This is a genomic window from Paenibacillus sp. DMB5 (assembly GCF_001517085.1).
Taxonomy (GTDB): domain Bacteria; phylum Bacillota; class Bacilli; order Paenibacillales; family Paenibacillaceae; genus Paenibacillus_AQ.
Window position 1 is genome coordinate 1 of record NZ_LRAC01000124.1, and the last position, 230,686, is coordinate 230,686.

General features: G+C 51.2%; 198 protein-coding genes, 1 tRNA gene and 8 pseudogenes. 101 read left to right on the forward strand and 106 right to left on the reverse strand.

The window, feature by feature from the left end:
- Positions 1-324 precede the first annotated feature (324 nt).
- Together AWJ19_RS14905 and AWJ19_RS14910 are read right to left on the reverse strand one after the other, a co-directional pair.
- Entirely contained in the window at positions 325-1,230 is a 906-nt protein-coding gene (locus AWJ19_RS14905; protein WP_068724890.1) for a dihydrodipicolinate synthase family protein, read from the reverse strand.
- A gap of 217 nt (positions 1,231-1,447) precedes the next feature.
- Entirely contained in the window at positions 1,448-2,395 is a 948-nt protein-coding gene (locus AWJ19_RS14910; RefSeq protein ID WP_068724891.1) for an aldo/keto reductase, read from the reverse strand.
- Positions 2,396-2,553: 158 nt separating this feature from the next.
- On the opposite strand from AWJ19_RS14910, the gene AWJ19_RS14915 reads away from it, so the two are divergent.
- A complete protein-coding gene (locus AWJ19_RS14915; protein WP_241781761.1) occupies positions 2,554-3,228 on the forward strand; it encodes a TetR/AcrR family transcriptional regulator in 675 nt (224 codons plus the stop codon).
- 61 nt (positions 3,229-3,289) lie between these two features.
- Here AWJ19_RS14915 and AWJ19_RS14920 read toward each other — a convergent pair whose 3' ends face one another.
- From AWJ19_RS14920 to AWJ19_RS14990, 17 genes are all read right to left on the reverse strand, one after another.
- Positions 3,290-4,633, reverse strand: coding sequence for a GH1 family beta-glucosidase (locus AWJ19_RS14920; protein WP_068724895.1), 1,344 nt, complete (start codon positions 4,631-4,633; stop codon positions 3,290-3,292).
- Positions 4,634-4,638: 5 nt separating this feature from the next.
- A complete protein-coding gene (locus AWJ19_RS14925) occupies positions 4,639-6,216 on the reverse strand; it encodes a glycoside hydrolase family 43 protein (RefSeq protein WP_068724896.1) in 1,578 nt (525 codons plus the stop codon).
- 2 nt (positions 6,217-6,218) lie between these two features.
- Positions 6,219-8,897 (reverse strand): glycosylhydrolase-like jelly roll fold domain-containing protein, encoded by a 2,679-nt coding sequence (locus tag AWJ19_RS14930; protein ID WP_068724897.1) that lies wholly within the window; start codon positions 8,895-8,897, stop codon positions 6,219-6,221.
- A gap of 47 nt (positions 8,898-8,944) precedes the next feature.
- Entirely contained in the window at positions 8,945-9,814 is an 870-nt protein-coding gene (locus AWJ19_RS14935) for a carbohydrate ABC transporter permease (protein WP_068724899.1), read from the reverse strand.
- A 1-nt stretch (position 9,815) separates the two neighbouring features.
- Positions 9,816-10,721, reverse strand: a complete 906-nt coding sequence (locus tag AWJ19_RS14940) for an ABC transporter permease subunit (RefSeq protein WP_068724901.1) — start codon at positions 10,719-10,721, stop codon at positions 9,816-9,818.
- A gap of 133 nt (positions 10,722-10,854) precedes the next feature.
- On the reverse strand, positions 10,855-12,531 hold the full coding sequence (locus AWJ19_RS14945) for a family 43 glycosylhydrolase (protein WP_198536576.1): 1,677 nt from the start codon (positions 12,529-12,531) through the stop codon (positions 10,855-10,857).
- Between the two features lie 76 nt (positions 12,532-12,607).
- Positions 12,608-14,209 carry an ABC transporter substrate-binding protein gene (locus tag AWJ19_RS14950; protein ID WP_068724903.1) on the reverse strand — a complete coding sequence of 534 codons (1,602 nt, stop codon included), beginning with the start codon at positions 14,207-14,209 and terminating at the stop codon, positions 12,608-12,610.
- A 150-nt stretch (positions 14,210-14,359) separates the two neighbouring features.
- On the reverse strand, positions 14,360-15,943 hold the full coding sequence (locus AWJ19_RS14955) for a helix-turn-helix domain-containing protein (protein ID WP_068724905.1): 1,584 nt from the start codon (positions 15,941-15,943) through the stop codon (positions 14,360-14,362).
- Entirely contained in the window at positions 15,940-17,772 is a 1,833-nt protein-coding gene (locus AWJ19_RS14960) for a sensor histidine kinase (RefSeq protein WP_068724907.1), read from the reverse strand. The genes AWJ19_RS14955 and AWJ19_RS14960 overlap by 4 nt, the downstream gene beginning before the upstream one ends.
- A gap of 386 nt (positions 17,773-18,158) precedes the next feature.
- Positions 18,159-18,968, reverse strand: a complete 810-nt coding sequence (locus AWJ19_RS14965) for an SDR family NAD(P)-dependent oxidoreductase (RefSeq protein ID WP_068724908.1) — start codon at positions 18,966-18,968, stop codon at positions 18,159-18,161.
- Positions 18,969-18,989: 21 nt separating this feature from the next.
- On the reverse strand, positions 18,990-20,489 hold the full coding sequence (locus tag AWJ19_RS14970) for an MFS transporter (RefSeq protein ID WP_082707907.1): 1,500 nt from the start codon (positions 20,487-20,489) through the stop codon (positions 18,990-18,992).
- Between the two features lie 280 nt (positions 20,490-20,769).
- Positions 20,770-21,315: a hypothetical protein gene (locus AWJ19_RS35865; protein WP_128083611.1), complete on the reverse strand. Its 546-nt coding sequence runs from the start codon at positions 21,313-21,315 to the stop codon at positions 20,770-20,772.
- Positions 21,207-23,441 carry a glycosyl hydrolase gene (locus AWJ19_RS14975; protein ID WP_128083612.1) on the reverse strand — a complete coding sequence of 745 codons (2,235 nt, stop codon included), beginning with the start codon at positions 23,439-23,441 and terminating at the stop codon, positions 21,207-21,209. The genes AWJ19_RS35865 and AWJ19_RS14975 overlap by 109 nt, the downstream gene beginning before the upstream one ends.
- On the reverse strand, positions 23,434-24,894 hold the full coding sequence (locus AWJ19_RS36655; RefSeq protein ID WP_241781762.1) for a glycoside hydrolase family 2 TIM barrel-domain containing protein: 1,461 nt from the start codon (positions 24,892-24,894) through the stop codon (positions 23,434-23,436). Before AWJ19_RS36655 ends, AWJ19_RS14975 begins: the two co-directional genes overlap by 8 nt.
- A complete protein-coding gene (locus tag AWJ19_RS36660) occupies positions 24,819-25,775 on the reverse strand; it encodes a sugar-binding domain-containing protein (protein ID WP_241781763.1) in 957 nt (318 codons plus the stop codon). Before AWJ19_RS36660 ends, AWJ19_RS36655 begins: the two co-directional genes overlap by 76 nt.
- Before the next feature lie 53 nt (positions 25,776-25,828).
- Positions 25,829-26,632 (reverse strand): SDR family oxidoreductase, encoded by an 804-nt coding sequence (locus AWJ19_RS14985; RefSeq protein WP_068724909.1) that lies wholly within the window; start codon positions 26,630-26,632, stop codon positions 25,829-25,831.
- A 48-nt stretch (positions 26,633-26,680) separates the two neighbouring features.
- Complete coding sequence (locus tag AWJ19_RS14990) at positions 26,681-27,964, reverse strand: family 1 glycosylhydrolase (RefSeq protein ID WP_068724913.1); 1,284 nt, start codon at positions 27,962-27,964, stop codon at positions 26,681-26,683.
- 166 nt (positions 27,965-28,130) lie between these two features.
- Between AWJ19_RS14990 and AWJ19_RS14995 the strand changes: the two genes are divergently transcribed.
- Positions 28,131-29,369, forward strand: coding sequence for a helix-turn-helix domain-containing protein (locus tag AWJ19_RS14995; protein WP_068724918.1), 1,239 nt, complete (start codon positions 28,131-28,133; stop codon positions 29,367-29,369).
- Between the two features lie 102 nt (positions 29,370-29,471).
- On the opposite strand, the gene AWJ19_RS36665 is transcribed toward AWJ19_RS14995, so the two are convergent.
- From AWJ19_RS36665 to AWJ19_RS15010, 4 genes are all read right to left on the reverse strand, one after another.
- On the reverse strand, positions 29,472-29,753 hold the full coding sequence (locus AWJ19_RS36665; RefSeq protein WP_347231124.1) for a hypothetical protein: 282 nt from the start codon (positions 29,751-29,753) through the stop codon (positions 29,472-29,474).
- Positions 29,723-29,977: a hypothetical protein gene (locus AWJ19_RS36670; protein WP_241781765.1), complete on the reverse strand. Its 255-nt coding sequence runs from the start codon at positions 29,975-29,977 to the stop codon at positions 29,723-29,725. The genes AWJ19_RS36665 and AWJ19_RS36670 overlap by 31 nt, the downstream gene beginning before the upstream one ends.
- A gap of 84 nt (positions 29,978-30,061) precedes the next feature.
- Complete coding sequence (locus AWJ19_RS15005; RefSeq protein ID WP_068724919.1) at positions 30,062-31,888, reverse strand: APC family permease; 1,827 nt, start codon at positions 31,886-31,888, stop codon at positions 30,062-30,064.
- A gap of 177 nt (positions 31,889-32,065) precedes the next feature.
- The gene (locus tag AWJ19_RS15010) at positions 32,066-33,253 is read right to left on the reverse strand and encodes an MFS transporter (protein WP_068724920.1); all 1,188 of its coding nucleotides are present in this window, start codon (positions 33,251-33,253) and stop codon (positions 32,066-32,068) included.
- A 108-nt stretch (positions 33,254-33,361) separates the two neighbouring features.
- Here AWJ19_RS15010 and AWJ19_RS15015 point away from each other — a divergent pair, with 108 nt between their 5' ends.
- Positions 33,362-34,204 carry a MerR family transcriptional regulator gene (locus AWJ19_RS15015; protein WP_068724921.1) on the forward strand — a complete coding sequence of 281 codons (843 nt, stop codon included), beginning with the start codon at positions 33,362-33,364 and terminating at the stop codon, positions 34,202-34,204.
- A 167-nt stretch (positions 34,205-34,371) separates the two neighbouring features.
- Here AWJ19_RS15015 and AWJ19_RS15020 read toward each other — a convergent pair whose 3' ends face one another.
- The 4 genes from AWJ19_RS15020 to AWJ19_RS15035 all read right to left on the reverse strand — a co-directional run bounded on the left by AWJ19_RS15020 (position 34,372) and on the right by AWJ19_RS15035 (position 38,380).
- Positions 34,372-35,079: a Crp/Fnr family transcriptional regulator gene (locus tag AWJ19_RS15020; protein ID WP_068724923.1), complete on the reverse strand. Its 708-nt coding sequence runs from the start codon at positions 35,077-35,079 to the stop codon at positions 34,372-34,374.
- Between the two features lie 20 nt (positions 35,080-35,099).
- On the reverse strand, positions 35,100-35,279 hold the full coding sequence (gene rd, locus AWJ19_RS15025; protein ID WP_068724925.1) for a rubredoxin: 180 nt from the start codon (positions 35,277-35,279) through the stop codon (positions 35,100-35,102).
- A 630-nt stretch (positions 35,280-35,909) separates the two neighbouring features.
- Positions 35,910-37,127 (reverse strand): FAD-dependent oxidoreductase, encoded by a 1,218-nt coding sequence (locus AWJ19_RS15030; protein WP_068724927.1) that lies wholly within the window; start codon positions 37,125-37,127, stop codon positions 35,910-35,912.
- Between the two features lie 14 nt (positions 37,128-37,141).
- Positions 37,142-38,380, reverse strand: coding sequence for an FprA family A-type flavoprotein (locus tag AWJ19_RS15035; protein ID WP_068724928.1), 1,239 nt, complete (start codon positions 38,378-38,380; stop codon positions 37,142-37,144).
- 257 nt (positions 38,381-38,637) lie between these two features.
- On the opposite strand from AWJ19_RS15035, the gene AWJ19_RS15040 reads away from it, so the two are divergent.
- Positions 38,638-39,528, forward strand: a complete 891-nt coding sequence (locus AWJ19_RS15040) for a DMT family transporter (protein ID WP_068724929.1) — start codon at positions 38,638-38,640, stop codon at positions 39,526-39,528.
- Between the two features lie 76 nt (positions 39,529-39,604).
- Here the strand turns inward: AWJ19_RS15040 and AWJ19_RS15045 are convergent, their stop codons facing one another.
- The 14 genes and pseudogenes from AWJ19_RS15045 to AWJ19_RS15110 form a co-directional block, all read right to left on the reverse strand.
- Positions 39,605-40,741: a DUF4179 domain-containing protein gene (locus AWJ19_RS15045; RefSeq protein ID WP_068724930.1), complete on the reverse strand. Its 1,137-nt coding sequence runs from the start codon at positions 40,739-40,741 to the stop codon at positions 39,605-39,607.
- The gene (locus AWJ19_RS15050; protein ID WP_128083613.1) at positions 40,734-41,267 is read right to left on the reverse strand and encodes a sigma-70 family RNA polymerase sigma factor; all 534 of its coding nucleotides are present in this window, start codon (positions 41,265-41,267) and stop codon (positions 40,734-40,736) included. The genes AWJ19_RS15045 and AWJ19_RS15050 overlap by 8 nt, the downstream gene beginning before the upstream one ends.
- Positions 41,268-41,380: 113 nt before the next feature.
- On the reverse strand, positions 41,381-42,880 hold the full coding sequence (locus tag AWJ19_RS15055; RefSeq protein WP_068724934.1) for a glycoside hydrolase family 30 beta sandwich domain-containing protein: 1,500 nt from the start codon (positions 42,878-42,880) through the stop codon (positions 41,381-41,383).
- A 182-nt stretch (positions 42,881-43,062) separates the two neighbouring features.
- Entirely contained in the window at positions 43,063-45,705 is a 2,643-nt protein-coding gene (locus AWJ19_RS15060) for a glycoside hydrolase family 3 C-terminal domain-containing protein (protein WP_068724935.1), read from the reverse strand.
- A gap of 859 nt (positions 45,706-46,564) precedes the next feature.
- Positions 46,565-47,617 (reverse strand): LacI family DNA-binding transcriptional regulator, encoded by a 1,053-nt coding sequence (locus tag AWJ19_RS15065; protein ID WP_068724940.1) that lies wholly within the window; start codon positions 47,615-47,617, stop codon positions 46,565-46,567.
- 188 nt (positions 47,618-47,805) lie between these two features.
- Positions 47,806-54,993, reverse strand: a complete 7,188-nt coding sequence (locus AWJ19_RS15070) for an S-layer homology domain-containing protein (RefSeq protein ID WP_068724941.1) — start codon at positions 54,991-54,993, stop codon at positions 47,806-47,808.
- Between the two features lie 19 nt (positions 54,994-55,012).
- Positions 55,013-56,296 carry a hypothetical protein gene (locus AWJ19_RS15075; RefSeq protein WP_068724942.1) on the reverse strand — a complete coding sequence of 428 codons (1,284 nt, stop codon included), beginning with the start codon at positions 56,294-56,296 and terminating at the stop codon, positions 55,013-55,015.
- A 334-nt stretch (positions 56,297-56,630) separates the two neighbouring features.
- Positions 56,631-57,959, reverse strand: a complete 1,329-nt coding sequence (locus AWJ19_RS15080; protein ID WP_068724943.1) for an extracellular solute-binding protein — start codon at positions 57,957-57,959, stop codon at positions 56,631-56,633.
- Between the two features lie 179 nt (positions 57,960-58,138).
- A pseudogene (locus tag AWJ19_RS15085) lies at positions 58,139-59,310 on the reverse strand (glycosidase).
- 41 nt (positions 59,311-59,351) lie between these two features.
- Positions 59,352-60,185, reverse strand: coding sequence for a carbohydrate ABC transporter permease (locus tag AWJ19_RS15090; RefSeq protein ID WP_068724944.1), 834 nt, complete (start codon positions 60,183-60,185; stop codon positions 59,352-59,354).
- Positions 60,185-61,069: a sugar ABC transporter permease gene (locus AWJ19_RS15095; RefSeq protein ID WP_068724945.1), complete on the reverse strand. Its 885-nt coding sequence runs from the start codon at positions 61,067-61,069 to the stop codon at positions 60,185-60,187. Before AWJ19_RS15095 ends, AWJ19_RS15090 begins: the two co-directional genes overlap by 1 nt.
- Positions 61,070-61,313: 244 nt before the next feature.
- Positions 61,314-62,555: a hypothetical protein gene (locus tag AWJ19_RS15100; protein WP_068725289.1), complete on the reverse strand. Its 1,242-nt coding sequence runs from the start codon at positions 62,553-62,555 to the stop codon at positions 61,314-61,316.
- A 144-nt stretch (positions 62,556-62,699) separates the two neighbouring features.
- Positions 62,700-63,560 carry an SDR family oxidoreductase gene (locus tag AWJ19_RS15105; protein ID WP_068724947.1) on the reverse strand — a complete coding sequence of 287 codons (861 nt, stop codon included), beginning with the start codon at positions 63,558-63,560 and terminating at the stop codon, positions 62,700-62,702.
- Positions 63,557-63,988 (reverse strand): MarR family transcriptional regulator, encoded by a 432-nt coding sequence (locus AWJ19_RS15110; protein WP_068724949.1) that lies wholly within the window; start codon positions 63,986-63,988, stop codon positions 63,557-63,559. Before AWJ19_RS15110 ends, AWJ19_RS15105 begins: the two co-directional genes overlap by 4 nt.
- A gap of 283 nt (positions 63,989-64,271) precedes the next feature.
- On the opposite strand from AWJ19_RS15110, the gene AWJ19_RS15115 reads away from it, so the two are divergent.
- Entirely contained in the window at positions 64,272-64,778 is a 507-nt protein-coding gene (locus AWJ19_RS15115) for a GNAT family N-acetyltransferase (RefSeq protein ID WP_068724950.1), read from the forward strand.
- A gap of 351 nt (positions 64,779-65,129) precedes the next feature.
- On the opposite strand, the gene AWJ19_RS15120 is transcribed toward AWJ19_RS15115, so the two are convergent.
- From AWJ19_RS15120 to AWJ19_RS15145, 6 genes are all read right to left on the reverse strand, one after another.
- Positions 65,130-65,588: a DinB family protein gene (locus AWJ19_RS15120; protein ID WP_068724952.1), complete on the reverse strand. Its 459-nt coding sequence runs from the start codon at positions 65,586-65,588 to the stop codon at positions 65,130-65,132.
- A gap of 216 nt (positions 65,589-65,804) precedes the next feature.
- Positions 65,805-66,545 (reverse strand): SDR family NAD(P)-dependent oxidoreductase, encoded by a 741-nt coding sequence (locus AWJ19_RS15125; protein ID WP_068724954.1) that lies wholly within the window; start codon positions 66,543-66,545, stop codon positions 65,805-65,807.
- A 35-nt stretch (positions 66,546-66,580) separates the two neighbouring features.
- Entirely contained in the window at positions 66,581-67,591 is a 1,011-nt protein-coding gene (locus AWJ19_RS15130) for a hypothetical protein (protein ID WP_068724955.1), read from the reverse strand.
- Positions 67,592-68,039: 448 nt separating this feature from the next.
- The gene (locus AWJ19_RS15135) at positions 68,040-69,116 is read right to left on the reverse strand and encodes a hypothetical protein (protein WP_082707908.1); all 1,077 of its coding nucleotides are present in this window, start codon (positions 69,114-69,116) and stop codon (positions 68,040-68,042) included.
- A 60-nt stretch (positions 69,117-69,176) separates the two neighbouring features.
- Positions 69,177-70,559 carry a HAMP domain-containing sensor histidine kinase gene (locus tag AWJ19_RS15140; RefSeq protein ID WP_068722729.1) on the reverse strand — a complete coding sequence of 461 codons (1,383 nt, stop codon included), beginning with the start codon at positions 70,557-70,559 and terminating at the stop codon, positions 69,177-69,179.
- A 1-nt stretch (position 70,560) separates the two neighbouring features.
- Entirely contained in the window at positions 70,561-71,220 is a 660-nt protein-coding gene (locus tag AWJ19_RS15145; RefSeq protein ID WP_068722727.1) for a response regulator transcription factor, read from the reverse strand.
- 174 nt (positions 71,221-71,394) lie between these two features.
- Here AWJ19_RS15145 and AWJ19_RS15150 point away from each other — a divergent pair, with 174 nt between their 5' ends.
- Both AWJ19_RS15150 and AWJ19_RS15155 read left to right on the forward strand, forming a co-directional pair.
- Positions 71,395-71,880 carry a MarR family transcriptional regulator gene (locus AWJ19_RS15150; RefSeq protein WP_068722725.1) on the forward strand — a complete coding sequence of 162 codons (486 nt, stop codon included), beginning with the start codon at positions 71,395-71,397 and terminating at the stop codon, positions 71,878-71,880.
- Between the two features lie 156 nt (positions 71,881-72,036).
- Positions 72,037-73,446, forward strand: a complete 1,410-nt coding sequence (locus AWJ19_RS15155) for a DHA2 family efflux MFS transporter permease subunit (protein ID WP_068722723.1) — start codon at positions 72,037-72,039, stop codon at positions 73,444-73,446.
- Positions 73,447-73,478: 32 nt separating this feature from the next.
- On the opposite strand, the gene AWJ19_RS15160 is transcribed toward AWJ19_RS15155, so the two are convergent.
- Complete coding sequence (locus AWJ19_RS15160; protein WP_068722721.1) at positions 73,479-74,279, reverse strand: AraC family transcriptional regulator; 801 nt, start codon at positions 74,277-74,279, stop codon at positions 73,479-73,481.
- A 253-nt stretch (positions 74,280-74,532) separates the two neighbouring features.
- Here AWJ19_RS15160 and AWJ19_RS15165 point away from each other — a divergent pair, with 253 nt between their 5' ends.
- The 3 genes from AWJ19_RS15165 to AWJ19_RS15175 are packed head-to-tail and all read left to right on the forward strand — an operon-like array spanning position 74,533 to position 78,253.
- Complete coding sequence (locus AWJ19_RS15165; RefSeq protein ID WP_068722719.1) at positions 74,533-75,453, forward strand: ABC transporter permease subunit; 921 nt, start codon at positions 74,533-74,535, stop codon at positions 75,451-75,453.
- Positions 75,450-76,409 (forward strand): carbohydrate ABC transporter permease, encoded by a 960-nt coding sequence (locus AWJ19_RS15170; protein ID WP_241781654.1) that lies wholly within the window; start codon positions 75,450-75,452, stop codon positions 76,407-76,409. Before AWJ19_RS15165 ends, AWJ19_RS15170 begins: the two co-directional genes overlap by 4 nt.
- A gap of 53 nt (positions 76,410-76,462) precedes the next feature.
- On the forward strand, positions 76,463-78,253 hold the full coding sequence (locus AWJ19_RS15175; RefSeq protein WP_068722717.1) for a hypothetical protein: 1,791 nt from the start codon (positions 76,463-76,465) through the stop codon (positions 78,251-78,253).
- Between the two features lie 67 nt (positions 78,254-78,320).
- On the opposite strand, the gene AWJ19_RS15180 is transcribed toward AWJ19_RS15175, so the two are convergent.
- The 7 genes from AWJ19_RS15180 to AWJ19_RS15210 all read right to left on the reverse strand — a co-directional run bounded on the left by AWJ19_RS15180 (position 78,321) and on the right by AWJ19_RS15210 (position 87,950).
- Positions 78,321-79,109 (reverse strand): alpha/beta hydrolase-fold protein, encoded by a 789-nt coding sequence (locus tag AWJ19_RS15180; protein WP_068722715.1) that lies wholly within the window; start codon positions 79,107-79,109, stop codon positions 78,321-78,323.
- A gap of 28 nt (positions 79,110-79,137) precedes the next feature.
- Positions 79,138-80,565, reverse strand: a complete 1,428-nt coding sequence (locus AWJ19_RS15185; RefSeq protein ID WP_068722713.1) for a family 43 glycosylhydrolase — start codon at positions 80,563-80,565, stop codon at positions 79,138-79,140.
- Positions 80,566-80,757: 192 nt separating this feature from the next.
- Positions 80,758-81,675 (reverse strand): carbohydrate ABC transporter permease, encoded by a 918-nt coding sequence (locus tag AWJ19_RS15190; RefSeq protein WP_068722711.1) that lies wholly within the window; start codon positions 81,673-81,675, stop codon positions 80,758-80,760.
- Positions 81,676-81,696: 21 nt separating this feature from the next.
- The gene (locus tag AWJ19_RS15195; protein WP_068722745.1) at positions 81,697-82,671 is read right to left on the reverse strand and encodes an ABC transporter permease subunit; all 975 of its coding nucleotides are present in this window, start codon (positions 82,669-82,671) and stop codon (positions 81,697-81,699) included.
- A 95-nt stretch (positions 82,672-82,766) separates the two neighbouring features.
- Positions 82,767-84,476 carry an ABC transporter substrate-binding protein gene (locus AWJ19_RS15200; protein ID WP_068722743.1) on the reverse strand — a complete coding sequence of 570 codons (1,710 nt, stop codon included), beginning with the start codon at positions 84,474-84,476 and terminating at the stop codon, positions 82,767-82,769.
- A 110-nt stretch (positions 84,477-84,586) separates the two neighbouring features.
- The gene (locus AWJ19_RS15205) at positions 84,587-86,353 is read right to left on the reverse strand and encodes a sensor histidine kinase (RefSeq protein WP_128083537.1); all 1,767 of its coding nucleotides are present in this window, start codon (positions 86,351-86,353) and stop codon (positions 84,587-84,589) included.
- 25 nt (positions 86,354-86,378) lie between these two features.
- Positions 86,379-87,950 (reverse strand): response regulator transcription factor, encoded by a 1,572-nt coding sequence (locus AWJ19_RS15210; protein ID WP_082707762.1) that lies wholly within the window; start codon positions 87,948-87,950, stop codon positions 86,379-86,381.
- Positions 87,951-88,187: 237 nt separating this feature from the next.
- Between AWJ19_RS15210 and AWJ19_RS15215 the strand changes: the two genes are divergently transcribed.
- Genes AWJ19_RS15215 through AWJ19_RS15225 form a run of 3 tightly spaced genes read left to right on the forward strand, consistent with a single transcriptional unit; the run spans position 88,188 to position 91,628 of the window.
- Entirely contained in the window at positions 88,188-89,144 is a 957-nt protein-coding gene (locus tag AWJ19_RS15215) for a carbohydrate kinase (RefSeq protein WP_068722709.1), read from the forward strand.
- Positions 89,145-89,155: 11 nt separating this feature from the next.
- The gene (gtfA, locus tag AWJ19_RS15220; RefSeq protein ID WP_068722707.1) at positions 89,156-90,625 is read left to right on the forward strand and encodes a sucrose phosphorylase; all 1,470 of its coding nucleotides are present in this window, start codon (positions 89,156-89,158) and stop codon (positions 90,623-90,625) included.
- Between the two features lie 28 nt (positions 90,626-90,653).
- Positions 90,654-91,628, forward strand: a complete 975-nt coding sequence (locus tag AWJ19_RS15225; RefSeq protein ID WP_068722705.1) for a LacI family DNA-binding transcriptional regulator — start codon at positions 90,654-90,656, stop codon at positions 91,626-91,628.
- 105 nt (positions 91,629-91,733) lie between these two features.
- Here AWJ19_RS15225 and AWJ19_RS15230 read toward each other — a convergent pair whose 3' ends face one another.
- The 18 genes and pseudogenes from AWJ19_RS15230 to AWJ19_RS15300 form a co-directional block, all read right to left on the reverse strand.
- Entirely contained in the window at positions 91,734-92,672 is a 939-nt protein-coding gene (locus AWJ19_RS15230; RefSeq protein ID WP_082707761.1) for a VanZ family protein, read from the reverse strand.
- Between the two features lie 163 nt (positions 92,673-92,835).
- A complete protein-coding gene (locus tag AWJ19_RS15235) occupies positions 92,836-95,106 on the reverse strand; it encodes a glycoside hydrolase family 3 C-terminal domain-containing protein (protein ID WP_068724959.1) in 2,271 nt (756 codons plus the stop codon).
- A gap of 24 nt (positions 95,107-95,130) precedes the next feature.
- Positions 95,131-96,360 (reverse strand): PTS transporter subunit EIIC, encoded by a 1,230-nt coding sequence (locus tag AWJ19_RS15240; RefSeq protein WP_068722703.1) that lies wholly within the window; start codon positions 96,358-96,360, stop codon positions 95,131-95,133.
- Positions 96,361-96,565: 205 nt separating this feature from the next.
- The gene (locus AWJ19_RS37320; RefSeq protein WP_277815810.1) at positions 96,566-97,012 is read right to left on the reverse strand and encodes a hypothetical protein; all 447 of its coding nucleotides are present in this window, start codon (positions 97,010-97,012) and stop codon (positions 96,566-96,568) included.
- A gap of 29 nt (positions 97,013-97,041) precedes the next feature.
- Positions 97,042-99,024: a helix-turn-helix domain-containing protein gene (locus AWJ19_RS15245; RefSeq protein WP_277815811.1), complete on the reverse strand. Its 1,983-nt coding sequence runs from the start codon at positions 99,022-99,024 to the stop codon at positions 97,042-97,044.
- A 96-nt stretch (positions 99,025-99,120) separates the two neighbouring features.
- Positions 99,121-100,071 carry a hypothetical protein gene (locus AWJ19_RS15250; RefSeq protein WP_068722701.1) on the reverse strand — a complete coding sequence of 317 codons (951 nt, stop codon included), beginning with the start codon at positions 100,069-100,071 and terminating at the stop codon, positions 99,121-99,123.
- Between the two features lie 177 nt (positions 100,072-100,248).
- Positions 100,249-105,957, reverse strand: coding sequence for a GH32 C-terminal domain-containing protein (locus tag AWJ19_RS36675; RefSeq protein WP_082707760.1), 5,709 nt, complete (start codon positions 105,955-105,957; stop codon positions 100,249-100,251).
- 117 nt (positions 105,958-106,074) lie between these two features.
- Positions 106,075-108,351: a GH32 C-terminal domain-containing protein gene (locus tag AWJ19_RS15260; RefSeq protein WP_068724961.1), complete on the reverse strand. Its 2,277-nt coding sequence runs from the start codon at positions 108,349-108,351 to the stop codon at positions 106,075-106,077.
- Positions 108,348-110,795 (reverse strand): PfkB family carbohydrate kinase, encoded by a 2,448-nt coding sequence (locus tag AWJ19_RS15265; RefSeq protein ID WP_068722699.1) that lies wholly within the window; start codon positions 110,793-110,795, stop codon positions 108,348-108,350. The genes AWJ19_RS15260 and AWJ19_RS15265 overlap by 4 nt, the downstream gene beginning before the upstream one ends.
- 29 nt (positions 110,796-110,824) lie before the next feature.
- Positions 110,825-112,449, reverse strand: a pseudogene (locus AWJ19_RS15270) (ABC transporter substrate-binding protein).
- Between the two features lie 111 nt (positions 112,450-112,560).
- Entirely contained in the window at positions 112,561-113,457 is an 897-nt protein-coding gene (locus AWJ19_RS15275; protein ID WP_068722695.1) for a carbohydrate ABC transporter permease, read from the reverse strand.
- A 12-nt stretch (positions 113,458-113,469) separates the two neighbouring features.
- Entirely contained in the window at positions 113,470-114,387 is a 918-nt protein-coding gene (locus AWJ19_RS15280; RefSeq protein WP_241781655.1) for an ABC transporter permease subunit, read from the reverse strand.
- A 196-nt stretch (positions 114,388-114,583) separates the two neighbouring features.
- Complete coding sequence (locus tag AWJ19_RS15285; protein ID WP_068722693.1) at positions 114,584-115,552, reverse strand: LacI family DNA-binding transcriptional regulator; 969 nt, start codon at positions 115,550-115,552, stop codon at positions 114,584-114,586.
- A 200-nt stretch (positions 115,553-115,752) separates the two neighbouring features.
- Positions 115,753-115,838: transfer RNA gene (locus AWJ19_RS15290), tRNA-Leu, on the reverse strand.
- A 263-nt stretch (positions 115,839-116,101) separates the two neighbouring features.
- Positions 116,102-116,227, reverse strand: a complete 126-nt coding sequence (locus AWJ19_RS37325; RefSeq protein WP_277815796.1) for a hypothetical protein — start codon at positions 116,225-116,227, stop codon at positions 116,102-116,104.
- Between the two features lie 172 nt (positions 116,228-116,399).
- On the reverse strand, positions 116,400-116,927 hold the full coding sequence (locus AWJ19_RS36680) for a WGxxGxxG family protein (protein WP_068722690.1): 528 nt from the start codon (positions 116,925-116,927) through the stop codon (positions 116,400-116,402).
- A 76-nt stretch (positions 116,928-117,003) separates the two neighbouring features.
- Positions 117,004-117,216, reverse strand: coding sequence for a stalk domain-containing protein (locus tag AWJ19_RS37615; protein WP_082707909.1), 213 nt, complete (start codon positions 117,214-117,216; stop codon positions 117,004-117,006).
- Positions 117,186-117,683: a M15 family metallopeptidase gene (locus AWJ19_RS15300; RefSeq protein WP_082707910.1), complete on the reverse strand. Its 498-nt coding sequence runs from the start codon at positions 117,681-117,683 to the stop codon at positions 117,186-117,188. The genes AWJ19_RS37615 and AWJ19_RS15300 overlap by 31 nt, the downstream gene beginning before the upstream one ends.
- 262 nt (positions 117,684-117,945) lie before the next feature.
- Between AWJ19_RS15300 and AWJ19_RS35880 the strand changes: the two genes are divergently transcribed.
- A complete protein-coding gene (locus tag AWJ19_RS35880) occupies positions 117,946-118,107 on the forward strand; it encodes a hypothetical protein (RefSeq protein ID WP_198536518.1) in 162 nt (53 codons plus the stop codon).
- A gap of 3 nt (positions 118,108-118,110) precedes the next feature.
- On the opposite strand, the gene AWJ19_RS15305 is transcribed toward AWJ19_RS35880, so the two are convergent.
- The 3 genes from AWJ19_RS15305 to AWJ19_RS15315 all read right to left on the reverse strand — a co-directional run bounded on the left by AWJ19_RS15305 (position 118,111) and on the right by AWJ19_RS15315 (position 120,871).
- Positions 118,111-118,413, reverse strand: a complete 303-nt coding sequence (locus tag AWJ19_RS15305) for a YolD-like family protein (RefSeq protein ID WP_068722686.1) — start codon at positions 118,411-118,413, stop codon at positions 118,111-118,113.
- 220 nt (positions 118,414-118,633) lie between these two features.
- Positions 118,634-119,248: a hypothetical protein gene (locus tag AWJ19_RS15310; RefSeq protein ID WP_068722684.1), complete on the reverse strand. Its 615-nt coding sequence runs from the start codon at positions 119,246-119,248 to the stop codon at positions 118,634-118,636.
- A 159-nt stretch (positions 119,249-119,407) separates the two neighbouring features.
- Complete coding sequence (locus tag AWJ19_RS15315; RefSeq protein ID WP_068722683.1) at positions 119,408-120,871, reverse strand: glycosyl hydrolase; 1,464 nt, start codon at positions 120,869-120,871, stop codon at positions 119,408-119,410.
- 324 nt (positions 120,872-121,195) lie between these two features.
- Between AWJ19_RS15315 and AWJ19_RS15320 the strand changes: the two genes are divergently transcribed.
- A complete protein-coding gene (locus AWJ19_RS15320) occupies positions 121,196-121,633 on the forward strand; it encodes a NucA/NucB deoxyribonuclease domain-containing protein (RefSeq protein WP_068722681.1) in 438 nt (145 codons plus the stop codon).
- A 66-nt stretch (positions 121,634-121,699) separates the two neighbouring features.
- Here AWJ19_RS15320 and AWJ19_RS35235 read toward each other — a convergent pair whose 3' ends face one another.
- Positions 121,700-121,858, reverse strand: coding sequence for a hypothetical protein (locus tag AWJ19_RS35235; RefSeq protein ID WP_157889962.1), 159 nt, complete (start codon positions 121,856-121,858; stop codon positions 121,700-121,702).
- Positions 121,859-122,042: 184 nt separating this feature from the next.
- On the opposite strand from AWJ19_RS35235, the gene AWJ19_RS34120 reads away from it, so the two are divergent.
- Positions 122,043-122,219, forward strand: a complete 177-nt coding sequence (locus tag AWJ19_RS34120) for a YjfB family protein (protein ID WP_082707758.1) — start codon at positions 122,043-122,045, stop codon at positions 122,217-122,219.
- Positions 122,220-122,339: 120 nt separating this feature from the next.
- Entirely contained in the window at positions 122,340-122,882 is a 543-nt protein-coding gene (locus AWJ19_RS15325; protein ID WP_068722679.1) for an ImmA/IrrE family metallo-endopeptidase, read from the forward strand.
- Between the two features lie 122 nt (positions 122,883-123,004).
- Here AWJ19_RS15325 and AWJ19_RS37330 read toward each other — a convergent pair whose 3' ends face one another.
- The 9 genes from AWJ19_RS37330 to AWJ19_RS15355 all read right to left on the reverse strand — a co-directional run bounded on the left by AWJ19_RS37330 (position 123,005) and on the right by AWJ19_RS15355 (position 128,648).
- The gene (locus tag AWJ19_RS37330; RefSeq protein WP_277815812.1) at positions 123,005-123,304 is read right to left on the reverse strand and encodes a 2-phosphosulfolactate phosphatase; all 300 of its coding nucleotides are present in this window, start codon (positions 123,302-123,304) and stop codon (positions 123,005-123,007) included.
- A gap of 56 nt (positions 123,305-123,360) precedes the next feature.
- Positions 123,361-123,780, reverse strand: a complete 420-nt coding sequence (locus AWJ19_RS37335; RefSeq protein WP_277815813.1) for a 2-phosphosulfolactate phosphatase — start codon at positions 123,778-123,780, stop codon at positions 123,361-123,363.
- Between the two features lie 193 nt (positions 123,781-123,973).
- On the reverse strand, positions 123,974-124,108 hold the full coding sequence (locus AWJ19_RS37340) for a hypothetical protein (protein ID WP_128083536.1): 135 nt from the start codon (positions 124,106-124,108) through the stop codon (positions 123,974-123,976).
- Positions 124,109-124,206: 98 nt separating this feature from the next.
- Positions 124,207-125,043: a YitT family protein gene (locus AWJ19_RS15335; RefSeq protein ID WP_068722675.1), complete on the reverse strand. Its 837-nt coding sequence runs from the start codon at positions 125,041-125,043 to the stop codon at positions 124,207-124,209.
- Between the two features lie 160 nt (positions 125,044-125,203).
- The gene (locus AWJ19_RS15340; protein WP_068722673.1) at positions 125,204-125,698 is read right to left on the reverse strand and encodes a DedA family protein; all 495 of its coding nucleotides are present in this window, start codon (positions 125,696-125,698) and stop codon (positions 125,204-125,206) included.
- A gap of 4 nt (positions 125,699-125,702) precedes the next feature.
- A complete protein-coding gene (locus AWJ19_RS36685) occupies positions 125,703-125,927 on the reverse strand; it encodes a hypothetical protein (RefSeq protein ID WP_241781766.1) in 225 nt (74 codons plus the stop codon).
- A complete protein-coding gene (locus AWJ19_RS36690; RefSeq protein WP_241781767.1) occupies positions 125,924-126,226 on the reverse strand; it encodes a CDP-alcohol phosphatidyltransferase family protein in 303 nt (100 codons plus the stop codon). Before AWJ19_RS36690 ends, AWJ19_RS36685 begins: the two co-directional genes overlap by 4 nt.
- Before the next feature lie 41 nt (positions 126,227-126,267).
- Entirely contained in the window at positions 126,268-128,019 is a 1,752-nt protein-coding gene (locus tag AWJ19_RS15350) for a HAMP domain-containing sensor histidine kinase (protein WP_068722669.1), read from the reverse strand.
- On the reverse strand, positions 128,016-128,648 hold the full coding sequence (locus tag AWJ19_RS15355; protein WP_068724962.1) for a response regulator transcription factor: 633 nt from the start codon (positions 128,646-128,648) through the stop codon (positions 128,016-128,018). The genes AWJ19_RS15350 and AWJ19_RS15355 overlap by 4 nt, the downstream gene beginning before the upstream one ends.
- Positions 128,649-128,931: 283 nt before the next feature.
- On the opposite strand from AWJ19_RS15355, the pseudogene AWJ19_RS15360 reads away from it, so the two are divergent.
- The 13 genes and pseudogenes from AWJ19_RS15360 to AWJ19_RS15420 form a co-directional block, all read left to right on the forward strand.
- Positions 128,932-129,519, forward strand: a pseudogene (locus AWJ19_RS15360) (DNA mismatch repair protein MutL); the annotation flags it as partial.
- A 37-nt stretch (positions 129,520-129,556) separates the two neighbouring features.
- Complete coding sequence (locus AWJ19_RS15365) at positions 129,557-130,336, forward strand: class I SAM-dependent methyltransferase (protein ID WP_068724964.1); 780 nt, start codon at positions 129,557-129,559, stop codon at positions 130,334-130,336.
- A complete protein-coding gene (gene miaA / locus AWJ19_RS15370; protein WP_068724965.1) occupies positions 130,326-131,276 on the forward strand; it encodes a tRNA (adenosine(37)-N6)-dimethylallyltransferase MiaA in 951 nt (316 codons plus the stop codon). Before AWJ19_RS15365 ends, miaA begins: the two co-directional genes overlap by 11 nt.
- Positions 131,277-131,670: 394 nt before the next feature.
- The gene (gene hfq, locus AWJ19_RS15375; protein WP_068724967.1) at positions 131,671-131,910 is read left to right on the forward strand and encodes an RNA chaperone Hfq; all 240 of its coding nucleotides are present in this window, start codon (positions 131,671-131,673) and stop codon (positions 131,908-131,910) included.
- Positions 131,911-132,048: 138 nt separating this feature from the next.
- Positions 132,049-134,697, forward strand: coding sequence for a penicillin-binding protein 1A (locus AWJ19_RS15380; RefSeq protein WP_068724968.1), 2,649 nt, complete (start codon positions 132,049-132,051; stop codon positions 134,695-134,697).
- Positions 134,698-134,993: 296 nt separating this feature from the next.
- Complete coding sequence (locus AWJ19_RS15385; protein WP_068724970.1) at positions 134,994-135,548, forward strand: DUF402 domain-containing protein; 555 nt, start codon at positions 134,994-134,996, stop codon at positions 135,546-135,548.
- Between the two features lie 2 nt (positions 135,549-135,550).
- Positions 135,551-136,207, forward strand: coding sequence for a YdcF family protein (locus AWJ19_RS15390; RefSeq protein WP_068724972.1), 657 nt, complete (start codon positions 135,551-135,553; stop codon positions 136,205-136,207).
- A 103-nt stretch (positions 136,208-136,310) separates the two neighbouring features.
- Positions 136,311-137,270 carry an AAA family ATPase gene (locus AWJ19_RS15395; protein ID WP_068724973.1) on the forward strand — a complete coding sequence of 320 codons (960 nt, stop codon included), beginning with the start codon at positions 136,311-136,313 and terminating at the stop codon, positions 137,268-137,270.
- Positions 137,271-137,347: 77 nt separating this feature from the next.
- Positions 137,348-138,637, forward strand: coding sequence for a GTPase HflX (hflX, locus tag AWJ19_RS15400; protein WP_068724975.1), 1,290 nt, complete (start codon positions 137,348-137,350; stop codon positions 138,635-138,637).
- Between the two features lie 152 nt (positions 138,638-138,789).
- Positions 138,790-140,043, forward strand: a complete 1,254-nt coding sequence (locus AWJ19_RS15405; RefSeq protein ID WP_068724976.1) for a methionine gamma-lyase family protein — start codon at positions 138,790-138,792, stop codon at positions 140,041-140,043.
- A gap of 436 nt (positions 140,044-140,479) precedes the next feature.
- Positions 140,480-140,890, forward strand: a complete 411-nt coding sequence (locus AWJ19_RS15410) for a MerR family transcriptional regulator (RefSeq protein ID WP_019910684.1) — start codon at positions 140,480-140,482, stop codon at positions 140,888-140,890.
- 32 nt (positions 140,891-140,922) lie between these two features.
- Positions 140,923-142,251, forward strand: a complete 1,329-nt coding sequence (gene glnA, locus AWJ19_RS15415) for a type I glutamate--ammonia ligase (RefSeq protein ID WP_068724978.1) — start codon at positions 140,923-140,925, stop codon at positions 142,249-142,251.
- A 379-nt stretch (positions 142,252-142,630) separates the two neighbouring features.
- Positions 142,631-143,179 (forward strand): DUF3139 domain-containing protein, encoded by a 549-nt coding sequence (locus tag AWJ19_RS15420; RefSeq protein ID WP_068724980.1) that lies wholly within the window; start codon positions 142,631-142,633, stop codon positions 143,177-143,179.
- 49 nt (positions 143,180-143,228) lie between these two features.
- Here AWJ19_RS15420 and AWJ19_RS15425 read toward each other — a convergent pair whose 3' ends face one another.
- Positions 143,229-143,420: a hypothetical protein gene (locus AWJ19_RS15425; RefSeq protein WP_068724981.1), complete on the reverse strand. Its 192-nt coding sequence runs from the start codon at positions 143,418-143,420 to the stop codon at positions 143,229-143,231.
- A gap of 708 nt (positions 143,421-144,128) precedes the next feature.
- Here AWJ19_RS15425 and AWJ19_RS15430 point away from each other — a divergent pair.
- The 9 genes from AWJ19_RS15430 to AWJ19_RS15470 all read left to right on the forward strand — a co-directional run bounded on the left by AWJ19_RS15430 (position 144,129) and on the right by AWJ19_RS15470 (position 149,844).
- Complete coding sequence (locus tag AWJ19_RS15430) at positions 144,129-144,644, forward strand: hypothetical protein (RefSeq protein ID WP_128083615.1); 516 nt, start codon at positions 144,129-144,131, stop codon at positions 144,642-144,644.
- 462 nt (positions 144,645-145,106) lie between these two features.
- Positions 145,107-145,799 carry a hypothetical protein gene (locus AWJ19_RS15435; RefSeq protein ID WP_068724985.1) on the forward strand — a complete coding sequence of 231 codons (693 nt, stop codon included), beginning with the start codon at positions 145,107-145,109 and terminating at the stop codon, positions 145,797-145,799.
- A gap of 238 nt (positions 145,800-146,037) precedes the next feature.
- Positions 146,038-146,235 (forward strand): hypothetical protein, encoded by a 198-nt coding sequence (locus tag AWJ19_RS15440; protein WP_068724987.1) that lies wholly within the window; start codon positions 146,038-146,040, stop codon positions 146,233-146,235.
- Positions 146,228-147,487 (forward strand): DNA polymerase IV, encoded by a 1,260-nt coding sequence (locus tag AWJ19_RS15445; RefSeq protein ID WP_068724988.1) that lies wholly within the window; start codon positions 146,228-146,230, stop codon positions 147,485-147,487. The genes AWJ19_RS15440 and AWJ19_RS15445 overlap by 8 nt, the downstream gene beginning before the upstream one ends.
- Positions 147,484-147,963: a hypothetical protein gene (locus tag AWJ19_RS15450; protein ID WP_068724990.1), complete on the forward strand. Its 480-nt coding sequence runs from the start codon at positions 147,484-147,486 to the stop codon at positions 147,961-147,963. The genes AWJ19_RS15445 and AWJ19_RS15450 overlap by 4 nt, the downstream gene beginning before the upstream one ends.
- Positions 147,964-148,247: 284 nt before the next feature.
- Positions 148,248-148,634, forward strand: coding sequence for a hypothetical protein (locus tag AWJ19_RS15455; protein ID WP_068724992.1), 387 nt, complete (start codon positions 148,248-148,250; stop codon positions 148,632-148,634).
- A 232-nt stretch (positions 148,635-148,866) separates the two neighbouring features.
- On the forward strand, positions 148,867-149,058 hold the full coding sequence (locus tag AWJ19_RS15460) for a sporulation protein Cse60 (protein ID WP_068724993.1): 192 nt from the start codon (positions 148,867-148,869) through the stop codon (positions 149,056-149,058).
- A 270-nt stretch (positions 149,059-149,328) separates the two neighbouring features.
- Positions 149,329-149,550 (forward strand): hypothetical protein, encoded by a 222-nt coding sequence (locus AWJ19_RS15465; RefSeq protein WP_068724995.1) that lies wholly within the window; start codon positions 149,329-149,331, stop codon positions 149,548-149,550.
- A gap of 75 nt (positions 149,551-149,625) precedes the next feature.
- Positions 149,626-149,844 (forward strand): hypothetical protein, encoded by a 219-nt coding sequence (locus AWJ19_RS15470; protein ID WP_068724997.1) that lies wholly within the window; start codon positions 149,626-149,628, stop codon positions 149,842-149,844.
- Between the two features lie 96 nt (positions 149,845-149,940).
- On the opposite strand, the gene AWJ19_RS15475 is transcribed toward AWJ19_RS15470, so the two are convergent.
- Together AWJ19_RS15475 and lexA are read right to left on the reverse strand one after the other, a co-directional pair.
- The gene (locus tag AWJ19_RS15475; protein ID WP_068724999.1) at positions 149,941-150,279 is read right to left on the reverse strand and encodes a L,D-transpeptidase; all 339 of its coding nucleotides are present in this window, start codon (positions 150,277-150,279) and stop codon (positions 149,941-149,943) included.
- Between the two features lie 120 nt (positions 150,280-150,399).
- Positions 150,400-151,026 carry a transcriptional repressor LexA gene (gene lexA, locus AWJ19_RS15480; RefSeq protein WP_039873792.1) on the reverse strand — a complete coding sequence of 209 codons (627 nt, stop codon included), beginning with the start codon at positions 151,024-151,026 and terminating at the stop codon, positions 150,400-150,402.
- A gap of 230 nt (positions 151,027-151,256) precedes the next feature.
- On the opposite strand from lexA, the gene AWJ19_RS15485 reads away from it, so the two are divergent.
- From AWJ19_RS15485 to AWJ19_RS15505, 5 genes are all read left to right on the forward strand, one after another.
- The gene (locus AWJ19_RS15485) at positions 151,257-151,670 is read left to right on the forward strand and encodes a LysM peptidoglycan-binding domain-containing protein (protein WP_068725001.1); all 414 of its coding nucleotides are present in this window, start codon (positions 151,257-151,259) and stop codon (positions 151,668-151,670) included.
- Positions 151,671-151,790: 120 nt separating this feature from the next.
- Complete coding sequence (locus tag AWJ19_RS15490) at positions 151,791-151,994, forward strand: DUF896 domain-containing protein (RefSeq protein WP_068725002.1); 204 nt, start codon at positions 151,791-151,793, stop codon at positions 151,992-151,994.
- Between the two features lie 48 nt (positions 151,995-152,042).
- Positions 152,043-152,570, forward strand: a complete 528-nt coding sequence (locus AWJ19_RS15495) for a hypothetical protein (protein ID WP_068725004.1) — start codon at positions 152,043-152,045, stop codon at positions 152,568-152,570.
- A 39-nt stretch (positions 152,571-152,609) separates the two neighbouring features.
- Entirely contained in the window at positions 152,610-153,395 is a 786-nt protein-coding gene (locus AWJ19_RS15500) for an HAD family hydrolase (protein WP_068725006.1), read from the forward strand.
- A gap of 147 nt (positions 153,396-153,542) precedes the next feature.
- Positions 153,543-153,746 carry a hypothetical protein gene (locus AWJ19_RS15505; protein ID WP_068725008.1) on the forward strand — a complete coding sequence of 68 codons (204 nt, stop codon included), beginning with the start codon at positions 153,543-153,545 and terminating at the stop codon, positions 153,744-153,746.
- 235 nt (positions 153,747-153,981) lie between these two features.
- On the opposite strand, the gene AWJ19_RS15510 is transcribed toward AWJ19_RS15505, so the two are convergent.
- Entirely contained in the window at positions 153,982-154,200 is a 219-nt protein-coding gene (locus tag AWJ19_RS15510; RefSeq protein WP_068725010.1) for a hypothetical protein, read from the reverse strand.
- A gap of 224 nt (positions 154,201-154,424) precedes the next feature.
- On the opposite strand from AWJ19_RS15510, the gene AWJ19_RS15515 reads away from it, so the two are divergent.
- The 15 genes and pseudogenes from AWJ19_RS15515 (at position 154,425) to AWJ19_RS15585 (ending at position 170,484) form a co-directional block, all read left to right on the forward strand.
- Positions 154,425-154,847, forward strand: a complete 423-nt coding sequence (locus AWJ19_RS15515) for a FixH family protein (protein WP_068725011.1) — start codon at positions 154,425-154,427, stop codon at positions 154,845-154,847.
- A 116-nt stretch (positions 154,848-154,963) separates the two neighbouring features.
- Positions 154,964-158,400: pseudogene (metH, locus tag AWJ19_RS15520) on the forward strand (methionine synthase).
- A 206-nt stretch (positions 158,401-158,606) separates the two neighbouring features.
- Positions 158,607-159,536: a ribonuclease Z gene (gene rnz / locus AWJ19_RS15525; protein WP_068725013.1), complete on the forward strand. Its 930-nt coding sequence runs from the start codon at positions 158,607-158,609 to the stop codon at positions 159,534-159,536.
- A 331-nt stretch (positions 159,537-159,867) separates the two neighbouring features.
- Positions 159,868-160,656: an HAD-IIA family hydrolase gene (locus AWJ19_RS15530; protein WP_068725015.1), complete on the forward strand. Its 789-nt coding sequence runs from the start codon at positions 159,868-159,870 to the stop codon at positions 160,654-160,656.
- A gap of 46 nt (positions 160,657-160,702) precedes the next feature.
- Positions 160,703-161,518, forward strand: a complete 816-nt coding sequence (locus AWJ19_RS15535) for a DNA-formamidopyrimidine glycosylase family protein (protein WP_068725017.1) — start codon at positions 160,703-160,705, stop codon at positions 161,516-161,518.
- The gene (locus AWJ19_RS15540) at positions 161,508-162,365 is read left to right on the forward strand and encodes a deoxyribonuclease IV (RefSeq protein WP_068725018.1); all 858 of its coding nucleotides are present in this window, start codon (positions 161,508-161,510) and stop codon (positions 162,363-162,365) included. Before AWJ19_RS15535 ends, AWJ19_RS15540 begins: the two co-directional genes overlap by 11 nt.
- A 2-nt stretch (positions 162,366-162,367) precedes the next feature.
- A complete protein-coding gene (locus AWJ19_RS15545; RefSeq protein ID WP_068725020.1) occupies positions 162,368-162,712 on the forward strand; it encodes a cyclic-phosphate processing receiver domain-containing protein in 345 nt (114 codons plus the stop codon).
- Positions 162,709-163,041, forward strand: a complete 333-nt coding sequence (locus AWJ19_RS15550) for a thioredoxin family protein (RefSeq protein WP_068725022.1) — start codon at positions 162,709-162,711, stop codon at positions 163,039-163,041. Before AWJ19_RS15545 ends, AWJ19_RS15550 begins: the two co-directional genes overlap by 4 nt.
- The gene (locus AWJ19_RS15555; RefSeq protein WP_068725023.1) at positions 163,042-163,818 is read left to right on the forward strand and encodes an ATP-binding cassette domain-containing protein; all 777 of its coding nucleotides are present in this window, start codon (positions 163,042-163,044) and stop codon (positions 163,816-163,818) included.
- A 1-nt stretch (position 163,819) separates the two neighbouring features.
- Entirely contained in the window at positions 163,820-164,887 is a 1,068-nt protein-coding gene (locus AWJ19_RS15560; RefSeq protein WP_128083617.1) for an SAM-dependent methyltransferase, read from the forward strand.
- A 125-nt stretch (positions 164,888-165,012) separates the two neighbouring features.
- Positions 165,013-166,428, forward strand: coding sequence for a serine/threonine-protein kinase (locus tag AWJ19_RS15565; RefSeq protein ID WP_082707913.1), 1,416 nt, complete (start codon positions 165,013-165,015; stop codon positions 166,426-166,428).
- A 199-nt stretch (positions 166,429-166,627) separates the two neighbouring features.
- Positions 166,628-168,181: an ABC-F family ATP-binding cassette domain-containing protein gene (locus AWJ19_RS15570; protein WP_068725026.1), complete on the forward strand. Its 1,554-nt coding sequence runs from the start codon at positions 166,628-166,630 to the stop codon at positions 168,179-168,181.
- A gap of 79 nt (positions 168,182-168,260) precedes the next feature.
- Positions 168,261-169,316: a ThiF family adenylyltransferase gene (locus tag AWJ19_RS15575; protein ID WP_082707914.1), complete on the forward strand. Its 1,056-nt coding sequence runs from the start codon at positions 168,261-168,263 to the stop codon at positions 169,314-169,316.
- Positions 169,317-169,330: 14 nt separating this feature from the next.
- Complete coding sequence (locus AWJ19_RS15580; protein ID WP_347231119.1) at positions 169,331-169,636, forward strand: Dabb family protein; 306 nt, start codon at positions 169,331-169,333, stop codon at positions 169,634-169,636.
- A gap of 260 nt (positions 169,637-169,896) precedes the next feature.
- Positions 169,897-170,484: a response regulator transcription factor gene (locus tag AWJ19_RS15585; RefSeq protein WP_068725030.1), complete on the forward strand. Its 588-nt coding sequence runs from the start codon at positions 169,897-169,899 to the stop codon at positions 170,482-170,484.
- Between the two features lie 38 nt (positions 170,485-170,522).
- Here the strand turns inward: AWJ19_RS15585 and AWJ19_RS15590 are convergent, their stop codons facing one another.
- On the reverse strand, positions 170,523-171,029 hold the full coding sequence (locus AWJ19_RS15590; RefSeq protein WP_068725032.1) for a C40 family peptidase: 507 nt from the start codon (positions 171,027-171,029) through the stop codon (positions 170,523-170,525).
- A gap of 277 nt (positions 171,030-171,306) precedes the next feature.
- Positions 171,307-171,948, reverse strand: coding sequence for a thiamine diphosphokinase (locus AWJ19_RS15595; protein ID WP_128083618.1), 642 nt, complete (start codon positions 171,946-171,948; stop codon positions 171,307-171,309).
- A gap of 179 nt (positions 171,949-172,127) precedes the next feature.
- Here AWJ19_RS15595 and AWJ19_RS15600 point away from each other — a divergent pair, with 179 nt between their 5' ends.
- Positions 172,128-172,592, forward strand: a complete 465-nt coding sequence (locus AWJ19_RS15600; protein WP_068725292.1) for a low molecular weight protein-tyrosine-phosphatase — start codon at positions 172,128-172,130, stop codon at positions 172,590-172,592.
- 177 nt (positions 172,593-172,769) lie between these two features.
- Here the strand turns inward: AWJ19_RS15600 and AWJ19_RS15605 are convergent, their stop codons facing one another.
- The gene (locus AWJ19_RS15605; protein ID WP_068725035.1) at positions 172,770-173,501 is read right to left on the reverse strand and encodes an alpha/beta hydrolase-fold protein; all 732 of its coding nucleotides are present in this window, start codon (positions 173,499-173,501) and stop codon (positions 172,770-172,772) included.
- Positions 173,502-173,766: 265 nt separating this feature from the next.
- Here AWJ19_RS15605 and pdhA point away from each other — a divergent pair, with 265 nt between their 5' ends.
- The 8 genes and pseudogenes from pdhA (at position 173,767) to AWJ19_RS15640 (ending at position 182,540) form a co-directional block, all read left to right on the forward strand.
- Positions 173,767-174,834: a pyruvate dehydrogenase (acetyl-transferring) E1 component subunit alpha gene (pdhA, locus tag AWJ19_RS15610; protein ID WP_068725037.1), complete on the forward strand. Its 1,068-nt coding sequence runs from the start codon at positions 173,767-173,769 to the stop codon at positions 174,832-174,834.
- Positions 174,835-174,849: 15 nt separating this feature from the next.
- The gene (locus AWJ19_RS15615; protein ID WP_068725039.1) at positions 174,850-175,827 is read left to right on the forward strand and encodes an alpha-ketoacid dehydrogenase subunit beta; all 978 of its coding nucleotides are present in this window, start codon (positions 174,850-174,852) and stop codon (positions 175,825-175,827) included.
- A 121-nt stretch (positions 175,828-175,948) separates the two neighbouring features.
- Positions 175,949-177,609: pseudogene (locus AWJ19_RS15620) on the forward strand (2-oxo acid dehydrogenase subunit E2).
- Positions 177,610-177,612: 3 nt separating this feature from the next.
- Positions 177,613-179,025: a dihydrolipoyl dehydrogenase gene (gene lpdA, locus AWJ19_RS15625; RefSeq protein ID WP_068725041.1), complete on the forward strand. Its 1,413-nt coding sequence runs from the start codon at positions 177,613-177,615 to the stop codon at positions 179,023-179,025.
- A gap of 43 nt (positions 179,026-179,068) precedes the next feature.
- Complete coding sequence (locus AWJ19_RS34130; RefSeq protein ID WP_082707915.1) at positions 179,069-179,278, forward strand: hypothetical protein; 210 nt, start codon at positions 179,069-179,071, stop codon at positions 179,276-179,278.
- Complete coding sequence (locus tag AWJ19_RS15630; protein WP_082707916.1) at positions 179,262-179,699, forward strand: hypothetical protein; 438 nt, start codon at positions 179,262-179,264, stop codon at positions 179,697-179,699. Before AWJ19_RS34130 ends, AWJ19_RS15630 begins: the two co-directional genes overlap by 17 nt.
- On the forward strand, positions 179,686-180,660 hold the full coding sequence (locus AWJ19_RS15635) for a S66 peptidase family protein (protein WP_068725043.1): 975 nt from the start codon (positions 179,686-179,688) through the stop codon (positions 180,658-180,660). The genes AWJ19_RS15630 and AWJ19_RS15635 overlap by 14 nt, the downstream gene beginning before the upstream one ends.
- 275 nt (positions 180,661-180,935) lie before the next feature.
- Positions 180,936-182,540 (forward strand): alkaline phosphatase family protein, encoded by a 1,605-nt coding sequence (locus AWJ19_RS15640; protein ID WP_347231120.1) that lies wholly within the window; start codon positions 180,936-180,938, stop codon positions 182,538-182,540.
- On the opposite strand, the gene AWJ19_RS15645 is transcribed toward AWJ19_RS15640, so the two are convergent.
- The gene (locus AWJ19_RS15645; protein WP_068725045.1) at positions 182,503-183,294 is read right to left on the reverse strand and encodes an alpha/beta hydrolase; all 792 of its coding nucleotides are present in this window, start codon (positions 183,292-183,294) and stop codon (positions 182,503-182,505) included. The two genes, AWJ19_RS15640 and AWJ19_RS15645, sit on opposite strands and share 38 nt — an antisense overlap.
- A 431-nt stretch (positions 183,295-183,725) precedes the next feature.
- On the opposite strand from AWJ19_RS15645, the gene thyA reads away from it, so the two are divergent.
- From thyA to AWJ19_RS15660, 3 genes are all read left to right on the forward strand, one after another.
- Positions 183,726-184,520, forward strand: a complete 795-nt coding sequence (gene thyA, locus AWJ19_RS15650; RefSeq protein WP_068725047.1) for a thymidylate synthase — start codon at positions 183,726-183,728, stop codon at positions 184,518-184,520.
- Between the two features lie 43 nt (positions 184,521-184,563).
- On the forward strand, positions 184,564-185,055 hold the full coding sequence (locus tag AWJ19_RS15655) for a dihydrofolate reductase (RefSeq protein ID WP_068725049.1): 492 nt from the start codon (positions 184,564-184,566) through the stop codon (positions 185,053-185,055).
- 233 nt (positions 185,056-185,288) lie between these two features.
- Entirely contained in the window at positions 185,289-186,776 is a 1,488-nt protein-coding gene (locus AWJ19_RS15660; RefSeq protein ID WP_068725051.1) for a glutamate synthase subunit beta, read from the forward strand.
- Between the two features lie 117 nt (positions 186,777-186,893).
- Here the strand turns inward: AWJ19_RS15660 and AWJ19_RS15665 are convergent, their stop codons facing one another.
- Positions 186,894-188,894, reverse strand: coding sequence for a methyl-accepting chemotaxis protein (locus tag AWJ19_RS15665; protein WP_068725053.1), 2,001 nt, complete (start codon positions 188,892-188,894; stop codon positions 186,894-186,896).
- Between the two features lie 540 nt (positions 188,895-189,434).
- Here AWJ19_RS15665 and AWJ19_RS15670 point away from each other — a divergent pair.
- Both AWJ19_RS15670 and AWJ19_RS15675 read left to right on the forward strand, forming a co-directional pair.
- The gene (locus AWJ19_RS15670; protein WP_068725054.1) at positions 189,435-191,150 is read left to right on the forward strand and encodes a proline--tRNA ligase; all 1,716 of its coding nucleotides are present in this window, start codon (positions 189,435-189,437) and stop codon (positions 191,148-191,150) included.
- Positions 191,151-191,432: 282 nt separating this feature from the next.
- Positions 191,433-193,733 carry a type IA DNA topoisomerase gene (locus AWJ19_RS15675; RefSeq protein ID WP_068725056.1) on the forward strand — a complete coding sequence of 767 codons (2,301 nt, stop codon included), beginning with the start codon at positions 191,433-191,435 and terminating at the stop codon, positions 193,731-193,733.
- Between the two features lie 97 nt (positions 193,734-193,830).
- Here AWJ19_RS15675 and AWJ19_RS15680 read toward each other — a convergent pair whose 3' ends face one another.
- The 4 genes from AWJ19_RS15680 to AWJ19_RS37620 form a co-directional block, all read right to left on the reverse strand.
- Positions 193,831-194,592, reverse strand: a complete 762-nt coding sequence (locus AWJ19_RS15680) for a thioredoxin domain-containing protein (protein ID WP_068725058.1) — start codon at positions 194,590-194,592, stop codon at positions 193,831-193,833.
- Positions 194,593-194,691: 99 nt separating this feature from the next.
- Positions 194,692-195,444 carry an HAD family hydrolase gene (locus tag AWJ19_RS15685; RefSeq protein ID WP_068725059.1) on the reverse strand — a complete coding sequence of 251 codons (753 nt, stop codon included), beginning with the start codon at positions 195,442-195,444 and terminating at the stop codon, positions 194,692-194,694.
- A gap of 55 nt (positions 195,445-195,499) precedes the next feature.
- Positions 195,500-196,138 (reverse strand): helix-turn-helix domain-containing protein, encoded by a 639-nt coding sequence (locus AWJ19_RS15690; protein WP_347231121.1) that lies wholly within the window; start codon positions 196,136-196,138, stop codon positions 195,500-195,502.
- Entirely contained in the window at positions 196,044-196,424 is a 381-nt protein-coding gene (locus AWJ19_RS37620; protein WP_347231122.1) for a hypothetical protein, read from the reverse strand. Before AWJ19_RS37620 ends, AWJ19_RS15690 begins: the two co-directional genes overlap by 95 nt.
- Positions 196,425-196,567: 143 nt before the next feature.
- Here AWJ19_RS37620 and AWJ19_RS15695 point away from each other — a divergent pair.
- The 5 genes and pseudogenes from AWJ19_RS15695 (at position 196,568) to AWJ19_RS15715 (ending at position 202,011) form a co-directional block, all read left to right on the forward strand.
- Positions 196,568-197,742: pseudogene (locus AWJ19_RS15695) on the forward strand (MFS transporter).
- A gap of 90 nt (positions 197,743-197,832) precedes the next feature.
- Positions 197,833-198,558 carry an ATP-binding cassette domain-containing protein gene (locus AWJ19_RS15700; protein ID WP_068725061.1) on the forward strand — a complete coding sequence of 242 codons (726 nt, stop codon included), beginning with the start codon at positions 197,833-197,835 and terminating at the stop codon, positions 198,556-198,558.
- A 30-nt stretch (positions 198,559-198,588) separates the two neighbouring features.
- On the forward strand, positions 198,589-199,878 hold the full coding sequence (locus tag AWJ19_RS15705) for a hypothetical protein (protein WP_068725063.1): 1,290 nt from the start codon (positions 198,589-198,591) through the stop codon (positions 199,876-199,878).
- Complete coding sequence (locus tag AWJ19_RS15710) at positions 199,871-200,569, forward strand: response regulator transcription factor (RefSeq protein ID WP_068725065.1); 699 nt, start codon at positions 199,871-199,873, stop codon at positions 200,567-200,569. The genes AWJ19_RS15705 and AWJ19_RS15710 overlap by 8 nt, the downstream gene beginning before the upstream one ends.
- Positions 200,566-202,011, forward strand: coding sequence for a HAMP domain-containing sensor histidine kinase (locus tag AWJ19_RS15715; RefSeq protein ID WP_068725067.1), 1,446 nt, complete (start codon positions 200,566-200,568; stop codon positions 202,009-202,011). Before AWJ19_RS15710 ends, AWJ19_RS15715 begins: the two co-directional genes overlap by 4 nt.
- A 102-nt stretch (positions 202,012-202,113) precedes the next feature.
- Here the strand turns inward: AWJ19_RS15715 and AWJ19_RS15720 are convergent, their stop codons facing one another.
- A complete protein-coding gene (locus AWJ19_RS15720; protein WP_068725068.1) occupies positions 202,114-203,337 on the reverse strand; it encodes a glucose-1-phosphate adenylyltransferase in 1,224 nt (407 codons plus the stop codon).
- Positions 203,338-203,555: 218 nt separating this feature from the next.
- Here AWJ19_RS15720 and glgB point away from each other — a divergent pair, with 218 nt between their 5' ends.
- From glgB to AWJ19_RS15735, 3 genes are all read left to right on the forward strand, one after another.
- A complete protein-coding gene (gene glgB, locus AWJ19_RS15725) occupies positions 203,556-205,484 on the forward strand; it encodes a 1,4-alpha-glucan branching protein GlgB (protein WP_068725070.1) in 1,929 nt (642 codons plus the stop codon).
- 30 nt (positions 205,485-205,514) lie between these two features.
- On the forward strand, positions 205,515-206,939 hold the full coding sequence (gene glgA, locus AWJ19_RS15730) for a glycogen synthase GlgA (RefSeq protein ID WP_068725072.1): 1,425 nt from the start codon (positions 205,515-205,517) through the stop codon (positions 206,937-206,939).
- A gap of 219 nt (positions 206,940-207,158) precedes the next feature.
- Entirely contained in the window at positions 207,159-207,488 is a 330-nt protein-coding gene (locus AWJ19_RS15735) for a hypothetical protein (protein WP_068725073.1), read from the forward strand.
- A 278-nt stretch (positions 207,489-207,766) separates the two neighbouring features.
- On the opposite strand, the gene AWJ19_RS15740 is transcribed toward AWJ19_RS15735, so the two are convergent.
- Together AWJ19_RS15740 and AWJ19_RS15745 are read right to left on the reverse strand one after the other, a co-directional pair.
- Entirely contained in the window at positions 207,767-208,225 is a 459-nt protein-coding gene (locus AWJ19_RS15740; protein ID WP_198536578.1) for a GXWXG domain-containing protein, read from the reverse strand.
- A gap of 48 nt (positions 208,226-208,273) precedes the next feature.
- On the reverse strand, positions 208,274-210,031 hold the full coding sequence (locus AWJ19_RS15745; RefSeq protein ID WP_068725075.1) for an alpha-glycosidase: 1,758 nt from the start codon (positions 210,029-210,031) through the stop codon (positions 208,274-208,276).
- A 584-nt stretch (positions 210,032-210,615) separates the two neighbouring features.
- On the opposite strand from AWJ19_RS15745, the gene AWJ19_RS15750 reads away from it, so the two are divergent.
- The 5 genes and pseudogenes from AWJ19_RS15750 to AWJ19_RS34135 all read left to right on the forward strand — a co-directional run bounded on the left by AWJ19_RS15750 (position 210,616) and on the right by AWJ19_RS34135 (position 214,615).
- Positions 210,616-211,434 carry a transporter substrate-binding domain-containing protein gene (locus AWJ19_RS15750; protein WP_068725077.1) on the forward strand — a complete coding sequence of 273 codons (819 nt, stop codon included), beginning with the start codon at positions 210,616-210,618 and terminating at the stop codon, positions 211,432-211,434.
- 148 nt (positions 211,435-211,582) lie between these two features.
- Positions 211,583-212,248, forward strand: a pseudogene (locus AWJ19_RS15755) (amino acid ABC transporter permease); the annotation flags it as partial.
- On the forward strand, positions 212,235-212,957 hold the full coding sequence (locus AWJ19_RS15760) for an amino acid ABC transporter ATP-binding protein (protein WP_068725080.1): 723 nt from the start codon (positions 212,235-212,237) through the stop codon (positions 212,955-212,957). The pseudogene AWJ19_RS15755 and the gene AWJ19_RS15760, both read left to right, overlap by 14 nt.
- A 129-nt stretch (positions 212,958-213,086) precedes the next feature.
- The gene (locus AWJ19_RS15765) at positions 213,087-214,391 is read left to right on the forward strand and encodes a Ppx/GppA phosphatase family protein (protein WP_157890020.1); all 1,305 of its coding nucleotides are present in this window, start codon (positions 213,087-213,089) and stop codon (positions 214,389-214,391) included.
- Positions 214,367-214,615 carry a hypothetical protein gene (locus tag AWJ19_RS34135; protein WP_082707918.1) on the forward strand — a complete coding sequence of 83 codons (249 nt, stop codon included), beginning with the start codon at positions 214,367-214,369 and terminating at the stop codon, positions 214,613-214,615. Before AWJ19_RS15765 ends, AWJ19_RS34135 begins: the two co-directional genes overlap by 25 nt.
- On the opposite strand, the gene ppk1 is transcribed toward AWJ19_RS34135, so the two are convergent.
- The gene (gene ppk1, locus AWJ19_RS15770; protein WP_068725082.1) at positions 214,563-216,677 is read right to left on the reverse strand and encodes a polyphosphate kinase 1; all 2,115 of its coding nucleotides are present in this window, start codon (positions 216,675-216,677) and stop codon (positions 214,563-214,565) included. The genes AWJ19_RS34135 and ppk1 overlap by 53 nt on opposite strands.
- 337 nt (positions 216,678-217,014) lie before the next feature.
- Between ppk1 and AWJ19_RS15775 the strand changes: the two genes are divergently transcribed.
- Positions 217,015-217,689: a 3D domain-containing protein gene (locus tag AWJ19_RS15775; RefSeq protein WP_068725084.1), complete on the forward strand. Its 675-nt coding sequence runs from the start codon at positions 217,015-217,017 to the stop codon at positions 217,687-217,689.
- Between the two features lie 65 nt (positions 217,690-217,754).
- Here the strand turns inward: AWJ19_RS15775 and AWJ19_RS15780 are convergent, their stop codons facing one another.
- On the reverse strand, positions 217,755-218,639 hold the full coding sequence (locus tag AWJ19_RS15780; RefSeq protein WP_068725086.1) for a polysaccharide deacetylase family protein: 885 nt from the start codon (positions 218,637-218,639) through the stop codon (positions 217,755-217,757).
- A 194-nt stretch (positions 218,640-218,833) separates the two neighbouring features.
- On the opposite strand from AWJ19_RS15780, the gene AWJ19_RS15785 reads away from it, so the two are divergent.
- The 11 genes and pseudogenes from AWJ19_RS15785 (at position 218,834) to AWJ19_RS15835 (ending at position 226,706) form a co-directional block, all read left to right on the forward strand.
- Positions 218,834-219,874, forward strand: coding sequence for an NADH:flavin oxidoreductase/NADH oxidase (locus AWJ19_RS15785; protein WP_068725088.1), 1,041 nt, complete (start codon positions 218,834-218,836; stop codon positions 219,872-219,874).
- 86 nt (positions 219,875-219,960) lie between these two features.
- Complete coding sequence (locus AWJ19_RS15790; RefSeq protein ID WP_068725090.1) at positions 219,961-220,665, forward strand: dihydroorotate dehydrogenase electron transfer subunit; 705 nt, start codon at positions 219,961-219,963, stop codon at positions 220,663-220,665.
- Positions 220,666-220,669: 4 nt separating this feature from the next.
- A complete protein-coding gene (locus AWJ19_RS15795; protein WP_068725296.1) occupies positions 220,670-221,602 on the forward strand; it encodes a dihydroorotate dehydrogenase in 933 nt (310 codons plus the stop codon).
- 63 nt (positions 221,603-221,665) lie between these two features.
- Positions 221,666-222,004: a hypothetical protein gene (locus AWJ19_RS15800; RefSeq protein ID WP_068725091.1), complete on the forward strand. Its 339-nt coding sequence runs from the start codon at positions 221,666-221,668 to the stop codon at positions 222,002-222,004.
- 70 nt (positions 222,005-222,074) lie between these two features.
- Positions 222,075-222,743, forward strand: coding sequence for a PspA/IM30 family protein (locus tag AWJ19_RS15805; RefSeq protein WP_068725093.1), 669 nt, complete (start codon positions 222,075-222,077; stop codon positions 222,741-222,743).
- 126 nt (positions 222,744-222,869) lie between these two features.
- Positions 222,870-223,280: a DUF350 domain-containing protein gene (locus AWJ19_RS15810; RefSeq protein WP_068725298.1), complete on the forward strand. Its 411-nt coding sequence runs from the start codon at positions 222,870-222,872 to the stop codon at positions 223,278-223,280.
- A 56-nt stretch (positions 223,281-223,336) separates the two neighbouring features.
- Positions 223,337-223,843, forward strand: a complete 507-nt coding sequence (locus AWJ19_RS15815; RefSeq protein WP_068725095.1) for a DUF4178 domain-containing protein — start codon at positions 223,337-223,339, stop codon at positions 223,841-223,843.
- 34 nt (positions 223,844-223,877) lie between these two features.
- Entirely contained in the window at positions 223,878-224,099 is a 222-nt protein-coding gene (locus tag AWJ19_RS15820) for a hypothetical protein (protein WP_068725097.1), read from the forward strand.
- A gap of 141 nt (positions 224,100-224,240) precedes the next feature.
- Positions 224,241-225,526, forward strand: a pseudogene (gene glp / locus AWJ19_RS15825) (gephyrin-like molybdotransferase Glp).
- Positions 225,527-225,675: 149 nt separating this feature from the next.
- On the forward strand, positions 225,676-226,206 hold the full coding sequence (gene mobB / locus AWJ19_RS15830; RefSeq protein ID WP_068725300.1) for a molybdopterin-guanine dinucleotide biosynthesis protein B: 531 nt from the start codon (positions 225,676-225,678) through the stop codon (positions 226,204-226,206).
- Positions 226,207-226,358: 152 nt separating this feature from the next.
- The gene (locus AWJ19_RS15835; protein ID WP_068725099.1) at positions 226,359-226,706 is read left to right on the forward strand and encodes a cupin domain-containing protein; all 348 of its coding nucleotides are present in this window, start codon (positions 226,359-226,361) and stop codon (positions 226,704-226,706) included.
- Positions 226,707-226,740: 34 nt separating this feature from the next.
- On the opposite strand, the gene AWJ19_RS15840 is transcribed toward AWJ19_RS15835, so the two are convergent.
- Complete coding sequence (locus tag AWJ19_RS15840; RefSeq protein ID WP_068725101.1) at positions 226,741-227,610, reverse strand: pentapeptide repeat-containing protein; 870 nt, start codon at positions 227,608-227,610, stop codon at positions 226,741-226,743.
- 59 nt (positions 227,611-227,669) lie between these two features.
- Positions 227,670-228,752 (reverse strand): tyrosine recombinase XerS, encoded by a 1,083-nt coding sequence (gene xerS / locus AWJ19_RS15845; RefSeq protein WP_068725103.1) that lies wholly within the window; start codon positions 228,750-228,752, stop codon positions 227,670-227,672.
- 124 nt (positions 228,753-228,876) lie between these two features.
- Here xerS and AWJ19_RS15850 point away from each other — a divergent pair, with 124 nt between their 5' ends.
- From AWJ19_RS15850 to AWJ19_RS37355, 3 genes are read left to right on the forward strand one after another with little or no spacing between them, the layout of a single operon-like run.
- Complete coding sequence (locus AWJ19_RS15850; RefSeq protein WP_068725105.1) at positions 228,877-229,386, forward strand: GNAT family N-acetyltransferase; 510 nt, start codon at positions 228,877-228,879, stop codon at positions 229,384-229,386.
- A 22-nt stretch (positions 229,387-229,408) separates the two neighbouring features.
- The gene (locus tag AWJ19_RS37350) at positions 229,409-230,056 is read left to right on the forward strand and encodes an AbrB family transcriptional regulator (protein WP_277815816.1); all 648 of its coding nucleotides are present in this window, start codon (positions 229,409-229,411) and stop codon (positions 230,054-230,056) included.
- A complete protein-coding gene (locus tag AWJ19_RS37355; protein ID WP_277815817.1) occupies positions 229,981-230,511 on the forward strand; it encodes an AbrB family transcriptional regulator in 531 nt (176 codons plus the stop codon). The genes AWJ19_RS37350 and AWJ19_RS37355 overlap by 76 nt, the downstream gene beginning before the upstream one ends.
- Positions 230,512-230,686: the final 175 nt, after the last annotated feature.

The following is a 230,686-nucleotide window of genomic DNA, read 5'->3' on the forward strand; positions in this document are numbered from 1 at the left end:
CTCTCTGTTCGGACATTTTTCCCATAGTGCTCATCCTCCTCATGTATTAAGTCTATATTTTTGTGGGGGAGGACTCCAACTGTATTAGGGGGCTGTGGAGATTCAAGGGGATTTTTCCCCTTGGTGAGGCTCGTTTGCGGATGGATGGGCCGATTCAAGGGGATTTTTCCCCTTAACGAGGCTCGTTTGCAGGCAGGTGCGCCGGATAGTGACTTCTCGCCTTAGTACGGACAGGTACGCATACGTCCACACAAAAAAACAGTCACCTCCCCAAGGAAGCGGCTGTTTGTGTGCGAACAGTGAACTGTGACCGGCTAGTTTTTTCTAATCCTGTAAACCTTCTAACACTGCAATCTCCCCTAACACTGCCGCCAGCTGCTCATTCACAGATGAATTTAACGGCAGCAGCGGAAGCGGAAGGGCCGGCTCTGAAATGAAGCCTAATTGCTGTGCCATAGCCGAGGCAACACGCAGACTGCCATGTTGGCGGAATAAGGCCCATAGCGGTTCGAGCAACATTGAGATTTGCTCCGCCTCCTCCTCCCGTCCGGCCTGGGCTAAACGGGCCATATGCAGGCAAGTTTTTGGTAGCAGGCCGCCCAGCACAGAGAACCATACCTCACAGCCTGCCCTTAAACCGGCTGCTGCCGAAGGATCTCCGCTTATGCCAAGCACAACACGGGATGGAACGAGTTCACGCAGATTCCTTATACGCAATCCGGCTGCCTCTGCCCCGGCAGGAACTCCGGGAATCTTGATGGCTGCGACATTGGGAAGCCGAGCAATCCGGCCGTGCAGCTCATCGCTGAACCGAAAATGTGTCGTATTCGGATTATCATACACACAGAGCGGCACGGACAGGTTGCTTGTCACTTGCTCATACAGATAAAAAACCTCTTCATCCGTTAAAGGCTGATACGATACCGGAGATAACAGGACAGCACTGGCTCCTGCTTGCTGCGCATCCTCTGCCAAATGCAGTACATCAAGCATCCGGAGCGCACTTATACTGGTCATTACAGGTACTCCACCTGCTGTCTGAACAGCAAGCTGTAAAACCCGTTCACGCTTAGGCCGGGTAAGATAAGCGTAATTTCCGGTTGAACCCAGAACTCCGACCGAGTCTACTCCTGCTGATACTAAACGTTCGATCAAAGGGATGAACTCTTTTTCGTTTATATCTGTTTCATTTAAGGGGGTAAGCGGAAACGCGGATAAACCTTGAAACATCTGTCTACACTCCTTCAGAAATAGGCTGGTAATATTGAGTCATTATATGAATAAACTGGCCTCATTTTAAGTTCCAATTCATAAATATATTATTGGTCCACTCCTGCTATCATACAAATTACACAGGCCACGCTTCAAGCCGCTTGTGTAATCCCCTTATAATAAAAAAAGCCGCGAACCCGAAAGGGAACCGGCCGTATTCCATATTCAATAATGGTTACTCCGCACCCGGATAACGCCCGCCGAATGCATTAGGGCTGACCGCGTCAATCCGCGCCAGGTCGTCAGCAGTAAGCTGAATATCAATCGCTCCGGCATTTTCCTCCAGATATTTCCGGCGTTTGGTTCCGGGAATCGGTACCGCACCTTTGGCAATCGTCCAGGCAATGGCGAGCTGGGCAACCGAGCAGTTCTTTTCTCCGGCAATTTCTCCGAGCTTGTCTACTATGTCCACATTCTTCTTGAAGTTGTCTCCCTGGAAGCGCGGCAGGATTCTGCGCATATCATCCGGTTTGAAGTCCTCATAAGTCCGGAGCTCTCCGGTGATGAACCCTCTGCTTAAAGGGCTGTACGCGACAAAGGTAATCCCCAGCTCATTGACAAGCGGTATGATTTCTTCCTCCACACCACGGCTCCACAGGGAATATTCGGTTTGCAGCGCAGAGATCGGATGCACGGCATGCGCACGGCGGATGTTAGCAGCATCTGCTTCGGAAAGGCCCAGATAGCGGACCTTACCTGCTTTTACGAGATCAGCCATTGCTCCTACAGTCTCCTCAATCGGCACATTGGGATCCACCCGGTGCTGGTAATACAGGTCGATATAATCTAGACCGAGACGGCGCAGGCTCTCATCGATAGCTTTTTTCACATAATCCGGATGCCCTCCGATAAATTCCCAGTTCGGCCCGAACGTAAACTTGGTAGCCACTACGGCCTGATCTCTCCGGCCCTTCAAGGCTTTGCCCAGCAGCTCCTCATTATGGCCATTCCCGTAGGTATCGGCGGTATCCAGCAGCGTAACTCCCAGCTCCAGCGCGCGGTGCACCGTTTTGACCGATTCTTCATCATCTACAGTTCCGTATATGCCCGGAGACATCCCCATCATGCCCAATCCCATAGATGAAATGACCAGCTCACTATTTCCGAGTTTCTGCGTTTTCATATCCCGTTTCCCTCTCTTTCATGGATTAGCTTCGAGAGATAGCTTAGCACATACATAATACAAAGTAAACACTTTTCGTGTTTTTTGTCTATTTTGTATACAGAGAATCTATTTGATGAAAAATCAGGTTATAATACAGCATGAGGGGGGTTTTGATTTTGAACAATTCTGTAAGCAACTCGGATAAAATAAAAGAAACACGCTCCAGGCTAATCTCTAAGCTGCTGCCCTATCTACGGAAAAACGGGCTGCAATCCGTGCGGATGGATGAAATCGCCAGAGTAACAGAGGTCAGCCGGGCTACTTTATATAAGTATTTTTCAACGAAAGAGGAGATTATCGGCTATATAGTCGAAGGCTTTGTTACATACATGACTGAACAGCTGGCTTCATCGCCGCCGGAGTCCGAGGAGAGCTTCGGAATCCGGTTTCAGCAAATGTTTGAGCAGTCTGTCTCGCTGACCGTTTATTTTACAGAGATCTTCCTGAAGGACCTCGAAACCAGCTATCCCGAGTGGTACAGCCGGTTTAACGAAGGCATGCAGCAGCGGGAGGAGCAGATTCTGGCCTACTATCAAGAGGGGATCCGGCGGGGCCTTTTTCATGATCTGAACGGTAAAATCCTCATTATGCAGGATGAGCTTCTGCGCGGAATGTTGAATGTTAAATATCTGATGACCAATCAGCTGACGGTGGAGCAGGTATTAACGGACTATTATCAGCTCAAAAAAATCCAGCTGTTCAAGCCGGACAAGCTGTCCGCCATTGACGATGCCCAGATGAAGCCGAGAATTGAGCATCTGACGCATAAGGTTACGAGCAGTCTATTTTAAACAGCAAAAACACGCAGCTAAGCGCTGCGTGTTTTTGTGTGGACAGGAAATTTGAAGGGGATCAGACCTCCAGCCATCCGTTCCCGATCACTTTTTTATACCAGTAAAAGCTGTCCTTCGGCGTCCGCTTCAATGTGTTGAAATCCACATGAATCAGCCCGAAGCGCCGGCTGTAGCCGTCAGCCCACTCGAAGTTGTCCAGCAGCGACCAGGCCATATAGCCCTTGACAGGTACTCCGTCATCCATCGCCCGCTTTAGCTGAAGCAGATGCTTTCTCAGATATTCGGTACGATTATCGTCCTGAAGCCTACCGCCGGCCGGATCGCCGTCGTAGCAGGCCCCGTTTTCGGTAATGTATATGGGCACTGGACCATAACGCTCCTTGATGTGAAGCAATACGTTGTATAACCCCTGCGGATAAATCGGCCAGTTGAAATCCGTCCGCTCATAGCCCTCGTCGATATCCTCCAGCTCAAACAGGCCGTTCCCCTGCTTATAGCGTCCCAGCGAACCTGTATAATAATTGATTCCGAGAAAATCAATCGGCTGCGTAATATCCTCCATATCGCCCGGCTGAATCTGCACCTTCGCCCCCTGGACCTCGAAAGCCTGGATCATGGAATCCGGATATTCGCCTTTGAAAAGAGGGTCCAAAAACCACTCCACCATCCAGCCTGTTCTGCGGCGGCAGGCAGCGATGTCCTCCTGCGCGGAGCTGAACGGCTCGCGCCAGCTGACATTCGGGGCGTAACCGATCTGCCCGGAGACGCCGGAGCGACGGAATGCCTGCACCGCCCTGCCATGGGCGATCATCAGATGATGAGCCACATCCAGCGCACTCTGCAGATTCTGCTCGCCGGGAGCCAGATCGCCGATATAGTGGGCTTTAAAGGAGACGCACCACGGCTCGTTGAAGGTGGTCCAGTATTTTATTTTGCCGGCAAAGGCCTTGAACAGCGTTTCGGCGTACCGGACAAAAGCCCCGATCGTATCGCGTTTCTTCCATCCGCCCGTGTCCTGAAGCGCCTGCGGAAGATCCCAGTGGTACAGGGTACAGAACGGTTCAATCCCATTCTCCAGCAGCTTGTCCACTAGCCGGTGATAATAATCCAGCCCCTCCCGGTTCACTTCACCTGTTCCGTCCGGAAAAATCCGCGGCCAGGATATGGAGAACCGGTAAGTGCGGAGGCCAAGCTCCTTCATATATGCGATATCTTCCTCATAACGGTGGTAGCTGTCGCAAGCGGTATCCCCGTTGTCACCATTCCGGACCTTGCCGGGCGTATGCGCGTAGGTATCCCAGATTGAAGGGGCGCGCCCGCCTTCATTCCAGGCTCCTTCAATCTGATAGGCAGCCGTAGCCGCCCCCCAGCAGAAATCCTCAGGAAACTGTATAATCGACACCCCGCTCACTCCATTTCCCTGTATATAAAATAATCAAAGTCAGCAGCCTTGCGTGTTCCCGCCAAGTCCTGCACACATACACCCGCAAAGGTTCCGGTAAACCGCAGCGGCTCCTTGGCCTCATCCGAGAGATGAGCGATGTTGATCTCCCCGCCTGCAGGTGACCAGGTACCGGCTTCAACCGCATAATAGAATTGCAGAGTCTCCCGGTTCACTGCAGCTTTCAGATACACCGGACCTGAATCCGGCAGCGGAAGATCAACCTCAAGCAGCTCGTCGTACACTCCCCGGTCGGACCGGATAATCCCGATTACTCTGCCGTGCTGCTCCAGATGTGTGATCCGCAGGTATACATAGTCCTCTGTGTTGTAGTAGAGAATGAGGCCCGCCATCTGCTGGAAGCTGTCCGGTGCGAACTCAACCACCGTCTCTATATCTATGTTAAATGCCTGCTGCCGGCGGGCCACCAGGCTCTGCCGGTGGCAGGAGCTCAAGGACTCCATTCCCTTCAGCCTCAGGAAGCCCGGCCGCTCGCTGAGCGAGAGCCAGTCGGGACCCGGCGGAATCCGCAGAGTGTTCCATTGGTCTCCAAGCTGGTGTGCGTCAAAGTCATCCCGCTCCGCTTCCCGCTCAAACGGGTACAGTGGCAAAGCCGGCGCTGCAATCTGAGACGACGGGCTGTTCCCGCCCCCTTCCAGGCGCAGCCAGCCCTCGTCATCCCAGTAACACTTCTGCAGAGCGGTCTCCCGGCCCAGGATGCAGTGAAATCCGTCCACAGGTCTGGCGCATAGATGAGCCATATACCAATCACCGGACTGCGTTTCCACAAGTGACCCGTGACCGGCCTTCTGGAGCAGCAGCTCCGGTTGGCCGCTGCTGGTCAGCATCGGGTTATGCGGGTCAACCTCGTATGGTCCGAACAGGGAAACCGAACGGGCCACAGTAACAGCATGCCGGTATCTCGTTCCGCCTTCTGCGGTAAGCAGGTAGTAATAACCGTCCTTCTTATACACATGCGGGCCTTCCGTAAAGCCGATCTCCGTACCTTCAAAAATCGTCGTAACCGGGCCAATCAAGCGTCCCTCTGCCTCTGCATATTCCTGGATAACGATGCCCCCGAATTTGTTCTTTCCCTTGCGGAAATCCCAGCGCATGTTAAGCAGCCATTTCCGGCCGTCCTCATCATGGAACAGGGACGGGTCGAATCCGCTGCTGTTCAGATAGACCGGCTCGGACCACGGCCCTTCTATGCTGGCAGCGGTCACCAGATAATTATGGGTATCCTTGAAAGCACCCTTGTGCGACTTCACATCGGTATAAATTAAATAGAACAGACCGTTGTCATAGGTCAGACAGGGTGCCCATACGCCGTCGGAGTCCCCGTTGCCCGCCATGTTCAGCTGGGATATCCGGTCCAGCGGCCGTTTCAGCAGCCTCCAGTTCACGAGATCCCTGGAGTGGTGAATCTGCACACCCGGAAACCATTCAAAAGTGGACGTGGCAATATAATAATCATCCTCTACCCGGACAATCGACGGATCAGGGTTAAATCCGCACAGTACAGGATTTGTAATGACGTTCATCCCTAAGCCTCCTTTACCGGACGCCGCAGCGGCGTTACTGTCACCGGGCCGATCAGCCCGCTCGGGTCCTGCTGGGCAAAGGCGGACAGGAAATCCTGCTGATCCTTGGACAGCGTATTGGTAACCTCAACTACGAGCGTATTGGTTCCTTGGCGGATGGCCCCTGTTACCTCCATCCGGTACGGAGGGCAGATACACAGACCTGCACGCTGGCCGTTAATCCAAGCTTCCGCCGTTTCGTAGACCTCCCCCAGCTCAAGCAATACACTGTCAGCGGAATCATCCCACTCGAACTCCGTCTCATAACGGAAAGTACCCGAGAAGTCCGGCAGCATATCCGGTGCGCTCATATTTTGCAACGTTTTTAACGTGACCGGCGCGTTAAACGCAGGATAGGACTCCGAAACGGCTGTGGAAACCGTCCATTCGCCCTGCAGTGTAAGCCGCTGCCCGTCCGCAGTCCATGCCCGTTCAGCAGAACAACCGGCAAGCGCAGCGCCATGCAGCAGCACGATGGATTCATACGGATGCAGCACAAGCTCCACGGTTTTTGCTCCTGATTCGCCTCCTGCCTCCATAAGCGTCAGCTGGTTGCGGAAAGCGTCATAACCATATACCTCGCCCTCTCCCGTAAGCGGCAGGGTAACTTTCGTGGAGATGACTTTATGCGGGCTTTCATTAAAGAACATAAAGACATCCGCATCCTCATGTACATAATGGTAATTCCGCAGATACGGCTCGTACCCGTATGCCTTAATTTCGTAATAGCCAGCGGCTGTAAGCCCGTCCGCAAGCCTGCTTAATCCGCTAATCTTCACATTCGGGCAAGCAGAAAGGAATGATAGCGCAGCGGACACATCTGCACCTTCACTGGAACGTACTGGAAGCCCATTTATAAAGTACACAGGCAGGCCAAGCCCGGCATAATCCGCCAGCTGCCGGAGCAGCTCCGCCGGGAGCGCCTCCGCATACGGGATAATCAGGCACTGATAATCCTCAAGGTTAACATGCAGCCTACTGTCATTAATCTTCGCCTCATCCAGCAGAACATCAGCCGGAAGCACCTCACAGTCGATCTGATGCTGCAGCAGGACCTTTAACGGCTTATGAAAATACATCGCTTCCCCTGACCACTCCGCTTCCGCATGGTACAGGACGGCTGCGGTTGCCACATGTCTTCCGCCTGAGATTAGGTGGCTGATCCGGTTAATGTACCGGTTCAGATAACCGTAATAGCGGTATTGCGGATTCTTCCCTCCGGCATACATATGCGGACCGCAATCCGGGTCCGGGAATGGCTTCTGAGTAAAGGCATGGGGAACAAACCGGTTCACGCCGCGGACCAGCATATGATCGGTAAGCCACTTCATTAGCTTCAGACCTTCCGTCCATCCGTAAGCCCCGTATACCTCACACATCGTCCGGCCTTGCTTCTTCGGATCGATATGTCCGAGCGATACCCCCAGCTTGGCAAGTCCATAGTGGAAAAATTCGCTGTCCGTCACCCCGGAAGCCGAGCGGAACGACACTTCATCAAAGCCGGGAACGATCTGCCACAGCACTACATCCAGGCCCGACATATCCTGTCCCCACATGGACCGGAAGAAATGTCCGGCGCCGGGACCGAGTCTGGCGTGAACATTGTTGTCTTCAAGCACATGCCCGATATACTCCACCCCGCGCGCCCTGCACCACTCCCCGATCTGGTTGCAGAAGTTCTCCGCATACAGCCTGCTGACAATATTCATGTAGCTGTACCGGACCCTATCAGCCTGCTCACCCTCATCATGCCATAGCAGATGCAGCTGCTTGCGGTAATCCCCGCCCAAAGCCTGCTCCAGCAGGGCCGGCATATCACTGCTCCAGGGAAGCGATACGCCGGCTTTGCCCGGACGGGATTCGAAATCAAATGTTGTCTTGTCATTGTAAAAGCCCGGTTCATCCGAGAAAAAGCCGGCAAAGGTCTGCCCGAAATCTTCCTTATACCGCTCATAGACAGCCTCATAAACGGTATCCAGTAGGATACGGACGGAATCCCGGTCCAGCGGGTTCAAGTAATCCGCCTGCTTCTCGCTTCCGCCCTGCTTATCCTCTGAAATGACAAAGACCCGCCAGTACCCTTCAGGAATATCCCAGTATAGAACACCTTCCCGCACGCGTTCGGTGAGGTCTATGGCTTCCTCAAGCAATGCTCCGCTTGCCGAATCGCGGCGGACAGCGGCAACGGAGATCAACTTATTCCGGCCGCCAGCGTTCTGCCGCAGAGAGATCGTCGGCCGCAGTCCGGTCAGCAGCAGAGTATCGACCAGCACGGATGCTCCCGGGGCAGGGCCGGCCGTATCAATATAACGTTCGCCCAGGAATCTGCGATGCAGCTCCTCCGGCGCCTCCTTCACCTTTCCTGCCGCATGTCCGGTCGGAAAATGGTCATCATCCAGCAGCCAGACCTTCATTCCGCGCTTGCGTGCTTCATCCATAATAATGTCCATATCCAGCCACCACTTCGGTCCGAGAAAATCCGGATGCGGCCGGGCCTCGATGCAGACCGCCCCGATTCCCGATTCGTGGACCCGGGCCATTTCCTCCCGGATCACGCCTTCTTCTTCCCCGTGCTGCCAGAGAAACGGAAGAATATAATTCTCTTCCCTGCCCTGGAGCACTTCCGTTATACGTCTGTTCATAATGACCTCCTGCAGACTAGATTCGCAGACTGATACTTTTCACCTAATTATCCTTTTACCGAACCGATCATTGCACCTTTAACGAAATACTTCTGTAGGAACGGATACACCACAATAATCGGAACAATCGCAAAAATTACGGTTGCCGCTCTTAACGTGCGCTCGTTGTAATTCAGATTGGCTGTTGAAGCGGCACCTGCCATAATCACGCTGTCGTCGGTAATGAACTGGCGGATCTTGATCTGCAGCGGGAACCAGCTGGTGTCCTGCAGGAAGAACAGCGGATGCTGGAACTGATTCCACAGCACCACGCCGTAGAACAAGGCAAGCGTAGCAAGCACTGCCTTGGACAGCGGAAGCACGAACTGGAACAGCATCCGGAAATATCCGCAGCCCTCCAGGAAGGCCGCTTCCTCCAGCTCCTTGGAGAACTGCTTGAAGAAGGTCCGCATAATGATCAGATTGAACGGATTCAGGATATGCGGGATAATCAGCACCAGCGGATTATCATACAGGCCGATGCCGCGTACCGTCAGGAAGTAAGGCAAAATCGGGGCTTTAAAGATCATGGCGATAACAACGGCCATCATAATGACCGAGCCCCAGCGGAATTCCGGCTTGGACAGCGGATAAGCGAACAAGGCGGTCATCAGCAGGGCCAGCACCGTACCGATGAGCGTTGTGGTAAGAGTTAAAAAGAATGATTTCCACAGGTCGGGACGGTCGATAATATAACTCCAGGAGTCAAACGTAAATTGCTTCGGCCACAGTGTGACCAGGTTCATGTCCACAGCACTTTTCGAGCTTAACGAAGTTGAAATAACGGACACCAGCGGAATCAGGGCCACAACCGAGAAAAGAATGAGCAGCCCGGTGATTACTCCTACAAATAATTTTTCGCTTCTTGATGTAAGCATCTTACCAGAGCCCCCCGTCTGAAACCTTTTTAGACAGCTTGTTGAAGGTGTAGACCATTATAAATCCGATAACGGACTGGAACAGGCCTACTGCCGTTGCGAAGCTGTATTGCCCTTGCTGAATACCTGTGCGGAATACATAGGTATCAAGAATATCCCCGACATTGTAGGTCATCGGCGTCAGCAGGTTGTAGACCTGATCGAAGCCGAGATCCAGGAAGTTCCCGATATCCAGCAGGAACAGGACAAGCACCGTAGGCAGAAGAATCGGGAAGGTGATATGCCGGATCTGCCGGAATCGTGAGGCCCCGTCGATCATCGCTGATTCGTAGAGCTGCGGATCAATCGCACTGATGGCCGCCATATAGACGACGGTGCCCCAGCCTGCATCCTTCCAGATGGAGGCGAGTACATAAATCGGCCGGAAGTATGCGCTTTCCTGCATAGCCAGGACAGGCTCGCTGCCGAACCATCCGAGGACAATATTAAACATTCCGCTTAAGGAAAAGAAATCGAAGAGAATACCGCCTACGATAACCCAGGAGAGAAAATGCGGAATGTACAGCGCAGTCTGAATTCCTTTTTTAAGCGCCGATTTCCGGATCTCATTGATCATCATCGCCAGCAGGACAGGAATCGGAAATACAATGGTAAGCTTGAACAGGCCCAGCAGCAGCGTGTTGCTGAATACCCGCAGGAAATCCGGATGCTTCAGCAGGGTTTCGAAGTGTTTAAACCCTGCCCAGGGGCTGTCTATAAACCCCTGAAATACGGAATAGTCTTTGAAGGCGATTACAGCACCAGCCAGCGGAATGAATTTGAAGACGATCAGAAAGATCATTCCCGGGATCGCCATGACATACAGCGGCCAGTACACCTTCAGTTGATGAGATGCAATAAATTTCAATGTGTTCCCCCCAATATCCAGTAGTTGAATTCGTTTACAATCTAACTATATGCCCGGTCCGAAAACGTCTCAATTGGGTGTTTTTAAGTTCATTCAGGGTCATTTTCAACAGAATGAAGACAGCCGCCTTCGGCTAGACCGCCCGGTGTATCCGGCCCTCTGTGATCCCCATTTCATTAAACGCGTCTACTCGCACATATACCGGCTGGTCAGTGATCAGTGCACCGATCATTACATCATTGCCCCCAAATACCATGTGGCTGTGATAGAGCTTGTCCGCAGCATAACCCCAGAGCACGTTGTAGCCTGTAGCCTTGTTCCCGTTCCAGCGTACGTGAAGATCAAGCTTATTCTCCAGCACGGTCACTACTCCGTCAGTCTGTTCAGGCAGCTCTCCCGTCCCCTTCCCGAACACTCTGAACCCGGATATGCAGGCCTGCTGGCCGAACGGCAGCTCCAACACGGTGCACCGGATAAACCGGGCTGTGATTCCTTCTTCCCGCACAATCAGATCATGCGGCAGATCTGTAGCAGCCTCTGTCTTGTCCTCTATTACAAAATACTCCTCGCCGTCCCGCGAGCCTTCCAGTAGCCAGCGGGTGAAGAACCGCTCCCGGACAATATAGCGGTTCTTCTGCAGCACTGCTCCTGCCGGAAGGTCAACCTGCAGCCGGTCATCCGCAAAATTGATCTGCACCGCATGTACGCTGCATTCCTGCTTCAGATCCAGCTCCAGCCACTCCCCCGGCTGGCTGGAGCCGGCTCTCCACCAGGTCTGTACATTTTCATCTGCCGCCTTGGATGGCTCATATCCCTGCTCTGAGGAAGAAGCTGCGGCCGGCTTGTTGTAAGAGAGCAGCATCCATTCGGGACTGCTCCACGGGTCCATCCGCCTCTGTTCCAGCCTGTATGGCCAATCGCCGAAGCGCTGGTTGCAGAACAGCTCTCCGTCACGGTCGAACCCCGCCGGCCACAAGCCTATCCTTCTCTCAAACAAGTGGCTCATGCTGATCCGCATTGTGGAGATGTGCCACAGATTGCCGTAATGGTCTCCCTGTGTAGAGCCATGCCCGGCTCCCGGCATAAAGCCGCCCGGCTTATAGGAGAAAGGATTATTGTCTGCCAGCCTGAACGGGCCAAGCGGTTTATCCGAAATATAGACCGCATCCGAGTAAATATTATGCTCCGTACCCGGACTGGCATATTGCAGATAGTAGGTCCCGTTATGCTTATCCATCCATGCTCCTTCAATATAAGGAGCGGTTCCATCCTCAATATGATTTTCGCCCTTTCTTTCATAACCCAGCTGACCGGGGTTTCCATGAATAAGGGCAATGGGGTCTGATAACGGCTGCATGTCCACGGGATTAAGCTCTACGCCGTAAATAGGCGTAACGTTGGAGCATCCCCAGTAGAAATACAGTCTTCCGTCCTCATCCTGGAACAGGTTAGGATCCCAGAACGGAAAGCTCCCTGTTATTTCTTCAAATTCACCGTTTACCGGATCTTTGGTTCTGTAGAATGAGCAGTTTTTGGACTTGTCCGAGGCGGAGAAATACAGATAGTCCCCAACAACCAACACATCAGGAGCGTAGTCGTATACAGGCACACCCTCCAGCGGATGGAAGGTCCATTCGACCAAATTAGGGCTTGTCAGAAATCCCGCAGTCATGGACGGAAACAGATAGTACTCCCCGTGAAAAATAATCAGGGTAGGATCAGCTGCTTCCCTGAATGCCCCTCTCTTGCCCATAAACTCAACTATCTGATATTTGTATTCGATGTTTAGCGGATTGCATAGATAAGCCACGTAGCTCCACTCTCCTTGATCATAAAATAAGTCCGCCCGGCAGCAGACGCCGGGCGGACTTTTGCAGCAATAGCGCCTATTTCTTGATCTTCGCGTACCATTCTCTGGCCCGCTTGGTTACCTCTTCGCCGCCGGACTGGTTCCACTTTTCGACAAACTCGTCAAATTTGCTGATTGGATACTGTCCAAGGATAATTTTGCTTGCATACTCTACATAGAGTGTACGGTTGTTAATATCCGGATAGCCGTCGTATACGCTGGCCGGCATACCGTCACCGGCGATCACCTTGGCATATTTCTGAGCTTCCTGCATATTGCGGTTCACCTGGTCAATTGCCCACATCCGGTCTTCGGAGGCTGTGCTCTTGTTGAGATCCATCATGAAATCAAGCGTAGATATTTTGGCATACGGATCAAGAATCAGATTCTCCTGTGTACTCTTGTCATCCGGCAGCCTGGTTGCTTGGCCATCCTTCATCGTATAGTGCATGCCTTCTACTCCGAGATACAAGTCCTTCCAGACCTTCGGATCATACATATTGTTCAGCAGCTTCAGGGTAGCCATCAGCTTCTTCTCGTCTTTGTTGTTCTTCACTACCCAGGCAGGAGGCGTGAAACGTTTCCATGTATAGAAGCCTTCATAGCCCTCAACCTTTGGAACCGGCAGTACTGTAAATTCAGCCTTTACCCCTGTGTTCTTGAACAGATTTTCCAGAGGCAGATAGCCGGATTCAACCCAGTGGAAGTAATTTCCGACTTTATTGGCATGGATTTTGCCGTCCCACTTATCCTTGGAATTCAGCAGCGATTCCTTGTCCATGAGGCCTTCCTGATACAGCTTGGCCATATACTCCAGCGCAGCCTTCATGTTCGGGGTTACGGCAGAGTAGGTCAACTCACCGTCATAGATATCCCAGTCCGGATAGCCCTCAAACATCGCTACACCATACATTGCGAACAGATGGTCCATCCAGCGTGCCTGCTCCCGTCCGCCTGTAGGCAGCTCATCCTGCTGTCCGTTACCGTTCGGATCCTGATCCCGGAATGCAATCAGAACTTTTTCGTATTCCTCCTGGGTTGTCGGCATCTGCAGGCCCAGCTTGTCGAGCCAATCCTGGCGGATCATACCGGCATATCTTCCGTAGTCCACCATCCCCGGGATGTAATAGATCTTGCCCTGGCCGGTAGGGTCATTGGCTTTGACGATATCCCACATGTCCTGCGGGATGGCATTCCACAGGTTCGGTGCGTATTCCGGCAGCAGATCTGTCAGATCGGCAAGTGCACCATTTTTCGCCAGGCTGTCTTCCAGGCCCTGCTGCGGCAGGAACAGATCCGGCATTTCGTTGGCGGCAATCTTCAGGTTCAGCTGGTTCAGGTAATTCGTCCCCCCGTTCCACTCCACATATGGATGAAGGACGCCGACGCCAAGCTTCTCCTTATAAAATTCATACAACTTGCTGCCCTTTTCAATCGGCTTGTAGCCGATGTTGGTGCCCCAGACCTCGATGTCTACAATCTCGTCTCCGGCAGCACTCTGGTTCTGATCTCCGCTCTGATTCTGGTTCTGGTTGCCAGATGCAGAATTCCCGGCATTGTTGTTACCGCCACAAGCGGTTACAGTGGTAATGGCCAGGGCACCGGTTGCCAGCATTAACCCGATCTTTTTAAATTTCATGTTTCTCCCCCTTAACAGGCTGTTTATTGAATCCGCTTACAATAGCAATATTATAATTTGCACCACTGCTCTACAATCAGACATTTTTAAGTTAAAACATGCTATTTTTAAGATAAAACCACTCCCGCAGGAAGTGGTTTTCCCCCTTGATCAGCCGCCCGGCAAATTCCGCCGGAACTCTCTCGGCTTGCAGCCGGTCAGCTTCTCGAACATTCTGGCAAAATGCTGGGTATCCGTATAGCCAACCATCTGACAGATCTCATAGACCTTCAGATCGGTATTTTCCAGCAGCTCCTTTGCCTTGCCGATCCGGATTTGCGTCAGGAAATTCAGATAGTTTCCGCCCGTCTTCCGCTTAAACAGCTGGCTCAAATAATACGGGCTGATGAAGAACCTCGCGGCCAGATCAGCCAGGCTGATCTGCTCATTGTAATGCTTGGTTACATACGCCTTTATCTCCGAAATGACGTCTTTTTTGCGGGATAGATCATGCTCCGCCTTAAAGGCAATCACTCCGCGGATGACCTGGATCATCCATTCCTCCAGATATTCCAGTGTCTGAAACCGGGATATGCCCTCCAGGGAGAGAATATGCCGGCCCACCAGCTCATTCTGCTGCAGCTGCTGGAAGGACAGCTTCCGGATGCTGGACAGCAGAATATTCAGGCACGACTGCTGCAGCTCCGCCGGATTCATTCCGGGCCCTTCAGCCATCACTCGGAATATCTCTTTGATAATGGCTATGCATTCCTCCTCGTTCATGTTATCCAGAGCTTCTTCCAGCCTGATAATCAGCTCTTCAGGGACCGGCTGGCTGCAGCCGGTAAGCTTCATAATCTCATTGTAGGAGATCACCGGCTCCCCTCCCTTAATCACCTTGTAGCTCAGAGCGCTACGTGCTTCCTCGAAGGACTGGCTGATTCCTGAAGCCCGCTTGTAGACTGTTCCGATGCCGATGCTCGCCTGCAAACTCAGTTCTGAGGCCAAGGCCTGCTTCAAGCCCTGCACCGCATGCAGCAGACGGACGTACGGAATCGTACTATTGTGGGCTATGACCACCGCTATCTGCGGCCCCATGTAACGGAAGCGGTACACTTTATGATAGTGCCGGAGCGTCAGGTCAATCAGCTGTAATACCGTTTGGAAGCCTGTCTCTTTGAGCTGCCCGGCGCTGCCGCTGAAATCCAGAAGAACGGAGGTGAACCAGATTCCTGCTGTAGGAATCTGCGCTTCGTGCAGCAGCTCTGCCTCCAGCTCTGTATGCTCAGGGCCTGTATCGATAATGTCGCGCAGTGTTTCCTCCTGCATCCGGGTGCTGACCTCATGCTTCAGCTCATCCAGCTTTTGCGTTCGAAGCCTGTCAGCTTGGATCGCCTCTATCACCTGGTTCACGCTGCTGCGCAGCTCCTCTTCCTCAACAGGCTTGTTGATATAAAACTGTACACCCAGCTTCATTCCTCTTCGTGCATACTCAAAATCGGCATAGCCGCTCAGCAGGATAAACTTCGTTTTTATACCGGCGTCCACTGCCATTTTGATCATATCCAGCCCGTCTGCTTTGGGCATGCGGATGTCTGTAATGGCAATGTCCGGCTGCAGCCGCCGGATCAGCTCATAGCCTTCAAGCCCATTGTATGCCGTGCCGGCTACCCTGCAATCGGGAAGATAGCGCCCGATAAGCTTTTTAATGCCCTCCACAATGCCCTTCTCATCATCGATCACAACAATTTTCATCCCAGGTCCCTCCCGCTTCCCGGAATCAGGATTTCAATGGAAGTCCCATCCTGTATTCCGGTAACAATTGTCAGATAATATTTCTCGCCATAATGCAGCTTGATGCGTTCTGCGATATTTTGCAGACCAAGTCCCTTCTCGGGCTGATCATGATCCTCCTCAAGCTTGTACTTATGAGAATCTGCCCCCTCCAGAGCAGCAAGCAGCTGTGCCAGTTTGTCCGAGCTCATACCGGCACCGTCATCCGTTATCCGCAGCAGCATTTCCCCCTCCTCCGTCCAATGGCCAGCTATGGTAATGGTCATAATCCGGCTGTAGTCTTCAAATCCGTGATTAATGCTGTTTTCCACAATCGGCTGGAATACAAGAGGAATGATGCTGCAATCCAGCATTTCATCAGGAATGTCCAGCTCAAGTCTGAAAGAGTGATCAAACCGGATATTCTGCAGCTGCAGATAATTCGCAGTATATTCCAGCTCATGCCTGATGGAATGCTGCCTGCCCTCTTTATTCAGGGTCAGCCGGAACATGCGGGCCAATATTTTTATCATGTCTGCCGTTTCGTCGTCATCCTTAACCAAGGCCTTCATCCGGATCGATTCCAGCGTATTGTAGAGCATATGGGGATTGATCTGATTCTGCAGTGCGATCAATTTTGCCTGGCGCTGCTTGATTTCCCCGATGTATACATCCTCGATCAGCGTGCGGATCGTTATAATCATTTTGTTGTAGCTGTGCACAAGACTGCCGATCTCATCGCCGCCCTGTTCTTTTTCGATCGCCAGATATTGTCCCACTTCAGCCTGCTTCATGCTTCTGCGCAGCGCCTTAATCGGCCTCGTTATCGTATAGCTCAGACCGAAGGAGAACAGCATGATGACCAGACAGCTTGTCAGAATGACAACGACGGTCATGCCTTTGATCTGATTAATCCGCTGCAGCAGCATGGAGCGGGGAATTTCTGTCCGGATAAGCAGCTCCTCCCGGTCAGTACTGCTGAGCAGTACAATATGATCCTTGTCTCCCTTGTCCTGCAGATAATCGCCGCTTGAATCAAGCAGCTGCTTCCAGGACAGCCTTCCGCTGGCCGCATCCGAGTGGTAGACAATCTGCTGCTGCAGGTTCGTTATGACTACACTGATCCCATATTTGTCCCGGGCAAGAATGAACTCATGATCGAGCTGCAGCAGGGTGAACGGATCGAGATCAATCAGCAGCATACCCGCATAGGCTCCGTCCGAGCTGAACAGCACCCTTCCCGCAGTCACTACCGCACCCTCCTCTTTATCCTCATAATAGGAACGGTCATGCAGGCCGGTTATAAAGAAGGTCTCGCCGGAGTCCCGGAGCCTCGTATACCACTCCTGGACGAGCAGCTCCTTTTCATCAACCTTGTTGGTTGAATTACTAAACTGATATACACTGTCATCCCTGCTGACCAGCATCACACTGCTCATTTCAGATTTAAGCAAAGCTAACCTCATCAAAAGCCGCTGCACCGCCAGACGCTGGTCAATGACCTTCTCAAAAGGCAGCTTACCGGTCTCGCCGAGACTGTAAATAATATCGTTATCGACCAGCACCGATTTCGTAACCTCTTCGTATTCTTTGAGAAATTCATTTAAGGTTGTCCGGATCTGCGACGTATACAGTGAAGCGAACTCTTCGGAGGAGTCCTCCAGGCCTCTGGCTGACTGCTGAAAGATGAACGCGCTTACAAATGAAAGTGGAATAACACACACCAGTACATATCCCAGCATCAGCTTATTTTGCAGCTTCATGTTTCGTACTCTGACAACCCATTTGTGCATCCAGTGATTTCGTTTCATAGGTGACCTGCCTTTGTTAGTGATCCGTTTATAATACAGGATGTGACCAGCCTTGCGTCCTTCTACTTGAAATATACTATTATGAGTCAATAAAAACACAGGTGTTTTTAAGTGTTTTTGGGGGTAAATTCATGATCTTTCTTTCGTTAAAAAAATGCCGGAAGCCGGACCCTGATGGGCCCGGCTGTATATTTGATCTGCATAGCTTTTAATGCTGATTATCAAATTATGCACGTAATGCACGGCATCCTGCGGTGTGATTGTATTTCGTACAACAGATTCCATACTTTACTGCTGAAAATTCCATTCTAAGTGCAATAGAACTCCTCTTAAAACTCCTCTACTATATTGACTGGCCTCTGCCCCTCCGCAGACTTCCTCTCCGCCTATTCCAGAATCTCCGGCCGCTCCCACTTCGCCGGGGTCAGCTTGCCCGCACTGGCACCGGCATCTATAGGAATGGCGGCACCGCTTATATATCTTGCCAGATCAGATGCCAGGAACAGGGCCAGATGGCCGATTTCGCGCGGATCGCCGAGCTTTGCGTTCGGGGAGATGATCGCGGCAAAATCCTGAATGACTGCTTCAGTCGCCTGCCCCCAGATCGCCGTCCGGAAGGTGCCTGGGCAGATGGTGTTTACAGTAATATTGTACGGTGCATAGTCGAGAGCTGCACTCTTTGTCAGGCCTACAACCCCGTGCTTGGAAGAGGTATACAGCCCCATTGAACTGTTGCCCAATATGCCGGCCAGGGAAGCAATATTGACGATAAAGCCGCCGGGCGATTTGGACTTCAGGATCGCTTCTACGCCATGCTTCATGCCCAGGAACACCCCTTTTAAATCTACAGAGGTTACCCGGTCAAATTCCTCTGCCGAGTATTCATGCAGCGGCCGGTTGGGGGCGGCAATCCCAGCGTTGTTTACCAGACCGTCCAGCCGGCCGTAGGCGTTAACTGTAAACTCGATCATATCCACAACTTCCTGCTCGCTGCTGACATCAGCCTGGAAAAAGGAGGCATCCCCGCCCTGCTTCCTCATCTGCTTCACCGTTTGTCTGCCCTTTTCAGCATTGATATCGGTTACAACCACCTTCATTCCGTTCTCCGCATAACACTTTGCAATCGCCTCACCCAATCCGTCGGCAGCGCCTGTTACAATTACAACTTTATCTTTTACACTTGAGAAATTTGCCATGTTCCATTCTCCCTTCCAACTCTAGATTTGTGCGGCTTTACGCCGTGCCTCCAGCTCTTCCTGTATTTCGGCCATACGCTCCTTATCCAGCTCGTAGAACCGCATAGCAATCAGGGAAATGATCCATGCTGCTAGCATCACGCCGCTCGCCAGGAACATCGTCATCCAGAAGATTTTGCCGGAGTACGGGGTATCCACATCAGGAAATGCGGTCTTAAATCCGATAAAAGCGAGCATAATTCCGACAAAGGTCTGCTGCAGCGAGGATACCGCTTTATCAATGAATGCGTATACAGAAGAGATTAGGCCTGGGGCATAATGATTGGATTTATAAGCGCTGTAGTCAATAACATCCGCCAGCATCGGCATCATCAGGCCAGAACCTACATACCGCACAGCTCCGCCGACCAGATACAGCACCATAAAGCTGATCGTCATAAAGCCCATGTTGTCCGTCCGGATCTGATTAGGATCACCCAGCCACAGCAGCAGCAATAACAGACTATAGCTGACGATGCAGGCCCAGGTGGCAATGACAAAGCCTTTTTTCGAGCCGAATTTCATCGAATAACGGATTCCGAACATCAGCACCAGAATATTCGGAATCATGCCGATGGCGTTTGTCGTTCCCAGCAGGCTGTAATTACCGATGACGATGCCGAACAGCATAACGTTTACAATCTGGTTTCCGGCAATCTGCAGGCTGAGCTTATCGATTGAGGCGGCAATGACATACATCTGCAGCGGCCGGTTGCTCTTCAGGAGCGGCCAGATCTCTTTTACTTTAATGGCTTTGTGGTTGTTGCCTGTGGTGTAATGTTCTGTGCGGTCTTTGGAGGCGATTCCGATTATGGCAAGCATATAGGCGATACCTGCAATGATTACGGTAGAGATCGTCATTTCCTGAAACAGCCCGACATGCGTATATCCGCCATATTTACCGGTTAAATATAAAGACAGGTAGACGGAGGCGCCTGTGTAAAAGACCATCGTATAAATCATCGTAAGACCGCCGAACAGCGGGCGCTGCTCCGGATCATTTGTAATAACGGCATTTCCGATATTCAGCGCAATCTGCGACATGGCGTACCCGATAATAAACACAGAGTACAGCAGGATAAAATAGATGATCTTAAAGCCGTCAGGAACAAGGTGATTGGTAAAAAACAGCAGCAGCGTTGAAGAGGCCATAAGAAGGTAGGCAACTGCCAGTGCAGGTCTGACCTTGCCGAATCTTCCGTTGGTTTTATCCAGCAGAATGCCCATGACCGGATCTGTAATGGCATCCATAACCCGCGAGCCGGTAATAATTAATGAAGCGACCACTGTGCCCAGCCCGACTATGCCGGCAGCATAATAGGATACCAGGCCCATAAGGAACATAAAGGCATTATGGCCGAAGCCGCCAATCGGATAGACCGCGATCTGCCAGGCTTTTGCGCGGCGGTACTTTTTCTCTCTCTCCGCTTTACTGACAGCCTTTTGCTCTTTGATCATATTTCTGTTTGCAATCTGCCCCACAATATACACTTCCTTTCAAGATTCCGAATCAGATGAACGGTAATCCAAGCCAGTAAGCACTCCCGGGTATTTCACGTCTTGGTTACAGCATTATGATAACGCTTTCTTTTTGGGGTTTATGGTACTTTAGTCGTTTTTTTGGTGCTGAAAGTCATTATTTTTTTCAAATTTAATAGTACTTTTTTTCACTAATCCGGTACGGCCGTGACTTTAGGTGTACAGCAAAAAAACCGGCTCCCCTGTCGCAGGAGAGGCCGGTTCATGTGGAACACAGATGATTTTATAAGTATTGTCCTACTATTTTAACTTCCCCGGTAATACCTGTCGGCTGAAAGACCGGGGCCTTGATAAAAGCGGCAAAGATGCTCCCCTGATTCTGCGGCGAGAAGTGCTGCTCACGCTCCAGGGTGGTTGCCACCTCGATCCGCACCTTATTGGTTCCCTGATTTAACAGCCGGCTTATATCAAACCTGAACGGCGGGGCTACCTGAATCCCTGCGGACCGGTCATTAATAAACACCTCTACGCCTTCAAAAGCATCCTCAATCACCAGCGCCGCCCGGCTCCATGCCGGAACCGTCAACTCGCTCTCATAACGGATAAAGCCCGAAAACTCAGGATACTGCAGTCCTACGCTGGTGAATCCGGAAATGTCCTGCTCATCATGAAAATGCGGATATTCAATCGAAGAAGCCAGGCTCATCTTCCAGCCGTCCTTCAGGACCAGCTCCTCTTCATAGACAGGCGGTGGGCTAACGCGGACATCTTCGGCGGCATCAAACACAATGACAACACTTTGGTACGGCGGCACCTCCAGTTGCAGCACCGTCCCCTCTTCTCCCTGCTCGGCCTGCACTTCATACAGTGTATTGTTCCAGACATCGTACCCGTACACAGCGCCTGCAGACGGCACAGTAACCGTTCCGCGGAAAGTCTCCGCCATATTCTCGTTGGTAAAAAGATAGAGATCGCTCTGCTCCCGGTAATGCAGACAGCGCAGCATCGGAAAGGCCGGCCGGCAGCCAGCTCAGCGATACCACGGTCCTGCAGCTCAGCTGCAAGGGTATCCAGCGTGACTACACTGCATGCCGACAGCCCGGCAAGCAGAGCCTGCTCCCCATCAAGGATGCCGCTTGGCAGCGCATCAACGAACAGAACGAGGCAGCCTGCCTGCTGCAGCTCAACAAGTGCCTCGGCTGTGTCCGCTGTAATATATTCCGCATACGGGATAATAACCGCCTTGTATGCCTGGTTATTAATCTGCAAGGCATTCCCGAGCCGGGTGCGGAACCGGTCCCGTTCGGTAAATACATCTGACGGGATAATATCAAAGTCAATCTGCCGGTCCAGCAGGACATGCGCAGGCTTCTGGGTCAGCATGTACTTTCCCGCCCACTCTGCTTCGGCATGATACAGAATGGCGGCCGGGGTTACACGTATACCGCCGCTGATCAGCGCGCACATCCGGTTCAGGTATGACATCAAGGTCCCGAAATGGCGGAACTGCGGATCATGGCCGTTTGCATAGAAATGCGGCGGGCAGTCCGGGTCAGGATATGGCTTGGCGGAAAAGGCATGCGGCACATAATGGTTCACCCCTCTGATCAGAAAATGATCCACCAGATATTTCATTGTCCGCACGCCTTCCCCCCAGCCGTAAGCACCGAAGATCTCACACATCGTCCGGCCCTGTTTAACCGGATCAATGGCTGCGAAGGAGCTGCCCAGCTTCCCGAGCAGATAATGAAAGAACTCACCGTCCCGTTCACCGATAACGGTTCTCTGCGGATAGATTTCGCCGCCCGGCATCACCTGTCCGCCGATATCATCAATGCCGGACATATGCTGGCCGGACAGCCCGCGGAAGAAATGCCCCAGACTGGCGCCAGGCCGGGCATGCATATTATTATCTTCAATCAGGTGGCCGATGTACTCCACATTGCGCGCTTCACACCAGTCCCCGACCTGTCGGGAGAAATTGGCCTCCACCAGCCGGGTGACAATATCCATGTATACATACCGGACCTCTGCCGTCAGGTGCGGGTCATTCCCCTTTTCCCACAGCAGAGGCAGTTTGGCCCCCCAGCCTTCGCCCAGCCGGGCAAGCAATTGTTCTTCCAGCTCATCGCTCCAGGGCAGATCCTGTTCCGCCCCGATCGGCTTATTGTCGTTCATCCTGCCATTGCCCAGCTCCGGCTCATCGGAGAAGAAGCCGGCAATGGTGACGCCGAACTCTTCCTTATAGCGGGCATAATGCGGCTCATATACCGCTTCAATCAGTTTAGCTGCACTGTCTTTCTTTAGCATATTAATGTAGCCGTCACGGCTGCCAGCATTGCGGGTCAAATAATTCACATAGATCGTCCACTTGCCCTCCGGAACATCCCACACCAGCTCCCCGTCCTTGACCAGCTCTGTAAGGTCAACAAGGGTAGCCGTATCAAACCCCTGGTCCACACGTGCGGCACAGACGCTGAGCAGGGTATCATCGTCGAACTTCCGTTTTTCTTTTTTGGCGCGCATGGAGAACATGCTGCTCTCGAACGGATTCTTAGTGAATTTCGCGTGCCTGGATACATTCAGCTGGGCTGACTTCACCGGTCCGGACACTTCTACTGAAGAATAATAGAGATACTGCCGGCATAATTCAGCCGGGGCCTGCTCCAGAGCGCCGTTGGCATAGCCGGTCGGAAAATGGCTGTCATCCAGAATCCAGACCTTCATGCCCCGCTGTTTTGCTTCCTCTATAATGATGTCCAGGTCATGCCACCACTGCGGTCCGCAAAAGTCAGGGTGAGGCCTGCTCTCCACACACACCGCCCCTATGCCGGCCGAGTGGATCGCTCCCATATATTCTCTGAGCACTCCCTCCTCTTCCCCGTGCAGCCACAGAAAAGGAAAGATGTAGTTGTCACCGTCCGCCTGAAGCAGGCGCTCAATTTTGTTATTCATAAGACACCCCCTCTGCTTCAGGCAGCTTTTTGATCTTCACCAGCAGCTGATTCAGTTTGTTTATCGCTCTTTTATTGAACAATAAACTATCATTATCCATCGAGGCCAGGGCATCGACCTTGAAGTTCTCCATCATGCCGTACATCGGAATTTGAGTCAGATCACCGAGAACACTAATGACGATCTGTTTCGTTTCTTCATTCCCCATCAGATCCTGCAGGGTATCTCCTGAGGAATAGACACCTTCCGGAATCTCCACCTCAACCAACGGCTCGTTGTCATCCTGCTCCGGCAGCGTGAACCAGTTGGCCACCAGCTCCCCTTTATCCTCAACCGGTGCGGAGTAAGAAGAATTGGCAGCCGCGACCTTTTTAAAAAAAGCCCGGTCTGTGAAAGCTTCCTCCCCGTTATCCGCTACGACCTCAATCATGGTGTATCCTTCGTCCAAACGCACATCCTTGAACAGCAGAATTTTATCTGCCCCGGATAACGTTTCCGTCTTTACTCCGTTTATAATCAGCGACACCGCCCCGCAGTTCGTGTATACCTTCAAATCAGTGCTGTCCCCGGCACGCTCCAGATGGCGCTTGCCGGCAATATGGACGAAGGGCTCCCTAGACCAGTGTGCTTTGTACATATAGAAAGCATCCTTTTTCACCTTGCGGTCATAGGTCACAAGCCCTTTATTGTTGCGCCCCTTCACACCGCCCTCATCCCGGACATTGGCCCCGAAGTCGAACATGTTCCATACATACGTTGCCCACAGGAAAGGGCGCTCGGCAAAAATCCGCCAGACCTTTTCGTGATACAGCGCATGGTATTCCTCTGTGTAATCCTTAACTACAGGCTCATCGCTGTGATATTCGATAATGCCTTCAGCGCCATATTCGGAAATGCTGAGGCATGTGTCCGGATTGGTCTGATGAAACTGGTCGATCCATGGGGCAAAATCCTCCGCCGTCCCGTTATACCAGCCATAGTATTTGTTGTAGCCGATTACATCGGTAAGATAGTTGTACTCATCTTGATCATCGACAATAAACATGTTCGCCATTGTCGTCAGCCGCGTCGGGTCTTCATGTTTGGTCAGCTCGTTCAGCTCACGGACAACCTGGCGGACCTGCCCGGTATTTTTGCTGCCGATCTGGATTTCATTCTGGATGCCCCAGAAGAGTATAGACGGGTGATTGTAGTTCTGGCGGATCAGCTCGGTCATTTGTAATTTGGCGTTGGCCCCGGTCAGATCAGTCTCCGACATGCGGGTGATGAACGGAATTTCTGCCCAGACCACCATTCCTGCACGGTCACACAGATCATAAAAATACTGGTCATGCTGGTAATGGGCCAGACGGATGGAGTTCGCCCCCATTTCCCGGATCAGCGCCATATCTTCATCATGCTGCTGCGCGGTGATTGCCCAGCCCATATCCTTGCGGTCCTGATGCCTCGCCACACCCTGCAGCCGGACGGCCGGCCGTTCAAGTATAAGCCTTCAGCCGGATCAACGCGGAAATAGCGCAGGCCAAAAGAAATGACTACCTCATCTACTGTATCGTTATAGCGCTGCAAAGACACTTTTGCCGTATACATATGTGCATCCGGAACGGCATCCCAGAGCAGCGGTTTCGGAATCATGATACTCAGGTCAACAGCGACAGTATCTCCGGCTGGAAGATGAACCTCGGCACCGGATACTCCGGCAACAGCCCCGGCCCCATCCAGCAGCTCAACCCATAGTCTGGCTTTGCTGTCCTCTGCATATGTGCTGACAATCCGGGTGCGCACCTTCACTTTTGCCAGTGCTTCGCTTACTTCCTCCTGAATCACATAAACGCCGGATGCACCGTGATCCATTAGGTCGATATGCACCGGATTCACGATGACGAGCTTAACATCCCGGTAGATCCCGCCAAAAAAAGTAAAGTCAGCCCTTAGCGGATATACATCCTCTACAGCTGAATTATCCACCTTTACTGCCAGCAGATTAGCTCCGCCAAACCGGATATGCTCTGTCAAATCAAACCGGAAGGTGGAATAGCCGCCCCGGTGCTGCCCGATATGCCGGCCGTCCAGATAGACATCCGCCACACTGTTCGCGCCTTGAAATTCTATAAATACCCGGTTATGCTGCTCAGCAGCCGGTACATTCAGCGTGTTACGGTACCAGCAGGCTCTCCGGTCATATTCATTGCCGTTAGCTCCGTCAACCGCATTCCAGGTATGCGGCACGGAGACAATCTCCCAGTCCTGGTCGCTGCAGGCCGGATCAGCACCCTCTAGCTCACTTTGTTTCGAGAATTTCCAGGCGGCATTCAAATTCATTACTTTACGCATTCCAAAATCCCCTCCGTCCCATTTCCCTTTACTCTCTATCCGTTTCAGCCCATTTAGAGCAGCTCTTTCATCTTGTCGGCAATCAGCTCCGCGGCCCGCCGCGGGTTCAGGCGGTACAGCTTATCCATCATCCGGGAATCCTTGCCTGCCAGCACACGGTACCGATCCTTTTCGATTCCTTCTATAATAATTGCTGCGGCCTGCACGGGGGTCAGTAACTGGGCGACTTGATCCTTGCTCATCGCTTTGTTGCCTGCATCGGCAAGGCCGGAGTTCTGCATAATGTTGGTGCTTACACCGCCGGGAAAAACCACAGTCACCTTTACCTTGGTGTCTTTCAGCTCGGAGCGCAGCCCTTCAGTCAGCAGCTTCACCGCTGCCTTTGATGCCCCGTAAATGGTCTGCCCGGGAACGGGCAGGAACCCGCCCATGCTGGACACATTCGTAATATGGGCTACGGGTCTGGCCAGCAGATGCGGCAGAAAGGTTTTGACCATGTAGAGCGTTCCGTAAAAGTTGATATCCATTACCTGTCTGATTTTGTCATAGCCTAGTTCATTTACCGGCACGAACGGGTGGATGATTCCGGCATTGTTGATGATCCCGTCCACAGCCCCGTGCTGCTTCAGCACCTGCTCTGGCAGTCCTTCTACTGCAGCAGGATCGGTCAGATTAACGACGTGTATGGACAACCTTTCGCTTGCGGCTCCGGACTGCTTAACGGTCTCCTCCAAAGCATCCAGGCTTATATCAACAGCGGCTACACGCGCCCCTTTGGACAACAAATTGCGTACTAACTCCCGGCCGATTCCGCCTCCGGCTCCGGTAACAACAATAACCTTGCCTGATACCTTCATGTCTGCAGTCACCTTCTTCTTTCATAGTTGCTTTACTGATTAAGGCTGTTATAAGCCGGCTTTACTAATCCCGCCCAGCACGGACAGGCTCTCTTTGGGATGTCTTGTCTGGGTGGAGCGGTCCACCGCAATCAGCCCGAAGGTCTGGTCATAGCCCAGCTGCCATTCAAAATTATCGAGCAGCGACCAGTAGGTGTAGCCGATAACCGGAAGTCCCCGGGCGATGCGCTCCTGAACGCCTTTCAGCGCCTCTTTGATAAATGTTACCCGGTCTTTATCGTTGTCGCCGGACAAGCCGTTTTCGGTAATGAAGATGGGCTTGTTCCAATGCTCCGACACGAAATCCAGTACGTTACCCAAGGCTTGCGGATAATTCTCATAGCCCATCTTTGTCAGTTTGGCTGATGCATCCGGGGGAACAACACCGTCCGGCCCGTGGATTTTGCGCGAATAATTCTGTACCCCGAGGAAGTCATCCCCCTGCAGGTAAGGCAGATATACTAGGAAGTCCTCCTGCTGCTCCAGCTGCACAAACGCCTCCCCGCCCGGCAGGGCCTGATGATCATATAGAGAAAAGGTAATACCTACCTGAATCTCCGGATGCAGCTCCTTGATAATGCTGCGCGCTGTCTCATGGCATTTCATAATTATCCGTTCACCCTGCTCCGTTCTTGGAGAGAGGAACGGCTGTACCTGACCCGGATGGATGCCGAAGATTTCCCCGAGCTCGCGGTAATAATGCTCCATCCGGGCGCCCAGATCCGTATTCAGGCCTACCTGGACTTCTGCATTATTCTTCTGTTTGGCAACGCCGCCCATCATCCGTTTCATAATCTTGGTGATCTGCTTGCCCATATTGGCTTCATTGATCGTACAGATATAAGGAATCAGTCCGCCCAGCTCTGAGACAACATGTCTGCAGTAACGGCCAAAGGCTTCAATAGTCGCCTCATTCTCCCATCCTCCTGCGCTAATAAGCCATTTAGGCGAGGAAAAATGATGCAGAGTCACCACTGGCGTAATCCCCTGCTGATGGCAGAAATTAAGCACGTCCCGGTAATGCGCTATTTCCTGTACGCTGAAATCACCTTCCTGCGGCTCGATTCTCGCCCATTCAACAGAGAACCGGTAAGCGTTGCAGCCGGCCTCCTTCAGCAGCAGAATATCTTCTTCATACCGGTTATAATGATCCACTGCATCCAACGAAGGTTCCTTATATACGGAATGAGGTGCATGCTCCATCGCCCAAAAATCACTATAGATATTATGTCCTTCCACCTGATGGGCAGCTGTAGCCGCCCCAATCATAAAATGTTCCGGAAACTTTCCCATTGTTCTGTCCACCCTTTCCAAGGTACATGATCAAATGTAACCGCTATCAAATATACAAGTCACCTTACAACTAAAATAATATCATTGGCGCAAAAATCCTTATGGTAATTTGGTACTCTTTTTTGTAATATTGAACCAAGAAGTAGGAAAGGGGAATGGCCCGGCCATGAACACTGAGGAGCATTTCAAGCTATGTGACCTTATTGCTGCTACATTTGATCTGCATGTCTTCTATATTGATCCCTCCGGAAAAATCACCTATGAATCCTCCAACAACAAGCTGCTGAATCCGCTGTATGATAATCAGAAGGACAGCCTGTTTGCACGTTTGAACTTCTATGCCGGCAAGCCGTACGATTTTCCGCTGCTGCAAAAGTCCGCCTTCTCCGAGAAATTCCTGCTCATCAGCGTGTTCAGCAAGCAGGTGTTCGAAGGTACCGTGCTCATCGGCCCGTCTGTTTCATATCCGCTATCCGCTGACCGGGTGAACGGAATCATCAATGATTCCCTTGCTTTCTTTTACCGCGATAAAATCATCCAGTACTACAACTCCATTCCTGTCGTTCCCTTGGAAAAGCTGCTGAATATCGGTACGCTTGTATTTCAGCTGTTCAATCAAATCTATGTTGCGCCGGAGACGGTATGGTCGCGGAACGGCGAGCTGCGTGAATCCCATGAAAAAATAGAGAAAAACGAGCTTGCGGTCTCCCGGAATCTCCAGGAAAGCATCTACCATGAGCGGCTGTTTGAAAAGAAAATGCTGGAGGTTATCCGAGAGGGTCGGGTCGAGGAGCTGCCCCAGCTGCCTCATCTGAAGGAAGAGGAAATCGCCAGCGTGCTGTCAAAGACAAGCTATTTCCGGTCCAATAAAAATCACATCATTACACTCATCACCCTGGTTTCCAGAGCCGCGATTGAGGGGGGATTGCATGAGGAGGTCGCTTTCAGCCTGCATGACCGCTTTATCCAGCAGCTGGAGGAGGCGAACACGCTGGAGGGCATCCGCGAGCTGGCCAAGGAAGTGCTCTATACGTATGCCGAGCAGGTCCGGCAGGTCAAAAACGAACGCTTTTCCAAGACGGTCACAACCTGCAAAGATTACATATACAAGCATATTTATGAGAATATCAGCCATGACGATATCGCCCGCAAGGCCGACCTCAGCCCCAAATATCTGTCCGTCCTGTTCAAGCGGGAGGTCGGCATCACCGTCAGCGAATACATCCAGAACACCCGTATTAATGAAGCAAAAAAACTGCTCGCCCACAGCCAGACGCCCATTTCTGAAATCTGCACGTTGCTGAACTTTAACGACCAGAGCTATTTCACCAAGGTGTTCAAAAAGGTGGCCGGCGTTACGCCGATGGTTTACAGGGAGCGGCATCATCTGCTGGAGCGGAAATAGGCTGCGCCGGATAAATATTTTCAGCAAAAAGAAACCCGCGCGATAGCGCGGGCTCCGTTTCTATATCATTCTGATCCAGTTGCTTTCTTGGTATTATCGAGCTCATAATCTCTTAACAAGGAACAAATTCAGATCGTCATCTACAATTACCTGCTGACTATATTGCAGGTACTCCCCGTCTTTAAATATTCCATTGCCATCCGGAACATACCCACGATTGACGTATAAGGCTTGTGCAGCCCCATAATCACTGAACAGGCCTACACCCAGGCCTGAGACTTCTGATCGTTCTCTAACTATAGTTTCTGCTTTACCCATCAACAATGTGCCTACTCCAAAACGTCGATACTTAATCAATACATTGAATTCCTGGATTTCCGGTATAAGCTGCTTTTTAAAATAGGGATAATCTGTTTGCCAAAGTACATTGACATAACCCGCAAATCACCTTCAATTTCAGCCACCAAGGTGACTCGCTGTTCTTTTTCTTGTTCTATCAAATATTTTTGAAAAAGAGTTACAGGCTTCTCCCACCCTTGATTATGAAACGCCTCGGAGATCACTTTGGGATCACTTTCATTCAAGATACGGATAGTTACTTCAGTCATCAAGTCACCTATATCCCACTATCCCACGCAAAAAAAGCCGCCCCAAGCCACTTACATGACTTTGGGACAGCCTCTCAAAAATGATTACTTCTTCAAATGATAAGGCACCGTAGTTACAATTACATCGCTGCGGAACAGCAGACGGGCGCGGATCAGCAGGCTCGACTGGTTGTGCAGGATGTTGTGCCAGCCTTTTTTCGGAATAAACTGCGGAATAATGACTGTGACTCGATGATTTAGCTCTGCCGCTTTCCAGTTGATCGTATCAATGAACTTGGTTAACGGCTGAACAATGCTTCTGTAAGGCGTGTAGAGGGTCACCAGGCGAACGTCAGGCTGCCACTTTTTCCATTTCTCCTCAAATGCCGCTTCATCTTCCCGTTCAAAAGGCACATATACGGCGATAATCTGCTGCGGTGACAGTGATTTGGCGTATTCCAGCGAGTTCTCCACGACATGGGTGATTCCAGCCACAGGCACAATAATGACATTACCTTCGATTTTGACTGTTGGCTCACAGGTTGTGATTCTAAGCTGGTCGGCAACAGCCTCGTAATGCTTATGAATTCTATGAAAGACGAACAGGAGAATCGGCAGGAAGACAAATACTGGCCATACCTGAGTGAACTTGGTCAGGAAGAACATCATCGTTACAATGAAGCTTATCAGCGCTCCGACGGTGTTGATGACGAACTTCGGCATCCAGCCTGCCGGCTTTTCGCGGAGCCATTTTACCATCATCCCGGTCTGGGATAACGTAAAGGGAATGAACACCCCCACCGCATACAGAGGAATTAACTGCTCCGTCTCCCCTTCAAATACATAAATCAGCAGCATCGAGAGCACGCCCAGGATAATAATCCCGTTGGAATACCCCAGTCTGTCTCCACGCATCGTAAACATCCGCGGAATGAATTTGTCCTTGGCCAGATTCACTGCCAGCAGCGGGAACGCCGAATATCCGGTATTAGCGGCCAGAATCAGAATTAACGCAGTTGTACCCTGAACAAAGAAGTACATCGCATTCCGCCCGAAGGTCTGCTCCGCAATCTGCGACACTACAGTGACATCAGCACGGGGAGCAATCCCGTAGTAATAGGCCAGCACGACAATCCCGGAGAACAGGACAGCTAATAAAATCCCCATCGCCGCCAGCGTTTTGGCCGCATTGGAAGCCTCCGGGCTTTTGAAATTCGGAATCGCATTGGAAATCGCTTCTACCCCGGTTAACGCCGAGCTCCCCGATGAAAAGGCGCGCAGCAGCAGGAATAAACTGATCCCCGCCACCGGCGTACCCAGCGAGGTATGCAGCTCTGCCGGCACTTGGCCTGTTAAGATGTTATAAAGACCCGTTCCGATCAGAATGAATAGAGCCAGCACGAACAGATAAACCGGATAGGCCAGAACGGATGCGGATTCCGTCACGCCTCTTAAATTCAATAATGTAATGAGCAGCACGAAGATAATGGCAATCAGCACCTTATGCTCATGCAGGCTTGGAAAAGCCGAAGTAATCGCATCTGTCCCCGCCGATACACTTACCGCCACTGTTAGAATATAATCCACCAGAAGCGAGCCGCCGGCGACCAGCCCGGGGTAGCGGCCCAGATTTTCTTTGGAAACGACATAGGCTCCCCCGCCGTGCGAATAGGCAAAAATAATCTGCCGGTAGGACAGGATCAGTGCAGTCAGCAGCACCAATACCCCGATCGCGATCGGAATGGAATACCAGAATGCCATTGTACCAACCGTAACCAATACAATTAAGATTTGCTCGGGACCATAGGCAACCGAGGATAAAGCATCTGAAGAAAGAATCGCCAGCGCTTTCTTTTTATTTAACTTCTGCTCCCCGAGCTCAGTGGACTTCAGGGGTCTGCCAATCAAAAACCTTTTTAAAAAGGAAATCACGGGTTTCACACTCGCTTTGTACGTTAGTCTTATTGTCCTGAAAGCATATCACCTGCCGGATTAAGCTGGTATTAGGATTTCGCATTCAGTATTAAGATTGCATTAAGATCGGTCCGTTTTCTGCATTAAAAAAGCCTCTTACTGGGCTTAATTCGCTGGAGAGTTATGCACAGGCTTTCAGCTAAATTTCAACCGCGCTGTAAAAACAACACAGCCAAGCGTAAGGGCGGCCGCTATAAAATAGGCTCCCATCAGATCGAGCTGAGCGACAATGAATCCGGAGGAGGCGCTGCCCAGCAGCATGCCTCCCATCATCAGCGGAATGATAATCCCGTTGGTTCTGCCGATATACTCCTCTCTGATCTCCTGAATCATCATGGCACTGAATGAGACCTGGAAGAAGGCTGTAGCTATGCCGGACAGCACTCTCGCACTTCCTGTAAGTACAGGCCAGACTGACAGCACCTCAATAGCGGTGATAACCGCCCATATAATCATGATCACCGTAATGACCCCGCGTCTGTAGCGGGTTATTTGCGCTGTAAGCACGGCGGCCAAGAGGCCGCCCGCAAGCATCCCCGCGCCCTCGGCGGCAGCGAACCACTGTACGCTTTCTTTGGGCAGGCCCAGACGGTTCATCGTAACAAAGACATCCAGCGGCTGGGTCACTCCCATCGCTAGACCCGAGATGAGAAACATAACCGCAATCAGCTTCAGGTTGGCATGCCCCAGCACATAGCTAAAGCCTTCCTTAATATCTTTAAGCGGTGAAGTCTTCTCTGTCCGCTGCTCTCTGCCCGATGACGGCAGGAACAGCTGGAGTCCGGCGGCCAGGGTGAAGATCACGAACAAGGCAATTATTGATGACTGTATGCCGAGCTGAGTATAGACAAGGGTTCCGAGCATCGGGCCGAAGATTGTGAACAAGGCCATCAGACTCTGGTTAATGCCGACGGCTGTTCCGACCTCCTCCGCAGGAATATGCCTTTTGAACAGCACCGCAGAAGACGGCTGGGAAAACTGGCTGACAATCGCCGAGATCACAGTGGCCGCAAACACTGCTTGCCATACCCCTCCGGCAACCAGCCCAAGAATCAGCAGCATCGATAACGCGCTTAAAGCATCACCCAGAATGACTGTTTTCTTGGGATTCCAGCGGTCGGCAAAGGTTCCTCCAATTAAAGAGAATACAAAGATGGGCAAATATTCTAATGCAGTAAGCATGGATACAGCGGTCGGATTATTCCCGGTCTGATCCATAATATAGAACAGCAAAGCCATGTTCCGGATCCATATTCCTATCTGCTGAAGCAGATCGGCTGTGGCGACAATAAGAAATACTCTGTTTCTGATCAGTTTGTTCATGAGGCACCCCTGGCTGGTTTTTGACATTTGCATTTGTCAGTATAACGAATTTAAACTATAGGGTAACCCGATAGTCAAGACCATTAGACCAGCGAAAGGAGATAGGCCATGTCCGTCATGCCGTCCAAATACTTTACAACGAGCGAAATCGCCAGGACCTGCGGGGTGACCAAGCATACGCTTTTTCACTATGATGAAATCGGGCTGTTAAAGCCGGAATTTGTGAACGCGAAGGGGTACCGCTACTACTCGCTCCAGCAGTGCTACACACTCGAAATCATCAGCGTGCTCAAGAAGGCCGGCAGTTCGCTGAAGGAGATTAAGGATTTTCTGGATAACCAGAACACAGACAGGTTCGTCAGCCTGATCCGCCAGAAGCAGCGCGAGCTTGAGCTTGAGCTGAACCGGATGCAGCGGATTCAGAGCTTCCTGGACGGTGCCCTGCAAATGACCGAAAATGCACAGAAAGCACCAAGGCATATGCCGGCTGTTGAAGAGCAGCAGGCGGCGTATTTTATCACAACACCCGTCGGCCCGGACATCAGTGACCACGAATACGCCCGCAAATTCAGCGAACACCGGATCTACTGTGAAGAACAGCTGATTATGCATGAGCTGCCGTTCTGGTCCATCGTGAATCAGGAGCAGCTCCAGTCGGCCGAATATTATCCAAGCCACATTGCCAGCAAGCTGCTTACTCCTGCCAAGGGAGACAATATCATCGTAAAGCCACCGGGCCTTTATGCGGTCATGGACCATAAGGGGTCTTACGAGACATTAGAACACACTTATGTGCAGCTAAAAGAGTTCATCCAAGTTAACGGGCTGGCTGTATGCGGCGCCGCGTACGAGATGGATCTCTACAATTATTTCACCGAAGATAATCCGGAGCATTTCGTGATCCGGATCTCGGTTAACGTGTGTCCGATAAAAACAAAGCGGACAGGTTGAGTTGATCTATGTCAGTTACGACTAAGATAGACGACGCGGACGAAGGTGCCAAAAAATCAGCAAAGCAAAAAACCTTGATTTCTCAAGGTTTTTTGCTGTACGGGCTGCTCCGCCGTTTCCGGCTTGCGCTCCGGATGATCACCTGGCCGGTAACAAAGCCAGCGAAGCTACACTGTATACTTCTCCAGGGACACCCGGTCCTTCACGATCAGCTGCTTGTTGCCAACCAGCTCGATCAGGCCGAGGTCCTCGAACCGGGCGAATTTGCGGCTGATCGTCTCGCGGGTGACACCCACATAACTCGCCAGCTCCTCGCGGGAGAGCGGCAGCTTGATCGCAAGGCCGCCGCCGCGCGGCTTGCCGTACTTGTCGCCCAGCTCCAGAATCATATGGGCGATCCGGATTTCCGGGTCCTTGGTCGCCAGACTCTGCGCCAGATTCTCGGTATGGGCCAGCCGCTTGGCTACAGTCTTCAGCAGCTTGATCGTAATATCCGGGTTCTCCGCCATCAGCTGCTCCATATCCGTGCGGGTCAGCATACAGATCGCCGTCTCGGTCAGGGCGTAGGCGCTGAAGTTGCTTAGCTCCTCGCTGCTCAGGATATTCAGCTCGCCGAAAAATTCCCCGCTGCTCAGCACATGCAGAATCTGCTCCTTGCCCTGCGGCGTCATTTTGGACAGCTTCACCTGCCCCTGCTGGATAATAAACAGCGTGTCTGTCGGCTGCTCCTCCAGAATCAGCGCCTGGCCTTTGGCGTATTTGCGGTGTCTGATCATCGCGCTGATCCGCGAGAGCTCACTGCCGCTGAGCGAGGCGAAAATCGGCACCTTGCGGGTACACGGCTCCGCAGCATTCTTGCAGGAATGTTCCGGCATTCTGTAACCCTCCTTGGTTTCTAGGATACGATTCGTTTCTGTGCGACCGGTTCAAAGTGAGTGGTGTCTTCCCCGCACACCGGGCAGACCCAATCCTCCGGCAGATCCTCAAACGCCGTGCCCGGCGCAACATCCTCATCGGGATCTCCGAGCGCCGGATCATAAATATAGCCGCAAGGCTTGCAAATGTATTTAGTCATTGTTAATTCCTCCTGTAAAATAAATTAGTTGGATATTCGCTACTTAATTTCATCATTCCTCAGCTTTTATAAGGATTAGTTGGAAAAACAGCACCTATTATAGGCCGAAACCCGTGGATAGAACGAAAACCGCCTGATTAGATGCCTTTTTTCCACCTAGATTCATCAAACCGGCGGTTATCCGCAAATTAGGTGCCGATTTTCCACTTAGTTTGGTCAACCGCCGCTTGTAGTGGCATTCCCAGACACTGGATAATCAAATAGCTGCAGTTTGTACATCTAAATCGCCTGATTTTAGCCTAAGCGCACACTTAGTTGCACTCGGTACACTTAAATATCCCGAAAAAGTCCGATCCAGGCAATCCGGTCCAATGTACTTGCACGAAATGCACTTAAAGTGTGCAAAAGTGCTGTAGCGCTGGATATAGTTGTATGGAGTACACTTATAGTGTGCCTAGGTACGGTTTCGCAGGGTTAGTTGTACAAACAGTATCTAATCCTGCTTCACTACTCAGTAACTCCGGTACGCCTCAACATCACTACTTCTTTACTCCGTACCACGACTACGCCGCAGCTCCACACAGCTTCGAAATCCCGTGCCACAGAGCATCCGTTTAGTCCGCTTTTCCGCTACTCCACGAGCGCCGCAATCCCGGCAACAACCGCCTCAAGACTGCCGCCCGCCACATCCAGCCCCTCCAGGCTCACGCTCTGCTCGACAGCTGATTTATACAGCAGCGACGCTGCTGCTCCGTCCCAGGCGAGTGCCCCGGCCAGCCGGTTGTCCTTGACGTAGATCCGCGTGTACACGCCGCTTACTTCGCCCGCCGCCGACAGGTCACACTGCCGCTCATCCGTGTTCCCGATGGAGAACAGCGAGCTGCCAAAAGCGTTAAACAGTGTCACCGGAACCGGCCGGCGGTAATCGGCCGGGTCTGCTGCAGCCATATTCATTCCGGCTACTTTGCCCTGCTCCATCGCTCCGCCCCACAGCCCCTCAACCAAGCCATCCAGCTCGGCAATGTCCCCGGCGGCATAGATATGGGGAGCACTCGTCTCCAGATGACGGTTCACCAGTACGCCTGAGCGGATCTGTATCCCGGTCTCACGCACAAGCTCCGTATTCGGCACGATGCCGATAGAGTACACAACATGTTCGCAGGAAACTACCGTTCCATCGTCCAGCGTTACGCCGGAGACTGCTGCATCTCCGTTAATTGCAGTGACTCCGGCATGAAGCCTCACCTCCACACCAGCCTGCTCCAGAATCCGGCGCAGCCGTTCCGACGAAGCTTCATCCAGCTGCCGGGCCATCAGGCGCGGGGCTGCCTCGACAATCGTCACGGGATAACCGGCTTCATGCAGCGCCCAGGCTGTCTCCAGCCCCTGCACCCCGCCGCCGATGACTACGGTTCGCTGCCCGGCGGTCAGCTCTGCCTTTAACCGGTCGGCATCACCCAGATCCCGGATGGTATGCACGTTCTGCAGTCCGGCACCGCCTACAGCCAGCGCCCGGTTGCGGGCACCCATGCAGAGCAGCAGCTTATGGTACGTTACCCGGCGTCCGTCTGCCGTCTCTACCTCCTGTGCCTCCGGATGGATCGAAGCAATCCTGCTGGCAGTGTGCAGGGTGATCCGGTTATCGCGGTACCACTTTTCTTTCTTGATCAGCACCTTATCGCTGTGCAGGTCGCTGAACAAGCCCTTGGTCAGCTTAATCCGGTTATAAGGCAGGTGATCCTCCTCACCAAAAATCGTTATTTCCGACTCCACATCCTGATCGCGGATCGCCTTAGCAGCATGAACTGCCGCTACACCGCTGCCGACAATGACATAATGTTTATTCATCTCCGTCCGCCCCCTTAAATTGCGCTGAGCAGCAGGTCAGAGACGAATTCGGCGGCGTTCTTGATCTTCTGTGTCTTCTCGGCCTCTTTCGGAGAGAAGCGGACGCGGATCGGGAATTCCACATGGGTCATGCCAGTGGACTTGATTACGTCTGAAGTGCTCTGGACGGTCATGTTAGTTCCGTTCAGGTAATCCTGAATGACCTCGATTGCTTCACCGCTCCATCCGTAGGAGCCGAAGGCCGCTGCCAGCTTGCCTTCCAGATTCATCAGCTGCAGCTCCTTGAGCAGCGGCTCCAGATTGCCGATCATATCGGCGTAACGGGTCGAGCTGCCGATGAAGACGGCGTCGGCCGCGTCGATGCTGTCCAGAATAGCGGCCATATCGCTTTTATCCGCATCCCATACCGTTGCTTCGATCCCGTTCTCCTGCAGCGTAGCCTGCAGAATGCCGGCCATTTTCTTCGTATTGTTCTTGATGGTGGTGTAGACGATGGCCGCTTTCTTTCCCTGTGTCGTTTCCCGGCTCAGCTCGGCATACAGGTCAATATACTTACGAACATTCTCGCGGATCAGGAACCCGTGCGAAGGGGCGATCATGTCAATCTCAAGATCCTTGACGGCTTCCATCAGCGTTCTTACATATCTTCTGTGCGGATGGATAATAGCGCTGTAGTAACCTTTGAAATCCTCTGTGATATCAAAACCGGCCTCATCAGCAAACAGCTTCTCCACAGCAACATGGGTGCTGAAGATATCGCACGGGTACAATATTTTATCTTCTATACAATAAGTGATCATGGTTTCTGCGGTATGCAGGTAAGGGGTCTCCTTGAACAGCAGTGTTTTGCCGCCGATATCTAGCGTATCCCCGTCCCGTACCACCAGGTAATTACGGCTGTGCAGCTTGTACATTTCCTGGATTTCCGGCACCGCAATCTCTGTACATACAATAGTAGCGTTAGTCGCCCGCATAGCCAGCGCAGCCAGCCCGCCGGAGTGATCCGGCTCGGTGTGGTTGATTACGATGTACGCAATATCCAGCGGATCAATCAGCTCTGCCATCCGGTCGGCATATTCACGGCCAAACTCCATATCCACGGTATCAATAACGGTCGGCTTGCCGGTTTTGAGCAAATAGGAATTGTATGTCGTGCCCTTCGCCAGAATCAGCCGGTGGAACGGCACCTCACGGTCATCGATTTTTCCTACCCAGTACGTATCCTTGGCAATCTTAATATCTGAAATGTTCATCTCTCTTCGCCCTCCAAATGGTCTTGTTTGTCTATCAGCACCCTCATTCTATAACGGGCACCGGGGTCAAAAGGAGGACTCTAATCAAATTTTGAAAAGTTTAAAAAAGCGAAGATTACAAATTTGAATATACACGGTTTTCGGGGGAGCGTTGTGTCTTGAGTCACGCTAGAGTATACTGATTGAGGAAAATTGGTCATGCACGTCTCTGCACGCTGATAATCCGCACTACTACATACAAAAGGAAGCGTGTCGAGTTGAACAAGTATAAGGCCAATCTTCTGGTGCTGCTCATTACCCTGGGATGGGGATCTTCCTATCTGTTTATGAAAATGGGCCTGGATTCCATGGAAGAATTCAATCTGCTTGCACTGCGCTTTGGGATCGCTTTTCTGGTGACCGGACTGGTGTTCTGGAAGCGTCTGCGCAGGATTAGTAAGACTACAATCGGGTATGGTGCACTGCTTGGAGCCATATTGCTCTGGGTGTGCGTATCCATTCTGTTTGGCCTCAAAACGACCACCACCTCTAACGCCGGCTTTCTCGTCGGGCTTACGGTTGTTTTTGTACCTATATTAAGCGTCTTTCTCTTCCGTAAAAAGCTGGAGCGGAGCCACATCATCGGTGCGCTGATCGCCATGACCGGCATCGGGATGCTGACCCTGAACAGCAAGCTGCATATGCATCCGGGCGATATTCTTTGTATTTCGAGCGGGATCAGCAATGCCTTGTTTATCCTCATCTCCGGCGCAGCTGTCAAAAGAACGGATTCCATAAACGTCGGCATTGTGTCCTTGGGCTTCACCGCTGTGTTTGCCCTGATCTTTTCCTTTATCTTCGAGTCTCCGGTTCTTCCCGGAACCTTCAGCGGATGGACTTCGATACTGGCGCTTAGCCTGGTCTGCAGTGCCTTCTGCTTTATCGCCCAGTCGGTGTCCCTGAAATATATTCCGCCTGTACAGCTGGGACTTATGTATGCGCTAGAGCCGATTTTTGCCGCGGTAATCGCGTTTGTGTTTGCCGGTGAGCGTCTGACTATGCAGGGATATATCGGGGCAATGCTGGTTGTAGGCGGCATTCTGGTATCCCAGTGGCTGGAGCAGCGGAAAAAGCTTCTTACCGGCGCAGCGCAGCCTGTTTCACATTAGACATTTTCGTTAAAAGCATGCAAAGGGACATACCCGGTCAAGCCATTTCATGGCTATGGGCATGCCCCTTTTTTTGTTATTTTGCCGCAGGGAGTTCGATCTTCAGCTCCAGTCCCTTGATGAACTGCTTCTCCTTCACCGTCTCTGCGAAATCATCCTCTACTATAAAAGGTTTTAACAGCAGATAGGAGGTAGTTCCGGAAGTTGTTGCATATCTAGCGTCGAAGCTGAGTGCGTTGGCAGAATACTGCCCGTCCCCGTTCAGAGCCGGAAGCTGGCGTCCCTGATCGTCATAAACGGCAAGCCGGATCTTGTTCAACCGTTTTTCTTCCTTTTCTGTTAAAGTATCTGCTTTGAACAAGGCTATGGAATAGTTAATACGGGTCGTTAAAGGAGTACTCTGCACTTCTGCCACTGTAACGGACAGCTCGTCATTAGCGGACAGAGCATCAGGCTGCACATTGATGATGTCTTTGGTTGTTTTTTTGAAGGGAATATCCAGCTTGTATTCGTGGTCGATCCCTTCCAGAGTAAGGAAGGCTTCAGCTGTAATGGTATCAGGAACAGTACTGCTGCCGGACGCTTCAAACACCTCTTCAAAGATCAGCATATCCGGATGGGCTTCACCGGCGCCTGTATAATAACCGCCCTGCAGGATAGAGCCGGGGTCACCCTGCTGTTTGCCGTCTACCGTGAGCGTCAGATTGCTAATGGCATCGCTGAGCTTCACCTTCTTTTTACCGGTATCAAACTCGCCGTTCTTCAGATTCGGAGCCTCTACCTTCAGCAGAAAAGCTGCCCGGCTGCCGTCAAAGACGGTTTCGGTGACCTCAAGCTTCACGTCCCTGTATGACACTTCGCTGTTCACGCTGGAGGCCAGCCCGAGGTCACCGGCGTTCCGCAGGCCAATGTCTCCTTCAATCGAGCTGAACAGGCTTCCGATGAGCGGTATGCTTTTGATCGAATCCGCCATAGCCGGGGATACGAACCCGGAAGCAAACAGGCCTGCCCCCAGAACAAAAGCTGCTGCTGTAGCAGAGCTTAACCGCCGGAGCTTCGACTGCGGTTTCCTTCTGCGTCCGGCCGGCTGCTCCGGCAGTGAGGCATAAGTCTCATCAAGACGGGCACGGACAAGCGGAGAGATAGGCATACCCGCAGCTGCATTCCCCTCCTTCAATCCTTTGAATTCCTGATCCAGGTTAAACTTATCCATAGTTTATCGTCCCCTCTTGGTTAATTGTAAAAACCTTCAGCAATGCTTCTCTCGCTCTCGCAAGCCGCATTTTTACCGCGCTCTCTGAAATTTCGAGCACACTGGCGATCTGCCGCAGCGGCAGGTCTTCAAAATAATGCAGGATGACCACTATCCTCATCTTCTCTTCAAGGCGTTCAACAGCCTCTCTCAGATCAACCTTGTCATATTCATTGGAGAGAGAAGCCGACTCCGGGACCTCTGCGTACACAACTGTTTGGGAACGGCGCGACAGGATGGAGTTGCATTCGTTCATCAGAATCCGGAACATCCAGGTTTTGACGAACTGGGGCTCACGCAGGGAATGTATTGATTTGTAAGCCTTCAGAATCGTTTCCTGCAGCGCATCCGCTACATCTTCTTCCTTGCCCAGCATCGATTTGGCCATATAATACAAGGAATTCTCCAGCTGCTTAACCAGACTGATAAAAGCTTCACGGTCGCCCGCTTTGGCCTGAACCGTAAGATTGGCTAAATCCAATGTCATACACTCCTTTCTTCTTGTTGGTGTTTATACTAGTTAGACCGGCACAAGGGTCATATGGTCACAAATAAATAAAATCTCATGTAAATAATCGTACGCCTGGCTGTTGTTCCGTCTTATGGCTGCCACTTGAAGGTCACCGCGGAACGCGCCTTTAAAGTAAAGGAAAACGTACGCTCCGACCATTGCACGTTAAACGTCCGGTCCTCATCCGAAGGATTAAGCGCAATCAGCACAATGGAGCCGTCCGGATTGCGGTAGGCGACATTTTCGATCCCGCCGGCCTGCGGCGAGCCGATGCGGACCGCTCCGGGATCAATGAACCGGCTGGCATGTCCCAGGGCATAATACTCCACATTGCGCGAATAGCCTGCCTTTCCCTGCCCGTCTACGGTTACAACTCCGCGGCAATTCGAGCAGCCTCCATTCGCTGGTCCGCCTTCAGGATCGAGAGCCAGATTCCACAGCAGCACGGCCTGCGCCCAGTTGCGCGGCCCGCCGATGATCAGCTTGGACATCAGCCAGGCCAGGTTATCGCCGAAATCCTCACTCCACGCGCCTCCGCTGCACTCCGTTACATAGATCTCTTTTCCGGGATGGGCATCGTGCACCTTGCTCATCACTTCCGGCGAGCCCGCATAACAGTGATAGGCTGTGCCGTCGGTGTAGGCGTTCGCTTTTGCATCACCCAGTACGGTTTGCACATAGCTCTCGGCGATGTCCCAGTTATGATCGAACGCGACAATTTTGGACGTAATTCCTTGCCTCTGAAACTCCGGTCCCAGATAATTTCCGATAAAATAAGCCTGCTCCTCCGCTCCCATACTCATGCTGGGATAATCCGCAGTCGTAAACTCAGGCTCGTTCTGCACAGTCAGTGCATAGACAGGGATACCCAGCTTCTCATAATCCTTAATATATCGTGCCAAATACTGCGCGTAAGCAGAATATACACGCGGCTCGGCGTAGTTTAAATACCATCCGTTATGAATCTGTTCCCCGTATTTCATCCAGGGCGGAGCCGTCCAGGGTGTCCCCATAACCTTCACCGTTTCGTTTGCGTCAACAATACGCCGCAGCAGCTCCGTCACATCCTTATCTTTGGCGGTGGAGAACTGCTCCAGCGCGTAATCCTCTCCGGATTCTGTGTCATCATAGGTATAGCTTGCCGGATTGCCGTCTGCATCAACCGAGAAGTCGGAAGCGCCGACGGAGTGGCGGACAAAGCTCAGGCGTATCCCCTCGGGCGAGAACAAATCCTTCATCAGTGCATTGCGCTGATCACCAGCCATCCGTTGATTAATCAAAAAAGCGGAGGAGCCGGTAACAGAAGCACCGAAGCCGTCCATTGTCTGATACTCCTGGTCCGGATTCACCGTAATAACAGGCAGCCCGGACTGTGCCGTTTCACCCTCCGTGTCTGCCGAGTCCCGGAACAAGAACGGCTCCTGCGGAGCAAGCAGACTGGACTGATCTCCCGTTGTCACCCAGGCATTCACTTCTAACGGAGACGGCCGGGCCTGTTCCTGCTTGTAATTGTACAGTATCACTGCGGTCAAGGCCGTTAGTGCGGCGGCGGCTGCAGCCACCCCTAATAACAGTTTGCGTCTGCGCATATCGAGACCTCCTTAATATGATAAAAAAAAGAAGCCGGAGGCTTCACCCCCGGCCCGATCCATGAATCTGCATCATTATCCGCTACACAGCTGTGCTACCCGTCACACACTTGGCAAGCTATGCATTACTTTCCGGAAAAATCGTGCTTCATCGTTTGATCTTTTATTACATTGCATTGCTCTTATTTGATCGTCAAACTGGTCTTCAAACGGATATCGTCCGAGGCGCTGCCGACATAAACCGGCACATTGCCGGAAGGCATGACCCACTTATCCGTTTTCTCATCCCAATAAGACAGTGCTTTGGCATCCAGCTCGATCTGGACGCGCTGCTGCTTGCCGGGCTTCAGTTCAACCTTGGCCCAGCCGGCCAATTGCTTCGGTGCGGTCTCAACCTGGGTCGGCAGCTGGCCGACATACACCTGAACGACTTCGGATCCGGTGACATCACCGGTATTCCGCAGGTTGAGGGACACCGTCATCTTGCGGTTAGTGTCTTTGCCGCTTACATTCGCATGAACATTACGGTAGTCGAAGGTTGTATAGGACAACCCGTGGCCAAAAGCAAATGCAGGCTTGATTCCGGAATTTTCATATCCGCGGTAACCCACCATAACACCTTCACTGTACTCGCCCTTGCCATTCACTCCCGGGAATTGTGCAACAGACGATACCGGCGTACTGTCTTCGTTGACCGGGAACGTAACCGGCAGCTTGCCGGAAGGATTCACATCTCCGAACAGTACCCGCGCAATGGCGCCACCCTGCTCCTGCCCGGTAAACCAGGCCTGGACGATGGACTTGGCCTTATTCTGCCATCCGTCCATCTCAACCGCTCTTCCGCTCATGGATACCACAATCGTATTCGGGTTGGCCGCAGCCACCTCGGAGATCAGACGGTCCTGGTTATTGGGCAGATCCAGATCCGAACGGTCATAGTAGCCTTCACTTTCATAGGTGCGGACAACAACTACGGCAACATCGGATTTTTGGGCCAGATTAACGGCTTCCTGCATTTTGCTGTCTACAGCACCAGCCGGTGGCTCCCAGCCGAGCCGGACGGTACCGCCGAAGTCAGTGGAGGCGCCTTCCTTGTAGTACGTTTTGTATTCAATTTTGATCTCATGGCGTTCGCCCTTGGTCAGGGTTACAGCTGCCTTTTCTGTCTTCAGCGTAGTGCCTTCGCTGTCGATCAGCAGCTTGCCGTCCAGATACAGCTTGCCGGTGCCGACACTGGTCAGGCTTAGATTGTACTCACCTGTCATAGGAGCAGTCAAGTAACCGTTCCAGCGTGCGGACATCATGCTGTTCAGATTGCCCGGTGTCTGCGGCAGCTTGGAGGACTGTCCGTTCAATCCGTCAAAGTTATAAAAACCAAGATTCAGGTTGACCTGGCCGTCTGTCCGGGTAAGCGTAGGCTCGCCTTCCATTTTGTTGTTAGGCCAGTATTCCCCGCTAAGGCCGCTACCTTTCCCGTCTCCCGCAGGCGTCAGGACCGAGGATGGAATTGCGGAAGGACCGTTGACAATATCACCGGTGCCTACCGGATCCGTACCCGGTGCATAGCTGACTTTGACGCCGCTTCCGGCACGGTCGCGGATGGCATCCAGCGGAGTGACGGTATACGTCGGATTCACCAGGGAGCTTCCCCCGACCGTAGTGTAGTTATCAGCATCCGGGCCGATGACGGCAATTGACTTCAGCTTGTCCTCATTCAGCGGCAGTGCCTTGTCTTTATTCTGGAGCAGCACCAGGCTGTCCTCGGCAATGTCAAGCGCCGCCTTGCCGTGCTCCTCTGCCGGAATCTGGACATTGACCGGCTTGCTGTCAAACAGGCCTTTGTCGAACATCTGGGTCAGAATTCTTCCGGCCATAACGTCCAGATGGTCTTCACTGACCTCTCCGTTCTGAACGGCTGTCAGCAGCTGGTTCCCCCACTTGCCGTACGGCTCACCCGGTGTTTCAAGATCAAGTCCGGCCAGTGCCGATTTGGCTGTGCTGAGATTGGCGCCGTAGTCACTCATGACAAAGCCATCGAAGTTCAGCTTGTCTCTCAGGACATCGGTCAGCGCATATTCGCTTTCACAAGCGGGAGTGCCGTTAATTTTATTGAACGAGCACATTACTGAGGCAAGGCCTGCATCCTTGATCGCAGCTGCGAACGGTCTGGAGTAGATCTCCATAATCGCCCGTTCGCTGGCTGCCGAATCCACTGTGAAACGGTCTGTCTCCTGATTGTTAAGCAGGTAATGCTTGGCAGTTGCCATTACCGGATGACTCTGTACAGCATTGGTATAAGCTACGCCCATCTTGGACTGCAGCAGCGGGTCCTCTCCGAGAGACTCGAAGTTACGCGAGCCCCATGGCAGCCGGGCAATATCAAGCCCCGGTCCGAGCAGCACGTTATGCGTTGTATTGAACGCTTCTTCTCCGACCAGATCGCCGTAAAGAGCTGCTGCTTCAGTATCCCAGGTTGCAGCAAGCGCGATTGGCGCCGGGAAAGCGGTAGATTTCTTATTCTGTATATCAGGGTTGGCAATACGTACACCTGTCGGCCCGTCGGCCATCGTCAATGCGGGAATGCCAAGCCGCTCCAGCGAATCGTTATAAAAGCCGTAATAATTATTCACATTACCTGTGACAAAATTAACCTTTTCTTCCGTAGTCATTTCCTTCAGCAGCAGCTCCGTACGTTCTTCCGGAGAATGCGCAGCGTCCAGCCATGGTCTGGCAGAATCCGCTCCGGCCATCTGCAGAGGCGCAAGTACGGATATACTGATTGCAGCGGCGGCAACCACCGCGTGTAGTTTAAGCGATACTTTCATATTCTGTGTTCCCTCCTGGATGTCTCTGTCTAATGACCCGTCCTCACATTCCAGTCTGTCCAGCTGCCGGACAGTCCTTGTTGATCGGCAATCCGAGTTATGCATTCCCCTCCTTCGTCCTGTATTTCTGGAATATGTATAGGCTTCATGCTGGGATGTGCCTATGTCTTTCGTGAGCACAGGCAGCTTTTGAATTGCCGGGTATAACAGTAGCGCAGTTTTTCGTGCCTTGCATCCGTTATTTTCTGGTAACGGGAAACCGACTGCACCCTGTTTTACTGAAAATTACCTGAAATTTTCCTGAAAGTTAGCTGAATACCGCCGAAAACCGGGACTATATTCCCTTGCAGTATCGTAACTTTATTGTAACCTTTTTGTAACTTTTAAGACTGAAGGATCATAAAAATAGGACCATATTAAATATCCAATAGAGGGTAAAATAGGGTATTAAACATGGAATTACCTCATCCTCATCCAAGTATTTACAGGGTTGCTATAGATGCCGCTAATCTAACTAAGTGGAAAAATGCCACCTAATTCTCCGTAAAACTGTGCTGCTGGGAATCTAATTGGAAAAACGACACTTAATTTCAGCGAAAATAGCTCCAGAACGATAAATCGTCCGCAATAGATGCTGTTTTTCCACCTAATAGCCGTAAAAGCCCGGGAATACCGAAATTAAGTGGCGAAAATCCAACTAACCTCCTGGGCCTCCTCCCTCAATCATTGAGATCCCTGTAAAAGACCACACGTGATCCTGCCTGCCGGATAAAACAACGCAAAAAAACGGCGTTCCATTTCGGAACAGCCGTTTCTTACATTCTTTTCTTACATTAAAATGTATTCAAGCTGATTTCGTTTACTCCTGGAGAGATGCCTTCACCACGGAAGCACGCTGGATCAGCTGCGTCGACAGCAGAACATGCTCCGGTGTAATCTCAGGATTCTCGATTCTGCGCAATAGTACTTGGACTGCCCGGATGCCGATATCCGCCTTAGGGACACGGACGGTGGTCAGCTTGGGCTGCATCATTTCACACAGCGTCAAATCATCAAAGCCCACCACTGATACATCATCAGGACAGCGCAGGCCGAGGCGGTCCATCACACTCAGCACCTCAAAGGCGGTCAGATCATTGGCACAGAACAGAGAAGTGAGCGGCTGGCTGCCGGTAAGCTCTTTTTCCAGACTTTCGGGCAGCTCGGAGGATACGTACATTCCCGTTCCGCTGACGCCGATTCCCGGAATAACCGCCCCCTCAGCAGGCTCTGCCTGTTTTCGTGCAAAGTCTTCGATTGCCTCCTGAAATCCCCGGTGTCTCTCCCGGAAGCTCCATGAGGTATTCTTGTCACCGACAAATCCCAGCCGCCGGTGCCCGTTCTCCAATAGATGTGTGGTAGCACGATAAGCACCCAGATAGTTGTTGGCCAGAATATGGTCGATCGTCGGGTCCATCAGATTGGCGTCCAGCATGACGAACGGAAAATGATTATCCTTCAGCAACTCTATGTAGCTCTCCGGCAGATGCCCCATGACAATGGCCCCGTCCACCTTTTTCTCCAGGATGCTCGTCGGCAATGCTTCCTTGGAGGTGAGGGTCAGGTCAATACTGGAGAGGATCATGCTGAACTTATGCTGATTAAGCTCCGATTCGATCCCCTGGAGCACCTTGCCCCAGTATTCAATATCATCCAGATAAGCGCGGGGCATCAGCACAGCAATATTCCCGGTCTGGGCCGCTGAAAATTTCATCCGGGCCAGCTTGACCCGGTAGCCCATCTCCTCGGCCTTTTTCCAGATATTCTCCTTAGTCAAATCGTTAACGCTGGGATCATTGGATAACGCTTTGGAGACCAGCGCTTTGGAGACATTTAGTTCGTCGGCAATTACCTGCAACGTAACCTTTTTCATATGAAGCATATCCCACTTTCCGGAGAGTAGTTATTAGTTCGTTAGCTTAAAGTTATTCTGTTATATATAGCATAGCGCTTTATTAAACAAATTTCAACATTTATTGAACCAAATATTAATTTTTAATAAAAATATAAAAACAGAGCAGACGCCGGCAGGCATCCGCTCTGAAAATCACTTCTTCTTAATTATTGCTTCATTAAAAGGTAGATAAGCTGCACACTTTCTGCACGAGTTGCCTTCTCCTTAGGCAGGAAGAAACCGCCATTACTTCCGCTTACGATTCCATCAGCTGTCAGCCTGGCAACGGCTTCTGCAGCCCATCCAGAAATGGCTGCACTGTCTTCGTATGAAGCGGCTGAAGGGATGCTTGTTACAACAGCCAAACCGCTCTGCCGCACGGCCCGTTCCGCCATCACAGCCATTTCCTCTCTGGAAATCAAAGCATCCGGGTCAAAATGGCCGCTGCTTCGGCCCTGCACAATTCCGCGTTCAACGGCTGCCGCTATATAAGAGGCATACCATGAATCAGCGGAGACATCCGCGAAGCCGGAAGACGATTGTCCCGTCCAGCCATAGGCTCTGGCCAGCATCGCTACAAATTCAGCCCGGGTCACAGCACGCTGAGGGCTAAACAGCAAATCCCCAGTCCCTTTTACTACATGCTTGGCGCTTAGGGCTGTTATGGCCTGGTAAGCCCAATGCGCAGCTGGTACATCGCTGTAGGATTTACGGTACTCGAGCACCGCATATCTGCTGAAATGCTGCAAATCTGCAGTAATGTCTGCCGCTCCGGCACGACCGCCGGTGTACTCCGCAACTCCTTCCTCATTGATGTAGTAAATGCCCAGCAACTCACGGTTCACATTATTCCCTATTGGAAGCTCTACTTGAACCGGCTGATTAAACTGGCTTAGACTGTGTCCGCTGCCATCCGCCGCTTGAACTGTCAGACTGAAGTCATACATCAGTCCCGTGGCGTTCAGCTGAACGCCATTCACCGGTACGAGTGCCTGAAGTACCGAACTGTCTATGGACAATGTAATGGCCGCGCCAGCCCGCGCCTTTTGTTCCAGCATTTGTGTAAGCTGGCTGATTACCGCCTGAGGTAGCGTAAGCTTCACGTCCGGCGTAACAATCTGCACCGCCCTGCCGTCAAGCAGATCCGCAAGCTCTGCCGGCAATACTGCTCCCTGATCGCTGCCCTCAATAACAATCGGTGTTGTCCCGTTCCCGGCCGCAGCTATTCTGCGGGTTAATTCCTCCAGGCTATGGGACAGTGGCCCTGTAGTTGGCGCCGCACTGGCAGAAGGCGATGCTGTTGGAGCTGTGCCGGTTCCTCCCGGCAGTGCAGGCGGTTCCGGCGACGGCGAAGCGGCCGCCGTTGGCCCTGGCACTGGCGTCCCCTCCGGTGTTGCCGTCGCATCCGGCGCAGGTGTTGCCGTAGGTGTCGCTGTCGGCTCCGGTGTTGCCGTAGGCGTTGCTGTTGCCGTAGGCGTTGCTGTCGGCTCCGGCGTCGGCGCCACTGTTGGTGTCGGCGTAGGCTCCGATCCGCCCGGCAGATCGCCGGTGCGGACCAGCTCGGTATCCTCAACAGCGAGCCAGTTGCCGCCGAGATCCTTGGAGTGGAAGCCGGCCACTACCTTACCGTCCTTCACTTCAATGCCCGGAATTCTTACATAGGACCAGGTACCGGTGCCTGTCGGAATCGCTGCCTTCAGCGTTTCACCGCCTGCTGCAGCCGTCATTTCCACAACCTGCTGCCCGCCCTTGGATTTGGTCCAGGCCCGCAGCTCATAAATACCGGCCGGAAGATCCTCCGCCTGCTGTGAAGTGGTTACCTCATAGTCACCGGCGTTCCAGTGCACAAGCCGGTAAGCGCCGGTCCGGACATCTGTTGCTTCCAACTTGACTGTACCGTCCGTAACGTCCGCACCCGCCGCATCCTTGTGCGTCCATTGCTGCGGCAGAAGCGGCCAGGCAGCAGCATCAATCACTTCATCAAAGCTTGGATTCAGCAGATAATTATACAGCGCAGGCTGCGTACCGTCTTCGGTATACGGATTGTTTGCTACATTCACCTCAACTGTGTGGCTGTCAGTCTTCACAGCTGTTCCATTGTACAGCTCGATTGAGGCTGTAATCTCACGCGTCCCGTTCGCCAGCCTCGAAGTCGAGTAAGACCATGTGCCGTCGCTTTTTACAGGGGCATAAAATACCTGCTTTCCGGCATGAATGGAAATATACTCTGCTCCTGCTGCACTACCATGGATCGTATACGGCAGGCTAGTAATTTCCTTGTCCGTTTTATCTATCGTTACACTACCGCTCTGCAGCCGGCTGGTGAAATCCGCACCATTAATATCATCAATGTACATCGTACCCGATGAGGCAACAGATTCAGCAGATGCTCCAAGATAGAAGGACACCGTCGAAATATTATGTCTGGTATCTGGACGGGCAGTCTGGTCACTGCTGTACCAGCTTGGGAATCGGAAGTCATCAAAAGGAACATACATGATCCGCGGCTCCGTCCCTTTCACAATCGCCTTGGTCTCCCAGAACTTTCCGCCGGCGTCGGAGAACTGGATTGCCAGTTCATTATTCGAGCCGTCCGGCTGGAGCCAGAAGCTGAAGCCGTCATAGCCTTCAAGGTTCAGGAAGTCGGGGCTGAAGCTGCCACCCGCATAACCCGGACCGGAGAAATTATAATCAATTTTCAGACCATAGCTGCCTTCCGATTTATGTCCTGCATCAAGCGAAACCTCGAAGGCGCCTCCTCCGGTATTGCGGGCAAAAGCTTTTTGCAGCAAGGCGTTGTAACCGCCATAGCCTTCGAAATTGTCCAGCTTGGCCGCATTGGCAAACCGGATGTCGTCCACAGTTACCGAACCGGCCGCAGGGGAACCGTCTGCCCGCTCAATAATCATCGAGAACTGAACAATGTCACTCCAGTCCGCTTCACCCTGTCCCGCACTGCGTCTGATTTCTACTGTTCTGCCCTCCGTACCGCTAACCGGCACTTCGGCATCCCATACCTTGCCGTCCTGTGCAGTCAGCCGGAAAATAAGCTTGGCCGCTGAGCCGTCGCCCTTCACCCAGGCATGCAGGGCATCAAACGCTGACAGATTAGCATGCTCCAGTACTCTTCCTGTCCCAGCAGCGCCATACTGCCCGAAGTCATAGGACAATTTAACGCCATAGCTTCCGTCATTTTTATTGGCTGTATCCAGCGACACCAAAAGTGCACCTGCCCCCGGCAGAGCCGTGTAGCGGGCGGCAATATTGCTGTTCAGACCGTAATCATATTCCCCGTCCTCCATAACATTTACCGGAGGCTTATCGGTCAGCGGGATACTGTTCGTACCGTAGCCGATTTCCGCCAGCGCGATGCCCGGCGTCTCTGCGACACTGGAGGCCGGATAGACAGCCTTGATATAACGTGTTGAAGCCGGAACAGCGAAGTCGGTGTAGATCACTTTTTTCCAGTTATCTGAAACCGGACTTTCACTGACTGCAGGCGATACTGCAGCATAATTCTCACCATCTATAGAAGCACAGAAGCTTAGACGGTCTCCCGTATTTGCATAGGTAGTGAACCGATAAGCATTCACATCACCGCTCACTCCATATACAACCGAGCCTTCACCGCTGCCGTTGTTGACCAGCACAGCCTTATTCTCCGTATCAGCCGAGCCTTCCTTCAGCGTCAGGCTGCCTGACTTCACCGGAGCACTGTCAAACGTGCTGTCCACGACAAAGCCGTTCTTTTGCAGCACCGGCAGTGCTTTATACCCGCTTCCGTCATAATGATACATCAGCTGCACCTTATCGAGCTGGACCGTATTGCTGCCGGGAATACGGAATTTAATAAACCGGATACCGGCCGGCAGCTGATCAGCTGTGTAGTTACCACCGGACAGCGAAGGCTGAATTTCCTTATAGGTAACGCCATCCTCCGAAATAAACCAGCCGATGCTTCCGCTGCCTGCGGCCGAAATACTGATGCTGCTCAGCGGCACAGGTGAGCCGTACACCAGAAAGCCCGGAGCTGCCGTTGAGACATAGGCTTTGTAGCCGATTCCAAGCTCATTACCGTCCGGCGAGCTGGTCAATACATTGGAGGAGCTGTCATACATGTATACCTTGCGCTTCTCCGTATCGTTATAGAGCAGACTCAGCTCATCCGTGATCACATGCTGCGCAGAGGTGGTCACAATATTGGACCATTCCGATACCCCCGACTCATTTACGCCGCGGACCCGGTACGAATAACTAACTCCGCTTAGCGCCCGCTCATCGTGGAAGGCTGGCGTACCCGCCCGGCCGCCGTCCGAGAAATCACTGGTTACGGTTGTCCAGTTCTGGCCGTCCTCAGAGCGCTGCACCTCATATCCCGAAGCCCCGACTGAGCCCTGCCAGCGGATGTCCGCGACCGAAGTAACCGGGAACAGGACCGGCGGATTGGCCGGAGCCGGAATGGCCGGCACAGCCGAAGTCTTGCCTTTATCGTTTTTCTTCATATAATAGGCGTATTTATATACTGTATGGATAATGGCAGTTTCACTGTAGTAATCACCGGAGGAAAAGCCCGGCCAGTGATAGGAGGCCCAGTTGCCCGGGTTCTCATCATGCCAGAAAAACCCGCCATCCTCCTTGTGCGGACGCAGCGACCAGATCATAATGCCGCTGCTGCCATTTTGCAGCGCCGCATTAAACAGCGCCTCTACCGGAGCCTGTGTAGTATACAGGCCGAATTCACCAAGAATGTATGGCTTCTTGCCCTTGGCCATTTCCCGGTCGGCGTTGATTTTATCAATAAAGTTGCCGGTATAGAAATGGTTGCCGACGATGTCGATATTGGCATCACTCAGCGAATCCGCATGCACGGCGAACCGTCCATCCAGCAGCAGCTGTGACGGCTGCTCCTCTTCCTTAATGTAACGGGCGATTTCGGTGGTCCAGGATTGCGGGAATTTTTCCTGGTTGTAGCCCCCCAGCTCATTGCCCGTTTCCCAGGCGAGAATTGCCTTATCTTCTTTATAAGGTACCCCCGTGATGGTATTGACCCGGTTCATCATATAATGAATAACCTGCTTGAAATCCGAAATGACCAGCGGATCGGTGTAGAACTTCCAGGCATCCTCGTCACTGGCCGCTTCGCCGCTGATCGTGCCCGGATAACGGAAATTGACATAGCTTTCGATGCCGCCTTCCCACTGCCACTGGTCCACAAACGGAATGATCAGCCGCACGCCGTACTGGTTAGCCAGTGCCAGCAGATTATCCAGCTTGCGGAACCCGGCTTCATTGAACTGCATTACGCCGTTCTCATCCGGCCCCAGCACCAGCGCATAGCCGGCATTCGTATTATCATAACGTTTGACCGGAGGAATATAGGTACGGGTTACCTGACCGCCCATCTCAGAGAGCGTCCGGATAGCATCCTCCTGGGAGAAGTCCGGATCACGCATACCGCCCGGATAGTTCATCGAAGCGAACCGGAAGACCTGATTACCGTCCATAAGCTGGTCTCCGTTTACCGTGACAAAATGCTCAAATACTGAATCCTGCATACCGGCCGCGTCAACCCTGACCGGCTCACTCTGCACCGGACTGCCGAATTTACCCGAAGCATCGACCGGCGTCACTTCGAATTTGATATAGGCCTTGCTATGCGAACGCTGCAGCACCAGCTCTTTGGCTTCTGCACCGTCAATCGGCAGATATGGACCGTCTTCCGTGCTGCTCAGCAGCCAGCGGTAAACCGAACTTCCCTCCGGGGAACCGGAGGCACTGCTGTATTGATAGCTGCCGGTCAGCGTTCTGCCGATCTCCGGCGTTCCATCAATCACAGCCTGGCCCGCCGTGATGCCTTCATCTTTTCCGAGAATGGCAGCGAGCTTATCCGCCAGCTTCACATGGGCGCTCTCATTCGGATGGGTGCCGTCGATATAATCTGCATCCGAGAGCCAGCCTGTTGTATCAATATAATGCACCTTGCTGTCGCCGGCTGCCTGGCGGACAGTTACAGCAGCCTGGGTTTCTGCTGCATATACTCCGTTGAACAGGCGCTGCGCGTAAAGCTCAGCATTCGGGTACTTGGTGCGGATTCCGGCCAGAAACTCCGTGTAAGCCGACTGATACATATCTGAGGGCACATTGAAGTTTTTATCATTTGTCCCCACATTGATTACGACCATGTCCGGCTCAGGACCGGAGAAGTCATACGCTGTATCGTCGCCGGAATCGGCATTTTTCAGCTTGAAAAACTGCTTGCTGAGTCCCGCCTTATTGGCAATATAGCTGCCGCCGGACCACTGGTCCACCAGCCCCATGCCGGACTGGGCAATCTGTGTATGCTCGTATCCTAGCTTTTCTGCCGCCAGCCAGCCATAGTCGGACAGAGCCTGCTTGGGCAGCAGGTAGCCAGCAATGATAGAAGCGCCCGTGAATTCAATCGTCTTGGCTCCCACCGGCGGAGCCCCTACGGAAGCGCCTTCATCTATGATCAGCCCTTTGAAGGTCAGAGACTGATCCGTATAGGGAGTTGCTACCATAAGCGTATGTGTCCCCGGAGACAACGGAACCGGTGTGAGATCAACCGTACCGTTCACACTGGTATAGTGACGCTCCACCCCGTCAATGATCGCATAGAAGCTCACACTGGACCCGACGTTCAGCTTAACCGTTGTTCCGGTAAAATTAACCTTGAAATAAGTACCTCCCCAGGAGGTTGAATAAGCAGAGGCATCACGGGTATCCCACCGCCCGAAGTAACGGATGTCCGGATGATCCGGCAATATATTGGCCATTTCAGACTCTCCAGTCTTTACTTTCTCCAATGCTACTTCATCAAAGTATACCGTACCCGTAGCTTTCAGCACAACCCGGACGGACGTATGATTACCACTGTTAAAAGAAGTCTGGTACAGCTTCCAATCTCCGCTGGCGTCCGTCGCCGTCAGATCCTGGATGGCCGTGTTGGAGCTGTCGGCCGAGGCAACCCGGTATTGCAGGATAGCTGCTGCATTCTCCGTTTTGGCATAAAAGCTTAAACGGTAGTCCGTACCCGCCTCCACTGCAAGCGGGAGCTGCCGCACATAAGGGTAGCTGCTGTCACCCTGAATCTTCAGCGAATAGCTTCCGCTTTTGTACACATCGCCCGTTACGGTTGTTCTGGTTTCACTTCCCGACTCCCACGGGGCAAGCTTGCCGCTCTCGAAGTCTCCGTTTACAATCAGATTGCTGACATCAGCCCCCGCAGCCTGCACACGGTTATCCTGCAATGGCACTACCAGACTGGCCAGCATAGAGACAATCATCAGCATGGTTAACCCACGCTGAATGAAGGTTCTGCCCGAACGATGATTCATAATCCGCCTCCTCCTTCTATTAAAAAGCCTCCGACTCTATTACATTCGAATATGGCCCTTCTGCCCCGCTCACGCTCAGTGCTTTCATGCGGTAATAGGCTTTCGCTGTTTTGACCCTTACCGGGTCCAGCCAGCCCCCGCCGTCATTGGACGGACTCCGCTCAATCAGTGTTGTCCACGGTCCCTCCGGACCCTCTGTTGCTTTTTCCAGCGTATAATAGGCTCCTCCGGCCACACCCCGGAAACAGATTCTGCCTTCCGTTGCATCCAGCAGCACAGGTGCATCTCTAACCTCCGTCTCCGGAGCCTCTTCTCCCCTCATCCGGTACGCATGATTGCGCAGCGACTGAATCCGCTCCAGATGCTCGGCATTGTAGCCGCTGCCCGGATAGTGTAGCGTAAAGCCATCATAATGCTGGACATAACCGCCGTGATCATCATGGCCGAACAGTGACCAGAAGCAGGTACCGGATACAGCTGTATTGCGCTCGCCCTCGTCCAGAAAAGCCTTCGGCTCCCCGTAGGACCAGCCATATTCGCCTGCGATGAACACTTTGTCCGCGTTGCTTACCTGCGCTGCATCCGCCGCCAGCTCCCCGACATCCGCCGGATAATAATGCACATCCATAATATCCAGCTCCGGAATGTCCAGCTTGTCAACATCCACCTCGAACTGCTTGCCGTGGCTGACAAGATGGTTAGAGTCAAGCTCCTTGATATAACGGCAGATATCCCTCACCCAGTCCGCAGGCGCATGATTCAGCTCATTCCCGAGCTCCCAGGCCATTATGGCCGGGTCATCCTTGTACACCACACCGCTAATCGTATTGGTCCGGTTCAGTACCTGCCCGATATACCATTTGTAATCCGAGATCACATCACCATCAGTGTAAAAAGCGTTCTCGTCGTCAATGCCCCGCCACCGGGTAAACGTGGACCTGCCGCCGTGGTAATAACTCCAGTTGCAGACAAACGGGATAATCACCCGGAGCCCGCGCTTAGCGATCTCATTGAGCGCAAAGTCTACTTTGACAAAAGCCTCCTCATTCAGCTCCCGCAGCCGCGGCATCAATGATTTCGGATGGCCTGCAGACACGCCGAGCGTGTGCGACCTCAGAGCATTCGCCCCCATCATTACCGCCGTATCCAAGGCATTGGTCACCCTGAACGGGGTAGGCCAGTCAATGCCGCCGACATTCTCATCCAGCCCCAGCCAATAAATGTTGGGTCCGGCGAACCGGTACAGCTCCTCTCCAATAAAAAGCCTACTTCCCTTCCTTCTGACAAAATTAGTTTCTCCCATCGCTGCTCATTCCTTATCTCTGTAAATTAGTTGTGTTCTGGCTGCCTTGATAGACCTGCGGCGGATTAGCCTGATGGTCAATCCGCCGCAGCAATCTATATAGATTGAACTAATATTGCTGTTTTGGGATTGCATGTGACTCCAGAGAATGTTTGGACTTCCAGCCGCTGTTGTCTGCAGATTTCTTGATTTATACCGTTTTTAACGGTTGAAATCCGCAGACAAAGGCGGTCGCTACCGCTCCTTCAGTTCCAAAATTCTCCTCCGCCACCCTTCCACTAATATAAATTTCAAGTTCAATCTTTATAGTTATTTTATTTCCCGGCCAGCCTGATTACTTCGCTACATCCTTCTTGGCCTTGGCCCAGGCTTTGTTGTATTTGTCCAGGATGCTCTGCGGATCTTTGGCGAGCACGAATTCCTGTACCATAGCTTCCTTAGTGATCTGGGCTTTGTTTACAACATCGGTAACCTGAGGATCATCCGCTACGGCTTCCAGGGTAACAGGGTTGAAGCTGTTGAATTCCTGAAGCTGCGGTACGGCTGGTTCCTTATCCTTGATCACAGGAATGAAGCCGCCGAACTCATCGAACCCGGACTCTTCAAGCATCCATTTTACAAAGGCCTTGGCTGTTTCCAGATGCTTGCTGTCCTTGTTGACCCCGTAAGCCCAGTCAGGCGCCAGCGTTACGTTAACTTTGCCGGAGTTGTCATACGGAAGCGGGAAGAAGCCGACATTGTCAGAGGTTGTTCCGCTGGAAGCAACCTGCGGGATGGCCCAGTTCCCGATCATAAACATGGCGAATTTGCCGCTGGCTACATCCTTTTTGGACTGCTCCCAGTTGGTAGAGTTCACATCGGGCTCCAGGTAGCCCTTCTCATACATGGTGCGGAGAATGCTCATACCCTGGCCGTAGGCGTTGTCCATCTGGAACGGCTCGTCGCTGTTGATGCGTTCGTTGTTCAAATTGGCGTTCCCCGCAATGCTTGTCGGGATTTCAGAGGCCCACGGATACAGCGGCCACTGATCCTTGAAGTTGGAGGCCAGCGGCACAACCCCGTTTGCCTTCAGCTTTTCGCTGGCAGCGTAGAATTCATCCAGTGTCTTTGGCAGCTCGGTGATTCCGGCATCGGCGAAGGCTTTTTTATTATAGACAATGCCCGTTGTTGTTGCGCCGACAGAAATGCCGTATAGCTTACCTTCATAGGACTTGAAATCCTTGAAGTAGATGTTGTCGGTCAATCCCAGATCATCCAGCGGGGCAAAATAATTCGGCAGATCGGAGTTTGGAATCGTTGGAATCAACACCACATCGGGAAAATCACCGGAGGACATGCGGATCTTGGTCGTTTTGTCCAGATCGGTAATCGCTTCGAACTGAATCTCGGCATTCGGATATTTCTCTTTGAACCGTTTCGCGTAATCATCGTATTCCTTGCCGATCATGTCCGTACGGTTAGTCAGGAACGTAATGGTTCCGCTGATATCCTGGTTAGCGGCTTCGTCCCCGGAAGCATTAGAGGCCGCCGGTGCCTCACTTGCTGGCGTCGTATTGCCGCCGGTATCGCCTGACGTATTGCCGGCATTGTTATTATTGCCGCAAGCAGCAAGCAGAACAGAGGCCATAATCATACTTACAAGAGCGGTAGAGCTTTTTTTCATTTTAAATCCCCCTTGAATGATGTTATCGCTTACAAACCGAATATTAACATTATTTAATTTTATATTCAACAGTTTATTTTAAATATATTAAACAATTATAAATTAATTATAATTTTGTTTCAAAAACAATCACAACATCAACTCCCAACGGCCACAGCTCCCCCTCGAACAAGCAGTTTTTAGCGCAAATTGCGCTCAATCAGCGCAGAGCGCTGCTGCACACAAGCATAGGAACGCATGGCGTCCTCAGGGGTGTTTTTGACGTAATCCACCAGTCTGTCTACAGTGGTCGTTGCCACATGGCAGCGCGTATCCGAGGAAGCATAATACAGAAACAATTCCCCGCTCTCCGTAGCGATCATCCCGTTGCTGAACACGACGTTAGATACATCTCCGATACGCTCCTCTCCTTCAGGAGCCAGCAGATGCCCGCCGGGGCGGTACGTCTGAACCCATGGCTTATCCAGATCTGTCATAAAGGCGTACAGGACATAACGCAGTCCGGCAGCCGTATTGCGTACGCCGTGGGCAACATGCAGCCAGCCGTCCGCTGTTTTGATCGGAGCCGGTCCCTGCCCGTTCTTCACTTCCTTAATCGTGTGGTAGGCCCGCTCATCCACAATAATCTCCTCCTCCACCACCGCAGGATTCATCGATTCCGCCAGTCCCCAGCCGATTCCGCCGCCGGAGCCTGTATCAATGAAGCCGTCCTGCGGACGGGTATAGAAGGCATATTTTCCGTCTACGAATTCCGGATGCAGCACAACATTGCGCTGCTGCGCCGATTTGGTCAGCAGATCCGGCAGCCGTTCCCAGGTCTTCAGATCCGTGGTGCGCACAATTCCGCACTGTGCAACCGCACTCGACAGATCGCCTGCAGGTGCGGCCGGGTCCTTGCGTTCCGTGCAGAACAGCCCGTAGATGAACCCGTCCTCATGCTGGACCAGCCGCATATCATAGACATTCACATCCGGATCAGACGTTTCCGGCAGCTGGACCGGGTAATCCCAGAAAGTAAAGCCGTCTACGCCGTGTCACTCTCAGCCACCGCAAAAAACGATTTCCGGTCAGCCCCCTCCACCCGGGCAACAAGATAAAACTTTCCGTCCAGCCGGATCGCACCCGGATTGAACACACAATTCACGCCCAGACGCTCCATAAAATATGGATTAGTCTCCGGATTCAGGTCATAACGCCAGGACAGCGGGATATGGCGGCTGGTCAGCACCGGCTGCTCATACCGTTCATAAATACCGTTTTCCGAGAAAAGCGGCTCATTTTTCCGTGTAATAACCTCCTCATAACGTGCTTTTACCTGTTCATACCGCTTTTCAAAAATCGAAGAATTCATCTGCTTAATCCCCTTTCCATTTGTTTCAAAATGTTTATCCCTTAACCCTTAACCGCCCCGTTGGTTACACCGGCAAAGATGTAGCGCTGCAGGAACAAATACAGCAGAACCGTCGGGATCATGATGATCAGAATTGTGGCACAAATATAGCTCCACTGGGCCTGATTGTTGCTGGCAAACCGCATAATGGAGGTCGAGACCATCACCAGCTTTTGCTTGGGCATATAAAGGAAAGGAATATAGAGCTCGTTGTAAATATTGATCGTCTTCAGAATAACCAGCGTTACAGTAGCCGGGCTGAGCAGCGGGAAAATAATCGACAGATAAATCCGGAACAGGCTTGCCCCGTCAATCATCGCGCTCTCATCAAGCTCCTCGGGAATATTGCGGATAAACTGCAGGTAAATCGTAATCTGCAGCACATCGGCTCCGACAAACAGCAGAATCGGTGCAAACAGCGTGTTGAACACTCCAAGCGACTGGATCAGCGAGAAGATAACCACCTGGGTTGTGATCGTCGGAATGATGCTGGCAAACAGGAACAGCCCGAGAATCAAGCCTTTCCCTTTAAAAGCAATCCGGGCCAGCGCGTAAGAGACCATGGTGCCGAAGATGATATTTCCCAGCAGGGCAACCGCAATAACCAGAAACGTGTTGCCGAACGCCTGCAGAATATTGGCCTGGTCCATGACAATCCGGAAATTTTCGAAGTTCAGAAAGCTGTCGGGCAGCGCAAACGGGCTGGAGCTCTCATCCGGTCCCTTGAAGGCGTTCAGCACGACCACATACGGCGGAAACAGCACAACCAGGCTGGCGATGCCCAGCAGCACGTATTTGAGCCACTGCACGGGATCGGTTTTTCTGTTCGTTATCATCAGGCATCCCCCTTGCGTTTCAGCGCGAAATTCTGTGCCAGCAGAATCACTACGGTCAGAATCAGCAGCACAATGCTCATGGCTGAGGCCAGACCATAATTATTGAAGGTAAACGCCGTCTCCGTCGTCTTCAGCAGGAAGGTCTCACTGGAGCCGACAGGCCCGCCTTTTGTCAGCACAAACGGCAGATCGAATACAGCCAGGGCACCGCTTAAGGTCAGGAACATATTCAGCTGAATTACCTGGGTCAGGCTCGGAAGCGTCAGATACCACAGCGACTGGAACCGGTTCGCACCATCGATGGTAGCCGCTTCGTACATATCACCGGGAATCGACTGCAGGGCGCCGAGATAAATGATCATCGTATAGCCCATATACCTCCAAAAGCTCACCGAAGCCAGTGAAAAGTTAACGAGCGAGGTGTCCCCGAGCCAGCTGTGCTGCAGGGAGGACAGGCCGGCCATGCCGAGCAGCGCATTCAGGGAGCCGTTATTGGTGTCAAAAACATACTGGAACATAAAAGCGACCGCCACACCGTTCATAATATAAGGAACGAACAGCAGCACCCGGAACAAATTGCGTCCCTTAATCCGCGAATTCAGAATAACGGCGAACAGGATCGCCACGATATTCTGCAGCACCCCGCCAAGCACATAAGGAATCTGGTGAATAAACACCCCGAATAAATCCGGATTGGTGAAAACCTCCCTGTAGTTGTCCAGCCCCAGGAAGTTAACCGTCTTGCTGATCCCATCCCAATCCGTAAAGCTGAGGTATAGCAGCCTGACCGCCGGATAATAAGTAAACAGCCCCAGCAATCCAAGCGGAACAAACAGGAAAGTGATCAATATAAGAATCCGTTGTCTGTTATAAGAGCTCCCCATCCGCCGCACCATCCTTCCCGTTGTTCAATATCCAAAAGCCCATGTCCAATCCCCCTGGTTCACTTGTTATCGCTTACAGTAGGATTTTATCATGTTGAATTTATTTCTTCAACTATTAATTAAACTTTATTCAAAAAATATTAAAAATGTTTAAGTGGTATTTGTTTCAACATCCTTTAATTTCCTGCAGGAACACAAAAAAGCATCTGCTCCACAGTTGGAACAGATGCTTTTAGTCTGTAATTTAGTTTGCGGGCTGTCCCTGAATTAGCTTGCCCTCCTGGTCATATCTGCGGATGTGGGTTACCAATTCCTCAAGGTTCACCCAGGCTATCCCGGCTTTTTGATCGGCGGCACCGTACGACATGATTAATTCGCCGTCCATCACAATTCCCCCTGTTGTGAACAGGCACGGCGTCGGGTAATCGGCAGGCATCTCCCATTCTCTTTCCGCATACATGAGCCTGTCCGGACAACGGTGCCGCAGCGCGGGAAAATCATTCTCCTGCTCTTCCACGATCATGAAGGATTGCGTATAGCCGAACTCCACATTCTTTTTCCCGTGATAAGGCACCAGCCATTCCCGCTTCCCAATCTTGACAGGCGGCCAGCTCGCCCCTACCCGGTGTTCTTCCCAATCAAAGATAGGAGAAGCAAGCAGACGGTGCTCCGCTTCAGGCGAAGCAAAACCGTAAATGTCATCAGCCGCAGCTAGGTAAATCGAAGGCTTCTGCACCCGCTCCCCTTCCGGGAACGGCAGAACATTCATCGGCCTGTGCAGCATTACATATTTGGGTTCGCCGCCGATGCTCATTTTGTCCGGAAACAGAAACACATCGCGGTTATCGCTGACCTGCCCCTCCGTTAACGGACCGATATAATGAAAGGCCTCCTCGTAGCTTCCGCTTTTCAGTTTGTCCAAGTCCAGTTTATACAGCACAGTTACTGTATCATTGGAACGGGCTGTCTGGATAAAGGGGTCCTCATCGTCTGCCCCGGCAATCCAGTCCGGCACATACTCATAACGCGTCTCCACCGGCGGGTCCTGGTCACTAAGCCAATACGGCCCCGGAGGGAAAATCCGGCAGGCAACGGTTACATAAAGCTTCCCTTCAACCGGAAAAATTCGCGGGTCCTCAATGCAGCCGTTCGCATAATTCCGGACCCTGTTTCCTTTAATATCAGTAGTGTACAGCTCATGCTCCTCATAGCCTAACGCCGGCGCGAGAGCCGGTCTGCTAAAGTCGGCATCCCAGGTCTCGCCGCGGTCGCTGCTTTTGGCATAACCCAGAAAAATCGGATACGGATCATGACAGCCTGCTCTCTTCTTCTGCGGCCACGGGCCTGTCGCCCGGAACAGCATATGGATATCATCGGATCCGGGGTCTTTGACGATCGCCGGATTCAGCACCATTTTGTCCGCCCAGGCACAGCCGGGAACCGGCTCCAGGACAGGATGATCGAGATAACGGAATTGTGGATTCATAAGTTCCTCCTTAATAAAGCTGAGAATCGCCTTCATGCTGAGCACTTCACTTTTCATGCTTCGCACTCACGACCTCACTTTATCACAGAGTTAACAACCTTTCAATTATTTTCAACATTTAATATAAACATTTTTCTAATATAATTAAACTTCACTGAAACATTCCAGATTTTCCTTTACAAATTCCCGGAATGTCCTCGGTGCCCGCCCGGTCAGCTGCTGAAACTCCCCGCTCACCCGCTGAGCCGTCCCCATTCTGGTCATAAAATACAGCGCAACCGTCACATTCACATAGGCTTTATCGAGTCCCCGCTCTTTGATGTAATACCTTCTATATTTTAGAAACCCGGGCTTGGCGTACGTGATCTGCCGTCCTGTAGCCTCACTCAGGATCTGCGCCACCTGATAATAGTGAAGCGACTCTGGTCCGGTTAGCGTGTGGGCGGTATTAGCATATTTCACGGAATCGCCAAGCAGCACAGCGGCAGCAAGCCCGATATCTGCTGCATCAATGAAACTCGTCCTGCTGTTGCCCGCTGGTATGTAGATCTGATTCTGTTCGCGAATCTCGGCAGCGTGAATGCCCGAAACATTCTGCATAAAAAATCCAGGACGGATGTGCGCATAGGGAATTCCTGCAGCTTCAATGTATTTTTCAATTTTATAGTGAGGCGGAATAGTGTTCTTCTCGATCCCCATCAGCGACAGAAAGGCGACCAGCCGGATGCCGTGAGCCTTCAAGGCGTCAATAAAAGGATACAAATCCTCCGGTTTCCCCAGATGCGGCGGACGCATCAGAAATACCCGGTCCACCCCTTCAAGCGCCGTAGCAAACGTAGACGGTTCTGTAAAATCCAGCCTCACACATACTGCCCGGCCGTGAAACGTTTGCTCCAGCCTGTTCACATCTGTCCCCGCGGCCACCACCTGCTCTCCCCTCTTCAAAAGCTCCTCCGCCACATAGCTGCCCACATTGCCCGAAGCGCCTGTAACTAATATTTTCATGACCGTCCCGTCTCCCTGCTGATGATTTCCGTTGCCTGCTGCATTAATCCGATAAATTTGGCGAATTCGGCACTGCCCATCTGTTCTTCCAGCAGCTCCATGCTGCGGTAATACTCCGCTGCGGTGGACTCAACGAGCTTCCGACCCTCTGCTGTCAGAGATACGGTATAGCTTCTCCCGTCTGTCGCTGATGCGGCTTTATGCAGATACTGCTGGCGGATCAGGGAGTTGATCATAACCGTAACGGACGGCTTGGATATCCTGAAAAAGCTGCTGATCATCAGCGGCGTAACCGGCTCCTCCTGCTTCTCCACAAAGATAAGCACCCCCATCTCACTGGACCTGACGGGAATATCCTTTTTCACATTCATCTGCTGCCGGCAAAATAAACCGATGATCTCCGCACTCCTCACCGTACTCTCTTTCATATGCACACCTCATTTAGTTAGTCTGGTTAACTATATTATTGTACTTCTGCTTTCCTTCTGTCAAATGAATTAAATACCATTCTTGCTGATGTAAAAATAAAGCAGCGGCAGACTATGACTTATAAATAGAGTCTTAGTCTGCCGCTCGTTTAGACTGAGTAAATAAAGTACCAGACAGTCGAGGCATTAGCTAACGGGCAGATTTTTCGAATATAATCGTTTTATCCCATTATAAAATCAGCTTTTAATTTAAAATAAAAGAAAAATAAAGAAGAGGTGCTTTATGACTGAAATAACTATCCGTATGTTAAATGAGAGTGATCCCGAAGTTATTTCCGAGGCATTCCATAATCAAGGTTGGGAAAAGCCTATCGATCTTTTCCTAAAATATTTAGAAGAACAAAAAAAAGAGCAGCGAGTCACGTTGGTAGCTGAGCTTAAAGGTGGTTTTGCGGGTTATGTCAATGTAAAATGGCAATCAGATTACCCCTATTTTAAAGAGCATCGTATACCAGAAATCCAGGATTTTAACGTACTGATTAAGTATCGACGAAGTGGAATAGGTACCTTGTTAATGGATAAATCAGAAGAAATAATTAGAGAACAATCAGAAATCTCCGGTCTTGGTGTAGGCTTATTCAGTGATTATGGGGCTGCACAATCCTTATACGTCAATCGCGGATATGTTCCGGATGGCAAAGGAATTTTTAAAAACGGCGAGTACCTACAATATGGTCAGCAGGTGCTTATAGATGACGATCTTAATTTATTTTTTGTTAAAACATTATGATGTGAAGATAGACTTTTAAGCAAAACTCAACTAGATATTCAAGTAAACGGAAAACGTTAGTATAATAAACCAACAGTAGTCTAGGACTTTTTTCCAGTTCACGACAGCAGCTGGTTTTTTATATTGAAGCCTCAAAACGAGCTCTTTTGGAATTAACTAGTGAACAATATGCGTCAAATGCGACATAAAACCTCCACTTATCTTTTTCAACTAAATATCCTGCCCTTTAACACAATATTCCGCACAATGCATCGTAATCGGACTGCCCCGTTTGTTCAATTAGGACTTCTACAAAAAAACGTTAATTTTCCTGTATCAAAGCACCTGTTAGTTAAAGAAGCAGTATCAATATTAGGCATTATTTTTAATAAGGATTTGGTTGTTAATATGATGTTCCATATGTTCAAGATAATCTTTTACGAGCCACCCTAATGTTTTCTGTTGATTATTTCCTATATCACAAAGATTTGATAATCTCTCTTTTGGGATATTCGATATAGTATTTATGATTTGCTTATTTAAGGCTAAAAAAAGGTTTAATATCTCATCAAGTGGTCTTTCTTGATAATGCTGAAGTATTACCCATTGGTTTTGATTATATGATTGGAGGACAAATGGTTGTTCTTCGTACTGAATCATTATAAACCTATTAATATTATTTATTGCAGAGTCGCATAGATGTCCTAAAATCTCTTTTTTGGACCATTTATTTGGTAATGGGCGATTTGATATTTCTGTTCCTGACATTGAGTTATATACCTTCGGTAATGTTTGTATCCAGTGGTTTATTCCATTAATTATATCTTCCACACGCCTTCACTCCTTCAATATGTATCTAAAAAACAATATTCCACTGAAGACATTAATATCCCTTCTTAAACTAACCTGCCCGTTACCTCAACAAAGACAACCGATCGATAAGACCGGCTGCCTACTTGTTTTTATTTTCAGCTAACGTTGTCTATTGAAGTCTTAGTCTTGTCTGATTCCGATTCTGGAAAGGCTTAAATTATGAAATCGGCTCCTTTACCAAGGCAGCGTCTCCCCGGCGTAATCAATCAGAGCCAGTCCTTCCCCGGCATAGCCGGAATCAAGCCGCTGCTCCACAAGCTTCAAGATACTCTCGGCGGACTCGTCCGGTGTCAGCTTTCCCGCTGTATCCAGCTTGCCCTGCATATAGGTCTGGACATGACCGGGATGAATGACCATCACCTTGCCGCCCTTGGGGGCAATCTGGTTGTGAATCAGATGGGACTGCATATTGAGCGCCGCCTTGGACATGCAATAGGCATACCAGGCGTTCCGCCAGCAGCTGCCGATGCTGCCTGCCTCGGAGGAGATGTTGACGATGAGCTTATGTTCACTCCGCAAAAGAGGCTGAATTAGCCCGTTCGACATCCTCAATGCTCCCAGCGCATTCACGCGGAACACCTGATCTATCTCCTCAAAATCCAGCTCGTCCTCAATCGTCGCCTGCATATCCCCTAATATAGCCCCGTTATTGATCAGAATATCCAGCCGGTCGGTGACCGCCGCCACAGTTTTCAGCGCTCTGCTGACACTGTCAGCATCGCTGATATCAAGCGGAACACGCTTCAGACGTCCCTCACTTAACTCCTCCAGCCGCTCCAATTCACTCCCTGCTCCGGTGTTTCCGGCTCCGGCATATTGTCCGGCAAATACATGATATCCTTGTCCCAGCAGTCCCTTAACCAGGCTGAGCCCGACTCCCCGGTCTGCTCCTGTAACGAATGCCCATTGTAGCAACTTTATCTCCTCCTTTTGACTAATCACAATTCCTGTCAGATAAAAGGACGCCGGTCCAGCACTTTGTTCAGTACCCGGTCCGCCTGTACCTGCTCCGGCAGCACGGACTGCACGATGGCTAGGGCGCACACGCTGCCGCACAAGGTATGCAGGTCTTCATACACCTCGTCAGCCGGTTCTTCCGCGCACATAGCAATAAACTCCAGCAAATGTTCGCCGATAGCCTGAACCATTTCCTTAAGCTCCTCCGCCCTGTGGCTGGTCTGCTCTATTACACTCACTACGAGGTACAGCACGTCCAGCTCCACAAAAGAGAAATTACCCTTAGAGAGCTGAATCTGCCCGGATTGGAACAAGCTTAGGCAGGTATCTGCCAGCTGCTCCGGATAACGGAGCCGGCGCTTGCGGTAATCCTGGTTGAACAGGTAATGGAAGGAGCCGGCCAGATGATGGAACAGCGGCGCTCCGTCGTCAGCAGCGCAATCCCCGCTGCCCGTTATTGCTCCTTGCCGCCACAGGCCTGTCTCTGGATCAGCCTCATTCCAGAGCCAGTCAAAATACCAGTCCTCCCACGCTTTGTCCGCTTCTTCGGCCAGCACCAGCGCAGCGTAGACTCCTGCACCTTTGGTTGACTCGCCCCATGGCTGATGCTTCCAGTCCAGACCGTCCAGAAAAGCAGTCAGCCCGGAACGCTCCTTAAGAGGATGTAGCGCTTTCAACGGATACAGCGGCTTGGCATCCAGCAGCTCCAGCGCCGAGATGGCAAATGCCGTGCTGTGGATGGCATGATGCCCCGCCCCTGGGAACATTCCGTCTTCTTCCCGCTGGAAGCCCTGCAGTGTCCGGCTCAGCCCGCCATACTCCGCGCTTCCCGGAGCAGGCAGCTCCCCGAGCGTGTACAGCAGAATCGCCGCATCGGCCGTTCCATACAGCTCTGCGTCATGCGGCGGGTCGGCCAGCATCCGACGGTATCCGCCCGGCTGGCCGGTACTATGGGCAGCAAGGGTGCAGAGCACCTTTTGTATAAACGGCTCTATATTAACCATGTTTGGCAATGCCTCCTTAATTGAGCTTCATCTATTACATTGTAGAGGATTGACCCTGAGGCAGATATAATCTAATGGCCGTTGTTTATGGCATAATGACAGATCATGCTCATTTAAAAAGAACATGCATTGGTTTTGGCTGTATGGTTGTTGTGATGGTTGGTTGTATGATGGTTGGTTGTACTTTGTACAACAGATTTATCTTTTGGATGCCGAAAAAGTGATTCTATTGCATTTTGTACAATTGATTTCCGGAAAATAGAGATAAAGCTCCAAAAATTAAAGAATCTGCTGTACAAAATACAGCAGATTCTGTCCTCAGACCGATTTAACCATGATCTGTTGTACAAAGTGCAACAGAATGTCTCCTCACCTCATACTTGATATGGCCGCAGCGCCATCTGCCCTCATGCTTGCCATAACCTCAGCAATGAGCGCCTGAGACTGCTCACTTCCCTGCCGCATCATAAATCAGGCAGCGCAAGGCCTGATTCGGATAACGGAGCTCTGCCGTATAGCTGCTCCCGTCTTCCAGCAGCAGCTTCACGGCGACCATCCCGCGCTTGTTGTTAACCGCGGTATCAGTCAGGCTTGCCTTGACGATTGCCCGCTTTTCCCCCTGCTTGTTCATCACGATCTGGGTAGCCTTGTGAATCCAGCTGGCATCCTTCGCAATGCGGTTTGCAGCTGCGTCATCAATGGGTGTTCTGTTCAGCACCCCATTGATGACCGTCGTATCCAGCACATCGCCGTTCTTGGCGTCAATAATCACGTGGTACTCCTGAAATTCCTTCCCCTGCCCGTGCAGGGTGCCGGCTTTGTATGGAGCCGAATGCACAGTCCAGGTTAGCTGCTTGTCCGCTCCTAGCTCAGCCAGAAGGGTCTTTGTCTCCAGCTTGGAAACATCGGCATCGAACAGTTTGTTTACACTTTCTGCAGCCAGCCGCTTCGCTTCAGTCTCGCTGATGTCCTGCGCCACGGGCGGGGCAGTCACATTGTGCCGGGCAGCGATATAATTCAGCCGGTAGGACCAGTCAATCAGCTGCAGCAGCTCTTCGTCAGTCATTGTCCGTTCCGGGTAGGTGTACGTGTGCGTCTCTAAATCCACATACACCTCTGCCTGTCCGGCCTTAAGCGGCAGCGGCTGCTCCGGGCGGAGCCCTTCATACACATATTTATCTTCCAGCACCAGTCTGCGTTTTATTTCTGCTTCGGTTATCTCCCTGCCCGAGATGCCGGGTTCAAGCCCGGGCTTATTGATGTAATCGTAAATCTGCTCAATCTGCGCTTCGCTCATATCTTTAAGCAGATCAGCTGTTACCGTAGATACCGGAGCCGGTGCTTCCACCTTCAATACAGGAATTGCACTTCCTGACGCTGCGGGCTGAACCTTGGCCTGAACGGCCGGACCGTTCCCTGCAATGACCTGCGAATTCACAATGCCGGGGACGAGAAAAGCACTTAAGGCAAGCACGCCTCCTGAGAATAGAACAACGGCTCCGGCATACATTTTCTTTTTGTTCAATTGAATGACCTCCATCGGGATCTGGGATGTTTAATCTGTCTATACCTTAATCCCGGGATGTTATAGAGTAGGAGGCCAGTTGTTATGGAGTTGTAAAATAAGCCGGATGCTTGTCCCTTGCCCGGGCACAGACTCCAGCTCAATCCGGGCCTGATGCGCCTCGGCAATCTGCCGGCATAAGGACAGACCAAGCCCGGCGTTACCGTACAGGCGCGAACGCGCCGGGTCTGCCCGGTAGAATGGCTCGAAGGCGCGTTTACTCTGCTCCGCCGTCATTCCGCTGCCGCTATCGCGCACCTCCAGCACAGCTTCTCCATTCTGCTCATAGGCGAGCAGGCGTATCGGACTGCCCGGCTGGGAGGCGTGAACCGCATTCTCGATCAGGTTCACCAGAAAGGATGCCAGCAGATCGGCATCTCCACGCACGGCTTGAATGGAGCTTTCTATCTCCAGCGGAATGCCGCGCTCTTTTAATCTATGCTCCTCTGTCTGCCTCACCGCCTCGAACAGACCGGATACCTCCACTTCGGAAAGTTCCAGAGGCTGGTGCCGGAGAACGGACAAATCCAGCAGCTTAAAGGCCAGATTCTTCAGCCGGACTGTTTCGCTCCAGATGTAACGGCCGGCCTTGATCTGTTCTTCCTGTCCGATGTTGGCCGAGGTAAGAAACTCCGCAAAGCCCTGCATGCTCGTCAGCGGTGTGCGCAGCTCATGGGCCAGATTATCGACCATCCGCTGCTTCTCCTCCGCCATATCGGAGAGCTCGGTCATGCGCTGCTCCACTGCAGCAGCCATCCGGTTGAAGTGAACCGCGAGCTCCCCGAATTCATCCCTGCTGCGCAGCTCCACCCGGTTCGAATAGTCGCCTTCGGCGATCGTGCGGGCGGTCTCTGACAGCTGCTTCAGAGGCTTCGTCAGCCGTCGGATCAGCAGGTAGAGCAGCAGCGCCAGCACCGGTCCGGCAATCCAGTTGATCAGCACGAAGAAACGGTTCAGCTCCTGCTGCTGGGCATATAGCCCGCTGATATCGCGGTTATAGGTCAGCTCCAGATCCTGGTACGGAGCAGGCAGCGGCATCGATAACCGGATTGCCTGTTCACCCACCTCATCCATGCCGCCAGCCTGGCCGCCTCGGGGGCTGGGATAAACCAATCTCCCATTCTCCCGCAGTTCAAGGCCGATTCCCTGGCCGCGGTAATAATCCCCGTACGACTGCGCCACGCTGGCCAGCAGGACAGGAGTAAGGGTATTGCCACGTGCACGGATCGAATCGAGATTTTCAAATATGTTGTTTGCGATTAACGTCTGCTCGCTCGCCGCCCGTCTGGTTTCGCTGTCCATATTCAGCTGCCAGCTTTTTTTCATCACCATAATGACACTTACATCAAGGGCAACAATAAAAAGAACAAGTACGGCGAGCAGAATCTTATGCCAGAACCGCATGCTAGACCTGAACCTCCAGGCGGTAGCCCAGCTTGAATACGGTTTTGATCCGCTCTTCCCAGCCCAGTTTTTTGCGCAGCTGACGGATATGGACATCTACAGTGCGGGTATCACCGGCAAAATCATAGCCCCAGGCCAGCTCCAGCAGCTTTTCCCTGGAAAGGGCAATATTACGGTTGCGGATCAGCACTTCGAGCAGCTCAAATTCCCTGGCAGTCAGATCGACCGATTGCTGGTCCACACGGACCTGCCGCTCCGCGAACCGCACCTCCACACCATCGCAGACAAACGCCGGCACTGCCTGTTCATTCCTGCGCAGCACGACATTAATGCGGGCCAGCAGCTCCAGCATTTCAAACGGCTTGATAATATAATCCTCCGCACCCAGCTCGAACCCCTTAATCCGGTCAGCCAGCGCATGTTTGGCCGTAATCAGAATTACCGGGATCTGCAAATGGGCAATCCGCTGCATCACTGCAAACCCGTCCAGTCCCGGAAGCATCACATCGAGCAGAATCAGATCCGCCCGCTCCTGCTCCAGCATGTCCGCCGCCTCCAGACCGTTATAAGCCTTGGCATACGTATGCCCGACCAGCTTAAGGTTCATCGTAATCAGGTCACTGATCGGCTGTTCATCCTCAACCACTAATATATGAGCCATCTGGTAGATATCCTCCTGAGCAAATCGTTAAGAAAATAATGTCTTGTTGAGTCTAGCATAACAGTCAATTTTTTGTAAAAAGATATTGTATGAACTAAAATCAAGTTATACTAATGTAATGCATTCTCTTTTAAAAACTCAATAATCTTATAACGCATACGGGGGCGACTAGCCATTAATAAACAGGATCAGGTCATGCTGCAGTTCCGGGACTTATTTAACAAGATGGCCTGGATTAATAAATCGAAGATGGAAGAGAGTCTCAGAGGCTGTAAGCCGTCCGAGGTTCACTGCATTGAATGTATCGAAAAAAATGCGGATTCCAATGTGACCAAGCTCGCGGAGTCCCTGTATATGACCAAAGGTGCCATCAGCAAATTAACCAAAAAGCTTACCGATAAAGGCCTTATCGAAAGCTACCGGAAGCAGGATAACAAGAAAGAGGTTTATTTCAAGCTGACTGAGCAGGGCAGAACCATATTTAATATACACGAGAAGCTGCACAACGAGTTCCGCGAGCGGGATCAAGCCGTATTTGAGCAGGTAACCGGGGAGCAATATGACAGTATGCTCAGCTTCATCGACAAGTACAGCCGGCATCTGGATGCCGAAATCAGGAAACAGGGTCTGGATATCAATAAGTCAGACAGCTTGGACTGATAACTATCTAAACCAACAGCAGCTCATATCTATAAAAGCAGCCCCCTTCTAATAAGAACGGGCTGTTTTTTATTGATCTTTTTTTGTTGACAAGGAAACTAAATCAGGTTATTGTTTTGTTGACAAGGAAACTAAATTACTTTTTAGGAGATTAACATGGCAAATGAAAATGTACAGACGGCAGCATTACCCAAAGAAATCCTCATTGCAGCCTGGGCCATAGCCCTTGGAGCAATCGCCCCGATGCTTGACTCTACAATGGTGAACATCGCTATAGATCAGCTAACCAGGGATTTTAACACAACCCTCCATATCATCCAGTGGGCGATTACAGGCTATGTTCTGGCCCTCGCGGTTGCGGTCCCCGTATCCGGCTGGTTGATGAATCAATTTAACGGTAAAAAAGTGTTCGTCGGCGCCGTTATCGCCTTTGGCGTCATTTCCGCTCTGGTGGGATTCAGCTGGGACATATCCAGCTTCATCTGCTTCCGTCTGCTGCAGGGCTTTAGCGCCGGAGTCATTACCACCCTGATGTTCACCCTTCTGGTCAAAACCGCAGGTCCGGACAATCTCGGCCGGGTCATGGCTATCGTCAGCACCCCGATGATCTTCGGCCCCATCCTGGGACCGGTAATCGGCGGCTTCATCGTGCAAGGGGCATCCTGGCACTGGATTTTCTTCATCAACGTGTTCGTTGTTATGATTGCAGCACCGCTGATGATGAAAAAGATCCCTGACTTCGAGCCCTTCAACAAAGAAAGTAAGCTCGATCTGTTCGGGATCCTTGTTCTGTCTTCTATGAGTGCAGCCCTGATCTACGGCATTACCACAGCAGCCGATCACGCCTCCTTCAATAACCGCGAAACCATGCTTTGGACCGGCATCGGTCTTGCCTTGGCTATTATCTATCTGGCATATAACCGGATCAGAAAAAATCAGACGGTACTTCCGCTGAATTTATTTGCCCATACAAGCTTCACAGCCTCCAGCATCGGCCTGTTCCTGGCCAACATTGCGATCATGGGCCCGATGCTGATTCTGCCCCTCTTCTTTCAGAACTTCCGTCATTTCACGGCAATCGAAACTGCCATCGCTCTGATCCCCCAGGGAGTCGGGATGCTTATTACCCGGCCTTTCCTTGGCAAAATGATCGATCAGATCGGTGCCAAATACGTGGTGCTCGTCAGCCTCGTCCTTTCCCTGATCGGATCAATCCCGCTAATCTTCATTACCGATACAACCAGCATGATCTGGATCTCCATCGTCCTGTTCGTCCGCGGGGCCAGCATCGGGGGCATCAGCCTCCCGTTAACGAGCGAGGCCTATACAGGACTAGACAGCAAGCAGCTTGCGGAAGCAGGCGTCGGGATTAACATTATTGAGAATCTTGGAGCAAGCTTCGGCTCTGCTGTCATCGCAACTGTTGTGGCAACAGTCATCCAAGGCCTGCAGCCAACGGTTGCTGACGGGTTAAAGGGTTATCATGCCGGGTTCCTGGTATCCACCGTTGTGCTGGCGTTTATTTTGATTCCGGGATTATTTTTGACAGATAAGAGAAGGGCTTAAAGGATGCCCTTTTTCGCCCCCTCTCTCCCCTTTTAATTGGAATCCGCCGGAAGATCCCGATTGGTAATGCCATCATTACCGCTTTGAAATTTTCCGGGAGATGATCCTGTAAATTGCTTGAACTGCCGGCAGAAATGCTCCACATTATGATACCCGCAATGAAAAGCGACTTCAGCGATGCTCAGGGTGTTGTGGAGCAGATATTCTTTTGCCAAACGGATTCTGCTGTTAATAACATCTTCTATACATGAGATGCCAAAGGTCTTTTTATATATACTCTGTAAATAACCTGCGCTTAGCTGCAGGGATTGAGCCATTTTTGAAACCGTCCAATGATCGCCCGGATTAGTCTGAATAGCAGTGCGGAGCTTCAACAGGTTATAGTATTGGGCCCGGAAGCCTTCATGATGATAAGACTCCAGCAGTTTATTGAAAAGCGTGCGCAACAAGCAATCAACGGAGGATTCCTTGTAGTCCCTGTTAAAGTTATGTTCAATGATCAAGAGTTCAAAAAGCTTGCTGCAGTACTCCGGATCATCGAGTGCAAACGGGACTCCGAACGGCAGTGTCGCTTTTGAAATGTAAGTCTCATCGGAAGAAAAACGAAGCCAGTCGTTAACGTATTGCCCCCCGCAGGCCCGGTAATAAATTTTCTGGTGAGCCTCATACAGGATGGCACAGTGTGCCGGGTATTCCTTCATATGCCCGTCAACCCAGAATTGGGCAGGGGTTTTGGTGATAACCAGCAGCCAGCACGGATGGCCCTGGGGAATATCGAATACGAAACTGCTCTCATGCGTTGCATCTGTCTCAATATAGTAAATCTGGTTCATCCGGCCCTCTCCTCCCGTTCCTGCCTTCTATTCAGCCCCCCGGTATTCTATATAATAGATTCCGCCTCCGGCAAAAACAACCGCTAACGAAGCAAATCAGGCCCCATCTAACAATAGATCAATAACCAGTGAGGATAGGTCATTGTTCGCAGGAAAATGAACCTTTATCATAAACCCATAGTTGTGTAAGCGTTAACAAAAAAAGAAAGACGGTTTTGTTGAACGCGCAAAATAGACACAAGGGGTGGATTGGATGACTGGTCCCAAATACAGTACGGGAAGCAGATCAGTAAGCAAATTTCTTTATATCCTGCCATTTATGATTTTACTGGCCGTCTTTGCCTATTATCCGCTATACGGATGGGTCTATGCCTTTTTCGACTATATGCCGCCCATCCCTTTGTCCAAGTCGCCTTTTGTCGGCTTTAAATGGTTTCACTCTCTGGTAGAAAATCAAGTCAAGATAGATCAGCTGCTGCAGGTGGTCAAAAACACGTTTGGTATAAGCGGACTGGGCATCCTGTTCTCCTGGCTTCCCATGATCTTTGCCATTTTCCTGACTGAAATAAAGGCGGTACGGTTCCGGAAATTTATTCAGACCGTTACCACTCTTCCCAACTTCATCAGCTGGGTATTGGTCTACTCTTTAGCCTTTACCATGTTTTCGAGTGAAGGCATCGTCAACGGCTTTTTGCATCAGATCGGGCTTATAGATTCGCCTGTGCTCTTCCTTCAGAGCTCGGAGCATGTCTGGATCACCCAATGGGTCTGGGTCACCTGGAAAACACTGGGCTGGTCAGCCATCCTGTACATTGCCGCCATTATGGGGATTGATGAATCTCTCTATGAGGCCGCTTATGTAGACGGGGCAACGAGAATGCAGGTTATACGGCATGTAGTGCTGCCTAGCATGCTGCCAACCTACTTCGTGCTTCTGATGCTCCAGATTGCAAGCTTCCTTAATAATGGCCTGGAGCAATATTTTGTGTTTCAAAATGCATTTAACAAGGAGAGTATTCAGGTCCTGGATCTCTATGTGTACAACCTGGCCATGGGTGGCGGAAGCTACTCCGTTTCGGTTGCCATCAGCATGCTCAAGAGCCTGATCAGTGTGGTGCTTCTCTTTTCCGTAAACGGACTTTCAAAATTACTGAGGGGAGAGGGCATCGTATGAGCAGCGTGGGAACGGAACCGGGAGCAAAGAGCAGCCGCCGCTTTTCCAGGAAAAGCAGAATGCAGGTCAGCACAGCCGACAAGCTGATCTCCATTACCATTTATGTGCTGTTCTCTCTGTTCACCTTCGTATGTATTTATCCCTTTTATTCCATCATCATCAATACGATCAGTGCAAACGATCTTAGCGCCAAAGGTGAGATAATCTTCCTTCCGAAGCAAGTTCATTTTCAGAATTATATTGATGTGTTCAAGATTCCCGGCTTATGGAATGCCTTTGTCATTTCATTAGGAAGAACGGTCATAGGCACCCTGCTGACAGTGGGAGCTTCTGCATTTCTGGGCTTCATGTTCTCCCAGGACGACATGTGGGGCAGAAAATTCTGGTACCGCTTCACGATCATCACCATGTTCTTCAATGCCGGTATTATTCCGTGGTATCTGACCATGCGGTCGCTGCATCTTACCAACAATTTTCTGGCATACATTCTGCCTTCCATCGTCGCCCCCTTCTTCATCATTCTGGTAAAAACCTTTGTGGAATCCACGCCGAAGGAATTGCAGCAGGCAGCCAGTATTGACGGAGCCGGAACGATGACAATCTTTTTCAAAATTATTCTGCCTATCAGCAAGCCTATTCTGGCGACCGTTGCGATCTTCTCGGCAGTGAACCAGTGGAACTCCTTTCAGGATACGCTGCTGCTGGTTACGGACAACAAGCTGTACAGCCTGCAGTTTATCCTCTACAACTACATCAATCAGGCCAGTTCACTGTCCACCATGGTTAACCTGCAGAATGCCGGATCAACGGCAATGGCAAGCCTCGCAACCAAGCAGACCACTACATCGATCCGCATGACAGTTACGATCATCGTTGTAGCGCCCATTCTTCTGGTCTATCCGTTTTTCCAGCGGTTTTTTGTGAAGGGAATTATAATCGGGGCTGTGAAAGGCTAAGGCCAAGCAGGGCGCCGTTATAATACAAGCTTACTACTTCAGGGGGGTTGTATATGAGTAAAAAGAATAAACTGCGCAGAAAGACCGTATTTGCACTCGCAGCCTGTATGCTTCTGGGAACAACAGCTTTGAGCGGATGCGGCGGGAATTCAGGCAATTCTGGGGCAGCAAACGCAACCGATTCTGCGAATCCGGCAAACCAGTCGGCAGACCCGGGGAACGGCCCCGATCATAGCAAACCGCTTACCATCACCGTGTTTAACAATGCGGCCAATTATCAGGGAGAGCAGACGGGCTGGTACGGAAAGCTGATCAAGGACAAATTTAATATCACACTGAATATTCTCTCCCCCCAGGTTGCAGGGGATCAGCTCTACAAAACAAGATCGGCAGCCGGGGATCTCGGTGATCTGCTGATTATTGACAACAGTCAGCTGGAGGAGCTGATACCTGCCGGACTTATCATGGATATTACCGACAAGGTCAAGAATACGCAGCACCTGTCCAAATATGTAGACCAGCATTTCCAGCCTTTTAATGCGGCCTTTGACAAAGTGAATCCGGACGGTAAAATTTACGGCTTGCCGACCTTTGTAGCCGATACCTCGCCGACCACCTTCTCGGAGGAAATCCCATATTCCAGCCCGCTCATGCCCTGGGATTATTATAAGGGGATCGGGTCGCCCAAGCTGAATAATCTGACTGACCTTTTGGATGCGCTGCAGCTTATGCACGAGAAATATCCGGCTACGGCTGACGGAAAACCTATCTCTCCTATTACACTATGGAAGGATTGGGATAACGGGAGCATGGAAAACGTCCGCTGGCTGAGCAACTGGTACGGCTATGAGCAGCCGGACGGAACCTCAACCATACAGCTGAATGCCAAGGGCGACATCGTTCCGCTCATTGATGATAACAGCATGTATAAGAAAATCCTCCAGTTTTATTTTGATGCCAACCAGAGAGGGCTTGTCGATCCGGATTCACCAACCCAGGACTGGAACAAGGTGTCCGAAAAATTGACCAATAAACAGGTGCTCCTGTTATGGTATTCATGGCAGAGAGGGTTCTATAACACGCCGCAAAGAGGCGCGCAGGGTGACGGAAATGTGGCTATTCCGATCGGCGACACCCATATTATTCAGAACAGTGATGCTTATTTCGGCAACGGACGCGTCTTTGCCATCGGCTCCAAAGCCAAAGATCCGGACCGTATTATGGAATTCATGGACTGGATGTCTTCCCCGGAAGGGCTGCGCTACTACACCAATGGTATGGAAGGCTTCAATTATGAAAAAACCGCGGACGGTAAATTTAAGCTGACTGAAGTCGGCCAGACCGCCTTCCAGGATAATACCCCTGTTCCCGACGAGTATGGCGGCGGCGGCTATCAGGATGGACAAAGCAAAATCAACAGCATGATTATCGGTGATTTTGCAGTGGATCCCGATACCGGCGAATTCTACAACAAGGACTACTGGAACGCAACAATAGAGGCTAATAAAACTACACTTACAACCGAATGGCAGAGTATGTTCAATGCCGTCAACCCGACTGATTATTATCAGAAAAATAATATGATTGATATTGTCCCTAATATCAATACGAGCCTCGGTACCGACTCTTCCGACATCAAGAATAAACGGAGCCAGATTTCCGATTATGTAAAGGATACCTCCTGGAAAATGATTTTCGCCAAAAATCAGACGGAATTCGACCAGCTGTGGACCAAGCTGAAATCGGATGTGAACGGTCTCGGCTGGACGGATGTGTTTGCTGCAGATACAGTGAAGGCCGAAAAAATCGTGAAATTGCGCGCAGAGGCAATGGCCAATAAATAAGCAGTAAACAAAGCAGGGCAGTGACTCTCCCGTTAACGGGAAATCACTGCCCTGTCTTCTTGCTTCATTAAAAGAGACGTTTAGCCAGCTGGTACAATCCGCTTTTCCAGACAGGCCAATCGTGATCGCCCTGCTCCTCCACCCAGATATGCGGTACAGCATGCTGCGACAGGTATTCGTGTGTCCTGTTGCTGACATGCTTCAGCGAATCCAGGTTCCCGCACGATATCCATAGCAGGTGCAGCAGCTCCGCAGTCCGCTTAGGCTCCGGAACCAGTATTTCAGGCTGTCTGGTGTTCGGCGCAGGAGAGAATGCCCCGATCCAGGCGAACTTGTCCAGATTGCCAAGCCCGATATTCAGGGCCTGCCCGCCGCCCATGGATAATCCGGCAATGGCCCGGTGCTGACGGTCCGTCAGGACCGGATAATTTGCTTCTATAAAAGGGATAAGATCCCCGAACAATTCCGCCTCAAACGTTTCGAACGCCCGGATCTTCTCTTCATCAAAAATATCCCCCTCCGCCCGGTCATCCCACATTGCTCTTCCATTGGGAAAAACGACGATCATCGGCCTAAGCATCCCGTCAGCATACAGATTATCAAGAATGATCTGAGGCATGCCATACGTGTACCACTCATTCTGATCTCCGCCGATTCCGTGCAGCAGATAAAGCACACTGTATTCCTGATCAGCTGAGTATCCGGGCGGTGTATATATCCTGGCTTGCCGGTTACGGCCTACCGTTCCAGAAGGGTATTCAATCACCTGAATCATTCCCCGGGCAATAGCTTCCCGTTCAGTGTCAAATCCAGCCGGAGCCTCTGACACTTCAAAATCCTGGATATTTCTGTTCATTGCTGCTCTCTCCTTCATTCAGCATAAGTTAATCCAGGGCAATTGAGGCAAGGCTGGCGCTTCCATTACCGGAAAAGGTGAAATACAGGGCCTGCTGCCCGTCAGGAATGCTGATTTCCGAGGCATATTCTGTCCAGACGTTGGTGAAGCCTACGGCAATATGCCCAAGGGCCGGTCCATCCCACGCTGTTTTCACTTCAAACACGCCCTGGCAATAGCCCCGCACCTTGATCCGCACCTTTTGAACGCCCTGGCAATCAAAATATTTAAACCCGGCGGTAGCCGAATCCGTCATGTTGGCAATATAACCGGTTTCCTCATCGCCGTCCCGCCCATCCTGCGTGATTTTCGGGAAGCGGCTGTCCATCCATGCCCCGGAACGGCCAAAGCCGCCGGTATACATTTCTTCTGCATTACAGAACAAGTGGCATGCCAAATATGCCGGATATTCCCCTCTACCTTCAAGCGGCCCCCGGTTAGGACCACAGGATGTCATTTCAACCTGGGGAATTGTTCCGTCTTCGAGGAAATGGATGGGCTCAAGACAGCCCTGCCGGGAAAACGCAGTTCCATTGGTGTGCCGGTGGTAAAAAATATACCAGGCTCCATCGACCTCTACGATGCTGCCGTGGTTATTACCTCCGTAATACATCGGTTTGGCAGCCGGCTTGTATGTACCAATATGAAGATCGCAGTTGCTTACGATGACTCCCTGGTACTCGAAGTTCTTCGTAGGATGTTTGCTGGTCGCATAACACAGCTCATGCATGGCAACCGAGGAATAGATGAGGTAATAGGTGTCTCCTCTCTTACGGATGGAAGGCGCTTCAAAGAACGCATGTCCTTCAAAAGCGGTTCCGGCAGCGTAGGGCTCACTCGGCGCGACAAATACAGGCTCCTCCCGGATGGTAAGCATATCGGGGCCTAATACCGTAGCCATGGCGCCGCTTCTCGACTTATCTCCCGGTGCGCAAAACCCGGTATATAAATAGGTAAGTTCACCTTCTGTAAGGACACCGGGATCGAACTGGGGCTCATCGCCTTCCCGTTCTCCGAGCCGTGTCCCGTCGGCATATTTCACATGGCCGTAGAAGCTGAATGCGCCGCAGGGCGTATCGCATACAGCCACCGATACGATGGGAAGCTTATCAAGCACGTAGTACAGATAATACCGCCCGTCTGGCCCGACAGTAACATCAGGGGCATACAGGCACATGCTTCCTTCCGGATTGAGGGGATCATCCGTGGAATGGTAAATGACCCCCTCATACCTCCAGTCAGCCAGGTTCTCCGCCGGGGCAGACCAGCTGACATAATCATTCAAGCAAAACACGTGTCCGTTAAACCGGTCATGCGAGCCGTAAATATACACCCGGCCTTCAAATACATAAGGCTCACCGTCAGGGATGTATTCCCATGAAGGAAGGTATGGATTTATTCCTTGCTTTTTTGCCACGTCATCCCGCCCTTTTTAATAGAAGATATCAATAGTCAATTCGATTATAGGTACACGGGAGGATTGAAGTCCATGACCTAAACTAACCGATCGTTGACCTATCCTCATATTCTTATAGTCTAAAAAAACAAAGAAAAAGCTGCCGAAAATTCCGGCAGCTTGAACAGTAAAGATAACGTGGCTTCCCTATCGTCAGCCCTTTACACCGCCGACCATCATGCCTTTGACGAAATATTTCTGCAGGAACGGATAGACCATAATGATAGGCACCGAAGCGACGATCGTCATCGTCGCCCGGACCGATAACGGCGTAACTGCACCCTGCTGCGATCCGTTCGCTCCGTTGATCATGCCGTCCATGCTTGAGGTACCTGCGCTGGCTGTGGAATTTTGCAGGATCTTCTGCAGCTCGTATTGCAGGGTGCTAAGGTTAATCTTCGAAGAATTGTACAGGAATACGTCAAACCATGAGTTCCACTGATAAACCCCTGAGAATAAGGCTACGGTAGCCAATACAGGCAGGGTTAGCGGAAGCACGATACTGATAAAGGTTTTGAAATCGCCGGCTCCGTCGATTTTCCCGGATTCGAGAATGCTCTCCGGCAAATTTTCTATAAAGGACCGGATAATGATCAGATTAAATACACCGATAAGGCCCGGCAGGATGTAGACCCAGAAGCTGCCGACGAGATTCATATCGCGCATCAGAAGGTAGTTTGGAATCAATCCTCCGTTAAAGTACATTGTCAGAATAAAGGCAATTGTAATGAATTTGCGCAGCACATAATCCTCCCGGCTGATTGTGTACGCCACCATGGCTGAACCCAGTACCGTAACAACTGTACCAATCACCGTGCGCAGAATGGAAATGAGAGTCGCATGGAAAATGGTTGCTTCTTTAAATACATACTGATAATTATCCAGGGTTAAAGCACGCGGGAACAGGTATATCCCGCCCTTGATCGAATCCTGCGCATCATTTAAAGAAACAGCAAGTATATTAATGAACGGATAGAGTGTAACGATCATCAGCAGAATCATAAAGATAAAGTTGCAAATCTCGAATACTCTATCGCCCCTGGATGTCCGGATCCGGTTTCTTTTCTCCACTTCAAATCCCTCCTTCTTCGTCTAGAACAGCCTGGACTCGCCAGCGCGTTTGGCAACGGAATTCGCCACGAACAGCAGAATAAAGCTGACGATCGTCTTAAACATGCCGGCTGCGATGGAAAGAGAGAAATTGCTCTGGGCAATCCCGTATTTCAGCACGAAAATATCGATATTCTCCGAATAGTCTACATTCATGCCGTTCCCCAGCAAATATTGCGGTTCGAATCCCGATTCCAGCAGATAGCCGATGTTCATTATAAGCAGTACGACAACAACACTTTTAATGCCCGGCAGCGTGATGTAGAACATCCGCTTGAACCGTCCTGCACCATCCATTTCTGCGGCTTCATACTGCGACGGATCGATGGTTGTCATAGCCGCCAGATACACAATCGTATTCCAGCCGATATCCTTCCAGACCGAGCTTGCCCCGAAGATTCCCCAGAAAAAATGCGGAATTCCGAGAAACAGGAACTCCTGCCCCTTGTCAATGAACCCTGCCCAGATCAGCAGCTGATTAATAATACCGTCCGGGGACAAGGTGGTTTGAATAATGCTTGCCGCCACCACCCAGGAAATAAAGTGGGGTAAATAGCTGACCGTCTGTACGATGCGCTTAAAGGCAACCTGACGGATTTCATTGAGTAGCAAGGCCAGTACGATGGCGGTTAAAAAACCCAGTATAAGATTAATCGAACTCATAGCAAGCGTATTGCGAAGCACCCGGAGGAACCGTTCGTCACCGAACAAAAATTTGAAGTGCGAAAAGCCGATCCATTTCTGATCCCAGAAGCCAAGCGCCGGGCGGTAATCCTGGAAAGCGATTGTCCAGCCCCATAGCGGCAGGTATTTAAATATAAACAGCCAGATCAAAAACGGAACCGACATAAACACGAGCACCCGCTGCTTCACCAGCTTGCTCAGAAACAGCCGAAGGCCTGCAGGCTTCTGGTCAGTCTTTGTTTGAGGCGTTGCCAGTATTGTTTTTGTATTCATCTCATTATCTCCTCCAGCCCCTGTACGGATTACCGAGGAAAAAGGGCAGCCGGCAGCCATAGCCGCGCCAATGCTCCGGCCGCCCTTCATCTCCTTTACTTGCTTGCTTTGCCCATATCTACTTTCTTCTTCACTTGCTCAGTAGTCCATTTTTCATAGCCGGCTGTATCCAGCTTGCCCCATTCCTTCTGGAAATCGCTCCAGATGGAATCAAATTTGTCCGGGGAGGAGAGAACCAGCTTCGGATAATATTTTTTGGTCAGCTCATCTTTATTAGTCTCCCACATCAATTCCGGTGAATTCTGCTCCTTTACGAAGCCCCATGCCGGATACCACGGACGGTCGATCGGTTTGGCGAACATTTGGGTATAGGTCTGGGCGTCATATTTGGCCAGGATTTCTTTATCCTTTTCGGTGAGGCTCATCTGGAATACTTCCGGCTGATAACCTACGCCTTTGGCATTGCCGTCAGACAGCGTTGAGTTGCCGCCATAGCTTGGCCAGTTCCAGCTGTAATACTTAAAGCCGAATTTCTCGTTAAAGGCCTCGTCGATTTTGTTGATCTGTTCCTGGGTCCGGTAATAGCGGCCTTCTTCATTGACTTCATAGGTTTCGCCTTTGATGCCCCAGGAGATAAGAATCTGATTTTCTTCCTTCAGCATATTGTCAAAATACTGGATGATCCGCTCCGGATTCTTAGCGCTGACAGTAATTCCGACCCCGCGGTTGGTAACCAGGCCGCCAGGACCATCAACATAAGCATCGGATATACTTTCGTCAAAGGTAACCGGCAGAGGGAAGTAATTGTAGCCGTCGAGCGACGGGTCCTTCCGGGCTGCATCCTTCAGCACATTCAGCGCGGTCTGTACCTGCCAGCGGTAATCGAAGAACCCGAGCACCTTATGGGAAGTCAGCTTGGCAATGTATTGATCGTAGTTATCGACGAAGGAGGCTTTGTCAAACATCCCCTTCGAATTGAGCGTATTCAGAGCCTGCAGCCATTGTTTGGCTCCGTCTGATCCGGAATAGGTTGTGGCCTCGAGTGTAGCCGGGTCGACCATCACGTTACCGTCATTCGGATATCCCAGCAGATGCATCGGCGGGTTGGCGGTGGCAAAAAATCTCCAGTCATGGGTAAGCGACACCATGCCGGTCAGTCCTTCATCCTTATGCTTCGCCGCATAATTCTCAATCAGTTCCATATATTGATCCAGCGTCTTGATCTTTGGATATCCTGCTTCATCCAGCACCCGGCGCTGTACCCAGAAGGCTGCTGTCGGTTCGGGGTCCGGCACAAACTCGCCGACCTGGGCGGACAATGGCAGGAAATACAATTTGCCGTCTGCGGAACGCATCTGGTCAAGGTCGTCGCCGTAAACGCGCTTGATGTTCGGTCCGTACTTCTCGATCAGATCGTCGAGCGGAATAAACGCGCCGGCGTTCAATACCTCTTCTATAGCCGCGTCGGGAATCAGCACATCCGGATATTCGTTAGCGGCAATCATGGTTCCTATCTTGGTGTTCAGGTCGCCGACGAGAAACTCCAGCTTGAAGTTGGTGCCTGTCTGATCCTCCAGCATTTTGCCGATCGTCGTCTCATTGGTATTTCCATCCTTAGAGCCGGCAACACCGTTAAAGATCGTATACGTAACCTTGTCCTTTTTGACTTCCTCAGTGCCGGTATTGGCACTGTTCGTTGAATCGGGCTTGCTGGTTGTTTCTGCACCGGCGTTGTTCCCGTTATTCCCGGAACAGGCTGTTGCCAAAGATGACAATAGAAGCATTGCAAGACTTAGACGAAGCATTTTTGTTGTTTTCAAAGCCTTTCCCCCTCGTTATCAATTCCTTGCTTCTCCATTATAAAAGCGATTACATTTCCTGATTACCCTCAAGAATATAGGCCGTACTGTAGAAATTATTGTTCCTTTTCACCTGAATCGGGTAATCTTGGAATCCGCAGCTCGATCTCTGTTCCCTGCCCGGGAGCACTGTTCACCGAAAAATGGAATCCTGCACCGTATATCAATTTGGCGCGGTAGATTACATTTTGAATGCCGATCCGTTCGCCCATAATTTCATTGGTTTCAAGGTAGCTGTACAGCTTGCCGATTTGCCTCTCGTTCATCCCTGTCCCGTTATCCCTGATTGTAAAAATCAGATTCCGGTCCTTCATTGTAATGGTAATTTGAATTCGTCCGCCCTGTTTTAACGGCTCGATGCCGTGAATGCTGGCATTCTCCACAAAAGGCAGAAACAGCATCTTGGGCAGCTTGCAGGCATAGGCCTCCGGCTGCACATCAAGCGAATAGTCAATGCGGTCCTCGAAGCGGTATTTCTGGATATCGAGGAAGCAGATGATAAATTCCAGCTCTTCCCGGACTGTAATCATATCTTTATTCCAGGTGAGCGAGCTGCGGAAAATCTTCGCCATGCTGTGAATCATGACCGCTGTTTCGTTCTCGTCCTTCAGAAGACTGCGCATCCGGATCGTCTCCAGGGCATTGAACAGAAAATGGGGATTGATCTGGCTTTGCAGCGCATTAAGCTGCGCTTTGCTGCGCTCCAGCTCCAGGGATTTCTTTTGGATCTCGGCTATGTACACATCATCGATCAAGGATTTGATCTGCAGAATCATCCGGTTGAAGCCCAGACTGAGTTGGCCGATCTCATCCCGGAAGTCGGTAACCGGAATCACTTCGAAATTTTGGCTGCGCACCTTCTTCATATGTTTCAGGATTTTAACAATGCGGACATTGAAGGACCGGGTGATGATGACAATAACGAGGGTAGGGAGAATCATCATGAGACAGGCCGATATCAGAATGAAGTCTCGGGATTTCCTTACCTCCCGGATTACTTCGTTCTCGTCCACCGTTCCAATGATACTCCAGCCTTCCAGGTAACTGACCCCGCTGTACCGGCTTGAGAATTTGATCCGGTCGCTCGACCGGATCGTACTGAAGGCTGTCTCATCCGAGGTCTTCCAGTCGATGGAGGAATCGGTGGTATACTCGATGTCGCCCGAGGGATTCAGCAGATAGACCGCGCCCTGCATGTTCAGATTATTAAAGATTTCGCCGATGTCGATAGTCTTGAAATCGATCTTGACGACCTTCTCCTTGTTTAGCCTTCCAGAGTAATAATCCATTTTCCGGATGAGCGAAAATCCTTGGAACCGGCCGTTTTCGCTTACGGTCCTGGTAAAGATCGGATGGGAGGTGTCGTTGGCCAATGCCTGCCTGTACCATGCTTCCTCTCTTAATTCATCTGACAGGTAGCCGATATTTCCCGAGTGTAACAAGGTATCGTTATCGACATAAATCGTCACGTTCTGTAATGAGAAGGATAGCGGGGTATAGTTGTTGAGCATACGCCGTAAGTACGAGTCGTAAACCTCCAGATAATCAGCCGCATTCGCAAAATTCCGGTCCAGAATTTCATTCGTGCTTAAATCGGCATAAAAAAAGGAAGACAGCCCAACCGCATTATCAACCTGCTCGCGGAAATCGTTGCTGATCTGCTCGATGGTCCGGTCGATGTCACGGATCCGCTGATTTCGCACATTCTCTGTTATGGCATTGTAGAACAGAAGATTCGTAAGCACGATTGGAATAAACACGCACAGAAAATAGATCAACAGCATTTTGTTGCGCATCCTTATATGATTGAGCAGCCTGTCCACTTTCTTCCTCTCCTCCTTATGCAGCTTACCGGCTAATGATGCGGTTGCGGTACTCGGTCGGTGTCATTTGCTCCAGCTTTTCAAACTGGGTAACAAAATAATCAGCATTGCTGAATCCAACCTTCTGGGCTATTTCATAGATCCGCATATCGCTTTGCCGGAGCAGGCGTTTGGCTTCCGTAATACGGAGCTGCTGCAGATATTCATTGAAATAGCTTCCGTAGGTTTTCTTGAATAATTGGCCCAGATAGGCAGAATTCATATAAAACCGGGCAGCTATCTCCTTTAGCGTAATGGATTCATGATAATGCTCGTCGACGTAGCATTTGATCTTCTGGATACCGCCCTTGCACTGGTTCTGACTCAGCTGTCCCAGGAGTCCGGCCGCTTCACGGGCAAACAGCGTAAAAATCCGCGTGATTTCCCCCAGTGTGATATTCCGGTCGTACCAGCCGACCGCAGCCTCCAGATAAGCCAGTTCCTTTTCATCGCCTTCCAGAGTCTGGATCGATTTCAGTATGCCCAGCACACATTGGGTGACTGCCGCCTTCATCGCCTCCGGGGAGAAGCTTTTTTCCTGCATAAAATGAAACAGATGGTTTATTTGTTCAACCAGCATCTTCTCATCGTTCTCTTCTACCGCATCAATCAGCTTACGGTACAGTTCATCCTCCAAATGCCGGTAGTTCAGCACCCGGCCCGAAATATCCTCATATGCAATGACGGACTGCGCCGGTATGAGGTATTTGTGCTGCTGGACTTCCTTGGCTCCGAGATAGGAATGTTTGATATCCTTTAATGAAGGAACACCGGGCCCGGCATAGATACGGAACGGACAGGAAAAGGCGGTGCCGATCCGTCCGGCAAGCTCCGCCAGGAACGCGCCGGTATCCCCGCCGAAGGAGCGGGCATACAGATCAGGTACAACCAGTCCATATGTCTGGTGATGCTCATACAGTACAGGCTCGAACACCGTTCCCGAGGCTGCGTGGACAGCTTCACGGATCCCCTTGCGCAGCATATCCTTGGCCGGCAGTATATACCCGTTCCAGGGAAGGATATCATTCCACTCAAGCAGGGCGTAGGTAAACGTCTGCACGGCTTCACCTTCCCATGGAGCCTTCCAGGCAGCATCGCTCAAGACGTTCTCCTCTCCCCGGATCAACGCTTCTATCCAGCTCTGGTCCAGACCAACCTGGGTACGGGCCTTGTGCCGTTCCTTTTCCTCCAGCCGCTCCTTTAGCTTGCCTAGCGTTTTTTCGAAGTCCTCCTGATCAATCGGCTTGAGTACATAATCGAAGGCACCGTAGCGCACAGCCTGCCGGGCATACTCGAACTCATTGTATCCGCTGACAATGATAAATTCCGTATCCAGCTTTTCAAGCACAGCGGCACGAATCAGGCCAATCCCGTCGATAACCGGCATCCGGATATCCGTAACCACCAGATCAGGTTTGTGCTCGCGGATCATAGCCAGCGCATCCTCTCCGTTATCGGCCTCTCCGCTCACCACATATCCGCTGCGCTCCCAGTCAATCATTTTGATCAATCCTTTGCGCACAAACAATTCATCGTCAACAATAAGCGCAGTAAACATCGCCAGCACCTCTCTTTCGGGTATAGTGGGTTGCCTTTCTTTTATGCTAACCTCCAGAATGCTTCTATGACCAGAGTCATTATCAAAAAAAGGGCAACATCTATACTTTTCAGGGAAAGCACTATAATTTGTATGGGTTGACTAAATGCCCTGAACAATATGTCAAACGATTGACATGTCAAACCTTTAACATATACAATTAGGCTAATCTTTAATCTTGCTTCAGGGAGGAGCTATATGCTCAATTTAGATGAAAAAGTCAATTTCCAGCCGAAAAGCTATGACCTGTTAGCCGTCGGAGAAATCCTTGTTGATCTGATATCAACTACGTATGATGAGGATTCTTCAGGCGGCACTTATCAACGATTTTTTGGGGGGTCCCCCTCTAACATCGCAATGAATGCAACAAAACTCGGAATCCGTTCGGCAGTAGCATCAACGGTCGGAGAAGACAGCCTGGGAGCTTTTCTTAAGTCGCAGCTGCAAAAGGCAGGAATGAATACAGACTCCATTCAAACCGTACAAGAGGCTACAAGTGTGGTAATGCTGACAAAAAGCAAATCGACACCCGTACCCATTTTTTACAGGGGGGCGGATTATAAGCTGGCCTATACCACAGAACTCGAACAGCGGCTTGTAAATTCCAAGATCCTGCATTTTTCCTGCTGGCCAATCTCCAGAGCTCCTGCCCGCCAGACCCTTGAAAAAGCAATAAGCATTGCACAGGACAATGGGATGCTTATTTGCTTTGACCCTAATTATCATGAAAAGCTATGGGAAGCAGGAGAAGACGGGATCCGCCATGTAAAATCATTTATAGCAAAAAGCGATATTATTAAACCCTCTGAAGATGATGCTGAGCGCCTGTTCGGCAAAGGTTCACCCGAAAAGTATATTGAGCAATTTCTTGAGCTGGGAGCCAAACTGGTGATTTTGACCTTGGGCAAGGACGGTGCGGTGGTGTCCGACGGCAAAACCAGCGAAGCTTTCCCTTCCTTGGCAACAGAAGTGGTGGATACCACCGGAGCTGGGGATGCTTTTTGGTCAGGATTATATGCAGGCATTATAAAGGGATTAACCATTCGTGAATCTGTTCGCACAGGACTCGGTGTAAGTGCTTTTAAATTACAATTCGCAGGAGCTGTAGTAGATTTGCCCAAGCTTGAGGTCATCGGCTCTTTATACGGAATTTAGGAGGAGTAATCATGTCATTAAAAAACCAGGTTCAACTGATAACTTATCCCGACTCGCTGGGCGGAGATTTAAAGGCTCTGAAGGAGGTACTCTATTCCCGGTTCGCTGAACTTTTTAAAGGCGGCGTGCATATTCTCCCTCCGTTCCCTTCTTCAGGCGACAGAGGTTTTGCCCCGCTTACTTACCTTGAAATTGACCAGAGGTTCGGAACATGGGAGGATATCCGTGAAATCGGAGAGCAATTTGATGTCCTCGTTGATCTAATGGTCAATCATATTTCGCAGAAATCGGAATATTTCCAGGACTTCCTGAAGTCTGGCCGCAGCTCACAATATTCCGACCTGTTCCTCACCCTGGATAAGCTCTGGGAAGACGGGCAGCCCGTGCAGGAGGATATTGACAAGATGTTTTTGCGCAGACCCCTGCCCTACTCCACCTTCCAGATTGGGGATAACGATACACAGGAAAGCGTATGGACTACTTTTGGAAAAACAGACCCTTCAGAACAGATTGACCTGGACATCCGATCGGAAATGACAAAGCAGCTTTTGGCCTCATTCTTCCGGAATTTCAAAAAATATAATATCAAGATTGTCCGGCTGGATGCGGTCGGCTACGTTATCAAGAAGCTGGGAACAAGCTGCTTCTTTGTTGAACCGGATATTTATGATTTTCTTGATTGGATCATGGAGCTTGCCGAATCCTTAGATATTGAGCTGCTTCCAGAAGTGCACTCCCATCACTCTATCCAGTATAAATTGGCAGAGCACGGTTATTGGATTTATGATTTTATATTACCGTACCGCATTCTCGAAGCGATAACTAACCAGTCCAGCACAGCACTGTGCGATTATTTGCAGACCCGGCCTGCCAAACAGTTCACAATGCTCGATTGTCATGACGGTATACCTGTCAAACCGGATTTGGATGGTCTGCTTGATACGAAGGAGGCAAAAAAGCTCGTAGATACCTGTATAGAGAGAGGCTCTAATCTGAGCCTGATTCTGTCGGAGGAGCATAAGGGTGAAGATGGCTTCGATGTCCATCAGATCCGCTGTACCTATTATTCCGTTCTTGATCGCGATGATGATGCTTACCTTGCTGCAAGAGCCATTCAATTTTTCGCTCCAGGTATTCCGCAGGTATATTATGTCGGACTGCTTGCCGGTGAAAATGATTATGAACGGGCAAAAGCAACCGGAGACGGCCGTGAGATAAACCGTCACAACTATACCCTTGAAGAAATCGACCAATCCTTGCAAAAACCTGTCGTACAGCGGCTTCTAAAGCTTATCCGGTTCCGTAACAGCTATGCGGCATTTGACGGTAAGTTTGAAGTTAAGGTATCATCAACGGAAGAAGTCAGGCTGCGCTGGGATTATAATGACCAATACTGCGAACTGCTCGTTGACCTTAATACCAAGCGAACTACTATTCAATACATTGATGATACTAACAGCGTGATTGAATATACTGTCTGATTAACAATAGAAATGTAGAGGACAATATATGGCAACCATACACGATGTGGCGAAGAGAGCGGGAGTGTCCGTCACTACCGTCTCCCGGGTACTGAACAACCGGGGATACATCAGTCAGAAAACCCGGCAGATTGTTTATGATACGATGGAAGAGCTTAACTATCAGCCCAACGATCTTGCCCGCTCCCTGCTGAGCAAGCAATCAAACGTCATCGGCTTAATCATTCCCAATGTTTCTCATCCTTTTTTTGGAGAGTTTGCCTATGCGGTAGAGCAATATGCATACGAACAAGGCTGCAAGCTGCTATTGTGCAACTCACAGCTGGATCCGGTCAAGGAGCGGGAATACCTGAAAATGATGAAGGGCAACCAGGTAAACGGGATCATAATGGGAAGCCATACATTGGATACTGAAAGCTACCTTAATCTTAATTATCCGATTGTGACCGTTGACCGCCTGATCACAGGATTTCCGTATGTTGCATCGGATAATGAGCTGGGAGGCCGCCTGGCAGCTGAATTGCTGATCAGCAAAGGCTGCCGGAAGCTTGTCCATATTTGCGGGAACCAGTCTCTGGATATGCTATCCAATCTCAGAACGAAAGGATTCATGTCGGTTGTAAAAAAGGCAGGAATCGAAACAGTCATTCTTGAAACGAAAATGAATGTATTTGACCGTGAGGAGTACGAATATCTAATAACTAATATGTTTGCGGACCACCCTGATCTGGATGGTGTATTCGCCACCAGTGACATTATTGCCGGACATGTAATCAGAAAATGCAGACAGCTGGGCAAAACCGTTCCCGGCCAAATAAAAATTGTCGGCTACGACGACGTCAGCCTTGCGTCCTGGTCCTCCCCTGGCATCACTACGGTCAAACAGCCTATTGAGGATATGGGACGTATGGCAGTAAATCTAATTCAGCAGCAGATGAGTTCCGAGCCGATTGTTTACGAGAATATTCTTCCGGTCGAGCTGATTGAGCGGGAGACGACTTAGCTTTATCTGAAAAGTACGCTAGCAGCGTACTTTTTTTATGTACGGCGGCGATAGCTGTACGCTGGACTTACACTTCCTGTATTTAATTGAACCAAATCTATGAAATCAGTTCCACAAATATTGCATTTTCCTGTACCCGACATCCCATATTTTCAGGTTTCCCTCAATGGTTATCGTGAGCTCGCCTCCCGACTCAACAGGAATTTCAAACAGCGAAGGGAAAAGCTCCGGGTTACTGCGTTGAACTTCTCCAGAGCTGGTTAATATTTCACGTCCATCGACGGAAAGGCTGATGCTTCCGGAATAATCGGAAGGTTCTGGTATTCCGTAATAAAAGGAGAAGGTCATCTTCTCTTTATACTTATAAGTAAACGTTTCTGAGTGTCCGTCTTCGGCGCCATACATATTAAACTGCGGTTCTACGTTTTGCGCACCTATTTTAAAGCTGCTTATCCGGTTACCTGTCACTACATTTCCGGAGCTGTCTGACAATTCGTTTACCGCCACAAAGGGGCCTTCCACCTTGGTAAATGCTTTATCCATAATCCCGGATAATCCCCATACAATTAAAAATAAAACAACGGAGGAAATAACCGTCTTTACAATATTCAGCCCGCCATTGTTTGAACGTACACCAAGCTTGTACGCACCAAAACCGATTGCTGCGCCTAATGTGTTCAGAAGGGCATCGTTAATATCGAAGCTCCCGAGAAGCGTAAGCGCCTGTATGGTTTCGGCCACGATGATTAACAGAAAGAACAATGTAATGAAGCGGGCAAAGGTCAGCCGATATAGCCATGGAAATAATATACCGAAAGGGATAAAGGCTACGAGGTTTCCGAATCCCACCAGATCCATGAGGGTAGGATGCAGGAGATCAGACATGCCTGGCAGCCTGAAGGGATGGTCGGGTGTAAAAATAAAAACGTATTCTGTGATACGCTCAGAGGCACCCATTCTGCCGAAGGCGAAAAACATAAAATATAGAACTACAAGTGTATAGAGTATGGTTGCGGTTAAGATCATTTTACGTTGTTTTGTCATGATTGACTCCTTTGGGTGTTCGTCTTGATCCATTATCTACTCTCTTCTAATGTTAATGTAAAGATAGCAGTAAACCTAGAACCGATCCTCATTATTATACTTTTTTACAAATAGTATTCAAAACAAAAAACCTTGATTTCTCAAGGTTTTCTGAATTTATAATTTAATTAGTCCGCAACCGTTCAACCCGTGCAATAAGCTCCTGAATCACCTGATCCGGTGAGCGCTCGTTCATCCAGGTCTGGCCGAACATCTGGAAGACCTTTATCATCGGGAAGTCCTCCCAGAAGCCGACGAACTCCTCGTTAAGATATACCTTGTCTATGACGTGCTCGTTCATTTCATTCAGGCACTCTTCCAATACGGCTTTTGCGGCGGGGTCACTGATCCATTCGCTGAGAAGGCTGAATTTGTGGAACGTGATTTCTTCCTTACCGAAGTCACAGTGCAATCTGCCCGTGATCCGGATGTCCTTGGACGAGCTGCCCAGCAGAATCTGAAAATATCCTGTGTCTGCGAGCCAGCGGTTGTACTTGGTATTGAAGTATGAAAAATCTCTCTCCTCCAGCTCAAAGACAATCGTCTGTTGTTCGCCCGGATCAAGCTCCACCTTGGCAAAGGCCTTCAGCTCCTTCTCCGGCCGGGTCCACTTGCATTCTTCATCGTGTACGTACAGCTGAACGGCTTCTTTCCCTCTGCGCTTGCCTGTGTTGGTGAGCTGAAAAGATACTTTGACGCCTGTCACGTGCTGCACCACTTCCAGGTCCGTATAGGCAAAGGTAGTGTAGGACAGGCCGTGTCCGAACGGAAATTGCGGCGCCAGCTCCTTACGGTCGTAGTAGCGATACCCCACGAACAGCCCCTCGCGGTAATACAGCTTGCCGTTCTCTCCGCGGATCCGCATATGCGAAGGATTATCCGACAGCTTCACAGGGAAGGTCTCCGACAGTTTGCCTGAAGGATTGGTGTAACCGAACAATACCTCCGCTATGGATCTGCCCATGCCTTGTCCCGACAGCCAGGAATGAATGACGGCTGGAACATGCTGCACCCATGGACGCATGACCAGCGCCGAGCCGCTGCTGGTTATTACGATACATTTTGGCTGAACGGCGGCAACCGCCTGAATCAGCTTGACCTGGTGCTCCGGAAGCTCAATGCCCTTCAAATCATGCATTTCCGATTCGGCATATTCCGGCTGGCCTACGAACAGCACCGCCACCTCGGCGTTCTTGGCCAGCGTTACACTTTCCTTAATAAGCTCTTCATTCACAGAATCATCTTCGGGGTATCCGGCTGTATAGCTCACCGTAGCCAGACTACCTGCCAGCTCTTTGATCTCATCCAAAGGGATATCGACTCTTGTAGGGGTTACCTTGGCACTGCCGGCTCCCTGAATTCTCGGCTTCACCGCAAAACGTCCGATCACCGCAATTGACGAAGCCGTTTCCGGCCGCAGCGGGAGAATCGCGTTATCGTTCTTCAGCAGCACGATGCTTTCGGCCGCCGCTTTACGGGCCAGCGTATGATAATCTTCATCCTTTTTTTCCGCAGCTTGGTTTCCGGTAACCCGCTCAACCAGCTTCAGGATACGGCCCACGCTCTTGTCCAGCTGCTCTTCGGAAAGCTTCCCTTCCTGAACGGCCTCGACTATCGCTTTGGCATTGTAATGGGCGGGGCCCGGCATTTCAAGGTCAAGTCCGGCCTTTAATCCGCGTATCCGGTCATTAACGGCTGTCCAGTCGGACAATACCACGCCGTCATAGCCCCACTCTTCTCTGAGAATATCATTTAACAAATGCTCATTCTCGCTGGTATAGGTTCCATTGAGCAGGTTATAGGAGCACATGACCGTCCAGGGATCGGATTTCTTAATGATCCGTTCAAAGGCGCTCAGGTAAATTTCACGCAGCGTCCGCTCATCGATTTCCGAGCTGGTCACCATTTTCTCGAACTCCTGGTTGTTGCCTGCAAAGTGCTTGACCGAGGCTCCGACACCTTCGCTTTGGATACCGTTAATGAAGGCTGCGCCAAGCTCGCCCGTCAGGCAGGGATCCTCTGAATAGTATTCGAAGTTTCTTCCGCCAAGCGGTGTTCTTTTCATATTGACGCCCGGACCAAGCAGCAGCTCTACCTCCATCGTCTTGGACTCCCGTCCAAGCGCCACGCCTACCTCATGCAGCAGCGCTGTATTCCAGGAAGAGCCGATCGCAGACCCTGTGGGGTAACAGGTCGCCGGTACATTTTCCGTAGTAATTCCCATCTCTTCATTACTGTTCGTCTTGCGGATACCGTTAGTGCCGTCATACATATGAACGGGCGGGATATTTAACCGCTCGATTCCTTTGGTCATCCACATATTCAATCCCGCAACAAGCGAGGCTTTTTCGGTAAGGGTCAATTCCTTCAACAATTCATCAGGTGATTTATTCATGCTGCTCCATCCTTTATTATCAGATTAATTTTCCTGTTCCTTTTTCAGCTCCTGGGCATCGTACAGCTTGAAGAACGGAAACCAGACAGCAAACACAATCACCAGAACCACCGCCAGCAGAATAACTCCGTTAAATCCGCTCATCAGGTAGGTAGACAGCCCGATCGGGGTATACCACAGCTGGAAGATCTGGCTCGGAATCCGCACCAGCCCCATATCGAGAACGATATACACGAGAATCGGCGTGATCAGTCCGTTAATCCACATCGGAACCATCAGCAGCGGATTGAACGCAATCGGCGCCCCGTACACCACCGGCTCATTGATATTGAACAAGGACGGAAGGATCGTCGCTTTGCCGACAGACTTCAGCTTTTTGGACCGGGCCAGCAGGAACCATACCACTAAAGGCAGCGTAGCACCCATCCCGCCGATACCCAGCCAGCCGGAGAAAAAGGTTTCGAACGTATTGATGTTGACCGGATCCTGACCGGCTGCGACGAGGGCTGCATTCTGCTCAATGGCAGGGATCCAGATGGCGTACCAGATCGGAGTCATCACCCATGGGCTTACACCGAAGGAATACAGCACCACGCCGATAAAGTTGAACAATACAAAGCCAATCAGACTTTGACCCATGGCATTGATGGGCTCGAACACATTTACAATCAGGGCAAAAATATCGAAATGAAGCTGATATACCAAAACCCAGCCTGTAGTTAAGATCAGGGCAATCGGCACGAGAAAATCGAACCAGTCCATAATGAACTCCGGAAGGGAAGAGCCCTTTTTGAAAAATGAGAATTTCTGGCAAATATTCATAACGAGAGCAACAAACACGCCAACCAGCAGTGCCGTAATCATACCCGAAGGTCCAAACCGTTCCAGAATGAACTGAATGGTTCCGTCATCATTTAGGGTCGGGTTAAGAAGCATCACGAACAGGGATACCCCGCTCATTCCCGCCAGCAGCTTGATTTTGTGACGTTCTCTTTTTTCCATGACGGTATACGGCGTTAAAAAAGCAATAAACAACCCCAATAGCCCGAAGCTAAAGGTCGTGATGGGTGTAAGATCCGGCATCCCCGGAATGAAATCCTTCAAGATTGAAATGAGTGTGATAATCGAGCCGATAAAAATCATCGGGATCGCCACCATAATGGCTTCCTGAATGGATGCCACCCAGAGATTATTTGTAAACGCCTCCAATCTAGGTGCAAACGATTCTGTCATCCACTTCATGAAACGCTTCATCTAAATTCCCCCTGTCTTTCTCTTAACTGCTACAACCTTAGTATAGAGATTAATGATACCGTTTTCTTGTTGTAACTTGCCGCATCCGGGTTCGTATTTTGCCTACTTTCCGTCTCTTGTACTAGCTTGTCTGCTTCTATTCAAAATAAACAACAAAAAACACCCCTTCAGCAAAAAGGGATGTTTGATTGATGTATTTTCTTGATTAAAACTGCCTTTCGAGCTGGAGCAGCAGCACCCCATGGGGCGGGAGTACAATTTCTTTGCGCCAGCTATCCTGCTCTACAAGCTCTGTCCGGATAACCGGACCGCCTCTGCTGTTTAAATACTGAATTTCCTCCTGCGTTAAAAAATCGGGCGCTCCCATAGTCATCCACTCATCGAATACCGACCCGTGCTCCCGGTCCAGCTGATAGCTGGTGCATTTATAGGGTCCTGCCAGCTGGTTTAGCGTGATTTCAAAGGCTTTGCTGCCCTTTTCCTCAAATACATCATAACGGGTGGAGCCGGACAGCTCTGACCAGTCTCCGCTCGCAAACAGCTGATCCACATGGACATAGTGATAGAACAGAAGCTGCAGGCTTCCGTCGCTTTTCCGGGTAAAGGCATAACCATCCCCCTGCATCAGCAGCTCGTCACCCAGCTTCTGCATCAGCTCAAACGCGTAATATCCGGGCTTCTTCAGCCGTCGCGGTTGATCAGGCCAAAGCCTCCATAGAACGGGGATGCGGGAACAACGCTTTCTTCAAAAACATCGGTAAAGGACCAGTAGGCCATCGCATTCACGTCCCCGAGCGTGTTCATCGTCTGGTAGATGATAAACGGGGCCATAAACATCGTATCGTGCAGCAGATTCCGGTCATACAGCGAGAAATTCCATTCGGTAATATGAAGCTCAACGTCACCGTATGAGGCTGCCTTCATTTTTTGCCGCACACGGTCAATGCTTTCTTTGAAGAATGCCGGGGGCATGATCCGGGTCAAACGGCCTTCTTCCGTTTTTAGCTTGGGATACTCCGAATAAATGTGGAACGAAAAGAAATCGAGCGGCACCTCCCTCGAGCGGCAGTAAGCTAAAAAGTCCTCCGCCCAGGTATCGTTCCAGATGGAACCGTACCCCATAGCGGGCCCGCCTGTCCTCAGCTCCGGCAGCACCGATTTAATCGCATGAACGGTGGATTCGTAAAAAGCAAAGTATTCTTCTTTGCTGCCTGCCCAGCAAACCCCTGCCAGATCCGGCTCGTTCCACACTTCAAAATACCATTGCTTCACCTCATCCGCCCCGTAACGGTTCAGACAATGACGGATGAAGGCCTGGACCAGCGCTTCCCACTTGGCGGGATCTGCAGGCGGACTGATATTGCCTCTCCACCAGAACAGCGTTTCTCTGGACCTCGCCAGCTGTCCCGGCATAAAGCTCAATTCAACGAACGGCCGGACTCCCTGCTCCAGAAGAAAATCGTACAGCTTGTCCACATAAGACCAGTTATAGACCGGTGTGCCGTCATCATTTTCACTGTACACCATCATCTCATCGTTAAAAATCCCGTGAAACCGGATATATTGGAACGGGATAGCCCCCTTCAAGGCAGACAGCTGCTTCCGCCAATCCTCGCGCAGTCCTTCTACGGCTCTTCCGGCCGTCGTGGTGATGTTCCAGTGCTTTTTATAAAATGCCGGTGTCTGGTCTGCACGAACCTCAATCCGTTCGGGGGCAGCCGCAAGAGCCGCTGACAGGGGAACGCCGGACTGACCGGTATCCGTTTTGACGTCCAGATAGCGGTACAGTGACCCAATCGCGTTCATTGTGTCCATCTCATAATAATCCCCGCTCGAGGATTCCTCATACGTTTTGGGCTTGCGGTTCAGGTTCAGCCGGTGCGGCTCCGGTGCGAGCGAAGCTTCCCGGTAGGAACCCGGCGTGCAGCCGTATTTTTCCTTGAAATATTTGTTGAACAGCTTCACGTTGGCAAATCCGCAATCCAGGGCAATTTCGGAAATCGTCTTATCGCTTTCTGCCAGCTGAACCTGGGCCTTTTCCAGGCGGATAAGCGTCAAATACTTTTGAAAGGGGATGCCGATCTTGTCGGTGAAGAAGTGGGAAAAATAATGCAGGCTTAAATGCTCGGAGTCCGCCATATCCTGCAGCGTAATCTTTTCATTATAGTGTCGGTCGATATAGGTGAGGACACTGTTCAGTCTTTTATAATCGTTGTCCTTGCTTCCTTCTGCCACCGCCGGATTTGTCCCGTCCGAGAAATATCGCAGCAGGCATCCGCATAACATCTGTAATCTGCCTATTGTGTAGCTTTGATAACCCGGCGATTTCTTGTTAATCTCCCAGACCATTTGCGCAAGATTATGCTTGATGCTGTGCAGCCGCGAGGGGGCCTGCCCGGAATGACCGGCAGAGTTGCAGGAGATGAACGCATTATTATGCAGCAGCTCGGGTCCGAACTGCAGGGTTAACAGCACATTATCCTGATGGGTCCGCTCGATCTTATGGACCGACATGCTGTTGATTACGAGAATATCATCTTCCTGGAGCGTATATTGCTTCTGGTCCAGGTACATGTTAATCGAGCCATGGAGAACATACAGGATCTCAACTTCCTTATGCCAATGAAAATCAATATGCTGCACGGAATTCACGAAGAGCTTCATCGGCAGATCGTCCTGATGCTGAATAAATTCGTATAGATAGCGAATCGTCTGCTCCCCCCTCATACCGCTTATTATAGACATATCGTTTTTAAGTAATCAATATGAAGACCACCACTTTAGCACCCGCAAGGCGCGAAGCGTATTCCAGCGGCTATCCCCGCCTGACGGGTCCTCCATATGAAAGGGAATGTGGTCCGGCCGCGGACTGTCTAGCGGCCAGCGGCCATTTGCAGCCTGCTTCGCAAGGATTAATCCGACGGCCTCCGACATCCGCTTATCGGGCCGTGTACCGGACAAACGAAAATATTCCAGACCGCGCAGGATATCATAGTGATAGGACGGCGGATAAAACATGCACGTAAAGCGGGAATCGATCACACCGCCAGATGAAAGCGACCGGAATAGTCCCCGTTCCAATATATATTCTTCTCCCCGCTTGCGGGCAGCGGTCACTGCCGGATCGGCGCCAGCCGCCTTTTCATATTCCAGCAGTCCCTCCAGTACACAGATCGTACTGTGAAAAGAGGACCGCGTGCTGGGAGGGGCTTCACAATTCCACCCTCCATCTGCAAGCTGCCCATCCAGCAAATATTGAACCAGCCGTTCACTTACTTCTCCGTAATATGCACCTGCCGCCAGGATTCTCCCGTTGATGCAAGCCTCGACCTCTCCTTCAAAAAAAGATCTGCCCTCATGATACTCCCAGATTAATCGGTCCCGAACCAGCGCAACGGCCCTGCCGGCTTCCGCACTTTTGGGCTCCAATCCCATATCCTTTAATAATACCAACGCAAATAGTGTATTCTGCAGCGGCCAGGCATCCTCATCTGCCCACCAATGGCCCTCTTCCGACTGCCTCGAGAGGACCTGCTGCCCCCATCCCTCCACTGCAACCTGCGAGCGTACCGCAGCAACCTTATCCTCCGGTTCATGCAGCAAATCGCGCATCACCTGCCAGCGGACCGCAGGATCTGAATCCAGTAGCCATTCTAGTACCGGGCCTGTAAGCAGATTCTGCTTCCATTCGTGTTTCTTGAAGTCGGACATGAGAATTCCTCCAATCGGATGTGGGATTCTATTGGAAAAAGTATTATATATTTTAGTATAAATTATTTGGAACAATATGTAATGCTGCCTGTCCTCCAGTGGCCGTAGACAAACGGAAAAGCCGGGGTTATGAACAAGACTGACATTGTCTCGCCTTCCCGGCTTTCCTCTAAACGGTTATTGATTTAATACATCCAGCAGCAGCGAGATGATTTGCGCACTCTCTGCACGGTTCACCGTTTCATGCGGTGCGAATAAATGGTTGCCGCGTCCGTTAATTAATCCGAGCTCCTGTGCAGCAGCGACTGCATCTGCAGCCCAGCTGCTGATGTGATCCGCATCCTTAAAGCTGCTCAACCGGTTGGCGGCAGCATTCTGTCCTGTATGAAACAGATATGCTTTATAAATCATGGACGCCATTTCTTCACGACTTATGGTGTCCTCCGGTGCAAAGGTATCTTTGCTTCTACCGGTTATAATTCCCTTCTCGTAGGCGGCGGCAATGGAAGATGCGTACCATTTTGCTGGGTCTACATCCTTAAAAATTGCTGAGCCGGATGCTTTAATGCCCAAGGCCCGGGTAATCAGGGCAGCAAATTCTGCACGGCTTACGTTTTGCTTTGGTGCGAACGCTGTTTCACTGACACCCGAGACCATTTGTCTGGCCGCCATCTTTTTAATTACATCATGAGCCCAATAAGATACATTCACATCTTCGAACGTTTTGTCGTAGGTAAGAACAGCAAATGTACTGAAATGACTCACCTTTGCTGTCCATTTACCGTCCGAACGGTTTCCTCCCATGTATTCCAGGCTGCCGTCATCAGCGATGTAGTAGATTCCAGTCAGGTCCTTGGGGGAATTTTCATTGGCACTCAGTCTGATTGTGACAGGCTGGGAGAACTTCTCCAGCTCAAGCACTGTTCCATCAGCCTTCACGATAGATAATTTGAAGTCATAAACTCCTCCGGCTGCGGAGATGTCCGCATGATTCTTGCTTCCGGCTTGTGTGAGCAGCTTTGTGCTTTGTTCGGCGGATAATGCCCCGATTTCGAAAGAGATCTGCGACTGTTCTAACCCGCTACCTGTAACCAGCGCCTGCAATTCCTTTAAAACTTCTGCAGGAACTTCAATTTCCACATCTGCATTCTTAACCTTCAAGGCATTCTTCCCGTCATTTGCCGCCAGCTTCACCGGAAACAATACCTGCTGCTCACCTTTGGCCAGTTCGAAAGTCAAGCTATTTTGACTTCTCTGACTGCTCTGGCTATCCGGCGTGCTTCCCGGGATTACAGGATTACCTGGCGGACTGGTTGGAACGGGAGGAGTTGGTTCGGTCGGATCTGTTGGGTCAACCCCGTTCTGCACCTTAACCGGTACATTGAAATCATCGACGTTAATATGTCCGAAACCGCCGGTAGATTGGTCAACTACCTTAATGTACAGTTCCTCGCCGATATACGCTGATGCATCCCAGATCTTCCGCTGGTATTCCTCATAATTCGTTGCTGTCTCCTTGAACAGCTCCTTGCCGTCCGATGCCCGGACCAGTGCAACGTAAAGCTTGTCGATATCACGTCCGCCGCTGACCAGGAAGTTGAGCTTGCCGTTGTCGCCAAGGACGAAATTCTGTGATCGCAGCGTCCCCGTCAAGCTGTCACCGCCGGCTGCCTCGTTGAAGCCCCATAAATGATAGCCGCCCGGAATTTTATGCGAAGGATTAAAGTAGATCGTGTCCCAGAAGAACTTGGCATCGGTCACATGGACATCCTGGAAGGCATCTCCTTCAGTAATCCAGCCTGTTAAATCTCCTGTAGCAAAATCATGGTTAGGCAGATCCGTAATATCGGTATATACTGAATTATCCCAGTTATCTGGCACATCGACCGGAGCAGCCGGTTCACCGGTCAAGGCATTCATATTCCATACTTCCATGGACTTGACTGTAATATCGTTGTCGGCCCAGACCTTGAGGCCCAAGGAGTCGTATCGGCCTACATAGACGCGGGTTGTCAGCTTTTTCTTGTAATTGGCAAAGGCTTCAACAACTGAGCGATCGAGGAAGATATGCAGCTTTAGATTCTCTCCGTCAAGATCTACGTATCCGCCCTGAATACCATCCACGCGGACATCGGGGTCAATACTGCTCTTGGTCCGGTCCACATTGAATGTCTGATCGGTCTTATCGTAGTAAATCAGCGTTTCCTCCTGGCCGTTATCGGAGCGCCTTACTTTAAGGCCGAATTTCTGGGCTTCGCCCGGATCGATCTCCATCACGATCTCAAGCATGTCGCCTTTGACACTCTGGATCAATTGATTGGCAGCAGCCAAATTTTTGTCCGAGAAATCAACAACCTTATCTCCTCGCAGACTCTGCAATTCCTCAATGGGCTCAATGCGCAATTCATCATGCTCATCCAGGCTCAGGGAAACCGGCAGTGCCAGATTATGAGCCCATCCAGCCTGATATTCAGCCTGCGGCGTTCTCACATTTTGCACCATGGAGTATACAACCGTTCTTCCGTCAGGAGTAACCATCCCGCTCTCTGCGGTCAAATAACCATCCCCCACATCCATTTTGGAGGGAGCGTCCTGATCAGGTATAAACTTGAAGTTATCTCTATCCCAAGTCCCAATCCAGTAAAAGACTTCAACATCCCGTTGCACATCATTCGCCGGCGGAACCTGCTCCGGTTTCTCATGCGGATTGATCATGAAAATATACTTCTGTTTGCCCGTGCTATCCTTACCTACCGGGAGCAGCACCGGCAGTTCCCATACTGTGCCAAGCTCCGGATACTGGCTTCTGTCACTGACGTAAAGCGGCCCTTTATACTCCCAGTTGTACATATCATCGGACACGTACACCAAAGCTGTACCGCTGCTGAAGTCTTGAAGACCGGAGGTCACCAGCTGATACCACTTATCCGTCTCTTGGTCATACCATACAAAAGGATCACGGAACTCATTATGGATACCATTACCGTTCTGCTCCGTTACTGGCTCAGGATATTTCACCCACTCTTCCAAATTAGGGTCCGACAGATCAGCTGGAGTCGCCAGGCCCGTTCTTTGATTTGGTGACAAAGAATCATTTCCGGCCGTATAGAACAGGACGGGATTGCCGTCACGGTCATACGCTGCGCTGCCTGACCAAGCACCGTCCGGATCAAGAGTTCCCGCATCAGGGGCAAGCGCAGGCCTCACATTTTCCCAGTGCACCATATCGTCACTCACCCAATGTCCCCAGTGGATTTGATGCCAGAACGGACCTTGCGGGTTATGCTGATAGAATAAATGATATTTTCCGTTATAATAGATTGGTGCATGCGCTTCATTCATCCAGTTTTGCGGAGGCATCGCATGGTACTGCGGACGGTGCTGATCACCGTCAAACACGCTTGGATCCTCGTCAATATCACCATTTGGAATTTCCGGAACCGCGCCGCCGTGAAGCGCCTTCACATTCTCATACTCAGCAAGAATTTCTTGACCCGTGAGAGCTTTGTTCTGCAGCTTCAATTCATCAATAAGTCCGCTGAACATGTTGTAAGAGAACAGGCCCGCGAACTCTGTTGGCTTATTATTTTTGCCGATCATCAGGCTTGCTGTGGATGATGTAATCGGAACATTGATGGGGGTTGCCTGGGAGGCAACCTGCTCTCCATTGAGGTACAGCTTAATTTCTCCGGTTCCCTTATCGAAAGTGGCGGCAATATAGTTCCACTTGTATTTCTCAAGCGGATGATTGTTAACCCAAACCTGAATCCATTGTCCGCCGATTCCGGCCTGAAACGACCATGTGCCATGCCGGTACATGCCAAGCGCGAAGCCTTCCGCCTTGTCCTGATTGGACTGATTCACAATGGCCGACAGCTTGTTCCCGTCTCCCCATTCGTAGCTGCGCGGAGCCACCCAGGCTTCAATCGTCAGCGCGTCGCTTACGGGGATGGTTGCCTCCGAGTTAACCTCAATATCATTCGAATAACCGTCAAACAGGAGGGCACCGCCCTTTACTCCGCGCGGAGTCCATCTCGGATCTTTGGAATCCATATATCTGGCGCTATTAAACACGTAGTTTACATCATGCTCAAGATTACTCACTTGCTCAAGCGCCTTTTTGCCCGTGCCTTCATCGAAATTCATATAAAAGATGTTGCCCTTATTGTTAGCCTGAAAAGCATCGACGGAGATTCGGGACTGCTCCGACTGATCGACTACCTTGATATAAAGCCTCTTATTGTAATATTCGTATACATTCCAGACAATCTTCTCATTTGTGCTGACATTGCCGGTTTGCTTAAGCAATTCATTTGTGCTTGCATCATATAGTGCGACATAGGCATCTGCAGGCTGAACAATATCCACAATGGAAAAGCTAATCGTCCCGTTCCCCTGAAGGGTAAAGGCACTGGAAGTAATGGAGCCTTCTCCTTCCACGGCAGATGTGGCATAAAAGTTCCCCTCCATACCAGAAGCTGCTTGACCGGTCACCTGAAAGGCATCTCCAGCGGCCGTCCAGCCCTCAAGGGTGCCCGTCTCAAAACCGCGGTTTGCGATTTCGGTTGGAATGATGTTCTCAGCCATAATCCCCTCGTCGGGAACCTGTTCATTGAAGGTGTGGAAGGCATCCGCAAACATCACCCCCCAATCCGAGAAAGCATGATCGACGATCTCGATATACAGTCTTTTGCCGATATATTTGGACAGGTCGGCTTTGTATTCTTGCATATTGGCCAGCCTCATGCCCTGCCCCGGGTCCGGGAAGCCCGAATCGTTAAACGCACTGTTGCCGTATCGGGCAATCAGGTTTCCCGTATCCGCATCACTGAGGCTAATGTAGGCCTGGTCCGTATGCTTGCCACCGCCTAATCTGAAAGTGATCCAGCCTGTTCCGCCTAGCTCAAAAGTGCTGGAGCGAAGCACTCCCGTTGCAGCTTCATTGTATTTCCAGCCGTTTAGATGATAAGTGCCCTCCTGGTTATACGGAATTTGTTCTGCCCACCAGACAGTTTCGTCAGATACGCTGTCAGGCCCAAATGCCTCACCTTCAACAACGGTCCACCCGGTCAAATCACCCGTTTCAAAGCCCGGATTCATGATTTGGTAGCGCTGGAAATCCGGCTTAATATCCACGGCAACGGTGCCTTCGCTCGGCTCTGATTGATGATACATAAAGAAGGCATCTGCAAAAATCAAACCCCAGTCCGAGGTTGCATGATCTACAATCTCAACATACAGCTTCTTGCCCAAATATCCGGAAAGATCGGCCTTATACTGCTCCATATTCGCAAGCCGCATGCCCTGAGCGGGATTCGGGAAGCCGACGTCTGCAAATTTGCTGTTGCCGTATCTGGCGATCACTTGACCTGTATCTGCTTCTACGATGTTCACATATACCTTGTCAGCATTTTTGGCACCGCCGAGCTTAAAGCTAATCCAGCCGCTGCCGCCCAGCTCGAAGCTGCTGGAACGCAGCACGCCTGTAGCAGCCTCGTCATATTTCCAGCCGTTTAAATGATAAGTACCCTCCTGGTTATACGGGATTTGTTCCGCCCACCAGGTGGACTCCCCGGATACACTGTCCGGGCCAAACGCGTTACCTTTGGTAACAGTCCATCCCGTCAAGTCTCCGGTTTCAAAGCCCGGATTCACAATTTCATAGACCGCAGCCGCAACGGACGGGCTCCCGTCCGGCGGGGGTACCTGATAGACTGCATTAGTAACGGACATTTCCTGACCCGGGCTTGATGCAGCAGCCTCCCCGCCTTCCTTCTCAACCCCTGCTGCGGCAGTGTCCTGAATTCCCGGGACAGCCAGCTGAAGAAGCATGACCCCTGCTACCATTTTGGAGATCCATGATGTGTTTCTGCTATTTTTCCTCATGAACAAGCCTCCTTCATTATTATTCCGTTCCGATTTAATGAAGCGCTTACAATGAGCCATTTACTTGCATGCGGCATTCTGGAACCCGGCAGGAAAGGAGCGCCTGGGCGCTCCGCGTTACCATATTGACTTCATCTCCCAAATGTCCATAGACTTCACCAACGCTTCCCCATCTCCCCAGAGTTCAAGGCCCAAGGCATCCTTACGGCCCGGGTATACCCGGGTTGTCAGGCTCTTAAGTCCGTTGGCATAGGCTTCGACCATGGAGCGGTCCAGATAGAGATGCAGCTTCAGATTCTCGCCGCACAGCTCCAGCTTGCCGCCCTGAATCCCGCTGCATTTTTCTTCCGAATGCTGCGATGTTTTCGTCCGGTCGGCCAAAAGCATGGATTCCTTCCAGTCATAATACAGCAGCGTTTCTTCCTCTCCATCCGGTGTACACCGGACCTTGATTCCAAGCTGTGCAGCACTGCCCCGCTCCATTTCCAGCTGAATCTCCAGCATATCGCCTTGAATAGCCTTAAGCTGTTCATTTGCTTCTATTAATGACTTGTCATGAAGCGATAATCGCTTCTCGCCCCGCAGTGACCGCAGCTCCTGAATCGGCTCGATTCCAAGCCGGCCATCTTCCCTTAAATACACGCTTACAGGCAAACCGCCGTTATGAGCCCAGCCTGACTGATATTCCAGCACGGATGTACGGTCACCCTGCGCGATCGTAAAGACGATATTTCTGCCTGTCACAGGATCGACCATTCCGCTTGGGCCGGTAAAATGGAAATCACCGACATCCATCAATTGCGGCTCCTCCTGATCCGGGAGGAATGACAGGCTGTGCTTATCCAGCTGCCCGATCCAATAGAACACTTCGACATCGGCGCCGGCTCCCACAGGGCTGACCAGCAAGAGATGCTTACTTACACCTTGCTTGTCACTACCCAGAGGAAGAAATACAGGGAGCTCCCAGATCGGTCCAAGATAAGGGAACTTCTGAATGTCCGCTTCAAAGAACGAACCTTTGTAAGTCCAATTCAGCATGTCCTTTGACGTAAATGCGAGCGCTGCTCCGGCTCCGCCTTCCGTCCCCGATCCGACCAGGGCATACCAGCCATCCTCATCCTTCCACACGAACGGGTCCCGGAAATCGCCGAAGGCCCCCATTCCCTGCTGCTGTACAATAAGCGGCTCCGGATGTTTGATCCACCTCACCAGATCAGGGTCCTTATCTTCGGAATAAGTGCTTCTGGCCAGCGCCACGCTCTGATTCGGTGAAGCACTGTCATTGCCGGCTGTAAAGAACAGGACAGGCAAGCCGTCGGCATCATAAGTGGCGCTTCCTGACCAGATACCGTCGGGTGCGAGCTGATCCTTCTCAGGTGCCAGGGCTATAGGAAGATCGCGCCAATGCACCAGATCTTCACTTACCCAATGCCCCCAATGAATATGGTGGAAGTAAGGCCCTTGCGGATTATGCTGATAGAACAGATGATATTGCCCGTCAAAATAGATTGGTGCATGAGGCTCGTTCATCCAGTGGGCCGGCGGGCTGACATGATATTGCGGTCTGTGCCGGTCCGCAAGCAGGGGTGTACGATCCAGCCTGATGTCGTCATATTCCACTTGCGGCCGGACGCCTCCATGTAAAGCGAGCACCGCCTGATAAGAAGCAGCCACTTCCTCGCTGCTCAGGGCACGGCTATAAATTTTCAGCTCATCCATAAGTCCGCTGAACATGTGCAGGCTGAATACCTCTGCTAGCTTGCTGCTGTGATTGTTCCTGCCGATGAGCAGATCTGTATCCGCCGCTTGCGCCAGCCGGGAACCGGCAGGCGCGGCTGCAGAAGCAATTTCGCTGCCGTTCAAATACAGTTTAAGCTTACCTTTATCCCCATTGAATACGGCATTTACGTAAGACCACTCATTCTTGGGCAGCTCATAGCCGTCCGGCGACCAGATTTCGATCCATTCCCCTCCCTCCAGCCCGATTTGGAAGGACCAGGAGCCGTGACGGAACATGCCAAGCAGATAACCCTGCTTAGCATCCTTATTGTGCCGGTTCACAATGGCGGCCAGCTTGCCCTCGTGCCCCCACTCATAGGTTCGCGGGGCAACCCATGCCCCGATACTGAGAGCCGGCAGAAATTCCGGCTCCCCATTACGCTCTTCCTCATGTGCAGAATGGGCAATATAGGTCGAGTAACCATCAAAGAGGAGACTGCTTCCTGCCACCCCCTGCCTCCATGGCGGAGTACAAGGGGTCGTAAACTCCGCATTATTAAACACGTAATGGACATCATTCACCGTCTTAGTGACGCTCTCCATAGTACTAGCTCCAGTTCCTTCATCAAAAGCCCAATGCATCGTTAATCCGCGGTCTCCCGCTGAGCTGCTCATGCCTCATTCCTCCCGTCCGGTATCCCGATAGACTCCAGTGTATGGAGCTTAAGCGAATTCAGAACAATCTGGCCTGACTGCGTCCTTACCTCGATATGCTCAATCGGAGATTCAGGGAAAATCTGATCGGTCAGCACTACCAAACCATGATCCGCGTACACCTCAACCGCATTGCGGTCCAGCCAGATCTGCAGTCTGAGCTGTCCATTCACCGCAGCCAGACTGGCACCATGCCGGCTGGCAAAAGCCGGATGAAATTCAGTCACTCCCGAATGGGAACGGTCGGTGAACAGCTGCTTGTCAGCCGGGTTATAGCCGATAATGATCTCGTCCTGTCCGGAGGATTTCAGATGGATATATACCTCGTCCCCGGAACGTACATCCAGTTCTGCCTCTATCTCCAGCAGATTATGATCCGTCCGCTGTACAAACGGAGTCTCAGGTGTAACGGCGACAGCCTTCCAGCTCACAGTTTCTTTGCGCAGCCGCTCTATTTCCCGCACAGGCATTTGCGTTAACACGACATTTCCGTTCTGGCTTGTCAGTGACAGGACGCGGGGCAGAGTCATGGCACCTCTCCAGGAACCCGTAGGCGTCTCGTTGGCATATTTCCAGTTGCTCATCCATCCGATGAGGACACGGCGGCCGTCTTGCTCCGGAAGATCCGACCAGGTAACCCCTGCATAGTTGTCTCTGCCATGATCTAGCCACAGGATATGATCAGCGGGATTGTCATTGATGAATGTTTTTCCGTCAAACTCGCCAATGAAATACTGCGTGCGCGAACCTTCGGGACAATCGGGATTGTCGCCGATGCTGATAATAAGCACCCATTTGGAAACACCGGTGTCATCCACAGGCAGCTGGAACAGATCGGGGCATTCCCATACGCCGTCGTGTGAGCCTTCTCCTTGGCCGAACACACCAGACAGCGACCATTCACGCAGATTATCAGAGGCATAGAACCGGGCGTGGTCTCCCGCGACAATCGCCATAACCCACCGCCCGCTTTGCGGATGCCAGAACACCTTCGGGTCACGGAAATCGATTAATTCATCCTCGGCAAGCACCGGATTTCCGGCATACTTGTGCCAAGTCCGGCCTTTATCGCTGCTGTAAGCCAGACTCTGCCGCTGGCGCGGCTGCCCCGACTCCGGATGGGTATCGGCATGCGTAAAGATTGCCACAAGCCCATGGGAATCTTCGAATAAACCGCTGCTATTATTCCAGTCCACAACACAGCAGCCCGAAAAAATCGCCCCATGCTCATCCGGGAATAGAGCAACAGGCGCGTGCTCCCAGTGAACCAGGTCTTCACTTACTGCATGACCCCAGTGCATCGGCCCCCATTTATTACTGTAAGGATGATATTGATAGAATAGATGATAGCTTCCCTCATAATAGACTAATCCGTTCGGATCATTCGCCCAGTTGGAAGGAGGTGAGAAATGAAAGCCCGGTCTAAACTTCTCATCATTGTATGTTTTATTCGACTCTATCATTTCATTAATCTCCTCTGTCGTAGGCATGGACCCAAGAGCCCCCTTTCGTGTTGTCACCAGCGCTCCGCCGGCATTGGCAAAAGTCAGCATGCCGGTCATTTGCCGGCTGCTCAGATCCTGCAAGGAACTTCCGCTTTCAAGAATCTTATATAACAGGCAGCCCAGAAAAGCATCCCCGGCGCCAGTCGTATCAATGGCCTTAACTTTAAACCCCGGCACATATCCGTCCTGCCCAGCCAGACGGTAATAGCAGCCTTTTTCCGCTAAAGTGACGACAATGAGTGTAATATCGTATTGCTGCTGAAGCTCCAGTGAACCTTTTTCAATATCATGTGTACCTGTTATAAAAGAAAGCTCATCCTCCGAGATCTTCAGGATATCGGCATAATTCAGGCCCCACAATATATGCTGTCTTGCTTCCTCCTTGCTCTCCCATAACGCAAACCGGATATTCGGATCAAACGACAGCAGTACACCTGCTTCCTTAGCCTTAAGAACTGCCGTCCTAGTTGCCGTCCGTGCAGGTTCATGGGTCATAGACAATGAGCCGTAATGCAGCGCCTTGCAGCTGTCAATCCGGTCCAGCGGGAGGTCCTTTGCATGTAAAAAGGTATCCGCTCCCGGCTTCCGGAAGAAGCTGAAGGATCTGTCTCCCTGCTCATCCAGATGAACAAAGGCCAATGTTGTACTGGCTTCGTTCGTAACCGAAACGCCTGCTACATCTACACCGCTGCGCAGCAGAGTATTGTGCAGTAAAGATCCAAATTGATCCTCGCCAACCTTGCTGACGAGTGCCGATCTTGCGCCCAGACGGGACAATGCAGCGGCCACATTGGCCGGCGCCCCACCCGGATTGCATTCAAACTGCCCGTTCCCCGCGGCTGAATGGCCTGCCGGAGTAAAATCTATCAATACTTCACCGATTGCGATAATATCTAGCACAGCTTCTCCCCACCTAATCCTCTATTTATTTATTGTTTTAGATTTGCATTGTAACGGTCCAGTCCGGTCTGATAGATTTCCATCAGTTCATTCAGACCCATCTTTTCCAGCGTCTTGATATAGCTGTCCCATGCCTCATCTGCGCCGCCGTCTACAATGAATCTTCCTCTTTGTGTATTTACATATTTGATCAGTTCCGGCTCAATTCTGTTGATAGTGTCCAGTTCCTCAGGCTCAAAGAAGATGCTTGGGTAGTTTTCTTTTTCCATATACGGATTGTAGTATTTCTCAAGGTCAGCAGCGCGCTGCTGGGCCCGGGGCTCCATATCTACCACTTTGCCGAAGTCGTCGAAAGTAATGATGCCGGGCGCACCTGATCCCGGAGCAACCTTTTGACGGAATTCACCTGCAGAGGCTCCTTCAGGAAGCGGCAGATTTACCAGCTTGCCGTTCTCGTCCTTCTTGTACACGACATCGAGCGGGCCCCAGTGAATTTGAGCGGCCATATAAGGCTCATACTGCTGGTCGATCCAGCGCATAGTGATTTCCGGATTGCTGTTCGCTTTGGTAATGACAAAAGAACCGCGTCCCGGCCCGCCGCCATTGGCGCGTCCAATAGTCTGCTCTCCATCCGCGCCTTTAAGCGGAGACAGCAGCACATAATCCTTGGCACGTTCGGTACCGACAACCTCTTCTACTTCCCACCATACGTAGGAGCCCAGCGTCTCATCTGTCGTTTTGCCTTTGGCCAGATACTGCGCCGCATCTTGGGTGAAGGATTCCGGATCGATCAGACCCTGCTTATACCATTTTTCATGAAAATAATTCAGGCTTCCTTATATTCAGGCTGAGTCGCCGTAAAAATAACCTTGCCGTCACGGACGACACGGTGCTCCAGATTATCCGGAAGCCCAAAGGCGCCGAATAGTCCGGCTATATCCATACACCACTGCATGTGCATGAAGCTAAGCGGGATTTCATCCTGCTTGCCGTTGCCGTTCGGGTCCTGTGTTTTGAAGGCCAGCAGCGCTTCCGTATATTCATCCAGCGTTTCCGGTACCTTCAGGCCCAGCTTATCCAGCCAGCTTTTATTGATAACGTGAAAGAAAGGGTTCGTTCCCAGGTTATTCTCTTCCCAGGACGGCAGTCCGTAGATGTGTCCATCCGGTGCTGTAATCGAGGATTTGATATCGGGACGGCGTTCAAGAAGCGCTTTCAAGTTAGGCGCATACTGGTCAATCAGATCCTCCAGCGGAATGAGGGTTCCGTCCTCACCGTAATTGATCAGCTCATAATCGGTAAATCCGGCCGCATAAAAGGCATCCGGCAAATCGCCGCTCGCCAGCAGCAGGTTTTTCTTCTCTGTATAGTCGGTATCGGGAATGTTCTCCCAGTTAATCTTTACATTAGTATCCTTCTCCAGCCGTTTGAAGATTTCCATCTCCGTGAACTCCGGCGCCAGGGCCGCCTTCGGGGCTACCATTCTTAAGGACACCGCTTCGTTTACAATCGGAAGACCGGTTGCATTAAAGTTCGCTTCCTGATCCGGATTCTCCGCCTGATTCTTGGACCCGTTCCCGTTACCCGAGCATCCGCTCAGCGCAAACGCTCCGGCAAGCATCACAATCCCCGCATTTTTGAATAAAGACTTCATTATCCATAACCTCCCTTTAGTTCATGCCACCCGTTAAGCGCTTGTATTGCTCTGCTATTTTTCGCCTGAATACGGCGGTGCATCCCCCCTCTCAAGTAGCGGATATGGATATCAGCCCTTGATCGAGCCGATCATTACACCTTTGACAAAATACTTCTGCAGGAACGGATACAAAATCAGCAGCGGCAGGCTGGACACCATGATGACCCCGTATTTGATCAGCTCGGTCACGCGCATCTTGGCTGCATAGGATTCCACATCAATCATCATCCCGGAATTGACCTGATTCTGGACCAGAATATTGCGGAGCACCAGCTGCAGCGGATACTTGCTCTCATCATTCAGATAGATCAAAGCGTCGAAGAATCCGTTCCAGAAGCCGACCACGTGGTACAGCACCATGACTGCCAGAATGGACTTGGACAAGGGAAGGACAATGCTCCAGAAAAATCTGGTGTTCGAGCATCCGTCGATCGAAGCCGCCTCCCACATTTCATCCGGTATGGACGACTGGAAAAAGGTTCTGACAATGATGACGTTGAACACACCGCCTGCCCCGGGAATGACCAGTGCCCACATCGTGTTCAGCATGTGCAAATCTTTTATCAGCAGATAGGTTGGAATCAGCCCGCCGCTGAAGAACATGGTAACCAGTAAAAACCACATAATCACCGACTTTCCGGCCAGATCCTTACGGGCCAGCGGATAAGCTGCAAATACCGTAACGGCAACTCCTATGAGGGTCCCCAGTGTCGCATATAGAATAGAATTCCCATATCCGATCCAGATGGAGGAGTCACTGAATATCCGCTCATAGCCGTCCAGCGTGAAGCCTTTCGGAAACAGCCAGACCTCGCCGGAGTAGATATAATTGGGATCGCTAAATGAGGCAGTCAGCACAAAGTACAGCGGGTATAACACAAGCAGCATGATGATGGTCAGCAAAATATAGTTGATGATGTCAAACCATACATCCCCTCTGCTCTTTCGCTTCAATAATTGGTTCATGATTGTTTCCTCCTACCACAGGCTGGTTTCTGTCATCTTTTTGGCGATCCGGTTGACGGTGAATATCAGAATAATATTGATCAGGGAATTGAACAGGCCGACTGCCGTTGAAAAGCTGTATTGGGCCTTCTGAATCCCCATTTCATAGACATAGGTCGGGATGATATTGGAGGTGGCGTAGTTCAGATCACTTTGCATCAGAAATGCTTTTTCAAAACCGATGCTCATAATATTGCCCAGTGCAAGAATCAGCAGAATCACAATCGTCGGCAGAATACTTGGAATATCCACGTACCATACACGCTTCCATTTGCTCGCCCCGTCCATGATAGCCGCTTCATGCAGCTCGGGATTGACTCCCGCCAGTGCAGCAAGGTAGATAATCGTAGCGAAGCCTGTCTCCTGCCAAATTCCTGAGAGGATATAGAGTGGACGGAACCAGCCCTCATCAGCCATAAAGAGGATGGGCTGCCCGCCAAACGCGGTAATCAGGTGGTTAACAAGACCGCTGTTAGGCGATAAAAACACATTAAGCATCCCGACAAGCACGACGGTCGAAATAAAGTGCGGCGCATAAATCACGGTCTGGACAAATTTCTTATAGGACTTGCCCAGCATCTGATTGAGCATAATGGCGATGATGATCGGTGCCGGGAAGCCGAACAGCAGTGAAAGAAAACTGAGAGAAAGCGTATTTGAGATGATAGTCCAGAAATTATAAGCATTGAAAAAATCTTTAAAGTGCTGGAAGCCTACCCACTCGCTCCCCCAGATTCCCTGGCTAGGCGAGAAATCCTTAAAGGCAATTTGCACCCCGTACATCGGATAGTATTTGAATACGAGATACAGAATAATAATCGGCAGCAAAAACAGATACAACTCATAGTCTCGCTTGAACCGGCTCCATCTTTTGCGGCTTGGTTTGATCATGGAGGGATCTGCCGTACTGGTTCTTGAATTCACGCTTATACTCCCTTTCAATTTAAAATTAACAGACGTTTTGAAACGTTTCCAATTTAGGCTAAAAAATATATTTTCTAACTTGAAACGTTTCCAATTTATAAAAGAAAAACGCCAGTCGGTGCATCCATACGGATAAGCTGATGTTTCTCTGATCTGCAGGAGATCATGTAGTCTCGCCTTGCCTGAACACAACAGGTATACGGTACACCTGCTTCTCCAGCGGAGTGCCTTCGATCTTGTCATACAGCAGTTTGATCGTCATGCGCGCCATTTCTTCCACTGGCTGCCTGATGGTAGACAGAATAGGATGAAAATACGGACTGTCCTGGATGCCGTCATAACCGATGACCTTCACATCCTCCGGAACCCGGATCCCCTGCTTGCTGGCCTGATCAATATAACAGGCGGCAAGCATATCGGTAATGGCAAAAATGCCGTCTGCATCGCCGTGGTTATGCAGGAATTCGTTAATAAAAGCCTGGTTGTCTACAATAGGATCGGGCTTCTCGTAGATTACATAATCGACGCCCAAAGCTTGCGCCTCATGGATGAAGCCCTCTCTGCGGTTCATCGTCTCACTGAACACCGAGGTGACACTTCCCATAAAAGCCGGCTTCCTGGCTCCCGCTTTCACAAGCTCTCTTAAGGCAAGACGCCCTCCCTCATAATTATCCGAAGTTACGCAGGTAATCTTCTTATTAAAGTGCCGGTCAATACTTACGATTGGAATATCATTACTCACATTATTCTCGATATCGTTGTAAGTAATGCCCACAATCCCGGCCACCTTGTTCTGGCGCAGCATATCGAGATAATACAGCTCCTTTTCGGGCTTGCCGCCGCTGTTGCACAGCATCAGCTTATAGCCTTCCCGGTCCAGCTCATCCTCAATGTAATAGGCCAGCTCCGAAAAGAAAGGATTCCAGATACTCGGCAGCAATAAGGCGACCATCCTGGACCTCTGCATTTTAAAATTCCGGGCCACTTCATTCGGAAAATAGTTCAGCTCCTGTATGGCTGCTTCTACCTTTTGGCGTGTCTTGGGTTTGACGGCGCCAGAGTTGTTAATGACTCTGGACACGGTACCTACAGCAACGCCGGCTAAGTTGGCTACATCTTTAATGCTTGTCATTTAACACCTCCGACCTCTCTTCTGAAAATTATAATAGCACCAAAGTGGAAACGTTTCAATAGTTAATTTGGAAACGTTTCAAATTTGATGCTGATAATCTTGCAATGCGCTGTTTTTGGAGCAAATCCACGGGAAAGTAAACATAATCTTAAAAATCCGCACAACAAAAAAACCTTGATTTCTCAAGGTTTTCACTGTAGTGCCGAGGACGGGGGTCGAACCCGTACGGTACTCACGTACCGCAGGATTTTAAGTCCTGTGCGTCTGCCTATTCCGCCACCCCGGCATATTATGTGCGCTCTTGCGCGACAAGAAATATCATATCACGTATCCGGTGATCACGCAATCCATATTACCATTATTTTTTATTTCACACTAGATTGGGGATACTTAGGCTCAACTGACGGGTCTCGTCCTATAAAACCATTAATTATCACACAGTGAAGTTGTTACTTACCGTAAGAGTAAAGTTACCTATAATTCCTCGCCAATAGCATCAATCGAGATAAATCAAAGGCATTTTTGACTTTGATTTCCGCTTCCAAGCGCTCAATTGACCAATTCAAAGGCATTTTTGCCTTTAATTCCTGCCTTTAGCGCAAAATTGCCTAATTCAAAGGCATTTTTGCCTTTGATTCTCGCCCACAGCGCATAGTCGCCCAATTTCAAAGGCATTTTTGCCTCTGATTCCCGCCCACAGCGCCCAAAGCCGCCTTAAACGCCTAAGCAAGCTAAAATCAGGGGCATCCCTGCCCCTGATCCCTGCTCATTACCGCCCAACAAAGGGCGGAACATTCAGCGGGCCATCCGCCAGCAACCTGCAGCCTCTACAGCAGCAGGTTACCTGCTAGTGACGTTCCCGCTCTCCGCTCCGGTTACGCATGCCGGCCAGACCCAGCAGGCCGATCAGACCGAGCCAGCCCCAGTTGGAGCCTCTGTCGTTGTCTGTATTAGCGGTTGTGCTGGTGGCGCGGTATCTGCCGGTCTGGGTGTTGTTGGCCAGCGGGGAAACGGTGCTGTTGTCATTGCCCCGTACCGCGTTGTTCACCATGTTCCCGCCTCTGCGCATTGTGCCGGTGGCGTTGTTCATCAGCTTGTCGCCGCTATGCTCGACTCTGTTCATCAGAGTATCGCCGTTGCGGTTCATCGTATTGCCAGTCTGATTCATCATCCGGTGGTCCGTTCCGTTCAGCATATGAGTACCCGTTCCATTCGTTTCACGGATGCGCTCGGTTCTCATACCGTTTGCCCCGGTATCCGGAATGGCTGTACCCATCCCCCCACCGGTGCCAGCAGCATTAGCTGCATAACCAGATCCCATCAGACTCATGGATAACAGTGTAGTGCAGGCAAGGCTTGTGACCAGCTTGTTCAAGAGAAGTGCCCCCTTTGAGGAAATTGTATTTCGCTGATAATTTCCCCATGTGGCTCATCATCTATACAGGTGGTCCTTATTCCCTGACGAGGTTCACAGTCCGGCTGGCAGCATCGTAGGTGACCTGTGCGCCCAGTGCTTCAGCAACCGCCCGTACGGGTGCGTAGGTTATGCCGTTATCCAGAATACCGCTGGTAATTTTAACTCCATTCAGTGTAACTGTAATGGCGTGATCCGTTTCGCCGGTTGTCCCGTTAATCAGGGCCAGTGCATCCTTGACCTGCTGCACCGTCGGCTGCCTGCGGCCCGCAGCTGCTCTGTAGTCAGCCCAAAGGTCATCTCGAGATGGGAATAATCCTTGAAGGAGGTCCAGTCCCCGCCCCAGGCAAAACCCAGCTTCTTGGCTTCCTGAGCCACCTGCTGCCAGTCAGCCATCTTGTCATTGTTGCCGTCACGGGATGTATCCCATGAGACCGTTTTACCGTCCGGCAGGAGCAGGGCAAAATCAATGGCCAGACCATAGTTGTGATAACTGGAGCCGCCTCTGGCATTCGTTACAATGTTTCCCGGCTTGGTGCGGCCTTGCGCATACAGGGCATTTTGTTCGGCTATAGTCCGCATGCCCTGGGTGATGACGATCGGGATGCCTTTGGCGTAGCTGCGCTGGATCAGAGCACTGGCACCTGCCAGCAGAACCGGATGAAGCTTGCCCAGCCAGCCTGCCGATTTACTTTTCACCTGATCTAAAGTCAGCATTTTCCTCACCCCCTAGTATAGTAGATGCCCTCTCTGCCTGCTTTGCTTGTACGGTTTGCCTAAAGTGTGTGCACCTATTCCGTAAGAAACTGCTCAACAAATGACAAAAAGACCCCGGCCAGCAGGGTCATCTCATCCAATAGTTATAAGCTACATCAGAACCGCACAGCGGCATTCCCGGACCAAAAGCTTTTGGATGTTTTCCCGCCTAAACGGCCACACTATCCGAAATGAACTCCATTCCCGAAAGGCGGATTAGCCCATGGACATTCACAGTGACAGCTATAAGATTGCCGCGCTTAGTGACCGGAAGGACGCTGTTGAAGTAATCCGGCAGGCCGAGGAGGCTATTGCCCGGATAACAGGCAACAAAGAGGTTACACTGATCGCCTATGAGAAAACAGACAGCCCAGCCATAAATTAGGTATCAGGCGATGTAAGCCTCAGCGATGTCATCTACACGAATCCATTTCCATTCCTCTGCCCACTGCAGCTTGATCTCACGCGAGTGGGTATGAATGGAGGTGACAAAACCGCTCAGCTGCCTGCCCTCACCCTCACCATGCAATACCAGTGTTATACGGATATGACTCCGGAGTGATTGTGCAAGAGTACTCTCAATCCCTTCCAGTCTCCGCAGATTTGCAGCGGGTTCATCCGGGTGCAGTGCATCCTCTTCGTTCCTGTGAACAAGACCTCCCTGCAGGCCTTCCTCCAGCTGTTTACCCATCGCCGTTCCTCCTTATGTTGTTGGTAATCACTCGCGTTTCATCAATACGAACATACGTTTGTATTATTATAGCTGCAGATCCGGTTTTTAATCAAGCATCAAAAAATAACAACAGACGAGTTTCCATTTCATAGGTGCATGCTGCAGGCCGCAAGCAAAAGGCGCGCACAGCCAGGCTGTACAGCGCCTCTAATGAAATTCGTAACCCGCAAAAATTTGCTTATTCTGTGCTTGTATTCGTTGGTGCTCCGGTATCCACTGTATCTGCTTCTGTACCCACCACGGTTCCGGGAACAGTCCCCAGCTCCGTCTCAGCCGCGCTGTCCTCATCCAGCAATCCTACGGCTACTCTGGCTTGATTCACTTTGGAGATCCCGTACAGCATTGCTACATCCGCCTGCTGGTTCATGGCGTTGAACTCGTCTGCTGTAACCTCAGGGGAAGCCGCACTCTGCGAAGCCTGTTCTTTGATGGAATAGGCGCTCTGGAACGCAATGGCTGCATCTCTCAGCAGAGTCTCAATATTTTCCGGCAGACTCTTGGAAATTTCCACATCATTGACCTGATCAGCAATATCAGAGGCTGTGTCCTGGAAAGAATCAAGCGCCTCTTCAAGCTCCTTGTCCGTGGCAGCTCCAGTCGAATATGAGGTCAGTGTTGTATTGAAATGTTCCAGCGACGTTTTGCCCATTTCGTCAAACTTCGTCATTTCATTGTAAAAGTTCTGTACAGTCTCCTGAACCTCCTCCTCTGAAGCTGGCGCAGAGCTGTTATTGCTGCAGGCACTAAGGATCATTACCATTAAAAGTACGGTTATCAATAAGGCTTTTTTCATCGTCTCAAATCCCTCCACTTAACAGAATAATGGCGGGTTTTGTAAAGCGCAAATGAAATAAATGTAAAAAAAGCTCAAAAGCTCCAAATTTCAAATTTAAAGCGCCTTCATCGCAAAAAGATCTCCAAAAATCTGGAGATCTTCTGCAAACATACCTGATTAAGCAAGCACATAAGCAGTGGCGGGAATAACGGCCCGGGGCTGGCTGTGGCTCTCCCACATCAGAATAGCCTTGGCATCCCCCTGGTTCTCATAATACTCTACCTTCAGCTCATGCAGCTTGCCTTGAATCAGCTGTACAGTTCCTGTACGCTCTGTGCCGCTCTGCTTAATCCAGCTGTCGATGATAAGAACCCCGTCAACCCACACCCGTATGCCGTCATCCGAGTAGGTGTAGAGATTATAAGTCTCGCTGAAATCGGGCTTCAGTTTACCGGTCCAGCGTACCGCGAAGAAGTCGGCATTGATCAACGGATCAGGGCTCGTTTGTCTCCAAGTAAAGTTAATGGTCGAATCTGTCCGGACCAGTGCAGGAGCTCCGCTCAGCGTGATGTTATTGAAATACTCGCCTCTGATTCCAGGAGGATAGGTTTGCTCCCCTTCAGCGGCCAAGGCTTTATACTCGTCCCTGGTAATCACAAAGCTGTCATTCATAAAGGATTTGATCACAGCCTCCGTATTCTGCTCATACAGCAGCTTGGCCCAGGTCAGCTGGTAGGACCATTTGTTCTGCGATTTCGCCATTTCTGCCGGTAAAGGCAGTTTCCCGTTCTCACCAATGGCAATCAGCTTGCCGCGTCCAAGGTCCCACAAGCCGTCATGATGACTGGCTTTGAAATCCCCGTCATAAATGTCCAGGGCCAGCACATCTACCCTGCCGGCGCCGGGATAGTATTTGGCCGGCTCCTCGCTCCACTGGTTTTTGGCATTGGGGCTCCACACCCACAGCAGATTGTGCAGGCCGTGATAGACCGTATAACGCTCGAACATCAGATTCCACAGCTCCACGAAGCGGGTCTTCTGTCCCCACCAGAACCAGCCGCCATTCATCTCATGGTAAGGTCTCCAGAGAACGGGAACCCCTGCATCGTTCAGTTTTTTCAGGTAGACGGCTGTCTTGTCAAGGTCTGCCAGGAGCGCTTTATATTGAGGGGTACCAGGTGTAATATATTTTGCAAAATTCGCCTCGCTAAGATTCATCGAGACATTTGACCAGGCCGGGGCTGTTCCCGGCAGACTGGCATGGTAGGTCATAGTGACAATGCCGCCTGCCTTATGCCAGCGGATGGCACTATCTGTCACCCACTGACGCTGATTGGCAATCAGCGCTTCGGTCTGGTTGCCGATCGCTCCCAGCTCGTAGCCGTGAAGCCCGGCATATTGGCCGCTCGTAACCTTAAGCTTGTTGCTGAACTCATCCGCACTTTCCAGATAATCGTGTATTCCGCTGATGATTCCTTTGCCTTGAAGGGTATACAGCCTGTTCAGCAGATTCAGCGCCGGTGCTGTCAGCTTCTCATCGGCAGGAGCCCGCAGCAGGGCTCGGAAGGCTGACTGCCACGCTGCATCGTTAACCAGCCGGGATGCCGAATCGAGCAGATCCCGGAGTATGCGCTGTTCCATTTGTCCCACCATCCTTTTTTGTACCATTGTATGGGGACAACCGGTGCATGGAAGCGGCGGATGGCGGGGAAGCCGATAATCATTTTAATTTTTAAATATAGTGTCTTCAATTTTCATGCTACTACTGTATGTATACTAATAACTAGCTTGCTGCTTACTTGCGGGAATAACGAAGGGGCAGCAGATCAAGAATATCCTGATCATTCCGGACATCATCCGGCTTACCGATCTATTTTTCTTAATTTAGTATACTAAAATCTGCTAATTATAAGCTATACTGAGTAGACCCCAGCAACAAGATTTCAGCATAATCAGGAGGAGCACGTGAACAAACAGAAATTTATTCCAAGTCTTATTATCGTTGTGCTGCTGGCTCTGGCAGCTTACTGGTTCGAGGAGAACGGCCAGTCCGTCACGACGCCTTCCACCGGAGGTTCCGAGGTTGTACAGCTTGTTTTCCCCTCAGACCGTTACCCTGAAACCGCGGAGCATATCCAGGAGGCGATCAGAAACGGTGAGTCAGCGATATGTACGATCAACCGCGGGGATGCCGAGGAGAACCGCAAGGAATCCCTCAAGGGGGTACCGACCAAAAAAGGCTATGACCGCGATGAGTGGCCGATGGCAATGTGCGCAGAGGGCGGTGCCGGAGCAGACATCGAATACATAACTCCCGCCGACAACCGCGGTGCAGGCAGCTGGGTAGGCAATCAGCTGGAAGGCTATGCCGACGGAACCCGGGTAGAGTTTATGTTCAAATAAGCAGCAACAGCAGCAGCTCCGCACGCGCTTTCGCCTGGCGCGGAGCTGCATACGCCGGAACTATTTTCAGAATATACAGGCTTTTGTAATAATAACCAGCAAAATGAACAGAACCAGAATCGCATTGGTCGAGGTCATCCAAGGATTTACTACCGGTACTACCGGAGGCCCCTGATTTACTCCGCCAACATTGTTGTCACAGCCGCAACCGTATTCTGCACCCATTTTTTATTCCTCCCCTGAAATGTTTAATGCCTACAGCACAGAGTATGTAACAGGCATACCTGCAGTCTGGGCCAATCGGCAAACAGTTCTTCGCCTAATCAAAGCTAATGAATCCTAGCTATGCAGTCGATATACATTAGGAGTGTCGGCCATACCCCAATTCTAATGAAACAGGAGGTGCGAAATGGACATTGCCGCCTTATCCACTGCCATGAGCCAGGTGTCCCTGCAGCAGGCTGCCGGACTTCAGGTCCTGAGCATGGCCAAGAATTCAGCTGAAATCATGGCGCAGAATATGACCCAGATGCTACAGCAGAGCCCGCATCCGAATCTTGGAAAAACACTTGATATTCAGGTTTAATTGATTTATTCTTAAATACATAAGAACGTCAGTTCCGGTCTGATGCCGTTAAACCTTAGCCCTCCGGGCTTTTCTTTTACCCATAAATACGAACATACGATCCTATTTAGAGGTGATATTATGAAATCCTACTACCAAATGACCGCCCTTGAGAGCTGGACTGAAGATTTGTATCAGCGTCTGCAGGTGCGTAAGCCGGCCGATATTTCCATCCCGTACATAGCTGAACGGCTGAACATCTGGGTCCATTACCTGGATGTGCGCAGCAAGAGTGTTGAGGCCTCAGCGGGCATGTACACGATGTTCCTGGACAACCGGCTTCCGCCGGAGCTGCAGCGCCTCGAATTTCTTCATGAGCTCTGTCATCTGCTCCGCCATGCCGGCAACCGTATTCTGATGCCAGGGCATTTCACACAGGCGCAGCAGGATGAATCCGAGCGTTTTATTCTCTATGCGGCCATGCCCTATTCCATGATCTCTGCCGGACCGTTGCCCGAGCAGCGCGAGGATGCCGTCTATTACTTAGCTTCTACGTTCCAGGTGCCTGAGGAGATGGCTCTGCAGCGGATCGACCAGATTCAGCGGCGGATATTTCAGGGGCAGCTGATGGCGGTGATGGAACGGAGCGAGGAGAGAAAATTTATCCAGCGTAATATTCGTTAACAAAAAAAATGACCCCGCCGGCGTCCGGCAGGGTCCAAATCTATGAATAAGGGGGGTATGTCATTACTATACAACCCTTAACTTAATTCCATATGAAATTCTGCTGAAGCCAGGCTGAAATTTTATTTTTTCTGTGCAAGAGAGGGTACATTAACAAAACGGTTATGCTGCAGTACCGGCACGGCATAGCTGATATCCACCTGGCAGCAGTAAGTCACATCTGCCTCGTATCCCCGTTCCCGCAGTTCACGGCTGCTGGCAGACTCCCAGATCAGCTCCCTGATCCGTTGTCCGGAAGATCTCAGAGCACCGATGCAAACCTCCGCTTCCGGAGACTTGCTTCCGGATAACTTGGAGAGAATCAGACCAGCCCCCAGATAATCTTCGATGCCGGGACGCAAATTGTTTTCAGAACCGATCACATCCAGCCATTTCTCACCGCAGGGCACTACGGTAACCGGTATCCCCAGCTCAAGCCTCAGCCTGTTTCAGTCTCAGCAACTGCTGAAGCATTCAAGAGGCAGCCGACCAGCAATGCAGGCACCTGAGCCGCAAGCCATATGCAGGCCGCACCGTTCGTGGAGCACAGAACAAAGTCACGCTCGTAATCAGCCGAGCTGAACGACAGCGGCGACAAGGAATGCCCTCCTGCTCTGAGCGCTTCGGCTCTGCCGCGGATAATTTCTGCTCCGAGCCCCTTGGCATAAGCTTTGGCCTGCTCATTGACCGGCGATGGATACGGATAAATGGTAGCCTTGTGCTGAACTGCCGTTACTACGGTAGAGGAGAAGCTTAATACATCGACCATAACGACGATGTCCCCACGTTCTGCTGCAGCCCTCGCCCCTCTTTGACCCCATTCCAGTTTAATGTCATAGGGCGATTGATCATAAAACACAGGTTTCCCTCCTCTCTGCAGGATTCATCTCATATGAACCTTCAAAGAGGGAGTTACCCATAGAAGGCAGTCTGCGAACCGCCAAATTACCGTTTCACTTCATTTTTTTTTGGAAATATCCTGCAGATCCTGTTTCAGCTTCCAAAGAAATAGCCCTGCCGGAAGTCCGGCAGAGCATATTTATCAAGTCAAATTATACCCAAAAAGCCTTAGTGATGATAACCAGCAGGATGAACAATACCAGAATTGCAGCAGTAGAAGTAAAAGGACTGCCGTATCCGCAGTTTGCTCCGCCAACCGGACTTACATTTTCACCATAACAACCCATTTCCAATTCCTCCTTCATGATTGAGAGTACACCATAGCATATGTGATTTGCCCGCTGCTGACTGGGTGAAACGGCAATGACTTTTCGCCCGGCTGCATTTATTTGGAGATATCAATAAACCCTTCACCGAACACATCGCGCACATCATGGATCGTAACAAAGGCATTTTTGTCCTCGGCCCGCACGATTTTTTTGAGCATGGAGACTTCCTGCTTGCTGATGGCGATGTAGAGCACGTTTTTATCCTCGCCGGTGTAGTAGCCGTAGCCCCTCAGCACCGTCACTCCGCGGTCCATAAGCTCGGTAACCTTTGCAGCAATTCGGTCGTGCTCAGCCGATATGATCGTTACAGCCTTTTTGGGGTTTACCCCCTCAATGATGAACTCCATGGCCTTGGTTCCAATAAAGAGAATAACGAACGTGAACATAACCTTCTCAAGCCCGATGACAAAAACAGACAGTCCGGCAACGATCAGATCAAAGAACAGCAGCGCGTAGCTGATATTCCAGTCCCAGTATTTATTGGCCAGCCGGGCCAGAATCGTCGTCCCTGCCGTTGTACCGCCAACCCGGATAATGAGTCCGATCCCGCCCCCGGCAAGCAGACCGGCAAAGACCGCATTAATCACCGGCTCACTGGAATCAATCCGCCAGTTCTCGGTCAGATACAGGAACAGGGAGTTGAAGGCCACAGCAATAATGGTATAGATGATTGTTTTATTATCCAGCAGCTTATAGCCGATAATCAGCAATATTCCGTTGAGCGTAAAGCCAACCAGCGCCGGCGACCATTTCAGCAGATAAAAGAGAATGATCGATACCCCGGTTACTCCCCCTTCACCAAAATCATTGGGGATAATAAATACATTAACTGCCAACGCAAACAAAAACGCTCCAACCAGCAGCATGAACAGCTCGTAACCTCTTTTTTTCATACAAAACGCCTCCAATACAATACAAAGTCTAATAACCCGGCAAATAACCCACAAAAAAAGCGACTAAAGGAGGTCATTCATCCTTTAATCGCTTCGGGTAAGCTCTTTTGATACTTCTGATCATAACAAGCAATCTATGGAATGTAAATACATCCTTCTGCTATGCAAAGGACAACCTGGCCCCGATAAAGTAGCCGATAGAAACAAACAAAATGGACCAGATCAAGGCACCGGCCGTGGTGATCAGCAGATACTTACGGAATGACATGGCGCTGATGCCGGAAATGTAGCTGCAGACATGTCTTAACCCGGGAATGAAGTAGGCAATAAACACAGTCCAGTGGCCGAACTTATGAAACCATCTTTTAACGCTGGCAAAACGTCTGGGAGTAAGGCCCACCCATTTGCCGAATTTCTCGACAACCGGCTGACCCACTCTACGCCCGATGGTATAGCTGATCAGCGTGCCTGTTATGGCTCCCATGAAACAAACCACTACGGCAACAGAAAAATTGAGCACCATCACCGAGCACAGATAGCCTACGAACAGCATCAGCAGCTCGTCCGGCACAGGAATGCCGAGAATCCCCAGTGCCATGAGCAGGAAGACTGCCAAATATCCGTATTGGGTAATCATCTCTATGATCCAGGGCATGGACTCACTTCCTGTTAACGTATTTTTTAAGCGACGGAAACGGAATATGACTGATCATCATTACGGATAACAGACCCATCATCATGATGACCCATCCCGGTTTCATATATTCAACAACTAATGAGAGCATGGACAAAATCACGCCGGCGGCTGTAATCGGCATACCGGTGAAGCCCGTGGACGGGGCTGATATATTGAATCTGGCCAGACGCAGCGCACCGCAGATCAAAAAGCCAACCGCGGCCGCGGCCCCAGCCAGTGTACATTTTCCAGCTTGTATAACAGGATCAAAAAAGTCGGTGCCAGTCCGAATGAGATAATATCCGCCAGCGAATCCAACTGTTTACCGAACTCGCTGGTACAGCCCAGCATTCTGGCCAGCATCCCGTCCATCACATCGCAAAATGCCGCAAGCAAAATCATTACTAACGCCAGCTCATAGCGCTCCTGTATCGTATACAGCAGGGACAAGGATCCCAGTCCCAGGTTACCCAGCGTGCACATTGAAGGCAGCCAATTCCATTTCAAAACGGTTCACTCCTTTTCCGGCCTCAATGCCGCATGTCTGCTCAGCCTTCAAAGTACACACTGAAACAGACGCCATTTCCGATGTTTTTCACTGCATACCGGCAGCCGTGCATATCCAGAATCCGTTTGGCAATGGACAGCCCCAGCCCGGTTCCGCCTGTCAGCCGGCTGCGGGAGGGCTCAGCCCGGTAGAACCGTTCCCAGATCTGCTGCAGCTGATCCTGCGGTACAGGCTCACCCTGATTATGAATGCTGAACACACAGGCCTGCCCCTGGCCATCTATCCTGACGGTCACCGTGCTTCCTTCGTCTGCATGCCGGATGGCATTGGTCATGAAATTAAGCACCACCTGTTCGATCCAGCTGCTGTCGGCATACACCGGCGGCTCGTTCACCGGAATAACAACCACCTTCAGCCCCTTGCCCTCCAGCAGATGGATCAGCTTGTCAGCTACCTTTTCTGTCAGCTCACTCAGCATAAAAGAGCTCTTCTGCAGCTTAATGGTGCCAGACTCCAGCCTGGCCAGATCCAGCATATCCTTTACCAGAAACTCCATTTTGTCGGCTTCCTCAATAATGACCTTAATGTAGTGATCCTGCTTGCCAGCACTCACACCATCCTCCAGTCCCTCAGCGAAGCCCTTAATAATACTTAGCGGAGTCTTCAGCTCATGCGAGGCATTGGCAAAAAAGTCCTGCTGCATAATCTCCATCCGCTGTTTATGCTCCATCTCTTCCACCAGCTGGCGGTTAGCCTCACGCAGCTCGCGCAGCGCCGAATCCAGGCTTACCGACAAGGTAAACATGCTGTTTGACAGGCTGCCCAGCTCGTCCTTTTGCCGGATCGAGTTATCGCCTGTAAAGTCCAGTGAGACCATCCGTTTGGCGATATTGTTCAGCTTGATCAGCGGCCTGGTGACCATCTTGGAGAAGAACAGCGAGAGTACCAGAATCAGCGCTAGCCCGCCCAGCCCCAGATATAAAAAGAACCAGCGCAGCGCTTCATTCGAATCCTTGACATCCTGCAGAGAGGTAACCGTGAACAGCAGCTCTATCTCTCCGCCGGGCCGCTGAACAGGCAGAATAATGACAGAATTGCGGATCCCGCTCCAAGGGGCGGTCCACTCCTGCTTTTGCATTTCCAGCTGCTCCAGATCCGCCTTTTGCTCAGACGTCAGAGGGAACCACTCTTCCAGCGCCTCCAGCAGAATCCCCTGACGCGGATTCCATAGCTTGAGATCCGGCAATACAATTTCTGTGACGGTTCCGGACAGCCGTGTCATACCCTCTTCATGCATTCCTATCGTTCTGCTGCCGGCGGTTATGCTTACAGGATAGATCAGGTCCTGAGTGCTGCTGCTGTCCTCTTCAAAAAGCTCGCCCTCAAGCGTCAGCGTATCCTCTTCCTTGATATCCGCTGCCCTCAGCTCGTCCCCGTATTCGCTCATGAACATCGACAGGGAAACAACCAGCTCCCTGCCATCCTTCATCCGCAGCTTCATATGATACGGGTCGTCCGAATTCATTTTGCCGTCCAGCTTCACAATCGCCAGCTGTGTCTTGTTGCGCAGCATAAAACGGACCAGCTCCTGAGACAGCCGGCTGCCGGTCCATTGCTCACTGGTGTAGCTGGCACCAAAGGTTTTGAGATGCTTTTCGACCTTGCCCTCCTTCTGATGCTGGTAGAAGCCGTCAAAGAATAGCAGCTGGCCCAGAATGACCATTCCGTAAAAGCAGAGAAAAAAGATCACGGTCATCACAAACAGCTTAAAGGTAATTCCCTGCCTTCTCATGCTTCTTCCTCGAACATATAGCCGGTGCCGACCACCGTACGGATACAGCGTGACTCTGCGCCCAGCTTGCTGCGCAGCTTCTTGATATGGCTGTCAACGACCCGGGAATCCCCGTCAAATTCAATGCCCCAGACCCGGCTGAGAATGGTATCGCGGGAGACAGCAATGCCTTTATTGCGGATCAGCAGCCATAACAGCTCATATTCCTTGGGGGCAAGCTCCACCTCTGCACCTCCGATTTCCAGCCGGTGGGCAGAGGTATTAAAGACAGCAGCGCCAAATTTGAGGCTGCCGGAATCCGGCAGGTGACCGCCCTCCACCCGCTTCATCAGCGCATTGGCCCGCGCTACCAGCACCTTTGGGCTGAACGGCTTTGTCACATAATCGTCTGCTCCCGCTTCAAAGCCGTATATTTTATCGTCATCTGCAGACTTTGCCGTCAGCAGAATAATCGGAACCGCTGATTGCCGGCGGATCTCCCGGCACACCTCGAACCCGTTCAGCCTGGGCATCATAATATCCAGGATGATCAGATCCGGCAGCTGGGAGCTGAACCAGAGCAGGGCATCCTGCCCGTTGTCCGCTTCGTATACTTCCCAGCCATTTTGTATGAAATAATCTGACACCAGCCCGGACGGACCAGCCGTCGGCGGCGCAGAGAGCCGTCAGCCTGATTCCGGCGGCAGCGCTGATCCGCTTGCCGCGCGGTCCGGCCAGCTTCAGCCTCCGGCTTACCAGCCGCAGGCCAGGGAGAGTGCCGCTGTCTACAGCGGCAGCTTCCCGCAGGCGCCGGCGCGGCCCCGGAGTGACGGAGGCGGCAGCTACCGCCAGCCGCCGTCAGCGGTGCCGGCACGCGGCAGCCTGCCTGGTGCCGGGGAACTGTATGCCCCGAGCATTAATGCTGATCCGGGTCTCCCGCAGTTTCCCGAGCTGAATTACATCGGTCAGCATCACGGCACTTATATTATTGCCCAGAACGACAGCGGGCTCTATCTGATTGACCAGCACGCTGCGCATGAGCGGATTAACTACGAATATTATTATGAGAAGTTCGGGCGTCCGGAGGATGCCTCGCAGGAGCTGCTTCTGCCGATTACACTGGAGTTCACGCCGTCTGAGAGCCGCCAGCTCAGCGAGCGGCTGCACTGGTTCGAGAAGGCAGGGGTATACCTCGAGCATTTCGGGGGCCAGACGTTTCTGGTCCGCTCCCTGCCTTACTGGTTCCCGGAAGGCGAGGAGAAGGCGCTGGTAGAGGAAATGGCCGAGTGGGTGCTCAGCGAGCGGTCCATTGATCTGGCCAAGCTGCGCGAGAAATCCTCGATCCTCTGCTCCTGCAAGGCCTCGATCAAGGCCAACCAGAAGCTGACGGAACCGGAGGTAGATGCGCTGCTGTCACGGCTGGCGGCCTGCAAGCAGCCTTATACCTGCCCGCACGGCCGGCCGATTGTCGTGTCCTTCTCCGCTTATGACCTGGAGAAGCTGTTCAAGCGGGTAATGTAACTTAACGATAGAAGCGAGTACCGGAAATGGAGGCAACATGATTATAACGACGGGCTTTGACCCGATACCGGAAATTGTTCAGCGGGCCAGGGCGCTGGCGGAGCATACCGGAACGAAATTTATACCCCGCGGAAAATTATCTGTTAGGCGGCTGGTTGAGCGCTACGGGGACGAAGATATCCTGGTCATCCTGCAGGAGGCGGTCCGGCTGATTACGCCGGGCACGCCGCCGATGGAATTCCATCCGAGCATGGGCTTTGTCCGGGCCAAGCGGATTCTCAAGGGTGAACCGGATGCCATGCTGGAAGCGGCCCGGATGGAGCCGGGAGATAGCGTGCTGGACTGTACGGCCGGCCTGGGCAGCGATTCCCTTCTGTTTGCCGTGCTTGGCGGAGAAGGCTCCACTGTTACAGCGCTGGAGAGCTCGCTGCCGCTGTATGCGCTGCTCTCTGAGGGCATGAAGCACTATACTTCAGGGCAGGCGAAGGTGAATGAAGCGCTGCGCCGCATCCGGGTGGTTCACAGCGAGCATCTGGAATATCTGCGCGGGCTGCCGGACAAGAGCGTGGACATCGTTTATTTTGACCCGATGTTCCGGGTGCCGCTGATGGATTCGTCAGCCATCTCGCCGCTGCGCCAGTTCGCCAACACCGCAGCGCTTTCAGAGGAGACGGTCGACGAGGCGCTGCGCGTTGCCCGCAAAACCGTCCTGCTCAAGGAAAAGGCGCTGAGCGGCGAATTTAACCGGCTCGGCTTCACGGAGCTGCTGCGCGGGAGCGCCAAAATATCGTACGGGGTGATTCACATTGACAACTGAGACGAAACATAAGGTGCTCGTGCTGCTGGGCCCGACAGCCGTCGGCAAAACACGGCTGAGCCTGGAGCTGGCTGAGGCCTACAATGCCGAGATCATCTCCGGCGACTCCATGCAGGTGTACCGCGGCATGGATATCGGCACAGCCAAGATCAGCACGGCCGAAATGAACGGAATCCCCCATCATCTGATTGATATTCATGATCCGGAGGAGGCGTATTCGGTTGCCGAATTCCAGGAGCAGGGCAAGCGGCTGATTGCAGAGATCAGCGGCAGGGGCATGCTGCCGTTTATAGTGGGCGGCACAGGGCTGTACATTGAGTCGCTGTGCTACGGTTTCCGCTTCTCCGAGGCGGTGGCCGACGAAGCGTTCCGCGCCGAACAGGATGCCTACGCGGAAACGCACGGGGCCGAGGCGCTGCATGCCCGGCTTGCCGCCGTGGACCCCGCCAGTGCGGAGCGGCTCCATCCGAACGACCGCCGCCGGATTATCCGGGCGCTGGAAATCCATCATCAGATGGGTACCACCCTGTCCGCCAACAAAGCGGAGCAGACCAGGGAATCCCCCTATGAGCTGTGTCTGATCGGCCTGACCATGGACCGTAAGATCCTCTACAAGCGGATTGAGGACCGGATCGACCAGATGCTGGAGCAGGGGCTGATTGCCGAGGTGCAGGGGCTGCTGGATAAGGGCTACCACCGCAGCATGGTAGCCATGCAGGGGCTCGGCTACAAGGAGATCGCCGCTTATCTGGAGGGGGAACTGACCTATGAAGAAGCAGTGACCCTGCTGAAGCGGGATACCCGGCGGTTTGCCAAGCGCCAGCTGTCCTGGTTCCGACACATGAAGGAAATCGAATGGATTGAAGATTTTAACGAGCAGAACTATCCTGCCAATCTTGCAAAGATACGTGAGATTATCTCCCGCAAGCTTGACAGATAAGCTGGACACAGTGCCCGCATCAACCCCTTTTGGCAGCGTGAACAGTCCCGGGGAGTATGTTTCATACATGCTCCGGGGCTTTTTTTATTTTGGCAGGCTGATTCAACCCCCGCTGATTTGCGGTAGAAAAATGGAGGGCCTTCAGCACTAACCGGGGCGTAAGGAATTGACGGGAAGGGGGCGTAAGATTTAACATGTATTCTAGAGAGAACGGACGCTGTGTGCTACCGGATGCCGCCCCGGCTGTGTCAACGTTCATGTTATATACCTTCACCTCACTCCAATTCAGCGAATTGCTGTAACTGCAGATTGCGTGGTATAATAGCAGGAAAGTTTCTCTCAGGTGTTGAATATACTTACGAACAATCTAATTGAACCATTGGGGGTACGTCATATGAACAAGTCCATTAACATCCAAGATACGTTCTTGAACCAGCTGCGTAAAGAGAATATCCCTGCCACAGTATATTTGACCAACGGCTTTCAGATCCGGGGAATCATCAAGGCATTTGATAATTTCACGATTGTGATCGACAGTGACGGGCGCCAGCAGATGGTGTACAAGCATGCGATCTCGACCTTCACGCCGCAGCGCAGTGTCTCACTGATGCAGGACAGCGGAAGCGACGAGTAACATTTTACTGCCTTAAAGCGAAACTTTTTTGTTTATAAACCGTTTGAATAGAGTGCGCGAGAGCAACCTGCGAAGGTTGTTCTTTTCATTCGTGCCCACAAATTTGAGGATATTTCCGAAAGGGAGTCAGGAGGCAGCATGTCCAGAGACGAAATATCAAGGACAAACAACAGACACAGACAGTCGGGCTCTGCGAAATCCACAGGTAAGCCCAAGCCGAAGAAAAAGAAAAAGTTTTTAACCAAAAAGCGCGTATTATGGAGTTTGTTTTTTGCGATGGCCTTGGCGATTTTTTGTGCGCTCGGCGGTTACCTGTTTATTATGCTGAACGGGCAGAAGCTGCTTAATGAGAACCAGGATAAGCTGACGGTCAATCCGCCGACACAGATTTTTGACCGGAATGCGAACCTGATCGGCGAGCTGTCACTGGAAAAAAGCGATCCGGTAGAGCATGACGATATCCCGGAGCAGCTGATCAACGCTTTTGTGGCAACCGAGGACAAACGTTTCTTTGAACACAAAGGGGTAGACTTCTGGTCGATCGGCCGCGCAGCGGTCAAGGATATTGCGGCACGCAGCATGGTGGAAGGCGGCAGTACCATCACCCAGCAGCTGGCCAAAAATATCTTTTTGACCCGTGACAAGACGTTCTTCCGCAAGGCGACAGAGGTATCTATTGCGGTTGCGCTGGAGAACTCCAAGACCAAAGATGATATTATCACGATGTATCTTAACCGGATTCCGTTCGGGGGCACGATCTATGGAATCAAGGCGGCTTCCATCCGTTATTTCGGCAAGAGCAACCTCGCGGATCTGGAACTGTGGGAAATGGCTACACTGGCCGCAATGCCGAAAGGGCCTTCCCGTTACAATCCGCTCCGTAACCCCGAGCTCTCCAAAGAACGGCGCGGCGTAGTGCTTCAGCTCATGTATGAGCAGGGCTACATCACCAAGGAAGAGATGGATCAGGCCAAAGTGGTGGAATACAGCTACAAGCCGCCGGAGAGCAAGCAGCGTTATCAGGCCTTTATTGATTTTGCGATTGATGAAGCGGAAGAGAGATTCGGGCTGACCGAAGACGATCTGAACATCGGGGGCTACAAAATCTACACCACCATGGATAAACACGCCCAGGAGACGGTGGAGGATGCTTTTGCCGATAGCGACAATTTCGAAAAAAGCGTCGACGATGAGCTGGTTCAGGGTTCGATGACAATCATCAATCAGGAGAACGGCAGCATCGTTGCCCTGATGGGCGGACGTAATTATGAGAAAAAGGGCTTCAGCCGCGTGAACGGCAGCCGCCGTTCTCCGGGCTCGTCGATTAAGCCGATTGTTGCTTATGCACCGGCTCTGGAATCGGGCAAGTTCACAAGCTCTTCCATGCTGAGCAACGAAAAGCAGTGCTTCGGCAGCTATTGTCCAAACAATCTGCATGGTTACTCGTCTACCATCAGCATGAGCACAGCCATTACGAAGTCGGAAAATATCCCGGCAGTCTGGCTGCTGAATGAAATCGGTGTGAATACCGGATTCCAGTTCGCGAAGAAGCTCGGCATTAATCTCAGCGATGACGACAAAAACCTGGCGCTGGCGCTCGGCGGCGTGTCGCAAGGCACGAATACGCTGGAGATGGCCCAGGCCTACAGTGCCTTTGCAAACGGCGGGGAGCTCCGGGAGGCCTACTCGATCAAGTCGATTGAGAACAGTGACGGGGATACGGTCTACAGAGCCAATACCACGCCTGAGCGGGTAATGAGCGAGCAGACGGCCTATCAGATGACCGAGATGATGCAGGAGGTTGTAACGGACGGGACCGGTAAAAAAGCGAAGATCAACCGTCCGGTTGCCGGTAAGACAGGCACCACTCAGAGCGGATACTCCGGAATCAGCTCCAACCGTGACGTCTGGTTCGTCGGCTACACGCCGGAATGGACAGCAGCGGTCTGGATGGGCTATGACAAGCCGAGCAAGACCCATCTGCTGAAGAACAGCAGTCCGCTTGCAGCGGCATTCTGGGGCAAGGTGATGGAAGAGGCTTTGGAAGATGTTCCGGCCAAATCCTTCCCGTCACCGTCAGGCTCCAATGAAGTAGAGCCAACCGCTACACCGGAGACTGTGCAGCCGGTAAGCGGACTGTCAGCTGCTTATGACCCGTCAACTATGACCGTAAATCTGAGCTGGGCACCAGCGCAGGCTGAAGGCGTGGAATACCGGATTTACCGGCGGGAGACTTCTGAGAGCGAGTTTACGGCGCTTCTGAACACGGTGTCGCCGACTGTGGGCGATATCAGCGCCATGCCGGGCCTTACCTACGAATACTATGTGACGGCCTATTATCCTGCGCTGGATCAGGAAAGCGAACCTTCCGACACGGTTACTGTAGCCGTGCAGGATGAGATGCCGACCATGGAGCCTGAACCGACACCGGATCCGAATCTGCCGACTGACGATCCCGGAAACGGCAATAACGGCAACGGCAACGGGAATGGTGAAGGGAACGGTAACAACAGCGGTAATAACGGCAACGGGAATGGTAACGGCAATGGCAACGGCAATGGCAACGGCCAGGGCAACAACGGTAACGGAAACGGCAATGGCGGCGGCAACGGCGGACTGCCGGTGAATACGCCTGAAGCCCTGCCGACACCGCCTCCGGCCACGCCGGCGCCAACCTCTCCGCCTGAAACGGCGCCGGGCAGCGGCAATGCCGGCCCGGATAGCGGAGCCGGGGCTGTAACCGATCCGGCGGCTGGAATGGCAGAAGGAGACGGCAGTACGCAATAAGATTTTTAGCAGGGTATATGGTTCCAGAGAATATACAGGGCAGGCAGGCTTCCTCTAATGAGCGGATGTCTGCCTGTCTTTTTTTGCGTGGGGATTATAACGGACAGGACATTGTCGTGTTTAGAAAGAATAAGTAGGTATATGTTTCACATTATCCATTATCCGTATCTTTCCCGCAGAAACGGGTACCGTCCTGATTAGGACGGCGTAGCCGTTTCTACTTGGTAAGTCTTGTTTTGAGTGTATCTGCCAAATGTGTTAAGCTGGATACACCATTATTCGAGAGGGTTATTCATATGAAACGTAAATTCGGAGACCGGGCCAACTGGCGCCGGATTACGCGCCGCCATTTTGCCTGCCGCTATGTGGAGACCCGGGAATTCAGCGGTTATATTACACTTTATACGATTTACGGGCTGAAGGAACCGCTCTGGAAAAGCTATGGCAGGCATACATACCGCATCGCGGACAAGGGATATTCCTGGCTGCAGTATTTTCCCAAGGACAGCCATTATATTGTAACGGCCATGTTTGACGAACGGCAGAATATCATACAATGGTACATAGACACCTGCAAGGTACAGGGTGTTACGGATCAGGGAGTCCCCTGGTTTGATGATTTGTATCTGGATGTTGTGGTGCTGTGGAACGGGGAAGTGTTTTTGCTTGATGAGGATGAGCTTGAAGAAGCGCGTGAACGTAATGATATTACAGACAGCGATTACAAGCTGGCCTGGACAACAGCCAAGGGTATTCTGCGCAGCATTGATGCACACTCCTTTCCTTATTTTGCTCTTTCTCTGAAGCATCGTGCCGAATTGTTCCATCACGGAGAATTCAGGAGGAAATAGAAATGGAATGGTATGTTTACCAAAGAGGCTCGTCTCCCATCCGTAAGGTATCGCGGAAACGGCGCTCGCGCTTCAGACGCAGGCTGCTGCTTGTTTGTACCGTCACAGCGGCAGCAGGTTTGCTGTGGTGTGCGGTTGCGTTCAACAAGATCAATAGTGCAGCTTCTGCATCACCGATGATCAAGGCTGATGCCGGTATTATTCTGGGGATGTCCATGTGGGGGGACGAGCCCAGCCCCGGCCTCAAGGAACGTCTGGATTACGGGCTGCAGCTTTATGAGGAAGGAAAGTTCAGCCGCTTTATCGTCTCAGGCGGGCTCGATCATCCCGACTACCGGTACACAGAGGGCCAGGGGATGCGCAACTATCTGGTAGAGCATGGCGTGCCGGACCAGGCCATCCTGATGGAGAATGAATCTACCAGCACCTACGAGAATCTGAAGTTCAGCCAGGAGATTATGCAGCGTGAAGGCATGACAACCGCCGTTATTATTACCCACACCTTTCACGGGCAGCGGGCACTCGAGATTGCGGAGGAATTCGGCTATATTTCCCCGCAGCTTGGTGTAACGGAGTCCGAAACGATGTCCATGCTCAAATATAAATCGCGGGAAATCCTTGCATACAGCAAGTGGAAATTGCAGCAGCTGTTTATGTAGTCAACAAGAAAGCTATAAAGTTCCCGAATCTGCTAATAACACCCCGCCGGCCGGAATAGACTTGAGTTAGAGTAAGTCAGCCCTGGATAATGAGGTGAACAAGGTGAACGGACGCGTAGCAGCGGCAAGTGGCCGGGATGATGGCCGGCCGTCACGGCAGATCAATATTGTGCTGCGGAATCAGGAGCCGCCTGCGGCGGGTATGGCCGCAGGCGAACCTGTGCCTGTCAAAAATCAAGGCCGCAGCGGGTTATTCCAGGAATTAAGCCGGGAGCTTGATGCCCTTGTGGGCCTGGACAATATCAAGGAGCTTGTATTCGAGATTTATGCCCTTCTGCAGGTTGCCCAGATGCGCAGCGAGGCGGGGCTGGCCAGCGGCGGCCAGGCCTACCATATGGTATTCAAGGGGAATCCCGGAACCGGGAAAACCACCGTTGCCAGAATCGTCGCCAAGCTGTTTCAGCGGATGGGGGTGCTCAGTAAAGGGCATCTGATAGAGGTGGAGCGTGCAGACCTGGTCGGCGAATATATTGGACATACCGCCCAGAAGACGCGTGATCTGGTCAAAAAGGCGCTGGGCGGCATCCTTTTTATTGATGAAGCCTACAGCCTCGCCCGCGGTGGGGACAAAGATTTCGGCAAGGAAGCGATAGATACGCTTGTAAAAAGCATGGAGGACCAGCGCAGCCAGTTTGTGCTCATCCTGGCAGGTTACTCGGAAGAGATTGACTATTTTCTGATGAGCAATCCGGGCCTGCCTTCAAGATTTCCGATCCAGGTCGAATTTCCCGACTATACGATCGATCAGCTGCTGCAGATTGCCGAGCTGATGGCCAAGGAGCGCGATTATATTTTGATGCCCCAGGCCATACTCAAGCTTAAGCAGCATCTGCTGATCGAGAAGACCGAGAGTCTTCACGCCTTCAGCAACGCCCGCTATGTCCGTAATTCTATTGAAAAGGCAGTGCGGGCACAGGCAGTTCGGCTGCTCAACCAGTATGAGAGCACCAGCCCCGGCAAGCAGGAGCTGATGACGCTGCGGACTGAAGATTTCAAGCTTTAGTCCCTGCACCTGCTGCAAAGCGCTACCGGACAAACACAGACATTTCAACAGGTATAAGAAGAAGGAGCATTCAATTCATGTCACTGACCCATGATACACAGACAGATGTGCAAGACCGGGCGATTCTCGTCAGTCTCGTCACAGACAAAATCAAGCGCACGGGCATCGACCCCGAGCTGTCTTTGCAGGAGCTGGTTCAGCTCGCCGAGACAGCCGGAGTTGAGGTGGTGGACGTTCTCCGCCAGAACAAGGAAACCCCCGATTCCAAATGGTTCATCGGCAAAGGCAAGGTGGAGGAGCTGCGGATGGCGGCAGACGGGCTGGGCGCCAACACGGCGATCTTTGACCAGGAGCTGTCCGGAGCCCAGGTGCGAAATCTGGAGGAAGCACTTGACCTGAAGATTATTGACCGCACCCAGCTGATCCTGGATATATTCGCCGGCCGGGCCAAGACAAGAGAAGGCATCATACAGGTAGAGCTGGCACAGCTCTCCTATCTGCTGCCCCGCCTGTCCGGACACGGCAAAAATTTGTCCAGGCTCGGCGGCGGCATCGGTACCAGAGGTCCCGGCGAGAGCAAGCTGGAGACCGACCGCCGGCATATCCGCGGCCGGATCACCGAGCTGAAGCGCCAGCTTGATGATGTCGTCAAGACACGCGAGCTGCACCGTGAACGCCGCCGCAAGAGCGGGGCGGTACAGGTAGCGCTGGTCGGTTATACAAATGCCGGCAAATCGACGCTCTTGAAGCAGCTGACTGACGCCGACGTCTATATCGAAAACCAGCTGTTCGCTACACTCGACCCCACTTCACGTGTGCTGCAGCTGCCAGCGGGCAAAGAGGTTGTGCTGACCGATACGGTCGGATTCATTCAGAACCTGCCGCATGATCTGGTGGCTTCCTTCAGGGCGACTCTGGAGGAGGTCAATGAGGCCAATCTGGTGCTGCATGTTGTGGATGCCTCCTCTCCGATGCGGGAGGAGCAGATGGAGGTAGTCGATTCCATTCTCCAGGAGCTTGGTGCTGCCGGCAAGCCGCGAGTAGTCCTGTTCAACAAAAGCGATCTCTGCCAGCCGGAGCAGCTGGAGATGCTGCCTTCAGGCCGGGGCTATCTGAAGATCAGCGCCTTTAATCCTGACGATCTGGCCCGTGTCACCGGGCTGATAGCCGATGAGCTGGCCGGAGATACGCTGGTGTTCCGCATTCCCGGCGACCGGGGGGATCTGTCCTCGCTGCTGTACCGGGTGGGAGAAGTGCAGGATACCCAGTATGAAGAAAACGATGTGCTCTACAGCGTCCGCCTGAACAAAGAGGATTATGAAAAATGGGGCTATAAGCTGACGGAGTTCGTGGTGCAGCAGGACTAAGCTATAGTTAAACAGCTGTCCTGTTAAGTATAATAGGAATAGGTCTTCCTAGCCCGGCGGCCCTGTCTTCAACGTTAGCGGAGACAGGGCTATGCTGTGCGTGGTGACTGCTTATGTTAAGTAAATGTAATGTTAGGAGCGAATAAGGGGAAATGGCTGTTTTTGCAGAGGATATTTTACAGGCGGCAGAGGCCGCAGAGCTTGAAATTGAAAGTGCGGTAAAAGAGTTAGACAGAATTGTGGATCACAACCAGTGGAAGGTCATTGAGGCGTTCCAGCGCCAGCAGGTCAGTGATTTCCACTTTGCCGGTTCAACCGGATATGCCTACAATGACCGGGGCCGCGAGGTACTGGATCTGGTGTATGCCGAGGTATTCGGTGCGGAGAGCGCCCTGGTGCGCCCTCATTTCGCTTCGGGAACGCATACCATCTCTACTGCGCTCTTTGGTGTGCTGCGGCCCGGAGACGAGCTGCTGTATATTACCGGCCGCCCATATGACACCCTTCATAAAGTAGTGGGCAAGCCGGGGGACGGGACGGGCTCCCTGGCGGACTTTGGGATTGGCTATAAGGAGACTGCGCTCACGGCAGACGGGAAGATCGACTGGCACGAGGTGGAGCTGTCCATTAATGAGCGGACGAAAGTTATAGGTATACAAAGATCACGCGGCTATGACTGGCGCTCCTCCTTTACCGTTGCCGAAATCGGGGAGATGGTGACCAGAGTCAAGGCGCTGAAGCCGGAGCTGATCGTATTTGTAGATAACTGCTATGGCGAGTTTACCGAAAAGCTGGAGCCGCCGCAGGTTGGCGCTGACCTTGTGGCCGGCTCGCTGATCAAGAACCCCGGCGGCGGCATTGCCGAGACCGGCGGCTACATCTGCGGCCGCAGCGACCTCGTGGAGCTGGCTGCCTATCGTCTCACTGCACCGGGCATCGGCGGTGAAGTGGGCGCGATGCTCGGGACGACCCGCGGCCTCTATCAGGGGCTGTTCATGGCGCCGCATACGGTCGGACAAGCCGTTAAGGGCAGCATCTTTGCCGCTGCGGTATTCCAGCGCTCCGGCTTCACCACCAAGCCGGCCTGGAATGAGCCGCGTACGGATCTGATCCAGGCGGTCTCTTTTGACAGTGCCGAGCACCTTATCGCCTTCGTTCAAGGGATCCAGCGCGCAGCTGCCGTTGACAGCCACGTCGTTCCCGAGCCTTGGGATATGCCGGGCTACGAGCATCCGGTCATTATGGCGGCCGGCACATTCATTCAGGGCGGAAGCCTGGAGCTGTCTGCAGATGCCCCGATCCGCGCGCCTTATATCGGCTATATGCAGGGCGGACTGACCTACTCCCATGTGAAATTCGGCGTCCTGATGGCGCTGCAGAGCATGCGGGAGCGGAAGCTTTTGTAGAGTGGAAGAGTGTGAAATTTGACGGACAGTCCGTTTAACAGAATGAGATTTTATGTTATGACCCTGCCTATTTAAGCGGGGTTACTTTTTTGTCTGCAGATGCTACCGCTGAACGGAAAAAATACTCTATAGCGTGAATGTTTGATTTCGTTAACGCCGGAAGTCAGAGTATTGTGCATGCATGGGATATTTACCGGGGAAATGGGGAAAATATTGCCGGAGGCTGCCGGGCTGGTTATGTAACCGCTTTTTGCTTCCGGATTGTCCGATGTGATATACTGCGGTAGACTTCATCCTTTTGTAGCTTACATCCAGGTAACCTTCTGTTTCGCAGTAGTCTACTAATGTTGTAAAGAAAACTTACATACCATTGACACGCCAAATTAAGAAATGTACAATGAGATGAGAAAAAGATCATTGGAAGGTTGGATGAGTCATGGGTGATGAAATCCGCAGAAATATGGCATTATTTCCTATAGGAATCGTAATGAAGCTAACCGATTTATCTGCTAGACAAATTCGTTATTATGAGCAGCACAGCCTGATCGTACCTGCGCGTACCTCCGGCAACCAGCGTTTGTTCTCATTTAATGATGTTGAGCGCCTATTGGAGATCAAGGCACTGATCGAGAAAGGGGTTAACATTGCCGGCATTAAGCAGGTGATGAATCCGGTCTCGAAGGAATCCGAAGAAGCTACGGTTATTACCCCTGACACAGAGGTTAGACGTAGAGAGTTGTCTGATTCACAGCTTCACCGTTTGCTTAAGCAGGAACTGGTTTCCGGTAAAAGACCGGGACAAGTATCTCTTATTCAAGGCGAGCTATCCCGGTTTTTTAATAAATAAACTAATTAGAGTGTTGAAAGGGAGAGGGTATCGTGAGCTTTTCTAAAGAGGATATTATGCGCATTGCCAAAGAAGAAAACGTCCGTTTTATTCGTCTGCAGTTTACAGACTTGCTGGGAACGATCAAAAACGTTGAAATTCCCGTGAGTCAGCTTGAAAAAGCGCTTGACAATAAAATGATGTTTGACGGATCTTCCATCGAAGGTTATGTGCGTATTGAGGAATCTGATATGTACCTGTATCCGGACCTCAGCACCTGGGTTATCTTCCCGTGGGTGACTGACAGCCGGGTGGCACGTCTGATTTGTGATGTGTACATGCCTGACGGAACACCGTTTGCCGGCGATCCGCGCGGTATTCTGAAGCGTTGTCTCGAGGAAGCCGAAGAGATGGGCTTTACAGCCATGAACGTTGGACCGGAGCCGGAATTCTTCCTGTTCAGAACTGACGAGAAGGGCAATCCGACACAGGAACTGAATGACCAGGGCGGATATTTCGATTTGGCGCCGATGGATCTTGGGGAGAACTGCCGCCGCGAAATCGTATTGACCCTTGAGGAAATGGGCTTTGAGATCGAAGCCTCCCACCATGAGGTAGCTTCCGGCCAGCATGAAATTGACTTCAAATATGCGGATGCGATCAAAGCCGCTGACCAGATTCAAACCTTCAAGCTAGTCGTGAAGACGGTAGCCCGTCAGCACGGCCTGCATGCAACTTTTATGCCTAAGCCTCTTTTTGGCATGAACGGATCCGGTATGCACGCACACCAGTCCTTGTTCAAAGGCAATGAGAATGTGTTCTACGATGAGAGCGATACACTGGGCCTGAGCAAAACGGCACGTTATTACATGGCGGGTATCCTGAAGCATGCGCGTGCTTTTGCCGCTATTACTAACCCAACTGTTAACTCTTACAAACGTCTGGTTCCAGGCTACGAAGCTCCTTGTTATGTAGCATGGTCTGCGAGCAACCGCAGCCCGATGATCCGTATCCCGGCTTCCAGAGGCCTCAGCACACGCATCGAGGTCCGCAATCCGGACCCTGCTGCTAACCCGTACCTTGCACTGGCTGTAATGCTTAAGGCAGGTCTGGACGGAATCAAACGCCAGCTGGATCTTCCTGCACCAATCGACCGCAACATCTATGTGATGTCTGAGGAAGAGCGGATTGAAGAAGGCATCCCGAGCCTGCCGGCTGACCTGAAGGAAGCACTCAACGAAATGATCCGCAGCCATGTCATCACCGAAGCCCTCGGCGAACATGCGCTGGCTCACTTCTACGAGCTGAAGGAAATCGAGTGGGATATCTATCGCACCCAGGTTCACGAGTGGGAAAGAGATCAGTACATGACACTTTACTAGGATGAAGTAACCCTTGACGCCGTTGGCGTTGAGGGTTTTTTGTTGTGTGGGCGTGGAAGTATAAGGAGGCGCTGAGATTCATGTTGCCCACAAAATGTATATGTCACGATAAAAATTTCTATCCCCCAGGTGGGCCAAAAGCAGATCGAAAAGGGAGTGGGTGTATCTCTTCTCCTAATGGTTCGATAAATTACTTCTTCTTTTTAAAGAAGCCAAACACAAACAAGAGAATTAAAACAACGATTATAAATTTCATCGGGTTCACCTCTTTTTTTCGGATTATAGCATGATCGTTTGATATAGGGAATAGATAGCTGCGGTGGATCAAGCAGATGCAGCAGAGGGCCGGAACAGAGGCAGAGCCTGGGAGGGAACAGATATGCGGCGATTATTGAGTGGCAATAATGTGTGGACCTCAGCCGGAAAGTACTTAACAGTCCGCCAGGAGACAGGGCGCATTACTAGCTGGAACGTACGTTCATTTATTGATAATGATGATAGCCCTCGTTTAAACAGATTGCGATTTTGCCATCCAGGCGTATATGCTATCGTCGTCATACCCTTTGTCTATATCAATTATAATGAAAAGATACTATATTACGTTAAAAGGAGGTGTTTTCATATCAGAAAAATTATGATCTTTTCAGCTTTGACTATCATCGTGCTCATTATGGGGGCTAATGCGGCGCTGCAGTTTAAATATAATTCACTTGAAAAAGGTCTCAAAACCTATTTAATTACTGTCGAGGGGTACTCTGAAGCTGACATAGTGAGTGTTAGGGCTAAACTTGGTTCCATGCCGAAATTCCCTGTATATGTAACCTTTTCTGATGATCCCGATACTACATACATTTTTACGGACAGAGATGCATCTGACTGGACACAGCTGGACCCCAAGCAACCGCAACGGTTGAAAAAAGATAATTAGACTTCAGCCTACCGCGCATTATGGATAATGCTTTGCCTGACAGGTTATCTCAATCGAAAACATATGAAATAATTTTTATTGACTCCTTCGCGATAGTGAGCGTACTAAAGCCGGTATCTAAATTTATATAATTGTAGTTAAAACCATATACCAGCCAGCCTGCATATATATCGCCATTCACTAACTGGATTTTTACCGGTTCTTGTTTCGTAATGGCTTCTTCAATGAGCTTCATGTCCATATGATTTCACCACCCGTTGGAATGTTGTATATATATTATTAAACAAGATGCAAGAAGATAATTTAAGAAAAAATATATATTATGGAATAAATTTCAATTCCAATAAAAAAAGAACCTTTAAACAAAAAAAAGGTTCTCCGGTGAATCTCAAACCCTACTCTTTGCATGTGCCTCTAACAACTCAATAACAATCGTTTGCCCCGTGACGCCGAAATTCCTCAAGCAAAGCAATTCAGTCAATGAAGCCTTCATCAAATCACCAATTGTGACGTAGTTGCTGTCATGTAACGAATTAAGAATACGGGAAATGCTTTTGGGGTTTCTGGACGTTCTCAGTCTTAAAGTGTGAATGGATTCTGGGTATAAGCTGCGGTCGATGTCAATGTAAGACATGAGGGGAAGTGTATCTCTAGTAGACAAGCTCACATGATGTCTCCCTTCATTCATCTGGTAAATATTATAAATAATTGAAATGAATTTGCAATATATTTCACATTTTGTTTACAGAAATTTTTGAACATGATTATTAAAGCGATTGAGTCCTTCGTTCGTGTTAAAGCCTGGTGCCCCCTCCGAAGATTTGGGATTTACACATTGTCCCAGAGCCGATAAAATATCTTGGAGAATGCCTTTATTTGCTGAGCGGACAGATCCGGGGGAGAGAAGATTTTGGAGAAGGGTTTAACGGAAAAGAACGGGCTGTACGCCTTGCCGCTGCAGCAAAAGCCTGAATTAAAGCGGTCATTACATATTCTGTACGGATTTGTTGTAACTATATTTCTTTGCTTCGCTATAATGGCTGGCGTATTGCCCAATATCGGGAACGAAAAATTCTTTCTGATCGCTATTTTAGCGGGGATGTCCGGACTTGCGGGGTATATCTGGGTAGGTGCAGGGGTTCTTCATAAGCCTTATCTGACCGTTACTGAGGAGGAACTCAAATTCACAACACTGTTCGGGCAGAAGGTTGTTCCCTTAGACAGCATCTATAAAGCTGAATTTTATGTAGATCATAGTATTGTTGGACTCGGAATTTGGGCGGAGCAGCAAGGCAAGCGGTCATTTATTGAAGCTACAGACCGTTTCTTTGGCAGGGATTATTCTGTTGGAATTCCCGTTCCGCTGTTCCGAAATGTCGACTTTGAAAAATTAAGGCTGACGATACTTTCGCGGGCTATGCCTGCCACTGATTTAACAGAACGTGCTGAAGGGCGGGAATCCTGATATGAAAAAAGACAATCTCCACAAAACATTCCGCGCACTGCTTCCCCTTATTTTTATTCTCATACTGACATTTGCACTTCAACTGACAACCTTTCTGATAGGCGTTCTGGAGAATTTGGCTAAGGAATCGTATAGGATCGGCTATATGTTCGGAAGTTTCCTGGAATGGATGATTTGAATCCGTTGTCCTGCTTAAAGTTTTCCGGTGCACATCGGATTGCTCTCTTCGCTGGATGATGCTGTCGGCCGGAATATATTTTTATGAATTGTGCTTTTTATGCTGCTAAAATACTGTGTATAACAAAAATCATCGTCAGGCGTAACCTTCTGGCGATTTTTTGCGTTTAGTTAGAGTGTGGTATTTATCCCGCCGCAATACTGTGCACCGGCACCTTTAATCCTGGATAGATAAAAATGTCAGCTATTCGGGTAATGAGTGTTATCCAGACGAGGAGGTATAACATGAAAAAATCAATGCTAGCAACAGCAGCAAGTGTTCTTCTCTTGTCCGCCTTAACTCTGGGCGCATGCAGCAATAATGAGACAGGAAGTGAGGCGGAGCCGACAGCCTCCAGTGCAGCGGCAACGCCTGTAAGCGAAGCTACAGCCAGTCCTGAGCCTTCTGCATCCCCTGAAGCTACTGCGGAGGCGCAGGCGTCTGCCAGTCCGGAGGCAAGTGCCCAGCCGTCATCCGGGCGGCCGCAGACGCAAAGCTTCGGCGAGCAGGAGGGGGGTGTCCCGGGCCAGGAGGGTACGCTTGAGCAGGGGGACGGGTACTCCCTGTATATATTTGACGGCTATACCTTTGATGCAAAGAACGGCCGTTTAGCGTTAACAGCGGATCCCGATTATTATGCAGAGATTGAACCTCTGCCGTCTGGTTATGACATTGCCGCTCTGAAGCAGCAAGGCCAGACTGAGCTGTCTGCTGCCGGCAAGCCTAATGATTACAGCGGGGAATTGATTGAACATCCGCTGCGTTATGCAGAGCTGTATTTACAGGTGAGCGGCGAGAAGGCTACAGAAGATTATATAGTATGGAAGAACGAGGCCGGAGAGGCTTATCTGCTCCGGATGCACAACCCGAATGGAGAGCTGGCAGATCAGTTTGCTCCCTGGATGACAGTATCGCTGTCCACCATAGAAGGTAATTAAAAATTAAGCCAGCTGTAGTGATTCGTCCGCAAGAAGGCTCCTGTGCACAAACAGGCGGCGCTTGCGGATTTTTTTATGCAAATTTTCCGGATAAATAGTGCAAAATATAGAATCTGCAGCCCCTGTTCAATCAATATACATAATAATGACAGTTGAGGAATATACTCATGATTGATTAGGGAACACCTGTTTGGTTATAATACAAACAAATGTTCTTATTTGTTGGAGGCGATCGGTCATGAGAATGGCTATTGGTCAGACCATTGAAATCGTATATCTGGACAGATCCGGCAAGATCTCCCAGCGGAAGATCGAAGTACTTGCCATCCGGGACGGGCGAATCCGGGCGACCTGTTTAACGGCGGGGGCTCCGCGGGTATTTCTGCTCTCGAATATTCTGGCCTGGCACCCGGCACGGGGGAAGAGGTATGCCTAAGGAGCGGATTATTCTGCTGTCGGACTGCCAGTCCTTTTACGCAAGCGTCGAAAAGGCCGCTCATCCGGAATACAAGGATATGCCTGTTGCGGTGGGCGACCCGGCGCGGATGAACGGGATTGTACTGGCTGCCTGCCCCCTTGCCAAAGCCCAGGGTGTTACCACCGCCTCGCGTGTAGGCGAAGCAATGACCAAATGCCCGGGGCTGGTCGTGATCCGGCCGCGGATGCGGACGTATATTACGGTTTCCCTGCTGATTTCGCAGATTTACCAGGGGTACACGGATATGGTCGAGCCGTTCAGTATCGATGAGCAGTTTCTGGATGTGACGGGCTCGCTGAATTTTTTTGGAGGAGAATTACAATGTGTCATTTCTGCGATACAGCAGCATGTGAAGTTGTCCACCGGCGTCTGGACCCGGGTAGGGGTCGGACCTACCAAGATCCTGGCCAAAATGGCCAATAATCTGGCTAAAAAGCAGACAGATGGCATTTTCCGGCTGGGCTACGACAATCTGGATGAGGTGCTCTGGCCGCTTCCTGTCCATGATATGTTTATGGTAGGCGGAAGGATGACCAAAAACTTTTTTCGGATGGGGATAACCACCATTGGCGACATTGCCCGGATGGAGCTGGGTGAGTTCAAACGGAGAATGCGGATGACAATGGGCAAGCAGAGTGATATCCAGGCGGAGTATTACTGGCAGACGGCCCGCGGCATCGACCCCAGTCCGGTCGTTACGGGAATCCGGCACCAGATCAAATCCGTGGGCCACGGCAAGGCGCTGCGCTGGAATCTGTATACGAGACTGGCTGACATCGAGGTGGTGCTGCTGGAGCTTGTAATTGAGGTCTGCCAGCGGGCGCGGCGGTACCGGTATATGGGCTCGGTGGTATCCATCGCGGTATCGGAGACGGACGGCAACACCTCACATTCGTACAGCCGGCAGATGACACTCCCTGAGCCGTCGTTCCTGACTCATGAAGTGGCAGCGGCAGCCTACCGCCTGTTTGTGGACCACTGGACCGGGATGCCCCTAAGCCGTCTGGCCATATCCATCTCCGGGCTGACCGATGACAGTGTCATGCAGCTCACCCTGTTTGATGACCGTATCCGTACCTACAACAAAGAGCGGGCTATTGACCAGATCAAAACCAGATACGGCAGCCGGGCACTCATTCGGGCCTCCTCCTTGCTTGAGTCCGGGGTTGCTCTGGAACGGGCCGAACAGATTGGGGGTCACTATAAATGAGCAAGTTAGACGGAAATGAGCGATGGAAGACCAAAATGCTGATGAGTGAGCATGTCGACCAGTACGAAGAGCAGGGTAAGGGTGAAAATGACAGCAGAACCATGCTCACGAATGCGGAACGCACGATGGTCCGTGACCTTATTCTGCTGCCCTACATAGATACTATGGTGAGCAAGAGCATCGAGGAGATCGAGCGGTCGGGCAACATGCTTACCCGGATGTACTTAATGGCCGGACGTTATATCCAAAATAGGGTAATGCAGGACACCTACCGGCTGCAAAAAGAGCTCAAGCAGCGCAATATCAAGGTGCTGGCTGATGAGCAGGAGGATTTCCTGATGTATTATAAAATCTTTTTCCGCGGCTACCAGGAACGATTCGGACTTACGCGTGACATCATGCGGACGGAGATCAGCCTGCGGCTTACCCGGTATACGTCTGAACTGGGAACTGTACTGAAGGAGCACCTGAAATAAACAGTTCCCGTCAACAGCCAGCGCTCAGGCGGGCGGTAGATAACGTGCTGAGCAGCCCTTCAGGCTTTCCTGTAAGGTATTCTGCTGTAAATGGAGCTATGAGGTTATGCCTGGCAAGCAAATTCATTGTTTTATGTAAAAAGTAGTAAATAAGGTATACATTAAGCCTGAAATGGGTTATGGTTATGTTAACTTATTTGTGTAATTCTCATCCGGAGGGTCTTTCACTGCCTAAGCGACAGAAAGGCCCTTCTTGCATAGTTTAGGTTAGAAGGGAGTGTTAAATGTATTATGACCCGGAAATGATTTTACGTTATGAGGCGATTGAAGAGAGGGTTGTCAGGTTTATTACCAATCATTCAGGTGTTGAGTATATGAAGGGTTCGGAGCAGGTTGTTGAGGGCGGAGTCTTTGCCTGGGCGAAATTAAAATCCGCGGATACGAGCATTCAGACACAGCTGAGGCTTGATTATGTGGAGATTGTTGAACGGGCCAGACAGAGCATAGAGCATGCCGAGAGCAAGCATTTGATTGATTTTGACCGCAGCAGTGAAGCGGTGCTTAATTATATAAGGCAGGATTCGATCCTGTGGATTCCGTCCCTGGAGGCAGCCGCTGAGGCGGTCACGACCGAGCTTGCGCTTCAGAAGTTCCTTCTTACTCAAACTTAACTATATAATATTTGTATAATTGTGTAAAAAGTATTTGACCATTCGCATGCCCGGTGTTAAGCTAGGCAAATAGTAAGGCATTTCGCAGACCGCTGCGGAATGCCTTACTGTTCATTTAGGGATATTTTACATTAAATGTTAGTCAAGGGGTGATGCGCCATGTGCATTTCGCTGCTATCTAATACATGTGTTCCAATATAACCGAGAATGCGAAGCATAAAAGGAGAATACTATGATACAGGTAAAAGAGTTTGTAGACGGGGATAATTTCTATGCCGAGAATAAGGCAAATGAATTCCTCAAGGGACTTACGGAGGAGCAGGTCGTAAATATCTGTTACGGATCTGTAGTGAAGTCCTCACGTGACGGCGCGGAGCATCAGCGGAGCACGATTTTGGTGGTATACAAAACAGATGAAAAATAAATTCTGGGAGCGGCTGTTCACCTGGCTGTCTTTTGCTTCAACGTTAACTATTGTAATTTTGGCACTTTTTTATACTCTGGGCTGAAATTGAGAGAGGGAAGGGCATTATCTGCGGCTTTCGATAAAAGGAGAGCTTAAGGGTAATGCCTTTTCCTTTTGCCGGTCTAAGGGAATTATCACATACATAGATTACCATTTGTGTTATATTTGAAAAGGGAATGTTTATGATATCCGTACCAAGTATGAATTAGACTACAAGGGGGAAGCGGATTGAACACGACTTACAAGGTGCTGTTATGTGATGCTGATTTATTTGCAGCAGCGCTTGCGGAGGCAGATATATATGTATTGCAGCTGCAGGAGGGCAAACCGCCGGTCTTTGCTGACTGTGCAGGTCCGCTGCAAAAATGGACACCGGAATACATAGAGCTGGGCGGGATGACTTACAGGCGCAAAGATTTTGAATTCCGTGTGCGTATACCCGAAAAATAACAACTGCCTGATCACACAGGCAGGAAGAGCCGTTTCGGCATCTCTTATACTATAAAACGTAAAAGAGGTGTTAATATGGCAGAAAGAGATCGGTTAAGAATCCGCAGAGCGATTCGTGCCCTGCTGGCACAGCGGGCTGTTCTTCTGGAGCGACTTGAAGAAATTAATGAGAACCTGCGCAGAGTGCCGAATCCAAGCCGGGCCAGACGTGAATTGCTGGCAGCACGGGCGTCTATCCGGGAAGCCCTGCGCTTGAACCGGATCGCAATCAGACTTTTGCGCAGTGTACTGTAGAGAATCGCAGGTACAAAAGAATAAGGAATACAGAAAGGACACCCCGCCCTGCGGAGGTGTCCTTTCTGTATATAAGGGGGCAGAAGTCTGGGGCTGCTACTTCCTGATGGTGACCCGTGTGCCGACAGGAACGATGCGTGACAAGGCAAGAACATCCGCGTTATACATCCGGATGCAGCCGTGTGAAACCATATGGCCGATCGAAGCCGGGTCATTGGTTCCGTGGATGCCGTAATGGGGTTTGGACAGGCCCATCCAAAAGGCGCCGAATGGACCGCCGGGATTGGGCTGCTTGTTAATAATGGTATATTCGCCTTCGGGTGAGGCCGTCAGCACTGTACCGATTCCTACAGGGAAGCCGCGGGTCACAATGTTGTTATCCAGCAGATACAGCATACGCTGCGACAGGTCAACAATAATCCGGTAATTGGGCATGGTCATCAGCACTCCTTCTGCTATCAGAATATGTGCGTAATGCCGGGCCCGTGAACTTGAATTTCAGGATAGAAAAAAGGCTGTTGCACAATGGATGCGCAACAGCCCCGGGGGGATTAATTAGTGGATATCACGGAAAAGTCCAATGACTCTGCCTAAGATGGTAACCCGGTTCAAGCGGAGAGGTTCGTAGGCCGGGTTCTCCGGCTGCAGGCGGATATGGTCACGTTCTTTATAGAAGGTCTTGACAGTAGCTTCGTCTTCTTCAGTCATTGCTACAACGATATCGCCGTTATCTGCTGTCTGCTGCTGGCGGACAATAACATAGTCGCCATCCATAATTCCGGCCTCAACCATACTGTCTCCGAGCACGGAGAGCATGAAGACCTTGTTGTCGCCGACATAATGTGTAGGCAGCGGGAAGTAATCCTCAATATTCTCGGTAGCGGTAATCGGCACCCCGGCGGTGACTTTACCTACAACAGGAATACGGGTGACCGTCTGTACGAACTGATGTACATTCTCTGAATCTTCCTGGCCAAGCAGTTCTATAGCGCGGGGCTTCGTAGGGTCACGGCGGATCAGACCCTTCTTCTCTAGACGGTCCAGATGACCATGCACGGTGGAGCTGGAGGCAAGACCGACAGCTTCCCCGATTTCCCGGACAGACGGAGGATAACCCTTGCTGCGGACTTCGTTACGTATGAATTCCAGGATCGCCAGCTGACGACTCGAAATCTTTGACATTGGAATCAACCCCATATAGTATGTTTGGGAAAATTATAACATAGAACTTCCGTTCGTACAAACATAAGTTCTAACTATTTCATAATAACATTTGGATGATGCTGTCAGGAGAGGTAGAATAGAGCCGAAAACTAAGGGGAACAATTGTTCGAAAAAATCTATTGATCAAAACACATGTTCGTGTTATATTAATCTCAAATTTAAGAACACGTGTTTGGAGGTCGATGATTTTGTTAAAATACAGTACTTACCGCAGCATCTACGATGAGACCCGTGAGGTTCAATCTGCCGGAGATGATTCTGTTTTAGAATATGTGATCCGTATGAAGAAATCTGCAGAAACCCTGTTCGGTACATTAATGAGCCTGTTCCGCAGAGGCCAGCTGGTGAAGCTTGCCATGATCCTGATGCTGGCGGTTTCCGGCTTCACGGTGGTAGGTAATGTATTTGCAGGATCAGTATCCTCAGTACTGCCGGCTGAACGTGTGGTAGTGGAACGCGGCGACTCCCTTTGGAGCATTGCACTTGCACATAAACCGTCTGACATGAGGACGGTTGTATATATAGAAGGAATCAAGAAAGCGAGCGGGCTCAAGGGCAGTGACATACAGGCCGGGGATGTGCTGACACTGCCGGCATATTAATCCGAATTGCTATAAATATCAACTATAGTTCACGCCATAAAGAGCTTGCAGGGAGGAGACCTTGACAAGCTCTTTTTCTCATGGCAAAGTTAGAATGAATTTATAGGGGAGGGGAAAGCATTGAATATAGACGAATTGGTCGCACGCATCAATGAATTGGCACGCAAGCAGAAGAGCAGCGGCCTGACAGAAGAGGAACTGGCGGAACGCGCCAAGCTCCGCGAAATCTACCTGGGCAATATCCGCAGAAATTTCCGTGCACAGCTGGATACCATTGAGATTGTGGACAACGATGATCAGGGCAACAAGGGGCTCACGCATTAGCCCGGCGGCTTTGTCATAGATATTTTAGGACGACTAGGGGGAACTCACATGGCCCGTTCTTGGGAAAGAATGGTTCAACGCAATACCAAGCAAGTCAATAAGCAACGAAAGAAGCAAGGCAAGGAAACGATTTATGCTTCCAAATCATCTTCGGCTGCCGGAAGCAGTGATGTTTTTAAAGGCCGCAACATTGTATTTCCGGTTGTGCTGCTCTTGCTCGGAATTATGTTCTGGGTAGTGGGCTCCATTGATGAAGCCCGGGGGCAGGGTATACTGGCCAACTGGCTGGGCGTTGTGCTGTACTTTTTACTGGCAGCCCTGATCTTCTTCCGCCGTCCTTTCCTGAAGGTTGAGCGGGCCAGAGTTTCTACCATTAAATATAACCGTGAGCGCTGGCTGCAGGCATCCGAGATTGAGAAGATTATCCTGTCCCGCAGCATGGTTGCCCTGAAATATAAAGGCAAACGCAAGCAGTGGGTGTTCTCCAGATTTCTGAACCGTTATGATACCGCGGCAATGGGAGCGCGCCTCGAGCAGTTTGCCAAAGCTAATAACATTGAAGTAGTGCACGAGTAGAAAGATAGATAGACCAGCATAGGGAGAGGGAGCGTTATTATGCCGATTACCGCCGTACTATTTGATCTTGACGATACACTGCTCTGGGATGAACGGAGCGTCGAGGAAGCCTTCCGTGCCGCCTGCGAAGCAGCAGGTGACACTGTTGATCCTCATGAGCTGGAGGCTGCAGTCCGCAGGGAGGCCAGAAGCCTCTATGAATCTTATGAGACATTTCCGTTTACGAAAATGATCGGGATTAATCCGTTCGAGGCACTTTGGGCGAACTTTACTGCCGGGGAGCAACCGGAATTCCGCCAGCTGGAGCAGCTTGCTCCGGCATACCGCAAGGAATCCTGGCGCCGCGGCCTGGAAGCGCTGGGTATTAAGGATGAAGCGCTTGCTGAGCGCCTGGCTGCGAAGTTTGGTGAAGAACGGCGGAGCCGTCCGTATATGTATGAAGAGACACTGCAGGTTCTGGATGAGCTGCGCGGCAAAGTGAAACTTCTGCTGCTGACCAATGGCTGCCCGGCCCTGCAGCAGGAGAAGCTGAACGGTGTTCCGGAGCTTATTCCATACTTTGATCATGTAGTGATCTCCGGGAGCTTCGGCAGAGGCAAACCGGACAAGGCTATTTTCCAGCATGCGCTTCAATTGCTCGATATCGCACCTGAGCAGGGGATCATGGTGGGCGATAAGCTCACGACGGATATTATCGGCGGCTTGTCCGCAGGCCTGACGACGGTCTGGATCAACCGGACAGAGAAAGAACCGGATCCCGACATTCAGCCGGATTACAGAATCGGCCATCTCTCCGAGCTGCTTCCGCTGGTGCAATCACTATAAGTTTTTTTAGCCGGTTTCCTGTAGAGGGGGCCGGTTTTTTCATGTATATAAGTTTATTCGACATAAGAATTTCCTATTCTTCACATACATATTGTTCCAAATGAAGTATACTCGGTAAATACTTTCTATAAGGAGCTGATTTATCTGATGGTGAGCCAACCCGGATTTTTTGTTAGCGGTGCATTTAGTATCTTTTTCTATTTGATGTGGCTGGCATGTATAGGGGCAGGGATTGTTGCGTTTGTTCTTTTTGTAAAGCTTGCGCTTAGAGCTATTACAGCTCTGGATTTATATAACCATTCCAAAAACCTGGAAATCCGCGAGCGTTACGAAACGGTTCGGAAAGACTGAAATGAGGGGAACGGATAAACAGTATCAGCGCCAATTAAACCAGCCCAACCTGTATCCGGCGATGAAAAATAAAACAATCCATGCCCATAACATCAGCTTGCGGAAAGACCTGGGTATAACCAGATATTCTGAGTATAGCTTATTCAGTAATTTCAGTTAACTCATCCCCTTTACGTCTATCTTAACATGAAATACCCGTAATCCATGATTACGGGTATTTATGCTGCTATAAAGCTTAGTTCCGGCTGTCATTGGTTCTTCGTTCATAACCGGTGATGTAGTCGAGCCCGGCCTGACTGAGTCCGTTTCCGGTTCTGTCCGTATAGCCGGCCTCCTGGATGTGCTGCAGCGCCACAATAAAGTCTCTTTCATCAATGCCTATTTGTCTGAAGTGAGGCTCTCCCTGTTCTTGCAGCAGCTTTAAAATGTGATACACAGGATCTTTGTTAATCAATGTACTCAACAACCCCTCTGAAGTCATTATGGCAACAGTTTATGCTGAGAACGGCCTCATGGTTACAGGGAGAACGTTGGGCGGGAAATGAATATCCCGCTTTTAATCCTGTTAACGATTAATACCGGGGCAATATTTAAAATTATATGTATAATAGAAGCAGAATGGATTACTCGCGCTGTAAGCTTCGAATGGAATTCACTATCCAATCGGGAGGATGCCGGATGATCAAACCTAAGCAGCTGGCTGCTGCACTATTTATTGTTGCTGCGATTTCACTGGGAGGCTGTTCAGCAAGCAGTGCAGAGCATGAACACATGCATGCTGCGGCAAATGTCTCTATGGAACCTATCAAGGTGGAGCTGGGCTGGAGTCCGGAGCAGGGCAGGGTAAATGAGCCGGTCCTTTTTCAGGCGGTGGTTACCCAGGCCGGTGAACCGGTGGATGATGCCCGCGAAGTGCTGTTTGAAATTGTCAGCAAAAATGATGAGACGGTAAAGCTTGAGCTTAAGGGAACAGCTGCCGGAAATGGGGTATATGAGGCGGAGACGGTGTTTGAACAGGAGGGCGGGTACAGCGTAACTTCGCATGTAACAGCCCGTACGCAGCACTCCATGCCAAGCAAGGAGCTTACAATAGTACCTTAACGGTGCCGCCCCCTGAACCGCCAAAAAATAACAATTATGCAGAGTGGAAAGCAATGCTTTCCGATTTCGCTTTATTCTGCTAAACTAACTCTAATGTTTTTCGGGGGGGATATGAAGTGGCTAAACATACACTTGCTGAGAGCTTGCAGCAGCGCATACTGATTCTGGACGGAGCAATGGGTACGATGATTCAACAGGTTCCCCTTACCGGAGAGGATTTTGGCGGTGAAGAGCTCGACGGCTGTAATGAAATGCTGGTGCTAACGCGCCCTGAGGTCATCCAGAGTATACATGAGAAGTATCTGGAGGCGGGCGCAGATCTGATTGAGACCAATACCTTTGGCGCGACTTCGGTCGTGCTTGCGGAATATGATATCCCGCAGAAGGCGCGGGAGATTAATCTGGAAGCGGCCAGGCTGGCCCGGAATGCCGCAGACAAATATGATACGCCGGAGCATCCGCGTTATGTGGTGGGAGCGATGGGACCGACGACCAAGACGCTGTCCGTTACCGGCGGCGTGACCTTCCAGGAGCTGGTGAGCAGCTATCAGGAGCAGGCGGTTGCCCTGATCGACGGCAAGGTCGATGCCCTGCTGCTGGAAACCTCGCAGGATACGCTGAATGTAAAAGCCGGCAGCATCGGAATCCGCAATGCTTTTGAAGAGACCGGCATTACGCTGCCTGTTATGATCTCCGGTACGATTGAGCCGATGGGCACAACGCTGGCCGGCCAGAATATTGAAGCCTTCTACATTTCACTTGAGCATCTGAAGCCGATCTCGATCGGGCTGAACTGTGCGACCGGGCCGGAGTTCATGCGTGACCACATCCGTTCGCTGTCGGAAATTTCTTCAGCGGCGGTGAGCTGTTATCCGAATGCCGGGCTGCCGGATGAGAACGGGAACTACCATGAATCGCCCGAGTCGCTGGCCCGCAAGCTGGCTGGCTTTGCCGAGAAGGGCTGGCTGAACATTGCCGGCGGATGCTGCGGAACGACACCGGATCATATCCGGGCTATGGCCGAAATGATCACGGCGTATCCGCCGCGCCAGCTGAACGGGACTCACCCGCCGGCCTTGTCGGGGATTGAGCCTGTATATGTGGAGGATGCCAACCGCCCGTACATGGTCGGGGAACGTACAAACGTGCTGGGCTCGCGGAAATTCAAACGGCTGATTGTCGAAGGCAAATACGAGGAGGCCTCGGAGATTGCCAGGGCACAGGTCAAGAGCGGGGCGCAGGTGATTGATGTCTGTGTGCAGGATCCGGACCGCGATGAAAGCGAAGATATCAAGAAATTCCTGGAGCTGGTGGTCAAAAAGGTCAAAGTTCCGCTGATGATTGATACAACAGACCCTAAGGTTATTGACCTGGCGCTGCAATACTGCCAGGGTAAGGCGATAATTAACTCCATTAACCTTGAAGACGGCGAGGAGAAGTTCGAGCATGTTACCCCGCTAATTCACAAGTACGGGGGAGCAATTGTAGTCGGTACCATTGACGAAACCGGACAGGCCATCAAGGCGGATGACAAGCTTGCCGTTGCCAAGCGCTCCTATGATCTGCTGGTCAACAAATACGGCCTGCAGCCGGAGGACCTGATCTTTGATACTCTGGTATTCCCTGTCGGTACAGGGGATGAGCAGTATATCGGGTCAGCCAAGGAAACGATAGATGGAATCCGGCTGATCAAGGAAGCCCTTCCCGGAGTTCACACCATCCTGGGCATCAGTAACGTCTCCTTCGGACTGCCGGAAGCCGGCCGTGAAGTATTGAACTCGGTGTTCCTCTACGAATGCACCAAGGCAGGACTGGACTATGCGATTGTGAACACCGAGAAGGTAGAACGTTATGCCTCCATTCCGGAAGAGGAGCGCAAGCTTGCCGAAGAGCTGATCTACAATACAAATGATGAGACACTGGCTGCCTTTGTCGCTGCCTTCCGTGAGAAGAAGGTGGAGAAGAAAGAAAAGATCTCCAATCTGTCGCTGGAGGAGCGGCTGGCCTCTTATGTTGTTGAAGGGACCAAGGAAGGGCTGATTCCCGACCTGAATGAAGCTCTGACCAAGGACAGTCCGCTGGAAATCATCAACGGGCCGCTGATGGCAGGCATGTCCGAAGTGGGGCGGCTGTTTAACAACAATGAGCTGATTGTCGCTGAAGTACTGCAAAGTGCTGAAGTGATGAAGGCGTCGGTTGCCCATCTGGAGCAGTTCATGGAGAAGGATGAGACCGCCGTGAAAGGCAAGATTATGCTGGCAACTGTCAAAGGTGATGTTCATGACATCGGTAAAAACCTGGTGGAGATCATCCTGTCCAACAACGGCTATCAGATCATCAATCTGGGGATCAAGGTGCCGCCGGAGAATATTATCGAAGCCTTCCGCCGTGAAAAGGCGGATGCCATCGGCCTGTCCGGCCTGCTGGTCAAATCGGCGCAGCAGATGGTCACCACTGCACAGGACCTGCGTTCCGCCGGCATTGATGTGCCGATTATGGTAGGAGGCGCGGCGTGACCCGCAAATTCACCAAAACCCGGATCCGGCCGGAATATGACGGCCTGGTTCTGTACGCCAAGGACGCAATGGACGGCCTTGATCTTGCCAACAGGCTGATGAATCCGCTGGAGCGGGTCAAGCTGGAGGAAGAGGTGCGCCAGGAAGCCGAGGCTGCAGTGGCGGTAGCTCCGAAGCAGGAGCTTCCGGAACTGACCCGGGCTGTCCGCTCGAAGATTTCAGCGGATGCGCCGGTATTCACGCCGCCGGATCTCGAGCGTCATGTGCTGCGTAATTATCCGCTCGGCCACATTGTCCCTTATGTGAACATGCAGATGCTGCTCGGCCATCATCTCGGCCTGCGCGGCTCGGTGGAAGCCCAGCTTGCTGCCGGAGACAAGCGTACGGTTGAGCTCAAGGAGACGGTCGATGATATTCTGCATCAGGCGATGGTAGAGGGGACAATTGCCCCTCATGCGATGTATCAGTTCTTCCCGGCGCAGTCGCGCGGCAACGATATTCTGATCTACGATCCGCAGGACCCGTCGAGCGTGCTGCATACCTTTACTTTCCCGAGGCAGAATGTAGAGCCTTATCTGTGCCTTGCCGACTTCCTGAAGCCGGTGGACAGCGGGGTTATGGATTATGTCGGCTTCCTGGTCGTAACGGCGGGACACGGAGTCCGTGAAATGTCGACCGAACTGAAGGATAAAGGAGACTACCTCCGTTCCCATGCCCTGCAGGCAGTCGCGCTGGAAGTAGCCGAAGGGCTGGCCGAGCGTGTCCATCACATGATGCGGGATACGTGGGGGTTCCCTGATCCGGCGGATATGACAATGAAGCAGCGGCACGGCGCCCGCTACCAGGGGATCCGCGTATCCTTCGGATATCCGGCCTGCCCGGATTTGGAGGATCAAGGGCCGCTGTTCAAGCTGATGAAGCCGGAGGACATCGGTGTCCAGCTTACAGACGGCTTCATGATGGAGCCGGAAGCCTCTGTCTCGGCGATGGTCTTTGCCCATCCGGAAGCACAGTATTTCAATGTGGAGAAGCAATAGTCTCCCGTACTGAACCTCAACTTAGCGAAGGAGGAGCGATCCTTCTTCGGCAGCGGACCTCCCGTAACCGGGAGGTTTTTTGCTGGTAACGGGAAGCTCCAGAAAGAAAATGTGCTTTCAGCGCCCAAAAAGGGTAAAATTCAGTTCAGAGACTAAGCAGCTGCGGCTGCTGTGCATATTAAAGAGTGAAGAAGGGAGGATCTGGAATGGAAATCTATTTTCTTGGCACCAATGCCGGAGTGCCTACAATACAGCGCAATGTAACCTCAGTGGCCCTCAGGCTGATGGAGGAACGGCGCAGCTTCTGGATGTTCGATTGCGGGGAAGGGACACAGCATCAGGTGCTGCGCTCGCCGCTGCGGCTCGGCAAGCTGGAAAAGCTGTTCATTACCCATCTGCACGGTGACCACCTGTTCGGCCTGCCCGGCCTGCTGTCCAGCCGCGGCTATCAGGGAGGCACGGCCCCGCTGACGGTGTACGGGCCGCCGGGGCTGAAGGCTTTTCTGGATGTGTCCCTGTCAGTCAGCCAGTCCCGGGTTCCCTACAAGCTGGAGATTGTAGAGCATACGGGCGGACTGATCTTCGAGGATGACACCTTCAAGGTAGAAGCGGGTCTGCTGGAGCACCGGATTGACAGCTACGGATACCGGGTAACGGAGAAGGACAGTCCCGGCAGCCTGAATACAGAGCTGCTTCAGAGGTACGGGCTGAAGCCCGGCCCATTGTACGGAAGACTGAAGAAGGGTGAAGATATCACGACTGATGACGGAACGGTTATCCGGGCGGCTGAAGTGATCTGTGAGCCGAAGAAGGGGCGGATTGTTACTATATTAGGCGATACCCGTCCATGCCCTGGCAGCCTGCCGCTGGCCCGGGGGGCGGATATGATTATCCATGAGGCAACCTTCGCCCATGATCTGGCGGATATGGCCTATCAGTATCATCACAGTACGGCTGCCCAGGCGGCGGAGCTGGCCAGTCAGGCGGGCGGCCGTGAGCTGCTGCTGACCCACTTCAGCTCACGCTATGTAACCCAGGAGGAGCTGGCTCCGCTGCTGGCCGAGGCGCAGGCGATTTTCCCGCAGACTCTGCTGGCCGAGGAGTTCTGCACATTCCCGGTATACCGGAGAAAGTAAGCGGGCGTAGGAACGGAAAATAACCGGGGAAATCAAAATTATTTTCCGGGAAAGCGCAGGAAATGACAGGGAGCTGTCAAAAAAGCACCGTCACTGCAGCCGTTCGCTAACGTTCGACTGGGAACGTTAAATTTTAAGTAAAGAGGTGCCGTTTACTCTACGAAGCAGTGGAGATTATGACGAAACCGGGACGGCGCTGAGGGGCTAGTGGTACATTGTGACTAGTATTAATCATCGCGCAAAAGCAGCGGCTTTGAGCTGTCTAATCTAATTTAATTGTGTTAATAGTTAATTATGTTAATAGAATAATCAAGAAGAAGGAGGCTGCTGTATGAATAATATCGGAGGCTTGCTGATAGATCTGGACGGAACGCTGTTTCATGGCGGGCGGATGATACCCGGAGCGGATAAGCTGATCGAAGGGCTGCGGTCGGCAGGAATTCCTTTTTTATTCGTAACGAATAATTCCTCACGGACAGCGGCCGGCGTGGCTGCGCATTTGCGGGGAATGGGGATTGCAGCAATGCCGGAGGAAGTGTGTACCTCCTCACTTGCGGCTGCGCGTTATATCGCCGGGGAATTACCGGAGGCACGGGTGGCGATACTTGGGGAAGAGGGACTGATTGATGCCTGTGCGGCGGCAGGCCTGAAGATTGTTGAAGATGCTCCGCAGTATGTCGTTCAGGGTATTTATAGAGCTTTTACATATGATTCACTTGCAAGGGCTTCCCGCTGGATTATGGGCGGGGCAAAGTTCGTGCTGACCAATCCGGATTTAATGCTCCCGTCTGATGACGGGGTTATGCCCGGAGCAGGAACGATTGGCGCTGCAATTGAGGCGGCTAGCGGTGTTGCGCCGGTGGTGATCGGCAAGCCGGAAGCGCACCTGATTACCTTTGCGGCGTCTATACTTGGTATCAAACCGGAAGAAGCGGTTGTTGTCGGAGATAATATGCGGACAGATATTTCGGCAGGAGTGAATGCCGGCTGCAGGACTGTGCTTGTGCTGACAGGCCTGACTACAGCGGAGAATCTGGAGCATTATAAAACCGTTACAGGTGTAACTCCTGACGAAATTTGCAGTGATTTAGCTGAACTTATGGCAATGCTCGGTGTATAATGGCAAAGGTGTGAGTTTTTTACCAACCTCGAAGGGACGATGATCAATGCCGGAATTGCCGGAAATGGAGAACTACAGAAGGCTGCTTAGCCAGCATCTTATAAATGTACCGATTACGGGTGTGACCGTAAACCGGGAGAAGACGATCAACATGGAGGCTGAAGCCTTCAAAAATGCCCTGCTTGGTGCCCGTATTGTATTTGTGGAGCGCCGGGCCAAGCATATTCTGTTCCATCTGCATGACGGGCGCAGGCTGCTGCTGCATCTGATGCTGGGCGGGCTGCTGTATTACGGGACAGAGGCGGAGCGTCCGGACCGGACTACCCAGGTGGAGCTGGCCTTCGGTGACCAGATCCTGTATTTCATGGGACTGCGTCTGGGGTATCTGCATCTGCTGTCGGTGAAGGAGAGCGAAGCGGCGATGGGCAAGCTGGGACCGGAGCTCTTGGACCGCCGGATGACGGCGGAGCGGTTTGCGGCGCTGCTGAAAGGACGCAGAGGTGCGCTTAAGACCCTGCTTGTGAACCAGCAGGTGATGGCCGGCATCGGCAATTGCTACGCGGATGAAATTGCTTTTGAAGCAAGGCTGCTGCCGTCTGCCCTGGTGCAGAATCTGTCCCCGGAGGCCGTTACGCGCCTGTATGACAGTGTTCGCAAGGTACTGACGGAAGCGACCGAAATCGGCGGATACATGGAAATGCCGTTTATGGCCGGAGATACTGTAACCGGCTCGTATAATGACCAGTGCAAAGTGTATGACCGTGAAGGCGAACCGTGCCTGCGCGGCGGGGGAAACATTGTTAAAGTTGAGCTGTCCGGCCGCAAGGTGTTCTACTGCCCGGACTGCCAGCATGAAGGATAGCCCCAAAATCGGGGCACATGTCAGCATCCGCGGCGGATACGGCCGTGCGGCCCGGTTCGCCTGGGAGAGCGGTGCGGCATGCTTTCAGTATTTTCCGAAGAACCCGCGCAGCCTGAAGCTGAAGCCGCTTGATGTGCGGGATGCAGAGGATTGTGCGGACTTTTGCCGTAAGCATCAGATGGTGTCCATTGCCCACACCCCTTATCCAACCAATATGGCCGCCGGGGCAGCCGGTGCTTCTCCAAGAAAGGTTATGGTGGAGTCACTGCGCAACGATCTGGAGATCGCCGAAGCCTGCGGCTCGCTGGGCATTGTTGTGCATTTCGGAACCTTCGGCACGCTTGAGCCGTTACAAGGCTATCAAAATATTATACAATGTATGAATGAAACGCTCGATTCATGGGAGGGCCGGGCCAAGCTGCTGATTGAGAACCAGGCCGGCAATCACGGACGTGAAGGTATGACTCTGGAAGAGCTTGTCAAGGTCCGCGAGCTTAGCAGATATCCCGGGAAGATCGGCTTCTGCTTTGATACCTGCCATGCTTATGCTGCTGGTATCTGGAACCCTGAACAGACAGATGAGCTGCTGGGGCGGGGAACAAAGCTTGGTTACTGGCCTCATCTTGTGGCGGTTCACCTGAATGATTCCGTGTTTCCTTGCGGGCTGCGCAGGGACAGGCATGCTGGTATCGGGCAGGGGCATATCGGTGAAAAGAAGCTTCGGGAGCTGATGCTCACAGCCCCTTTTCGCCGGGCGGCTGTCGCCATGGAGACCGCCAAAGGTTCTGATGGCACCCACCGCGGTGAGATTGCCGCTGTAAGGAAATGGTATGAAGCGGAGGGTTAGCCGTGATTAACATATTTATGGATGATTGCCGCAAGCGGCCTGCGGGCTTTGCGCTGGCAAGAACGACGGAGGAATGCCTGCTGCTCCTGCGGGAGTGTGCGGTCAATATCCTGTCTCTGGATTATGATATGGGACCGGAGGATTACAGCGGGGATGAAGTGGCAAGGCGGATCGTGCTGGAAGGGCTATATCCGCGCGAAATCTATCTGCACACCTCAAGTTCCGCGGGCCGCAAAGCTATGTATGAACTGCTCTATTCCGCTGTCCCTGCAGGGACTGTGCTTCATAATGGCCCGCCAGGCCATGAGCTGCTGGCAGAAATTGCTGCAGGAGTGACTGCGATATGAAGACATTTAAGCAGATGAATGAACAGGAGCTGGCGTTAGCGCTGGAGCAGCCAGGCGAACCGCTGGTCGTCTTTTTGCATACGCCGCTGTGCGGGACCTGCAAGGCCGCCCGCCGCATGCTGGAGGTGGCAGCGCATCTGCTGCCTCCCGGCCTCCTAATTGCGGAAGCCAATGTGAACATGCTTCCGGGGATCGTCAGCCGCTACCGTATATCAAGTGTGCCGGCGCTGATGGTCTGCAGGGCTGACCAGACCGGCGGGCCGGAAATTTTGTATTCGATGGGCTCTGTAGAGCAGATGCTGGATTACATAAGGAGAGTGGCCTCATAAATGATATCATTACAACATCTTACCCTGCGGAGAGAGCAAAGCCTGATTCTTGATGATGTATCCCTGGATATGAAGCCGGGTGAAAACTGGGTCATCCTGGGACGGAACGGCTCCGGCAAAACAACGATTCTCGAAATGATGACGGGCTATCTGTTCCCGAGCAGCGGGTCGGTCGAAGTGCTCGGATACAAGTTCGGACAGTGCGATGTCCGTGAAGTACGCAAGGAAATCGGTTATATCGGACCATCCCTGATGGAAAAGCTGTCACTAAGTGATCCCGTCTGGGAAGTGGTAGCTACCGGTGCCTATGCTTACCTCCGCTTCTATCAGGCGATTCCGCAGCAGGTGAAGGAGCAGGCAATCAAATTGCTTGAAGATATGAATCTGGGCGGGCTGGCCTATCATCCGTTCGGCACCCTGTCCCAGGGTGAGCGCAAGAAGGCGATGCTGGCCAGATGCCTGATGGCTGAACCGAAGCTGCTCATCATGGACGAGCCCTGCGCCGGTCTTGACCTGTATGAACGGGAAAAAATGCTTGCGGAGGTCGACAAGCTGAAGCAGCGCAATGTTTCGGTCGTCTATGTTACCCATCATGTTGAAGAGATCGTACCGCTCTTTACACATGTGGCGCTGATCCGCGACGGCAAGCTGGCCGGCTCCGGACCCAAAGAAGAAGTACTAACGAAGGAAATGATCATGGCTACATTTGATATTCCTGTGGATGTTGAATGGGATGGCGGTCGTCCCTGGATAAAAATCAGACCTGGAGGCAATTGATTTGAACGATTTAAAACAAGAAACCGGAGAGCAGGCTGCTGCTCCTGAAGATACAATCCTGTCCCGCTATATATGCACCGCCAATCACGGCTTTGCCCCTTATGCCCAGGAGGAGCTGCGCCGTCTGTTCGGAGCAGTGAAGAGCACGCTGCTGCTGCCGGGTGAGATTTTTCTGGCTACGCTGGAGGGCGAACCTGCTGATATAGCTGAGGCGCTGAGTAGTAATCCGCCCATCTTCCTTCGGCATATCCAGCCGGTCCAGTTTCAGGACCAGGGTGATATGTCCGCTATGGAGCGGCTGGCGGTTTATCTGAGCCGGCGCAGTGAGCTGGAGGGGCAAAAGGTGTCCCTGCATGTCCGCAAGGGTACCAATTCCTTCTGGCCGGACAGTCCCGGTGAACTGCGCGAGTGGCTGCAGGAGCGGCTCTCGGACCTGGAAGCGGACTTTACTGTGCAGGACCCTTCCTGGATCATATCCGTCTATGCAGACGGGGATGCGCTGTATGCCGGGGTCTCCCGGCCGGAAGATAACCTGTCCAGCTGGAACGGCGGGATGATCCGCTTCCGCAAGGAGGATGGACAGATCTCACGGGCCAAGTTCAAGCTGATGGAAGCCGAAAAGGAATTTGCCATTCCGTTCTCAAGCTTCCGTAATGCTGTGGATATCGGCGCTTCACCCGGCGGCTGGACTTCGTTCCTGCTGGAACGCGGCCTGAAGGTTACAGCAATCGATCCGGCGCTGATGCATGAATCGCTGCGTAATCAGCCGAACCTGAAGATTCTGCGCAAGAATGCCGGCGAAGTCAAATTCAGCGAGAATGAATTTGATCTGCTCGTATGTGACATGAGCTGGAGTCCCAAGCTGATGGCTAAGCTCGTCACCGGTCTGCTGCACAGCCTCGCACCGGGCGGAACAGCCGTAGTTACCGTGAAGCTGATGCACAAGAAGCCTATGGCAGTGATCAAAGAGATCATCGCCATGTTCGAAGGGGAACGGATGCAGCTCCAGCGGGCAAAGCAGCTGTTCCATAACCGGGATGAAATAACACTTTATATGATTAAATATTAATCAGAATAAATATAAGGAAGATCCGGGAAAGCCTCCCGTTGTCTGCGCCTCCGGCCTTGAGCCGGTCCGGCTGCAGCACGGGAGGCTTTCTTTTTTTTATAATCCAATCGAAGGGGAGACGGCTAATGATTTTTGAATCGAAGCTTGCAGAAGGGGTTCTTCTGGGCGGGAGGTACCGGATTATACGGAAGCTTGCCACGGGGGGGATGAGTCATGTATATCTTGCTGAGGATATGCGCCTGCCGGGCCAGTGCTGGGCCGTGAAGGAGAGCTACAGCCGGAAGGAGAGTTACGTTGCAACAGAAGCGGAGGCGGGGCTGCTTATTTCCCTGAACCACCGGCTGCTTCCGCGGGTTACGGATTTCTTTCCGCCGGATGAACAGGGCTGCAGCTATCTGGTAATGGATTATATAGAAGGCGTCACACTGTCGGATTATATTATGGAGCAAGCTGCACCGCTGAATGGAGCACAGATCATCTCCTATGCCCGCCAGCTGCTGGGGGTACTCCATTACTTGCATAGCCATCATCCCCCGATTATCTACCGTGACCTGAAGCCTGCAAATATTATGCTGACTAAGACCGGTGAACTGAGGCTCATCGACTTCGGAATTGCCCGCAGCTACAGACAGGGAGCTGAGGAAGATACCGAAAAGCTCGGCACTGCCGGTTTTGCTGCGCCCGAGCAATACGGCAGCGGGCAGAGCAGTCCGGTCTCCGATCTGTACGGTCTGGGAGCACTCATGCTGTATATGGCTTCCGGCGGGCTGTACAGCCGCTGGGAGACGGGAATGGAGGTCAGGCTGAACGGCAGAAGCACTGAGGCGCTGATCCCGGTCATTCGCCGGCTGCTGCGTTACCATCCGGAAGAGAGATATCAAAGTGCGCAGCAAGTGCTGCTGGAGCTTGAGCCGGCAGCGGAGTCCGGCAGCAAGCCTGATCCATGGGATATCAGAGGTAGACTGGAGCCAACTCCAGATTTCTCCGCCAATTCGCAGGGCATGGTCATCGCCCTGCTTGGTGTAGCCGAAGGCCTCGGTACAACGCATACTTCACTGGCAGCCGGTAGCTGTCTTGCGCGGAAGGGAAAGACGGCGTGGGTTGGCCTCAGTCCCGATTCTACCGTCTATGAGCGGATATGCAGCCTGCTGGATCATCCGGTAGAAGAAGCAGATGTTCCTGTCAGCTGGAAAGGAATAGATTACTGGCGGCGTCCTGCGGCCGGTAATCTGAGAGGACTCCTTGATAAACCCTACAGTTACATTGTCGTAGACCTTGGTACAGGCGGTTATGATGGGGCTCTTGAAGTATTTGGTAACAGCGGCATTCCGCTGCTGCTGTCTTCCGGGGCGGACTGGCGGCTGGAGGATACCCTGCACTGGCTGCGGCGCAGCGGCTTATGCCCACTGAGGATTGGCGCATTTGCCTGCCGCTGGCCGGCCCTTCAGCTGCTGACCTGCTGGCAGCTGCGCTGCATGGCCGGGTTAAGGTGTGCAGCCTGCCGCTGCAGCAAAATCCTTTTCAGCATAACGGCAAGCTGACCCATATGCTGGATCGCCTTCTGACGGAGACGGGAAAGCTCCATTTACCTGTAAAACGCAGTGGAATATTTCAGAAAAAGGCGAAAATCCGCTAATCCCTGTTTCAGTGAAGTAGACACCTGTGCTAAAATGTTCGTTATATGCACACAGACAGATTATTGCCTCATGCTAAAACTAGATAGGAGCTTAACGAGAATTTATGAGTTTACTTACTGTAGAAAATGTTTCACATAATTTTGGTGACCGGCAATTGTTCAAGAATGTATCCTTCCGCCTGCTGGACGGTGAGCATGTCGGATTTGTAGGGGCGAACGGCGCGGGTAAATCGACGCTGATGAATATTTTAACCGGAACATTGCTCAAGGACAGCGGAAGAGTGGAATGGACGCCGCGGGTCCGGTTCGGTTATCTGGATCAGCATACAAATCTTACACCGGGTAAAACCGTGCGTGACGTGCTCAAAGACGCCTTTCTGCCACTGCTGGAGCTGGAGAAGGAAATGATGGTAATTACCGACAGAATGGGCGAAGCATCACCGGAGGAGCTTGAACTGCTGCTGGAGCAGATGGGTGAAATCCAAGAACAGCTCGATATCGGTGATTTCTATCTGATAGATGTTAAAGTTGAGGAAATGGGCAATGGCCTCGGACTCTCGGCGATCGGGCTGGACCGTGATGTGGCTTCACTGAGCGGGGGACAGCGGACTAAGGTGCTGCTGGCGAAGCTGCTTCTGGAGAAACCAAATGTACTGCTGCTCGATGAGCCTACGAACTACCTGGACGTTGAGCATATCGACTGGCTGACGAACTACCTGAAGCAATATCCGTATGCTTTTATGCTGATTTCCCATGATACCGAATTTATGAATAAGGTCGTTAATGTCGTGTATCATCTGGAATTTGGTAAGCTTACGCGTTACACGGCTAATTATGAGAAATTCCTGGATATGGCTGAAATGAACAAGAACCAGCATATTGAAGCCTATGAGAAACAGCGTGAATTCATCAAGAAGCAAGAGGAGTTTATCCAGAAAAATAAAGCGCGCGCCTCCACCTCAGGCCGGGCGAAGAGCCGTGAAAAGCAGCTTGACCGCATCGAGCGAATTGATCGTCCAGAGGAAGCAGCCAAGCCGAGCTTCTCGTTCAAAGAGAGCCGGTCCAGCGGTAAAACCGTGTTTGAAGGGATTGACTTCGAAATTGGCTATGACCGTCCGCTGCTGCCGAAGCTGAACATGCTGATTGAACGTGGTGACAAAATTGCGATCGTCGGCAGCAACGGAGTGGGGAAATCTACACTGCTGAAAACCATTCTGGGAGTGATACCGCCTTTCAGCGGAAAAACCTACCTGGGGGATTACTTGTATTCCGCTTACTTCCAGCAGGAAGTGAAGGCTGCTAATGTTACGCCCATTGATGATGTCTGGAATGAATTCTCCAGCCTTACTCAGAATGAGGTGCGCGGCTATCTGGCCCGCTGCGGGCTGAAAAACGAGCATATCAGCCGCCCGCTGAGCATGCTCAGCGGGGGCGAACAGGCTAAAGTACGCCTGTGCAAGCTGATGATGCGTGAGAGTAACTGGATTCTGTTTGATGAACCGACCAATCACCTTGATATTATTGCCAAGGCTGAGCTGAAGCGGGCATTACAGGAGTATACAGGTACCGTGCTGCTCGTCTCCCATGAACCCGAGTTTTACGAGGATTGGGTAACGAAAACCTGGAATGTTGAGCAATGGTCTGCGCAGAAGGTATAGAATAATTGCAGGGATCCGGGCAAAACGGCCTTGAAAAGCTGCTTTTTCCCGGATCTTCAATATAGGGGGCTGTACAGGAATGAACGACAGTAATAATATCCAAATCACCGGCCGGAACGGACGTTATTCCCGTCAGGTCCGCTTTGCACCATTTGGTGCAGGAGGTCAGGCAGGGCTTGCACAGGCCAATGTATTAATTGTAGGTACAGGTGCGCTGGGAACCGGAATTGCAGAGACTCTGGCCCGCTGCGGTGTCGGAAGGCTGATTCTGGCTGACCGGGATTATGTGGAGTGGAGTAATCTTCAGCGCCAACAGCTCTATACGGAAGAGGATGCCCGTCTGCGCACCCCCAAAGCCGAGGCGGCTAAAGTCAGGCTGCAGCAGATTAATTCGGAGATTCAGATAGAAGCCCACGTGATGGATGTACGTGCGGAAGAACTGGAGAGCCTGTTGTCCCGGGTAGATCTGATCATGGATGGCACTGATAATTTTGACACCCGTCTGATCATCAACGATATGGCTCAAAAACACGGCATTCCCTGGATTTACGGGGCTTGTGTCGGCAGCTACGGCATTACATACACCATTCTTCCAGGCGAGACACCATGCCTGAACTGCCTGCTTGGAACCGTTCCCCTGGGAGGAGATACCTGTGATACGGCGGGCATTCTGCCGCAGGCGGCGCAGCTTGTAACTGCCAATGCAACCGCAGAGGCGCTCAAGCTGCTGGGCGGCCGGCGCGAACAGCTGCGCGGAAGACTGCTGAGCTTTGACGTGTGGCGTAATGAACACCAGGAAATAGGAGTGAAGGCTGCCAAAAAAGCAGACTGTCCGTCATGCGGCAGCCATGCGGTCTATCCTTATCTGACCGCAGCGAACACCGAGCGCAGCGATGTGCTCTGCGGCAGGGATACCGTGCAGATCCGGCCGGCGCAACGCCGGCAGCTTAATCTGCAGGAGACGGCTGCCAGGCTCGCAAATCTGGGCACCGGCAAGGTGGACAGCAATCCGTATTTAGTCTCGTTTACAGAGGAACCGTACCGTCTGGTTATCTTTGCTGACGGGCGGGCCTTGATTCATGGAACCAGTGATATTGCCGCAGCGCGCAGCGTATATCACCGGTATTTTGGCTGACGAAGGGAGAACAAATGATGGAGACAGGAACGATCCGGCACATGGCGCTGTTTACGCTGAAGGTTCCGGCAGATTCCAGGGAGGCACAGGCCTTCCTTAAAGACGGCGAAGAGATTCTTAGCGGCATTCCGGTTGTACGCCAGTTTGAGGCACTGCGCCAGGTAAGTGCCAAGTGTGAATATGACTTCTGCTTTTCGATGGAGTTTGCGAATCAGGAGGACTACGACAGCTATAATAATCATCCGGACCATCAAGCTTTTGTAAGTGAGAGATGGGAAACGGAGGTTGCGAAATTTCAGGAAGTTGATCTTTTGAAATAATCCTTTGCAGCAGACTGCAGACACATATAGAGCAGGAAAGACCCTTCCTTCCGGAATGGTCTTTTTGCTTTGTGGGGACTCTAAGCATTATCTGCGGCGGGATTACCGCTCTGCAAGGCTGATGGATGCGGGGTAAAAACGATGAATGAAACAATCGTTTGGTTCAGGGCTGGGGGAAGAGATGGCGGGCAGAGGGAAGCGCAGCTGAGTGAGCTGGGGCTTCAGACGGCAATAAGCGAGATCCTGAGGATCTTCGCTTATTGTTAACCAGGATGCAGCCTGTCCTGCTGCTTGCGGAAATTAGTGATGCCGGGGCATGGCCGGGGTGGGAGATCATCTCGGAGTACCGGTCGCAGGGGACCTTTATGCCGGTAATGGTAATAGCAGGCGGGGGGAGCAGCGAGGAGGCAGTTGCTGTATTTGAAGCAGGCGGAAATGAATATATGCTAAGCCCGCTCCATGATGAAGAATTCAGATGCAGGGTGAAGAATCTGCTCTGGCTCACCGGACGCCGGCGCGGCCTTGAATCATTGATCAAAATCGACGGCCTGATGCTGGATGCAAGCCGCAGGCTGGTCAGCCGGGACGGGATCAGGCTCAGCCTGACCCCCAAAGAATTTGACCTGCTGTATTATCTCGCTGTTAATCAGGGGGAAATCTGCCCCCGGGACGAGATTCTACGGCATGTCTGGGGATACCATTTTCATGCGGATACCAATGTGGTCGATGTGTACATCAGACATATCCGGATCAAAGTGGATAAAGGTCACCGGAACAAGCTGATTCATACGGTGCGCGGCACCGGTTATGTACTGAGGGCGCCTAGCGGCAGTCCCTCAGGTGTATAACTGTATTTTCAATACACGGAGCAGATATATACAGCTTCCTACAGTACCCGGCGTGCTTTCAGATACGTTCTTTTCCAGTTGCCGGAATTCAGGTCTGAAACGGTTACGCCCGGGGAACCGTAAGTGTGCAGGATTTTGCCGTTGCCGGCGTATACAGCCACGTGTGTAACGTTCTTGCCGTTAGCCCGGCTGCCGCTGGAGAAGAACACAAGGTCGCCGACACGGAGATTCGATTTGGAGACCGCTTTTCCGACCTTGGATTGGGCTACAGAGGTACGCGGCAGGTTTACACCGTATTTTGCAAAGATATATTTAGTAAAAGAGGAGCAGTCAAAATATCTAGTAGTCGACGTGGAAGCGCCGAATTGATAGCGGGTGCCCAAATATTTTTTACCGAAGTTTACGATGCTTTGTCCGGTAGAGGCTGTCACAGATGCGGCAGCAACGGGTGCTGTGCCGGCTCCTGTAGCCATCAGAGTACTCAGTCCGATTGTAGTGCACATTCCCACGACAACCGCTTGCTTGAACCATTGGTGCTTCTTCATGTTGTAAAAACCTCCCAGGTTTATATCTTTCTTGAATGTTTCTTTCTCTGTTTCGTAGTATAGCAGTTTATAACCAGCCTATATTTTTCCATAAATGTCTCGAATCCAAGCCGGGCCTGGGTTGGAAGCGTTTTATTAAAAAAACATTAAAAGTTACAAAAAATTAATAATTATAAGAAAATGCATAACAAAAAAACCGGAAAACCCTTATGTATCAAGGGGAATCCCGGTTTTACACTTTTGAAACAAAGGTTACAACGATGTCTCCGGATATGTATTAATCCTTGCTCTGGATGATAAGCAGCAGGCCGCTTTCGATGGTAACCGTTCCTGTCTCTTCCAGCAGCCGGTTGCTGACAGCGAGGGACTGGCCCAGCTTGAGCGTTGCATTGTCCAGCGGATACTGGAAGCCCTGCAGGGTAATCCCGGTTACTTCAGGAGTCAGCGGGAGCAGGGAGACATAGGTGAAGCCCTGTTCATGAACATGCACCTGTGATCCGGTAAGCGTGATAAAATTGTTGGCATCCATTACAGAACAGCTTATCTGGCGCTGCAGCGCCCTCGTCATCATCTGAATGCTGGCCAGCGTATGGTCCATTCTTGTGCCTGTTACGCCCATCATTAGGATCGATTCAGGCTGGGTGTTCAGCGCCAGATCAAGCGCCAGCTCACTGTCAGTCAGGTCCTTGTCAACAGGATCGCAGGTAATCGTCTCTTTACTGCCTGCTCTGATCTCCTCCAGCGCTTCAGGGCTTACCGAATCAAAATCCCCGACGGAGATATCCGGCGTAATCCCGCGGCTGACAAGAAATAATGCGCCGCTGTCCGCCCCGATAATAAAATCCTCTTCATCTATATGGTGCAAAAAGTCCTCGGACAGCACACCTCCGGCAAAAATAACAACGCGTTTGGATGGCAAATTAATCTCCCTCCTTCTATTGGTGTTATAGTTTGTCATCCTTCACAAAGTATAATGCAGGATCCAAAAGTTGTACAATTACAGCTGATAAGGCTAAAATAAAGATAGCGGATTTTTTCTACTATAGAATAAAACCTTCAATTTTCAGAACAGAATCAGAGCTGCGGGAGGTGAGAGAAATCGTAAACGTATTATTCGTATGCCTGGGCAATATTTGCCGTTCGCCAATGGCGGAAGCGGTTCTCCGCAGCAAAATTGCAAAGCGCCGCCTGACGGATTCCATCATGGTGGATTCAGCGGGAACAGGAGACTGGCATATTGGAAAAGTGCCGCATGAGGGAACCCGGCGCATTCTCGATCAAAAGGGGATCAGCTATGCCGATATGACTGCACGCCTGGTGGGCAGCAGCGATTTTGACAGCTTTCAGTACATAGTCTGCATGGATAACTCTAACGGCGAGAATGTCCGAAAGCTTCCCGGAGGGGATAAGGCGGAGCTGCTGTTCTTCATGGATCTGCTTCCGGACGAGGAGCTGCGCGAGGTGCCTGATCCTTATTTCACCGGCAATTTCGAACAAGTCTATGACCTTATTGATGCGGGCTGTGATGTGCTGCTGGACAAGATTATTCAGGAGAAGCTATAGCAGCCTACAGGCAGAAGCAATAGGTTAGAATTAGTGTTCAAAATTAGCCTGCCCGGTAACCGTCCTAAAAAAGAGGACGGGCACCGTGTGCCCGTCTCGGATTGAAAGCGTAATCAAACTGCCTGCATCTATACATAAGTTGACTGATTGTTCACTGTTTCGTCATTTTAAGCTGTTTCATGGGGTTAAGAAATAGAGTAATGATTCTGGGAGCTCTTTTTGCCAAAATCCCCAAAGATGCTTGCCGTCCTTCTCGCGGTAGGAGACGGTGGCTCCACGGGCTTCAAGCAGTGCCTTTGTATCGCGGTTCATCTGGACGAAATCGTATACGCCGGTATCTGTCTGATAATCGGTCTCCTGCAGGCCTACCACCATATTGATATTCAGCCAGGATAAGTCATCCTCCCGGGCAATCAGGTCGCGGGATTCGGGATAATAAGCTCCCGACAGGCTTAACACACGGCTGAACAGGCCGGGATAGGCAAGGGCAAGATGCAGGGAGACGCTGCCGCCCAGCGAGTCTCCGGCGATAATCCGCTGATCGGGAGTGCGGCGGACCGGATAATTGTGTTCAATGAAGGGAATAATTTCTTCGGCAAAGCAGGCAAGGTATTGCTTGAAGCGGCTGCCGAAGGGGGCATACTCCTGTGTCCGGACCGCCACGTTCACCTCGACGCCTACAATAATGAACGGCTCGATGTCTTCTTCTATAATGAGCTGTCCGGCAAGGGTGGCGATCCGACCGAAATTGAAAAATTCTTCGCCGTCCTGACAATAAATTACGGGATAGCTGAGTACTTCGTTGTAGCCCGGGGGAAGATAAATGCGGAGCTTGCGTTCCTCCTGCAGCTGTTCACTCCAAAGGGTTTGCTTAACGATTGTTCGTTTCAGAAAAACAGGTTCACTCATGACTGAATCGTCGCCTTTCTTGTCGAATTTTGCATTACACATGCGGTTACGTTAAAATTACCCAAGCGGTAAATGTGTGAAAAATCATTTACTAGCTTGAAAAAAACAAATCTGTTATAGGATATTCTAAATCCTGTTATACATACAAAATTTATGAGAACATAAATTTTATGCGTATTTCTTTGACGAAACAGATAAAACAGGTGTATAATAATTCTATAACAGATACCACTGATGTTCAAATTTTTTTATTGAGGTGAAAATGATGACTAGAGTTCCTTATGAAGTTTATACAGAGGACGTGGAGGCCCTTTCGGTGCTTTCTCCGGATGGAGAGGTTATCAACAAAGAGAAGATGCCTGCACTTACCGATGATCAGCTGAAAGAAATTATGTACCGTATGGTCTTTACCCGCACTTGGGATGACCGTGCAGTTAATCTTGGCCGTCAGGGCCGCCTCGGCTTCTATGCTCCGGTATCCGGACAGGAAGCAACCATGATCGGCAGTGAGTTTGCACTGCAGAAAGAAGATTTCGTATGCCCGGGCTACCGCGATATTCCTCAGCTGGTATGGCACGGACTTCCATTATATCAGGCTTTCCTGTATTCCCGCGGTCACCAGCACGGCGGACAGATTCCGGATGGCGTTAATGTTCTGATGCCGCAGATCATCATCGGCGCGCAGATTCTGCATGCTACCGGGATTGCAATGGGCTTCAAACTGAAGAAACAGCAGAATGTTGCAATCACCTATACAGGTGACGGCGGTTCTTCCGAAGGTGACTTCTATGAAGGCCTGAACTTTGCCGGACGCTTCAAGCTGCCGGTTATCTTCTTCGTACAAAACAACGGTTATGCGATTACGACTCCGTTCGCTAAGCAGACGGCTTCCAAATCCATTGCCCATAAAGCAGTAGCAGTTGGTATTCCGGGAATCAAAGTAGACGGCATGGATGTCTTTGCTGTAATCGCTGCAGTTCAGGAAGCTGCAGAACGTGCACGCAGAGGCGAAGGTGCTACGCTGATTGAAGCTGTAACTTACCGTTTCCGTCCGCACTCCCTCTCCGATGACGCCAGCAAATACCGTTCCAAGGATGAAGAAGGCCAGTGGAACGAGAAGGATCCTATCGCCCGTCTTGCCAAGTACTTGGAGAAGAAAGGCCTGTGGACCGAAGAAGATACAGCTCGCGTAAGAGAAGAAGCGAAAGCGACTGTAAACGAGCAGATCAAAAAAGCAGAGCAAACCGAAAAAATGACCGTTCCAGGCTTGATCGACAGCATGTTCGAGGTAACTCCGAAACATCTGGAAGAGCAAAAAGCCGATTTTGAATAAGGGGGATATCAGGCAATGGCACAAATGAATATGAAAGAAGCAATTCGTGACGCACTGCGCGTTGAACTGAATCGCGACCCTAATGTTATGATTTTTGGAGAAGACGTTGGTAATGTAGGCGGCGTTTTCCGTGTAACTGAAGGACTGCAGAAAGAATTTGGCGAAGACCGTGTATTCGATACACCGCTTGCCGAATCTGCCATCGGCGGTCTGGCTTTTGGCCTCGGGGTACAAGGCTTCCGTCCAATCGCTGAAATCCAGTTTATCGGCTTCATCTATGAAGCTCTTGACCAGATCGTTATCCAGGCTGCACGCCTGCGCTACCGTTCCGGCGGTAAATATAATGCACCAATCGTATTCCGTACTCCATTTGGCGGCGGCGTTAAGGCAGCTGAGCTTCACACGGATTCCCTTGAGGGTCTGATCGCTCAAAGCCCGGGGATCAAAGTGGTTATTCCTTCCAACCCTTATGATGCCAAAGGTCTGATGATCGCATCGATCCGCGACAATGACCCTGTATTCTTCATGGAGCACCTTAACCTGTATCATGCATTCCGTGATGAAGTGCCTGAAGGAGAATACACTGTTGAGCTGGGCAAGGCTAATGTTGTACGCGAAGGTTCTGATGTAACCATCATTGCTTACGGTCTGATGGTACATACTGCAACCAAAGCGGCTGACCAGCTGGAGAAGGAAGGCATCAAGGCTGAAATTATCGATCTGCGTACTGTTAGCCCGATTGATATTGATACCATTGTAGCTTCCGTGAAGAAGACTAACCGTGCAATTGTAGTTCAAGAAGCACAGAAGAGCTCCGGTGTTGCAGCCGAAGTTATTGCTCAAATCAACGAAAAAGCGATTCTGCACCTTGAAGCGCCTGTACTTCGTGTGGCAGGTCCGGATACCATTTATCCGTTCGCACAAATCGAAGATAGCTGGATTCCTACACCAGCACGCGTAGTGGCGGCTGTTAAGAAAGTTCTGGAATTCTAATAGAGATTTTATCTGCCGTCCTTGCACAGAGGGCGGCACCACTTTCTGCATTATACTTAAACATTGAGCAAATGCTTTCGCTATCCAAAATGAAGCAAAAAACTTTTAGGAGGTTATCAAGGTGGCAAAATTTGAGTACCGGTTCCCTGAGCTGGGCGAAGGTTTGCATGAAGGCGAAATTATCAAAATGCACATCAAAGCCGGCGATAAAGTAACCGATGACGATATCGTAATGGAAGTACAGAACGACAAGGCGGTAGTAGAGGTTCCTTGTCCGGTTAACGGCACAGTGCTTGAAGTATTCACCAAAGACGGCCAGGTATGCCGCGTTGGTGAAGTTGTAGCAATCATTGATGCAGAAGGCGATGTTCCTGAACAGGAAGGCGGCCATCCGGCAGAAGTAGCTTCCCAGGAAGCAGACGCAGCTAAAGGCGGAGCAGACACTACTTCTTCCCCGGCAACCAGTGCTCCTTCAGCCGGAGGCGCTGTAAACTTCGAATACCGTTTCCCTGAGCTGGGCGAAGGCCTGCATGAAGGTGAAATCATCAAGATGCACATCAAAGTCGGCGACAAGGTAACCGACGATGATATCATCATGGAAGTACAGAACGACAAGGCGGTAGTAGAAGTACCTTGCCCGGTTAACGGAACTGTAACTGAAGTTCGTGTTAAAGACGGACAGGTATGCCGCGTAGGCGAAGTTGTGGCGATTATCGCTGCAGAAGGTGAAGTTCCACAGCAGGAAGGCGGTCACGCTGAAGCTCCGGCTGCACAGGAAGCTGCAGCAGCACCAGCAGCTGCACAAGCTGCTGCTCCGGCACCTAACCGTGATATTCTTGCTACTCCAAGCGTCCGTAAAGCGGCACGTGAGCAAGGTGTTGATCTTGCGAAGGTGAACGGCAGCGGCAAGAACGGCAAGATCACTCATGACGATGTTGCAGCCTTCCTGAAGGGCGGCTCCGCAGCTCCGGCTGCAGCAGCAGCGCCTGCAGCGGCGGCATCCGCGCCTGCAGCAGCTCCGGCAGCTGAAGCCAAAGCACCTGCAGCGGCACCGGCTGCGGCAGCATCCGGCAATGTGAGCCTGGAGGAAGAACGCGTACCATTCAAGGGTATCCGCAAAGCGATCTCCAATGCTATGGTTAAATCGGCCTACACAGCGCCGCATGTTACCATCATGGACGAAGTGGATGTTACCGAGCTGGTAGCTTTCCGTACCCGTATGAAGCCTGTTGCCGAGAAGAAGGGCGTGAAGGTTACTTACCTGCCATTCATCGTTAAGGCTCTGGTTGCAGCATCCCGTCAGTTCCCTGCGCTTAACGCAATGATTGACGAAACCACTAACGAAATTGTGTACAAAAAGTACTACAACATCGGTATCGCTACAGATACAGACAACGGTCTGATCGTACCGGTAATCAAGGATGCTGACCGTAAGAGCATCTGGATGATCGCAAGTGCGATCACTGATCTGGCTGTGCGCGGACGCGACGGCAAGCTGACTGCTAACGAAATGAAGGGCAGCACGATCTCCATCTCCAACATCGGCTCCGCCGGCGGTATGTTCTTTACTCCGATCATCAACTTCCCTGAAGTTGCGATTCTGGGTACAGGCCGCATCACTGAGAAGCCTGTTGTGAAGAACGGTGAATCGTAGCAGCTCCGGTAATGGCGCTGTCCCTGAGCTTTGACCACCGCATCATTGACGGTGCGACTGCACAGAACTTCATGAATTACATTAAGACCCTGCTTGCAAATCCTGATATGTTAGTTATGGAGGTGTAATAAATGGTAGTCGGAGACGCTTCAATCGAAATCGACACATTGGTTATTGGTGCAGGTCCCGGCGGGTATGTGGCGGCAATTCGTGCCGCCCAGCTCGGCCAAAAAGTCCTTATTGTAGATAAATCGGAACTAGGCGGTGTCTGCCTGAACCGCGGCTGTATTCCTTCCAAAGCGCTGATCTCTGCAGCACACAGCTATGAAGCTGCACAGCACGGCGATGTTTTCGGTGTTACTGCCGAGAACGTAAAGGTAGACTGGGCCAAAACCCAGGAATTCAAAAACGGTGTAGTCAAGAGAATGACAACCGGCGTAACCAGCCTGATGAAGGGTAACAAGATTGAAGTATTCAGCGGCGAAGCGATGTTCATCAGCACAAACGAAGCCCGTTTGTTTAATGACCATGAATCCCCGCGTTACAAATTCAATAACTGCATCATCGCGACTGGCTCCCGTCCGATTGAACTGAAGCCTTTCCCGTTCGGCGGACGCATCCTGTCCTCTACAGAAGCTCTGGATCTGCCAGAGATTCCTAAGAGCATGATCGTAATCGGCGGCGGCTATATCGGTGCTGAGCTTGGCCAGATGTACTCCAAATTCGGCACAAAAGTAACGATCATTGAAGGTCTGGATACTGTACTGCCAGGCTTCGATAAAGATATGACCCGTCTGGTTGCCAAGAACATGGCGAAGACAGGCATCGAGATCGTAACCAATGCTAAAGCGGAAAGTGCTGTTCAGAACGATAAGGAAGTAACCGTTAAGTACTCTGTCGGTGGCGAAACCAAAGAAATTACTGCAGATTACCTGCTTGTAACTGTAGGCCGCCGTCCAAATACTGACGGTGAGCTGGGTCTTGATCTGATCGGCGTTGAGCTTGACGAACGCGGCCTGATCAAAGTTGACCACCAGGGCCGTACCAACATCCCTAACATCTACGCTATCGGGGATATTGTTCCTGGTCTTGCACTGGCACACAAAGCATCCTACGAAGGTAAAATTGCTGCTGAAGCGATCTCCGGCCACAAATCCGTGGTTGACTATAAAGTCATTCCGGCCGTTGTGTTCACAGATCCTGAATGCTCCAGCGTAGGCTTGACCGAGAAAGAAGCAAAAGACAAGGGCTACAAGGTAAAAGCTGGCAAGTTCCCGTTCGCGGGCAACGGCCGTGCAGTTTCCCTGAATGCTCCGGAAGGCTTCATCAAGATTGTGGCTAACAGTGAGAACAACCTCGTACTGGGCGCACAAATCGTTGGTCTGGAAGCATCCAACCTGATTGCCGAGCTGGGCCTGGCAATTGAAATGGGTGCAACGCTCGAAGATATCGCTCTGACCATCCATGCGCATCCAACCCTTGGCGAAATCGTCATGGAAGCGGCTGAGCTGGTAGAAGGCCACCCGATCCACGTTGTAAAATAATAAATTACTGTCTGCTTACGAGACATCATAGAAGGGACTTCCAATGTCATGGTTATGGCTGAGGGAGTCCCTTTTTTCAGTGCCTGCCGCTGCTATAGCTGAAGCCTCTAAGCCCTGTGTAATTGCCGTTGCGGCCGTTTCGGGCGGTGGTAAGACTAGTGCCGCAAATGCGTTGAGAGAGCGTCTGACAGACGCTGTAGCGCTGTATTTTGATGACTATGACTTTGAAGGGCCGGATGGTTTTTCAGAGTAGGTGGAGCGCGGCCGATTATAATAAGTGGAACCTGCAGCCGCCTGCGGAGGACCTGAAGGGGCTGTTTAGCGGAGCGGAATGCCCGGAATTTATTTTACTGGATTATCCGTTTGCCTACGTACATAACGAGTTAAAAAGCCATATTGATTACGCAATATTTATTGATACGCCTCTGGATGTGGCGATGGCCCGGAGAATGCTCAGAGATTACAGGGAATCGGCTCTGCTAAATCTGGCAAGTGAAATGAAAGGGTATCAGGAAGGAGGACGCAGGGCTTATCTCGAAATGCTTAGAGTGGTTCTGCCATCCTCCGATTGCTCCATCGACGGCACATCGAGCGTAAATGAAATAACTGAGGAAATATTGGAGCGAGTACATACGTTGAGAAGCGAAAGGAGTAATAGCTATGAAAGCAGCTAAACTGCAGGCCGGAGACGAAATCCGCATCATCTCACCATCCAATAGTCTGGGGATCATAGCCCCTGAACAAATTGAGGCATCCAAAGGGCTGCTGGAGGGACTCGGGTTCACCGTTTCTTTTGCAGCACACGCTTATGAAATGGATCAGTTCTCCTCGTCCTCTGTCCGCTCCAGGGTGGAGGACATTCATGAGGCTTTCCGCGATCCTGATGTCAAAGGTATTCTGACCACTCTGGGAGGCCATAACTGCAACCAGCTGCTACGGGAGCTCGACTACAGGCTGATTGCAGACAATCCCAAACGTCTCTGCGGATACTCCGACATTACAGCGCTAGGAAGTGCGATATACACTCAAACCGGACTGATTACGTATTCAGGTCCTCATTTTTCGACATTAGCCATGCGGTACGGGAATGAGTATACGATCCAGCACTTTATCCAAATGATGATGGAGGATGAGGAGATCCTTGTGCGGCCTTCTGACCAGTGGAGTGACGATGAATGGTTTCGGAATCAGGACAATCGTATCTTTGAGCCTAACGCCGGCCCATATACGATCCACTCAGGAGAAGCGGAAGGCGTTATTATCGGGGGCAATCTGTGTACACTGAATTTGCTGCAGGGTACGGAGTTTATGCCGAGCCTTAGGGATGCGATCCTGTTTCTGGAGGATGACTTTGAATCGGGTCCGGAGACCTTTGACAGGGATCTGCAATCCCTGATTCATCAGCCGGGTTTTGAGCAGGTTAAAGGACTGGTAATCGGCAGATTTCAAAGGGCATCGCGGATAACGCCCGAATTACTGTGTACGATCATTAGGAGTAAAAAGGAGCTGCAGCAGCTGCCGGTCATCGCCGACGTGAATTTCGGACATACCTCGCCGCTGATCACTTTTCCGATAGGTGGAAGGGCTATGCTTGATGCAGCGAAGGAAACAGCAGAACTGAGGATCAGTGAATAAAGGTTGGGGGAATTGCGGTGAAATACAGCATAACCATACCGGATCATGACTGTCCTGTTCGCCTTTCTAGCTGAAATGATTGTCCCGTCAGTAACTTATGGCGGGATTTTTTTTACCTAATTATTCATCTCCGATAGGCTTCTCCCTTCCTCTGACCTTCTAAAAATCCAAGTATGATTAAAAATCCAATTTATGTATAAGCTATACAGGTGTTGAATGGGAAGAAGGAGTAAGCGATATCCGTAAGAAAATGTATATAAAGTAGGTGAGCTGTTGTGCGAAAAAAGTGGAATCGGATTTTGCCGGCGATGCTTATAGTTAGCCTGATTATCGGATGCCAAAACACGAAACCCAAAGAACAGGATTTAATGCGGATTAAATCGGCTGGTGAACTTAAACCGAAGAAAGTCATATTACTGGTGGCAGACTCTTTAATGTCTCAGTCAATCGACAAAGGAATAAGAGAACATGAGCTTCCTGCGCTTAAATTCCTGACTGATCACGGTCAATATTATAAAGATCTGGTCAGTTCTTTCCCCACGATGTCCGTCACCATTGACAGTTCGCTGCTTACAGGAAAATATCCGGATGTTCACCATGTGCCGGGCCTGACTTGGTACTCAGCGGACAGCAAGAAAATAATCAATTACGGGACCGGACCGATGGAAATGCTCGGACATGGAATTCATCCGGTTTTGACCGATGCGCTGATTCATTTGAACGGAAGTCATTTGAACAGAAATTTGCCCACGATCTATGAAGAATTAGCTCGGCAAGGATTGAAATCGGGTTCGATAAACGGCCTGGTTTACCGGGGAACGACAGACCATAAGCTATCGATTCCGGCCTGGATTCAAGGCCCTGCTTCTTTGCCGAACGAAATTCAGGTGAAAGGACCGGATTTGTTATCCCTGGGTTCGTTGTCCAATCCGTTTGAAGATATAAAAAGTTTGCCCGATGGGCTGACGAACCGGCTGGGATTAAATAATGATTTTGCTATAGAAGCCGTGAAGCATTTGATTCAAGACGATAAATTGCCTGATTTTTTATTAGTCTATTTGCCCGATTTGGATCAGAAGCTGCACAAGAAAGGCCCCGCGGATTTAGATGGGGTCAAAAAGCTGGATCAGCAGCTTGATTCTTTACTGAAATCGTTTGGTTCTCCGGAAAAAGCTTTGCAGGAAGCGGTTATTATCATCGTAGGGGACAGCGGTATGACTCCAATTCTGCCTGCTGAACAAAATCCGGTAATCGACCTGCCTTCTTTGTTTGGTGCTGACCAAGTTTTACGTCCGGGTGAACCTGTAACTAAGGAGACAGAAATCATCCTCGCCGTTAATGAAACTATGGCCTATGTGTATTCCTTAAAAGCAGACCGTTCCCTTAGAGATCATGCAAATGAACTAAAAAAGGACCCGCGTATCGATTTTATTGCATGGAAAGAAAAGGAATGGGTTTACGCAATCCAAGGATCAACGGCCAAGCAAATCAAGTTCAAAGCTAAAGGCAATCTCATTGATTCTTACAAACAAACATGGACGGTTGAACAGGACATGGAAGTGCTGGATTTAAAGGTGAACGATTCTGCTCATTCCTTGGAATACGATCAGTATCCCGATGTCCTGAAGCGATTATCGGCTGCGCTTGATTCGCACCCGGGCGAATTTTTGGTTGTTACGGCCAAACCCGGATATGAATTAGCAGACAGAAGTTCGCCGACACATAAAGGCGGAGGCGGTCATGGATCCATTCGTAAAATGGAATCGCTTGTTCCTTTGATCATCGGCGGAACGGATCAGAAGCCCGAATATTTACGAATTGTTGACTTAAAAGGATATTTGCTTAACCTTTTAACAAAGAAGACTCACAACGATAAATGAACTGCCTGATTAAATCGTTCACTTTACCTGCTGCTTTTGTGGGAATCTGGTGTTTGGCTTTTTGGATAAAAACAAGCTCACTCTTGGGGAGCCGTTCTTGCAGCAGCTTGGCGTATGGATGGAATGGTGTGTCCTTTTCTCCGTAAACCAACAAGACGGGATGATGGATCTTTTCCAATTGAGCCGTACAGTTATAATTCAGGCTGTAATGATAATTCTGTTCAGCGTTTTTAGCGTTTGTTTTTTTCGCGTCGGTAAATAATGACCGCATCAGTGACAGCTTTGTTTTTGCTTGATTCCACGAAATTGAAAGGGCAATGGCACTGATCGCGCCGATACGGGACAAGAAGAGTCCTCGTGCAATTTTGTTTCTTAACTTACTGTCGTTCACTTCTGACATCCCACTAATCACAATTCCGCCCAATGCACGCTCGGGACAGCTTAAGAGAAAATCGAGGACAACCGAGCCGCCAGTGGAGTAACCGCATAAAAATGCTTTTTCGATCTTCAGCTGATCCATCAACTGACGGATATCCTTGACAATTAACGGATAAGTAATCTCTTCTCTTGAAGGCTCGCTGCTGCCGTGACCCCGGATATCAAAAGAAACTGTTCGGAAATCCGCTGACAATTTCTTCATCTGATATTGAAAATTCAAGCTTGTCAATACTGGAGGATGGATGAATACAATCGGTGTTCCTTGACCGCAATCTTCGTAATACATGCTATATCCTTTGATGCAAGTGAGGGGCATTGGATATCACCTTCTTTACTTAAATGATTGCTTTTCCACTATATACAAGCATTCAACCCTGAAAATACAAACAGCCGGCCGATCAGCTGCCCGGCTGTTTAATTGTGCTGGTGTAAATGGTATTTAGAATACTCTTCGAACCGGCTGAATCATCTGACGCCAGGCATTTCCCCGTAATCTGCGCCGTCTTACCGCCCCAAAACCAATAACTCCGACCCCTAATGCCAATAAAGACATAATCGTTCTGTTTTAGATATGATGTTTATATTGTGGATGATCAGATCTCCTCATTCATGGAAATAATGTTTATCCAATCCCAGGAAAACCCCTACTGTACCAGGAAGATTGTATTTTCTGCGCGTTAACAAGTTACAAGGACCGTTAGCTCATGGTAAAATGATTAAAGAAAAAGAGAGAGGGGTGTTAGACTGTTGCGTAAATATTTGGATTTACTTCAGGATGTGCTTGATCATGGCACGACAAAAAGCGACCGCACAGGGACCGGCACAATTTCCGTATTTGGGCGTCAGCTTCGCTTTGATCTGTCCGAAGGGTTCCCGCTGGTTACAACCAAGCGCATTCATCTGAAATCTGTTGTTCATGAACTCCTGTGGTTTTTAAAGGGAGATACCAATATCTCTTATCTTAAAGAAAACGGTGTTTCGATCTGGGATGAATGGGCCGATGAGAATGGTGAACTGGGACCGGTATACGGCTCACAGTGGCGTGCCTGGGAGAGCAGTGACGGCCGGCATATTGACCAGATCGCTGCGGTCATTGATTCCATCAGGAACAATCCGGACTCCCGCCGTCATATTGTAAGCGCGTGGAATGTCGGAGAGATTGAGCAGATGAAGCTTCCGCCGTGCCATTTTGTGTTTCAGTTTTATGTAGCTGACGGCAAGCTGAGCTGTATGCTGACCATGCGTTCTGTGGATACGTTCCTCGGCCTGCCTTTTAATATTGCAAGCTATGCCCTGCTCACCCATATGGTCGCCCAGCAGACAGGTTACGAGGTGGGGGACTTCATTTGGTCCGGAGGCGATGTGCACATTTATACAAATCATCTGGAGCAGGTGGCCACCCAGCTGTCTAGAGAGCCGCATCCGCTGCCGAAGCTGAATATCCTCAGAAAGCCCGATAGCATTTTTGATTATACATTTGATGATTTTGAGTTTGAAGGGTATGTCTATCACCCTGGGATCAAAGCACCGGTTGCTATTTAATCTTTCCGGGACATGAGGATTCTTGGTAAAGGAGGGCATAGATATGAGTATCAGCATGATTTGGGCCATGGCGGAGAACGGTGTAATTGGTAAGGATAACGATATGCCGTGGCATCTGCCGCTGGATTTTGCCTATTTTAAAGAACAGACGCTGGGCAAAAGAATGCTTATGGGCCGCAAAACCTGGGAATCGCTAGGCGGGAAGCCGCTCAAGGGCAGAACGAGCATCGTTATTACGAGAGATGCCGGATTTCAGGCGGAGGGGGCACAGGTTATCCATACGCTTGAGGAAGCGCTGGCTGAAGGACGTAAGGACGATGAGCTTATGATTATCGGCGGAGCTGAAATCTACCGGATGATGCTTCCGTATGCGGATAAGCTGCTTGTAACCCGGATCTATGAGGAGTTTGAAGGAGAGACAAAGTTTCCGGAAGTGTGCTGGGAAGAATGGAAAGAGATCTCCAGCGTTCAAGGGATCCGCAATGAGCAGAACCCGTATGATTACCGTTTTTACGTTTATGAACGTACGGTTTAAGGAAAAAACGTTTTCTCTGACACAACATGTGAAATAGTACAAATAATCAGCAGATTAATCCATTACAGTGCGAAAGTATAGAATGCTACTATAGTTAAAATTACAATTGCTAAACTTAAAAATAGTATAGAATGTGCAGGTACTTCATTGCGCTGAATCGACACGAATCTGCCGCAGTATGCTACAATGTACTATACATCAACACGAAGAGAACGGATGGGGGAAACGTAAATATGTCTACACCTACTGGATTTATGGAGTATAAGCGCCAGCTCCCAGGTGACCGGGATCCTGAGCAGCGCGTTAAAGACTGGGAAGAATTCCATCATCACCTTACCGAGGACGAGCTCCGCACTCAGGGCGCGCGCTGCATGGACTGCGGAACCCCCTATTGCCATACCGGCATTGATATGACCGGAGGCACATCTGGGTGCCCGGTTCACAACCTGATTCCCGAATGGAATAATCTGGTTTACCGTGGCCTGTGGAAGGAAGCGCTGGAGCGTCTGCACAAGACGAATAACTTCCCTGAATTTACAGGCAGCATCTGTCCTGCGCCTTGCGAAGGCTCCTGTACCGTCGGGCTGATCGGCCAGCCGGTTACGATCAAGACCATTGAGCTTGCCATCGTGGATAAAGGCTTTGAGGAAGGCTGGGTTGTCCCTAATCCGCCCGAGAAACGTACAGGCAAGAGAGTAGCCATTGTCGGCTCCGGACCAGCCGGACTTGCTGCAGCAGCCCAGCTGAACAAAGCAGGACATACAGTAACAGTATATGAACGCAGTGACCGCGTCGGCGGTTTGTTGACATATGGCATCCCTACAATGAAGCTGGATAAACGCGTCGTTCAGCGCCGGGTGGATCTGCTGGCCGCTGAAGGCATCACCTTTGTTGTGAACACCGAGATCGGTAAGGATATTCCTACCCAGCAGCTCGTCGATGACTATGATGCGGTCGTACTGTGCGGGGGAGCAACCAAAGCACGCCAGTTCAATGTCGAAGGCAGTGAGCTGAACGGTGTCATGTACGCAATGGATTACCTGACCGGCACGATCAAGAGCTACCTGAACTCCAATCTGGAAGACGGCAATTTCGTATCGGCCGCTGGTAAAGATGTGGTTGTACTGGGCGGCGGGGATACCGGTTCCGACTGTGTTGCAACCTCTCTGCGTCATGGCTGCAAGAGCATTACCCAATTCGGTACGCATGATAAAGCACCGCTTGAGCGTGATCCGATTGCCAACCCTTGGCCGCAATTCCCGAACGTGTATACACTCGACTATGCACAGCAGGAAGCCAAAGCCATCTTCGGCGACGACCCTCGTGAATTCTCCATTATGACCACCAAGTTTGTTGGTGATGAAGAGGGCAACCTGAAGGAGCTGCACACCGTGCAAATCCGCCGTATGGTGGATGAGTCAGGCCGCAAGATCTACCAGCCTGTACCGGGTACTGAAGCTGTCTATCCGGCTCAGCTGGCGCTGATCGCGATTGGCTTCGATGGACCAGAACAGGATATCATTCAGGAGCTGAACCTGGAAACGGACCGCCGCAGCAATGTGAAGGCCCGTTACGGCAAATTCAATACCAGTGTGGATAAAGTTTTTGCTGCAGGTGATATGCGCCGCGGACAGAGTCTGGTGGTCTGGGCGATTAACGAAGGCCGCGCAGCTGCACGTGAAGTTGACAAATATCTGATGGGATCGACCGTTCTCGTCTAACCGATAATCTGTGGATCACCAAAGAGCCGCCCTCCCAGCAATTGCTGGAGGGGCGGCTCTTGTAATATATAACATGAGATGCCGTGTGTTAAGCACGGCATCTCTTTAAGGAGTTCTCTAATCCTCAAGCTTAAAGCGCTCGATCTTCACCTGCAGGTCTGAGGCCATCTTGGACAGTTCACCGGAGGAAGCGGTAATCTCATCCATAGAGGCAAGCTGCTCCTGAGTCGCTGCTGTTACGCTCTGGAAGGCATCAGAGGTGGACCGTGCGATATTGGAAATTTCAACGACGGAAGCTGCGACCTGCTCGGCTCCTGCAGACATTTGCTCCGTAACGGCGGAAATGTCATGGATCTGGCCGTTGATTCTGGCGGTGGACTGTTCAATATTCGCAAACGCCGCTTTGGCCTCATCAGTCACTTGAATCCCCAGCTCCACGTCAGCCGATACCCTGTTATGGATCGTCTCATAGGTCTGGTCAATAAGGACGGTCATTTGTTCAATCGTCTCCTGGATATTACCGGCAGTCGTCTTGGACTGGTCTGCCAGCTTGCGTACTTCAGCTGCCACTACAGCGAAGCCCCGGCCATGCTCACCGGCGCGGGCGGCCTCAATTCCGGCGTTCAGCGACAGCAGATTAGTCTGTACGGCAATATTGGAGATCGCACTGCTCATCGCTGACACCTGGGAGTTCAGGCCGTTCAACTGGCCGATCAGCTCAGAGGACAGGTGAGTGGACTCGCGGATCGCATCCATCTGCCGGCTGACCTGGCTGATTTTCTCGCTGCCGCTATGCACATCTGCTTCCGTATCTGCGGATGAGCTGACGATCGAGGATGCTGCCTCGGCAATTTTTGTAATGCCGGCAGACATTTCCTCCATTGCCCGGGACGTCTCGGCCATGGCTGCGGTCTGAGTCTCGGCTCCTTCTGACGAATCCTGGACCATCTCGGCCACATAGGCCGTAGCTTTGGCATTTTCTTCGGTGGTAGCGGTCAGCTGCTCGCTGGATGCTGCCAGCAGGCCGGAAGTCTCGGAGATGTCAGTCACGATATTCCGAAGTGATTCCACCATGAGATTATAGTTTTTGGCCAGCTCCCCGATCTCATCAGCACGGTCAATTGTGATCTGTTCGTTCAGATACCCTTCGCTTACACGGCGTGCAGACTGGTTAAGCCGGGTGATTGGCCGTGAGATAGCTCTTACGATGAAATACATCAGAATGAGTGCGATCACAAGCGCACAGCCCAGCACGATTAGGCCGTTATACAATACAGGTAGCGAAGCGTCTGAAAATTCCTTGGTTTTGATTACACCCACGACAGTAAAGCCTGTAACAGGATCTGTCGTATAATAGCCGCTCATTTCCAGTCCGGTATCCGGATTGGTATAGGCCAGATCGCCTTTGTCTCCCACCAGCAGCTCAGCGACATAAGGTGCAATATCTTCACCGGCCCTTTTCAGCGGATGGGACACGAACTTGTTATTACGGTCAACAACATAGTAGTAGCCCTCTTTGCCGAGTTTGTTGCTATTGATCCGGTCACTCATTGCTTTAAGATTAAGAGTCGTGGCAAGGGCGCCTTTCCCGTCCTTGAGAGTTTCGGAAATGAACAGTGTATAATTGCCGGTGGTTAAGGATACCGTCGGGTCTGTGAGGGTAACTTCACCGGGATTGCCGAGAGCGCCTTTATACCAGTCACGTGTACGGGGATCATAATCCTGGGGGCCGGGGTCAGGCGCTTTCATCCAGGCTCCGTTTTCATTTCCTCCTACAAAAAGCTCAAGCTCAGGATGCTCTTTTATAAACAATTCAATCAGTGTTCGGGTAGCCGGATTTTTGTTGTCTAAGTCGGCAGATGTCAGCTGCTGGCTGAGCTGAGAGACATTCTGTTTGGCGGCAGTAACCGATTCGTTAATCCCTGCAGCCAGCAAATCTACGCTTGTGTGCATCGATTCCTGCATCTTGTGCTCTAGCTGTTTACTGGAGCTGCTGTAGGAAAAGTAGCTTACCAGTACAACCGGAATAACCAGCATGACGGTAAAAATCAGGAGCATTTTCCTCTGCAGTGAACGGGATGTTAAATTTTGAGCGGCATTTTTGATTTTTGTGAACATAGCGATGATTCCCCCTTGAATACATTTACACAGAGGTTTTGACGGGCGTTTCCTCTTGAAAATGCTCTACTCATATATTCGGTTTATTTTCAAAAAAATTTCATATGTAAGCCGGTTTATCTGAAACATTTAATTTACAAATGGACGGAAATAGTGTAAACGTATACATGAAAGCTAGCCGGAACCGGTTCAAACATGGCAATTTCATGACAGGCTTGACGCATTTTGTGATTTCGGATACATTAAATAACAATTCAATAACGCAGCAGCGTTGACCAAGGATCTGCGTCCCCAAATATCGCCAGAACAGAGAGAGGATTCACCGGCTGAAAGGTCCTCCGAGCCGCGAAGGGAGCGCACCCTGCTTTGGAAGCTGCAGCAATGGAGGTAAGCCTTTATTTGCTGCCGGCCCCGGCCGTTATCCGGATAGAGGACTGCCAGGCATAGCCCGGCGGTTGAAATAGGGTGGTATCACGACGCATTCGTCCCTGACGGATGCGTCTTTTTTGCGTTTCAAACAATCAGGAGGAGATGATTTAGATGCGCCAAAGCCAGCTTTTACTGACTACACTACGCGATGCACCTGCGGATGCAGAAACGGCAAGCCATCAGCTGCTCTTGCGTGCCGGCTACATCCGGATGCTCGCAGCAGGAATATACAGCTACCTGCCGCTGGGCCGCAGGGTGCTGCGCAATATTGAGCATATTGTCCGCGAGGAAATGGATGCCGCCGGTGCTCAGGAGGTGCTGCTGCCATCTTTGCTGCCGGCTGAGCTGTGGAAGGAGTCGGGACGATTCGAGCCGTACGGTAAGGACCTGATGACCCTTATGGACCGCCATGAGCGCCAGTTTGTGCTCGGCCCGACCCACGAAGAAGCAATAACGACCCTGGTCCGGGGAGAGATCAGCTCCTACCGCAAGCTGCCGGTTACGCTCTATCAGGTTCAGACCAAATTCCGCGATGAACGCCGCCCGCGTTCAGGTCTGCTGCGGGGCAGGGAGTTTCTGATGAAGGATGCTTATTCTTTTGACACGGACAAGGAGGGGCTGGACGCAGCATATAACCGTATGTTCAAAGCCTATGAACGGATTTTTACCCGCTGCGGGCTGAACTTCAAGGCAGTCCAGGCGAATGCCGGTGCTATGGGCGGTGAAGGCGGAAATCACGAATTTATGGCGCTCGCAGAGGTTGGAGAGGACACACTCGCTGTATGCTCGAGCTGCGATTATGCTGCAAATCTGGAGGAAGCCGAGGCGGGTATGGCGGTTAGCGGTATCTCGACTGGAGAGGCAGACCAGCCCTCTGCTCAAAAGTTTCATACGCCAGGGCTGCGGACAATCGACCAGCTGGAAGAGAAGCTGCAGCTTGCGCCGGAGAGCATCATCAAGACACTGATCTACAGCGGTGACGGCACCATGTTTGCCGTGCTGGTACGCGGGAACCATGAGGTGAATGAGCTCAAGCTTGCGGCTGCTGCGGGCGTTACCGCAGTCTCTCTCGCAGATAATGAAGCCGTCAGGGCGGCTGCCGGTGTCGAGAGCGGATATGTCGGACCGGTCGGCCTGAAGCTGCCGCTGATCATTGATAATGCCGTGGCAGCGATGGAAACCGGGATTGCAGGTGCAGGCGAAAGAGACTACCATCTGCGGAATGTGGTGCCTGGACGTGACTTTTCGCTTGAGCATGTGGCTGATATCAGAAACGCTGCCGAAGGGGAGACTTGTCCGAAATGCGGAAAGGGTGTGTACCATTTTCATAAAGGGATAGAGATCGGCCACATCTTTAAGCTGGGTACAAGGTACAGTGAGAAGCTTGGAGCCGTCTATCTGGATGCCTCCGGCAGAAACAATCCGATGATTATGGGCTGTTACGGCATTGGCCTTTCCAGAATGCTGGCAGCGGTTGCCGAACAAAGCCATGATGATGAGGGCTTGCTCTGGCCGGAGGAGCTTGCACCTTACCAGGTGCATATATTACAGCTGTCTGCCAAGGATCAGGAACAGACCGTGCTGGCTGAAGCGCTATACAACGAGCTTAACGGGGCAGGTATTGGGACACTGCTCGATGACAGGGATGAACGGCCAGGGGTAAAATTTAAGGACGCCGCACTAATCGGCATTCCGGTTGTGCTGGTGGTCGGCAAGTCGGCCGGGGAAGGCAAGGTTGAATTCTGGGACCGGAAGAGTGGTACGAAGGAAGTTATCAGCAGCACAGAGGCGGTCTTCCGGGTAGCAAGGGAACGAAATAAAAGATAGTCCAGCTCAAACTTCATATTCAGTATGAATATACCGGTAAATTTGATGAGGCGGAAGAGCTGCGGAGCAAAGCTTAATATATTTCATCAAAAACTTTGGAGTGCTTCCGGTGTAAAGCTGGCGGCAACTCCATTTTTTTATAGCACTGCATATGGGTTAAAAAGAGATGAACGTACTTTTTTGCTGAGTCACTTCTATTAATAGCAGGTAATTATTTTTGCAAAATGGTATAATAAAAAACTGGACGTGTTTTGGAACAACGATAGGTAAGGAGCGATATTTTTGAAAACACTCATTATTGCGGAGAAACCGGACATGGGGCGGAATATCGCCGCCGCAATAGAACCGAAAGCCAAAAACTACCGTTCCTATTTAGAAGGGGACCAGTACATCATCACCTGGGCGATCGGACATCTGATTGGGCTTGCCGAGCCGGAAGCTTATGATGGAAAATACAAAAAGTGGAACATTAACGATCTGCCGATTATACCCGACCAGTTCAAGCTGGTGCCAAACGCCCGCACTATTGATCAGCTGAAGGTGATCGGCGAGCTGGCCAAACGCAGCAACCTGCTGGTCAACTCCTGTGACGCCGGGCGGGAGGGGCAGCATATTTTCTCACTGATCCAGCGGCATTTGAAGCTCAGCCAGCCGGTAAAACGGCTGTGGATATCGGATCTGACGCCGGAGACGATCCGCAAAGGCTTCCAGGAGCTGAAGGACGGCTCGGAGTATGAAAATCTGACCAAAGCGGCCAGAGCACGCAGTGAGGCTGACTGGCTGATCGGGATGAACGGCTCACGCGCCTTTACTACGAAGCATAATGTGCTGCTGTCCGTGGGCCGGGTGCAGACGCCCGTGCTGGCACTGATCTACGACCGGCAAAAGACGATTGAGGCGTTTTCGTCGCTGAAATTTTTTGAGGTCGAGGGCCATTTTGCACAGAATGAGGTTGTCTATAAAGGCATGTGGCAGGGGGACCGCCTGACCGACAAGGAGAAGGCTGATGCGCTCGCAGCCAAGGTCAAAGGCAAGCCCGGAAGGATTGCTTCCTATGAGGTTAAGGATACGAAAGAGTATCCCAACAAGCTGTATGATCTGACGCTGCTGCAGCGTGAAGCGAACGGGAAATACGCATTTTCCGCCAAAAAGACACTGGATATCGCCCAGGCGCTCTACGAAAAGCACAAGGTTATTTCGTACCCCCGGACGAACTCCAACTATGTTACCGAGCAGAACATTCCGGAGATGCACAAAACGCTTAATGCGCTGCAGGGCACCTCCTATGACGAGCTGGTTAAAGGCGCCAACCGCAGCCTGGTCCATAAAGGCAATAAATTTGTCTGCAATCCGTCCAAGGTGGAAGACCACCATGCGATTCTTCCGACCAACCGCAAGGCTTCGGGGCTGAGCGCAGATGAGGCGAAATTATATGATCTGATTGTGCGCCGTTTCTTGTCGCAGTTCTATCCGGCCGCCGAATATAAGGTACACACGGTCTTTACGGAGGTGGAGGGTGAGAGCTTCAAGACTACGGTCAAGGAGCTGCTGAGTCTGGGCTGGAAGGTGATCTATGCCGACCAGAAGAAGGACAAGGCGAAGCCGTCCAAAGGAAAAGGCAAGGATGAGGAGGAGGAAGAGGAGATCGAAGTGAACGAGCCGTTCTCTATCTCCCCTGCGGATGAAGTGCTGTGCAGCGATGCGGTTGTCAAAGAGAAGGATACGCAGCCGCCCAAGCATTACACCGAAGGCACCCTGCTCAAAGCGATGGAAAGCGCGGGCAAGCAGATTGAGGACGAGGAGCTGCGCGATGCCATGAAGGATTCCGGACTCGGCACTCCGGCAACCCGGGCGGCTACTATAGAGCGGCTGAAAAATGTCGGCTACGTCGAAATGCAGGGTAAAAAGATTGCCATCACCCAGAAGGGGCGGACGGCGATTGAACTGATCCGCGGAGCGGGCATCGAGCTGCTGACCTCACCGGAGATGACCGGGCAATGGGAACGGAGGCTTAATGAAATCGCCAGAGGTACGGCTGCAGACGGGCAGTTCATGGAGAATGTGAAGCGCTTCGCTTCCATGATCGTCGACAAGGTGAAGGTCCAGTCCCGTGCGGCCAAAACCTCCTTTGAAGGCGAGACGCCTTCAGTCCGGGCCGGCTCCAAAGGCCGGGGCAGCGGTGCTGCGTCCAAGGATGGCGCGGACAAGCCGGCCGCCGGTACACGCAAGCGCAGCAGTGCCGGTGACGGCGGGGCTGGTACCAAGCCGGCCGGAGCAAGAGCGGCGAAGCCGGCAGAGCAGGGGGACAGCGGGCCGAGGATTATCGGCAGCTGCCCCCGTCCGGGCTGCGGCGGCACCATCTTCATGGGCCGCAAGGGCTACGGCTGCTCCCATTATAAAGAGGGCTGCAAGTTTGTCATCTGGAAGGAAACCCACGGCCGGACGCTGACGGACACCCAGGTTAAGGCGCTGATTGAGAAGGGGAAGACCGGCAAGCTGAAGCTGGCTGCCGAGGACGGCTCGCCGCTGGAAGGCAAGCTGGTATTAGCGAATACGGATACTGGACAGCTTAGTGTAGAATAATGAAACGCTGCCCCGGGCAGCTAAGAAAAAGAGGATGCAGCCTGACCGCGGGATCTCCCGGCAGGCTGCATCCTCCTCTTTTTGAACCACATATGCTTTATTTCGCAGACTCAGCCAGACTGCTCTCAATGGCGGCCGTAAGCCCATCATATGAGGAATCCGGCAACAGAACACCGTTCACCATAAATTTGGGAGTGCCGTTAACACCATAGGCTCCGGCAATCTTGAAATCTTCCTTAACGTCGTACATGTAGGTATGATTCTTCAAATCCTGCTCGAACCGGGCATAGTCAAGGCCTTCGATGTTATCTTTAACAAACTGAAGGATGAACTTCTGGGTGGCCCAGATGGTGCTCTCATCGCCCTGATTGGCGTAGAGCTCATGAACATATTCCCAGAACTTCTCGTTGCTCTGCTTATAGATTGCTTCTCCGGCGCTGGCAGCAAGGTAAGAGTCGCGGTCAATGAAAGCGAAGTTCATGAAATAGAGCTCTGCTTTTCCGGTGTCCACATAGTCTTTAATGAAGGTATCCAGATTGGCTTCGGTCCATTTCTTGCAGGCCGGGCATTTGAAATCGGCGAACTCAATGACCTTGACCTTGGCGTCCGGACTGCCCAGATGCGGCTGCTTCTCATAATTCAGGCCGTCAACGACAATTGTACCTTTGACATCCGTATAGTTAGGCAGCCCCTCAAGCACATTCTCCTCTTTGGATTTGCCGTCTGTAAGGACATAGATAAGTACAATTGCCAGAATGACCGCGATGATACCAAGCAGCATGGGCAGCAATCGGGGGCCGGCAGTGTTCCGCGCAGACTGCTTATTCGGTGTGCGGTTAGGACTTGCTTGCTTGTTCATTCCAAACCTCCTGAATGAGATGAAAATCTACTCAAACAGTATAAACACTGCAGCTGCCGGATGCCTATGGCATTTGTAACAGGAGGCCTGCCTTTATGATCAGCCGTGGTTTTGCAGTTTGGATGCCGTCCGGATAACCGGCGGAACCTCACTGATCGAGGAGATCGTCAAGACCGACTGCTGCATCTCACGCTGAAGCTCAATGAGGTTATAAAGCCATTCATTCTGCTGCTTCAAGTAGATGCTGTTAATGCCGGCAGTCAAGGCCGGAAGCACGTCGGTGCGCAAGGAGTTGCCGATCATCCAGGTGCGCTTGCGTTCAAACGGATAGGACACCAGGATATTTTCCAGTGATTCGATATTTTTATGCTGGCGGATAAAGATCCTGTCGTCAAAATAGACATCGAGCTTCATCTGTTCAATTTTGCGCTGCTGGATGGTGTCGTCTCCGCCGGTGTACAGGTAGAGGTCATGCCCGTCATGCTTGAGAGCGTCGAGGGTTTCAACCATCCCGGGATAGGCTTCGACTTCCTGATCGTAGACGCTCAGCCCGAGCTTCATCAGCTGCTGCTCATGATAAGGATCGGCAGACCGGTTATATTTGGCACAGAAAAAGCGGTAGGTGGCGATCAGCGATTTGGGGAAGTTGTCGCTTGCCAGTCCGCTGGTGCTGACGGTTTCCACATCGATTTCCACCTGTTTGCTGCGGAATTCTCCGGTTGTCGGGCCATATTCCCCGAACCAGTCGGACATCAGCTCGAAATACTGCCCCAGAATGAGGTCAAAATATTTGTTGCAGTGTACCAGGGTGTCGTCCAGATCAAAAATAACTTGTTGCGGCAAATACTTCATAACGCTCACTCCTAAGCCTGTAAGTTTGTCAGCAGTCTCTGCTTGTGTATTGTTATTATAAACGAATATAAGACTCAAGGAACATCTGCAGATCCGATGCGCCGTCCGGACGGACACTGTAGCGCTCATTGCCTTCGCCTTCACTGCCCAGATGAACGCGCAGCAGTCCGGCTACACGCAGCATCAGCAGATGATGCATCATCGTATCACTTGTCTGGCCTAGCACAGACTGAAGCTCCCACAGTGTTTTGGGTTCATGGGCAGCGTAACGGAGCAGCCTGAGCCGGGTTGGATCAGACAGTGCTTTGGTCAGTCGAAGCAGGACAGTAGGGGGCTCGTCCTCATTGTCAGAAGGGACATCCACAGGATACTGGATAATCATAAGTGTATTATAGAAGCAATACATATTGATCGGCCGGTTATGGATAGTCGGCAGCAGCACAACGGTCTGCAGGTCAGGAATATCTTCAATAACTACACCGCCAGAGGCGTATTCAATGAGCGCTGCGGAACCCATTTTGCTCTCGAGCAGCTTTTTCTCGGAGGCGTCCTCGATCAGAAGCGGCAGCAGCTTCTGCTCAGCATGACGGAAATACTGCTCATACCACAGCCGCAGGAGCGGGGGGGTAATCCCGCTTGATCCGTTCACATTCATGAATTGTAAAATCAGGGAAAAGCGGGGCAGTCTGCTCAAAGCACTCTTCCAGTGACTGCGTTTCCAGTTCATCCAGAAACTGCAGCACCTTCGATGCAGGCCGGCGGCGGTAAGCCCAGACGTACAGGACATCATAATCGGTAAAAGGCCATTCGGCTGCCTGCCGGAGCGCGGATACCAGCTGCGGAGGAATGCGGCCGTCTATATCGCGGATCCAGTCAGGACCGATGTCCAGGTTGGAAATCCATTTCCTTGTTACATATAACATAAAACTGTCGATCAGTTCATAGACAGGCGAGACATCAATTTTGAGTTCATAAGTCATGAAGCTTGCACCCCCAGGAAATCGGTCACTTCTATATATTATCTCTTGTTTTGAAGAAGGTTGTCCACTATAATGTTCCATGTTTGCCTGCAGGGCAACCTTTGTCCGCATTTGCCTGATAAACGTTCAAGGAGGATCCACCCGTGTCAGACCAGCTTTTACTTAAACGTTCCAACAGTAAACTGAATTATTTTATTCTCATTACCGTTATTATTGCCGCAGGCCTGAGCCAGGGGCTTCTGCTGCCGGTGCTCTCGATTCTGCTTGAACAAAAAGGGGTTTCCTCCTCGCTCAACGGGCTGAATGCCGCAGCTCTTTATGTCGGCTCGTTCGCAATGACTCTTGTTGCTGAACGTGTGCTTGGAGCTATAGGCTTTAAGAGACTGATAGCAGCCGGCCTCAGCCTTGTCCTGGTAACGCTGCTGCTGTTCCCGCTCCTGCCGGGAATCAAGGTCTGGTTCATTCTGCGCCTGCTGGTCGGCATAGGCGACTCGGCGATTAATTATGCCGCCCAGCTCTGGGTGCTGCTGATGGCACCTGCAGAGCACAGGGGGCGCAATCTCTCGCTCTACGGAATGTCCTACGGGCTGGGCTTCAGCCTGGGGCCGGCCGGCATCAGCCTGCTGCGCTTCGGTGAAGCCGCTCCTTTTCTGATCCTGGCAGGATTGTTTATGCTCGCGCTCCTCTTGGTGCTGTTCAAACTGCCAAACTCCCGGCCTGACAAAGTAGAGCACAATGAGGGGCAGGCCCGCCGGTTCGGCCGCAGCTACAGCCTGGCCTGGTATGCGCTGATTCCGGCGCTGTTGTACGGATATATGGAAGCGAGCCTGAACAGCAACTTCCCGGTCTACGGGCTGCGTTCCGGGTTCACAACAGACCAGATCGCCACCCTGCTGCCGTTCGCGGGCATCGGCGGCCTGCTGCTCCAGCTGCCGCTGGGCGTGTGGAGCGACCGGTACGGACGGAAAAAATCCTGATTTTTGCCGGTACCGCCGGAGGTCTGGCCTTTACGCTGCTTCCGCTTGCGGGCGGGCATTTTGTATTTACGCTGTTGCTGCTTCTGGCAGCCGGCGGCCTGGTCGGCTCCTTCTTTTCGCTGGGGCTCAGCTATGCCGCAGACATCCTGCCGCGTAATCTGCTGCCTGCAGCCAATGTCGTTTCTTCTTTTCATTTCAGCATAGGCAGCATTATCGGCCCGGGCATCGGCGGCCTGCTGCTTGAATTCGGCTGGGGCAGCGGTGTATTCGTGCTGCTTGGCAGTTTCTATATTTTGTTCGGCCTGACCGGGTTATTATTCTCGCCACGGCAACTGAATTGAGGTAAGATAAGAACAGATGTGCGCATGGAAATTGATCCCGCTTTCAGAGTACACTATAGAGTAGAGACGAAAACAGGGAGAGGCTGAACTATGATTACAGTAGAACATCTGGCCAAAGCAGTCGGAGAAGACAAATTGCCGGTACTGCAGGATATCGGTTTTCAAATAGAGCCCGGGGAGCTCGTAGTGCTGGTGGGAGCCAGCGGAAGCGGAAAGTCCACGCTGCTGCGCTGCCTGGCGCTGCGCGAGAAATGGGATAGAGGCAATTTCCGGGTAGACGGGGTCGACATTATGAAAAGCCCGCTCGCCGGCAGACGCAAGATCCGCCGTGAATGGGCGTACCTGGAGCAGAACGCCGAGCTGAATCTGAACCGGACAGCACTGAAGAATGTACTGATCGGCCAATCCTCGCAGACACCGCTGTGGCGGATGGTGACGGGGATGGTGCGGCAGGATGATTATATGGGGGCAATGGACGAGCTTGATACGCTCGGCCTGCTGGACAAGGCCAAGCTGAAGACGAGCCAGCTCAGCGGGGGCGAGCGCCAGCGTGTAGCCATTGCCCGCGCGCTTGTGCACGGCGCCAAGGTTATTCTGGCTGATGAGCCGGTAACCGGTCTGGACCCGCGGACGGCCGAAGGCGTCCTGGAGACGCTGCGCAAACTCTGTAAAGAAACAGGATTAACAGTAATTACCGTACTTCCGCTGGAACTGGCGGAACGTTATGCAACAAGGCTGTGGGTACTGGAGAACGGCAGAATCAAGCATGATGTCAGAGGACGTCGCCTGACTTCCCAGGAACGCCTGAACCTGTAGCAGATTAGAGCATGAAACAAGGAAAGAGTGATGAAGTTGAATCTTAGTGTTCCCAGACGTCTGGCGGCGGCTGTCCTGTCATTGTCCGTACTGTCCGGCTGTACCTTCATCAGCGATCCTGTTTCGAAGATGAAGTCTCCGGAGCTGACAGCCGACAAGGCTTCACTGATGGCGGCCATCAAGTCACAAATGCCGGCCAGTGCCTCGCTGATCCGCCCTTCAGGGGATGAGGACAGCTCCATATTCACAGAGGATTTTGATAAAGACGGCACGATGGAGACGCTGGTCTTTTATTTGACCGAGAACGAATCCGTCCTGATCCACGGCATGATTCTGGAGAAGACGGAGGACGGCTGGATGAAGAAGCTTGTCTTCGACGGTGACGGCACGCAGCTGGAATCCGTTGACCTGGAGGATGTAACGGGAGACGGCAAGCTGAATATTATTACCGGTTATTCGCGCGGGGAAGAGAAGGGCGTCGTCGTCTATTCCTATTCCGGTGGAGAACTGGAGGAGCTGCTGGCCCAACCTTATACCAAATATATGATCGATGACTTGAATGAGGATGGGACAGCGGATCTTACCCTGGTCTATTTCAAACGCAATGAACTTAACAAAATTACCACTTATCAATATAGTGACGGCTTTAAGGTACTAGATCAGCTGGACGACCTGGACCCGTATTTTAATAATTATTACAATATTGTCTCAGGAAAAGTGGCAGAGCATAAAGAAGGTATAGTCCTGGATTCGGCTGTGGATTCCCGCTCGGCCTATACCACGGTGGTTGTGATGGAGAACAACAAGCTGCGGGTAGTCATTCCGGGCGATGCCAATACCTTTAAAGACAGAAAAATTGTCAGCGAGGACATCGACGGTGACGGCATCATCGAGATTGGCATGCTGGAGCCGCCGGGAGGCTGGGAGTATTTTGACCCTGAAGCCATTCCTTACTTCACCTCTTATTACAAATGGGACGGCAAGGATGGCCTGAGCTTTACAGCGCAGAAATACCGTGATCCGGCGGACCGCTTTGTCATTGATTTCCTGCCGGAATGGCACGGGAAGATAACTGTAGACACCAAATCCGTACAGGATAAATCGCTGAAGTTCATCATGTCGGATACGGGGGAGACGGTTGTTGAGGTAACCTTCTTCAACCAGATGGAATGGGACCGTGTCAAGAGCAGCGGCTGGAAGGTGCTTGGCAGGGATATGGACAAAATTATCGGCTACCGGGGTGAGCTTGTACAGAGCACGGGCGGGGGCGACAATGATAAAATAACCGCTCCAATTGAAAGGAAGGGAATCGATGAGTAAAGTACTGATACTGGAGGATGAAGAATCCATCCGCAGTTTTATTGTGATCAATCTGAAACGTAACGGCTTCGAAGTACTGGAGGCGGCTGACGGCAATGAAGCGCTGCACAAGCTGACCACAGTGCCGGATATTGATATTGCACTGCTGGATGTGATGGTGCCGGGTATTGACGGCTTTGAGGTATGCAGACGCATCCGTGAGACCAATGAGCGGCTGGGGATTATTTTTCTGACGGCCAAGGTGCAGGAGCAGGATAAGGTCTATGCGCTATCCGTAGGTGCCGATGACCATGTCAGCAAGCCGTTCAGCCCGACCGAACTGATTGCGCGTATTCAATCTCTGCTTCGCCGGGTTAACGTACACCGTGAGCAGTCGGCCAAGGTCTCCTTTCATTCCGGCCCGTTTACGCTGGATCTGATCTCCAAGCAGTTCAAGCGCAGCGGCGAAGCTATCGAGCTGACGCCGACAGAATTTTCGCTGGTGCAGTTTTTCCTGGAGAAGGAAAACACGCCGCTAAGCCGCGATTCCCTGCTGGATCATGTCTGGGGCAAAGAGTATATGGGCGATCCCAAGATCGTCGATGTAAACATCCGCCGGCTGCGCCAAAAAATCGAAAACAACCCGTCGGAGCCCGAATATCTGCAGACTGTATGGGGGCACGGCTATAAATGGAAAGGCCAGGGACAATGATCAAGAAGGGGATGCGCAGGCAGATTGTACTGCACTATATTTTAGTAGTCTTTGTGGCGCTTCTCCTCGTAGAGGTTATCTTCCTGCTGGCGATACGGACGTATTATTATGACAGTGTATACAGCAAGATTACGACCCATATCAGCACGGCGGAGGAGTTCCTGAAATACGAAATTTCGGGTGAGCGTTCGCCCAACCAGCTGCAGAAGGTGCTCGATTTCTTCAGTATGGATTACACAGAGCTTGAAGTGCTGTCCACCAGCGGGGATATCCTGACCAGCTCTACAGGCTTTCAGCCTGACCGGACCATTACAACCAGCGATGTTCCTGAAGCCGTTGGCGGAAGCATCGGCAAATGGGTAGGCAGGCAGGCGGGGACCAATGAGAGTGTCATGGCGGTCTCCAAGCTGATTCAGGTGAATAGCCGTGATAAATATGTGATCCGTTATCTCACCTCGATGGAGCGGATTGACAAAGACCTTCTTAATCTTACCCTGGCGTCGATCGGAATCGGTGCGGCTGTCATGGTGATCGTTGTCCTGTTCAGCTTCGGGCTGGCCAATTCCATTGTGAAGCCGCTGAACAATATAACGGCGGTCTCGGCGCAAATGGCCAAGGGAAGGTTCACCGCCCGCATCAAAGGGGATTACAAATATGAAATCGGCGATCTTGCAACTACGCTGAATTATATGGCCGATGAGATTATCCGCAGCAATCAGATCAAGGATGATTTTATCTCCTCCATCTCCCATGAGCTCAGGACTCCGCTGACCAGCATTAAGGGCTGGAGCGAGACGCTGATTTCGGGCGGTTATGATCCGGAGGAGACGAAGCTTGGCGTGGGGATCATCTCCAGGGAAAGCGACCGTCTGATCGGCCTTGTGGAGGAGATACTGGACTTCTCCAAGCTGCAGCAGAATGAAATGAAGCTGTCCATAGTGCTTACTGATATCAAGGTAGTGCTACAAGAGACCCTTCTTAATATTTGGGCTAAGGCAGAGAAGAAGCGGATACATCTGGTGCTGGAATGTGAGGATACTATTTACATCAAGGGTGATCCGAACCGGCTTAAGCAGGTTTTTCTTAACCTTGTGGACAATGCCGTCAAATTCTCCCCCGAGGATTCCAGCATAGTCCTGTCTGCTCATCGTCTGTCAGAGACCGAAATGGCGGTAATCGTCAGAGACAGCGGGATAGGGATCAGTGAAGCGCATCTGTCCAGGGTTAGAGACCGTTTCTTCCAGGTTGATGCGCTGAATGGCGGAACCGGCCTGGGACTTGCTATCTCCCAGCAGATTGTTGAACTTCATCACGGCAAGCTGGAGCTGGACAGCGAGCTTGGCAAAGGGACACAGGTTACGGTTATTCTGCCGCTGACCGATGAGCGTCCGCCGGCGGCTGAGCAGCTGCTGACGGAAGAAGTGGACGACTACGAGTTATAAGAAGTCTACTAACGTCTATACACGGCAAAAGGGCTGCAATACGGTCATTATGACCAGTATTGCAGCCCTTTTTATCATTAAATGATTAAGGAATGATTGGGGTTAAGATGGGAGTCCTTCAGCCCGCAGTCTGCCTGTCTTCTCATAGACCTCCTGCAGCAGGCGGGAAGGCTGTGTTCGGATGACCGGTTTGGCGGCTACAATCTCATTTGGGCCTACAACGACAATGTTGTCAGGGCTGCCTTTGATCACAGCTCCATCCTTAATTACAGCACCCTCACCGATAATTGCATTTTCAATCAGTACACCGCGGCCGATATAAACCCCCGGCATTACGATACTCTGATGAATCCGGCTGAGCTTGCCGATCTCCACGCCGCCAAAAATAACGGAACGCTGCAGGCTGCCTTCCAGCAGGCAGGTTTCATTCACCAGGCAGTCGTCAGCTTGAGCCTGTATACGGGGCTTAACAGCCGCCGGTTTCGTGCGCCGTGCCCGGCTGTACATCGGCCACTCCGCATTATTTAGCTTGAAGCCGTTATCCTCCTGCAGCAGATCCATATGAGCTTCCCAAAGGCTGTCAACCGTACCTACATCTCTCCAGTAGCCCTGGAAACGGTATGCGAACAGATCGTCGTTGCTGTCCAGCATGGCGGGAATCACGTCTTTGCCGAAATCATGGCTGGAAGACGAATTAACGGCGTCATTCAGCAAATATTCCTTCAGATAGGCCCATTCAAAGAGATAGATGCCCATTGAGGCAAGATTGCTCTTAGGCACCTTAGGCTTTTCGGCGAACTCGGAAATCTTCAGCTCATCATTGACGTTCATGACGCCAAAGCGGCTTGCTTCATCCCAGGGAACCTCCATAACCGAAATGGTTGCTTTGGCGGATTTACTGATATGGTAATCCAGCATTTTGCGGTAATCCATGTGGTAGATATGATCGGCGGAAAGGATCAGCACATGCTCCGGATTTTGGCTGTCGATAAAATCAATGTTCTTGTAGATGGCATCTGCTGTCCCGGTATACGTGCTCCGTCCGTCCACACCTGAAGGCAGCAGTCTGACACCCTGATCAGGTTTGGAATGCAGCCCCCATGGCTCACCTGACCCAATATGCTGATGCAATGAATTGGCTTCGTACTGTGTTAATACCCCTACAGTATCGATGCTTGAATTTACACAGTTGCTGAGGGGAAAGTCAATGATTCTATACTGTCCTCCGAAAGGGACTGCAGGTTTTGCCATGGTGGTGGTTAAGGGGGCCAGTCTGCGGCCTTCCCCGCCAGCCAGCAGCATGGCGACACATTCTTTTTTACTCATTTGTTATCCCTCCCATTTTTTTGTCAATGCTTGTAATATAAACTCCCCACAAGCGCTTGAAACGGCATAAGTGAAATATATTGAGGTCCTGCTGTAAAAATTACATATTTATTTTCTTCGTTCAGAAAAAACCTATTTTTTCCTTAAAACGCATTTTCAAAAGACAGACATTCGGGTAATGTTATAGGTGCATCCTATACAACTAAGGTGGTGATGATTTGCCTGACATCCAAAAAACAGTAAACCTCCCGTCAACTGAAGATATTTATCTGTTCCATGAAGGCACGAATTATCGCAGCTATATGATGCTGGGCGCGCACATTGCCGCTGAAGAAGGAAAGAAGGGCGTACGCTTTACCGTGTGGGCTCCTCATGCGACATATGTAGGACTGGCTGGTAATCATAACGGCTGGGATGGAACACAGGAAGCGGACTCATTAATTAAGATACCCGATTCAGGATTTTGGAGTCGTTTTTTTCCGGGAATAGAGCCGGGAACTTTTTACAAATACAGGATTATCTCAGCAGGCGGTGAAAGCTTCCTGAAGGCGGATCCTTATGCCTTTAAAGCAGAAGTGAGACCGGCGACTGCATCAGTGGTGGCGGATCTGACCGGCTATCAGTGGGGGGACAATCTGTGGAGACGCAGAAACAAGGCCCCTTATAACGGTCCGATGAACATTTATGAAATGCATTTTGGCACCTGGAAGCAGAAGGAAGACGGTGAATTCTATACTTATAAAGAAATGGCCGATCTGCTGATCCCGTATCTGGTGGAGATGAGCTATACTCATGTGGAGTTTATGCCGCTCGCCGAACATCCTTATGATTTATCATGGGGGTATCAGGGAACCGGGTATTTTGCTGCCACGAGCCGTTATGGTGAGCCTCAGGAGCTGATGTATCTGATCGACCAGCTGCATCAGGCCGGAATAGGTGTCATACTGGACTGGGTTCCAGCGCATTTTGCCAAGGACGCACACGGACTTAGAATGTTCGACGGTTCTCCGCTGTATGAATATGCCGATCCGCTGCTGGCCGAGAAGCCGGGCTGGGGTACCTTGTCCTTTGATTTCAGCAAGCCGGAAATTACTTCTTTCCTCATATCCAACGCGCTTTTCTGGTACGATGTATATCATATAGACGGAATGCGGGTGGATGCTGTGACAAGCATGCTGCGTCTTGATTTCGAGAAGCAGAGCCACCAGTACAGACGTAATGTCAACGGCGGACTGGAGAATCTGGAAGCGATCCGGTTTATTCAGCAGCTGAACAAGACAATTTTTCACTATTATCCAAAAGCATTGATGATGGCTGAGGAATCCAGCGCCTGGCCTGGAGTTACTGCTCCGGCGCACGAAGGCGGGCTTGGGTTCAATTACAAATGGAATATGGGCTGGATGAATGATACGCTAGGTTACATAGAACATGATTTCGGGGCGCGTCCCTACCATCATAATTTGTTGACCTTTCCGATTGCCTACGCCTATTCTGAGAACTATACGCTGCCGCTGTCCCATGATGAGGTTGTGCACGGCAAAAAATCGCTGCTGGACAAAATGCCAGGCTCCTACGAGCAAAAATTTGCCGGCTTACGCCTGCTGCTCGGTTATCAAATCTCCCATCCCGGCAAAAAACTGCTGTTCATGGGCGGTGAATTCGGACAATTCATCGAGTGGAAGGATCAGGACCAGCTGGACTGGCTGTTGATGGACTATGAAGCTCACCGCAGGATGCTGGCTTACACTGCAGCGCTTAACAAGCTCTATGTAAACGAGAAGGCGCTCTGGGAGCTGGACCACGATATGGAAGGCTACCAGTGGATCTACGCGGATGATTATGGCCAAAGTGTGCTTTCCTATATCCGCCGGGGCAAGAAGCCCGTTGATACGCTGGTTATTATTATCAATTTCCAGCCGGTGGAACGGAAGAATTACCGGATCGGCGTTCCCCGCCCGGGCACTTATGAAGAGATATTCAGCTCGGAGACCGTTGAGTTTGGCGGTTCTGGTTACCATAACGGTCCGATGAAGAGTTCCAAAAAAGAATGGCATAATCAGGTGAACAGCCTGGAGCTGACGATCCCGCCGCTGAGCTTTCTGGTTCTAAAGAAGGCAGGACGCAAGCCCAAAGCAGTTGTGGAATAGAGAATCCGTACTTTTAAGGGGGAAATCTGCATGAAAGTATTATTTGCTGCCGCTGAAGCCCATCCGTTTATCAAAACAGGAGGCCTGGCCGACGTCATTGGAGCTCTGCCCAAAGCGTTGAAGGGAGCCGGGGTAGATGTACGTGTTATTTTGCCAAAATACAAAGGGATTCCCGAAGCTTACACTGCCGAGCTGGAGCATGTAGCGGTAGTGGACGTGCCGGTCGGCTGGCGCAACCAGTATTGCGGAGTTGAGCGGCTTGTATATGACGGTATCCCGGTATATTTCATCGACAACGAATATTACTTCGGCCGGGATGGCATTTACGGGTATATGGATGACGGCGAGCGGTTCGCCTTCTATAACCGGGCTGTGCTGGAGTGCCTGCCGGCCATCGGTTTTCAGCCGGATGTGCTGCATTGCCACGACTGGCATGCTGCCGTTATTCCGCTGCTGCTGAAGGCACATTATCGTCATGATGAATTCTACAGCGGTATGCGTACCGTATTCACGATCCATAACCTGCTGTATCAGGGAGTATTCCCGTATTCGGTACTAAGTGAACTGCTGGATCTGGATCACAGCTATTTCGACAGTGTGGAATATTACGGTAACGTGAACTATATGAAGGCCGGAATTGTCCACAGCGATCATGTCACTACGGTCAGTCCGACCTATGCGGAAGAGATCCGGACTCCGTATTACGGTTACGGCCTCGACGGCCTGCTCAATTACCGGGCAGGCAGCCTGAGCGGAATCGTCAACGGCATTGATACCAAGAGCTACAATCCTAATACGGACAACAAAATTTATACCAAATACCGTTCGAATCTGGCTAAAAAAACCGAAAACAAGCTCGGCCTGCAGCAGGAGCTGGGATTGCCGGTTGCTCCTTATATTCCGCTGGTAGCTATGGTTACGCGGCTGGTTGATTCCAAAGGCCTTGATCTGCTGACCCGGGTACTCGACGAAATCCTGTATTACGACGATATCCAGTTCGTTCTGCTCGGCACCGGGGATGAGTCGTATGAGCGCTGGTTCCGTGAAGCGGCGTGGCGTTATCCGACCAAGCTGTCGTCACAGATCCTGTTCAATGATGCATTATCCCGCAAAATTTATGCGGCAAGCGACATTTTCCTGATGCCGTCCAAATTCGAGCCGTGCGGAATCAGCCAGCTGCTCGCCTTGCGTTATGGCAGTATTCCAGTTGTACGCGAGACAGGCGGGCTGAACGACACCGTCCAGTCCTACAATGAAGAGACGGGTGAGGGGAACGGCTTCACCTTTAAGGATTACAATGCCCATGATATGATGTTCACCCTCCGCCGGGCTGTCTCGCTTTACCACAAGCCGGAACACTGGAAAAAGGTGACCAAAAATGCCTTTGCCGGTGACTACAGCTGGAATGTTTCTGCCCAGCAGTATATGGATATTTACAACAAGATTAGTGAATAAAGAGTCCCGCTGTATAAAAGGCAGTACACCAAAAACACTCCGCAAAGCCTTGAGCTTTACGGAGTGTTTTTGGTGTTTGGGCTCTATTTACAGCTCGACAGGGTGGGGAGGAGAGGGTGTTAGGGGGGATTCAATTAACGCGAGCTATTCCAGGGGCAGACATTTAGAATCAAGGGCAAAAATGCCCTTGATTTCAGGCCAAATGGGGAAATGAGCGAAATGAAGGGCAAAAATGCCCTTGATTTCAGGCCAAATGAGGAAATGAGCGAAATGAGAGGCAAAAATGCCCTTGATTTGGGCCCAACTGGCGAAAAGGCCAAAATGAAGGGCAAAAATGCTCTTGATTCCCGCCCAACTGGCGAAATGGCCAAAATAAAAGGAAAAATTGCTCTTAATACTAACCAAACTGGAAAAAAAGCCAAAAGGGCGACGTTCCTAATAAAACAGCTGTCTTACGACAGCTTACCTTCATTGCTTCCTTGGTCGTTTGCATACATCTACTATTTGTCATTATACAAACTAATTGGTATATGCCATTATACAGACTAACAAAAATTCGTCATCTTTCACCGGACCCGTTTCAGGCTACAACCAGCCACCAGCAGCCCCCACCTATAAGTAACTTAGTGAGCATCACTGTCAGTAACTATCCATCTATCAAGTACCAATCGTCCATTATGCCACTAGCAGCCCCGCCTGTCAGCCAACAACTCGCTTTCTGGGCAAACCACTAGCTTTTTACCCCGTCACCCTCCGCAAAATAAAAAAGAAACCCAGCTCATGCTGGTTTTTAAAATCCATCACGCCAAGCAGCGTATCCTCATCAATCAGAAATGGTCGATAATCGCCTTCTGGTCATAGACCATGGAGGCACTGAGCTTTTCCCGGTAGCCGATCATCCGCAGCCGGGCTTTGCTTGAACCGGTCCTGATTAGCGGTGAAACCAGCCTGAAGAGGGGGCTGACTATCCGCCGGGGGATAAGCTGAAAGGGCAGTGTTAGCGGGAGCAGCCCGGGATTCACGCAGAAGAGCCGGCCATTACGCTTTTCGAACAGGAGAGGATGTACAGTTTCAGCGTCCAAGAACTCTTTTCCGTACCAGCCGGTCAAGTGAAGCAGGCCATCCATAGGATGACCAGATGGAAGCTCGCTGCCGCGCCATCTGCCCCGCATCTGGTCCATCTCCACAATTTCGAGCAGATCGAACCAGGCGAAGGCTTCCGCCTGCGTCAGCTGCCCTTTTTGCAAGTATAGCTCCTGAAAATCGTTTGCACTAAACTGCGACACAACTTATCCCTCCGATAAAATAACACTACCCGCATGTGCATATGCGTTTCAGACCAGATACTGCTCCAGATTCCTGCATAGAATCCGGTAGCCGTACGGATCAAGTGAGATATGCATCATTCCTTCCTCAGGTGCGACTCTTTCACCGGTCAGCGCATCCTGCCAGTCGTCTGTCTCCATCGGATGGCTGAGCGTACGGGGAGCGGGGGAGTTATTCATCCATACTGTAAAATGGATTCTCTCGTCAGCCCGCTCGTACACAATGCAGGGATCGTTCTCACAGGCCAGCAGGATGCGGAAACGCCCTTCCCGCAGAGCTTTGTGCTGCTTGCGCAGAGCAATCATCATCCGGTAGAAATCATACAGCTCACGGTCCTGCTTGGCCTTGTCCCATTCCATACATTTGCGGCAGTCGGGATCTTCATGGCCGGTTAAGCCGATCTCATCGCCGTAGTAAATGCAGGGCGTCCCCATAAAGGTAAAAAGAAACACAACCGCAAGCTTCAGCCTCCGCTTATCTTCACCAACCACGGTCAGCAGGCGGGGAGTGTCGTGGCTGCCGAGAAGATTGAACACGACCTCGTTCGTTTGCTGAGGATAACGCATCAGCAGGCCGCCGATCCGGTGACCGAAGGTGATGCCGTCCATACCGCCGTTGAAAAATTCCAGCACGGTCCCGGAGAACGGATAATTCATGACAGAATCGAACTGGTCGCCCAGAAGCCACGTCAGGGAATCGCTCCATACCTCTCCTACGATATAAGCATCCGGGTTAGCCGCCTTGACCACCTTGCGGAAATCACGCCAGAAATGATGATCCACCTCATTGGCCACATCCAGCCGCCAGCCGTCGACCTTAATCTCCTTGATCCAGTATTCCGCTACCTCCAGCAGGTAGTTTTTGACCTCACGGTTAGCTGTATTGAATTTGGGCATATTGCCAAAAAAGCCGAAAGTGTCATAGGTAGGGATACCGTCGACAACCTCAGCGGGAAAGGAATTCATATGGAACCAGTCTTTGTACACGGAATATTCACCCTTTTCCAGCACGTCCTGAAACGGCGGGAACTGGTCACTGCAATGGTTGAATACAGCGTCCAGCATCACACGGATGCCGCGGCTGTGGCATTCTTCGACGACACGCTTCAGCAGCTCATTATCGCCGAAATGCGGGTCGACCCTTTTATAATCCACAATGTCATATTTATGATTGGAAGGGGAGACGAAGAGAGGCGTAAAATAGACCGCGTTGATCCCCAGCTCCTGCAGATCATCCAGATGATCCAGTACACCCTGCAGATCTCCGCCAAAAAAATTGCCAAGCTCCGGCTTTCCGCCCCAGGCTTCAGTGCCTTCAGGGTCGTTGTCCGGATCACCGTTGGCGAAACGCTCGGTCATAATCTGGTAGAAGACCGCATCCTTGGCCCATTTAGGCACCTGAAACAGGTCAATCTGATGTATATAAGGAAATTCATAAAAATGGGTGGGCGGCTGAGGACATTCCGGACGGATGCTGTTATCCAGCAGAAACACATTTTCCGAACCTTTGCTGACGCGGAAGGTGTAGCAGAGCCGCTTGTATTTTGGCCGGACGGCACATTCCCAGTAATCGAATTTGTCATCCGAGGCTGCCTTCTCCATCATAATTTCATAAAAGGTATGGTCCCAGTCATATTTGTCACCGGTGAGGGCTGTAACACAGTCCACATCGTCCCGTTTGGTGCGCACACGCAGATGTATAGTTTTTGTATCGTAAGCATAGGCCCACTTGTCACGGGGCACATGGTACATAGCTTCCAGCAGCATGATCGCACCTCCTAAAAGTTTTGTGAGCATAACCTGCCTGAGACCCTTCGTGCAAAACTTGCTTCGAAAGCATCAGCTTAGTTTTGTGAGCACAACCTGCCTGAGATCCTTCGTGCAAAACTTGCTTCGAAAGCATCAGCTTAGTTTTGTGAGCATAACCTGCCTGAGACCCATCGTCAAAACTTACTTCGAAAGCATCCGCTTAGTTTTGTGAGCATAAACCGTCCTGAGGCACTTTGTGCAAAACTGCACAAAAGCCGCTTTGCTAGCATACATTTAGTTTTGTGGGTATAAACGCCTAAGACACAACTGCTTGCGTCGCCAGCTTCAGGTAAATATTACCACCCTGAGCTTGGCTCTGAATCAGTCTGGTTATTTTGTGAACGGCTGGAGATAGTAGTAGTATACCCGTCTTTTCCTGCAATGTGCAAAAGCGCCGGGACTGTCAACAAACTGATAGCGTTTTCCTGTCAAAATACCTTTTGATGATAAAAAATGTCTTTGCATATTCATGCGCAGTGATTTATAATAAATCGGTCATGACAACCTAGATAACTTAATGAGAGAATAGGGGAGATATAAAGATGAAAAAATGGGGTAAACTTTCACTAGGAATGCTGCTTGCAGTTGGTCTTTTGGCAGGCTGCGGCAATAACAACGATAATGCTGCTTCAACAGATAACACTGCAGGCAACACCGGTGCTGCTGCTACCAAGACGCTGACACTGGGAACAAGTGCAGACTTCCCGCCTTACGAATTCCATAAAGTAATCGACGGTAAAGATACCATCGTAGGCTTTGATATTGACATTGCCAAGGATATTGCTGCCGATATGGGCGCAGAGCTTGTGATTAAGGATCTGCCATTTGACTCCCTGCTGAACGAGCTGTCCAGCGGCAGAGTGGATATGGTCATTTCCGGCCTTAGCCCGACCGAAGAACGCAAAAAGGCTGTTGATCTGTCCGATATCTACTACAAAGCCGAGCAGGCGGTAGTTGTACGTGAAGCAGACAAAGATAAATTTGCGACAATGGATTCCCTGAAAGGCGCCAAAATCGGTGTCCAGACCGGTTCTATCCAGGAAGAAATTGCCAAAGGTATTATAGGCGCACAGCTGACGTCCCTGGGCAAAATTTCTGAAATCGTCCTGCAGCTGAACTCCAACCGTGTTGACGCTTCTATTATGGAAGGTCCGGTAGCTAAATCCTTCGTGAAGAACGTGGAAGGTCTTGTAATTACCGATGCCAAGCCTGAAGTTGAGGATGATGGGTATGTAATCGGCGTGAAGAAGGGTAACACGGAGCTGCTTAACCAAGTAAATACTACCTTGACCCGCCTGAACTCCGAAGGTAAGATTGACGAGTATGTAGCGGCAGCAAGCGAGCTTGCTGAGAGCGAATAAGGTTTTGCCAAAAGATAGAACCTGCGGTGCGGCCATCATATCTGTATGGTATAGTCAGCCGCAGGGCAATGAATGCTCTTTAAGTAGAAAATAGCGGTAATACGCTGTTTTCTATTTTTTTGAAAAGGATAAGAAGAGGAGGTTTTGCCGTCAAATGAATATTTTTGATATGGCTTATGAATACCGCAATTTTTTCTTTGCAGGTCTGAAGTATACATTGCTGCTGGCAGTGCTCGGGGTGTTCTTCGGCTTCGTGCTGGGGATCATAGTCTCGCTGCTGCGCATGTCCAAATGGAGAATCCTGCGTTTTATCGCAACCGCCTGGGTTGAATTTTTACGCGGTACACCGATGCTGGTGCAGTTATTCCTGATCCATTACGGCTTGCCGGAATTCGGGCTGGAATTTACTCCGATCCAATCCGGGGCGATTACCCTTACGATCAACAGCTCGGCTTACCTGGCGGAGATCTTCCGCGCCGGTATTCAGGGTGTGGACCGCGGCCAGGTTGAAGCAGCGCGTTCACTCGGGATGAAGCAGGGCATGACCATGCGTTATATTGTCCTCCCGCAGGCACTCAAGAATGTGCTTCCGGCGATCGGGAATGAATTTATTACGATCATTAAAGAATCCTCCATCGTATCGATGATCGGAGTAGCGGATCTGCTCTTTCAGGCGAGAACCATTACGACGATTACCTATGAAGGCTTGACACCGCTGGTTGTCATTGCCGTGATGTATTTTGTATTGACCTTTACCTTGTCCAAGCTGCTGGGCATACTGGAACGGAGGCTGAACACCGATGATCACCGTTAAGAATTTGCAGAAGCATTTCGGCAAGCTGGAAATCCTGAAGGGGATTGACCTTGAAATCAAGAAGGGCGAGGTTGTCGTCGTGATCGGCCCCAGCGGATCGGGCAAAAGCACCTTCCTGCGCTGTCTGAACCTGCTTGAAGAGCCCACCGGCGGTGAGATCGCCTTTGAAGGCCAGTCGATCACGGATAAGAAGCACGATATCAATCAGACCCGTGAGAAAATGGGGATGGTGTTCCAGCAGTTCAACCTGTTTCCGCACATGTCGGTGCTGCAGAATATTACCCTTGCCCCGCTGAAGGTAAAGAAGCAGCAGGCTGCTGAAGCGGAGAAGATTGCCGTCGATCTGCTGCGCACCGTAGGGCTTGAAGACAAACGCGATGCGTATCCGGCCCAATTGTCCGGCGGACAGAAGCAGCGCATTGCCATTGCGCGGGCGCTGGCGATGCAGCCGCATGTGATGCTGTTCGATGAGCCTACCTCGGCACTTGACCCTGAAATGGTCGGAGAGGTGCTTGAGGTTATGAAGAAGCTGGCTGAGCAGGGGATGACCATGGTTATCGTGACGCATGAGATGGGCTTTGCACGCGAAGTAGGTGACCGCATCCTGTTCATGGACGGCGGATACATCGTTGAGCAGGGGACTCCGGCTGAAGTATTCGGCAATCCGCAGCATGCCCGGACCCAGGATTTCTTAAGCAAAGTGCTGTAATCATCCAAAAACGGCCTCCGGAGATGCTCCGGAAGCCGTTTTTATTTAAGTACATATAATTTTGGCGTCAGGGCAATTGGTGTTATAGTATAACAAATGGCCAATCAACTTGAAAAGGAGTACATACAGATGAGAGATGAACTTTGCCGGATTGGCATCATTGATATTGGTTCCAACTCCATCCGGCTCGTAATCTACGATACGACCCCGGAAGGCGGCTTCAAAATTATTAAAGAGTGTAAATACTCTGCGCGCCTGAGTGAGAAGATTACGAAGGAAGGCAGACTGGAGCGCAAGGATATGGATACGGTTATTCCGGTCCTGCGCCAGTTCAGGGAAATCTGCAGCGCCTTCGGTGTCGAGAAGATCCGTGCAGGAGCAACCGCAGCAATCCGCAATGCAGCCAACTCTGCCGAGATCATAGAATATCTGTCTTCAGCCTCTTCCATTACGATTGAGATCATTACCGGTTATCAGGAGGCCTATTTCGGATTCCTGGGAGTGATTAACGCCTCCGATGTACAGGACGGATTCGTGATTGATATAGGCGGTGGCAGCACGGAGGTTACCCTTTTCCGCGGACGCCGCTATCAGCATAGCATCTCCTTCCCGTTCGGCGCGGTCAACACAAATCTGCTGTTCAGCCATAACGGGAACTGGAACGCGGAGCAGGTCAAGAAGCTCCAGGCTTATGTGACCGGCAGGCTGGTCGAGCATGACTGGCTGGGAACGGGCGAAGGGCTGCCGCTATACGGCCTGGGTGGAACCCTCCGCTCCCTGGGCAAGCTTGACCAGAAAAACCGGGATTATTCGCTGCCGAATTCACACGGCTATACCTTGTCCGGTGAGACGATCAACCGGTTCATGGAAGTCCTGCCGGCCACGCCCTTTGAGAAGCGCAAGGAGCTGGACGGGCTGTCCAAGAGCCGCGCGGACATTATCGTTTCCGGGCTGATTATTTTCCATACGGTATATCACTATATTAAGGCAAGCCAGGCTGTAATCAGCGGGGAAGGGCTGCGTGAGGGCATGCTGCATGATCTGCTGCGGCCGGAGCAGCCGGTATGTGACAGTGCACTTGCATTCAGCCTGGACAGGATTATCCGCTTTGACATACACACCTCCAAGCAGCATCTCGATCATATCAACAAGCTGGCCCGGCGTTTATTCAGCGCCTTTGAGCTGGGCGGGGACAGGGCAGAGCAGGAGATGCTGATCTATGTCTCGGTCATGCTGCACCGCACAGGCTCCAACATTAATTACTACCAGTCCAAGCGGCATACCCGCTACTGGCTGATGAATTCGCCGATCCGCGGGCTGAGCCACCGCCAGCTGATACTGTGCGCCCTTATCGCCTCGTACAGCACAAAAAGCCGAAGCAGAAACTGTCCCAGGCGCATAAGGACATTTTGCTGGCTTCCGACGAAAATCTAATTCATAAGCTGGGTACGCTTGTACAGTTAAGCATTGCGCTGGATAGCACGGAGATCGGAATTATCCGCGATCTGAGCGTCCGCCTGCACGGCGGAACGCTAGATCTGGAGTTGCATGGTACGACAACAGTGCTTATCGGCCAGGAGGACATTGAGAACGCCCTGAAGGCGTTCAGGAATGCTTGGGCGGTGAAGATAAAGCTCGGCTACCTTTCCAACGGCTGACATCCATAGCGGCGAACTGGCTCCGGAACGGGGCCTTTTTGTCGTCTGGGCTTTCATAATAACCATTAGGCTGGAGGAAGCTTGCTTTTACGTTATCATTCAGTGACATTTCCAGAACCTTGACAATCTGCTTTCTGATGACACTGTCCTTCACAGGACACATCAGTTCAATCCGCCGGGTCAGGTTACGCGTCATCCAGTCTGCACTGGACAGGTACACCTCCGGCTTGCCGCCGTTCTCAAAATAGTAAATCCGGGAGTGCTCCAGGAACCGGTCAACGATACTGCGAACCGTGATCCGCTCGCTGAGCCCTTCTATACCGGGACGCAGACAGCAGACCCCGCGGACGATCAGATCGATGGATACCCCGCTTTGGGCTGCGCTGTACAGGTTGTCGATGACCTCCTGGTTGGACAGGGAGTTCATTTTGGCAATGATCCGTGCCGGGCGGCCGGCGGCCGCATGCTCAGCTTCGCGCAGAATCAGCTTCTGCAGCGACAGGCTCATATTGGTCGGTGCAACGATAAAGGCATTCCAGTTATAGTTCGCAGAATATCCGGTCATCTGGTTGAACAGCTCGGAAGCATCCAGCCCGATTTCATCATTCGCGGTGAACAGGCTGAGATCCGTATATGCCTTGGCTGTGCTGTCGTTGTAGTTGCCGGTGCCTACATGTACATAACGGCGGAGTTCGTTGCCTTCCTGGCGGACGATCAGCGTTACTTTGGCATGTGTTTTAAGACCGACAAGTCCATAAACCACGTGACAGCCGGATTGCTCCAGCTTGCGCGCCCAGGCGATGTTACGCTCCTCGTCAAACCGGGCTTTCAGCTCAACGACGACAGTGACCTGCTTGCCGGACTCGGCAGCATGGGCAAGTGCAGCAATCAGCGGGGAGTTGCCGCTTACGCGGTACAGCGTCATTTTGATAGCCATGACGGATTCATCCTCTGATGCCTGGGTAATGAAATCGACCATGGCGTCAAAAGATTCATAAGGATGGTATACGAGCACATCGCGTTCTCTGAGTACCTCAAAGAAATCCTCGTTCTCATCGAACTCCACTGGATAGTGCGGTTCAATCGGTGCGTCAAACAGGTAGTTGAAGCCCTTCAGACTGCCCGCAAAGCCCCGCAGGAATCCCAGATCAAGCGGCCCTTCAATCTCGAATACGAAATCCTCCAGTTCAAATTCAGCCTGCAGCTGCTCAAGTGCATAAGGGTGAATTCCTTTTTGTACTTCCAGCCGGGCAGGCACACCGCGGCGGCGTTTGCGCAGCTCCTTTTCAATTTCCTCCAGCAGATCCTCCGCACCTTCCTCATCAATAGTCAGGTCTGAATTGCGCGTCAGGCGGAATTCGTTAACAGCGACAGGCTCATAGCCGCTGAACAAGGTCTGGATATGATGGCGGATCACGTCTTCAATGAACACGAACTGCCGTTTTTTGCTGTTGGAGCGGTGGGGAAGTGGAATACATCTTGGCAGGTTGGACGGAATTTGCAGAATAGCAAAATAAGGCTCTTCTTCCTGCGTGTTCTTGCGGGTCAGCACGACAGCAAGATAGATAAACTGGCTGTGCACTAGCGGAAACGGTCGGCTCTGGTCAACGGCCATCGGCGTAAGCACCGGGAAGATAATATCGCGGTAATATTCCTCTACGGATTGCTCCTGCGCATGGGTGAGGTCTTCATAATTGACGAATACAATGCCTTCCTTGTGCAGATTCCGGGACAGGTCGCGGAAGGTGCGGTACTGGTCGGCGATAATTTTGGTGACACGTTTGATCAGACGTTTGTATAAGCCTGAAGGCGTATAGCCTGTAAAATCCTTTTTGGTGTAGCCTGCTCTGATCTGATCCTGGATTCCCGCAACACGGACACTGATGAATTCATCGAGGTTGCTGGACACGATCGCCAGAAATTTAGCCCGTTCCATCAGCGGATTCTCGGGATCCTGCGCCTCCTGCAGCACCCGGCGGTTGAATTCAATCCAGCTGAGATCACGGTTAAGATATGCGGTAGCAGGGCTGTTGTGGATGTTTTTTTTGTCTTCTGTACTCACGTTGATTGACCCTCCAAGTATGCTTCAATGTCTAAATGGTCTAAATTTATTACCTATTCTATTATTCTACTATCTGCCAAAGCTAGAAATGTTAACTCTGTGTAAAATTTTTGCCGGCGTCATGCGGGCTTTCGTTTTTTTTTGGCGCTGTAAACGTAATTCTAACAGAATGGTAACATTTTCTTAGGCATAGGTTACAAAATTGTGATATATTCGATACTGTCATTTAACAAAATACTGCATCTTAGCTGCCAGGCAAAAAAGGTAACTAGGTCCAGAATTATTTCGGTGTGAGAACGGTAAATTCCTGCACACCCCCTTATTGAAGGAGGAACACATGAAGAACAAATCCAAAGCTTTCGCCATTTTTGCCGCCGCTCTCGGGATCAGCACAATGCTACATACAGCCCCTGTTCAGGCAGACAGCGTACATATTGCAGGCGCAACTACAACTTATTATACTCTATCTAACTATTATGGCATAAACATCAATGAAATTATGGATGCCAATCCGGATGTAGCTGCGGGTAATATTTATCCCGGCCTGAGCCTCACCATCCCCGGTATTACAGCACCCAAGGATACAGTCTCGATGAAAGCATCCGCCGTCTCCGAGGCTTCCATTATCACAGCCAGCCTGAACGTTGAGTCTGCTTCAAATACTGTAGAGGCATGGGGCAAGGCATTCAGCTATGAAAAAGTGATCCAGGTCAAAGCCTCCGCCTATTCGTCTGCGGCAAGCGAGAATGGTGTATGGGGCGCCGTCGATTATTTCGGTAATCCGCTGAAGCTCGGAACCATAGCTGTTGATCCGAGCGTCATCCCGCTTGGCACCAAGGTTCTGGTGACCGGCCACTCACACCCGGGGCTGCCCAAGATGGCCTTCCTGGCCACGGCAACGGATACAGGCAGCGCCATAAAGGGCAACCGGATCGATATATTTATACCGGGCAGCCAGAGCTCAGTAGCAGAATTCGGATATCAGTATGTAAACCTGTTTATCATTGACTAGACCAGCAGTATATATCCTCTCTGAAACAAAACGGATACCGACCTGTAAAGGAAGGTATCCGTTTTTTATTTGTTTTTAGACACCTGCAGCATATGAGGCACAGTAACGAAGATATAGCCTCTTTTGCGCATGATGGTAATCACCTCGGGCAGTGCCTGGATCGTGCCCTGCAGATTGCTGCCTTTACCTCCGCCTCCGTGCTGAAGAATAATGGCCCCTTTGCCAGCGTGCGCCACAATATTGTTTCTGACCTGTGACTTGGGCAGACTGCGCCAGTCCAGAGAATCTACATTCCAGTTAACCAGTTTGTAGCCGCGTGACTTGGCCCATTTAAGCTGCGCCTCGCTGATATCCCCGTAAGGAGGCCGGATCAGGCGCGGCTTGTAACCGGCGAGTGCCGAGATGATATTTTCAGTACGGATGATCTGGGTGCGGAATTCATTCATGCCCAGCTTGCCGAATTCCGGATGGTTGTAGGAGTGATTACCGATAACATGGCCTTCGCGGATAATCCGGCTAACAAGCTCAGGATGCTTCTCAGCCCTGCTGCCGACGACGAAGAATGTAGCCTTGACCTGATATTTGCGGAGAACATCCAGCAGCTGCGGAGTGAACCTCGGGTCAGGCACATCATCGAAGGTCAGCGCAATCATTCGGGTTCTCGGCCCTTGTGTGAGGATGGTCTCCGGATATTTGCGGATCAGCTGGCTAAGGGTCAGGCTCTTGTTGCTCTTACTGCGCTTGTTGCGCCGGGCTGCGGCCTGGAGCGCAGAGCCGGCGGGGACGGACTGCTCCGGTTTTTCTTTCATTTCCTGCTGTTGTCCGGTGCCGGGCGCCTGTGCTAATAAAACTCCGGAAGCTGCTGCAGGCGGGAGAGAGCCTTGAGCAACAGCCCAGATCAGCAGACAGAGCAGAATATATAATTTTCTGTACCTAAGCAGATGCTCCATGCCGCATTGCCTCCTTATAAAACAGCCTTCAGCCAATGACTGGTTCTCTTGTTATCCCCCGCCCGCAGCGGATTTATGCCGGGCTTCTGTCCGGCGGACAAAATTACAACACCTTCAAAAATCCGTGTATACTAAGCTTATTCGGGAGACTAACCCGGGCAACAAACATAGCTCAGTGAAAGAAGGGGACGGAAATGTCTGAATTGTTTACGCCATATGAAATTAAAGCGCTGGTTTTGAAAAACCGGGTAGTCATGCCGCCGATGTGCCAATATGCAGTTGTACAGGAAGACGGCGTGCCGGGTGACTGGCATTTCGTACATTATGTCAGCCGGGCGGTCGGCGGTACCGGCTTCATTATTGTAGAGATGAGCGGCGTACATCCGGATGGGCGGATCACCAATAAAGATACGGGAATCTGGGACGACGGGCAGATCGAGGCTTACCGCAGAATAACAGATACTGTACATGCCTATGGAGCCAAGATTGCGATTCAGCTGGGTCATGCGGGACGCAAAGCGCTTGATGCCAATCCGCCTGTTGCCCCTTCGGCCATTCCGTTTGATGAACGCTCCAAAACGCCGCAGGCACTGAGTGCAGAAGGCATCGCTGAGATGATTAATGCTTACCGTGAGGGAGCAAGAAGGGCAGTGGAGGCCGGCTTTGATACGGTAGAGCTGCATGGTGCGCACGGTTATCTGATTCACCAGTTCCACTCGCCGCTTACAAATATCAGAGATGATGAATACGGGGCGGACCCGATCCTGTTCGGTGAACAGGTGGTGCAGGCTGTTAAGGAAGTCCTTCCTCCTGAGATGCCGCTGATCATGCGGGTATCGGCCAGGGAATATGTGGCAGGGGGTTACGATGAATCCTATGCGCTGGAATTTTGCCGCCGTTACAAGGCTGCCGGAGTGGACATGTTCCATGTCTCCTCGGGCGGCGAAGGGCCGATTGGTTCGGGCGGGGTCCCTAACGCCGGACCAGGTTATCAGGTTGACCTTGCAGAGCATATCCGCAGCGGGCTTCAGATACCGGTAATTGCAGTCGGCAAGCTGGATGATTACAAGGAAGCACAGGCTGTTATTGAGGAGAAAAAGGCAGAGCTGGTAGCTATTGGCCGAGGAATGCTCAGTGATCCTTACTGGACGCTGCATGCTGAGGAGGCGCTTGGCGGTGTAGATAAAGCAAATGTGCCGGTACCTTATGAACGCGGTGTGTGGAAAAGAAAATAGATCGTTAATATTGTGAAGTATGTCACAGATTTTAAGCTCCTTCTAAGGCATGGTTAATAAGATAAAATTTGAAGGAGCTTGATAACGTGGCGACGGTAATAAGTAACGAGCGGCTGGCTAATGGAGTGTACCACCTTCGGGTGGAGGGAGATTACGGCGGTAAAATGGGTCAATTCTACATGTTGCGGGCATGGGGAGCCTATCCGCTGCTGTCAAGGCCCCTTAGCATACATCAAGTGAACGATGATGGTGTGGAATTTCTGTACCACGTTGTAGGTGAGGGGACCGAGATTTTTGCGGAGCTGAACCCGGGAGATAAGGTTCAGCTGGAAGGACCCTTCGGCAACGGATTCCCTGAAGTGGAGGGGAAGATTGCCCTGATCGGCGGGGGGATCGGAATTGCACCGCTGTATTATTGCGCCCGGCAGCTTCCCGACAGTGATGTATATCTGGGCTTCAGCAGAGAGGCCTTCCGGACAGAAGCCTTCCGGCCGCTCGCGGCAGAGCTTACCGTTGATGTCGGCGGACTGATTCTCGATAGCGTGGATTTTAACAGCTATGACCATATTTTTGTCTGCGGCCCGCAGCCGATGCTGAAGGCGGCACAGATGAAGGGGGCCGCAGCGGGGACAGCTGGCAGACGTCCTAATGTCTACCTCTCACTGGAAAACCGGATGGCCTGCGGTATCGGCGCCTGTCTGGTCTGCAGTGTGTCCTGTCTTGACGGCCAGCGCAAAGCCTGCGCTGACGGCCCTGTATTCCTTGCCGAGGAGGTTGTTTTCCATGATTAATACTATGGTTAATACTACAGCGACAATCGCTGGCGTTCATTTCAAGAACCCGGTCGTAATGGCTTCGGGTACGTTCGGCTTCGGCAAGGAATATGGCAAGCTGTATGATGTTTCCATGCTGGGCGGCATTTCCGGCAAAGGCCTTACACTGCAGGCCAAGGCCGGAAATCCGGGAATCCGCGTCTACGAGACCCCTTCCGGGCTGCTGAACAGCGTCGGACTGGAGAATCCGGGTGTGGAGGCATTTCTGAGTAAGGAGCTGCCTTACTGGGAGACCCTGGATACAGCACGTATCGTGAACCTGGGCGGAAATACCCTGCCGGATTATGTACTGGGTGCAGAGCTGATCCAGCGTGATGCCGATGAGCGGGCGCAGGCGGGCAAGCAGGCCGTTGATATGATTGAACTCAATATCTCATGCCCTAACGTCAAAGAAGGCGGTATCGCCTTCGGGGTCAAGACACCAGCCGCGAGGGAGGTTGTGCGGGCTGTGAGGGCTGCCACCCGTCTGCCGCTGGCCGTGAAGCTGTCCCCGAATGCCGAGGATATCGCGGAGATGGCGGAGATGTGCGAGGCCGAAGGTGCGGATGCCGTGTCGCTGATTAACACGATCTCCGGTATGAAGATTGACGTCCGCCGCCGACGCAGCGTCTTCAATAACCTGTATGCCGGCCTGTCCGGACCGGCTATCAAGCCGGTGGCACTGCGCATGGTGCACCAGGTAGCACACCGTGTCTCCATCCCTGTGATCGGAATGGGCGGAATTACCTCCGCCACGGATATTATTGAATTTATAATGGCTGGTGCAACAGTTGTCCAGGTAGGTACCTACAATTTCATGAACATGCGGGCCGGCAGTACGCTGGTTGAAGAGCTGCACCAGTTCATGCTGGAGGAGAGTATCACATCACTTGATGAGATACGCGGAATTGTCTAGAATTCTTGCCCTACTGAGATACTGGTATGTACCGGGGTTAATATAAGGTAGGGAGGGATCAGTTTGTCTTTGGAAGATGCGGGATTTGAGGATATTGAGCTGTCAGCTACGGATGTCGGTAATGATCTGCTGCTGCTCATTACCGGCGGTGTCCGTCATATCGGTGCTTCAAGCACAGCCTATCTTGACGGCGGAACTGTCCGTGCATCGACAACGGCAGTTCCCCACCATAAGGAGCATACGATCAGCGAGAATATTGCACTCAGAGCCGCGGCTGCATTAAACCGGACGGTTACAGTGGTAATGGGTATCCATTATGACAATCTGAGTAAAGAAGGTATAATGCAGGTTGTCAGAATTGTTAATAATAAAGTGGATCAATATTTAGCAGAGCAAAAATGAAACGATATCTGCACTCCCTGCGTATAAGTTACCAAATGAGCAGTTAACTTTTATTTTGGAGGAATGAACCATGTCTATTTTTAAAAGATTGCGTGATTTGACCATGTCCAACGTTAATGCAATTATTGACAAGGCTGAAGACCCGATCAAGATGACCGATCAATATATCCGTGACATGACCGAGGATCTGGAGGATGCCGAGAAGGCTGTAGCCGCCCAGATTGCCATTGAGAAGAAATTCAAGCAGCTGTATGAAGAGCAGGAGGCGCTTGTAGCCAAGCGTAACCAGCAGGCCCACACTGCCGCACAGGCCGGTAACGTTGATCTGGCCCGCAGAGCGCTGGAAGAGAAGAAATCTGCCGAAGCCAAGCTGGTTGAATACAAAACAAGCTTTGACCAGAACAAGGCATCTGCTGATAATCTGCGTGCCAAGCTGGATGAAATGCGCAAGCAGCTTACCCAGATGAAGAACAAGCGGGAGACGCTTGTTGCCCGTTACAACGCTGCTAAGGCACAGACTGAGATCAACAAAGCAATGAGCGGATTCAGCTCCGATTCGGCGTCAGCCGGTCTGAAGCGCATGGAGGAGAAGATGCTCGCCGCAGAAGCACAGGCTGAAGCCAGCAACGAAATGAACTCCGGCAACAAATCGCTGGACGACGAATTCGAGAAGCTTGGCAAAGATCAGGCTGTTGAAGATGAATTAGCAGCACTGATGAAGCAGTACGACAAGCAGTAATATAGCAGAGTTCACCGGTTTCTTGGCCGGTGCCTACAGGCGGAGGAGAGACTGAAGCGTTTCTCCTTCGCCTTATCTATGCTTATTGTACCGGTCAGGAAAAATGAACAAGCGGGGGCTAAAGGAATGGATTTCCATACTCTGGTATCCATGGTTGTATGGACGGTGAGCGGCGCAGTGCTGCTGTTTGCACTGATGTTCGTGGATTCGCTGTTTACCCGTTATAACGATCTGGAGGAGTTAAAGGCAGGCAACATGGCGGTGACAGCCCGTTTTCTGCTCAAACTGCTGGCACAGGGCTATATCCTGTCGTGTTCCATTGCATCTTCAAGCAGTCTGGGAGACGCACTCGTCGTATCCATCGTCTCATTCTGGCTGCTGTTTATAGTAGAGAAGTCTGTGGAGCTGCTGCTTGGCAGATGGGGCAAAATTGATCTGGATCATGGAACCCGGCTTGGCAAAATCGGCTACGGTCTGCTGGCGGGCTCCCTGCATCTGAACGGGGCTCTGATTATCGCCGCATTTATCCGGGGATAAGCGGACGGGTCAACGATGGAAGGTACTAATATCTTTTTCAAAAGGAATGATGGATTGTGAGCATCTGGAAAAGAATCGGCAATATCTTCTCCAAGCCTCCGGCACCGCAAGCACCCAAAAGTATGCTGAATCTTGCGCCCGGGGATATCTGCGAGGTTTCATTGGTTACCTACGAGGTAACCGGACGGACGATGACCAGCGGACGGAATGCAGTCGTTCTGACGCTGCGCGACGGCAGCCGGATCGCATATCTGCATGTGGAGGAGAGAGAGCAGCTGCAATATGCGCTTTACGAGCCTATAGATGGGCGTCTGGACAATCCGGCTGAGGTGCCGGCAACCCTGGAGCTGGATGATTATACCTTTTACCTGGAGGAAGAATACGAGGGCTATGCTGCAGTTACAGGCCAGACTCCTTATATGAACGGGGGAACCCAGCATGTCTGGCAGTACCAGTCTGATAATTACCGGCTGCTGAGGGTGGAGTGGCAGAACGGACGGTTTATGCTGTACGAAGGGGAAAAGATTATTCCGGGCGATGTCCGGGTCATCCGGGCGACTTAAGAATCACTCACTTATACCTAAGGAGGCATTTAATATGGCTGAAGGCAAGAGCAAGCTGGATGAGCTCAAAATTTTCGCCAAAAATGTGTTTAAAGGGGCAACGGTTAATTCGATTTTCGATCCGGACATGACAGAAAAGAAAGTTCAGGAGACGCCTGAATTCACTGCTAAACAAATTCTGAACCATTACAGGGGAAAAGAGAAGCTGACGCAGGAGCAGTTCGAACAGCTCAAACGGTCTGCAAAGTATATGTGAATATAAAGAATAGGATGCCTGTGCGGCTCAGCGCAGGCGTCCTTTTTTTGCATTTTATATGCTTTATGACAGCAAATTTAACTTTACAGCGCCCCATGTTACTATAGTGTAAGTAAATCATCATGGTTAACGGAGGTATACATGGACAGACATCGCGATAAGGCAGATCAGAAATTCCAGCGCAAAGCGCTGCAGGTACAGGAAGCTCAGTCACGGGTTATGGAATATGCCAAGCCGCTTGGTACTGAAGAGGTGCCGCTAAGCCAATGCTGCGGACGTGTTCTGGCGGAGCAGCTCCGTGCACCGCATCCGTTTCCGGCGTTCAACCGTTCAGGGATGGATGGTTATGCGCTTAGGGCAGCGGACACTTTGTCCTGTAATGCCGGGGAGCCAGTATGGCTGGAGGTAATAGACAATATTCCGTGCGGAGCAGTAGCATCTGCGGAGATAAAGGAAGGAACGGCAGCGCGGATCATGACCGGGGCACAGGTACCCCAGGGTGCAGATACTGTAGTCATGATCGAAATCACGGAATCCAGAGAGTATGACGGGAAAACCTATGTGGGCCTCCGTAAGCCGCAGCAGCCGGGCAGCAACATTACCCCGGTTGGCTTTGAATTACAGGAAGGTGAGCTAGTCCTGCCGGCCGGACGAACCATTGCTGCAGGCGATATTGCCGTACTGGCCGCATTCGGGTTCCCGGTGGTAAAGGTGCAACGGCGGCCGAAGGTTGCTGTTTTTGCCACCGGGACAGAGCTGCTGGAGATCGATGAACCGCTGCAGCCGGGAAAAATCCGCAACAGCAATTCCCCGATGCTAGAAGCGCTGGTAAGAGAAGCCGGTGGAGAGGCGGTAATGCTGGGCACGATTGCTGATGATCTGGAGCTGGCCCGCAGCAGGGTGCAGATGGCACTGGAGAACTATGATTTGGTGATTACGACCGGAGGAGTCTCAGTCGGTGATTACGATATTATGGGGGATCTGGTCCGGGAAAAAAGCGGGGAAATGCTGTTCAACAAGGTTACGATGCGTCCGGGAAGCGTCACTACGGCTGCTGTACGCGGTGCAAGCTGCTGCTTGCATTGTCGGGTAATCCCGGAGCCAGCTTTGTAGGCTTCCACCTGTTTGCCCGGCCGGTCATTTCGCTGATGCTGGGAGCGGATCAGCCGTTACTGCCGGAAATGAGCGCTTTTATGGGTACGGACTATAGCAGGGTTAATAACTATACCCGGTTTGTACGCGCCAGACTGGTCATCCGAGACGGGATGATCCATGCCTATCCAGCGGTAATTGATGAATCCTCCGTCATGGTAACCATTAAGGACAGTGACTGTCTGATTGTTGTTCCGCCGGAAGCACGCGGATTAAAAACCGGGGACAAGGTGAAGGTGCTGAAGCTGCCGGGCGAACTGCGCGGGCAGGAATGAGAGGGGGAAGGTTGATGCGCCACTTGAATAACAGCACCGGGAGAGGAAGGCTGCGTCTGCAGAAGAGCTCTAGTCGGCGCGTCTCCGGAGTGCAGAGAAGGAGTATAAGTCCGACTGCAACTCCGGGAAGCGACAACGACCGGGCCGCATTGAGTAAACCGGCTGTCTGCCAGATCGTCGGCTATAAGAACAGCGGCAAAACATCACTGGTCTGTGCGCTTATCCCTTTACTCAAGCAGGGAGGGAAGTGCGTGGCAGTTATTAAGCATGACGGGCATGAATACGACATGGACCATCCCGGGACCGATACATGGAAACAGCGTCAGGCCGGCGCCATGGCGGTTGCCATTACAAGTCCGGCACGAACGTCTATTATTGAAGAACGGGGCAGCAGCTTATCCGAGCTGATTAGGGGTTTTTCCGGTTACGATTACGTTCTTGTTGAAGGATTCAAGCAAGAAGCTTACCCGAAAATTGTGCTGATCAGAAGGCCGGAGGATCTTGAATTACTGCAAAAAACGCGAAATATTGCAGCAATTGCTGCATGGGAACAAATGATCCCATATATCCATTCGCTAGTTCCGGGAAAGCAGGCACAGGTTTTTCAAATCAACGATACCGCAGGAATGGCCAACCTTTTACACCAACAACGATCTAATTTTCAAAATTTCAACATATGAAAAATTCACAATAGAATGCTATTAAATCATAGACATGCTAATAAGCGACTTTTTAAAACACGGATAAAGGAAGGGCGGTGCCACACCCTAAGGGGGAACCGGCGCCGCCCGCACTGCGGTAAATGAGGCATACATAGAAAGGAGAACTACAAATGAAAGTAAGTAAACATAATGCAGAGCACTATATTTGGGGAGATGGATGTGACGGTTGGCATTTAGTCCAGGATGAAAAGCTTAGTATCATCCATGAGCGGATGCCGGCGGATACAGCTGAAGTAAGGCATTATCATGAGAAGTCCCGGCAATTTTTCTTTGTGCTGTCCGGTACGGCTACGCTGGAAGTTGACGGCGTTGAATATACCCTTAATTCACAGGAGGGAAAAGAGGTCCAGCCGCTCGTTCCGCATCAAATGCTAAATAAATCTGATAAAGACGTTGAGTTCCTGGTTACTTCCCAGCCGCCCAGTAAGGGCGACCGTATATTAGTAGTAGAACTATGAATTAGTAAAAACAGCGGACAAGAGGCTAGTGTGGTTACCGTCCGGACCAGTGATCAGGCCTTGTCAGCGTCGCGGGCAGCCTAGTGGCTGCATCTCCCTTGGCAGCATTCACTTGAAACTGGGTCAGGAAAAGGCTCGTGGAAAGATCAGCGCCGCAGATATTCGTGTCCCGGAAATCGGCCCCGATCAGGTCGGCTGCCCGCAGGTCAGCTCCGCTGAGGTCGGCAGCGATCAGGTAGGCGCCGCGCAGGCTGACACAGCGCAGGTCGGCCTTTTTCATCCGGGCGCCGATTAGATCGGCACCGCGCCCGTAGTTTTTCTGGCGCGGCGGTGCCGGCTTCAGACTGCTGCGGACGGCCTGCCTGGCTAACTCACTTGCCTGCAGCAGCAGTTCATTGATTTCATAGCGCAGACCCGTTATATCGAGCTTTAGCACGGCCTCTGGCTCCTGCAGCGTAAGCTGTTCAGTTTTGTCCCTCGCTGCTGTTAGAGCAGCATGAACAGGAGCCGCTGCAGGCCAGCTGAGCGCCTCGGTCATATACCACAGCAATTCGTGCAGCTGGCGCATTACGGGGAAAACTTCAAACATCCGGGCCGCTGTAGAAGGGGCCTGGCGCCAGTCAACACCGCTATAAGTAATCATGGATACTTTTTGTCCTGCGCCAAAGCAATCATAGACGGTACAGCCGCGCATGCCGGAATCTCTCAGCCGGTTATGAATTCCGCAGCGAAAATCCTCCTTCAGGTTGTGACAGGGCTGACCGGCTGCTTTATCCATCGCAAAGTCTGAAGACAGGGCAAAAGGCAGAGCCGCACAGCAGAGACCGAAGCATTGCCCGCAGTCTGCACGCAGGCGAAGCAGCTCATTTTCAGAAGAATTTATATATTCTTGGTTATCAGACAACGGAAATTCCCTCCAGCATTAAAAATAAAAAGTACAGAGTGCTTACAAGTAACCTTACCTTAGCTATCCTGACGGCGCTCAATCGCTTCAGACATCGTTTTGTCAGTCAGATGGGCATAGACCTCAGTCGTTTCTGTTGAGGCATGTCCAAGCTGCTCTTTTGTCTTGTAGATATCATTCTGCAGATAATAGTCTGTAGCGAAGGAATGGCGCAGCTTATGGACCGTCAGGTAAGGCTTGCCAAAGCGTTTGGCGTATTTGATAATCATCTCCTGAATGGCCCGCTTGGTCATGCGCTTGCCTTCGTTAGCTCCGTTAGGGAGGGCGATAAAAAGAGCTTTTTCACGTTTGGGTGTTTTATAACGGATTTGACGCAGGCTTAGATACTGAGCCAGATCATCCTTGGCCTGCTCCCGGAAATAGACCGGCGTCTTGAAGGTTTCATCGTTGTTGCCTTTACGGTACACGTAGAGCAGCTTGTTGTTGATGTCCAGATCGTCGATGTTCAGATTAACTACCTCGGATACCCGCAGGCCGGAGTTTAGAATAAGACTGGCTATGCAGGCATCCCGCTCACGGTTTTGCTGGAACGAATAGTAAGCCTGTTTGTTGGATTCTACATCGCGCCCGTAGCCTTCATAAATGTAGCCTACGAACTCCAGCAGCTCCTCTTCTTCGAGAATTTTACCTTTTAGCTTGGCGGCCGTATCTTTAGGCTTGTGGATGCGTTTGATTTCAACTTTGGCCATAATATTGCGCTTTAGCAGCGGATAAAAGTTCTCGTCTTCGGCTATCTGGCTCAAATAATGGAACAGGGAGCGCAGGGCAGACAGCTTGCGGGATACCGTAACCCGGGAGTTGGCACTTTCGGCGCGAGTGGTCAGATACAAGCGGTAGCCGACAATGCTGTCCATGTGCAGAGTCTCCAGCTCCAGCAGAGTTATGTTTGCATTGCTGTCCGCAGCGGACAATCCTTCAGCCCGGAGCCAGCCGAAAAAGGATTCATAATCCCGGATATACTCCAGCAGGGTGGAGGGGGAAAGATCCGGGCGTTTATAGTCAATGAACTGCTGGACAAACCATGGCATGTGGACTACCCGCTGATCCAGATGCTTGCGGTCGTTGTTTTTTTGTATGCTCATGACGTTCACCTTCTTCTGAGTTTGCATGATTAGAAAAAATAGGCTGTATGTATACCGGCGTTTGTCTATTTTATCATAAAGTTATATGATGTGTAGTAAAACGTGAAGCACAGAGGTGAGCCTAATGGAACTTGGAATCGAGCTGGTTCCCAAGGAGCAGAAGCAGATTATCAGCAGGCTGATGCAGTTTTATCTTTATGATTTTACCCGCTATCTGGATATTCAGGTGGACCGTGAGGGCAATTTTCCGGCCTATCCCGGCCTTGAAGCTTACTGGAGCAGCGGTAACAATAAATTTGCTTATCTCTTTACTGCGGACGGAAACATCGCCGGCTTTGCGCTGGTGGACCGTCTGCTGCGGGACCCGGAAGGGCAGTTTTATATGACGGAATTTTTCGTAATGCAGAAGTATCGCCGCAGCGGGGTAGGCACATGGGCAGCACACAGGCTGTTTGATATGTTCCCGGGAGACTGGAAGGTCTCGCAGATCCGCGCGAATACACCGGCCCGCAATTTCTGGCACAGGGTGATCGGGGCGTACACGAACAATGAGTTCAAGGAACGCTTCAATTCGCGGCAGGGCAATCCAAGCCAGTACTTCAGTACCGTTAATGCGGCGAGGGTCAAAAAATAACAAACATGCTGTGAGGTTTAACATGAAAGAATCAACAACGGTTCCGGGTCCGCTTAAAATGGCGGTTACACTTGCCACTGCGCTGGCCGGCGGTGGTCTGTTTATGCTGCTGGGCCTGCCTGTTCCATGGCTGCTCGGACCGATGATTGCAACACTGATCGGTGCAAACCTAAAGAAGCAGTACTACACCTGGCCCGGCCCGCTACGAAACAGCGGGATGATCATTGTCGGCTATACTATCGGACTTTCGTTGACCGCACCAGCACTGAAGGAGATGGCAGGGCAGCTGCCGTCGATGCTGCTGCTGACAGGGCTGCTGCTGCTTTTTTGTGCTGGAATCGCGGTCATTGTATCCAAAATATCAGGGATGAATTATAAAACGGTTCTGCTCGGCAGCATACCCGGCGGCCTGACGCAAATGATCGTACTGGCAGAGGAATCAGATGATGTAAATCTCACGGTTGTGACCGTTATCCAGGTTGTCCGCCTGATGATGATCATTATTTGCGTGCCCTTGCTGATATTCAGTCCGTTTTTTGGGCCCGGCACAGGTTCGGAAGAGGCTATGCCTCTGGTAACGCAGTCTCACCCTCATTGCGGGAGTTATTCCCTAATTTCATTATCTACGCCTTTGCCTGCACGTTTTGTGCCGTCGCCGGTCAGAAGGTGAAATTTCCGACAGCCTATCTGCTTGGCCCGGCGCTGGTTACTTCGGTCCTCCAGCTAAGCGGACTTACCGGCCCCGTACTGCCGGACCTGCTGCTGAATGCGGCCCAGCTGATGATAGGTGTGTTCGTAGGGCTGCTGCTCGATCCGCGCAGGCTGAATAATAAGCTGGTAACCTTGCTGCTGGCCGTTCTAAGCAGTGTGGTGCTGATAGGCGGGGCTTACATAATGAGCCTGCTGTTTGCTTATTTTGATGAGGTATCCGTTTCTACTGCGCTGTTAAGCCTGGCGCCGGGCGGGATGGATCAGATGAGCCTGATTGCCCACGAAGTGGGGGCCGATCTGCCGACTGTCGCGGGTTATCAGCTGTTCCGGACATTTTTTATCTTCTTTGGTGTTCCGCCGCTGTTTAAGCTGATTTTCCGGGGGAGGAAGAGGAAGGCTTCAGCAATTGGTTAACATAGCTATAGTTATGTTAACCTTTCTCGTGTAAATGGAGCTTATTGGATATAGGGGGAGGAACGATCAATTTCATAACTATAAGTTAACATAATAATTAATATGTTAACAATATATTATGATATAAAGATACCATAATATACCACTCTGAAACGCAACCCTCTCAACCGATTTT

Bases quoted from the DNA above. Each gene is read 5' to 3' on its own strand.
- AWJ19_RS15785 (WP_068725088.1), top strand. From the start codon at position 218,834: ATGTCTGAATTGTTTACGCCATATGAAATTAAAGCGCTGGTTTTGAAA.
- AWJ19_RS15535 (WP_068725017.1), top strand. From the start codon at position 160,703: ATGCCGGAATTGCCGGAAATGGAGAACTACAGAAGGCTGCTTAGCCAG.
- AWJ19_RS15030 (WP_068724927.1), bottom strand. From the start codon at position 37,127: ATGAATAAACATTATGTCATTGTCGGCAGCGGTGTAGCGGCAGTTCAT.
- AWJ19_RS15630 (WP_082707916.1), top strand. From the start codon at position 179,262: ATGGTTTTTCAGAGTAGGTGGAGCGCGGCCGATTATAATAAGTGGAAC.
- AWJ19_RS15680 (WP_068725058.1), bottom strand. From the start codon at position 194,592: ATGAACAAGCAAGCAAGTCCTAACCGCACACCGAATAAGCAGTCTGCG.
- AWJ19_RS15580 (WP_347231119.1), top strand. From the start codon at position 169,331: ATGATGGAGACAGGAACGATCCGGCACATGGCGCTGTTTACGCTGAAG.
- AWJ19_RS15200 (WP_068722743.1), bottom strand. From the start codon at position 84,476: ATGCTTCGTCTAAGTCTTGCAATGCTTCTATTGTCATCTTTGGCAACA.
- AWJ19_RS15070 (WP_068724941.1), bottom strand. From the start codon at position 54,993: ATGAATCATCGTTCGGGCAGAACCTTCATTCAGCGTGGGTTAACCATG.
- AWJ19_RS14975 (WP_128083612.1), bottom strand. From the start codon at position 23,441: ATGAATAACAAAATTGAGCGCCTGCTTCAGGCGGACGGTGACAACTAC.
- AWJ19_RS15500 (WP_068725006.1), top strand. From the start codon at position 152,610: ATGCCGATTACCGCCGTACTATTTGATCTTGACGATACACTGCTCTGG.
- AWJ19_RS15305 (WP_068722686.1), bottom strand. From the start codon at position 118,413: ATGGGTAAACAGCTGGAGGAAGGCCTGCAGGGAGGTCTTGTTCACAGG.
- AWJ19_RS14910 (WP_068724891.1), bottom strand. From the start codon at position 2,395: ATGAAAACGCAGAAACTCGGAAATAGTGAGCTGGTCATTTCATCTATG.
- AWJ19_RS15340 (WP_068722673.1), bottom strand. From the start codon at position 125,698: ATGCCCTGGATCATAGAGATGATTACCCAATACGGATATTTGGCAGTC.
- AWJ19_RS15250 (WP_068722701.1), bottom strand. From the start codon at position 100,071: ATGTCCGACTTCAAGAAACACGAATGGAAGCAGAATCTGCTTACAGGC.
- AWJ19_RS15175 (WP_068722717.1), top strand. From the start codon at position 76,463: ATGAGTAAAAAGAATAAACTGCGCAGAAAGACCGTATTTGCACTCGCA.
- AWJ19_RS15235 (WP_068724959.1), bottom strand. From the start codon at position 95,106: ATGAATAAATCACCTGATGAATTGTTGAAGGAATTGACCCTTACCGAA.
- AWJ19_RS15215 (WP_068722709.1), top strand. From the start codon at position 88,188: ATGCTCAATTTAGATGAAAAAGTCAATTTCCAGCCGAAAAGCTATGAC.
- AWJ19_RS15435 (WP_068724985.1), top strand. From the start codon at position 145,107: ATGAAAAAATCAATGCTAGCAACAGCAGCAAGTGTTCTTCTCTTGTCC.
- AWJ19_RS15810 (WP_068725298.1), top strand. From the start codon at position 222,870: ATGGATTTCCATACTCTGGTATCCATGGTTGTATGGACGGTGAGCGGC.
- AWJ19_RS14930 (WP_068724897.1), bottom strand. From the start codon at position 8,897: ATGAACAGACGTATAACGGAAGTGCTCCAGGGCAGGGAAGAGAATTAT.
- AWJ19_RS15095 (WP_068724945.1), bottom strand. From the start codon at position 61,069: ATGGGGAGCTCTTATAACAGACAACGGATTCTTATATTGATCACTTTC.
- AWJ19_RS15140 (WP_068722729.1), bottom strand. From the start codon at position 70,559: ATGCGGTTCTGGCATAAGATTCTGCTCGCCGTACTTGTTCTTTTTATT.
- AWJ19_RS15750 (WP_068725077.1), top strand. From the start codon at position 210,616: ATGAAAAAATGGGGTAAACTTTCACTAGGAATGCTGCTTGCAGTTGGT.
- AWJ19_RS15705 (WP_068725063.1), top strand. From the start codon at position 198,589: ATGAAGTTGAATCTTAGTGTTCCCAGACGTCTGGCGGCGGCTGTCCTG.
- AWJ19_RS15835 (WP_068725099.1), top strand. From the start codon at position 226,359: ATGAAAGTAAGTAAACATAATGCAGAGCACTATATTTGGGGAGATGGA.
- AWJ19_RS15405 (WP_068724976.1), top strand. From the start codon at position 138,790: ATGGCTGTTTTTGCAGAGGATATTTTACAGGCGGCAGAGGCCGCAGAG.
- AWJ19_RS36670 (WP_241781765.1), bottom strand. From the start codon at position 29,977: ATGACTGAAGTAACTATCCGTATCTTGAATGAAAGTGATCCCAAAGTG.
- AWJ19_RS15780 (WP_068725086.1), bottom strand. From the start codon at position 218,639: ATGGAGCATCTGCTTAGGTACAGAAAATTATATATTCTGCTCTGTCTG.
- AWJ19_RS15530 (WP_068725015.1), top strand. From the start codon at position 159,868: ATGAATAATATCGGAGGCTTGCTGATAGATCTGGACGGAACGCTGTTT.
- AWJ19_RS15390 (WP_068724972.1), top strand. From the start codon at position 135,551: ATGGAATGGTATGTTTACCAAAGAGGCTCGTCTCCCATCCGTAAGGTA.
- AWJ19_RS36660 (WP_241781763.1), bottom strand. From the start codon at position 25,775: ATGCGTAAAGTAATGAATTTGAATGCCGCCTGGAAATTCTCGAAACAA.
- AWJ19_RS15615 (WP_068725039.1), top strand. From the start codon at position 174,850: ATGGCACAAATGAATATGAAAGAAGCAATTCGTGACGCACTGCGCGTT.
- AWJ19_RS15060 (WP_068724935.1), bottom strand. From the start codon at position 45,705: ATGAAAGTATCGCTTAAACTACACGCGGTGGTTGCCGCCGCTGCAATC.
- AWJ19_RS15635 (WP_068725043.1), top strand. From the start codon at position 179,686: ATGAAAGCAGCTAAACTGCAGGCCGGAGACGAAATCCGCATCATCTCA.
- AWJ19_RS15565 (WP_082707913.1), top strand. From the start codon at position 165,013: ATGATTTTTGAATCGAAGCTTGCAGAAGGGGTTCTTCTGGGCGGGAGG.
- rd (WP_068724925.1), bottom strand. From the start codon at position 35,279: ATGACTAAATACATTTGCAAGCCTTGCGGCTATATTTATGATCCGGCG.
- AWJ19_RS15710 (WP_068725065.1), top strand. From the start codon at position 199,871: ATGAGTAAAGTACTGATACTGGAGGATGAAGAATCCATCCGCAGTTTT.
- AWJ19_RS14965 (WP_068724908.1), bottom strand. From the start codon at position 18,968: ATGGCAAATTTCTCAAGTGTAAAAGATAAAGTTGTAATTGTAACAGGC.
- AWJ19_RS15445 (WP_068724988.1), top strand. From the start codon at position 146,228: ATGCCTAAGGAGCGGATTATTCTGCTGTCGGACTGCCAGTCCTTTTAC.
- AWJ19_RS15145 (WP_068722727.1), bottom strand. From the start codon at position 71,220: ATGGCTCATATATTAGTGGTTGAGGATGAACAGCCGATCAGTGACCTG.
- AWJ19_RS15010 (WP_068724920.1), bottom strand. From the start codon at position 33,253: ATGAACAAACTGATCAGAAACAGAGTATTTCTTATTGTCGCCACAGCC.
- AWJ19_RS15735 (WP_068725073.1), top strand. From the start codon at position 207,159: ATGAAGGGCAAAAATGCCCTTGATTTCAGGCCAAATGAGGAAATGAGC.
- AWJ19_RS14960 (WP_068724907.1), bottom strand. From the start codon at position 17,772: ATGAAACGAAATCACTGGATGCACAAATGGGTTGTCAGAGTACGAAAC.
- AWJ19_RS15460 (WP_068724993.1), top strand. From the start codon at position 148,867: ATGATACAGGTAAAAGAGTTTGTAGACGGGGATAATTTCTATGCCGAG.
- AWJ19_RS15665 (WP_068725053.1), bottom strand. From the start codon at position 188,894: ATGTTCACAAAAATCAAAAATGCCGCTCAAAATTTAACATCCCGTTCA.
- AWJ19_RS15455 (WP_068724992.1), top strand. From the start codon at position 148,248: ATGTATTATGACCCGGAAATGATTTTACGTTATGAGGCGATTGAAGAG.
- AWJ19_RS15105 (WP_068724947.1), bottom strand. From the start codon at position 63,560: ATGAAAATATTAGTTACAGGCGCTTCGGGCAATGTGGGCAGCTATGTG.
- AWJ19_RS15765 (WP_157890020.1), top strand. From the start codon at position 213,087: ATGAGAGATGAACTTTGCCGGATTGGCATCATTGATATTGGTTCCAAC.
- AWJ19_RS15050 (WP_128083613.1), bottom strand. From the start codon at position 41,267: ATGACATTGGATTTAGCCAATCTTACGGTTCAGGCCAAAGCGGGCGAC.
- AWJ19_RS15605 (WP_068725035.1), bottom strand. From the start codon at position 173,501: ATGAGTGAACCTGTTTTTCTGAAACGAACAATCGTTAAGCAAACCCTT.
- AWJ19_RS15795 (WP_068725296.1), top strand. From the start codon at position 220,670: ATGGTTAATACTACAGCGACAATCGCTGGCGTTCATTTCAAGAACCCG.
- AWJ19_RS15575 (WP_082707914.1), top strand. From the start codon at position 168,261: ATGAACGACAGTAATAATATCCAAATCACCGGCCGGAACGGACGTTAT.
- AWJ19_RS34130 (WP_082707915.1), top strand. From the start codon at position 179,069: ATGTCATGGTTATGGCTGAGGGAGTCCCTTTTTTCAGTGCCTGCCGCT.
- AWJ19_RS15315 (WP_068722683.1), bottom strand. From the start codon at position 120,871: ATGGAACAGCGCATACTCCGGGATCTGCTCGATTCGGCATCCCGGCTG.
- AWJ19_RS37340 (WP_128083536.1), bottom strand. From the start codon at position 124,108: ATGGGTTGTTATGGTGAAAATGTAAGTCCGGTTGGCGGAGCAAACTGC.
- AWJ19_RS14990 (WP_068724913.1), bottom strand. From the start codon at position 27,964: ATGGGAAAGTTTCCGGAACATTTTATGATTGGGGCGGCTACAGCTGCC.
- AWJ19_RS15450 (WP_068724990.1), top strand. From the start codon at position 147,484: ATGAGCAAGTTAGACGGAAATGAGCGATGGAAGACCAAAATGCTGATG.
- AWJ19_RS15335 (WP_068722675.1), bottom strand. From the start codon at position 125,043: ATGAAAAAAAGAGGTTACGAGCTGTTCATGCTGCTGGTTGGAGCGTTT.
- AWJ19_RS15425 (WP_068724981.1), bottom strand. From the start codon at position 143,420: ATGGACATGAAGCTCATTGAAGAAGCCATTACGAAACAAGAACCGGTA.
- AWJ19_RS34120 (WP_082707758.1), top strand. From the start codon at position 122,043: ATGGACATTGCCGCCTTATCCACTGCCATGAGCCAGGTGTCCCTGCAG.
- AWJ19_RS15165 (WP_068722719.1), top strand. From the start codon at position 74,533: ATGACTGGTCCCAAATACAGTACGGGAAGCAGATCAGTAAGCAAATTT.
- AWJ19_RS15420 (WP_068724980.1), top strand. From the start codon at position 142,631: ATGCGGCGATTATTGAGTGGCAATAATGTGTGGACCTCAGCCGGAAAG.
- AWJ19_RS15495 (WP_068725004.1), top strand. From the start codon at position 152,043: ATGGCCCGTTCTTGGGAAAGAATGGTTCAACGCAATACCAAGCAAGTC.
- AWJ19_RS15035 (WP_068724928.1), bottom strand. From the start codon at position 38,380: ATGAACATTTCAGATATTAAGATTGCCAAGGATACGTACTGGGTAGGA.
- AWJ19_RS15055 (WP_068724934.1), bottom strand. From the start codon at position 42,880: ATGCGCAGACGCAAACTGTTATTAGGGGTGGCTGCAGCCGCCGCCGCA.
- AWJ19_RS15670 (WP_068725054.1), top strand. From the start codon at position 189,435: ATGCGCCAAAGCCAGCTTTTACTGACTACACTACGCGATGCACCTGCG.
- AWJ19_RS15590 (WP_068725032.1), bottom strand. From the start codon at position 171,029: ATGAAGAAGCACCAATGGTTCAAGCAAGCGGTTGTCGTGGGAATGTGC.
- AWJ19_RS15550 (WP_068725022.1), top strand. From the start codon at position 162,709: ATGAAGACATTTAAGCAGATGAATGAACAGGAGCTGGCGTTAGCGCTG.
- AWJ19_RS14925 (WP_068724896.1), bottom strand. From the start codon at position 6,216: ATGAACGTCATTACAAATCCTGTACTGTGCGGATTTAACCCTGATCCG.
- AWJ19_RS15570 (WP_068725026.1), top strand. From the start codon at position 166,628: ATGAGTTTACTTACTGTAGAAAATGTTTCACATAATTTTGGTGACCGG.
- AWJ19_RS15225 (WP_068722705.1), top strand. From the start codon at position 90,654: ATGGCAACCATACACGATGTGGCGAAGAGAGCGGGAGTGTCCGTCACT.
- AWJ19_RS15285 (WP_068722693.1), bottom strand. From the start codon at position 115,552: ATGACAAGCATTAAAGATGTAGCCAACTTAGCCGGCGTTGCTGTAGGT.
- AWJ19_RS15505 (WP_068725008.1), top strand. From the start codon at position 153,543: ATGGTGAGCCAACCCGGATTTTTTGTTAGCGGTGCATTTAGTATCTTT.
- AWJ19_RS15155 (WP_068722723.1), top strand. From the start codon at position 72,037: ATGGCAAATGAAAATGTACAGACGGCAGCATTACCCAAAGAAATCCTC.
- AWJ19_RS15775 (WP_068725084.1), top strand. From the start codon at position 217,015: ATGAAGAACAAATCCAAAGCTTTCGCCATTTTTGCCGCCGCTCTCGGG.
- AWJ19_RS15170 (WP_241781654.1), top strand. From the start codon at position 75,450: ATGAGCAGCGTGGGAACGGAACCGGGAGCAAAGAGCAGCCGCCGCTTT.
- AWJ19_RS15275 (WP_068722695.1), bottom strand. From the start codon at position 113,457: ATGAACCAATTATTGAAGCGAAAGAGCAGAGGGGATGTATGGTTTGAC.
- AWJ19_RS15065 (WP_068724940.1), bottom strand. From the start codon at position 47,617: ATGAAAAAGGTTACGTTGCAGGTAATTGCCGACGAACTAAATGTCTCC.
- AWJ19_RS15100 (WP_068725289.1), bottom strand. From the start codon at position 62,555: ATGAATCCACAATTCCGTTATCTCGATCATCCTGTCCTGGAGCCGGTT.
- AWJ19_RS15115 (WP_068724950.1), top strand. From the start codon at position 64,272: ATGACTGAAATAACTATCCGTATGTTAAATGAGAGTGATCCCGAAGTT.
- AWJ19_RS15380 (WP_068724968.1), top strand. From the start codon at position 132,049: ATGTCCAGAGACGAAATATCAAGGACAAACAACAGACACAGACAGTCG.
- AWJ19_RS15130 (WP_068724955.1), bottom strand. From the start codon at position 67,591: ATGGTTAATATAGAGCCGTTTATACAAAAGGTGCTCTGCACCCTTGCT.
- AWJ19_RS14995 (WP_068724918.1), top strand. From the start codon at position 28,131: ATGAACACTGAGGAGCATTTCAAGCTATGTGACCTTATTGCTGCTACA.
- AWJ19_RS15090 (WP_068724944.1), bottom strand. From the start codon at position 60,185: ATGATAACGAACAGAAAAACCGATCCCGTGCAGTGGCTCAAATACGTG.
- AWJ19_RS15325 (WP_068722679.1), top strand. From the start codon at position 122,340: ATGAAATCCTACTACCAAATGACCGCCCTTGAGAGCTGGACTGAAGAT.
- AWJ19_RS15160 (WP_068722721.1), bottom strand. From the start codon at position 74,279: ATGAACCAGATTTACTATATTGAGACAGATGCAACGCATGAGAGCAGT.
- AWJ19_RS15300 (WP_082707910.1), bottom strand. From the start codon at position 117,683: ATGCTGACTTTAGATCAGGTGAAAAGTAAATCGGCAGGCTGGCTGGGC.
- AWJ19_RS15110 (WP_068724949.1), bottom strand. From the start codon at position 63,988: ATGAAAGAGAGTACGGTGAGGAGTGCGGAGATCATCGGTTTATTTTGC.
- AWJ19_RS15075 (WP_068724942.1), bottom strand. From the start codon at position 56,296: ATGGGAGAAACTAATTTTGTCAGAAGGAAGGGAAGTAGGCTTTTTATT.
- AWJ19_RS15700 (WP_068725061.1), top strand. From the start codon at position 197,833: ATGATTACAGTAGAACATCTGGCCAAAGCAGTCGGAGAAGACAAATTG.
- lpdA (WP_068725041.1), top strand. From the start codon at position 177,613: ATGGTAGTCGGAGACGCTTCAATCGAAATCGACACATTGGTTATTGGT.
- AWJ19_RS15515 (WP_068725011.1), top strand. From the start codon at position 154,425: ATGATCAAACCTAAGCAGCTGGCTGCTGCACTATTTATTGTTGCTGCG.
- AWJ19_RS15760 (WP_068725080.1), top strand. From the start codon at position 212,235: ATGATCACCGTTAAGAATTTGCAGAAGCATTTCGGCAAGCTGGAAATC.
- AWJ19_RS15180 (WP_068722715.1), bottom strand. From the start codon at position 79,109: ATGAACAGAAATATCCAGGATTTTGAAGTGTCAGAGGCTCCGGCTGGA.
- AWJ19_RS14985 (WP_068724909.1), bottom strand. From the start codon at position 26,632: ATGAAGGTATCAGGCAAGGTTATTGTTGTTACCGGAGCCGGAGGCGGA.
- AWJ19_RS14935 (WP_068724899.1), bottom strand. From the start codon at position 9,814: ATGCTTACATCAAGAAGCGAAAAATTATTTGTAGGAGTAATCACCGGG.
- AWJ19_RS15745 (WP_068725075.1), bottom strand. From the start codon at position 210,031: ATGCTGCTGGAAGCTATGTACCATGTGCCCCGTGACAAGTGGGCCTAT.
- AWJ19_RS14905 (WP_068724890.1), bottom strand. From the start codon at position 1,230: ATGTTTCAAGGTTTATCCGCGTTTCCGCTTACCCCCTTAAATGAAACA.
- AWJ19_RS15850 (WP_068725105.1), top strand. From the start codon at position 228,877: ATGGAACTTGGAATCGAGCTGGTTCCCAAGGAGCAGAAGCAGATTATC.
- AWJ19_RS15195 (WP_068722745.1), bottom strand. From the start codon at position 82,671: ATGAATACAAAAACAATACTGGCAACGCCTCAAACAAAGACTGACCAG.
- AWJ19_RS37320 (WP_277815810.1), bottom strand. From the start codon at position 97,012: ATGCAGAAGCTGGGTGACGAGCTGCTGATGCAGGGGGATGGTTATGCC.
- AWJ19_RS15715 (WP_068725067.1), top strand. From the start codon at position 200,566: ATGATCAAGAAGGGGATGCGCAGGCAGATTGTACTGCACTATATTTTA.
- AWJ19_RS15350 (WP_068722669.1), bottom strand. From the start codon at position 128,019: ATGAGAAGGCAGGGAATTACCTTTAAGCTGTTTGTGATGACCGTGATC.
- AWJ19_RS15555 (WP_068725023.1), top strand. From the start codon at position 163,042: ATGATATCATTACAACATCTTACCCTGCGGAGAGAGCAAAGCCTGATT.
- AWJ19_RS15260 (WP_068724961.1), bottom strand. From the start codon at position 108,351: ATGAGCAGCTCAGCGGGAGACCGCGGATTAACGATGCATTGGGCTTTT.
- AWJ19_RS15470 (WP_068724997.1), top strand. From the start codon at position 149,626: ATGGCAGAAAGAGATCGGTTAAGAATCCGCAGAGCGATTCGTGCCCTG.
- AWJ19_RS37620 (WP_347231122.1), bottom strand. From the start codon at position 196,424: ATGACTTATGAACTCAAAATTGATGTCTCGCCTGTCTATGAACTGATC.
- AWJ19_RS15365 (WP_068724964.1), top strand. From the start codon at position 129,557: ATGATTATAACGACGGGCTTTGACCCGATACCGGAAATTGTTCAGCGG.
- AWJ19_RS15540 (WP_068725018.1), top strand. From the start codon at position 161,508: ATGAAGGATAGCCCCAAAATCGGGGCACATGTCAGCATCCGCGGCGGA.
- AWJ19_RS15240 (WP_068722703.1), bottom strand. From the start codon at position 96,360: ATGAAGCGTTTCATGAAGTGGATGACAGAATCGTTTGCACCTAGATTG.
- AWJ19_RS35235 (WP_157889962.1), bottom strand. From the start codon at position 121,858: ATGGGTGCAGAATACGGTTGCGGCTGTGACAACAATGTTGGCGGAGTA.
- AWJ19_RS15655 (WP_068725049.1), top strand. From the start codon at position 184,564: ATGAGTATCAGCATGATTTGGGCCATGGCGGAGAACGGTGTAATTGGT.
- AWJ19_RS15720 (WP_068725068.1), bottom strand. From the start codon at position 203,337: ATGAGTAAAAAAGAATGTGTCGCCATGCTGCTGGCTGGCGGGGAAGGC.
- AWJ19_RS15685 (WP_068725059.1), bottom strand. From the start codon at position 195,444: ATGAAGTATTTGCCGCAACAAGTTATTTTTGATCTGGACGACACCCTG.
- AWJ19_RS37325 (WP_277815796.1), bottom strand. From the start codon at position 116,227: ATGCCTTTGAAATTGGGCGACTATGCGCTGTGGGCGAGAATCAAAGGC.
- AWJ19_RS15020 (WP_068724923.1), bottom strand. From the start codon at position 35,079: ATGCCGGAACATTCCTGCAAGAATGCTGCGGAGCCGTGTACCCGCAAG.
- AWJ19_RS15645 (WP_068725045.1), bottom strand. From the start codon at position 183,294: ATGCCCCTCACTTGCATCAAAGGATATAGCATGTATTACGAAGATTGC.
- AWJ19_RS15385 (WP_068724970.1), top strand. From the start codon at position 134,994: ATGAAACGTAAATTCGGAGACCGGGCCAACTGGCGCCGGATTACGCGC.
- hfq (WP_068724967.1), top strand. From the start codon at position 131,671: ATGAACAAGTCCATTAACATCCAAGATACGTTCTTGAACCAGCTGCGT.
- AWJ19_RS36675 (WP_082707760.1), bottom strand. From the start codon at position 105,957: ATGAGGAAAAATAGCAGAAACACATCATGGATCTCCAAAATGGTAGCA.
- glgA (WP_068725072.1), top strand. From the start codon at position 205,515: ATGAAAGTATTATTTGCTGCCGCTGAAGCCCATCCGTTTATCAAAACA.
- AWJ19_RS15015 (WP_068724921.1), top strand. From the start codon at position 33,362: ATGTCCGTCATGCCGTCCAAATACTTTACAACGAGCGAAATCGCCAGG.
- AWJ19_RS37350 (WP_277815816.1), top strand. From the start codon at position 229,409: ATGAAAGAATCAACAACGGTTCCGGGTCCGCTTAAAATGGCGGTTACA.
- AWJ19_RS15045 (WP_068724930.1), bottom strand. From the start codon at position 40,741: ATGGATAAGTTTAACCTGGATCAGGAATTCAAAGGATTGAAGGAGGGG.
- AWJ19_RS14955 (WP_068724905.1), bottom strand. From the start codon at position 15,943: ATGAAAATTGTTGTGATCGATGATGAGAAGGGCATTGTGGAGGGCATT.
- rnz (WP_068725013.1), top strand. From the start codon at position 158,607: ATGGAAATCTATTTTCTTGGCACCAATGCCGGAGTGCCTACAATACAG.
- AWJ19_RS15805 (WP_068725093.1), top strand. From the start codon at position 222,075: ATGTCTATTTTTAAAAGATTGCGTGATTTGACCATGTCCAACGTTAAT.
- AWJ19_RS15475 (WP_068724999.1), bottom strand. From the start codon at position 150,279: ATGCCCAATTACCGGATTATTGTTGACCTGTCGCAGCGTATGCTGTAT.
- AWJ19_RS15080 (WP_068724943.1), bottom strand. From the start codon at position 57,959: ATGAAAAAAAGCTCTACCGCTCTTGTAAGTATGATTATGGCCTCTGTT.
- AWJ19_RS15280 (WP_241781655.1), bottom strand. From the start codon at position 114,387: ATGATCAAACCAAGCCGCAAAAGATGGAGCCGGTTCAAGCGAGACTAT.
- pdhA (WP_068725037.1), top strand. From the start codon at position 173,767: ATGACTAGAGTTCCTTATGAAGTTTATACAGAGGACGTGGAGGCCCTT.
- AWJ19_RS15210 (WP_082707762.1), bottom strand. From the start codon at position 87,950: ATGTTTACTGCGCTTATTGTTGACGATGAATTGTTTGTGCGCAAAGGA.
- AWJ19_RS15410 (WP_019910684.1), top strand. From the start codon at position 140,480: ATGGGTGATGAAATCCGCAGAAATATGGCATTATTTCCTATAGGAATC.
- lexA (WP_039873792.1), bottom strand. From the start codon at position 151,026: ATGTCAAAGATTTCGAGTCGTCAGCTGGCGATCCTGGAATTCATACGT.
- xerS (WP_068725103.1), bottom strand. From the start codon at position 228,752: ATGAGCATACAAAAAAACAACGACCGCAAGCATCTGGATCAGCGGGTA.
- gtfA (WP_068722707.1), top strand. From the start codon at position 89,156: ATGTCATTAAAAAACCAGGTTCAACTGATAACTTATCCCGACTCGCTG.
- AWJ19_RS15820 (WP_068725097.1), top strand. From the start codon at position 223,878: ATGGCTGAAGGCAAGAGCAAGCTGGATGAGCTCAAAATTTTCGCCAAA.
- AWJ19_RS14950 (WP_068724903.1), bottom strand. From the start codon at position 14,209: ATGAAATTTAAAAAGATCGGGTTAATGCTGGCAACCGGTGCCCTGGCC.
- AWJ19_RS15310 (WP_068722684.1), bottom strand. From the start codon at position 119,248: ATGAAAAAAGCCTTATTGATAACCGTACTTTTAATGGTAATGATCCTT.
- AWJ19_RS15230 (WP_082707761.1), bottom strand. From the start codon at position 92,672: ATGACAAAACAACGTAAAATGATCTTAACCGCAACCATACTCTATACA.
- AWJ19_RS15245 (WP_277815811.1), bottom strand. From the start codon at position 99,024: ATGAAGCTCTTCGTGAATTCCGTGCAGCATATTGATTTTCATTGGCAT.
- AWJ19_RS35880 (WP_198536518.1), top strand. From the start codon at position 117,946: ATGGACATTCACAGTGACAGCTATAAGATTGCCGCGCTTAGTGACCGG.
- hflX (WP_068724975.1), top strand. From the start codon at position 137,348: ATGTCACTGACCCATGATACACAGACAGATGTGCAAGACCGGGCGATT.
- AWJ19_RS15440 (WP_068724987.1), top strand. From the start codon at position 146,038: ATGAGAATGGCTATTGGTCAGACCATTGAAATCGTATATCTGGACAGA.
- AWJ19_RS15660 (WP_068725051.1), top strand. From the start codon at position 185,289: ATGTCTACACCTACTGGATTTATGGAGTATAAGCGCCAGCTCCCAGGT.